This window comes from Ruminococcus sp. AF20-12LB, from assembly GCF_003478985.1.
GTDB lineage: Bacteria > Bacillota > Clostridia > Lachnospirales > Lachnospiraceae > Blautia_A.
On the sequence record NZ_QUGH01000006.1, the window covers coordinates 1 to 209,944 of the forward strand.

The following is a 209,944-nucleotide window of genomic DNA, read 5'->3' on the forward strand; positions in this document are numbered from 1 at the left end:
AGAAATCCCTTTACTTATCAGTACTAGCACATGGTGGAAGTTACTTTTTCATTCAACCAAGATTTTGTGAACCTTGATTTTACGGGCTTCACAGGGATTTTTCACTTGCTTTCGCACTCGATTTTCTTGATTTGACCACATTTTTACGACAAATCTTTTGGAAAATATATTCGTCTGATTTTCTTACCACATTTTACGACAACAATCTATGGTTTATACCACAGCAGGTACGGTTTCCGGCAGGTTCATTTTAGACATTTCATTCTCCACATGAGACTTTTCTGCAATATGATTGTAGACATTCATTGTAATCTGTGCATCTGAATGGCCCATCACATACTGCATAACTTTGGGATTGACATTGTTCTCACCCAGTCTGGTACATCCCGTATGCCGAAGGGTATGCGATGAAATAGGAGGCATCAGCTCCGGCTCTCGCTTCTCTTCTTCTGCCAGTTTGCTTTCTTTCTTATTATAGGCATTAACAATATTTTTCAGAAAGCTGTTCACTCCCGCCGGCATGATCGGACGCCCATGTTTTGTATTGAAGATGAATCCACTACGTCCACCGATCTCAACATTACTCTGCAAACCAAGCATCAGATTCAGTTCTCTCTGCTTACGGAACGCATCATATACCATCTGTGTCATAGGAATATCTCTGATTCCTGCATCCGTTTTGGTTTCTGAATCATGGAAACAATATCCTTCATCACCTTCATAATACACAAGCTGTCCACCTACATGAATCTCCCGGTTCTTCATATCCACATCTGACCAGGTTAAGCCGATAGTCTCACTCACTCTCAGGCAAGCCCCAAACATAACCTGCATCATCGGAAGATGAAGCTTATACACATTACTCTGTTCAACAAACTCCAGAAGTTTTTCCTGCTGTTCCAGTGTCAGTGCTTCTTTCTCTTTTGCCGGAGCCCCATAATCTCCAAGTGTTCCAGTTACCGGATTCTTACGGATAATCCCGTCTTCCACTGCCAGTTCAAAACTGGGATTCAATAAGCCATAAAGACCTTTGATCGTACTGTGTGCAAGTCCTTCATCTGACAATGCTGAAAAGAATGTCCTTACATGAGATGTCTTAAAATCCAAAACACGAATATTTCCCAAAGTATTTCGTATACGGTAGTCCCACATACGGATATAATTCTTTTTCGTTCTTTCCTTGATATTCTTTGTTGCCACGTATCGCTCAAACAACGTATTTACAGTCAGCTTCTTGACTGATGCATCTGTAATAAGCAGATCATCCATATCCTTATTGATTTTCTTTTCCATTTCTCGCAGACTCGCCAGATCAGCTGCATAAACCGAATTACGCTTTCCGGTAATTTCATCCTTGTAGCGATACTCATAACGTCCATCCGGACGCTGGTATTCACCTGTTTTTAAATTTCTGCCTTTATTATCTTTTCTTGCCATATCAATCATTCCTTTCACTTCATTTTTCGTTATTCGGAATGATTTTTGTCCTGTCGGTATCAGTTATTTACTGCCTGATATCTGCTCACAGATTAACATAATATTTTATGATTTCCAAGGGTAAATTCCTGCAAAATGCTAATTTTTATTTGCCTGTTTCTCAGGAATATTTTACCCTTTTCACTTTTCATTCCGAAGGAAAGTTGTTGTATTTTATCCTTTTATCTTTCATTACACTGCCATTGCATCAAGATATTTTTTTATCTTATCCACGTTATAGAGAACACGTCTTCCAACAATCACTCTTGCTTCTGCATGGTCTGCAATTTTCTTTGCAGTTACTTCTCCGCAGGATAACATTGCCATTAATCCTTCAATATCTACCGTCAGACGATTCTCAGACTTATACTCTGTTGTTTTTCTCATGATGCACATACCTCCTTTCCTCCGTATTCTTCTGCATCACCTCCCAGACAGCGGTTATGCCCGTTGTCAGTACATATACTTTTTGTTTGGACTTCTTACGATGATTTTCCATTCTGTTCGGCGTGTTGGCTTCCATTTGTATATGGCGGTGTCAACGTTACAATTGACCTCTATCAGAAATCTTTCTGAATACTGGCAGCTTCTTCTCAAGCATACCAGCCGTTGCCGGAGTATCTTCGGTTTCCACATACTACTCTCTGATACAGCGGTGGAATCCTGTGTTACCTTTAAGCCCCGAAAGGCACCCATACAGCTCATTTAATTTTCAAGGTTCAACAATCAAAAGTTTTTGTAGGTATACATTTTTGTGCCTATTTCGATTTAATGCCATTATATCCCCAGTTACTGCTAATGTCAATAGCACTTCATGCGTTTTAGGTTCTTTTTTGTACTCTTTTTTATTGATTTTCTGCTATCTTGTGTTATAATATGGACAAATAGTTATTCATTTCTTGATTTTACTATCTTCTATGGATGTTTATCAGGACTAATGCAGAGGTGACTTTATGAATTTTAATCTGAAACTAAAAAAAATCCGGACATTCCGGAAAATGACACAAAAAGAACTGTCAGAGAAGATCGGACTGACCGATCAGCATAGAATTGTACAATATGAAAAAGGCGTTCGTGTTCCAAAAAAAGATCTGGTTGATAAAATGGCTAATGCTCTGGATGTCAATCCTTATACCCTCTATGATACCGCTGGACGTGACGCTTCCGAAATGATGGAACTGCTTTTCTGGCTGGATGAATTTAATCCATCTGCCCTGCATCTGTTTCTTCCTCGGAAATTTCCTGGTGAAAAATGCAATGAAGTAGCAGACACTTCCGTTTACTACCATGACAATGATAACTGGCCTGCCCATGCTCCTGTCTGTATGTGGTTTGATTATGGGGTTCTGAATGATTTTCTGAAAGAATGGGTAGTTCGAATGGATGAACTGAAATCCGGCGAGATTACCAGAGATGAGTATTTTGAATGGAAAATCAACTGGCCACAGACCTGTGATGGTTGCGGAAAGTTTGAACCTAAGAAAAAATGGCGAATATAGCAAATACAATGCTCCTCAAAACTGGAAAATATTCCAATAATGGGGAGTTACTATTCTTTTTTAATCTAATGCTCTTCTGCTATATGTATTTTTCATCACTCAACTACTTTATAGCCAGCATTTGTAATTACACAAATCGCTTCGCTTTTTCTTTCAAACAAGTATTAAGTACCTCTTCCCAAACAGCATATTCCCGTCTATCTGGATATTCTTTAACAACTACTTCACTGCCAATCTGAATATATGGTAACCGCTTAATTTTTAGATACGATAGAAAAAATCCCCGACTACTTTTCAGTAGCCGGAGCACCTTGACAATTCACATATGATTAATTTGATTCGTTTGCACGACGTTCGATTTCAGCTTTGACGATTTCGTTCCATGGAGCCAGAAGTTCTAATTCATCATCGCTCATCCTATCATTATCGTGCTGATTTGCACAAAGAAATAACCTTATTATGCCGGTTGACAGGTTGGATTACGCTGATTTTTTGAAAACTTTATATGGTATATTTTAATGAATGAATTGTAGGATTACTTTATTGACATTTCTGACACTATCATATACACTGTACATATCGTATAAGTACGCATATATCAAAAGGTGGTGAGAGGAAGTTAGAATGGAAATTATCATAAGTAATAGTAGTGATAAGCCTATTTATGAACAAATTGCTATGCAGATCAAGAGTTTAATCATGAATGGTACCCTATCTGCCGGAGAAGCCCTGCCTTCCATGCGTGCACTGGCAAAAGACCTGCATATAAGTGTTATTACTGTTCAACGAGCTTACGAAGATTTAACTCGAGATGGGTTTATCGAAACCGTATCGGGAAAAGGTAGTTTTGTTGCATCACCAAATAAAGAATTTATTCAAGAAGAACAACTACGAATAGCAGAAGAACTTTTAGAAAAGGTTGCTATAATCGGTCGTACTCATGGTATCAGCTATGAGCAAATGGCTAATATTCTAAAACTATTTTTTGAAGAATGAGAGGTGGAATTATGGAACAGAACAGTATTGTTGTAAAAAATGTTACTAAAAAATTTGATGATTTTATGTTAGATCATATTTCATTTACAGTTCCTACAGGACGTATTGTGGGTTTCATAGGAGAAAATGGTGCTGGAAAAAGTACAACTATCAATTTAATTTTAGACCAGTTAAAGTTGGATGCGGGTGAAATAAGAATATTGGGTAAACAAAATCACTCTTATTTGCATAAAGAAAACATTGGTGTTGTTTTTGACGAATGTAAATTCCATTCCGTCTTAAATGCAAAAGATATTGCCCAAATCCTTTCGGGATCTTATAAAACATGGGATATGAATTTGTTTGAAGAATATATGAAACGCCTTGATGTTCCATTAAATAAATCAATAGGGCAACTTTCAAAAGGTATGAAGATGAAATTGTCAATTATTTGTGCACTATCGCATAGACCCCAGATTCTGATTTTAGACGAAGCAACAACAGGGTTAGATCCTGTTGTACGAGATGAAATTTTGGATATTTTTTTAGAATTTATTCAAGATGAAGAACACTCTATTTTGTTCTCTACACATATAACCTCTGACATACAAAAGGTTGCTGACTATGTAATTCTGATTCATAATGGAAAAATTATTTTTGAGGAAAAGAAAGATGACCTTATTTATAATTATGGAATTATACGCTGTAAAAAATCAGAATTTAATACTGTTTCGCCAGATGACTATGTATGTTGTCGAGAAACAAATCTTAGCGTGGAATGCTTAATACATGACAAAGTAGCTGCAAAAAAAAGATACAAAAATCTAATTATTGATAATGCTTCTATTGAGGACATTATGCTGTTCTATATCAAAGGAGGTGTCAAATGAAAGGATTGGTTTTTAAGGATTTATTGCTTATGAAGAAAATGAATAAAAAAGTCATTTTTGTAATGTATTTTTTTGTAATAGCAATTTCATTCTTCGGAGAGAATGAAGTTTACTCAATTATGTCATCGGCTTTTTTTTCACTTTTTATCGGTATGCACTTAATGATGACCATGACCTATGATGGATTGACTTCATGGAAACAATATGAATTAACCTTGCCGATGAGTAAGTACCAAATCATTTTCAGTAAGTATTTGACTAGCTTGCTTCTTGTTCCGATTAGTATAATGGGTACAGTTATCATTTATATCATTCGTTATGTGGTTTATCATAATTTTACACTTAGCCAGTTTGGTTTTTCTATCGCCATTGCAATAGCATTACCTGTTTTATGGTGTTCTATATGTTTAGCAATAGCACAGTGGTTTGGCTATATGAGAGTTCAGTATGTGAGAATGATTTGCACACTTCTCGTTATCTTTTTCGTAAGCAAAATATCAAAAGATATGAAATACGTTACTCAAAATTTGGTTAAAAATCCTATGTTGATTGCTATTTTTGCTTTGGGTATAGTAGTTTCATCGTATTTTGTTAGTGTTATAGGATACTCAAGGAAAAAATAAAAGTAGAGGTGCAAATAAAAGTAAGTGTCGAGTGGGTGCGTTGCCTTGTCTGCGGAAATAAAACACGTGACAAAATCCGAGAAGATACTGTCTATTAAAAAACTTTCCCACTCTTTTGTTCGAAGTGTAAAAGCAAATGCCTAATCAACATTGCACAATTCCATATGACTGCTATTAAAACGCCAGACGCACAGCCGCAGAGCCGATAAAACACAGTTCTTTGAACTATGGTTATCGGCTTTTGTATTTTCCTAATCATAGTGATTATCAGCATACAGGCTTTTTTCTTCAAACTTCTTCTGAAAATACATTTTAAGCAGCATGATTCCCACATTGATAAATCCAAATGTCAAAATCAAATTCACTGGCAGATATTCTCTAATTACATCTCCAAGCACTGCTATCCCCGAAAGACTTCCGATTAAAAACATCTGTGAAATTTTATCCCACATTTTTTTGTATATCTTTATTATTTCCATAATTATCGCCATTATAATTACCACTATGAGAAGGACCGCTACGATTGCCAGAATTCTGATAACCCATGCTTCTCCACATGTATATGCTATTTTCTGGTTAAATCCGTTATCATAGGTTGGATGTGCCAACCATTCACAAAATTGAAAATACCACATGAATGGAGTCCTGAAAAAATCTATGAAATCATTCTGAAAAGCACCGTTCTGCATAATTACAAACAGGATTACCGTAATGTATCCCATTCCCCAAAAATATTCCGTATCCCTCATTTTTTCGGTTCTGGCTTTTACTTCTTTTTTCGCTTTACGGATTTCCAGCTCTGCCCGTTTCTTTTCGTTACGGGCCTTTGTTTCTGCCTGTTCCATCTTTTTCTCTGCTTCTTTTTGTTTCTTCTGTGCTTCATCTACTGCTTCAACAGATGATTTATTCACCTGTATCTGCAGTTTAGAGTTCTGGTCCCGAACGTCTTTTATTTCTTCTTCGAGCTGTTCTTGCTCTTTCCTGCTCTTCAAACCATTCCTGTTCCTCAGATCGTCGTTGCTCTGCTGAAGCGATTGATTCAGCTTCTGCGTTTCGGACAGTTCTGTTGTTAAACGCTGAATTTCTACGGTTGATTTCCGAACTTCTTCTCGCAATTTCTGCCTGTCGAATAAGATCATCCGTTTCTCTTCTTCCAGTGTCTGTATCTGCTTTTTCTGTGTTCGCATGAACTCTTTCGCTTTCTCGAAACTCTGTACAAGAATATCCCTCTCCACTTTGAGCTTGATCGGTGATTCCTCTGGTGTCTGTGATGGCTGCGTCAAGCTCTCTGTAATAGTTTCTGAGTTCTTCGGCTGCTCTGCTGTCTCTGTCGGCTGCAACTCTGGATTTTTCCCTATTTCCATTAAATTCATTCTCCAATCCCTCCTTACTGATATCCAGATGAAATGTTTTAGACAGATTGCTGTCACGCACTTTCTTTCCATCCTGGTTCTGAAAAGTGATGTGCTTACGTTTCTCTGTCCAGTTTACGTTCCATCCAAACTGTTTCATTTTTTCTATAAACTTTTCTTTGCTGATACAATTTTCCAGTGCCTTTAATACCGCCATTGCACAGTCCGCTACAAAACTGTCCTTTACCTGTTGACGGAACAGGTTATATTTATCTTTGCTCCACGCAATGACTTCCCCTTTTTCAATCTGGCTTCCATCAAAGTGCTTTCCTTTCTCGGCAACTGTCAGTCCACGTTCCCGGCACATCTGGTTGGTAAGCTGTTTCATACGTTCCAAATCTTTTCTGGTATTATGCAGCTTTCTCCCATCTTCATAACTCACTGAATTGGTAACCAGATGGCAGTGAATATGCTCTTTATCCTTATGCACAGCCACTAACGTCTGGAATCCACTAAACCATTTTTCTGCAAACTCTTTTCCAAATTCAAACGCCTGCTCCAGAATAATCTACTCGTCCTTATGCCAGGAAATAATGTTGTGGGCATACATTCTCCCAGAATCTTTATTCCACATCTTCTTTTCTTCTAAAAAGGTTCTATACACCAGATCATAGTTAATCTCATCATGGCAGTACGGGCCTGTTACATAGGTAAGCAGTTCGCCGGTCTTGTCTTGTCGTAAAACATATTCGATACAATTTCTCATTGCTCCATGTGTATTTGTCCGCTTATTAATCGTCTTATTAACCGCCATATTCTTTCACTCTCCTTCCGGTACTTGAGGACATTTTTATTGAGGAAATATAACATACTGTCGTTTGGGATTTCTCCATCTGTATGCAGTTTTCTTGCAATCTGATTGATATTTGTAGTCGCTCCCCGGAGCTGACAAAGGATGTCTGCAAACATCTGGTTCAGTCTTTTCAGTTCTTCCACTTCCTCTGCAGATACTATTTTCAAATCTGCGATTGCTTTTATCACAACTTCCTGCTGTGTTCTTCCGGATTCTTTGACCTTACTCTGAAGCAGATCGTATTCTGCTTTATTCATTCGTATGGTTACTGTATGATTTCGTTTTCTCATAGGCTTTCGGCTCCTTTCTTTGCTTAATTTTCATTCTTTATTGACTGATACGATATTCTGACTGATAAACCAATAAAGGGATTCCATAAGGATGCTGGACATCCAGTGGATGTCCGTTTAGCACCGACCGAAGTGGAGCGAAGACAATGCTCCTTTGGTGGGTGCAGGGTGCATGACGTCCAGTGGACGTCAGCTTTGCACCGACCGGAGCGGCGGCGGAGACAAGTCCTAGTCAATCAGTAAGTGTTCCACAGGAATGTCCGGTGGACATTTCGCGGGGATACTTACGCTATTGACGTGCCGGGGTTCCAGGGGCGGAGCCCTCTGGCAAGTTTAGGAACAGCCCAAAGGCTGGCTCCGGTGCAGAGTGGCTTGCCACTTTGCGAAACTTGCCTGTCATCTCCCCACCACTGAACCGACACCCACCAAGCCATATTTTCCACCCTACGTTATCAAATCAAAATGGAGATGACGGTGGTTTTGTGGTGCAGGGACAGACTGTTTCATAAAGAGAAAAGCTCCCATTTCGATAGATTTTCTCTTTCTGAAACAGGCTGTTCATGCATCACTCCGATGCGAAGTATCGGACAATCATGTGCCGTATCCGGCACTCTATTCTTTTCTTCGCCTTGCTTGTTCAATCCACCCATCTGCCAACGTTTTTCTGTTATATTTTCCTGTTATTTCTGTCTTTCTTTTTCTGGATCTCTTTCCATTTCTGCTAAAAGACATAAAAATAGCAGTCATAAACATTTTTCCAATTCATAATGTCTGAAATGTCATCACTGCCATTGTCTTTTTCTGCTATTCTGTTTTTGTAAAGCTATTCCTTACTGTCAGTCTGTTTTCCTGTTACTGCTATTTCATAACCGTCTAAAAACTGTCTGCAAAATCCAGTGCTGCATCCATATCAGCTTCTTTCTCCCAGTCCAGATTATCTTCTGCGATCTCTCCATCCGTTTTCTCCATTGTTAGTGTTCTGTCAGGCAGATTAATTTCTCCTACCGATTCTTTTACAAACGGTACAAGCATTTCCATCAGATTCTTCGCTATAGCCATCGGGACGGATTCTTTCACTCCATCCCTGACAGCTGTTTCCACTCTTTCCAAAAACGCATCTTCCTTTTCTCTGGTTTCCAGATACGGATCTGCTTCATTCCTGTACTCTCTGGAAAAATAATCGTTTAAAGCAACTACAACTGCTCTGGTGTACGATTTATATTTTTCCCTGTTCATCGTCTGCAAATATTCCCATGCCTGCCTGTCCTGTTCATCACAAAGATTCAAACGGATATTTGTGTTGATGATTTTCCGTTCTTTTCTCATACAAGCATCCCTCCGTTTCTCTGGATTTTCCTTACGGTCATTGCTTCATAGCCTTTCGCTGTGGCACAGATGTCCCGTACAATCATTACCCGACTCTTGTCATATTCTCCAAAATTCTGGATCATACAACCGCCACCGCCGACCACATACAAACGCATCAGTTCTGGATTATATTCCCGTTCTCTCAGCTTATGGAAGATTTCTTTCGTATAATCTCTGGCAGCTTTACGAATGACTGTCAGATATTTCTCACCAATATCTGCTGTCCCGGTACGGATCACCTGCTCAATCACCAGATCGTCCACCACTGTTCCCAGTTCTTTCAGCAGGGATTCCCTTACAGTAAGCACACACTGATGCGTTCCATATTTCTCTGTAAAGCATTTCTTCTCTAATGGACGGGAATTGTTGATATACATGATGTTCATAGTTCCGTTTCCAATATCCACAAGCATGTTGATTCCTTTGAAATCCTGTAAGCGGTAAAAGGCTGCTGCAAATCCCTGTGGGTAAATATCAGCGCCTGCAAACTCTACATGATACTCTTTATTGCGGAATATAAAATCCACGCTTTCATTCTGGAGAAGATATTTCTGGAAATCTTCTTTCTGTGTAACTACTGCGATGAAAAGCTCCACTGGAGCTTTTCCCTGCACGCTAAAGTGCCAGGTAAGTGGAAGTCCGGCTGCAATGTGTACCTTTGCCCGGTTCATACCTTTCCCATCCAGTTCCCTTGCGATAGCCGCCAGTGTCAGCACATAATAGTCCTCGTCCTGCGTTTTCTCTGCACAGAACTCCTTGTGTTCCTCTCCGATCTGGTAATACATGCCATTGTAAACAAGAAGATTGTTCTGAAAGATTGGCTCCTTGTCATATCTGGCTACACCGGATGGAAAGCATCTGGTGGCAGTTTTCATGTTTCCATAACCATGATCAATCCCGATCACCATAACTGTTTCATTTCTGTTATTTTTCATCATTCTCATAATCATACCTCATTCTTTCTTTTCTTATCCAATCCCATTAATACTTACGTGAATTGATAAGATGGATATTTTATTTACTGGTTCTTTAATAATTCATATTTAATAACATGGATTATTAATAGCAACGGTTTGTCCAGTATGGGATTTACCATATCTGGTTTTCCTATTTTCTGATGTCCGGAGATAGAAATTTCCTATGACCTGATTGTCCAAAATTGGACTATCCACCCTTAGGCACTTCTCTTCTCCACTTAATCATTTTCTTCTCCTAATGGAACTTCCCGGATAATATATTCGGTATCGCCATAAAAGCCATACTCATTACGCAATCTATGACGTTCCACATATCCATGATACTCTAATTCCTTAATTGCAGAACGAACAGAATCAATCCCATCTCTGCTCAATGTTGCCAGTCCTTGCATATTGTAATTCCAGTCATCTGGCAAACTTAACATCAGCGATAATAGACCTTTCGCTTTCAATGTCAGATTCTTATTCTTGAAATGATGATTACTCATTACCGTAAAATTCTTAGTTCTCTCTACACGAAAAATCTGTGCCATTCTATCTCACTTCCTTTCCAGATAGAAAAAGACGCAAGCCACATTTCTATGACTCACGCCTTTCTCTGCACTTCATTATTAAATTGAAAATTTCTATTCTTCTTTCCTTTGTTCTAACAATTCTCTCGCATTTGCAATAGCAAGGGATAGCTTCTGTTCTAAAAGTTCTTTTGGAGGCATTTGGGTCATATACTGTCCCACATGAATATTTCCATGATCCAATTGCATTAATTCTATAGTTTCCTGTGATTTTTCTGCACATAATATAAGTGCAACAGGACTTTCTTCACCTTCCACTCTTTCATTCTTTTCCAGCCATCGCAAATACAGCTCGACTTGTCCTTTATCCTGCGGTTCAAATTCCCCAAGCTTTAGTTCAACAAGAACCAACCTTCTCAAGCCTCTATGATAGAATAATAAATCCATATAGTAGTCCTTGCCATCCAGTACAAAATGTTTCTGTCTTGCTAAAAATGCAAAATCCGATCCCATTTCCAGAATAAATTTTTCTAATTCTGCAAGAATAGCATTTTCTAAATCTTTTTCACTATAAGTATCACGTAAACCGAGAAAATCAAGCATATATGGATCTCTGTAAAAAAGATCCAGACTCATTTTTCCATCATCTCGTAATTCCGCAATTTCATTTTTAATCGTTTCTTCTGGTTTCTTCGATATTGCAGTTCGTTCATAAAGCATGGATTTTTTTCTTTCACGCAGTGTTCGCACTGACCAGTTTTCCTGCATACACATTGCAGCATAAAAATCTCTTTTTAACTCATCTTGTATTGGCAGAATCTCTACAAAATGCGACCAGGTCAATTGTTGCGACAATGTCGCAACTTTTTCGAAGTCAGGAAATTCCTGATAAAACTTAATCATTCTTGAAATTGATGTTTTATCAAATCCCGAACCATACTCCTGTTCCAGCCGTTTACTGACTTCTGCAACAACCTTTTTTCCATACTCAGGCTTGTTATTTCCAGTTAACTCCACACTAAGTCTTTTTCCAATTCCCCAATTAAGAGAAATAATGGCATCATTCACAACTTTTTTTACATTAGTTTTCTTTTCCCTGATTAACGCATTTATTTCATCATAAATATTATCAATATTATCTGCTATTAATATCTCTTTTTTCATTATCGATTCCCTTCTATAACTTGAAATGCCAAATTGGCATTTCAAAACTGTCCCAACTGCTTACTGTTATATTACCCTATTTTTCTCATTCTGCCTACTGCTTTTTCATGGTCACATATAATAATGAGGTCGCATTCCACGACCTCATCACCTTCATTTAAACATAAATCAATTCCTTGAGAATAATCTCTTCCGCAATCGCTCTGTGCTGATTAGCAGTTCTTACCCAGGCAATCTGATCTGCTTCTTTATCTGGCAATGGTTCTTTTTCTTCCAACTGTTTCAGAATCATTTCTTCCCGTTCTCTGGCTGCCTTATCTACTTCCAGAAGATGCTCTCCAATGGTATCCTGTAAAAGCATCACCTGATAGGTTGAATTTCGATAGTTCTTCAGATAATCTCTACGAAGAAAACCATACTTGCCAAGTTGCTCCATCTGCTCACCGGATTTATAGGTGAGATTTGGAATCAGATATCCATTTACATTTGTATACGTTATAACAGTGGACATTCGCAATCCGCTTCGCTACTTGCTCATGAACGCAGTCACTTCGTAGCCTGCGTTCATATTATTAGCACTCTCCATTTCTCATCATTTTTTGACCACAAATTTACGACATTTACGACAAATCTGACACTGCTTTACAATACCAAACAAAATGACCGATGCCCCGGAAAGCCTGTAAAACAGGCACTTCTAGGATACACAAGACAGGACAAAAATCAACTTCCATTATCAAGAGGTGAGTGCTAATTATTTTGTGAACTCTTTGTGATTGTTAATTGAAAAAGTAAATGCAACCCTTAGGTCTTTTTGTTCTTAAACACAGACATAGGGGTTGCATTTACCTCTGCAATCATAGTAACATGAACTTACTCTCAGGCTCCAACATGAAAGGAGTTTCTATTTATGAATACTTTTTTTGAATCCAACAAAGGCAAACACTTTACACTCTCTGACAGAATCTCTATCGAGGCTGGCATCGAAAAAAGATGGAGCTTCAAAAAGATTGCTGACGAACTTGGCAAGAGCCCTTCCTCTGTTTCCAGGGAAGTTCGACGCCATCTGATCTTTTCCCCTCACTATTACGATGACCACAGCCGCAGGAAAACCGAGTGCATTTATTTTTCTTCCTGCTCCAAACAGGGCGTCTGCGGTAATCTTTCCTGCTCCTCTCTTTGCTCTAAGTGTCGAAGCAGGAAATGCGCTTCTTCTATTGCATTAACAATCACATCTTCGTATGGTTTATCGTGAATTTTAAATTTTATGTATCGTTTGGCAAACGATGAATATGGGGTGTCCGGATGAACCAGTTTACAAATTTGCTTAATTGAAGGTGCCATCTTATCCGGACATAATTCATACGCCATTTCAAAAAGTTGCAATGCTATTTTGCTGTCTGAACGAATTTTTTTACGACCAATATTAAAACAATTCCAATTGTATATTCTTTTGCTAATTTCAACTCTACTTACATCGTAGGGATCGTTGCTTAATGCTATGATTTCACCAGCTTCATTACAATCAATAATCTCAACATCGCTTTCCACGCAAGGATCTAACAGAATGGGGATATCATTATTATTTCCTTGCGTAGCAGCAGGCGTACCTGCTTTTAAAGGAAACATATCATTTTTCCCGCCATCACCATAACTACGATTACTTTTCTCACAACTTAAACGATAGTTGAGATAATCGTATGCCAACCACCAATATCCATCTGGCAATATTTCATTTTTTTTCTCGTCTGTTGATTTGTTTTTCGGCCTAAAGTGATCAATCTCTCCAAATGCCCCCTCTAAACTACATTCAGAATACCAGCATTTTTCTCCATAATATTTTATAAGTATCGGTTTGAATTGACTCCAAATTCCATGAGCAGCCATATATTCTTTTCGTTCGTCGTGTGTTGTTTTTTTGCTCAATTCATTTAAATACAATCTTGCTTTATTAAGCCATCCTATTACATCAGGATCTTTTTTATCAATCAAGGCTAAATCAATATATCTCATTTTTCTAATAGTCCTTTTAAAATTTCTTCCGCCTTTGCGTTTCTTTCAGCAATGTCTTCCGCAGATAGATTAACATGAGGACGCTCACTATAGATTTTGTGCATTGCTGCAACATACTCGTCATAATAACTATCCGTTGGTATATTTCTAGTAAAAGACATATTCTCAAGATCATTTGTCAATTCTAATAATTTATACTTTTCATTATCGGTTATTGTTCCATCTTTCTTTTTAATAAGAAGTCTGTGTTTTTCATCCATTTTATCTTTTGTTTCACTATCCAAAACCGAAGACAATCCATAATACTCACTCTGTAATAAGCCATCAATTCCCATCCCCTCTGTATCTTCTGTAGGGACAATTACTTTTGTAAAGTAATACCCATTGTTTGATACGAGGTTTTCATTGTGAGTAAAGATACGAATAAATTCCTTTGGAACGCCATTGATTACAAGCGGATCATGAGTTGCAACAATAGCTTGAGTATTTATAGCATCTCGCAAAGAATTATCCATTGTTTCTTTGATTTCATATTTCCAGCGTGGATTCATATAGGCATCCGGTTCATCCATCAATACCAAACAGTCTTCTGTCTTGCAAATGCCGAGCATACCAAGAATTTTGATAAGTTGCCGTTGACCTTCACTCATTTCGCTGCATTTTACATTTGATTCCCCTTGTGTGACAGTTACTTCAAATCTGGTCTCAAAAAGAGAATATAGTTTTTCAAAAAACTCAAGAATAGCTATTGAATCAATGTTCACACTGTCAATATTCGTGATCTGAAAATATGATTTTCCATTCGAAGAATACATAAAGCCTCTACGCAAAAGATCTGTAAATCGATAATCAATAAAATCAGTCAGGTAATACAAGCCTGTAGGTACATCACCCTCAAACCGTCCTCTGCCAAAAATTTGCTCAACTTTATTGGTGTTGACAACCATATCCACATATTTAACCTTATCAAAATGACAAGCTTTAATAAGATAGCTTTTTTCAAAGGATTTTTGTCCACACAAAATAGAAAGTAGATAAACAGGGGTAAACCCTTCCTCACAATAATTGTATTTTCTCTTTGGGAAATTAGGAATAAAACGCTCGCTATCATCGTTCATTGATTTTAAAAAATTTCTAAGCGTATCCCTGCATAAGCACGTATATCTCGTATTTACCACTTTTATATTCGGAAAAAGTTTGTTATTCGTTCCGGAATAAAACGCAACAACACGCTGTGGAAACAGGGAATTCTTTTGGGCAAACGAACGAACCTTCCTATAACTTCCCTCAATAGCAGAATCGTCCGCTGTAATACGGTAAGCATGGCCACTTTTGATAATAGATATTGATTTCTGTGCATATTCGTACTCAAGGGAATAACTATAATCGATCTGCTTCTCAATTGCCGGTGAATCAAAGGACATTAAAATATTCAAAATACATTCTATCATTGTTGATTTGCCTGCACCATTTTCACCAATCAAAATGGTTGAACTACCACCAGACACAGTGGCAAATCTAATATCAAAATCAACCAAACAAAGATGCTTGTCAATACGTAATCTTTTGATTTGCATAATATCACCTCTTTAGCAAGTATTCCCCTAAACTGTTTTTAATAACAATCTGTTTTTGCTCAAGGCTTCGAAGCGCATCCATCAATTCAAATTTTTTCTTGCTAATAGACATAATCATTTGCACAGAGACAGCTTTTGGAGCGGACTTTATCAATAATCGGATTATCTCTTCTTCATTGGAACTTGATAGTGCAGACTTAATTTCTTCAGGGATGACAGTTCGTTTTGTTTTGGGTTTGTTGTTGATTTCTACACTTTTTTCTACAACTTCTTTCACCAACTCCACTGCACTTTCCTCGTTTTGGTTGTTCGTTCCCAGCTCACCTCGAAAAGCACGAGAAAGTATAGATTTTTTGATAAGGTCAATCTGCTCCACCACTGTTTCGGCAACTTGTTTTACCTGCTGTTCTTTAGCAAACATATCGTCAAGAATACGAACAATTTCTATTTGTTCTTTAATATTGGGCATAGCGAACTTATATGCTCCAATTTTTTTAGCATTAATATTAGACTGATTAACACCATCCGTCTTTACCAAATTATAATACTTTTTAGCCCGAATGGTATTAAGTGAATAATTCAAGAAATCACCTATAATGCGTGAATGATCATAATCCAATTTAATAAGATATCCTGCATAAATAGCAGGATAATCTCCGCGATATATTGATGTTTTTCCAACAAGAGCCGAACTGTTTGTCCTATTAAAAAGAACATCTCCTGAAAATAGTCTGTATTTTTCTATATCCTCTTCATCATTGGAATAAGCTAAATCATCCCATCTAATTTCTCCGTCTTGTAAATTCCCCATTCGTATAACTACTACTTTACCCTGTGATACAGATTTTTTCGATGTGCCATATTTTAATGAATGACAAATCTCAGAAACTGATACATTTTTCCAACTCTCAATTCTCACACCGTGTTCTTTTCTCCACCGGGCGGTGAGCTCGCCGGTAAAGGCTTTGTGTAGGATGGCGGCTTTGCGGGTTTCAAAACTGTTCAGCGCATCCTGTGCCTTTTGCTTTGCCTCGTCCAGCTTGGTAAACAGGCTTTCAATGCGGTCAACAATGCGCTGTTGTTCAGAGAGGGGGGGAACTGGAATTGCGTATTTGTCAAATAGGGGAAAATGCCTACGATAGCCCATATTAGGAATGTCAACAGTTTGAAATGCATAATAAAATGCTTTTTCATTGAAAAATTGCTTTGGTTTTAATACCTTAATACCATCAGCACCTTGTGCAAACGGAAAATCAATGTATTTGATACATCTTGTATGATCACCAAAAATGATGACGGGCACATTTCCAGCAAAAATCATTTCTCTATCATTTGTATAACCGCCTATCAAATTCTGCCCTTGGTCAACAACAGCAATTTTTCCGTCTTGTAAATACTCTTTTTGCGGGATTTTCTTTTTACTATCAGTGCAGTTTTCAAAAGAATCAAGCAAATGAATCCAACACCAATTCTCCGGCACTTTATAAGGTTGTTCCCAATCCGGCACCAGTACCGCCTGCAAGCGTTCTTCGGGTGTTAAGGTTTCTTTTTTCTTAGCCTTTGCCATCAGTCCTGCACCTCCAAAGCCCGTAGCTCTTTCACCACGCTCATCAACAAGTCAACCGCCTCTTCCAGATTGGCTGCGGCTACCTCGGCACTATCCGCTGGATCTGGTAGATCATTATAATCTAAGACAGAATCATCACGAATCAGCCCAAGGTCAAGGGTATCACCCTTTTCGCCAATTTGCTCTCTTGTAAATACGCTCCAGCGCTCGTCATCCACAGCATGGCGGTCTTCAGCGGTGTAGGCTTTTACAAAATCGATGAAATGTTCTTCTTTCAACGGCGCAGTCTTTCCGAAAGATGGCATATTGGTACGCAAATCATAGAACCAAACCTCCTTCGTGTTATCTTTTTCGGTCTTGCCACGGGTGAAGAAAAGCACATTGGTTTTTACCCCCTGTGCATAGAAAATTCCAGTAGGCAGACGTAGAATAGTATGAAGATTACAAAAGTCCATCAACTCCCGACGTACACTCGTTCCGTCACCATCAGCAAACAGCACATTATCTGGCAGAACAACGGCACAACGTGCACTTCCGTCCGCTTTTAAACTGCGGTAGATTACCTGCAAGAAGTTCAGCTGTTTGTTGAAAGTCTGAAAAGAAATATCGTCACGGGATGTACGCTCTCCGCCTTTTTTGGTTCCGAAAGGAGGATTAGTTAAAATCACATCAAAGCCTTTCAGCCTTTTTGCACTTGGAGCCAGGGAGTCCTCACAGGAAATATGCGCTGGAACATTATGCAGATAGGCGTTCATAAGAGCCAAACGGTGTGCATCGTGTACCAGCTCAACGCCATAGAAAGAGTCCTGAAAAGCCGCCATTTCCTGATCAGAAAGGGAGTAGAGATCCACACCGTCAATAGCGTGCTGATAGGCGGAAATCATAAACCCAAACGTACCACAGGCAGGGTCAAAGCATTTTTCACCAAGTTTAGGGGAAATCAAATCAGTCATCACATCAATAAGCACACGAGGAGTAAAATATTGACCTGCGCCAGATTTCTTCTCGTCAGCATTCTTTTGCAGCAAGCCCTCGTAAAGGTCGCCAAGCCCCTCCTGCTTTGCTTCAAACCAATCCAGTTTATTAATCTCGGAAATAATTTTCTGTAAGTTTTTTGGTTCTTCAATGCTGGAAACCGCTTTTGCATAGATATCGCTTATTTTAGGAATACCGGTACTGCCTAGTTCGGAAAGCAGTTTCATATAATAATTTTTCAGTTCAATGCCTTCCAAAGTGGTAAGGTACTCCCAAGAGTAATTGTAAAGTAGTGGCTTTCTGGATTCTTTTTCTTCTTCGGTCAGCTGTTCAACCGCTTTCCCTTTTCTGCGGGCATACTGCTCCAAAGAATTTTGATATGCTTTTAACATATCGGCTTTCAATGTATTTTCTTCGCCGGTTTCATCCAACATTTTGAGAAATAAAATATAGGTTAACTCTGTAACATACTGATGATAAGTAATTCCATCATCGCGAAGAACATTACAAAGATTCCATAGTTTTTGAACAATATCCTGAGTACTCATTATGCAACTCCTTCATAAATATAAGTGTTAATTTCTCGTATAATCTCAACCAGTGTTCCTCCAAACTTCTTATTAAAACGGTCAAATCCTCCATCCATCTTAAACACCGGAGCCTCAAAGGTTTCGGTATTCAAAATACTCTCATGTAACATGTAGGTTTTGATTTTGTTCAAAAGATCCAGTTGGATTTTATTAAAATAATGCGTCGCAGTTAATTTATCAAAAGCTGCTGTGACACGCTCATCATGGTTAAATATCGGCGTTTTCAATACTGCCTGGCGAACGTAAGCAATAATGTCTGCCACAATGTGTACATTAGTTACAGAACTGGTCGCTTCATTCAAATTTGTTTCTGTAAAATTCTTCTTATCCAAGGTAAGCTTCAACTCTTTTAGCTGTGCTCTTGTCATATCACTGGGTTTAGTGCAGGCAATACGGATCGCCTCAATCTTATCTTTATTCTCATTAACAAACTTTGCAAAAGCTTCAAGATAATCTTCTGGCTTTTCCGTATTCCCATATCCACGGGTAGTCTCTCTTAAAATGTCAGGTTTTGCAGAATAGTAATATCCCTTCTTTTCCCTTTTCAGCAAATCTACCCATAACAAAAAATCTTTGTCTTGTACACACGTTTTAACAAAGGTATTTTCTGTATATGATTTCAATTTTTTAATATAAGATTTCAAGTCAACACCATTTAAACGTTCAATAATATCATATTTCTGTGTAGCTGTTAGATTGTTATTTTTACGCTGCAGTCTTGCTAAAATACGGTCCTTAACTTGCTGTTTATTTTCTCCATTATTACGGAAAAGGTCTTCTAGTAGTTCTGGCATGGTTTTACTTACAGAAACAGATTTCATTCCTGAAGTAGAATCCAAATCCTCATATACTCGAACCGCATCAAAAATGTTGAAATGTGTCTTACCAATTTCATGGCAAATCCGAGTAGCACGCCCAAGCATCTGTTCAAACAAGATACGGCTATTAATTTTTCTCATAAATACAAGATTACAAATAGAGGGCACGTCAATTCCAGTTGTCAGCAAATCGACTGTTACCGCAATATTGGGATATTGATTGTTTTTAAACTGCTTAATGACCTGCAAAATCTTCTTTTTATTGCCTCCAGCGGTCTTTCCAGTGATCTTCATAATAGCATCATTTGAAATTCCATAAGGCTCATAAATATGCCGAAGTGTATCCACAATACAATCCGCATGATTATCATTAACAGCAAAAATCAGTGTTTTTTCCCTGCTTTCAGGATTTAAATAATTAGATATTTCTTCCAAAACCTTACGTGTATGATCAGGAAGTATAATTTTTCTATTAAAATCCGAAACATCAAAATCCAGTTCATCCTGCAATACAGCACCATTAACCAATTCATTTGTATTTGGATCATATTGTGCAAGTGTTTCACCTTTTTTGAATTTCACATGATTTTCAATAAAACCAGTGTTTATAATGTACGGCGGGTCATGGTCTACGAGCCATCCGTCAATAACGGCTTCCCGGTAACTATATGTAAAAATTGGTTTACCAAAAATTTCAGTCGTGTGTAAAGCAGGTGTAGCTGTCAAAGCTACTTTTACTGCGTCAAAGTACTCAATGACCTGTTTGTATTTGCTCATATAATCATCTTGATTATCGTAAAGAATTTCTTCTTGTGTCATTTCTCTGTCAAGAATATATCCTCTGTGAGCTTCATCCACAATAATCAAATCAAATGCACCGGGCATTAAATCCGGTGTTTCAGAAAGAATAGTTCTTCTTAACAAGCCCTGCACCGTAGAAACACTAACTTTTGTTTCTAAATTAATTTCATTATCATCAATGGATTTGAGCTCATAGATTTCATTCAAAGTCATCAAATCTTTAAGCTTAACATCTTTAAATGTATCCATTGCTTGTTCTCCAAGTGATACACGATCAACGAGAAATAGAATTCTTCTAAATCGCTTAGATTCAAGCATTTTATAAATAAAACCAAGAACAGTTCGTGTTTTTCCCGTACCAGTCGCCATTGCAAGTAATGCAGTACGATTTCCATTCACAATAGCTTCTGTTGCTTTATTAATCGCCCTAATCTGATAATCACGTAAATTAAGCCCCGTAGGATCTTCCATAAACGAATCATTATAGGTTGCTAAGTTTTCATTTGCTTGATCAATATCTTGTCCTAACTTTTCTTTAAGATCACTAGGGCTAAACCAATTACGTATTGGATATGACTGATTCGCAGATTTTCGTGCATCCAAAAACCATATGCCAGATTTGGTTCGAAGTTGTTCCCAAAAAGCTCTTCCATTTGATGCAAATAGGAAAGGGACTTGATATTCATCCCATAAACCTATAGTATATCTTTTATGTTCCTCTTTAATATGTTTCGCGTAATCCTTCACCTGCACATCAATGGTAGAGGCAACATCTTCGGAAACTTTCTTCGCATCCATTAATGCAACCAGTTTTTCTCCTATAAAAAACGCGTAATCAGCATAACCATTTTTAGAAAACGCAGAGTTGGTCGGCCATTCACTAATAACAATATTTCTACCTTTTACCGGACGTGTACCTTTACTGTAGCGTAAATTAACAGTATCTGCTTCCCATCCTGCTTTACGAAGCTGCTCATCTATTAAACAACGAGTCTGAGCTTCATTCCATTCCATCATTGAAGATACAGCTTGAGATCTTTTCACACGTTCTTGCTGCGTGGTACCAGAAACGGCAGTAGTTACTTCTGCAAGCTTTTTCGATAGCTCAACAATCTTTTTTTCCTGATCTTCTATAACTGATTTCAAATCTGCTTGATGTACTTCTTTAGGCATAGTAAAATCATCTGCAATATATTTCCAATCACCGTAAGTTTCCATAAACCAAACAGCTAAATTATATGTCATAGAAAAGAGCATTTTTGCATCATCCACCGAATCCGTTCCTGTATGTACAGCAGAATTACGAGTTTTGCGGAGTAAATAAAGAGTATTATCTATTTCTTGCGGAAGAAGACCGGCTTTTTTCAATGAACGAATACGATTCGCATGAGTATTTTCCGTTTGCGGTTCATCAATATGCTCAAATACTAATATTTCTCGTACAAGGCGCTCCGCAAACATTCCAAGCTTATAAATACATGCATTAGGATCTGAATATAAATAATTTTCAGCATTAGCTCCTAATTGTGCCAGTACAGGCCAATATTTATTTAGAAATTCAAAGTTGGATTTCATGCTTATCATCCTTCTTTCGTTTGATTGGTTTGATTTATAAGATTTTGCCACTTTCGCCAAGATAATTAATCTATAATTATTCATCCCCTACCATGCCTTTCGGAATGCATGGAGGTTTTCTTGTTTCCCTTGTTATATTGAAAGGTTTTCTCAATTAAAACTGATTTTCAATTAATATATCTGTATTATATCATTATAATATAAACCACACAATGAATAATATTTCACTCGATTTTATTTTACTCCTCTCCATATAATCAAGTGTTTTTTCAATAAATTCAATACTTTTTGATACCTGTCATTGAATAGAACTAAGGTTATGGAGTGATCTTTACCTCATACAGGGCAGATATATAGTAATAATGGGTACACCAAATAAAACGTCATCACTATTCGTTCTAAATGGCCTCGATGTGTACCCATCCCTATATGGCAGCTCACCTCTCATGTCCAACAGGATCATCCTCCTTACGGTGGGTCCTCACTTCCTTCATTCTGCCTGTCCATAACCAGGGTGCCAGCTTAGCTATTCATCAGGGTCATTCCCTCCGGAGAAAATTCCTGCCAGCTACCAGCTCATTCTTTGTACTTTCATCACTGATCCAAACCCTCCGATTACAGCACCTTTCGGTGGACGCTTCCTATAATCATTATGGTTATTCTTTATTGCTCGGTTATGCAGCCTTTAACTGCTCTCCCGGATGTCGAATATCTTTCAACATCTTTAATGCATCATAACTGATTCCCTTGGTAAGGATCACATGGAATACTCTTATCAGCTTACATGCTACTGCTATCAGCGACTGCATCTTTTTTAATGGATTCTTTTCTCTGGTGGTATAATACCTGTGGATTTCTTTGAATTCTTCATTCTTTCCCACCACCGATATCGCTGCCTCGAAAAGAAGATATCTGAAACGCTTGCGCCCTCTTTTGCTTATCTTTGTCTTTCCATTGTGCTTGCCAGAGCTATCTGCCACCAGTTCCAATCCTGCTAGTTTCTGAAGTTCTTTCGTGCTATCGAAGCGCGTGATATTACCGACTTCTGCTATGAAACCAGCTACTGTTGTTATTCCTATACCTTTTATTTCAAGCAGCTTATCCGCATACCTGATCTGCTGGCATAGTTCTTTAATTAGGTCATTGACCCGTTCAAGGCGTTTTGTCTGGAGTTCATAATCCTCTATCAGATCCTGTATCTCCATTCTGGCTTCTGTAAGGCCTGCCTTTAATCCTATGCTTTTCATGGCTGCATTCAGAATCAACATAGCCTTCTTATGCCCATTTCCTCGGAGTTTAGCGTCTTTCCATATCTTTATGATACCTTCTACTCCGAGTCTTACTATCTCCTCAGGAGTTGGTGCCTGTTTTAACACCAGTAGCCCTCCCTTAGCATCTATGTGTGTATAAGTCCCCTTATATTCCGGGAAATACACTGCAATCCACTTCTGCAGACGGTTCTTCGCCCTTGTCTGTTCTTCTACAAGCACAAACCGACGGTTTGACGCATTCCGCAGTTCTGCATATACACCTGTCGGCATATATGAATAAAAATACCGTCCATCCCTTCTCCTTGTTATTTTATATGAAACTTGCTCATTCTGGTGTGTCTATTTCAAAACCAGGATATCTGAAACAGCGTATGAAACTTAATCCAGATGCTTTTTTAGAATTATATAAATATCATAACCGTAACTTTTATGCAGATTCCACCTTTTCAACTTACAAAGATCATTTAATATTAGCCGCTGACGGCTCAGATATTAATATTCCTACCACTGCTGAAACATTGAAACTATATGGTTCTGCAGGCCGGAAAAACACAAAGCCCCAAGCTCAAATAGGATTAGGCTGTATTTATGATGTAATGAATCGTATGATACTGGAAAGTGACTGTAATAAGGTGAAATTTAATGAAATGCGCCTGGCCAAAAAACAGATGGAACGAATACCGGAAACAATAGACAGCATTCCCTATATTATTATCATGGACAGAGGCTATCCTTCTACGCCAGCGTTTATACATATGATGGATAAGGATATTAAATTTATCGTACGTTTAAAAAGCAGTGATTACAAAAAAGAGCAAAACAGTTTAACAGAAAAGGATCAGCTAGTTAAAATAAAACTTGATAAGTCAAGAATCAGACATTACGAGGGAACGCCAGATGGAGAACGTATGAAAGAATTAGGTGAAATTTCATTGCGTATGGTAAAAATCCTATTAGAAAACGGAAGTTTAGAAGTTTTGGCTACAAATCTTTCACAAACTGAATTTCATACAGAAGAAATAAAAGAATTATATCATATGAGGTTTGGAATAAGATATCCATTTACATTCGTATACGTTACATAAACAGGACATTCGCAATCCGCTTTCGCTACTTGCTCATGAACGCAGTTGCTTCGCTGCCTGCGTTCATTTTATTAGCACTCTCCATTTCTCATCATTTTTTGACCACAAATTTACGACATTTACGACAAATCTGACACTGCTTTACAATACCAGACAAAATGACTGATACCCCGGAAAGCCTGTAAAGCAGGCACTTCCGAGATACACAAGACAGGACAAAAATCAACTTGCATTATCAAGAGGTGAGTGCTAATTTCCCGTTCCATTTTTGAACAAACGAGTCATCGTTCTATATATTTTGTGATGACAGATGTTAAAATCTCCATGTCAACCGGCTTCGCCACATGATCATCCATTCCGGCATTCAAAGCAACCTGCACATCCTCTGCAAATGCATTTGCCGTCATTGCAATAATAGGTATTTTCTTTCCATCCGGACGGTCCGGCAGATTTCTGATGGCTTTTGTCGTTTCATATCCATTCATTTCCGGCATCATAATATCCATCAAGATCAGATCAAAAGTCCCCGGATCTGTATTGCAAAACTGTGCCAGGGCTGTTTTCCCATCGGCAGCTCTGGTTACAATCATCCCTTGTTCTTCCAATAGAGATACTGCTATCTCGGCGTTTAAATCATTATCCTCTGCCAGAAGAGCATGCAAACCATGTAGATCCGTATCTTTCTTTAATTTTTCTTTCTCTTCAGTTTCTACATGTTCTGCTATAAGCAGTGGGATTTCTACCGTAAATGTTGAGCCAACACCCTGTCTGCTGCTGACCTCAATTTTTCCACCCATAAGATCTACATATTTCTTAGCGATCGCCATTCCCAGTCCGGTTCCCTTGTAACTGGTTCTTGCTCCATCATTTTCCTGACTGAACTCATCAAATATCCTGTCCAGGAACTCCTCACTCATACCAATTCCGGTATCCGATATACGATAGCGTACAATCACATGGTGTTCATCATTGCCCGGACAGTTTTCTGCAACAAATGAAATGGTACCTCCGTCTTTTGTAAATTTGATTGCATTACTGATGATGTTGAGCAATACTTCCCTGATTCTGAGTTCATCCGCCATCGCATAAGGAGTTTTTAGTTCTTCTCTTGAAACATACAAGTTAAGATCACGGTTTTCTATATATCCCCTTGCAATCGACAAAACAGTATTTATCATATCCCTGAGATCTACCGGTATCGGTTTATATTCCAGTTTACCACTTTCAATGCGGCTGATATCCAGCACATCATTAATAAGCGTCATCAGATATTCTGAACTCTGCCTGATCTTTTTCAGACAGTTCTCCACTTCTTTGTCCGGCTTCCTCTTCATGGCAATATCTGTAAATCCAACAATTGCATTCATCGGTGTCCTGATGTCATGAGACATATGGTTCAGGAACGTTGTTTTTGCAATATTCGCCGCATTTGCATCCTGTGCTTCTTTCAGGGCTTCCATCTGTTTTTTTCTGCTTACTGAAAGGGAATAAACCAGAAGAAGCAGTACAAAAATAATCACAAATGAAACCACGATAGCTAAGCCTGCATACTCCTCAAGGACATCCTGCAAGGTCATTTTCTTTTCTGAAACAGAATTCTGTGCAAGGACCACGCCATTTAAAATATTGGAGGACTGCTCAATTGCTTTATTGATAATGGTAGCTGCTCTTCTGTTTTCTCTCGTCGTGAACATCGCTAATTCCTGCCGTTTTGCCATTTCTGCAAAGGACAGACTTTTGGTCAATGAACTTTCATTAAGAAGATTGATCTTTGAAGATGGAATAACAGTTGCTCCCACTTTTTCATTTGCTACTGCCTCCAGGCATTCTTCCTGTGTGTCATATTGTTTAATTTCTGCATCTGGAAAAAGACGGGACACCATCAATTTAGAATACAGCGAGGTCTCTGTTGCTGCGATTGTAGAGAGACTGTTAGTATATTCATTTCCTTTGTAAATAACAACCGGCGTAATATCAAAGATTTCATCCGTCAAAACTACCTGAAACTGTTCCTGTGTATAAAAATCCTGAATGATAGGACCTGCAATATCTATTTTGCCAGATTGCAATGCCTCATTCATCTCTACTCCCGTGGAACATGGAACTGCCTTGATCGTAATTTTATATTTTTCCTGAACCGTATCCAGAACGGTTCCAAGGATTCCTGTCAGTTTCCCATTTTCTTCACCACAAAAAGGGAGATTACCCTTTAGGTATCCCACACGGATTGTTTTTTCATGTGCATCCAGCCATTGTTTTTCTTCCTTGTTGAGCACATAATTTATAACCGCTTTTCCTTCATAACGAGCATACAGCTTGCTGCTGTAGTCCGTTTCTGTATTGTTGATTTCTTCCATGGCAGAATTTAATTCCTTTAACAGATCCGGTCGGGATTTTGATACACCGAAATAACAGTCACTTACACCGATATTGGCGATTGCAATAAAATCGCTGTTGACAGACAGTGCCGGGACCACAAGTGCATCCAGTTCATCTGCATCCAGTTTTTTTATCATTTCATCATAGCCTTTACAGACAACCACCTCTGCCTGGATCTGATTGCTGTCCAGCCATTTTTCCAGAAGTTCTTTCTGATAACTTCCATCTGCTACACCGATACGACAGCCATTCATCTGCTTTGGATCACCATTCGTAAGATTCGTATGATCTTCCCGGGTATAGATCCAATATCGTTCTGTTCCCTCTGCATAGGTCGAAAAATCGATAGATTCTGCTCTTTCCGGTGTATAACTGACACTTCCAAGTATATCTATTTCTCCATCTGCCAGCATATCCAGACACTCTTTAAATGAGCCATAGACATATTCATACTTCCAGCCGGTTATATAAGAAATCTTCTGAAGATACTCATATCCTGCTCCCTGCTTGTGTTCCCCATAGCCGCCTTCCTGAAAATTGGCATATGGAAAATAGCCAACTCTCACGGTTTTATTTTCTTCTTCCAATGCCTGAGTTGTTTTTCCATCACTTTTTATTTCCGATGCATAAGCAGAAAGCGGTACAAAAAGTAACATGATAAGTACTAAAATGCTCAAACATAATCTTTTTTTCTTGCCTTTTTTTCTTATCCGTTTTTCTATCTTTCTGTTCATTTATTTCCTCTTTATTATCCAGTAAAGCGGACATTCGCAATCCGCTTGCGCTTCTTGCTCATGAACGCAGTCTGTTTGCGCTCATGCTGTTGTTCTTCCCAGTCTGTAAGCTTTCCTGTTTTTTCAATACAGAAAGAATGACCGCTCCCAGTTTTTCAATATCAATGGGTTTTGCAATATGTCCATTCATGCCGGCATCAAACGTCCTTTTCCTGTCTTCTGCAAAGGCATTTGCTGTCATGGCAATGATCGGGATCTCTGCCTTCTTTTTATCATTTAAATGTCGGATACACTGGGCTGCCTGATAGCCATCCATATTTGGCATCTGGATATCCATAAGTATCAGATCATAAGTTCCTGGTGACATCTGCTCTATCCTGTTCACGCACTGAATTCCATCTTCCACACGCTCGATAACAAGCCCGGCTTCTTCCAGAATCGTCACTGCAATTTCCGCATTCAGATCATTATCCTCCGCCAGCAGAACATGCTTTCCACTCAGACTTTCTCTCATACTAGATGTTTTTACTTTTTCTATCCTCTGGCTGTAATATTTCTTGTCCGCTATTTTATGCATCAGTGTAAACGTAAATACGGTTCCTTTTCCCAGTTCACTTTCCACTTCAAGACTGCCGCCCATCAGATCGACCATTTTCTTTACGATTGGCATTCCAAGACCGGTTCCTCTGACTCTTCCAGTGGTTGTATTCCGTTCACGACTGAATGGTTCAAATAATGTTGGAAGATATTCTTTACTCATGCCAATACCGGTATCTTTTATCTCGGATTTTACCTTCATATATCCTTCTCTTTTACATGGCAGTTCTTCTACAGTGATCGTTACATTTCCACCTCTGGGAGTGTATTTTATAGCATTACTGACAAGATTTACATAGATTTCCCTGATTTTTGTACCATCACACAGGATATTTCTATGTGTGACCTTCATGCTGCCGCTTAGATGGATTCCTCTTTCTTCTGCTTCAGATGCAAATGTACTTATGATTTCGTCTACTACCTCACCAACGCTTTCATAATTCTCATCTACTTTTATCTTTCCACTTTCAATCCGGGCCATATCAAGTACATTATTGATGATGGACAATAACAGTTTCCCTGATTGTTCGATTTTCTTCTGATAATCCAGTTGCTTCGGCTCTGTCAGTTGTGATTTCATCAGCTGATTATATCCCAGTATCACATTCATTGGCGTACGGATATCATGGGACATATTATTCAGAAATTCCGTTTTGGCTTTATTGGAATTTTCTGCGGCAGCATATGCTTTTTTCAGCTTTTCTTCCTGCATACGCTCTTTTTTTATCAGACTGTCAATATTTCTTGTTCCGACTACAGCCACCCTTGCTCCGTCTTTTTTCTTTACGTATGCCACTCTTACCTGATGATAAATGATCTCCGTTCCCGACTTAAACTCGTATGTCATGGAATAATCCTCTTTCTGTGAACGCAGAGTTTCCAGACCCAACTGCTTTTCAAATTCTCCGTTGGTGTTATCAGATACCATCGTCTCGGCATAAGAAGGAATTATTTGTGACCATCTGTTATCACATTTTCTGCAGAAATCTGAAATAATCTTTCCATTTTCTTCAGACTCGCGATAAGAAAATACTCGATCTTTATCCAGTTCTACTGCCAGAACAGAAAAATATTCTTTTCCAAGGCCTTCGATAATCTCTCTTTGAAGCTCTATCTCCTGTTCTTTTTTAATGATTTCATCTACAGAACGGAAACCGAGGATGATCTTAAAATGATCTTCCTCATTGGATAAACGTACTGCGTTTGCCAAAAAATGTCTGAAGCCACTCCCATTTGGTATCGTCTTATAATAAATCTCTATACTGTCTGTTTCCTGTAATTCATTCATAAGATACTCCGGCAAAAGTCTTTCCAGATACTCCGGAGCAGATTCTTTGATAAGGACATTTTCGAAAAAATACCGGACTCTCTCCGAATAGCAGTTACTTTCACGAACTAACTTTTGCTTTTCTTCAGGGTCATGGTGCGTAAAGGCATCCCCTTTTACGACTTCAAATGTTTCCTGCCTTAAATCACACAAAAGTACCGTTGTATAATCTCTGGATAAAGCTGATAATATCCGGTTACGTTCGTTCAGAATCTGGTTGCTGTCTTCCAGTTCTTTCTCGTTTTTTTCTTTGCCTTTAACAAAATCCGTAATATCTGTGATATCTCCCTGGAAGAATATCTGATTACCGGATTTCACCAATGTTGTGGCATCTGTGACCCAATGATAGCCATCCTTTCCAAGCAGCCGGTAAATCTGATCCTGTGTAAATCCATGTCCGCATGTATCAAGAATACGGGCGGTATATTTTGCAGAAAGATGCCGGTCATCCGGATGAAGCATATTGTCAAACTTATTATGGAATTCTGTTTTGATCTCTTCTCTGGTCCACCCAAGAATCGCAAGGAACCTGTCACTGATATATATGAATGGATGCCCCTCCTCCAGGGAACATCTGTGATAGCCGCCAGGGATATTATCGATTGTTGCCTGAGACAGTATATTTTGCTCTTCCAGTTTCTTATGCCTTTCCACGAAGGATGTCATATCTTGGCAGGCACTGATAATAGCCAGTTTCCCCTCCTCTGTCCGTATGACTTTTCCTTTATCAACCGTCCAGAACCAGGATCCGTCTTTTCGCGGCATACGATATGTGGTCTCATAGGTTAATCCCTCATAATACTTACCCCCCCCCCGATATCCTTTATGACCTGTTCTCTGTCATCGGGATGAATCGTATTAATAACTTTTCCGTCAATTGCTTCAACCATTTCTTCCACTGCATCGTAACCAAGCATTCGTGCCATTTCTTCATTGGCATAGTAAACCGGAAACTCGTTCTCACAATATCCACCGATCAGTCCCCTGGTTTCCCCCATGATCATAAAATCTGTAAGTAGCTCTTTTTGTACTTTGTCTGATACTATTAACTGTTTCATATTCCTCCCCCAGTATCCTTCAGCCTGATTTTTTGTGCAGATATAGCGATCTAATACCGCCACATAACAAAGGGTATAGCGTAACCATTACTATTACATATTATGTTCGTTATATACGAAAAAAATCTTTCTACAAAAACAGCGAAAGGCGCATATTTATACTATTATACTGCATAAAAGCAACGTAATATGATAAAAATATTATAGCAGACCACTCTACAATTGTCAGCATTTCTTGAGCTTTATGTCTATTATTTACTGAATACTTTTTCTTACTCTTCGATTTCTTTTCCATACTCTTAGGTGCATATTTAATTTCATCCATATACATACCTTAAAATCGTTTTTATAACTTCATCAATCACAATCGGCTTTGACAAATGTGCGTTCATTCCTGCATCCAGTGATGCCTGAACATCTTCTGCAAATGAATTAGCTGTCATTGCTATAATAGGAATATTTTTTCCATCCGGTCTGTCATTCATTGCCCTGATTGCTTTTGCTGCTTCATAACCATTCATTTCAGGCATCATGATATCCATCAGGATTACATCAAATGTGCCTTCCGGATGATTTCTGAAAATCTCAACAGCATTCTTTCCATCCACAGCTCTTTCTACATTCATCCTGAATTCTTCCAACTGCACGGCAGCAATCTCTGCATTCAGTTCATTATCCTCTGCAAGAAGAACATTCACACCTGTAAGATTCACCTTTTCAGAAATACCTGTGTCTGACTTATTACATTCCTTATCTGTAATTTCCAAAGGAATATCCACAGTAAATGTGGTTCCCTCATGCTTTTTACTCTGCACGGAAATGGTCCCACCCATCATATCTACATACTTCTTTACGATAGCCATCCCCAGTCCAACTCCATGGTACTGCGTTCTCACACCGGAATCTTCCTGTGCAAATTCCTCAAAAACTTCTTTTGTAAATTCCTCGCTCATGCCAATACCAGTATCCGAAATGCGGTAACGCATATTTATATATCCATCCCCGCCCTTTTCCTGACACCGAGCTTCAAATGTAATCGTCCCTCCATCCGGAGTGAATTTCACGGCATTGCTCAGAATATTGACCAGCACATCACGCAGGCGTGCAGGATCCGCAAGTACATTTGGAATCTTTGCTTCTTCACGCTGAATCTTAAAGTTGATATCCCTGTTCGTAAGAAAACCTTTTGTAATATTCAATGAAGAATCTGTAATGTTTTTCACATCCGCCGGTACTGGATTATATTTCACTTTTCCACTTTCGATGCGGGTCAGATCTAATACATCATTGATCAGCGACAGTAAATGCTCTGAGCTTTCGTCAATCTTTTCCAGACAATTTTTCACTTCGTCTGACGGATTGTTTTTCATTGCAATACCGGTAAATCCTATGATTGCATTCATCGGTGTCCTCATATCATGGGACATATGTGACAGAAATGCTGTTTTTGCCTTGTTTGCAGCCTGTGCATGCTCTGCCAGTTCCGCCATTTCCTCAGCTTTCTCCTGGGCCTCCTTCTGAGCTTTTTTTCTTGCACTGAGATGCACCATTGTCACAGACATAGCAGTCAGCAGCCATCCAAAAATAAGAAGAACCAAAACAGTAACAACAGGATGCAGACGGATCCAGTCAACAAATATCAGCTCTGTTGCTTTGTATGTGGTATACTGTGCTGCAAGATCTTCAACGAGATTTTGGGGCATGGCATACATTGCTTTCGTCAGAATACCAGCCAGCGCATGGTTCTCAATTGATGAAATTACCATGCGGTAGGTAAATGTAGGTTGTTCCAGAAGAGTATATGTCATGGTGCCCGTAGTGTCACTGTTCACAAACGCCTGTGCCATGTAATAGTAGACGAAGGCAGCATCTGCTTTACCCTCACGGACAGCTTCCATCATTTCCTGTCGGGTACTGCACATCAGTTTTTCTGCACCGGGTGCCATTGCATCTTCAATTGAATTTGATGCTGTCTGGTCAACAGTAGTAACAACATTAATTTTTCCATCAAAGTCACGCCGTGTCACCCTTGCCAGCTGCATCGTAATGAAAGGTGCAGTAATCCCCCATTTTTTCGTCTCAGCATAGTTATCTGTTTCCAGGCGTGCATCGATGCTTATATCTGTGGTTTCCTTATTTTTCTGATAGGCAATATACTCATCTCTGGTGGCAGGTGTAAGAAACTCATAGGAAATCCCGGCATAGTCTGCAATTTTCCGGAAGTAATCCGGGATAATACCCTTCATCTCACCATTTTCATTATAAGAATATGGATAACGGGTCGGATCACACAGAACATGAATCGGGTTGTCCTTGGAATACTGTGAAATAATACTTTTTTCTTTCTCCGTATATTCCAGATTCTTAGTTTCTATGCTTTCATAATTTTTATTATAAAGTGTCGTTTTCCAGTTACCCTCAACTGCATTCATCTGGTCGATTGCATAATTAATCTCATTCAGCAATTCTGTATTACCTTTTTTAACAATGACATAGAAATCGCTACTGTCAAATTTATCCACGATACGCTCATTGTTTGTTTTTCTCAGAGAAGTGGCAGCAATAGCATCAACATTTCCGCTCAGAAGAGCTTCCTCCATCTCTGCTGTCGTATCAAAATAAAATGGATCATATGTAAATCCTTTATTGCCTGCAAAATCCGCAAACTCTTTATCTCGTGAGCTTCCGTTCAAAAGTGCCACACGCATACCGTTGTAAGTACTGTAATTGCCATCCACAATCGTGTTGTTGTCACTGCGGACGGTCAGAATCCCATTATTGGTTCCGATCGGACGTGAAAAATCAAACTTTTCTTCTCTTTCCGGTGTTTTGCGGGCAGATGTTACCATATCAATCTCGCCATCTTCAAGCATCTGCTGCATATCATCCCAGCTCTTATCATATCCGACATATTCGTAATCTACATCCCAATAACGTGCCATCAGCCGAAGAAAATCATAGCCATACCCACTGCGGTTGCCTTCTTCATCCATCACATGATAACCATCCATGGCAAAGAAACCGACTTTGACAGTTTCATGCTGCGAACTGTCCTCGGCTGCATATGCAGTCTGGGGAGAAAATATCATACACACGCATACAAAAACCAGGAACACTGCCACATATTTCTTTGCTCTCAAAATCATATTAAATCTCCTGTCTGTCTGTCTGTCTGTCTGTCTGTCTGTCTGTCTGTCTGTCTGTCTGTCTGTCTGTCTGTCTGTCAAATATATTTCTCTATACATCTCCTTGTCAACTCCCTGGTTTAATAAAATTGCACTGCCGCATCAAATCCATTTGTCACTGTTCAGTGACCTGCGGTTCGGTACCCCCCCACCAGATTTTATGCTTCTGATCGTCTTTTCCAGCACCTTCATCTCAACCGGTTTTGAAATATGTGCAGTCATACCAGCTGCCAGAGAATGCTGAATGTCCTCTGAGAATGCATTGGCAGTCATGGCAATGATCGGAATCTTCTTTGCCAGTTCATGGGAACTTCTGCGAATTGCCTTCGTCGCCTCATAGCCATTCATAACAGGCATCTGCACATCCATCAGTATCATGTCATAATCACCTGGAGCAGACTGTTCAAATGCTTTCAAAATCTCTTCGCCATTTTCACAGATAGTACATTCCGCACCTTCAATCTTTAACAGTTCTGTCAGGATCTCTGCGTTCAGCTCATTATCCTCTGCACACAGGAATCTCATTCCCTGAAGGATATTTCCATCCTGCTCATCTGTTTCTTCTTGTGCTGCCAGAGCGGCCGTTCTATCCTCTGCAATTTTCAGATCCATGAGAATCTCAAAACAGCTTCCCTGTCCCAGTTCACTTTCCACATCAATGGTACCTCCCATTGCCTCAACCAGGTTCTTAGTAATCGCCATTCCAAGTCCGGTTCCCTGTATTTTGTTTGTAAGGGAACTTTCCGCACGGGTAAACGCATCAAAAATTGTATCCTTGAAATCTGACGCCATTCCCATACCATTGTCATAGACTAAAAAGCGGTACTTTGCATAGACAGATGACTTTGTCTCACATTCTTCTACCAGAAGCTGAATTTTTCCACCCTCCTGCGTATATTTTATGGCATTAGACAGCAGATTACTGAAAATCTGCATCAAATGAACCTGATCACCATTCACCCACTCATGGTGAATATTTTCTTTTATGATTGTAAGGGTCTGCTGCTTTTCATATATTTGAGAATGAAATATAGTGTCAAGTTCCTGCATAAATTCCAAAATTGAAAAATCAGAGTACTTAAAAACCGTTTTTCCTGCCTCAATCTTGCTCATATCCAAAACATCATTAATAATTCCTAACAGATGCTGTGATGAAATATCTATTTTATCTGCATACTCTATAACCTTTGCTTTATTACCTGCATCATGTCTGATCAAAGATGTAATACCAATGATTGCATTCATAGGTGTGCGAATATCATGTGACATATTAGACAGGAAATCCGTTTTCGCCTTATTTGCATTTTCAGCTGTCTGTAAAGCCTCTGTTGCAATGTTCTTTGCCTTTTTCAGTTTTTGATTGACTACTTCCATTTCCTTCATTGTTTGTAAATGAAGTTCATTATTTCTTTTTTCATATTCTGCTTTTTGATCTGCAAGACTAAGTCTGGAAATACTGTAGAATAATCCGGCAAAAAGTAAAAGTATAGAACCTGCCATGAGTATTGTTGTAAACAGCACCGTTTTCTGGTAATCCATCAGCACATTGTCAACAACTCCCTTCGCCACAATGCATACCAAAATGGTGTTGTTGCTTTCTATCGGGCAATACCCCAGATAATAGGGGTTCTGTTTTCCCAAAAGTGCAACTCCGGATTCTCTGTTATCAAACTTCTTTTTGAACAAATCAGCTTCCTCTTCTGTAACAGCCTGTTCCCCTTTTAAATGTTTTAACAAAGAATAATTACGCAGGTATTTATCACCACTCTGGTTCGTATACGTAATATTTCCGTCATGATCCAACATGAACAAATATGCATTCCCATCATAACCTTTCAGTTTTAACATGGAATCCAGTTTCGAATGATCATACACAGTTCCAATTGCCGTATAAGTTTCCCCATCGATCGTATATTCCTGACATGGGATCGCAACCAGATAACCGTCTTTTTTCTTCTGATCATAATCAAGACGCACCAGTTTTCCAATATTGTATCCATTCTTTAAGTCCAGCAGAAGTTTACTTGGCATATCAATCCGCATTTTTGTTCCACCTGCTGATATTGCCTGACCATTCTCCTGAATGAATATAAGGGTACTTTCCGATTCTTTTTCCCATGCCTCAAAGAAACTTTTGTTCACATCCGTTTCAAGAGACAGCTCCCTCTCATGAAGTAAAAATTCCTCAACCAACTGCAGCTGGCTGTAGTATCCACTCACCTGAAGATCATAGGTCTGCTGTATCTGTTCAACAACAGCTCCCATACTGCTTTTTCCGTTTTCGCTGATATACTTCTTAGACTTACTTATCAGATACTTGATACAACCTAAGCTTAAAAGAATAATAAGTAGTATAAGCAACAGCCTTGTTATTTTTTTTCTTTTATTTACCGTTTGTTCTATCTCCACTTTTACTGTTCAACCTCTATATAGTCTTCCGGTGCTGACGGCTGCTGTCCTTTTGACATTGCTTCGATCCATGCACTTGATAATGTTGTCTCTTTAAGCTGCTCAATCTCACATTTCGAATTTATTTTTTTCAATACAGACATTGTGGTGTCTGTAAGAAGAATAGAGTATTCCTTTTCTTTGTCTATTTTCTTATCGTTAACTGTTAAGTCCTTTAACGAAAATCCACTTTCCTCTTGATTGACGATCATTTTCATACCGGATGCAATTGGTAATTCGTATTTATTGGTTACGTAAAAATTCTCATCCGCATCGGCGAGATAATTTTCCACGAGTTCACAAACCTGTTTACCATTGATTTTTGCAACATATAATGCTGTATCTGAACTCTTCGCTGTCATCATGCCAACCCGGCTGCTGGTGCATTCTCCTTTGTACATAGAGGAAGTGAAATAATAATATGGTGCCAGCGCCAGCTGTGCATCATTTTCTTCTCTGATCGTAGTTAAAATGGAAGATGCTGCATCACGGCCATTTCTATCGTTCAGTGAAATGGAATATTCATTTTCAAAATTCACCGTTGCTTTTTCTTCTGGATCTTTACGATTTATTGCACTGCGAAAAGTATCATAAGCCTGTGTTTCATCCATTTCTCCTGACAGTAATCCGTGAACAGCCTCAAGACTTGCATCAAATGATTTTTGAGCGGAATACCGGATATAAACAGCATTATTATTAATTTCCTCTTCCAGTCCAGGCACATCCTGCATCATGGTTGGAACATCTGTATTCAATGAAATAACACCGCTTCCATCCGCAATCAGCTTTTGCCCCTCTTCTGAAATCATACAATCCAGCACATCCAGTGCAGTATCCAGTTTCTCCCGGTCTTTTTCCAGGTTTTTGTTAAATGCAATGTTTAAGGACGGAGTCATGTACACATAGGATTCATCCGATGTCTGTGAAAAGTAAGGAATACGGATCAGATCCGCATCCATCTGTTTCTGCAGCTGCTGCATAACCGTCGGATGTCCATGAAACATTGCTGATTTTCCCTCGACAAACATCTGGGTTCCTGTATTGATGTCAATATTGATATCTTCTTTACCAAAGTGCGAGTCCTTAAGAAACTGACTGGTTTCTGAAAAAATACGTTTCCATAATGTATCATCAAACTTTACTTCATCCGCTGCAGTCTCTGCACCGTTTCGCCATTCAATACCATCCAGGCTTGTAAACTCACCGATTGCCGCTGCCTGGATGATTTCATTATTAGACCAGTCTTCACCAATATCCATGGAATACGGTTTTATGCCATTATCATAAAACTGCTGACAGGCCTGTACATATTCCTCATAATTTTCTGGAATCTTTACGCCATACTGATCAAACAGTGTTTTGTTGGCAATGATCGTCTGCGGAATACCACAGATTGGCAGCCACTGGATTTCATCCTCCGCATTCTTATAATATTGCACCGCATAAGAATAGTACTTGGAAACAACATCATAAGAAGCAAAATCCATAAGATAAGGCTGTAAGTCCTGTGCATCTGTTCCAGAGAATCGACGTACTGTTATGATATCCGGTAATTCATCATGTTCTTTAAAATAACTGTATAAATCAGTATCATTGTTACCAATAATAAATTCAATATCCTGATCTGGGAACTGTTCATGGATATAGGGTGCAATATTTTTCATCAAACGATTTTCCCATAGATAAACGGTAAGATGATCATCATTTTTAGATACCTCTTTCTTTGACTGTCCACATCCAGACAAGACAGCAGTTGCTACAAGTACACCTGACACCACTGCTGTCAGACAACTTTTTACCTTTTTCATACTTTTATTTTCCTTATTCTTTCCTGATAAAATCATTATTGTTACGTCTATGAAATAACATCGTTAAAAAAGCACTGTCAGACAGACAGTGCACCTCATTTCATGCAACTGGCTGCCATTTTACAGGCCCTGTAGCTTTGCGTCCCAGACTTTCATCTGGTTTGCCGATTTCCTTATTATAGCTTTAATCTTATGCCCAAAATTGATTTTATTATACTTTAACGTTCAATTATACACAAGAAAAATTTACCGTTTTAGCACCCGAAAAACAAAAAAGAACAGCCGATACATATACTCGAACTGTTCTTCTACTTTTGAAGTCAATGAAGCATTGACATTACTGTTTCCTGCCCATTTGTATTCAGATCATTCCATATCCTTAAAACTTCCTCCCGCTCTTCTGTCAGATCTTCCATATACTTCTGATACTCTTCATTACCTTTTCCTTGCTGATAACTGATCCAACTTTCATCTGTCAATTTCATTTCATTCTGCATTTTTAACAAATGTAGCAAGAATTCTCCCACCTCTTCAGGTGGTGAGATGAATTGCACATCTGGGCATATCTGCTCAAAAAATCCCTATAGTACAAAAGAAACACTTGTTCTCCATCCCCTGATGTAGTATACTAAAAAAGAACAATTAGTTCATAAATACATATCAGTCGATAAAAGAAAATGAATGATAAATATAATGGAATTAGACAATAATTCCCATTCAGTATTTCTACTATACTATCACCTGGTGATGGTTATAAAATACAGAAGGTGAGAAGAATGAACCGCGCCGTAAAAATAAGGATCTATCCAAATAAAGAGCAGAAAGTCCAGATAGAGAAAACAATCGGCTGCAGCCGCTTTATCTATAACCAGATGCTCGCGGACAAGATCAGCTATTACCAGAAAGAAAAAAAGATGCTCCGGAACACACCGGCCGGATATAAGAAGGAATATCCCTGGCTGAAGGAGGTAGACTCCCTTGCCCTGGCGAATGTGCAGCTGCATCTGGAAAGTGCGTTCCGGAAGTTCTTCCGGGAACCATCCTGCGGATTTCCACGTTATAAATCAAAGAAGCATACAAGAAATTCGTATACGACCAATGCAGTAAACGGGAATATCCTTTTGCAGGATAGCCATCTGAAGCTTCCGAAGATGGCTGCCATAAAGATAAAACTCCACCGGCAGATTCCGTCAGACTGGAAGCTGAGATCCGTAACTGTGAGCCGTGAGCCATCCGGGAAATATTTTGCAAGTCTTTTGTTCTGCTGTGAGAACCAAACCGTGGAAAAAAGACCGGCAGAGAGATTTCTTGGGATCGATTTTGCCATGCAGGGAATGTGTGTATTTTCTACAGGAGAAAGAGCTGGGTATCCTATGTTTTACAGAAAAGCAGAGAAAAAACTTGCAAGGGAACAGAGAAAGCTCTCCCACTGTGAAAAAGGAAGCCGGAACTATCAGAAACAGAAGAAACGGGTAGCTTTATGTCATGAAAAGATAAAGAACCAGAGAAAAGATTTCCAGCATAAGCTCAGCAGGGAGCTTGCTGAAAGATATGATGCAGTATGCGTGGAAGATCTGAACCTGAAGGGAATGTCCGGAGGCCTGCATCTTGGGAAAGGCGTGCAGGATAACGGGTACGGGCAGTTTCTGTCCATGCTTGGATACAAGCTGGAAGAGCGCGGAAAACATCTTATAAAAGTAGACCGTTATTTTGCATCCAGCAAGATCTGCAGTGTATGCGGACATAAGAAAAAGGAACTAGCATTGTCGGATAGAATGTATGTCTGTGAATGTGGAAACAGGATGGACCGGGATGTGAATGCAGCAGTCAACATCCGGGAAGAAGGAAAAAGGATCTATAAAGAATGTGCCTGACGGCACAAGAAAAAAATCCGTAACCGGATAAACATAAAAAACAAAACCGCAGGACACGCGGGGATAGCCTGTTTTAGCTTTGCCCTAAAGGGCAATCGAGCAGGAAGCCCCCACTTCAAAATCGTAAGATTTAAGTGGTGGGAGCATGTCACTTTGATATGAAAAATGAGCAGTAATACTGCTGATGCTACCTGTCCAATTACAGTTGCGTAGGCTGCGCCTTTCACTCCCATTTCCGGGCAAGGTCCAATACCGTAGATCATGATCGGATCAAGGATGATATTTACAACCGCTCCAACCACCTGACCAATTGTGGAATAAAGAGAACGGCCTGTTGCCTGGAGTAACTTTTCAAATAGAGAAAAGAAAATAATACCAAAAGAAATTACGCAACATATCCTCAGATAGCTGACCCCCATCTCAAGTACTTCTGTATCTACTGTCTGCGATGAAATATATGCTTTCACCCCAAAGATACCAAACAATAAGCAAACCGCATAAATGATCACTCCCAGAAACAGACTGCTTCCGTCAGCCCCTCCGACTTCATAAAGAAGAGTTCGTTTCCTGCTCAGGTTTCTCGATTCTGAGCATGCGATATCCGATTCCTATGTGTGTCTGGATATATTGTACACCGTTTTTTTCAGGCTCCAGTTTTTTCCGCAGTGTTGCCATAAAGACCCTGAGAGAAGCAACATCGTTTTCCGAGCAGCGTCCCCATATCTGCTGAGTAATATATGTATGTGTCAATACTTTTCCAATATTACGGGATAAAAGGCAGAGCAGCTTATACTCAATGGGCGTCAGATGCAGTTCTCTATCCTTCAGGAATGTGCAGCCAGCCGTGTAATCTATCTTTAATCCACCATTTTCAAAAACAGATGTTTCCGGCTGTTTTCCTGCCTGCGTTATGGCAAGCCGCCTTTGACTGACACGGATACGCGCAAGTAATTCTTCTACTGAAAATGGTTTTGTGATATAATCATCTGCACCCGCATCCAGTGCCTCTATTTTGTCCATATCTTCACTTCTGGCACTGATCACGATAATAGGCATATTCGACCAGGTACGGATTTTCTTTATTACCTCTACTCCTTCCATATCAGGAAGACCAAGATCCAGAAGAACGATATCCGGATTATGTGATGAAGCCTCCAGAATGGCTGAAGCCCCATTTTCTGCAGCCAGATATTTATAGTCATGTGTTTTTAATGTGGTAACGATCAGGTTCCGTATGGGTCTGTCATCCTCAACCACCAGAATTAATGTCTTATTCATTTAATGTCACCTCGCTTAATGGTAAAGTAAAAGTAAAATTACATCCATGCGGAGCATGATCCGAAAGAACCAGGGTTCCATCGTGAGCTTCTATGATAGAGCGGCAAAGTGCCAGGCCAAGCCCCAGACTCCGTTGGCTGTCTGCAACGGTTGTTTTTCCTGTATAAAACATCTCAAAAATATGTGGCTTCATTTCATCCGGAATTCCGGGGCCGTTATCTTCCACGCTTATCTGTGCTTTCCCGGCTTTTTTAACCCCCCGAATGCTGATGACAGAGCCTGACGGCGTATATTTTATCGCATTATCGATCAAATTTACCAGAACCTGTATAATAAGATGCACGTCCATACGTGTAAGAACAAGTTCTTCACAGTCCGCCACGATCTTATACTCATCATGTTTCCGGCTGATATGTCGGAGTGACTCTGCTATTACCTCATCCAAAAGCTGATCCGTAAATTTAAACTTCAATCTTCCATCATTGATCCTGGTGATTGAAAGCAGGTTTTCCACAACTCCGATCAGCCACTCTGCATCATCATGAATGTCCGTGTAAATCTGATACTTTGTAGCTTCATCCAGACGGTCACTGTTACTGAGAAGCATATCTGCATTTCCTGAAATGGAACAAAGCGGCGTACGCAGATCATGGGAGATTGCCCGAAGAAGATCGCCACGCAGCTGCTCATTTTTTGCTAAAACCGCATTTCTCTCTTTTTCTATGGCATTTTGTACATTCTCCATTGCAAGTGCACATTCATTTATTACAGACAGCAGGATGCTGTATTCAAAAGAGTCCAGTGTTTCTTTTTGCAGAGGGATCCCAATTACGCCATAAACATTATTTCCGCTTCGGATTGCCAGATATAAGCATTTTGCCTGTGAAAAATGCTGCGTGGATGCGCCGGCACGCTGTCTGTTTTCATAAGTCCATCTGGCCGCCTGTTGTTCTTCCTGTGTCAGAAAATCCTCTGTGCTTTCTTTTTCCCCGGAAAAAAGCTTTCCTTCTGATAAAGTTCCATTTTCCACAACATATGCCGTGATGCTGCGGTTTAACAGACGTATCAGTTGTGTACAGGTAACTCCGAGGATTTCTGTCTCACTTTTTGCCTTTTGCAGCAAACGATCCGTATCAAACAGAACCTGTGCACGAAAGGCAAGCTGTGAAGACAGCTTTGCATGCATTTTCAGCTTTGCCGCAAGGGTTCCTGTAAGTACGGACAAAATAAGCATTATGAAAAATGTCACCGGATATCCCACCGCATATGTCTCAAAAGACATCCTTGGCTCCGTCAGGAAAAAGCAAAATAAGAATACACTTAAAAAGGATCCGGCTACACTGCAAAGATAACCATCTGTCACGATCGAAGTTATCAATACGCCCAGAATGTATATCGTTACAATATTTGTATCTGTAAGATCCAGTTTCTGAAACAACAGGCCAATCAAAGTGCATACTGCAAATATAAAAACCGTCAGCAAGTAATCTTTTGCGGACGGTTTTTCCACATACCATGCAAATGGCCGTTTCGGATAGGTTCTGTTTTTTACTGTATCCTCCATTTTCAAGCTCATTCTGTCATTCTCCTTCTGCTACTGTTTTCTGGAATTATATCACGCAGCTGTTCTGTGGTCAAAATTTTTTCTTCATGGCAATGAGCTATATGCGGAAGCACTTCTGAAGAGCTCTGTACTCTCCTAATACCAGTAATTTATCATTCTCTGCAAAATACGTTTCCGGAGAAATTGCAATACTGAATTCCTCTTCATTTTTTACTGCCAGGATATTAATATTGTAGCGTTTTCTGATGTCAAGTCCACCCACTGTTTTTCCAACCCATTCTTCCGGCACTTCCACTTCAAAAATTGCATGGGAAGCGTCCACCTCCATATAATCCAGGATATGATCATCTGTATAACGGATGGATGCCCATTTTGCCACCTGCTTTTCCGGATAAACTACCTTATCGGCACCATTGCGTAAAAGAAATTTTTCCTGAACATCACGTTCAGCTCTGGATATCACCAATTTTGCGCCCAGTTCTTTTAGAAGGGATGTTGTTTCAAGAGAATTTTGAAAGCTGTCTCCAATGGTCACAAAACAAATGTCGTAGTTTCCAATTCCAAGGGACTGTAAAAATTCAGCATTGGTACTGTCACCAATCTGAGCATTCGTCACAAACGACAGTACTTTGTCCACTCTTTCTTCCTTCCAGTCAACTGCCATAACTTCATGTCCCAGCTGATTGAGCTGCATGGCAATATGTATTCCAAACCTTCCAAGTCCAATAATCAATACATTTTTCATAATATTATTTTTCTCCTTCTTATCCAACTGTGATTTTTTCCAGAGGAAGCTTTGCATTTCCCTTATTTCTTCCGGAAAATACCGCATAGATCAGGGTCAGACCACCTACACGTCCCAAGTACATCAGTATGATCAACACGACTTGTGAAAAAATATGAAGTTCCGGTGTAATTCCCAGAGTCAGACCTACCGTACCAACAGCTGAAGCAGCTTCGTACAGACAATCTAAAAGTGGAAGGCCTTCGTACACACTGATCGCTATTCCGCCGCCAAAGAACAAGGCAAAATATAACATGGCGATTGTCGCTGCATTTTTTATCACATGATATTCAAGTCTTCGACCAAAAGCCCCTGCATTTTCCTGACTTCGAAATGTCGCAATTGCATTTAAAATAAGTACTGAAAAAGTTGTTGTTTTCATTCCACCTGCTGTAGATCCCGGTGAACCACCAATTAGCATTAACAATATCATAACTGCTTTTGATGCCTCACTCATCTCTGAAATGTTTATAGTATTAAATCCGGCAGTTCTTGTCGTTACCGATTGAAACGCTGCTGCCAACAGGCGTTTTCCCATGGGTAATTTTGTCAGATCACAGATATAGAAAAAAACTGCCGGAAATAAGATCAGACATGCGGTAGTCATGAGAATGATCTTGCTTTGCATGCGGTAGCGTTTAAAGTTCAGTTTATTTGTATAAATATCATCCCATGTGAGAAAACCTATTCCCCCTGTAATGATCAACAGCATAATTACCAGATTTATAAGTATATTTCCGGAATACCCTGTCAGCGATGGAAAGATACTGGAAGCTGTCCCCAGAATATCAAAGCCGGCATTACAAAAAGCAGAGATTGAATGAAAAATTGACATCCAGATTCCCTTTTTCCCAAAATCCACCAGAAAAACCGGCAGAAGCAGCAACGCCCCCGCTGCTTCGATCAAAAATGTTCCCCTCAAAATAAACTTTGTTAGTCTGACGATTCCTCCGACTTTTGGAGCTGAAATTGCATCCTGCATGGTGCTTCTTTGCATGAGGGATATTTTCTTTCCGGAAAGAAGGGAAACAGACGCAGCCACAGTCACTACTCCAAGCCCACCTGTTTGTATGAGTGCAAGAATGATCGTCTGGCCTGCCAGGGACCAGTAGCTTCCAGTGTCCTTTACCACAAGACCTGTAACACATACCGCCGAAGTGGCTGTAAAAAGTGCCTCATGAAATGGTGTGATCACTTTCTCCGTAGAAGAAAATGGAAGCATCAGCAGAACGGTTCCCAAAAGGATCACTCCTGCAAACCCCATGATAATCAGCTGAAAAGATGTCATATGTTTTTTCTTATATGATTTTTCCGGCATAAATGATCAGAACTCCTTATCAATACTTTTAACAGTGCTATCCTCGTAATGCATTTTATTATATATAACTACTTTCAAAGATAGTATAAAAGTCTCTGCTTTCGTATTAAGATTTTATAAAGATATGATATTGAATTGAGAATTATTTTAACCGAATCAAGGAAATTACCTGCTTTGATAAGTCTAAGCAATACCTTAATACTACAGTTTTTAATTGTAAACTCATTCTATATTTATAGTTGACAATAGATATTTCTATGTGATAAAGTGATACCCGTACAAAAAAATCAAAAGGAAGGTATTGACATGAACACTGCAGCATGCGAAAAAGAAGCTCCATCGCTTTCCAGAGATGAAGCCATTGCAATTTTAGATACTCCGGACGAAAAACTTGAGGCACTGATCGACCGTGCCAGCAGTTTACGTTACAAATATAAGGGAAACCGGGTAAGCATCCACATCCTTACCAATGCCCGCAGCGGTAACTGTTCCCAGGATTGTGCCTACTGTGCCCAGTCATGTCGTTCCACTGCCGATATTGATAAATACAAATGGGTAGATGAAGACAAATTATATCAGGACAATGATTTTGTAAATGATTATCATTTATCCAGACATTGTATCGGACTGAGTGGTATGAAATTTACAGATAAAGAAATCGAGGAGCTGGCCCGCAGGATCCGCAAAATGAAAGAACACGGAACTCATCTCTGCTGCTCCATAGGCTTTCTCACAGAGCACCAGGCAAAAATGCTCAAAGAGGCTGGTCTTGACCGGATCAATCATAACCTGAACAGCAGCCGTTCCTTTTATCATAATATCTGCAGTACACATACCTTTGACCAGCGTGTCCGGAATATCCATATGCTTCAGGGACTTGGTTTCGAGATCTGCAGCGGCGGTATCATTGGCATGGGTGAAAGCAAGGCGGACGTTGTTGACATGCTTCTGGAATTACGTGAGATCCAGCCGGAAGCACTGCCGATCAACTTTCTTCTTCCGATCAAGGGAACTCCTCTCGGAAATGCAGATATTTCCCAGCTGACAACAGAATACTGCATGAAAGTCCTCTGCCTGGCAAGACTTCTTGTACCTAAAGCAGATATCCGATGTGCTGCCGGAAGAGAAGTTTATTTTAAAGGCGAAGAAAAAAAACTGCTCAGTGTTGTGGATTCTATTTTTGCTTCCGGTTATCTTACAGAAGGTGGCCAGGGAATCGAAGATACTCTGAAAACCATTACAGATGCAGGATTCACCTATGAGATCGAATCTGCGTAAGCATCCTTATGGCATATGATCTTTCATACACACTTACAGCATTTCATTGCTTACCCAAACCAGTAAATACATTACCTTTTTCAAAGGAGGCTCTTTCAATATGAATCAGACAAATACTGTCTCTGCACCACGTACAAAAACCTACGAGATCACCATGACCGCTCTTATGGCAGCTGTCACCTGTATACTTGCGCCGCTGTCCATTCCAATCGGTCCGGTTCCGATCTCATTTACCAATCTTGCCATCTACCTGTCCCTGTATCTTCTCGGATGGAAAAAAGGAACCATCAGCTATCTGATCTATCTGCTGCTTGGCCTTGTAGGTCTTCCGGTATTTTCCGGATTTACCGGCGGTCCTGCAAAGCTGGCCGGTCCTACAGGCGGTTACATCATCGGCTTTATCGTTATGGCTGTTATTGCCGGACTGGTAATTGACAACTGCCATAAGCCTCTGATCCAGCTCGTTGGTATGATCGCAGGAACAATCGTATGCTATCTTTTCGGAACTGTATGGTTCTGCATTGTTGCAGATTCCACTTTCAAAGCAGCTCTTGGAATCTGTGTAATTCCGTTTATCCCGGCAGATCTCATAAAAATGATCATCGCCATGATCATCGGACCAATGATAAAGAAAAGAATTCGATAGGCTGAAACTCTGTACTAAAAGAGGCAGCAGGAAATTTCCAACATTTCCTGCTGCCTCTTTATCGCATTTCATTTTTCTTATCTGAGTTTTTTCTTCAGTTCCTGGATCAGTTCAAAATAATCTCTGTGTTTCATCTCCGGGAAAGCCTTAATGATTCTTCCCTGACCGAATACGGTATGGTTTGTGATAGAGTTTGACAGCTCATCAAACTGTGCCTGAAGCTCCGCTTTCTTCATCCGAAGCATTTCGGCAGATTTTTCTCTCTGAGCCACAGTCGCATCTCTGAGCTCTGCCTTAGCAAGAGCAACCTGAACCTTTCCCTCTCCCACCTTCTGTGCTGTATCAATGGTAGTTGTTGCCAGAGTATCACTGAGCTTATCGCTCACGATCCGCAGATCTGCACGTACCTTATCCAGTCGGGTAAGCTTCTTATTCAGTCCGCGGATCACCGCTACTGTTACAATAAAATCTGCCAGATACACCGCATACAAAATTGCCATAACAACCCATTCCAGTGTGGAAGGTGTATGAGAAGCCTGACGCTCCACATACTTCTGAAAAACCTTTACAACCATCACAATGGCAAGTCCCCATATCAGGGAAAACTCAAGACAGATATAGCCGTGAAAATTCAGCGGCTTATTGGAATAATCCCACCATCTTGCATGAAAGCATACATCCAGAAGCCATCCGGCAACCAGCTCTACCGCAGTTGCAAGAACGATTCCAAACAGAAAGATCATTCCTTCACTCATCTGATGTCCGCCGCTCTGAAGCGTATTAAGCAGTGCAAACACGGAAAGTACACCAAATCCGTACACCGGGCATACCGGACCGTTGAGAAATCCCCGGTTTATAACCTTTCCTAATGTTACTGCATGGAAGATAACTTCAACGACCCATCCTCCAAAAGAATAAAACAAAAAATACAGACATATCTGAAAATACGTCATCCCGCAAATCATCCTGTCCTCCTCCTTTACAGCTGTCAAGATTCCGGCAGCTATTTCAGGGTCAGTACCATCACCTCTGCCGGGGTGATTTTGATTATATCATATCACCCCCTCATTTACATCCCTTTATCCGGTCATTCTTCAGAAACAATTTCTTTTTTCGCACGGGTGAAGTACAGAAAGAATCCGATGTTCAGAATGATTCCCACTGTGGTAGATACCGGTGCTGCAAGACCGATCTTTGTCAGGCTGGCATCCGGCTGGATACTCATGAAGTACGCCATTGGAAGTCGTACCAGAAGCGTCTGTACCAGGCCCTGGACCATAACCCAGATGGTCTGGTTGTTTCCGTTGAAATAGCCTATCATACTGAACAGAACAGCTGTAACCAGTGTTTCCGGTGCAAAGCCCTTCAGATAATCAAAGCCCTTTTGGATAACACCGGCATCTGTGGAGAAGAATCCTGCCAGTACATCCCCCTTCAGAAGGATCAGGATAAATACCAGGCATCCCACAGACAGACCAACTCCAATTCCCGTAAGCATAGATTTTCTCGCACGTTTTGGCTTTCCGGCTCCTACGTTCTGTGAAACAAAGGAAGCCATGGACTGCATCAGAGAGCTTGGAACCAGCATGGCAAAGTTTACGATCTTACATGCAACTCCGTAACCGGAGGATGCTTCCAGACCCAGGCGATTGACAAATGCGCACAAGGCCAAGAATGAAATCTGGGTCAGGAATTCCTGAAGTGCCAGCGGCAGTCCGATCTTAAGAAAACGTCTGCACTGGGGATTCAGCCGGAAATCTTTCTTTGTGATGGTAAACGGCAGCTCCTTCTTTATCAGCAGAACTACTGCAAATACAACACTTAAGGCCTGAGCAGAAACCGTAGCAATAGCTGCTCCTGCTGCATCCATATGTAACCCGGCTACCAGTACCAGATCTCCGATCACATTTACAATACATGCCACCAGCACAAACAGCAACGGAGATTTACTGTCACCCAGGCCACGGAAGATGGCAGACAGCAGGTTATACGCCACAATAAAGAAAATTCCGCTTCCACAGATCCGTACATAAGATGCAGTCAGCGCTACCGCTTCTTCCGGTGCCTGCATCAGCACGGAGATCGGATGTGCAAAGCCTACCATAACAATAAACAGCACGATCGATATCATGGTAAAGACGATCGCAGCCCCACCGATGACGGAGCTGATCTGCTCCGGTCTTTTTTCTCCAAGATAACGTGCGATCAGAACTGTGATACCCATAGCAAACTGAATCACTACAAAGGTAACCAGATTCAGTACCTGACTTCCGGTGGAAACCGCTGACAATCCGGATGTGGAACCAAATCTCCCCACCACAAGAAGGTCAACTGCACCATAGGCTGCCTGCAGGATCAATGCGCCGAGTACCGGCATCATAAATGCAACCAGCTTCTTCAGGATATTTCCCTGGGTAAAATCTGCCTTATCACTTGTCATAATCTACTCTCCTGTCACACATAATCTGATAAAATTTCCCGATGGTCCGGATCATACTGTCTGCTTCTTCTTCGGAAATCTCTGAAAGATAGGGCGCCAGACTGCTGAAATAATCCTGATCATACTTTCTGGAAAGCCTCTCTCCTTTTTCTGTTATGGAGATGTAAGTAACGCGCCCGTCATCCGGAGATGTAAGCTTCTGCAGATATCCCTTTGCCTCCATTTCTTTCACTGTTCTGGTGACACCGGGACGTGGCAGGTTCATGGCATCACTGATATCAGAGAGCCGGATATCCTTTTTTTCCCTCTGCAGGGAATGGATCACATCCAGATACTGAATGTAGGATGGCATCACCCCCTGGGGCAGTGGCGGAAGCATATCCCGGATCCGCTTTGCCTGATAAAATGCATCAAACATCCGCTTGATCTTTTCATTTGTCATAAAAAAACTCCTCATATAATTATCTTAGTTAATTACTATTGATAATTATATGAGGAATTTATGGTTTGTCAAGCATGTTTTATTTTTCTGTTACAAAGTAGCTTTCTATTACAGAGTAACTTTCTATTAATCTATGCTTCTAATGCCTCTTTCAGAGAAGCTTCAAAGATCTCAAGTCCTTTCTCCATCTGCTCATCGGTCATGGTAAGCGGTGCAAGGTTCAGATATCTGGCCTGTGCCATCACACGCTCTCGGCTTAAATGTTCTGCATCCAGAATAGAGGAAGACAGCTGCTCTGCGGCGTTTCTGTCCTTTTCCTCCAGCACGAGTTTCCGGCTGTCGTTGGTGACACTGGGATTTGTCAGAACTACGAATTCTCCTCCATGGATATAGTTATTCAATCCTGTATTCACTTTTGATGCACTGCAGGCAGTCTGCAAAATAGCCCCATCGTACAGACTACTCCAGACCGTTTTCCCCTGCTTTCAGCTTCAGAACTTCTGTAAGCTCCGGGATCTGCATCATATTTCTACAATTCATAAAACACTACTCCTCCCACTGATACTGCTTCATATCTACACATCCATTTGCCTTAAACTCCACACCCTCGTCTTCCAGAAGCATCTTCTGCTCTCTCCAGCCTGGTGCAGTACGCCCTGCATGGTTCACAACTCTGTGGCAGGGATACTTCCCGTAAAATTCTGCCATACCTAAGACTTTTCCTACAAGACGTGAATTTTTATCCCGCCCGATCAGCCGTGCGATCTGTCCGTAGGAGGCCACTTTTCCCTCAGGTATCTCTTCCACCACGGACAGTATCTCGTAGATTAAATCTTCATCCAGTATTTTTCCCATAATTATTCCTCCGAAATCCTGCTGGCAATTTTCATAGCATGCTTTCATAAATAAAATATCTGTCTTTTCTTGGATGTCTGCACCAGACCGTCCTCTCAGCCGGAGTTTTACAGTGCAGTTCCTTTCTTTGGAACAAATAAACGGCTCATATCTGTACGCTCCAGCTTAAGAAGTAAAATTTTTTTGTCAATTCCTCCGGCGTATCCTGTCAGACTTCCATTTGTTCCTACGACCCGATGGCAGGGAATGATAATGGAAATTTCATTATGACCAACCGCACCGCCTACTGCCTGGGCCGACATATGAGAAGTATTTTTCATCACTGCCATTCTGCGCGCAATTTCTCCATATGTGATCGTCTGTCCGTAAGGGATCTGTAATAAAATCTTCCATACTTCCTGTCTGAATACTGAACCAGTGGGATGAAGTGGCGGAGTAAATTTCGGTTCTTCACCGGAGAAATATACATCCAGCCATTTTTTTGCTTCTGTGAGAATTTTCGTTTCCTGTGGAACATAATCTTCCGGAAGTGTATTTGCAAAATATTTCTGTCCTTCAAACCACAGACCGGTAAGTCCGATTTCATCTGCAGCAAGTAAAATATCTCCGATTAGTGATTTATATTTGCATGTGTATACCATATTTTCCCCCACATTCATTTATCTCTACATTTTTTTCTAATTCACTTTCTGTATCATCTTAAAAAACACTTTTCGCTTATACATATAGAATTTTCTTATCTTGTCTGCCTTTTTCCAATATCAGCTCCTGCAGTTTTTCATCCAATTCCCGTTTTTTATCTTCGGATAACTGTACCCAAACATCAGTAAGTCTGGCCATTTCCCGGATTACATCTTCATAGCCGTTAAGCCCCGCTATTGACATTCCACGGAAGCATAGAATGATTTCAGATCAATAGCTATATAGATATGTTCTTCTTTTTTATCCATGGACACACCTCCGGAAATTTTTTCTTTTCTTATTATATCAGAAAATGTGTTCGATTATAGATTTTTTTCTCTTTTTATGCAAAAAAACTCCTCCGGTTTTACTGCCGGAGGAGTTTTTTCCATTTTATGCGTTTTTCTTTCGATTTCGCTGTATCACACTGCTTTTAAAAGCTTTATACATTGCTGGTGACAACTCTGGTGCATCTTCATCTGGTACAATTGGTGATTTTTTTGCATTCATAACTTCCTGTATTTGCTCTTTTGTCGGCTTCTGCCCTTTATTAATAGTAAATGTTTTGATCATAATAGAGCCTCCTCTCCGATTCCGTTGCCAACCTAGCTGAGATCAACCGAATGTTTTCTTTTCTTTCGGTAAACACCACAAATAAAACTTCACCAACACATCCTATAGCAATATATCTGTCTTCTTCTGTACTGTGCTCAAAATCATACATTTCTATGTAATTCTTATCTTAAAATACATATGCTGCAGTTTCGAATGATATCTTATGTTTTTTCTGATTGATCAGATTCTTTTCCTGATCCCACTCAAATTTCAATTAATCACTCTCCTGCTTTTTTCTAAGTATATCATACATGGAATTTTCAGACTAGTAAAATAAATATAAACAATATTATAATAGTATAAGAAAAAGCGGCAGAACCTCTATTTCTGCAGGTTCTACCGCTTTTTATCTGAATTCCCCTCAAAAACTCTCTATACGTTATATCAGAACAGTCCTGTGATCTTACCGCTCTCGTCTACGTCGATCTTAGTTGCTGCCGGTACTTTCGGGAGACCTGGCATGGTCATGATCTCACCTGTCAGTGCAACAATAAATCCTGCACCTGCGGAAATCTTAAGATTTCTTACTGTTACCTCGAAATCTGTCGGAGCACCAAGCTTTGTCTGGTCGTCTGTTAAGCTGTACTGGGTCTTAGCTACACAGATCGGACAGTTGCCAAATCCAAGTGCCTCCAGCTGTTTCGCCTGCTTCTGAGCATTTGCTGTAAGAACCACTTTCTTTCCGCCATAAACCTTCTGTACGATCTGGTTCAGTTTGTCCTCGATGGAGCCTTCCAGTTCATAAGCATATGTGAAATCATTCGGCTCTTCAACAAGACGGATTACTTCCTCAGCAAGCTTGATTCCGCCTTCGCCACCTTTTGCCCATACCTCAGAAAGTGCTACATTTACGCCAAGCTCCTTGCATTTTGCTTCCACAAAATCAAGTTCTGCCTTGGTATCGGTCGGGAATGCGTTAATAGCTACCACACATGGAAGTTTGTATACATTCTTGATATTACTTACATGCTTCAGAAGGTTCGGGATACCTTTTTCAAGAGCCTCAAGGTTTTCATTGTTCAGGTCAGCTTTTGCAACGCCACCGTTGTATTTCAGGGCACGTACGGTTGCTACAATAACAACTGCACTTGGTGTAAGACCTGCCATACGGCACTTGATATCCAGGAATTTCTCAGCTCCAAGGTCAGCACCGAAGCCAGCCTCTGTGATCGCGTAATCAGCAAGCTTCATAGCCATCTTTGTAGCTGTTACGGAGTTACATCCGTGAGCGATATTTGCGAATGGTCCGCCATGAACGATCGCCGGAACATGCTCCAGTGTCTGAACAAGGTTTGGTTTCAGGGCATCCTTCAGAAGTGCTGTCATAGCACCCTCTGCGTGGAGATCTCCTGCTGTTACCGGTTTCTGCTCAGCAACCTTGCCGTAAGTATATCCGATGATGATTCTGGAAAGTCTCTCCTTCAGATCTTTGATATCACTTGCCAGACAGAGAACTGCCATGATCTCAGATGCTACGGTAATGTCATATCCGTCCTCACGTGGCATACCGTTTGTTCTTCCGCCAAGTCCGTCTACTACATTACGAAGCTGACGGTCGTTCATATCCACGCAGCGTCTCCAGGTGATCTTTCTCGGGTCGATATTCAGCTCATTACCCTGGAAGATATGGTTGTCGATCATTGCTGCAAGAAGGTTGTTTGCCGCACCGATCGCATGGAAATCACCGGTAAAATGAAGGTTGATATCCTCCATCGGAACTACCTGTGCGTAGCCGCCGCCTGCCGCACCACCTTTGACACCGAATACCGGTCCCAGAGATGGCTCACGAAGAGCTACCATAACATTTTTTCCAAGTCTCTGCATTCCATCTGCAAGACCTACGGTTGTCGTAGTTTTTCCTTCCCCGGCCGGTGTCGGGTTGATGGCTGTCACAAGGATCAGCTTTCCGTCTTTTTTGTCTGTTTCTTTCAGAAGATTATAGTCGATCTTTGCTTTATATTTACCATACTGCTCCAGATACTTGTCATCAATACCTGCTTTCTCCGCAATCTTGGTAATTGGCTCCATTGTGCACTCCTGTGCGATTTCGATGTCACTTTTGAATCCCATAATGTTCTCCTTTCTCCGCAGCAACCGTCCGGATCTTTTTATCCCATAAAAAAGAGCAGTATTCGAATTTCTTCAAATACTGCCCAGACGGTCGACTCATCAAATCTCCGGCTCCCTTGTGGTTAGTCCCACAATTCCGTCAGTCACCGAAGACCTTATTAATTTGATGACTGAATACTAACACATTTATCAGTACTTGTCAAGAAATTATCAAATTATTTTTTTCACTTTTAAAGTGAGCTGAATCTAATTTTCTGAATCATTTTCGTTTTATGTACCAGTACAGCAAAAATTAATATTCGCTGTACTAGTTTTCTCTCCACCTTCTGCACCATAAACATACATCTATACAGAGAAGTTTTCTTACCACACTTATGAAATCAAATCTGCAAATCCTGTAGATACCAGAAATAATATCAGCATTACAACCGGCACTACATAACGGATCATAAAGCGATATAACCCTGCCCGTTTGAAATGTTCCCCATTTCGTTCCACTTCTCCTATGATCCAGTCAGGGCCGATCACCCATCCGATCAGAATACTTGTCAAGAGTGAGATAAACGGCATCAGAAAACTGTTGCTGATATAATCCATCACATCCAAAAGCTGTCCAACGGAACCATTTGGCAGCTTAAGTTCAAAATACAGTTTGTTATAACCAAGGCAGATCAGTACTGCTGTAACAAGAGAATAGATTCCGACAGCACCACACATTTTCTTACGTGGTTTATGATAAAGTTCCATGCAGTTTGCAACCAGTGTCTCCATGACAGATACGCAGGAAGTCAGTGCCGCAAATCCCATCATCAGGAAAAATGCAATTGCTACCGGACGGCCAAATACTCCCATGGCACCAAAAACCTTTGGCAGTGAGATAAATATCAGGCTTGGGCCGGAAGCCATTCCATCCTTTCCGAGAAATACAAAAACAGCCGGTATGATCATCATTCCTGCAAGAAACGCAACGCCGGTATCAAAGATCTCAATCTGATTTGTTGCTTTATTTAAATTAACTTCATTTTTCACATAAGAACCATAAGTGATCATGATTCCCATAGATACACTTAAGGAAAAGAATAACTGGCTCATCGCATCCAGAAGGATCTCCAGGAAGCGTTTTACCGTCAATCCATGAAAATCCGGTTTGAGGTAAACAGCCAGCCCCTGCATACCGGTGCGGACAGTTCCATCCGTATCAGTATGGGACAGTGTCAGTGAAAAAATGGCAATGATCACGATCAGAAGAATCAGCCCCGGCATAATGATCCTGGAAAACTTTTCGATTCCCTTTTCCACACCACGAAATACGATCCAGGCAGTCAGGGCCAGAAAAATCAGCATAAATACAACGGGTGCAATATCTGATGTAATAAATGATGTAAAGTATCCATCTGAAGCCGCATCTTTCCCATCAGAAATAATATAAGTAAAAAAATATTTTGCAATCCATCCACCGATAACAGAATAATAGGTCATGATCAATGCCGGAACCAGAAACGTTAAATGTCCTAAAAATTTCCACTTTGGATTAAGTGCTTCAAAAGCTCTCAATGCATTTTTCTTTGTCTTTCTCCCAAGTGCTACATCCGTTGTCAACAGTACAAATCCAAAAGTCAGTACCAGTATCAGATAAACCAGCAGGAAAAGTCCTCCTCCATCTTTGGCACAGAGATATGGAAATCTCCAGATATTTCCAACTCCTACTGCACTTCCGGCTGCCGCCAGGACAAAACCTATTGAGCCGGAAAAGCTGCTTCCTTTTTCTTTCATTTCAATTTCCCCTCTTCAAGTATATATTTGATATAAGCTGAAACCTTCAGCCTAACAGCTATATCTTACCCTAAATAAAGATAAGTGCAAATGGCAGAAGTTTCTTTTTACGAAATTTTATTTTAAAAAAGTTTCTTACTACTTTACAAATCACCTGTTTTTCCGATATAATCGTATGCAATGAAAATTAATAAGAAAAATAGATAGTATGAGGAAACAAAATGAGTGATTTTACCTGTTATGTAGGTGAACAAATAAGAAAATACCGAAAAGCCGGAAAGATGACTCTGCAGGATCTGGCAGATGCCATCCATAAAAGCCGAGCTACCATATGCAAATATGAAAACGGAGATATCTCCGTTGATATCGAAACTTTATATGAGATCAGCCAGATTCTCCAGGTATCTATGTCCCAGCTTACCACCGGTCTTCCTGAAACAGCCAGTGAACCGTCCAATGCACCGGGAAAAGGACAAAAAAGCCCATTTTTTCAGGCCCAGAGGCTATATTTTTACTTTTATGATGGACGATATCAGCGTACAAAGGATGGCGTCATCGATATTTATGAAAAAAAGGGCGAATCCGGAAAATATGAAGCAACCTTAACGATCTGTTCTGTTTCTGCTAACGGAAGAAGCAGTGAGGTTTTTTACACCGGAAAAGTTCTTTACAGTGATATGCTGATCCGTTTTTCCTTTGTAAATCAGTATAACCCACTGGAAGAAGATCTCCTGTACATTTTTAATCCTCTGGAGCTTCGAGATTTTACAACAGGACTTTTGTGTGGGATTTCCAGTGCGGATCTGATGCCCTGCGCATTCAAATGTGTGATCACTTTAAAACCGCAGGAGCTTACCGAAGCTTTCCGCCACCAGCTTCTTTTTACAAAAAAAGATCTGAAGCGCTGGGAACAGCTGAATATGTTACTGATAGATAATATGGAAAAGTAGTTTACTGTCTCAAAAAACGGTACATCTTATATTTTATAAGCTGTACCGTTTTCGTATTTTTCTGTATCAGGATTTTCCTGCAAACCCACACCGGATCGCCTGTGTCGGACATATCTTTTTACATCTTCCACATCGGATACACTCTGTACTGTTGGGATCCTCTGTCGGATCGACCTCCATCTGGCAGATATTTCTGCATTTTCCGCAGTGAACACATTTTTCTTTATCTACTCTGTAACGAAAAACGGAAACTTTATTAAATACCGAATAAAAAGCTCCCAGCGGACAGATATACTTACAGAATGGCCGGTATATCATAATTGATAAGATAATGGTAATCACCAGGATCGTATTTTTCCACATGTACAGCCAGCCTACTGCACTTCGCATGGATTTGTTCAGCAGCACCAGTGGGATACCTCCCTCCAGCGTTCCTGCCGGGCAGATCAGCTTGCAGAAATATGGCGCTCCCTGCCCCATGATATCTACTACAAACATGGGGAGTATGATCACAAATACAAGAAAGATCACATATTTCAGTTTTCGCAGAAGCTTATCCCCACGAAATGTCCGGATCTTCTTTGGAAAAGGAATCTTGTTCAACAGATCCTGGATCAGTCCAAAGGGGCAGAGAAATCCGCACACCAGTCTTCCAAGCAACGCTCCCACAAAGATCAGAAATCCAGCTACATAATATGCCATTTTGAAGTTCCAGCTTCCGATCACAGCCTGAAGAGAACCAATGGGGCAGGCCCCTCTTGCCCCGGGGCAGGAATAGCAGTTCAGCCCCGGAACACATACATTTTTCAGTTTTCCGGTATATATCTTGCCAGTTATAAACCCTGATATGTGACTGTTTGTAAGGGCCGCCCACAATGCCTGGATCCCATGCCGCGGCCATTCATTTATTTTCATCTTCTTATTATCCAATGCCTATACACTCCATACAGATGTTGATCGCTTTTGTAAAAACTACAGATACCTCGCCCCTGCAGATTCCCAGTATCATCAGTAAAATCCCCAAAAACGCCAGAGCTGGTCCGATCCACCTGGATTCTGTTATTTTCCGAATCATTTTTCCACTCTCCGTAATGATCTTCTTTTACTTAGAAACGTTTTTAAGCTCTTTTTCCACGATTTCCTTCCATTCGTCCAGTGTATGGCTTCCTGTATAGGTATCGCCCACAATGTTTCCATCTTTGTCAACAAAAAATGTTTCAGGAAATGCGGAAATCCCCTGCAGACGACCGTTCATCATAGTGGTATCCGGTGTCAGGAACGGATATTCTGCTTTTGTTTTTTCCTGAAGAATGCCTGCTTTCTTTACAGCCTCCTCGTCCTGATTTCCCTTTTCATCTGTAGTATCAAGCACTACGCCTGCTACTCCGACGCCTTTATCTTTCATTTCTTTATAGAGCTCCTGAAGTTCCGGAATCTCTTTTACGCATGGTGAGCACCAGGTTGTAAAAACATTTACCAGCGTCAGGTCATAGTCACTGAACACTTTTTCTGTATATGTTTTTCCATCTATTCCTGTTGTTTCAAATTTTCCTACAGATTTTACATCCTCCGGGTTGCTGCTGGTATCCTGTGGCTGGTCAAACACGGAAATATTCTGATACGGTGTCATTTCCGTAATATCGGTTTTGATCTTTTCCAGCTCCTTTGTCAGCTTTTCATCTGCATCTTTGTTGGTGCTCAGATAATATTTGTATTTCCCGTCACTGCTGCTTCCAAGCTCTTTATGCTCTGTACAGCCGGTGATCTCATCCAGCTTTTTCTGTGAAGCTTCGTCATAAACGCCAATTGTACCGATTCTGTCCAGACCTGCCACCCAGTCGTCATATCCTGTTCCCATCTTCTGTATTTCGGCATTTTTCTGTTCCTCTGTCATTTTGCTCCAGCTTACGTAGGCATATGTCACTGCATTGGTCTGATTCTCAAAATCTTCCGTGGTAAGCATTGCAATGCTCTGGTCCTTGATCTGCTTTAACAGCTCCTTCGAAAGTGAAAGCTTCAGTCCCAGAAACGGATATTCATAAGAATCCTGTGCCTTGCAGGTTACGTCGGAAGGCTTAAATGTACCTGCCACCAGATCTGATGAAACTGCCTCTCCATCCATCATCATTGCCGCTCCGGGATCTGCTGTTTCCGTGCTTTCCGCCGCTGTTACCGGCACGCTTCCAAATGCAGATATTCCTAATACCGCAGCTGCCATAAGTGCTGTTATTTTCTGTGTTCTTAATTTCATTGTTTATATTCTCCCTTCTGATATCACCGGCCCATATCCGGAACCAGCATATATTTTATATATAAATTTTGTTCTCTGTAGCCTTACTATATCATCCCCTGTATAAAATCTCTGTTAAGAAACAAAAAAATTTACAGGAATTTTATGCTATACATGATATTATAGATAACAAAGCAAAATCAACTGTTTTTTTGGAGGATTTATTATGCATATATTGATAATCGAAGATGAACAGCAGCTCTGCCAGTCTATTGCGGAGGGACTTCGTATGGATGGCTATGAAGCGGACACATGTTTTGACGGGGATGAAGGACTGGAATTATGTCTTGTGGAAAATTATGATCTCATCCTTCTTGATCTGAATCTTCCAGGCGTTGATGGTCTGGAAATCCTGCGCCAGTTTCGGGAATCCGATACTTCCACTCCCGTTTTGATCCTCTCTGCCAGAGGACAGATCCAGGACAAGGTTGAAGGGCTTGATCTCGGTGCCAATGACTATCTCACAAAGCCTTTTCATTTTGAAGAGCTGGAGGCACGGATCCGAAGTCTGACACGAAGAAAATTCATCCAGCAGGATGTGTGTCTGCAATGCGGACGTATCAGCTTTGATACCCGTACAAGAAAGGCCAGTATCGATGGACTCCCCCTTTCTCTGACCCGAAAGGAAAGTTCTCTGCTGGAATATTTCCTTCTTCATCAGAACCGTATCATAAGCCCGGAAGAAATGATCGAGCATATCTGGGACGGAAGCGTCAACAGTCTCAGCAATTCCATTCGTGTCCACATTTCTTCTCTTCGAAAAAAACTACGCACTGCTCTCGGCTTTGATCCAATACAGAATAAGATCGGCCAGGGTTACATTTTAACGGAGGATATACAATGAAAAAAATAACCGGAAAGCTTTCTCTTCAATGGCGTCTGACACTGATCACTGCGCTGCTTATGACAGTCACCTGCATTCTGATGTATTTTTTTATTAGCCAGTCCGCAGTTGCCGGAATGGAGGATCTGGGAGATTACATGATACGGATCGATAACACTGATTCTGCTCCCATCACCTTTAATATGAATCCCTCCGTCTTATTTCCGGAGCTTTCCAATCAGCTGCAGCTAACAAAAAAGCTTTTTCTCACCAAAGGACTCATGGTAACAGGAATCATCATCCTTCTCAGCAGTATCTGCACATATTTTATCAGCCGTCAGGCATTACTTCCTCTTCGCAGGCTCAGCCAGGAGGTGAACAAAATAGAGGCCCAGAACCTTTCGAAGACTCTTGAAGTTCCTGCTACCAATGACGAGATTTCCCGCCTGACAATTTCATTTAACAAAATGCTCGCACGCCTGGATGAAGCTTTTACTGCCCAGAAGCAATTTTCTGCCAATGCAGCCCATGAGCTGAGGACTCCTCTTGCCGTTATCCAGACAAATCTGGAGGTTTTTGCCCGCAGGGAAGCACCTGCTTTAAAAGATTATCAGGAGATTTTTGCCATGCTCCAGGAACAGACCGGGCGACTTTCCCATCTGGCTGAAATCCTCCTAGATATGACCGGTGTACAGACTGTTGAACGTTCCGAAAGAATCTCTCTGGCAGCACTGACTGATGAGGTGTTCTGCGACCTGGCTTCCGTAGCGGAACAGAAGGATATTGAACTGATCCAGCAGGAGGGGGACTGCATCATTACCGGAAGCTACCTGCTGCTGTATCGCGCTGTGTACAATCTTGTGGAAAATGCGATCAAATACAATCACTCCGGTGGAAAAGTAACCGTAAATATCCATCTTTCCGAAGAAATAACAGATACATCCACATCTGTCAATTACGTCTTTCTTGAAGTCTCTGATACCGGAATCGGCATTCCTCCCGAATATCAGGAAAAAATCTTCACCCCGTTCTTCCGTGTGGACAAATCAAGAAGCCGTGCTATGGGAGGTGCCGGCCTGGGACTTGCACTTGTCAGTGAAATTGTCAGACAGCATAACGGACAGGTAAAAGTACTGGAAAGCAGCAAAAAAGGCAGCGTAATCGCAATCATGCTGCCAGTCTGAACATGTTTGTATTACACTTGTCTCATATTCCGATACTCTGTAGGTGAAATTCCATAGCAGCTTTTGAATACTTTCGAAAACTGAAAAGGATTCGTATATCCAACATCTGATGAAATATCGGATATGGAATATTCTGTGGTGGTCAGCAGGATCTTTGCCTGATTCATCCTTACTTTACGGAGATATTCCCGGGGTGACTGGTCGTATTCCCGGCGGAACAATGTGCTGAGATAGTTTGGATGTACATGGAGGATTCCTGCCACATCCTGGATCCGGATATCCCGGCTGTACATGCGGTCCATATAGTTTTTGGCATCCTTGGCCAGATTTTTTTCTTCTTTTGTCAGCTTTTTTATATCGCCCTGTGTTTCAAGGAGCCTGGCAAAAAGATGCAGCATTCTGCTGTTTGCCTCCAGGGATGCGGAAAAATTCCGTATGGAGAAAAACTGCTCTCCCGGAAAATCTTCTTCCTGATAAATGGCCACATCCTGAAGTCTTTTATCCATAACTGACAAAATCGACAAGATTTCTTTTTCCAGTTCTTTAGCCGAAAGCGCCAGATCCAGGATCTCGTTTTTTCCAAATAGAAGATCAATAAATTTATTTCCGTTATCTGCATAAAATCCGATCCAGGCATATTTCCAGGGGTTCTGCAGGGAAGCTATGTATTTTCCTTCTATTCCTGCAGGTATAAAAAATGCCTGTCCGGCATGTACATTCAGCATTCTGCCTGAGATTTTCAAGCTTCCTTCTCCCTGCAGTACAAAATGCAGCAGATGATAAGGCCGTGCCTGAAACTGCCACATATGTCCTTTTTCACATTCCTGGATACCGCAGTGGTTCATCTGCATAACCGACAATTCCCGCTTTGCCCGATCCAGAAAAATATCTTTACTTCCAAGCATGAACTCACCTCCCCTGTAAACGATCTTTAATTTCCAGCACTTTCATATCTTCCCAGTCCACGTTTCAGGCACACTGCTGATAACCACAACATCCCTAAACAGACAGGAAACTGTAACAGACATCCTGCTAACATGTCATTTTTCCCAAGCAAAAAACCGGCGGGATAATAGCTGACATATGCGTAGGGTATGATGTATCCAAAGATTCCTTTCAGCAGGCCTGGGTATATAATAAGTGGATATTTCGCCATTTCTCCTACAGAAAGAACCAGATAGTTTAATGAATTCTTTGGTCCCTGCATACAGAAGGACCTGCAGCTTGCCATCCAGATCATGCAAAAACGGATCATAGATGCTGTAAGCAGAGATGCCACAAAATACAGAATTTTTATGATCGTCCAGTTTATTTTACAGTTTTTTATTCCAACTGACAATATTCCCAGTGCTATGATCATTTTATTTAATCCGTCAAAATCAATCCGGGAAGCTGCCATCTGCATTCCTGTTGGAAGCGGTCTTACGAGAAACCGGTCGATTTCTGATTTATTTACCATCTGTGCAATTTTCCAGGAACCCTGAAAGAAAAAGTTCACCCATCCTTCTGAAAATAACAGATATCCGTATAACAATAAAATTTCCCATACAGACCAGCCGCCAACTGTGGGAATATTTGTATAGATAATTCCAACAACTGCCAGATTTGATACCTGGGACAGCAATGTAAAAAATGTCATCATCAGAAAATCTGCCCGATAATACATCAAGGATTTTATATTCATTTCCTGCATCTTCCGGTATATTTTGAAATATTTCCTGTATCTGCCCATCTTTAACCTCCATATAATGCGATAACGGAAGAGGCTTTTTTCCATAAGATGCTTCCAAATGCAAATAATATTACATTCCACACGCTCTGGAACAGAAGTGCTTCCCAACATTTCTGCCAGCAAAATATTCCGTCAAATATGCTGCATGGAATATATACAATCCCTGAAAAGGGCATAATCATAACAATTTTCTGCAAAAATCCAGGAAACAATGCCAGCGGAACCAGAGCTCCAGAACAGAAATTTGTCAAAACTTCTCTCCCTTTTACAACACCATATGCATTATCTGTATAAAAACAGAGCATGGAAAATATATACTGAATGTTAAATTTGATTCCCATTCCCAAAAGTATGGAGAAAAGTAGCAGAAGAACTCGCCACATCTCTATATTCTGCATTCCGTTACACATTACCAGAAAAGTACCGCACCATAAAAATGTGATCAGAAATTCCATTCCTGCTGTTCCAACAGCTTTAAAGAAAGTCAAACTTCGGTAACTCAGCGGTTTCAACAAATCTGTGATTATATTTCCACTGATAATACTGTTGGCTGTCTGCATTTCAAATCCAAAGGAAAACGTACTGTTGCATAAAAAAGAAATAATTACATACTTTTTCATAATTTCCCATGTATATCCATTAATCTCCGTATGATATAAAAAAATACTTTTCCATACATAGTAAAAAACTACAACCTGAATAAAATTTGCAAGCAAACCGGTCAGAAAATTTTCTTTATAAGCAATTCCTTCCAGAAATCCCCCTTTTATCAGTGCCAGATATTTTCTCATATTTGCTCTCCTCAGAAAAACAAAATCAGACGGTTAATTCTTCGTATTTCCATTGAACAGTTCAATGATAATTTCTTCCAGTGTTTCTGCTTCCGGATAATTATCAAAAATTTTTGTTATTTCATCATCAAATAAAATTTCTCCTTTTTCCAGAATGATAAGTCTCCGGCACAGCCATTCCATATCTTTCAGATCATGGCTTGTCAGCAAAATCGTGGTCTTTTTTTCTTTATTTATGTATTGTAAAAACTGATATACTTTCTGTTTGACTGCCACATCCAGCCCTATTGTTGGTTCATCCAGAAATAAAATCGGCGGATCATGTAAAAGAGCTGCTGCTATATCTGCCCTTACTCGCTGTCCCAGGGACAGCTTTCTTGCCGGCTGGTCCATAAATTCTTCCAGTTCCAGAATTTCCTTAAACAGATCCAGATTTCCTTTATAATCTTTGTCCGGAATTTCATAAATACTATGCAACAATTCAAAAGAATCTTTTACCGGAATATCCCACCACAACTGCGTCTTCTGACCAAACACAACGCCTATGTTCCCGGCATTTCTGATCCGTTCCCTAAATGGATCATTTCCCATAACGGAAATCTTTCCTTCTGTCGGTTTCATGATCCCTGTAAGCATTTTGATGGTCGTTGATTTTCCTGCCCCGTTTGCCCCAAGGAAAGCTACACATTCACCCTGATGTATGGAAAAAGAAATTCCTTTTACAGCTTCCTTCTCTTTATATTGGGGATGGAATAAGTATTTCACCATCCCGGTAAAACCTTCCTGTCGCTGTGAGATCTTATATATTTTGTACAGATTTTTAACCGCTATGCTCTCCATATGCATTCTTCTTTCTACTGTATTTTGCTCTGTTGCGTTAAGCTTGGTTACTGTCTATACAATAGCATCGTATATTTTATCCGTACATGTTCGTTGTATAAATCTTTATGTTTATAATATAATTTTCACTGCAAAAAAGCTCCCCGGAAAACAGCTTTTTACTGATTTCGGGAAGCCAATATCTTTTTTATTTACGCAAGTACTCTGATGACAGATTTTATTTATACAGAGGTGTCACATACTTACCTGATACTATCTTTACAATGCCTCTTTATACAGTGCCAGGATATCCTCCCGAACGGTTTTCTGAGGATTCACCGCAATGTTTCCGCTTTTCATGGCATCCTCTGTCATCTGCGCAAAATACTCATCCGTAACCCCTGCGTGGGATAATTTTGCAGGGATTCCAACCTGTGTATTCAGTTCACGGACTGCCTGTTCCAGCATTCCTTTTGAAAACTCAGACTCACATTTCTTTTCCGCGGAAATATAATTATAGATCTTCCGATATTTTCCGAAGGCTGCCTCTTCGTTATATTTCACGATATACGGAAACAAGATTCCGTTTGCAACACCGTGCGGCACATTGAAAAAAGCACTGACCGGATGGCTCATGGCATGGATATTTCCAAGTCTTGCCCATGAAAAAGCAATCCCGGCAAACAGAGAGCCTGCCAGCATATCGGAAGCTGCTTCCAGATTGCTACGGTCTGCCACGTAGGTGCGGATGCTCCGCCCGATCAGCTCCATTGCTTTTTCGCTCATGGCCTCGGAAAATGGGGATGCGTCCAGAGAAACGTAAGATTCCTCTGCATGGATCAGTGCATCGATCCCGCAGGCAGCTGCCACCGAAGCCGGTGCGGAGGTGAGAAGCAGCGGATCCAGAAGTGCATAAGCCGGGATCAGCTTATAGGAAAATACTGTAAGCTTGTAATTTCGTCTGTGATCGGTAATAACAGAAAAAGCCGTAACCTCTGAACCGGTTCCTGCTGTTGTAGGAATGGCGATCAGCGGGACGATCTCCCCAGGAACCTTGTCTGCACCTTCATATTCTGTGATGCTGCCGCCGTATTTTGCCACAACACCGACAGCTTTTGCCACATCCATAGGGGAACCCCCACCAAGAGCGACAATAAAATCCGCTCCGCTTGCCCGGAACGCTTCTGCTGCACGTTCCACAGTCTCCACGGATGGATTTCCTTCTGTATCACAGAAGGTGCTGACTGCAATGCCGGCCTGTGTAAGGATTTCTTCACACTGCCCCACTACGCCAAGTCTGTTCAGTGTGGGGCCGGAAATGATAAAGCCATGTTTTCCTCCAAGCTTCCCGGCTGCCCCGGGAAGCTCCTTTAATACACCTTCACCAAAAAGAATATTCTGCGGTACAGAAAATGTAAATCTTTTCATGCTGTCCATCTCCTCCGCTTATTCTGAAAGTGCTTTTACTGTCTCTTCAATGATGGCAGCCGCCTGATCACAGTTCTCCTCTGTAATGATCAGCGGCGGTACCATACGGATGGTATGTACTCCGATTGCAGTGATCAGAAGATGGCTGTCCAGACAGCCATGCTTTACATCCACACCGTAAATAGCATCATCAAATTCCACGCCTACCAGAAGGCCCTGCCCGCGGACTTCTTTTACATGAGGGATCTTTGCAAGTTTTTCCATAAAATAAGTACCCATTTTTTCCGCATTGCCAGCCAGATCTCTGTCGAGAAGTTCACCAACCTCTGCAAGTGCCGCAGCACAGGAAACCGGATGTCCGCCGAAGGTTGTTCCGTGGGAACCAGGTGTGAATGCTTTTGCCACTTCCTCTGTAGCGCAGATCGCGCCGATCGGCATACCTCCTCCAAGGGCCTTTGCCATGGACACGATATCCGGTTTGATCCCGTAATGCATATAGCTCATCACCTTACCGGTTCTGCACCAGCCTGTCTGAACCTCATCAATAAGAAGGAGCATATCGTTCTCATCACAAAATTCCCGAAGTCCCTTCATAAATTCCATGGTTGCCGGATGGACACCACCCTCGCCCTGTACAGGCTCTATCATAATGGCAATGGTATTTTCCGTGCAGGCATCCTTGAAAGCCTCAAGATCATTGTACGGTGCATAGGAAAATCCGTAGGTCATAGGACCGAAGCCAACCTGGCATCCGTTTCCCGGCTGTCCGGTGGCGGACATGGCACCAAAGGTTCTTCCATGGAATCCCATTTTTGCAGTTACGATATGATAACGGTTCGGACCATATTTTTCGATTCCGTATTTTCTTGCCATTTTGATCATAGCCTCATTTGCCTCTGTACCGGAATTCTGGAAAAAGATCTTGTCCATTCCGATGGTAGTGCAGACTTTTTCCGCAAGAAGTGCCTGTGGAATGGTATAAGGATAATTGAAGGTATGCATCAGTGTCTGTGCCTGGTCTACCACGGCCTTTACCACCTTCTCATTACAGCTTCCGGCGGAGTTTACGGCAATACCTGCATAAAAATCCAGATACTTTTCCCCTTTTTCATTGTAGATATACTGATCTTTTGCGCTTTCTGCCAGAAAATCCATTCTCTCATAGGTCTCGATCATGTATTTGTTTACTTTTTCCTTGATATCCTCAAATGTCAGTCCTATTTCTTCCAGCTTCATTTCTTTTCCTCCCCTTTTGTGATCTGTTCTGATAAGATCTGTTCCCGTGTGATCAGACCCTTCATCACCAGATATTCTTCGATCATCTTTACGCATCCTGCAATTCCGACTTTTTCACTGTTCAACGTCATATCGTAATTGACGGGATTAGTCCAGTAATTTCCTTTTGTATAATATTTATAATAGTCCGCCCTGTACTTATCTGTATTCTCAATGGTGGCTGCTGCCACATCTGCGGATACCTTCATCCTCTGCATGGTCCGCTCCAGACAGAAGGCACGCGGCGCTTCGATATAGATACTTACCACATTTTTTCTGCCCTTTAAGACATAATCCGCGCATTTTCCGACGATCACGCAGGATTCCTGATCTGCCAGGTTTCTGATGATCTGTGACTGATACTCAAACAACCGGTCATCAGAAACAAATTTTTCATTTCTTGCAATGTACTGTCTGGATCTGGGCAGCCCTTTAAGGAATCCTGTAAATCCTCCGTTATTGCGGATACGCTCATTGATATCCAGGAAGAGCTTTTCATCCAGTCCGCTCATCTGGCTTGCCAGTGTCAGGATACGGTTTTCATAACAGTGGATCCCAAGGTCTTTTGCCAGCATGGAGGCGATTTCCTTTCCGCCGGTTCCAAAACCTCTGGCAAAGGTTACAATAAAATTTTCCATTTTATACTCCTTCCTATCCTGCCAGATAACGGCTCAAAAATTCTCTGGTACGGGCATTTTTAGGATTTTTAAACAGCTCCGCCGGAGGTGCATCCTCCACAATGTAACCCTGATCCATAAAAATCGTCCTGGTGGAAACGTCTCTGGCAAATGCCATCTCATGGGTTACAATGATCATGGTAAGTCCTGTTGTTGCCAGTTCTTTCATAACATTTAAGACCTCTCCTACCATCTCCGGATCCAGAGCTGAGGTAGGTTCATCAAAAAGCAGAACCTCCGGATTCATGCAGAGAGACCTTGCAATGGCAACTCTCTGCTTCTGTCCACCGGAAAGCTGTGTGGGATTTGCATTGATAAACGGTGCCATTCCCACCTGTTTCAGATGCGTGATGGCCCGGTCAAAAGCTTCCTCTTTTGACAGATGGAGTACTTTCCTTGTACAGAGCATACAGTTCTGAAGAACGGTCATGTTATTAAAAAGATTAAAGGACTGAAATACCATTCCTACCTTGGAGCGATATTCATTGATCTCTTTCTGGACTGCTCCGATCTCTTTTCCATGATACCGGATCTTTCCGCTGGTCTGGGTCTCCAGCTTATTGATACAGCGAAGCAGAGTGGATTTTCCGGAACCGGAGGAACCAACGATACAGATGATCTCCCCGGGAGCCACATTAAAATCGATCTTTCTCAGTACTTCATGTTTTCCAAAGGATTTGCTTAATTCTTCTACGGATATGATGGCATCACTCATAACTTCTTCCCTCCTTACGGATTATCCATATATTCCACTGCCAGTACATAGTTCTCTGTTTTCTTCATCTTCTTTTCCAGGAAGGTGAATAACCGGTTGAATACAAAGCAGAGTACAAAATAGATCACTGCGATAACAAGATAGGATTCAAAATATTTATAATAATTTCCGCCTACGGTCTTGGCTGCCATAAACAGCTCCTGTACTGCGATGACGTTAAGAACGGAAGTCATTTTCAGATTTGTGAGAAATGTGTTTGCCATTTCCGGAATGATGTTTTTGAATGCCTGCGGAAGGACCACATAGATCATGGTCTTCATGGGCGACATTCCCATAGCCCAGGCGCCTTCTCTCTGTCCCAGATCAATGGAACCGATTCCGGCTCTTACTGTTTCAGCCATGTAAGCTCCGGTATTTAACACCGTTACCATGACACCTGCAAACAGCGGTGTGATATTTACGTTTGCTTGCCGGATACCATAATATAGAACCATTGCCTGCACGATCATTGGTGTGTCACGGAAGATCTCTACATAGACTCTGCAGATTGCTTTCAGTATCCAGAAAATTCCTTTTTTCAGAACACTGTCTCCCTCGTTGATCCGGATATCCTGAATGATCCCGATGATGTAGCCCAGCAGGAAACCCAAAAGGGTTCCTGCTACTGCTATATAGAGCGTCAGCCATGTTCCTTCCAGAAACATACTGGAATATTTTTTCGCCAGGAATATCATCCATTCCAGAGAATTTGTCGGATCTGTAATTGAAAAACCTAACATATCTCCACCCCGCTTTGATTAGTTTGCTGCCGGCTGCTGTGTCAGGACGGTATCCATAAGCTCATCCATTTTTTCCTTGTCATCCCAGCCAATATCATCCATGGCACCCTGCAGCTTATCTCTCAGCTCTGTATCATCTTTTCTTGTTGCGATGCAGACATTGACCATTTCATCATCATTTTTAAAGGTATCCTTCTCATCCAGGTTGATGATCTTCAGATCCTTGTTTGTCAGTGCTGCTGATTCTGCTGTAGGAACATCTACAACGCAGACATCTGCAACTCCGTTAGAGATTGCCATAAAGCACTCTGATGTTGTCTCATAGTTTCCGGACTGCTCTGCACCGTCGATCTGATCCAGAAGCGGTACCCATCCGGTTCCAAGCTGTGTGGTAACCTTGCAGCCTGTTCCTGCAAGATCGGAAAGACCTTTGACATCGTCATATTTGCCTCCTGCCTTTACCACGATACAGTTATCTCTGTAATAATATGGTTCTGTAAATGCATATGATTTTTCTCTTTCTGCCGTTTTTCCCATGCCAGCGATGATACAGTCATAATCGCCGGCATCCATGGAGATTCCAATGGAGGACCACTCAACCTTATGGATCTCCAGCTTCATTCCAAGCTGATCTGCAAGCTTCTGAGCTACTGCCACATCGTAGCCATATGCGTAATAATCACTGCCGTAAATAGGTTCTGCCTTGCTTCCGTCCGGAGTTGTATCTGTATCCTGGGTCCAGTTGAATGGTGCATATGCACATTCCATGCCAACCCTTAACACATCCTTATCTGATTTGTCTGCTGCCCATGTGGAAGCCGCTGTAGATGCTAACATTGCTGCGGAAATAATACCTGTGATCACCATTTTGCCTAAAAGATTTTTTTTCATATTCGTTTCCTCCTCTTCTACATAGCTGGCACAAAACATATTTAGCTGGTCGACCTGAACGTTTTCGCCTGTAAACAACAAGGGCGCTGAAAGAAATTTTTCATTTCCTTCAACGCCCTTGTTGTTTGATAGACTTCATTATACTCAGAAGAAGCTTTTCGTCAACTTTTATTTTGCACAAATTAACTGTTCATTTTGCACAGTGTTGTATTTATATGAACCTGTTCTTCAGGAAAACATCAGCTGCTTGATCAGGATACAGTTTATCATATCCAGATATTCCATATAGTCATCCAGTTCAAAATCTATCAGCTCCTGGATCTTATTCAGCCGGTACTGCAGAGAATTTCTGTGAATAAAAAGTTCCTTCGCCGTTTTTCCGACGCTGAACCCGTTCATGTAATAGGCAAGCAGGGTATCCAGGAGAAACGTTCCGTTGGCATGATCATATTCCTCCAGCTTTCCCAGCCGTTCATTGCAATAATTCAGGATCTCATCATGGTTGTCGTTGTTGAACAGATACTGATAAATTCCCATGGCTGTTGCACTTAAAACTTTCTTGTGCTTGGGATTTGGAAGTATGTCTTTTTTGGGGATCAGACGCTTTGCCTCCTGATAGCTGGTGCCGAAATCTGCCGGATTGGTGTAGATACCGCCCAGGATACAGGTGCTTCGGATTGTTCCGTGAAACTGCGGACTGGCATCGATCTTCTGCAGAACCTTCTCCAGCTCATGTTCAATGCTTTTGTCTTTTTTTGCCTCAAAAAGAAGGACAAATTTGTTGAGAAACCGAAGGAACATGGGCTTTCCTTCCATTGCCATGACTTCCTGGTTCAGATAATTGGCATAATACTCGTAGATATGCTCATCCTGCTCCAGATTGATGCCGTACTTCCGGTCAGCCACAATGATCCCTACTCTGCAGGGTGTTGTAAAGTTGATCCCGAACTGCTGGGAGATTTTTTCGATATAGCGGTCATTAATATCATAGCCAAACAGAAGATTGTAAAGATAATCTCCCATCCGCCTGTTCTGCATTTCATATTCCAGGATGATTTTTCCCACACTCTGGGCAATATCCACAAAAGAAGCTCCCTTCCACCGGATGTAAAACAGCGGGAGCTGAAGCGCATTGGCTTTGTCGATCATCTCCTTCGGAACGGATTCTTTGTCATCGGTGATTGAAACCCCAAAGCCGGAAATTCCAAGCCTATACAGTTCTTCCATGGCTTTCTGTGCTTCTTCCAGGTCAAACCGGACATAGTCTACCACACACAGGGCAAAATTTCCCTGGTTCATATGTTCCTCAAAAGGCCGGGTCTGCACCATATAGGTCCATGTGACAGGTCTTGTGAGACCTTTTTCCCCAGCGATCAGCTCCACTCCGTCCAGATGCAACTCCAATATATCCTGGCAGGTGATCATATGCATCAACTCCTTATTATTGCAGTATTTCACGCACTCTCTTCCATAAACAGGCAAAAACAATACCTGATTTTCTCATCCTTCAGTTATCCTAGCAGAAATATCTGGTCCCTGCAACTCACAATTCTGAGGCTGTCAGCGCTAAAAATGCCATCAGCATTTTTCACTGATGGCATTTTTCTGTTCCTGTATCAATATTATTTATTTTCTGCTTTTTTACGTCTTTCTGCAAGATCATGCATAACTGTCAGATATGTCCGTCTTTTTTCTTTCCTGCACAAGATTCCGTCCAAGCAGAGTCAGGCATACAAATGCGATCACTGCAAAAACAGCTCCGATTCCAAATATCACGTTCATCTCATAGCCTTTGCTGCTCACCAGACCGGAGATCGCCGGTGCGCCAAAGGTTGCAAATACGATGCCGAACATGACGAATCCGTAATTTTCCCCGGTGTGCTTCATTCCGAAAACAGAGCTTGTCAGAGACGGGAAGCTTCCCATGATGCCTCCGTAGCAGCCGTACATCAGAACAATGGCAACCGTTACTGCCAGGGAGCTTGATACAGCAAGAACTCCCATAGCGATCACCGCCACGATCAGCACTCCTTTGATGCAGACGATCCTGCCTGCTTTATCTGCCAGTGTTGGAAGCACCAGTCTTGCTCCCGCATTGACAATGGATCCAAGCATAACGGCGCTGACTGCCACTGCAGACGGGATTCCAAGGTCGATCTGGTAGGTCTGTGATACCGGTGAAACCATAAAATAAGAAATCAGTCCAAAGAACATGGTCGCAAGAAGAAGATAAAAATTTCTTGTATGCATCATCTCTCCGGATGTATACTGCTTCATCTCCGTTGTCCCGGACTTTGACGCAGAGCCACCTGCGTTCACCAGACTCTTAACGGGTGCCTGAAAAAAGATGCCGCACAGGATCCAGGAAACTGCGATGGCTGCCCCAATGATCAAAAAGGTTTTCTGCACACCCTCTGCCTCCAGCAGCTTTCGACTCAGTGGCGCCAGGAAAAATCCACAAAGTCCGTTGGCAGTTACCACAACGCCGGAAGCAAATCCGGTACGGTCCGGGAACCATCTCTGCACGGTTGCCAGGATCACCGTGTAGATCATTCCCTGTCCGAATCCCTGCATCACTCCATAAGAGAGATACATAGGAAGCGGTGTGGGAACGATCAGAAATGCGGATGCCAGGATTCCTGCCGCAAAGATCCCGCCTCCGATCCATACGATCGTCTTTTCCTTAAAACGGTTCTGCATCCTTCCGCCTACGATATTTCCGAATACAAAGGTGCTCAGTGCCAGATAAAAGCACATGGATGCCTGTCCCTGGCTCCAGCCTGCCTGCTCCATCACATAGGGCTGGTAAATAGACCATACATGGGGATATCCGGTAAAAAAGATCGCGAAAGCTCCGAATATCATAGTCAGCAAACACTGTTTTTTCTGTATTCCTGTCATAATTTCCTCCTCTGAAAAAGATTTCCGGCCTGCTCTGTACTCTCTGCTCACAGAATGCAGCCTGTTTCTGTTCTCACGATCTGCACGTTTTCCTGCACATTAGCTCTGCTTATTCCTGATATTCTTTTATTTGCGTGCCATTATTCTTTATTTGCGTGTCAAATGCGTGTTAATTATATTGTGTGTATGTTATCACACGCAATCTTATTATTCAATATAAATTTACAGCTTTTTCTGTTTTCTCATTTATGTCCAAATTTTCCTGTTATTTCTTTGTATATTATTCACAATGATCGTCTTTTAGGCACGCATATGCACGCATATATTTTTTTATTTAAAATACCGTTTTTATCCGTTTTTTCTATTTTATATTTCTTAATTCGCGCAAAAAGCACGCCATGTTACAGGCGTGCTTTCGTGATTTTATATGATTTCTGTTGCTTATTTGATTATCTTCAGCTCATATTCCCTGGTTCCCAGGCCGATCTTTTCTGCCTGATCCAGAGTTGCCTTCCACTCAATATTCGGATTGGAATCCTTAAAGTGGTCATGATGACAGTGCCATCCCGGCTCGGCCAGATGCTCTCCAAGCTGGCTGTTGGCGATCGGTGTTGCCTTCAGGCAGGCATCTGCACAGGCCTGATCCAATGCAACCGGGTCAAAGCTTGCGAACATTCCGATATCAGGAAGGATCGGCGCATCATTTTCACCATGGCAGTCACAGTTAGGGCTGATATCCTGTACCAGTGCAATATGGAAATGAGGACGTCCGTGACAGACAGCCTGTGCATACTCTGCCATCTTGCGGTCAAGAAGCTCGTTTGCACTGCTGTTCGGATTGTATACGGCATCATAGCTGCAGGCACCGATACAGCGGCCACAGCCTTTGCATTTATCGTAATCGATAACTGCTTTCTTATTTACATATGTAATCGCATCACTTCCGCACTCTTTCGCACAGCGGCGGCAGCCACGACAGATATCTTCATGGATGGCCGGCTTTCCGCTGGCATGCTGCTGCATTTTTCCGGCACGGCTTCCGCAGCCCATACCGATATTCTTCAGGGCGCCGCCAAAGCCGGTTGCCTCATGTCCCTTGAAATGGCTGAGACTGATAAAAATATCTGCGTCCATGATAGCATGTCCGATCAGGGCAGTTTTGCAGTATTCTCCGTTTACTACCGGAACTTCTACTTCATCGGTTCCTCGAACTCCGTCACCGATGATGATCTGACATCCGGTTGTGATCGTGTTAAATCCGTTAAGATTTGCACAGTCCAGATGCTCCAGTGCATTCTTTCTGCTTCCCGGATAAAGAGTATTACAATCTGTCAGGAACGGCATTCCGCCCTGCTCCTTACAAAGATCTGCAACTACCTTTGCATAGTTCGGACGAAGGAATGCCATATTTCCAAGCTCTCCGAAATGCATCTTGATGGCTACGAATTTTCCATCCATATCGATATCTTTGATTCCTGCGGCAACGCAGAGTTTTTTCAGTTTGTCCAGCTGGCTGGTTCCCACCGGACAGCGAAAATCAGTGAAATAAACTGTTGATTTCTCCATTCTGGTTTCCCTCCTGTTTGATCATTTCAAAATAAATTTACCCTTTTCCTGACAATATGTCTAGTTTTTATACAAAAAATGTATAAAAAGATGCGCTGCTCTACTCTCGAAAAAGAATCTGCGAAAAATACCGGAACTTTCCATCATTGGTCCAGCACTGCATTCCCACAGCATCTGCCATCTTCTGCGCATCCACACAATAGGCAGACATACAGGAATTATGCTTGTACGGTCCGGCGCTCATGATCAGAATATCTGTTTTTCCGCACTCTTTCATCTTCTCTGAGAGCTGCTCTGTCAACTTATTATGTGCAAGCTTGGCTTTTCTATAATCCATGAATCTGTCCTGCGTCGTCTGGAGCACCAGGGTGTTCTCATAATCCAGGGCACGTTCCTTCATTTCTTCCACAGTCCCGCTTTCCGGTGGACATGCAGGATTTTTATCATAATTACCACAGGCATTTTCTTCACAGAAAACACGGTATTCCGGCACAAACACCAGCTTATCGGTTTTCATGACCGCAGCATCGGAAAAGCCAAGCTTCTTTGCTTCTTCAATAAAATCCATTTTTCTCTCCTGTTTTTTTTTCTTTTATAGTGCCACATTTTATTTGTTTTTACAAGCTCTGACTTTCACTCTGCCGCCAGACGGATAAACTCCTCCATCTCTCTTGTCTTAAACTTATTTTTATGGTAAAAGATCTGCCGGTACATGGATATCTCCACATCTTCCACATGTAAAAGAGCAATTCTTCCTTTCCGGATATCCCGCTCCACAGCCAGATAGGGAAGAAAGGAAAGTCCGTGGTTCTTTTCCAGCATGCGGATGATAAAAGCAGTATCGCTGATCTCCAGCACCGGTGACAGGGCCTGCTTCTTAAGTGCCAGCTGCTGGTCCAGAGCCTGTCGATAATTGGCATTCTTTTCCGTGAGAAAAAAAGGCTCTTCCAGAATATCCTCCATTTTCAGCGTCTTTCCCGCAAACTCCGAATCTGCAGAGGCCACAAATACTACCGGCTCCGCCTTCTCCATGACCTTCATCCAGTTCTGCTCCCACCTTGGGGTATCCAGTATGTAAATCAGATCCAGCCCGTTATGCTCCATCATTCGTATCAGCTGTTCCGGCGTATCAATAGTCACCTGCATATTTACTTTCGGGTGAAACTCACGAAATTTGCTGAGAACAGCCGGAAGCTTTGCTGTGCAGAGAGATTCAATAGTCCCGATATGTAATGGATTTTTCAGTTCCGCATCATCATTCATTGACTTTTTTGCTTTATTTACGTCATATAAGATCCGGCTTGCATGCCCCATAAACTCTTTTCCGGACGGAGTAAGCACCACACGCTTTCCGGTTCTGTCAAAAAGTCTTGTTTCCAGCTCATTTTCCAAAAGACGGATCTGGACAGTGATAGCTGACTGGGTGTATCCCAGAACCTCTGCTGCCCTGGAAAAACTCTGAAGCTGTGCTACATGTACAAACGTCTCCAACTGACGGATTTCCATTATTTTCTCCCTTTTTCTATGAAATTTTTTCATCGTGATGATGAAATCTGTGAATTTGCTTTATTTTTATGTCAATGTTACAATACAATCACGAGGACGTCAATCGTATTTTTGTGCAAAATGAATAAATTCATACTTAGGAGGAAAGAATCCAAATGGAAAAGAAAAAAATCAAGATCGGACTTGTGCCGAAGCTGATCATTGCCATCATCATAGGTATCCTGTTCGGCCAGTTCCTTCCGGAAGGCTTCTGTCGCTTTGTTGTAACCCTTTCCGGATTTTTCAGTACCTTTCTGAAATTCGTCATCCCGCTGATGATCCTTGCCTATGTGACCATGGGTATTGCGGATCTTTCACAGGGTGCAGGGAAGCTTCTCCTGATCACAGTGGCTCTGGCTTATGGCTCCACTCTGATCGCAGGTTCCGCATCCTATCTGGTATCATCCAGCCTGTTTCCGCACTTTATGAGTGAAGGTGCACTGGATCAGATCGCAGCTACCGCAGACGCATCCCTGACACCGTTTTTCTCCATCACACTGGAGCCGGTCATGGATACTCTTTCTGCTGTTGCCCTTGCCTTTGTCATGGGACTGTGCCTCTCTTCCATGCGCGGAAAAGAAATGGGAAACAGCCTTTATAACGGAATGAGCGACTTTTCCAAGATCATTGACAAAGTCCTTCATACCATTATCATCCCGCTGCTTCCACTTTACATCTGCGGAACCTTCACAGATATGACTATTTCCGGAAAAACCTTTGCCATCTTAAGCATCCTCTGGAAGGTATTCCTTGTTGTTATCATCATGCACCTGATCTGCATTACCATCCAGTTTCTGGTCGCAGGTACAGTAAGCAAGAAAAATCCTCTTACTCTGATCAAAAATCAGATTCCAGGATACACAACAGCACTTGGTACCCAGTCTTCTGCTGCTACCATTCCTGTTAATCTTGAATGTGCAAAAAAAGACGGTGTATGCGAGCAGATCCGTAACTTTGTAGTTCCGCTCTGTGCCAATATCCATATGGCAGGTTCCATGATCACCATCACAGCCTGCGCAACTGCAGTCTGCCTTATGAACCAGCTGCCGATCAGTCTCGGTACTGTTGTTCCGTTTATCATGACTCTTGGTGTTGCCATGGTTGCATCTCCCGGCGCTCCTGGCGGTTCCATCATGACTGCTCTTCCATTCCTTTACATGGTATTCGGAGCTGAAGCCGGTGATCCGGACGGTGCAATCTGCGCGATCATGGTTGCCCTTTACATTACCCAGGATTCCTTTGGAACAGCCTGCAATGTATCCGGTGACAATGCTATCGGCGTGATCGTTGACACTATTTATAAGAAATTTATTGCAAAAACACCACAGGAGATTTAAGTAAAATGTCTTTTATCAGTGTATTTGACGTTATGGGGCCCAACATGATCGGCCCTTCCAGTTCTCATACCGCAGGGGCTGCGCGCATTGCTTTCCTCGCCCAAAAGATGATCACGCCACCCCTGAAAAAAGTGGAGTTCATCCTTTACGGTTCCTTCGCCAGAACATACAAGGGACACGGTACAGACCGTGCCCTCCTTGGCGGGATCATGGGCTTTTCTACTGATGATATGCGCATCCGGAATTCTTTTGACATTGCCAGGGAACAGGGGATCGACTTTTCCTTTACTCCAAATGAAGCGGAAACCGATGTCCATCCCAACACTGTAGATATCCATATGGTCAATGAACAGGAACAGGAAATGACAGTCCGGGGGGAATCGCTGGGCGGCGGCAAGGTCCGTATTGTGGAGATCAACCACGTAAAAGTGGATTTCACCGGCGAATACAGTGCCATTATTGTAATCCATCAGGATACTCCTGGTGTTGTGGCCTACATCACCAGATGCTTAAGTGAACGTAACATTAACATTGCCTTCATGCGCCTCTTCCGTGAATCCAAAGGAACCACAGCCTATACTATCGTGGAATCCGACGGTCATCTCCCGGAAGATATCGTAGAAAGCATTCACCAGAACACCAACATCCATGATGTCATGGTTGTTCAGATGTAGGGAAAGGGAGGATGTGTTTTATGGATTTCAAAAATGCCAAGGAACTCCTTGCTCTCTGCCAGGAAAAAAAGCTTCCGATTTCCGAAGTAATGCGCCAACGTGAGATCCTTCTCGGTGAAACCACTGCTGAAATCGTGGACCAGCGCATGGACCGTGTTCTGGAGATCATGAAGGACGCTGCATTTTCCCCCATCAAAGATCCCGTGATATCTATGGGCGGACTGATCGGCGGTGAAGCCCGAAGACTCTGTGAATTTCATGACCTGGGAAAAAGCCTGTGCGGAAATGTTCTCGGAAAAGGTATCACCTACGCTATGGCAACCCTTGAGACCAACGCTTCCATGGGACTTATCGTTGCCTCTCCTACTGCCGGCAGTGCCGGGATCGTTCCCGGAATGATGCTTGCTCTTCAGGAGGTTTACGGATTTTCCGATGAAAAGATCCGCCAGGCACTTTTTAACGCAGGTGCCATTGGTTATCTTGCCATGCGTAATGCAACAGTTGCAGGTGCTGTTGGCGGATGTCAGGCTGAGGTCGGAATTGCTTCCGCAATGGCTGCTTCTGCTGCTGTGGAACTTCTTGGCGGTACACCTCTTCAGTGTACTTATGCTGCTTCCACAGTTCTTATGAACATGCTTGGACTTGTGTGCGACCCTGTAGGCGGCCTGGTGGAATATCCCTGCCAGAACCGTAACGCAGCCGGTGTTTCCAATGCCCTGATCGCAGCGGAAATGTCACTGGCCGGTATCCCCCAGTTCATCCCTCTGGATGAGATGATCGATGCCATGTATACCGTAGGCAAAAAGCTCCCTGCAGAGCTTCGTGAGACTGCTCTTGGCGGATGCGCAGCCACGCCGTCTGCCTGTGAGAAATGTCATCTTTGCAGCTGATGAGCAGAGTATAACACATAATAAACAGGGTCCCGACTGAAATGACTCAAACAACAAAACGGAGAATTCCTGAACTTCTTTTTTAGGGAATTCTCCGTTTTCTTTTTTATAACAGGCATTCTGATCTCACATTCGCTGATTGTTCGGATTTTTTCAATTTTATTTCGTAATTCCAGCATTCTGTAGTCCAGATTCGCAATTTCTTCTGCATATTTTTTTTATTCTGCTTCAATTTCCGCATTGTCTCTTTTTTTATAATACAACTCATATTCTAACACAGACCAGTAATCCATCGCAATGGTCCGAAGCTGTATTTCCATCAGTTCTTTCTGTTCACCTTCCGCAGAATAGATGGGGACTTTCACAATGAGATGCAGGCTTTTGCAGCCGTTTTTCTTTGGATTTCTGAAAGAGTTTTCTCGCTATTTTTCTGTTTTCTTACAGAATTACTATGTTTTATGTGGATATGAAATTTATTTTCGGCAATCTATCCGATTATAAATATTAGAAAGATTTTATTTTATCTCTTACTATATTATAACGCGGACTATACTCAGTACCAGCAGATGTGCCGGATAAAAAACATAGAAAAACCATTTGGAAAACTTCGGTGCTTTTTCGGATTTTTTGCCATTATAGAAGCATAGGATGATGATTCCTGACGCCACGATCCCTAATGCCGAAAGCAGAGCATGGATCATTGCCGGTCCGGCTGCCATTTTTTCCACGTAGGAGCTGTAGTTAAACAGCGCAAAAAGGATAGCACCGACTCCGTACGCTGTTATCATCCTCTTCCTGTTCCCCCAGCCTTCATGGAACCAGATGGTAAAAACCGGTGCCAGAATCGCCCAGTCCGAACAAATGGATAGTAGAAGGAGCAGGATCAAAAGTGGAATTCTCCATTTACTTGCCATCATCCTTTCCTGAACAACCAGGATCATAAAACAGATAAACAGAGTAAAGATCATATTCAGCTGTGAATTCCCAAAAGCCATCATATAGGGAACCTGGGAGATCCCGGCAAAGATCAGAAGTCTTTCACCGTATTTTCTCCGGGAATGTGTATAGTAAAAACCTTCCACAAGAAAATAGCACATGGTAATGGCTGTGAAGTAGCCAATGTCTATAAACGCTTCCCACAGGATCGTGTTTTCCGGCAAAAGCACGTTGGCGATATGATTCAGAAGCATGGTAAAAATTGCCAGATATTTAATGGCATCTCGGGTCAGTCCCGGCTTTTCTGTTGTTGACATGATCTCCTCCTTCTATGCAGAAAAATTTTCAGACCTTTCACATCTCCTGCACAATATAATACATTTATCTTACACTGATTTTCTGACTCATACAACTTTTTTTGTTATTTCTGGTCATCAAAAGGACAGTTGCTGTTCACTGGTAATATTCCGCGAGGTGTTTTTTGTGAGCGAAGGTCACAGAAAAGGACAGTTGCCTTTTTCTCAAGGTAAGCTTATACTGTAGAAAACGTGCTGTATTTATATGGCAAAACTTCTCAGCAAACGCTGCAAAACAATAAATTCAGAAAGGAATTATCGATCATGATCCAGGATATCGCACCACATACCTATCACAATGAGTACAAACCTGTGGCTCCGGATAAAGAAAGCCACATCCTCGCCTATGGAGAAGGAAATATCCTTATGAAAAAAGATGGCGAAACTATAACTCTTCCAAGCTTTGGAGAGCTGGAAGGAAAAGTTGAAAATCTCTATGAGAATTATATCTATCTCTTCTCTGTTGATGAAGAACATTTTTATCTGATCCCGGATCTGGATACCAGCCTTCTTCCCGGATATCAGTTTGAGATCATCCGTGTGCTTCGCACAGCAGAGCCTCAGTATCTGGCTTTTGCCGGAATCACCGGATACCAGCTTTTTCAGTGGTACAGCAAGCGTCGTTTCTGTGGCTGCTGCGGCCAGCCAATGGTACACGATAAGACAGAGCGCAAAATGATTTGTCCTTCCTGCGGAAACGGAGAATATCCGGTACTTTCCCCGGCTGTGATCGTTGGCGTTACCAATGGCGATAAGCTGATCCTTTCCAAATATGAGGGACGAAGCCACACACGTTATGCCATGATCGCCGGTTTTGCCGAGATTGGCGAGACTATTGAAGAAACTGTACACCGCGAAGTTATGGAGGAGATCGGCGTAAAGGTCAAAAATCTCCGCTACTACAAGAGCCAGCCATGGTCTTTCTCCGGCACTCTCCTGTTCGGCTTCTACTGTGACCTGGACGGCGACGACACTCTCACTGTAGACCACAACGAACTCTCCATGGCCTCCTGGTTCAACCGCGAGGAAATCCCGGATGAGGGTGATAATATCAGTCTTACCAAGGAAATGATGATGGCATTTAAGCATGGAAAGGCCTGAAGTATCGCTTGCCTGATTCCGTAAACAATTTTTCGTAACCAATTTCACAAAAAAACACCGACCATTCATCTGTACCATGTTCTGTCCAGGCTGCCAGATCATCTCTGACAGCTCAGACCCGGTACATATTTCCGATGAATGCCGGTGTTTTTATTTTCTATTTTTCTATTTTCTTCCGTACCGGAGTAAGCTGGCTAAAACCAGTTTATTTCTCCGCCGTCAGATGCCAGATATCTCTGTTGTATTCCTCGATAGTTCTGTCTGAAGAAAAGTATCCTGCTTTTCCGATGTTTACAAGCATTTTTTCTGCCCATGCGGTTCTGTCCTCATAATCGGACAGTGCCTGATCTTTCACCTTCGCATAATCCTCGAAGTCAAGAAGAGTCATGAACCAGTCTTTGCTTACGATCTCATGATGCAGTCTTCTTAAATGCTCTTCACTTCCAATAGAAAGAAGCTCGTTTCCTACGATAAAGTCTACTGCACGACGGATGCGCTCATCTTTCTCATAGAAATCTCTGGAGCAGTAATCTGCCTTTTCATAGTGTTCGATAACCTGCTCACTGGACTCACCGAAGATATAGATATTATCCTTACCTACCAGCTGGCTGATCTCCACATTTGCACCATCCATAGTACCAAGTGTCACAGCACCGTTAAGCATAAATTTCATGTTTCCTGTTCCGCTGGCCTCTTTGGAAGCAAGAGAAATCTGCTCGGAGATATCGCAGGCAGGGATCAGCTTCTCTGCTGCACTTACGTTGTAGTTTTCCACCATAACAACCTTCATGTATGGAGAAACCTCCGGATCATTATTGATAAGCTCCTGTAAGCAGAGAATCAGGTGGATGATATCCTTTGCGATAACGTACGCAGGAGCTGCCTTTGCACCGAAGATAAAGGTTACCGGGCGCTGCGGCTTCTCGCCTGCCTTGATCTTCAGGTAACGGTCGATGATATACAGGGCGTTCAGCTGCTGACGTTTGTACTCATGAAGACGTTTGATCTGGATATCATAAACACTGTGTGTGTTGATCTCCTCACCTGTGTTGGCTTTGATAAACTCCGCACATCTCTTCTTTGCATCCTGTTTGATCTTAAGGATATTGGCAAGAACGTCCTGATTTCCCTTAAATCCAAGCATCTTGTCAAGCTCAAAGGAATCCTTGCGGAAGCCATCACCGATCATGGATGTGATGTACTCAGTCAACGGATGGTTGCAGTGAAGGAGCCATCTGCGGAAGGTAATTCCGTTTGTCTTGTTATTGAATTTCTCCGGATAGATCTCATAGAACTGATGAAGCTCTGTCTCCTTCAGGATATCGGTATGAAGGGATGCAACACCATTGATGGAAAATCCGTAGTGGATGTCCATATGTGCCATGTGGACCAGGTCGTTCTTGTCGATGATGGCAAGATTTTCCTGCGGATATTTTGCTTTGATACGCTCGTCCAGCTTGCGGATGATCGGCATCAGGTGCGGAACAACCTCCTCAAGATAAGAGATCGGCCATTTCTCAAGTGCCTCTGCAAGAATCGTATGGTTGGTATAAGCGCATACATGAGATACGATCTCGCATGCCTCCTCAAACTCGATCCCACGCTCTGTGAGAAGACGGATAAGTTCCGGAATTACCATACTCGGATGTGTATCGTTGATCTGGATCACTGCATAATCGGCAAGGTCATGAAGATTGCAGCCTTTTGCTGTTGCCTCATCCAGAATCAGCTGTGCCGCATTGCTTACCATGAAATACTGCTGATAGATACGAAGCTTTCTTCCTGCGTCATCGCTATCATCCGGATACAGGAACAGTGTCAGGTTGTGAAGCAGATCCTTCTTATCAAAGGAGATTCCCTCGCCTACAATGCTCTCATCTGCAATATCAATATCAAAAAGGCGAAGCTTGATCGCTTTGTTCTCATAGCCTGCCACGTCAATATCATACAGTGTGGATTTCAGCATAAAGCCCTTAAACGGCACGTAATAGGAAACGCCTGCATCTGTAAGCCAGCTCTCCGGCTGGATCCACGGATTCGGTGTCTCAAACTGAAGATGATCCTTAAACTCCTGTTTGAAAAGTCCGAGGTGATAATTAAGTCCGATTCCTTCTCCCGGAAGTCCCAGAGTTGCGATGGAATCCAGGAAGCAAGCTGCCAGACGGCCAAGTCCGCCATTTCCGAGAGATGGCTCCGGCTCGATCTCCTCGATCATGGAAAGCTCTTTTCCGTTTTCTTTAAGATATTTCGCAACTTCATCGTAAACGCCCAGATTGATCAGGTTGTTGGAAAGAAGCTTACCGATAAGGAACTCTGCGGAAATATAATAAATTTTCTTTTTTCCTTCCTGGTAGCCGCGGCCCTTCAGCTGCTCCTTTGTCCAGGAGAGAAGTCCGTGATAGATTTCCTCGTTTGTACAATCTTTTACATTTTTGTTATATTTGTCTTCAAATACTTTGCTTAATGTTTCCATTTTTGATCTCCTTTCATGGATCTTGATGGGATGAAATATGTTTTTACAAGGTTGTTTGCTTTGTTTTTGATGTTATTAGGATATCACGTATTTCTTTTCAAAAATATAACAATCCTGTCATGATATGCAAGATATTTGTCAGACTGTTTTTCACTTTTTACTGTAGCTCTGCCTAAAACGCAAACGTGACATATGCGGTCGCTTCGAGATCTTTCTCAGACCTGTCTCATACTCTTCCTGTACTTATGCGGTGAAATCTTATTGGACTGCTGAAATTTCTTTATAAAATAACTTGTACTGTTAAATCCCACCTGCATAGCAATCTCCGTCACAGGTGCATCGGAATGTGTAAGAAGATACTTTGCCTTCTCCATACGGAAGTCATTGATATATTCCACCAAGGTTTTTCCCGTATACTGACGAAAAAGCTTCATAAAATAATACTCACTGTAATTGGAAAGTCCGGAAAGCTCTGAAACGGTAAGATTCTCCTGATAGTGAAGGCTGATATGATCCAGCACTTCCTTTACTGCTGCAAGGCTCTTGTTCTGCTCTGTACTTACCGGGATAATATAATGCTTCGTCAGCATCTCATAAAAGAAATCAAAGAACAGCATTTTCAGCTTCACATAAAAATATGGCTTCTTCTCCGTATGACAGTTATGGATCTCCTGAAAAATTTCCCGAAGCTTCTCATATCCGGAATCTCCTTCTTCTATATGATGGCAGAATTCTGCCTTGTTTTCTATTAATGGTGATACCACACATTCCTGGCAGATATCTCCCGGCTGACCTGCAAGGAAGCCCAGGCTGAAAACCACACTCTTATAATAAAGAGGCTTCTTAAGATCAGTCCGCATACTATGGAGAACTCCACAGTTCACGATCAGGATATCCCCCTTTTTCAGGCGGATGCTCTCCCGGTTCAGTCTGGCAAAGCCACTGCCTTTTTCAATATACATGATCTCCATCTCACTGTGCCAGTGGTCATACAGTGCATGAAAGATCTCACAGTTCGCCATATAGGTTTCCACCGGCAGCTCAAAGGAACCGTGAGGGCTTAATTCTTTTAAATTATCATCCACTTCGGATACGTGAAGAGGATTTTTTTCGGATGTGTCTGTTTCTGGCATGATTTCCTCCGTGATCTTCAGGTGAATACCGCAAGCAGTTATTCCACTCAAGCGGATATTCGCAATCCGCATTCGCTACTTGCTCATAACAGAATAACTGCCAAACAGTTATTCTGTTAAAATATAATATCAATTCCGTCTGGCTGCATAAGCATATCTGCCAGTTCTTCGGCATCTGATGAAATCTCTTTTACACGAATATCTCTTTTTCTTATTCCCAGTACTACAAGATTTCCCGATATTCCTGCGCTCATAATTTCTCTTATGTGATCTTTTTCTGTCAAAATTCCTTTTCTGAACAAAACCTGAACCAATTTCGGTGTACTGTATATGCCGATTTCTTTCCCACGATACTGCATTCTTGTCCGTTTAAATAAATTATCTATTTTACCAGCTGCGCCTTTATCATCCGTAATAACATAAAACTTTTCATCTGCTTCTCCGGGAATATTTGCCAAAATATGAAGACAAACAGCCAGTATTTCCTCACCAAGGTTATCGCCCGATTCTTTATTTTTTCGTACTGTTTCAAAAAAATGTCGATATATTTCTTTACTGTTGAGATTTTTCCCCTGCATAACTTCTTTATTAATCTCGGCATTATTTTCAATGGTATATGTTATGGTACTGACCGGTCCTTTTAATAGTCTTACCGCCCAGCATAAATAATTATTGATCGCAGCATTCGTGTTAAAAACCATCTCCATGATGAAAAAAATATCCTCTTCATACAGAACCACTACCGGTATTCCATATTCCCGTATGTATTTTATATATTCCATATATTCCTGATTTAGTATTCCACTATGAGAAGCCAGTTCCATCAAAATGCATCTCGTAATTACAAGAACGGTATCCTGAGTCTTCATATGCTTCAGTAAATACCCGGCTTCTTCTTTTTTCAGCTTGGAATGTCTCCGGAATGAACAAGCATCATAAAAACAACATTTCTTTCTGGAAAAAATTTCTGATATGATCTGATCTTTCCCGGTAATTATCCAAGGCATGATTTCTTGTATATTATAGGGGTTATCCACATAGCCTTCTGCCATTTGCTATTCCCCCCTTACTTCTCTGTAGAGCCTTTTCATATTCTGAAGAACTTTTTTTAATGTTCTTTCATTTAAATAAGCTCCTTCCATACATTCTTCACCATATCGCTTCACCATGTACTCCAACTTGTCGTAATCATCCCTATACGATGGATTTAAAATACTTTCATCCAGCCATAGTCTGGAAAAACCATTCTTTATATCATCTGCAGATATTTCCAGTAACATCTTTGATATATCTGATTCTTCCAGAAGTTCCAGTTCAAAGCATCGGACCAGTACAGCCATATAAGGAACCTGATAATAATTCATCAGGCGAAATACTGTATCTCTTTCATTATTTTCAGATTCCGCATGAAATTTCTGAAACATAAAACGAAATCCGCTTGTGGGCATCAAAAGCATTCCGGCAAACAAATTAGCTGCAACTTCCTCTTCATGTGTATAATAATCATCATTGGCAAACTCCACCTTTGTACGAAAATCTGTTTTCTGATAAAGCACATGATACAGTTCATGGCACAAAGCAAAATTCACATTTACCTTTGGCAATGATGTATTAAGTACAATATATCCCAACGCATCTCCTTTATAACAAAGAGCTCCTATTTCCTGATCACAGAAAGGCAGTTCTATAATAAGATATCCTTTTTTCTGAAAAGATGGTCTTACGATCTGCATAATATTAAGAAGTTCTTTATCGTTACTGATTCCCGCAAAAGAACAGAAGCTTCTTATCTTCTCTTCCATCTCTTCTTTATGACAATCCCCATATTGGATTATCTTTCTAAGACGTTTAATATCCATGGACTACTCCTTTGATATATTCATAAATCGATGTTTCGCACTCATTACTTCATCAATATTTTCCATCAGATTTTCAAGCTTTCCCGCAATTTCATTCTGACGTTCTGTAGGATTTCCTGCATAAAAAGCAATTTTTTCCTGTGTGTAATCACTGATCTGAGGGATAAAAAAAGAATCTTTCATAAAGAAATCCATTTTTTTCCCCAACGCAGATGCTATTTTTTCCATATCGGTGCTGTTTATATCCTGTACACCAGTCAGAATACGCGACAATTTTTTCCCATCAATTCCCGTTTTCAAACTGATATATGTCTGCTTAATCTTCATCTGTGAGAGATAAACATTTACATTTTCTATATATTTTGTCATGTCACATCTCCTCTTCCTTATCTTTCTGTTTATATATTATCTTGCTATGTACTATAATTATACGCTCTTTCATTAATATATCAACAAGGAAATCTCATTTAACAGGATTTTTATTTATATTTTTATTTTTCAAAATTTTTTTTTTAATTTCGAACCATATTTTCTCATTTTTTAATACTCTGATTTATTTTTCATCGCTTGACTTTTCCCATTTCAACTGCTATATATAATATTTGGAATAAAATAATTTGACTTTAAAAGGAACAAAAACTACCATGAATCCATTAAAAAAAGCTTACTGCCGGATTTTCCAGAATGTCTTTAAATTCGCCCTTCCACTGCTTCCTTACCGCAATCCGAAGATCATAGGAAGTGTCAAAGGGATCCCTGAAGTTCTGGAAAAAAGAAACTATAACAATGTACTCATCATCACAGATGCAGGTATCCGAAGCCTTGGCCTTACAGAAAGACTGGAGCAGACACTGAAGCGAAGCTGCATCTCTTACCATATCTACGACAAAACCGTTGCCAATCCAACAACCGTCAATGTGGACGAAGCCCTTCACATGTATCTGGATCATGACTGCCAGGCGATCATCGGCTTCGGCGGTGGTTCCAGTATGGACTGTGCAAAAGCCACAGCAGCCCGCATTGCCAAGCCACACCAGTCTCTTGCTCAGATGAAGGGAATCCTGAAGATCCACAAAAAACTTCCTCTTCTCATCGCCATCCCCACGACTGCTGGAACAGGAAGTGAAACAACACTTGCTGCTGTCATTACCGATGCAGAAACACGGCACAAATATGCCATCAACGATTTTCCGCTGATCCCACGCTACGCAGTTCTTGACCCCAAAGTGACTTTAAGCCTTCCGCCGTTTATCACAGCTACCACCGGCATGGATGCCCTGACTCACGCAGTGGAAGCCTACATTGGAAATTCCACTACACCTGGCACGAGAAAAAATGCCCTGGATGCTGTCAGACTGATCTTTGAAAATCTGGATACCGCCTACACACACGGCAATGATATTGAAGCAAGACGAAATATGCTCCGCGCCTCCTATTTCGCAGGCTGTGCCTTCACCAAATCCTACGTTGGATATGTCCACGCAATTGCACATTCCCTCGGCGGAAAATATAATGTTCCACACGGGCTTGCCAATGCAGTGATCCTTCCTATGGTGCTGGAAACCTATGGAGACAGCATTACCCATAAGCTTCGCAGCCTGGCTCTGGCTGTCGGTCTCTGCGATAAACATGAGGACGATAAAACTGCTGCCCGGATGTTTATTGATGCAATAAAAGATATGAAAAAACGCTTTGGCATCGGAGACTATATTCCGGAAATCCAGGAAACGGACATCCCGGAGCTTGCCCATTATGCAGATAAAGAAGCCAATCCTCTGTACCCGGTTCCTGTGCTGATGGATGCCAGCGAGCTTGAGACACTGTATTACAGGCTGATGCCTCCGGCAGGCAATTGTTAAAACAGACATTGGCATAAACAGATTTCAATATTTCGAATACAGGATTTTTTCAGAAAGGACTATAATTCCATGGAAAAAGAACAGATCAACCAGCTTTTAGATAAACAGCGCCAGTACTTCTACTCCGGCGCAACTCTTGACCTTGATTTTCGCATCAGCGCCCTGAAACGTCTCCGCGCTTCCATCCGGAAATACGAGGATCAGATCCACGCTGCGCTGAAAAAGGATCTGGGAAAAAGTAATTTCGAAAGCTATATGTGTGAGACCGGACTGGTGCTCTCCGAGATCACGCATATGCTGAAAAATATCCGCTCTTATGCAAAGGAACAGACTGTTCCGACTCCGCTGGCACAGTTCCATTCCCGCAGTTTCCGTAAACCATCTCCCTACGGTGTGGTTCTCATTATGAGTCCGTGGAACTATCCGTTTCTCCTCACCATGGAACCACTGGTAGACGCTATTGCAGCCGGAAACACAGTCATCCTGAAACCAAGTGCCTACTCACCGGCAACAAGTGAAGTGATCCGTCTTCTCATCCATGAATGCTTCGATGAAAAATACGTTGCAACTGTCACAGGCGGACGTGCGGAAAACACACATCTTCTCAGTCTGCACTTTGATTACATCTTCTTCACGGGAAGCCAGTCTGTGGGAAAAGAGGTCATGAGAAAGGCTTCCGAGTACCTCACACCAGTCACTCTGGAGCTGGGTGGAAAAAGCCCCTGCATCGTGGACAAAACAGCCAATCTCCGCCTTGCGGCAAAACGTATCGTCTTCGGCAAGTTTCTGAACTGCGGCCAGACCTGCGTGGCTCCGGATTACATCTACTGTGATCCGGAGATCAAAGAAGCCCTGATCGCAGAGCTTCGCAGGCAGATTACACGCCAGTATGGAAAAGAACCTCTGAAAAACCGGAATTACGGAAAGATCATCAACGAAAAGCATTTCGACCGTATCAACAGTCTGATCGATCCTGCCAAAACTGTCTGCGGCGGTGGTTCCAGCCGTGAAACACTTCAGATCGAGCCGACGGTTCTTGACAACGTAACCTTCGATGATCCGGTCATGCAGCAGGAAATTTTCGGCCCGGTACTTCCGGTCCTCACCTATGACTCTCTCGGAGGTGCCGTAACAAAGATCAATTCCATGGCACATCCGCTGGCTCTTTATATCTTCACCGAAGATGAAAAAAATGCCCGGGAAGTTACTTCCCGATGTGGTTTCGGCGGTGGCTGTATCAACGATGTCCTCATACATCTGGCAACCAGCAATATGGGGTTCGGCGGCTTTGGTGAGAGCGGTATGGGATCCTATCATGGCATCGACGGCTTCCGAACATTCTCTCATTATAAGAGTATTGTAGATAAAAAAACCTGGATCGATCTTCCTATGAGATATCAGAAATATCGGAAGATTTATGAGAAAATGGTACGGTTGTTTATGCGGTAGATATGAAGGGAGGGCGATGCCTGATGCATCGCCCTCCTGTTACTTTAGATTTTTTTATTATTTTTCCCAGATGATCTTTACCGGCATGATTCCGGTCAGTTCTTTGCTTTTTTCATCCGGCTGGCTGCAGCCTGCATAAATTTCAAATTTCTTTCCTTCTTCCATCCGTTTCCCCATTTCATCTACTACGGTGAATGCTTTTTCCCATATTGGGATTTCTATTTTTCGGCATTCTCCCGCCTTCAGGAATATCCGCTGAAAACCGGCCAGCATCGGATTGGGAATGGCGTTTTTGCTGTCGATATTTTTTACATAGATCTGAACAACATCCTCTGTATCATATGCGCCGTTATTCCGCACTTCTACCTCCACGTTTACCTTCTGTCCACATGTTTTGACCTCTGCTTTATCTACTGTCACATTACTGTACGTCAGACCAAATCCAAAAGGAAACTGTGCTTTTCGTTCCATATAGCGATATGTTCTGCCTTTCATGGAATAATCGGTAAAATCCGGAAGTTCTTCCAGGCTTTCATAAAATGTCACCGGAAGTTTTCCTGATGGCGAGATTTCTCCAAACATTACCTTTGCCGCTGCCTTCCCACCCTGGCATCCAGGATACCACAGCATCATGACTGCATCAAATTTTTCTGCCGCATATTTCAGATCAAGGTCACTTCCTGCCAGCAGACAGAATACTACCGGTTTTCCGGTGTCTGCGATTGCTTCCATCAGTTCCCGCTGTACTCCGGGAAGTTCAATATCTTCTTTATCTCCCGATACATAGCTGTTTCCGGTATCTCCCTCTTCTCCTTCCAGTGTCTCATCCAGTCCCATGCATAAGATCACTACATCACTGTTTTCCGCAACCACCTTTGCTTCCGCAATACGATCTCTGGTAAACGCAAGGTGCTCCGTCCGGTCTCGGAACAGATCACAGCCTCTGGAAGTGAGGATCCTTACATCGTCTCCCACATAATCCTGGATACCTTCCTGTATGGTAATATACCTGGAAGCTGTCCCGTGATAATTACCGATCAGCGCCTGTCTGCTGTCTGCATTTGGTCCAATAATTCCTATTGTTTTCAGTTTTTCTTTATCAAGCGGAAGAATCCCGTTATTTTTCAGCAAAACAAAACTTTTTTCCGCTGCTTTCTCCGCTGCAGCCAGATTCCTGGGAGATTCCACCTCCATGTAGGAGATATTGTCATATTCGCTTCCATCAAACAAGCCCAGCAGATACCTTGTAGTAAAAAGCCGCACTGCTGCCTGGGTTATGGTTTCCTCTGTGACAAGCCCTTTTTCGTATGCTTTCATAATGTGAAGATAGGTATTTCCACAATTCAGGTCACAACCATTATTAATAGCCAGTGCTGCAGATTCAACGGCTGTATCCGTTACCATATGGTGTTCGTGAAAATCACGGATCGCCCAGCAGTCTGATACAAAATGCCCCTGAAATTTCCATTCGCCTCTGAGTTTTTTCTGTAATGCGGGACTTCCGCAGCAGGGTTCCCCGTTTGTCCGGTTATAAGCTCCCATAACCGCTTCTACTTTCGCTTCTTTTACCAGACCTTCAAATGCCGGCAGATACGTTTCTTCCATATCTTTTGCGGATGCTTCCGCATCAAATTCATGACGGAGTGCCTCCGGCCCGGAATGTACTGCAAAATGTTTGGCACAGGCTGCTGCCTTCATTGTATCCCCATTTCCCTGAAGTGCTTTTACAAAGGAAACTCCAAGTTCTTTTGTAAGATACGGATCTTCCCCATAAGTTTCATGGCCTCTACCCCATCGTGGATCACGAAAAATATTGACATTAGGAGACCAGAACGTCAATCCCTTATAAATATCTCTGTCACCGTTTACGGAATATGCATTATACTTTGCTCTGCCCTCTGTTGCCACGATACCGGCCATCTCTGCCACACTTTTCCTATCAAAAGTTGCCGCCATTCCGATCGCCTGTGGAAAAACCGTTGCCTGCCCTGCTCTGGCAACACCGTGAAGTCCCTCATTCCACCAGTTATATGCCGGAATTCCCAGTCTTTTTATTACAGGTGCATCATACCTTAACTGACTGGCTTTTTCCTCCAGCGTCATTCTGGCAACCAGCACTTCTGCTTTTTCCTTTGCTTCCTCCCGATTCATCCCCAATTTCCTCCTCACCTTTTTTTATATCATCTATCACCTGGTCTCTAACTGTCAAGTAGATATTTTCTGTAATTTCTCCGAAATCTGCTCAGCACGAAAAAAATCTGCTTTACCCTTTTTTTGGATAAAGCAGATTTTTATTACACTTTGTGATCTGTGTTACGATTTCAGCCGGAAATTTATCTGATCGCATCCTTCATCTCTTTCACATAAGCCTTCACCTTCGGCACGCAGTCTTTGCCGTAGGCACCACAAAGCTTCACAATGGCAGATCCTACAATGGCACCGTCCGACTGGTCCGCCATCTTTTTCGCCTGCTCCGGTGTGGAGATTCCGAATCCTACTGCACATGGAATATCTTTCTGGGCTTTTACCAGCTTCACCATAGCTCCGATATCTGTGGTAATGCTGGTACGCATTCCTGTTACCCCAAGGGAAGATACGCAGTAAACAAAACCTTCCGCCTCTTTTGCGATCATGGCGATCCGCTCATGGGAGGTCGGTGCAATCAGGGAGATCAAATCAAGGCCGTACTGTTTGCACACAACATCAAACTCTTCTTTTTCCTCTAACGGAACATCCGGAAGGATCAGTCCATCCATTCCAACTTCTGCTGCTTTCCTGATAAAACGCTCTGTTCCGTAAGAAAATACTACGTTTGCGTAGGTCATAAATACCATTGGAATTTTTGTGTTTTTACGGATTTTTTCTACCATTGCAAAAACTTTATCTGTAGTCACGCCGCCTGCAAGTGCTCGAACATTGGCTTCCTGGATCACAGGTCCCTCTGCAGTAGGATCTGAGAACGGGATTCCAAGCTCGATCAGATCTGCTCCTGCTTCTTCCATTGCATAAACCAGTTGCTCTGTTACCTCCAGAGACGGATCTCCGCAGGTCAAAAAAGGAATAAATGCTTTTCCGTTTGCAAATGCTTCTGTAATTCTACTCATGAATATCCTCCCCTCTGTAGCGGGCGATTGCCGCACAGTCCTTATCTCCACGTCCTGAAACAGTAACTACCATGATCTTGTCCTTTCCAAGTGTCGGTGCGATCTTTTTCGCATAAGCCACTGCATGAGCACTTTCGATTGCAGGAATAATTCCTTCTGTTCTGGAAAGATATTCAAAAGCATCTACTGCTTCGTCATCTGTAACAGGCACGTACTCTGCTCTTCCGATATCATAAAGGTGTGCATGCTCCGGACCTACACCCGGATAATCAAGACCTGCGGAGATGGAGTATACAGGTGCGATCTGTCCGTACTCATCCTGGCAGAAGTAGGATTTCATACCATGGAAGATTCCGAGACGACCGGTTGCGATGGTTGCCGCAGTTTCCGCAGTATTTACGCCACGTCCTGCTGCCTCACAGCCGATGAGACGAACGTCTTTGTCCTCAATGAAATTGTAGAAGGTTCCGATAGCATTGGAGCCGCCGCCCACACAGGCCAGGACAACATCCGGAAGCCTGCCCTCTTTTTCCAGCATCTGTTCTTTGATCTCCCTGGAGATCACTGCCTGAAAATCACGTACGATAGTTGGGAACGGGTGCGGTCCCATAACAGATCCCAGTACATAATGGGTATCTGCAATACGGTTTGTCCACTCACGCATGGTCTCCGAAACAGCATCCTTTAAGGTTGCGGTCCCGCTTGTGACTGCATGGACTTTTGCTCCGAGGAGACGCATCTTGTAAACATTCAGGGCCTGACGTTCCGTGTCTTCTTTTCCCATGAAAACTTCACATTCCATCCCCATCAAAGCTGCTGCGGTTGCAGTTGCAACACCATGCTGTCCGGCTCCTGTCTCAGCGATCACACGTGTCTTGCCCATTTTTTTCGCCAGGAGCACCTGACCGAGTACGTTGTTGATCTTGTGAGCTCCTGTGTGGTTCAGATCCTCCCGTTTCAGATAGATCTTAGCTCCGCCAAGGTCCTCGGTCATATGTGCCGCATAGTAAAGACGGGATGGTCTTCCTGCATATTCATTCAGAAGCTCTGTGAGCTCACGGTTGAATTCCGGGTCGTTTTTGTAATGGTTGTATGCTTCCTCAAGCTCCAGAACGGCGTTCATCAGTGTTTCCGGGATGTACTGTCCGCCATGGATGCCGAATCTTCCTTTTGACATGTTATATTTCCTCCTTTATGCTCCTTACTGCGTATACTGCTTCTAATATTTTATCCGAGTCTTTGTGACCGCCGGTTTCTACACTGCTGCTTAAATCTACTGCCCAGGGGTGAAGCAGATGTATGGCTGATTCCAGATTTTCACAGCCCAGACCTCCTGCCAGAAACCAGGGACGTTTGATCGCCGGCACCAGGCTCCAGTCGAAAATTTCTCCTGTTCCTCCTGCGCCCTGATCCAGAAGAATATAGTCTGCTTCCGAACGGATCGCTTTCTTTATATCTGCTTCTGTTTTTATGGAAAAAGCCTTTATCAGAAGCTGGTCTGTCATGATCCTAAGCTGTCTGATATAATTCTCGTCTTCCTGTCCGTGAAGCTGTGCCAGGGCAATGGTTCCTTCGTTTAAAAGCTGTGCGGGAAGCTCCACCGGTGCATTGACAAATACGCCTACCGGCAAAATGCTCTCATCCAGTTTTTCCCGGAGAGCCCTCAATTGCTCCACGGTGACGTTTCTCCTGCTTTTTGAGAATTCTACAATGAATCCTGCAAAGTCCGGTTTTGCTTCGTTAACTGCCTGGATATCTTCCAGGCGGGTCAGGCCGCAGATCTTGATTCTGGTTCTGCTCCCACGTTTCAACTGTTGTTCTCTCATATTCAGCCAATCCTGCCCTTTCTGTCTGACCCTGCACCTTCCTGTTTCGTTACTATTTGCTACTGGTCAGCTCTGTTACTTATTTGCTCTATTCTTTAGTTTGGCCTTTATACAAGCGCTCCACCATTCAGATTTTCCAATACAGCTTTCTTATCCGGGCTTCGCATCAGGGTTTCACCGATCAGGACTGCACCTACCCGGTTTCTTTCCAGGATAGCGATATCACCTGCGTTTTTGATTCCGCTCTCAGACACAAATACCACATTGTCCGGTGCCAGGTTTCGAAGACGGATACTGTTATTCATATCAACCTTAAAGGTTTTCAGATCACGGTTATTTACACCGACGATCTTTGCACCTGTCTTTAATGCTCTTGCCACTTCATTCTCGTCATGAGCTTCCACCAGTGCATCCATTCCCAGAGCTTCTGCCAACTCCCTGTATTCCAGGAGTTCCCGGTCATTTAAGGCAGCACAGATCAGAAGTACAGCCGATGCGCCGAATGCTTTTGCCTGATAGATCATGTACTTATCCACCGTGAAGTCCTTCCGGAGGACCGGAATATCCACTGTTTCTGTGATCTCACGGAGATAAGTGTCACTTCCCATGAAATAAAATGGCTCTGTGAGGCAGGAGATCGCGGATGCACCTGCTGCCTCGTATTCTTTCGCAATTTCCAGATACGGAAATTCCGATGCGATCAGCCCCTTGGAGGGGGAAGCCTTTTTTACTTCACAGATGTAGGACATACCCGGCTTTTTCAATGCTTCCAGAAAGGACGGCTGCTGTGGCGCTTTTTCTGCCAGGATTTTCAGCTGATCCAGGGGAAACTGAAGCTTTTCCTTCCGGATACGTTCTCTTGTTTTTTCTGCGATTTCTTCCAGAATGTTTTTTTCGCTCATTCTTTGTTTGTCTCCTTGATATTTCATTTCAACTCTCATTCAGCAATTTTAAGAAATCTGGCAACTTCATATGTCAGTTAATGAGCTGTGCCTGTTCTTCTCCTGCCACCATTATCCTTAAATCTCATTGCTTAATTTAACAAATTCCTCAAGCTTGGCAGCAGCTGCACCACTGTCGATCAGATCTTCTGCCTTTCTTACGCCGGCTTCCAGGCTCTCTGCCTTTCCTGCGATATAAAGTGCTGCACCTGCGTTCATGCAGACCGCCTGACGCTTCGGGCCTTTTTCGGTTCCGTTTACAATGGCTTTTGTGATCTCTGCGTTCTCTGCCGGTGTGCCGCCTGCCAGATCTTCTTTGCTACAGCGTGTATAGCCGAACTGCTCCGGTGTGATCTCATAGGATTGGAACCATCCGTCCTTGATCTCGCACACAGAAGTCGGTGCGCTCATGGAAATCTCATCCAGCTTATCCTGTCCGAAAACTACCATTCCGCGGTTCACGCCAAGCTTCATCATAACCTGTGCCAGCGGCTCTACCAGAGACTGGTCAAAGACTCCCATCAGCTCCATGTTTGCGCCTGCAGGGTTGCTTAATGGTCCGAGGATATTAAATACCGTGCGGATTCCCAGCTCTTTACGGATCGGTGCCACATATTTCATGGCAATATGATAATTCTGTGCGAACAGGAAACAGATGTTGATCTTTTTCAGAATCTCTGCACTTTTTTCCGGCGGGATGGTGATCTTTACGCCAAGTGCTTCCAGAACATCTGCTGCACCACTCTTGGAAGATGCTGCACGGTTTCCATGTTTTGCTACCGGAACGCCCCCTGCTGCGATCACAAGAGAAGATGTCGTGGAAATGTTAAAGGAGTTTGCTCCGTCACCACCGGTTCCTACGATTTCCAGAACATTCATATCGTGGAGAAGCTTGATGCAATGTGCACGCATTCCGGCTGCAGATGCAGTGATCTCATCAATAGTCTCTCCTTTCAGGGAAAGTGCAGTAAGGTAGGATGCCATCTGTACCGGTGTTGCCGCTCCGTCCATGATCTCATTCATTACGGCTTCTGCTTCGTTGTATGTAAGGTCTTCTTTTTTTGAAAGCTTGATGATTGCTTCTTTGATCATTGTTGTTTCCTCCTGTTCTGTAACGATTCTATCTTTTATGGGTTGCTGTTCTCCGTCTTATCTGTTTCTGACAACCTTCATAAAGTTCTCGATCATTGTTTTTCCATCTGGCGTCATAACGGATTCCGGATGGAACTGTAATCCGAATACCGGATATTCTTTATGCTCCAGTGCCATCACCTCTCCGTCCTCAGACTCAGCGGTAACAACCAGTTCCTCCGGTAAGGTATCCCGGATAGCTGCCAGTGAGTGATATCTGGCTGCCGGAAAAGTTTCCGGAAGTCCTTCAAACATCCGGCTCTTTCCAACTTTACGTATCTCTTTCTGCTTTCCATGCATCATCTCTTTTGCGTAGGATACTGTCCCTCCGAAGGCTTCACAGATGGACTGATGTCCAAGACAGATTCCCAGGATCGGCAGCTTATCCTTGAAATATTTTATGGATTCAATACAGATTCCCGCATCCTCCGGTCTTCCCGGACCAGGAGAAAGGATCAATGCCTCCGGCTTCATGGCCTCCAGTTCTTTTATTGTCACTTCATCATTTCTTACCACTTTGATATCCGGCTCCACAGAACCGATCAGCTGGTAAACATTGTAGGAAAAGCTATCATAATTATCGATCAGTACTATCATTCCAGTCCCTCCTGTGCAGTTTCGATTGCCTGTACAACGGCTCTTGCCTTATTGCAGCACTCCTGAAATTCACTTTCCGGAATACTGTCTGCTACGATCCCTGCTCCTGACCGGATGCAGATCTCACCGTTTTTCTTATAAACCAGGCGGATGGCAATACAGGTATCCAGGTTTCCGGCAAAATCCAGATATCCGATAGCACCGCCGTAAATGCCTCGCTTGCTCTGTTCCAGTTCCTGAATGATCTGGCAGGCACGGAATTTCGGTGCTCCGGAAAGTGTTCCTGCCGGAAGAATGGCATCTACTCCATCTACAGCGTCTTTATCGTCCCGGATCTGGCCGGTAACTGTGGAACCGATATGCATCACATGGGAAAAACGCTCGATGCACATATATTTTTCTACGTTCACGGTACCGATCTTACTGATCTTTCCGATATCATTTCGACCAAGATCCACAAGCATGTTATGCTCGGAACGTTCTTTTTCATCTGCCAGAAGTCCTTTTTCCAGCACTTCGTCTTCTTCTCTTGTCTTGCCTCTTGGCCTGGTTCCTGCCAACGGAAAGGTACTCAATTCTGTGCCGGTAAGCTTTGCCAGTGTTTCCGGTGATGCTCCGGCGATCTCAATATCATCACTGGAAAAATAAAACATATATGGTGAAGGATTGGTAGCCCTAAGAACACGATAAGTATCAAACAGGCTTCCCTCGGCTTTTGCTCTCATAGGATTGGAAAGGACTACCTGGAAAATATCTCCTTCATGAATGTAATGTTTCGCTTTCTCAACCATCTCACAGTATTTTTCTTTCGGGAACTGCGGCTCAATGGAAGATTTCAGTTTCAAAGACGGAAATTCCTTCTGTTTTCCGTTTCGGATCAGATCTGCCATCTCTTTTAATTTTACTTCCGCCTTCTGGTAGGAATTTTCCGGATCATCCGTCATCACGCCGGTGATCAGAAGCACCTTCTGTCTGTAATGGTCAAAGGCGATCACCTGGTCAAAAAGCATCAGATCCATATCCCGGAAATCCTGTACTGTCTCGTCGGTAAGCTCCAGCTTCGGCTCGCTATACTTAATGTAATCGTAGGAAAAATATCCTACCAGGCCTCCGGTAAAGGTCGGCATATTTTCCAGCACCGGGCTTTTGTATTCTTTCAGGATCTCCCGAATGGCATCTCCCGGATGCTTCACCTGCTGTACGGTTTTTTCTTCAGTTCCGTCCTCATGGATCATACGGATCTGAAGCTTTCCGTCTGTACAGGTGATCTCCATGGATGGCTCATATCCCAGGAAGGAATAGCGTCCCCATACCTCTGTCTGACTGGCACTTTCCAGAAGATAACAATGTCTGCTGGCTGTGCGTAAGGTCCTCATGAATTCTACGGGTGTATAGCGGTCGGAATACAGCTCTCTGCATACAGGGATTCGCCGGTATTCGCCTGACTGTGCGATTTCTTTGATTTTTTCTAATGTTGGATACATATACAGGCCCTCCTGAGTTTTTCATTCCTTACCGGAGGACGGGACATTTGCAATCCGTATTCGCTGCTTGCTCATAAAATTAAAAAAAAGCCCGTCTCCGACAGAATCTGGTTCTGTCAGGGACGAGCTTTAAATTCAAAATCACCCGCGGTGCCACCCTGATTCACGGTCTGACCCGTGCACTTGGCGGAATACCTTCATATTCCCGGCAACTGACGTATGCCCTCACGTCACAGAATACTTGATACCCGAAAGTATCTTTCCCTGTGCCCTCTGCGGTCCATTTGATAAACTGCCTCTCGACCCGGCTCTCACCCTCCCGGACTCTCTGTGCGCGCATGGATATCTTTATCTCCGCTTCAACGGTTTAGTGGTTTACTCAATTAAATTTTTTCTATAAAATAGCACAGTGTTTCTGATATGTCAATACAAAAGTTGAAAAAAATATCATTTTGTTCTATAATTGTACAAAAGTAATTGTTATAAATATCACATGGAAAGGACCAGAAAAACACTATGGCAGAAAGAAATACAAACACCTGGCTGGATACCTCCGATCCGCAGGTTTTTATCAAAAATTCCGCAAAATTTAATGATTTAATGATGATGTATCGATGTACGGTCCGTGAGGTACGCACCAAGCTGGAAGTCCTCAACGATGAATTTTCATTGGAATATAAACGTAACCCGATCTCCTTCATCAAGACAAGGATCAAAAAGCCGGAAAGCATTTACAAAAAGCTCAAAAGGCTCGGCTATGAGTTTACTGCGGAGAATATTCAGAATCAACTGAATGACGTGGCAGGCATCCGTGTTGTCTGTGCTTTTATCGATGATATCTACACCATTGCAGACCTGATCACCAGGCAGGATGACATTACCGTCATTCAGGTAAAGGACTATATCAAAAATCCAAAACCAAACGGCTACCGTAGTTATCACATGATTGTGGAAATCCCTGTATTCTTCTCCAAGGGAAAAACTCCCATGCGTGCAGAGATCCAGATCCGTACCAACGGTATGGATTTCTGGGCTACTCTGGAGCATCAGCTGCGTTACAAGCAGAATATCGAAGAAATGGACGGTTATGAGGAAGTCAGCAATGAGCTGCTGAACTGCGCTCGCGCTGTGATCGATATGGATAACGAAATGCAGCGGATCAAAAACAAGATCGGACAATTCCATGATATTTAAAAAACAGGTGAGGCTGTTACAGCCTCACCTGTTCTTTCTCACTGTTTTTCACCCGGAACGCCCGCGGTGTCATGTGATAATGTTCCTTGAATACCCGATGAAAATAACTGTTATTTTCATAGCCTACAGCTGCAATGATGTCACTGACAGGCAGATCTGTTTCACACATCAGCTCTACAGCCTTGTTCAGACGTTTTCTCTGAAGAAGTTCCTTGAAATTAAACCCTGTGCTTTTCTTGATCATCTTACTGAGGACATGCATGGGAAGATGCAGACGACCACAAAGCTCCGTCAGCGTGGCAGTCCGGTATTTCTGTTCAATATAATCCAGTGTTGTCATGGAAATCATATTTTCGTACTGATTGGGCAGCCGCATCTCCACATACTGCACCGATTCTACCAGATACATAAAGATCAGGCCCATTGTGGTCTGATTGATCCGCTCTCTGTTCTCCTCACCGTTTACAAGAGAATAAATGATATTTTCCAGAAGATTCTGGATCTGCAGCACTTCCGCAACCTTAAAATGAAGATATTCCCCACGCTCTTCATCCTGACGCAGGACATTCACCAGAAAATCTGCCAGCATATTGTCATTTCCCGCCATGGAATAGGCCACATCAAAAAACTCCGGCAGCACCATAAAATTGATCGCAATATCATTCTGCCCCGCTTTCAGAATCTCATGCTTCGTAAACTGATTAAGAAAAAGCAGCTCACCTTTGTTAACTATGACTTTTTTTCCATCAATGATATTAGTCAGAGATCCCTCACACACATACAGCACTTCCACAAAATTATGCCTGTGAGACGGAAAATACACAAAACGGGTGTGTGTACGCACAGCGATCAGCCTGCCTTCTTTCAGCATCTTACGGCTGTCCACGGTAAAGTCCCGACCGGATGTGTAGAGATCTCTATCCACCTCTGCTTCTCCATCCAGGATTTTTCTCTCTTCCTCTGTGATCTTTCTCAGCTGATCCAGTAATGCCTGCTGCATGTATTTTGCTCCTTTATCTGTTCATGGTTTTCTGTTCTGCTGTCCTCATTTTAACACTGCAGCCATAAGAGTACAACCAGAATCAGAAGGCGGAGATTTTTTCAGAAACCTTCTATACACGAAATCCAAACATACAAAACAGGCGGAGTCCGAAAACTCCGCCTGTCCTGAAAGGATTTATCATATGATTATACAGTCAATCTGAGGATTGATTAGTACAGCTTAGCCATCTCCTCGATGTTGCTTGTATCGAATTTCAGAGGTGCACCAAGAACAACCTCTGTACCGCCGTCATCAGCGTCTGTTACTGTGTAGTCACCAAGGTCACCAGCTGTGAACTTGTCATCTTTAGCACCTGTGATGTCGCCGTTGATCAGAGAGATTGTTGTGTAAGCACTGAGTTTTCCAAGGCCCTGCATATCCCACAGATAGAAGTATGGGCAGGAATGAGAATCATCATCACCTGTGTACTCCTGCATCTCAGATGGAAGTCCAAGTCCTGTCAGCTTGCAGGAAGATCCGTTATCCTGAAGATATTTAGCTGCTGCTGCGATACCAACTGTTGTAGGTGCGCAGATAACTTTCAGATCCTTGTAGTTCTGAAGAAGAGCTGCTGTCTGGTCTGTGGATTTCTGTGGCTCATCATCACCATATACAACGTCTACAAGCTCAAGCTTGCTGTATTTTTCATCGCCTTCCATGATAGTCTTCATTGCATCGATCCATGCATTCTGGTTAGCGGACTGAGATGTAGCGGAAAGGATAGCGAACTGTCCCTCACCACCGGAAATATCAAGAACTGCATCCATAAGTGCCTGAGCAACTTCTTTTGTACCAGCCTGGTTTACGAAAATCTCACGGCTGTCTTTGTTCGGTGCGGAGTCGAAGGAAGATACTTTGATTCCCTCATCCATAGCTTCCTCAAGCTTAGCCTGAAGAGCGTTAACATCGTTAGCGGAAATACAGATTGCATCAAAGTCCTGGGAAATCAGGTTGTCAAGAACCTTGATCTGTGCATCAGCTGTGGCTGTCTCAGGATAAACGACCTGAACCTCGCCGCCTTCAGCCTCTACTGTCTCCTGGAAAGCTTTCGCTGCGATCTCGAAGAATGCATTACCAGCTGCTTTACCAACCAGAGCGATTTTTTTGCCTTCTGCGGAATTTCCAGCTGCTTCTGTCTTAGTATCTTCGGATTTGTCGTCTGCTGCAAGAACCGGGCAAACTGTACCAAGAACCATTGCTCCACAAAGGATTGCGCTAATTACCTTTTTTTTCATTGTTGTTCCTCCCTATAAGAATATAATTTTTTTATATGCTGCTGCCTCCGCTACACCAATGGAGGCAGCTAACAATCATATGGTTTTCAAAAGTGATATTTAGTTTTTCTTCATTGCGACTGCTTTTTTCACATCACCGATGATATTCGGAAGAGCTACTGCTGCTACCAGAAGTACACCGATGATAAGAAGGATTACCTGTGCATTTACGTTCTTCTGTCCAAGACCAACTCGTAAGCATACGATGATGAATGCGGAAATGATACCACCGGCCAGGTTTCCTTTACCACCTGTGGAGGAGATACCTCCGAATACTGCCATTGCGATGGCATCCATCTCAAATCCGTTACCGGTCGTTGTGTTTGCACCGTAGGAAGAGGATACCAGGAACACTGCACAAAGTCCAGACATAAGCCCCATAATTGTATAGATGATGAAACGGATCTTCTCTACGTGGACACCTGCGTAATAAGCTGCCACACGGTTTGTTCCGATCGCATATGTACGGCGTCCGAATGTGCTCTTTCCAAGGAAGATTGCAAAGATCACACCAAAGATCAGTACCAAGAAAAGAATATATGGAACATTTCCAACCTTTCCACCGATGGCACGGAAGCCGTCTGTGTTTGTGATCGCAATACTTCCGCCGGCTCCAAGTGTTACCTCAGCGATACCACGGAAGATGATCTGTGTTGCCAGTGTTACGATCATTGGAGGCAGTTCCTTGAAACGGGTAAGGATAAATCCGTTAACCGCACCACAGAGGGCACCAACAACCAGTGCTGTAAGTACTACTACAATGAACGGAGCGTTTGTGTTGCAGACCATACAGCTTAAGGTAGCGGAGAGACACACGATCGCACCTACGGAAATATCGATCTCGCCTAATACCAGGATGTACGCCATCGGGAACATCATGAATACCTCTGCAAGGTAAACCGGCATCTGACGAAGAACACTCTTCATATTATAAAACTCAGAAAATGATGCGCAGAAAATATTTACCAGGATAAAGAGAATGACCAGGATGCCTTCCCAACTGAATATGATGTGTTTCATCGGATTTTCCGGCACATTGTTAATACTTCTTCCAGATTTTCCAGCCATGATTTACATCTCCCTTCCCTTTAATGCGTTTTTATCTGCGATTCTCTGCAGAACAACGTTGATCACAACTACTACCAGGATGATAACACCCTTGATCATGTTCTGCCACAGTGAACTGATACCTACAAGCGGAAGAGCTTTTGCGATCGTTGCAAGGATAATGGAACCGAGGAATGCACCTACTACGGTTCCACGTCCACCGCTCATGCTTACACCACCGATAACGCAGGCTGCGATAACATCCATCTCACCGCCGTACTGCATATCAGGCATTGCAGAAGCATAAACAGATACCTGAAGTGCTCCGCCAAGACCTGCGAGGAATCCCATGATCACATATACAAGAAGGTTGATATTCTTTGCATTGATACCGGAAACCTGTGCTGCGCTTGCATTACTTCCTACTGCGTAGATCCTTCGTCCTGTTCTTGTCCATTTCATAAAGAAGAAGAATACCACGTAGCATACGATGATCACCCAGATAACCTTGTTGATCCCAAGGAAGCTGGTTGTTGCAAAATTCTTAAACTCACCAAGAGCTGCGGCACTTGCCCACTCACCACCGTGAGAAACAAGATAACCCATTGCTCTGTAGATGTACATAAAGCCCATGGTTGCAATGATAGGCGGAACGTTTGCTCTTGAAATTACAAGACCTACAACCAGTCCGCAGGCAATACCGATCGCCATTGCAATGATGAAAGCAAGTAATGTACTTGTGATATGTCCATATTTCAGGAGCATACCGATGGACATACCGGAAAGTGCCAGAGTTGACATGATGGAAATATCGATTCCGCCTACCAGCATGACACACAGCATACCAAGTGACATTACCATTGTTACTGCATTATTTTTCAGCATCTCCATGAGTGACTTCGGCGTAAGGAATGACGGGCTGATCACTGTGACAACGGCAAACAGCACGACCACGATAATTGCCAGCAGAGCCTCTCGGGAGCCTGTAATCTTCTTGATGACAGATTTCTTTTCCATTATTTAGTCCCCTTTCCAGTGCTCTTTTCCATGGACAGCTCAAGGATTCCCTCCTGTGTTGCCTCTCCTCTGTTCAGTTCTCCTGTCTTGCGGCCATTACACATAACGATGATACGGTCTGCCATACCCAGGATCTCCGGCATCTCGGAAGAAATCAGGATGATTGCATATCCTTTCTTTGCAAGGTCTCCCATGATCGCATAGATCTCAGCTTTGGCACCAACATCGACACCCTTTGTCGGCTCATCCATGATAACGACCTTCATTTCCTGAGCAAGTGCCTTGGCAACAACAACCTTCTGCTGGTTACCACCGGACAGTGAACTTGCAGGCTGGAAAATATCAACAGCCTTGGTATCTACTTCTTCAAGAAGCTTCTTGGAAAGCTCTCTTTCTGCTTTCTCGTCATTGAATCCGGATTTTGCATATTTACTGATGATCGGAAGTGTTACGTTTCTTCCAAGTCCCCAGCTCATGACAAGGCCCTGCTTCTGTCTGTCCTCAGGAAGAAGGATAATACCTTTTTCCATTGCTTCGGAAGGAGTCTTGATATAAACCTCTTTTCCCTCAAGGAAAACCTTTCCTTCGTCCGGACGGGTGATTCCACAGACAGCTTCCATAACCTCTGTACGTCCTGCACCAACCAGACCTGTAAGACCTACGATCTCGCCTGCATGTACATTGAAAGAAACATCCTTGAAAAATCCTGTTCTGGAAAGATGTTCGATACGGAGCATCTCATCTCCCAACTCAACTTCCGGTTTCGGGAACAGATCATTGATCTCACGGCCAACCATTGCCTTGATCAGATCTGCGTTTGTGATTCCATCTACATCATAGGTTCCGATGTACTGGGAATCACGGAATACGGTAACTCTGGAAGCCAGACGGTACATATCTTCGAAACGATGAGAGATAAAGATAATGGAAACACCATTCTCTTTCAGCTTGTCAACCAGTGTGTAAAGCTTCTCGGACTCGTTTCTGGTAAGTGCTGCTGTAGGCTCATCCAGAATGATGATCTTTGCATTTGTGGAAAGTGCTTTAGCGATCTCAACCATCTGCTGCTGTGCAACAGAAAGAGTTCCCATCTCAGCGGTTGCATCAAAATCTGCATCCAGCTCACCTAAGTACTTGTTCGCCTCCTGATTCATCTCTTTCCACTGGATCATATGATGTTTGATGATCTCATGACCCATAAAAATATTTTCTGCAACTGTAAGGTGCGGATATGATGTCGGATGCTGATATACGGCTGCAATACCTGCCTCCTGAGCATCCTTCGGACCCTTGAAGTCAACCTTCTGTCCGTTCAGGAACATCTCACCTTCTTCTGCTTTATGTACTCCGGTAATAACCTTGATAAACGTAGATTTACCAGCACCATTCTCACCCATCAGTGCGTGAACCTCACCAGGCTTGAGCTGGAACTGTACATTATTCAGAGCTTTGACACCGGGGAATATCTTCGTAATACCTTTTAATTCAAGAACATATTCTGACACGGCTCTTTCTCCTCCCTTTCCTTTGATCTGATTATATTCTATCATCCGGTCCACAGGCTGATAATGGGAATATTTTTGGATAAGGGTAAAATATTCTTCTTTTCCCTGTAAAATATTACTCATAAACCATTGTCCCATTCTCGTATTTCTATATACTTTATGCTATAATGATAACGCTGACGTTACAGTTTTCTGGGAATATAAACAGAACTGTAAACGTCCGATTTACAAAGCTATGAAGCTATGCTCGATTGGAGAACTGTATATGAAATTACTGATCGTTGATGACGAAGAACTTACGCGTACCGGGCTGATCTCATCTATCGACTGGGATTCTCTGGGGATCACCGAGATCCTTCAGGCAGACGATGGTGTGAACGGACTGGAAATGGCCAAACTGTATAAACCGGAGATCATTCTCTGCGATGTACGGATGCCACGGATGACCGGCATTGCCATGCTGGAACGTCTGGAAAAATTCCTGCCGGACAGTATCCCTATCTTTATGAGCGGATATTCTGACAAAGAGTATCTGAAAGCTGCCATCAAACTAAAAGCCATCAATTACATCGAAAAGCCTCTGCATCCCGAGGAAGTACAGGCTGCAGTTCTGGAAGCGCAGACTCTTTACAAACAAAAGCTCCGCTCCCATCGTGGCGAAGCGATCCATTCCCAGGAAATCGCCACCCGGCTGGCACAACAGCTGACTCTTCCACCTTCCGATAACAACAAAATTGCAGATCTCTGTCTGGAGCTGGGACAGTCGGAACTTCTTGAGAACGGCATGAATTTTACCTCTGTGATCGTGAAGCTCAATGGATCTGTGGAGGCCTCCGGCATTTTCCTGGAAGATCTCCAGAACGACATTTCCCATTTTCTGGAGCATTACCATCTGAAATGTCTTTTTGCGGAAAAAAGGGTTCAGTATCTGGTTCACCACATATATGGAAGAAATGCACTTTCCCCGACTACCCTTTCCGCAGTGGGAAGCTATATTTCCAGGCAATATGACACCTGCGGAAAGCATCTGATCGCAGCCGGAAATACCGTAACGGATATTTTCAGGGTTTATCAGTCCTACGCTTCTGCCGTGATCCTTCTGCAGAACTGTTTTTTCTTTCCGGAAAAAACATTTCTGACGGAAAATGCCATCCGCCGGCTTTCCCCGAAGGGACCGGTTCCGGATTTCCTGCAGTCACCGGAAAATACTTTTTCCAAATATCTCCTGGCCGAAGAAGAAGAACACTGTTCTCAGTTTCTTGATGAGCTTTTCCGGTATTACAGCTGCAATCACACATTTATGCCCAACCAGATCCGTGATCTTTATTACCAGCTGTTTAATACACTTTCAGCTTCCCGTAAAAAAAATCAGCTTGAAACCGAACTTCATGAAAAGCAGGATCTGATCGTAGATACGTTAAACAACGCCTTCACCTACGAAGAGCTTCACAAAGCTCTGAAAGAAAAAACCGCCCAGTATTTTGAAGATGCGAAAAATTCCCAGCCGGAAAATTCCACGATCTTTATGATCAAGGATTATATCAGCCGGAACTATATGAACGATACACTTTCCGTAAAAGATATCAGCGGCCATGTATACCTTTCCGCATCTTATGTATGCACTTTTTTCAAAAGTGAGACCGGACAGACTCTCAATCAATATCTGACAGAATACCGAATGGAAAAGGCCAAGCAGCTGCTTTCCGATCCCAGATACAAGATTTCCGAGATTTCTTCCAAGGTAGGCTATACGGATGGCAATTACTTCGGAAAAAGCTTCAAAAAATACTCCGGCTTTTCCCCGTCTGAATACCGGGAGAAAATGTCATGAGGGCCCTCTGGCGCCGTTTCAAAAACGGCTACCTGAATTTAAACCTGCAGACAAAATTCACCATTGCACTGATCAGCATTGTGGTAGTTCCTGCATGTCTTATCGCCTTTCTTTTTTATGGGCGACTTTATAGCATGGTGGTTTCCAATACCATCCGGCAGGAACAGGATGCCTCCGCAAAAACTGCACCTCTGATCGAACGGACTATGGATACGATTCTCGCTACTACCCGTAATATTACAGGACAGAATTTTTTTCAGGAACTTTTTTATATGCCGGTCAGCGATTCAGCAGAACAGCTTGCAGCATCTAACCATGCCACTGATTTTAAAAATGCCGTTCAGCGTCTGACCACAGATTCCATTGTTACCGATGTACGGATCTATGTGGATTTTCCTGATGATCTGAAGGCACTGGATACTTATCCCAACACTGAGAATATCCTTGCTCCCTTAAGTCAGGCGAAAGGTACCTACTGGTACGGTATCTTTCAGGGAAACCGTAACACCCAGGAAATGTTCTGTCCTTCCTTCTATCTTGGTCCCAGGGAAAAAAAGAATTATGGTGATATGGCATATATTTGTCCTTTGAGCCTTTATTATCACTCCACTGCTTATAAGGCTTATCTGGCAGTGTATTATTCTGATGACAAGCTTACTTCCATTCTTTCCGACAATCTATCTCTGGAGGGAAGTGTTTCATATATTGTAAACGAACGTGATGCCATTGTTGCTACCTCAGATCCGTCATTATCCGGAATCTACCAACTGGATTACGACACCATCAAGGCTTCCTTTATGTCTTCCAACAACTTCATTGAACGGAACATTCTGGACACAAAGGTTTATGCCGGTTTTTACAGCATTTCCAATACAGACTGGTTTATGGTGACGGTCCTGCCTTCCCCGCCGCTGATACATGAGAGCAACCGGCTGATGATCCAGATCGTACTGATCTATGCAGTTTTTCTGGTTCTGGCACTTATTTTTGCCAATGTACTGGCTCATTCCATTACCGGAAGACTTTCTTCTGTGATCCGGCAGATGCAGACCGTCCGCCACGGCCCGCCTACTCCTATGGAAAGTCCACAGGCACATGATGAGATTGGTAATCTTATCGATACCTACAACTATATGACTCGAAAAATGGAAGAACTGATGGAGAAGCAGGCTAAGGCTGCCGAAGATCTCCGGATCGCAGAATTCAATTCCCTCCAGGCACAGATCAATCCACATTTTCTTTATAACACCATGGATATGATCAACTGGATGGCACTGCAGGGACAGACCGATGAGATCAGTCACGCAGTACAAAGCCTTTCCCGTTTTTATAAGCTGACCCTGAGCCGCAAAAAGGGAATCTCTACCATTGCAAGGGAGCTGGAGCATGTAACCATCTACGTGCAACTCCAGAATATGCGCTACCATGACAGCATTGAGCTGATCACGGATATCCCGGATGAGCTTTCAGAATACCAGATCCCGAAACTGACTCTTCAGCCTGTTGTGGAAAATTCCATTCTCCACGGGATCCTGGAAAAAGAATCAAAATCCGGAACTATTGTTATTACCGGATGGATGGAAAATGAGGATGTTGTTCTTCTGATTTCTGATGACGGTGTTGGGATTTCGCCGGAAATCCTGTCAACTATCCTTTCCGGAAAGGGAAAAAGCCAGTCCGGAGGCACAAATATCGCAGTTTATAATACCCACCGGAGACTCCAAATTCTCTATGGAAATGATTACGGACTTACTTATTCCAGCAATCCTGGAGAGGGTACGGAGGTTGAAATCCGGTTCCCTGCACATCGTGAAAAGTAACTTACGTTCCACAAAAATCTTTACACAGAAAAGAGGTATAACACTATATGAATACACAGCCAGCTGCACTTTTATATAATTTTAATGATCCTGAACGTCTTCGCCAGATCCGCCGCTATCTGAACCGACAGAAGGTTAAGACACGGATCATCACAGCTCCCGAATTTCTTCATCCGCTTGGATATCTTTTTGAGATTCCGGGATTTCATCCCTCCTCCCAGTTTAATCTGGGAATCAATTTCAACGATGAAATGATCGTACTGAAGGATTTTTCCAGTGCACAGATGGATGGTTTTCTTGCTTTTTTCCGTGAAAACCAGCTCACGCCTGTTGCACTGAAGGCCATGCTCACACCGGTAACTCAGCACTGGTCTTCCGTCCAGCTGCACGATGAGCTTCTCAAAGAGCACTCATTTATGCATAAAAAATAAATAAAAATCCAAAGCTTTGATCTGCCGGATCTGCCAGCTGCATTTCCGGCAGATTTTTTTATCTTATTTTTCCCACTGAAAAAGGAGACCGCTCCGCGCAGTCTCCTTTTTTGAATATGTTTTAGGTTAAATATATAAGAAAGAATTTATCTTGTCACGATATCTACCGGTACGTTAAAGATTTTTGCGACCTTCAGGATCGTATCGATGTGTCTTCCTGTAGCAGCTGCCATATGATGTGTTGGGCCAGCCTCGCTCCAGCGGTTAACAAACTCTCTTGCTCCGCATGTGAAGCGTGTTCTCATGTTTGTATCACCAAAGGAAAGAATCGGTCCCTCCTCGTTTACGCCCTCAGCTACAACGAATTTAAAGTTTCCGTCTTTATCCTGGGTGATCGCAAGGTATGTCACCGGACCTGTGTACGGATAGAACTGTGTCAGATATCCGCCGCCTGTTTTGCCATGGAATACTTTTACGATCTTCATGGTTGGCTTCTTGTCAGAGATGTCCGCGTCACCGCTTCCGGAATGTCCGATAATACAGATATCATCGTTGAAGTCGATGGAGTACATCTCAGAAAGCTGACCTGTACCGGAAATTGTCTTTAAGATACTCATTGCCATGGCAACCTTCATGTCACCCTCTACTGCACATGCAGTACCCTGTTTGATCAGCATGGAGAATGCCGGGATCAGCATACTGTCAAGGACACCCGCTTTACCCTGTGCAAATCCGTCGTAATGGGAAGCGATCATTCCAAGATGCTCGTCTTTTACCCATTTCTCAAAAGCAACAACGTATTTAGCCATATCCCATACCTTCTCAATGGTGCCGCCGCCCTCAATATCGAATGTATCAAGGATATCCTGTGCCTTTGCACGGATTGCTTCCTCGTCTGTGATATCATCAGCGATCGCCCACATCTTCTCCCAGTCAAACTGTTTTGTGTAGAGGAACATTCTGTTATAGAGGTTTGTCTCATCAATATACAGATCCATCATACCCGGATATGGTCTTCCGATCTGTGCAATGTTAGTTTCACGAAATCTTCTTCTTACCTGAGCAGCCTTGCACCAGTCTTCGATCTCAGCCTGAACTGCAGGATCTCCGCCTTCTACAACGCCTGTGATAACCGCATGTCTCTTGCCTGCTCTCTCAAGGTCAGCAACTGCCTCGCCTACAGCACCGCATGCATAGCCTTCACCCAGCCAGGAGGCAATGTCAGTGTGCTCATAATCCAGCGCTTTCAATTTCTGAACGTTCACAAGAACGACCGGAACATCAAGATCACGGATTGCAGGAAGCATGTTGTAGGATGTTGCATAGGTCAGCATCTGAAGAAATACAAGATCAACATCTGCTGCACGGAATTTGTCCCCAGCTTCCATAGCCTGCTCTTTTGTGGTAACCATTCCACCGTCGATGATCTCTACTGTACCCGGAAGTGTTTTCTTGAACGCATCATACTGTGCTTCAAATTCCGGTACAAGAGACGGGAACTGCGGAAGGTATGCACCTAAAGCAATTGAAAATACACCAACTTTTGCCTTTGTGTTAACTAACATAATAAGACCTCCAATTATTTATGCTTTGTATACTTTGATACCGAAGGACTCATGGATGGTTGTACGAGCCTCCTCGATAGTTTTGAACTCCTCGGCCTTCAGCATCTGTGCTGTGATATTACCGATTGCAGTAGCCTCTCCAGGACCTGCATGGATTTCCTTCTTTGTAGCTTTTGCAGTCAGCTCATTTAAGTATCCTGCATTGGAACCACCGCCTACGATATGGATACGGCTGTAGGTTCTTCCTGTCATCTCCTCGATCTCCTTTGCGATCTTAGCGTAGCAATCTGCAAGACTTGTGTAGATAACTGTTGCGATCTCTCCAAGAGTTTCCGGAACCTGCTGTCCTGTTCTGCGGCAATAATCCTGAACCTCTTTTGTCATGTTCTCAGGAGAAAGGAAGCACTCGTCGTTTGCGTTTACTCTTGATGGGAAATCCTTAGCCTCCTCAGCCATCTCACAGATCTGTGCGAAGCTGTATGCGTCATCAAACTCGTGACGTACAGACTGGATCATCCAAAGACCCATGATGTTCTTCAGATAACGGAAACGTCCCGCATATCCACCCTCATTTGTGAAGTTCATCTCACAACTCTTCTCAGAGCAGTCTGCTTCTTTTCTCTCAATTCCCATCAGAGACCATGTGCCGGAGCTGATATAAATGAAATCGTCATCATTTGCAGGCACAGCCAGAACTGCAGACCCTGTATCATGTGTGGCCGGTGCTACAACCTCAAGATCAAAGCCAACTGCTTCCTTCACTGCGTCTGTTAAATGTCCGATGCTTGTGCTAGGCATGATCAGCTTCTGGAATATCTTTCTTGGATATCCCAGCATATCGATCAGCTCATAATCCCAGTCCTTGGTTGTCGGGCATACAAGCTGTCCTGTGGTTGCCTCTGTGTACTCACAAGTTTTTTCGCCTGTAAGAAGAAAATGGAAGTAGTCCGGTACATGAAGAAGTGTCTCAGCCTGCTCCAGATACTCAGGATGTTTCTTCTTCACTGCCATCAGCTGATATACTGTATTGTAGATCGCTTTCTGGATACCGGTTCTTGCATACAGATCCTTCAGGGAAATTGTCTTATAAACTTCCTCGTCCATTCCCTCTGTACGATGATCACGGTAGCCTACCGTGTTGCCAAGAACCTTGTCATCCTTGTCAAGAAGTACGAAGTCAACACCCCAGGTATCAACACCCATGCTTACCGGGATCTTGCCGATCTCTTTACATTTCTTAAGACCATTTACGATCTCGGTGAAAAGGCGGTCAAACTCCCAGCAGAGCTCTCCATCCTTCTTAACCATGCCGTTCTCAAAACGATAGATTTCTTCCAGGATCATTTTTCCGTTTTCCATATGTCCCAGAATGTGACGTCCACTGGATGCTCCGATATCTACTGCTAAATAATATGTTGCCATTTTTAAATCCTCCTCAATATGTAAGCTTCTGATCACTTTCATATCTGATGTTGTATTTATCATACATCAGGATCCTTCCGGTGATAAGAACCTCTTTTGTCAAAAAAAGTGTCTTTATTTGCCAATAATACAGCGATTATTTATGAACTACTACATTATTTGTTTAAAAAATCCGCTGACTGAATCAGCCAGCGGATCTCTTATTTCATACGTCCGAACGCAATCCGCGTTCATTATAACTTCACGATCTTATCAATTATATGATTTGATTAGTCATAAAGGTTAGGAGCGATATCCTCGTCTTCCATATTTGTTGCATCATACCAGTAACCGTCTGTAGGAACATCCTGAAGCTCCTGGCCGTTTGCTGCTGCTGTCAGAGCGTAGATTGCATAGTATCCCATCATAAGAGGAGACTGTGTAACAGCACCGATGAATGTGCCATCTTTAACAGCTGCTTTGATGATAGAACCAGCATCGAAACCAACACCAACTACATCACCGTTTGCCGGGTCAGAACCAAGAACGTTAAGGTTAGCATTTGCTGCAAGAACACCCTCTGCGGAAACCTGGTTAGAACCGAATACTGCGATACAGTTCTCCTGGGAAAGGATTGCCTGTGCCTCTGTGGAGCAGAGCTCTACAGTTGTCTGTGCAGGTACAGCTACCTGGATAACAACGTCTGCGTCTTTAGCGTCTGCGTCAGCACCCTCTGCTGCGTTTACATAGAACTCGTTGCCGCTTACTGCTACAGTCTTGCCATCAGCCTGAAGAAGCTCGATCATCTTGTTGATGAATCCTGTACCACGCTGCTGGATGTTCTGAGCTGTTGCATCCTGGTTAACCTCACCGATTACAACCTGTCCCTCAGCATCTTTAACAACGTCTTTAATGCTGTTGTACATATTCTCAGCTGCTACTGCACCAGCCTGTGCGTTGTCTGTACAAACCTCGCATACTACAGATCCTTCCGGAGCATCAGCGATACCTGTATCGAATGTTACAACCGGGATTCCTTTTTCTGCACATGTCTTAAGTGCATCTGTAACAGAAGATGTATCACAAGCTGCAAGTCCTAATCCAACAGGATTGGAAGCGATAGCTGTGTTGATCATGTTAACCTGGTCAGCGATATCGGACTCACTGTTCGGTCCCTGTGGTTTATAATCAACGCCCAGCTCCTTAGATGCTTTTTTCATACCTTCCTGAGCTGCATCCCAGTATGTGGACTGGAAAGATTTAACCATCATCGGGAACACATAAGCTTCGTTTGCTTTCAGTCCGTCAAACTGTGCGGTAGGATCCTCAGATGCTGTGGAATCTGCGGACTCCTCTGTTGCTGCATCTTCTTTCTCCTCAGCTGCAAAAGCTGCTGTTGCACTCATGCTTGTTACCATTGCTGCACAGAGCATTAATGCCATAACCTTTTTTGCTTTCATATAATATTTCCTCCTTAAAATATATTATATAGTTTTTTTATGTTCATACGCCATTGCTACCCCTTGGCGTTTCACATCTTTGATTATCGGATACTGTTCACATTTCTCTGTGAACAGCACCCTTACTTATTATACCACACTTCTTAATATCAGTGTGCTGCTTTTTTCTCTTTCAGGATATCGATCAGAACGGCTACGATCAGAACGATACCGGTGATGATCTGCTGCCAGTTTGCCTGCAGGCCGATATATGGAAGACCTGTTTTCAGAAGCATGATGACGAAGATACCAACGAATGTACCGATCACGGAACCATATCCACCGGTAGCTGCTACACCACCAACGAATACACCACCGATAGCATCCATCTCAAGTCCGGCACCAGTACCAGGCTGTACAGTAGGTGTTACTGCTGCGTATGCGATTGCTGCAAGACCTGTAAACAGACCGCAGACAACGTATACCATTACGTGATAGAACTTTGTATTGATTCCGGAAAGGGCTGCTGCCTCTTTGTTGGAACCGATTGCAATTGTGTAACGACCAAATTTGGTGTGGTTCAGGATGTACTCCATAAGAAGAACCAGAATGATCATCCACAAAAATCCAAGCGGATAACGGGAAGCACTTCTTCCTGTACCAACAGTTACTTTAAAGATTGTGTGGAACCATCCACCATCCTGTGTAAGTCCCGGCCAAGGTGTCGCACTGCAGAGAGATCCGGCACCACGGGTGATCATACAGGTACAAAGTGTTGCCAGGAACGGCGGCAGGTTCATAACACCGATCAGTACACCGTTCAGTGCACCGACTGCGATACCAAGAACAATACAGATCAGCATTGCCAGAGCTACCGGGCAATTATTGTTTCTGATCAGTGTTCCGGCGATCAGTGCGTATGCTACCATACCAGTTCCGATTGACAGGTCAACACCACCAGTGATAAGCGGGAATGTAACTCCGATCGCCATAAGAAGATCGTAATATGAGAAATCCAGCATACTCAGGATCGTGGTGTACTGTCTGAATTCTTTACTCAAGCCTGAGAATATTGCACACAGGACAATGATAACGAGCAAAACAATAAATCTCTGATCACTTAAAATACTTTTTTTCTTCTTAGTCATGACTTTCCTCCTTAATCGATATTCCGTGTGGCCTTGTCCATGATGTTTTCCTGGGTTGCCTCGGAGATATCAATACATCCGGTAACTTTACCCTCACACATGATGATGATACGGTCACTCATTCGGAGAACTTCCGTCATCTCAGAAGAAATCATGATAATGGATTTGCCTTCTGCTGCCAGTCTGTTCATTAATTTGTAGATTTCGTTCTTGGCACCAACATCGATACCTCTTGTCGGCTCATCGAAAATAAGGATATCGCTGTCTCGTGTCAGCCATTTAGCAATAACAACCTTCTGCTGGTTACCACCGGAAAGGTTTACTACCAGCTGGTCGGTGGTCGGTGTCTTTGTTGCAAGCTCATTTACATATTTCTCTGCAACCTGTTTCTCTTTTGCCTTGTTGATAAAAATACCATTGGTAAACTCTTCCATGGTTGCCAGTGTAGTATTTTCTGTTACAGATTTCTGTACAACACAGCCATATCTTCTTCTGTCCTCTGACAGATAACCGATACCGTATTTAACAGCATCCTGCGGGCTGTTGATGGTTACCTCGTGAAGCTGTCCGTCTTTACCCATAACAGAGATCTTACCACTCTGTTTCGGGTCTGCTCCGAACAGTGCTCTGGCTGTCTCAGTACGTCCGGCGCCCATCAGTCCTGAGAAACCAAGGATTTCACCTTTTCTCAGCTCAAAGCTTACATCCTGAACCATCTTGCCTGCATTCAGGTGCTCAACCTTAAGAACTACCGGTGCATCTGCCGGAACTGCACTCTCCTGCTTCGGATCCTCATAAATAACACGACCAACCATCATGTTGATGATATCTTCTTTTGTGCTGTCTTTTGTGATGAGGGTTCCTACATAACCACCATCTCGCATGACTGTTACACGGTCTGTGATCGTTTTGATCTCATCCATACGATGTGAGATATACACGATACCGAGATTTTTCTTACGAAGGTCACGGATGATCTCAAACAGATCTGCGATTTCCTTCTCGGTAAGCGCTGCGGAAGGCTCATCGAAGATGATAACCTCAGCTTTATGAGAGATAGCTTTTGCGATCTCACACATCTGCTGTTTTCCGACTGTCAGGTTTTTCATCTTTTCCTTCGGATTGATCTCAATGTTCAGATCCTGGAAAAGCTTTTTGGAATCCTCGATCATTTTCTTATCATCGATGGTAAAACCTTTTTTCGGCTCACGTCCGATGAAGATGTTCTGAGCAACGGTAAGATCACCTACCATGTTCAGCTCCTGATGTACGATTACAACGCCGGCATCCTGTGCCTCACGTGTATTGTGGAATTCTGTTTCCTGTCCTTTGTAAACAATGGAACCTGAATCCTTCTGATAAATACCGGTAAGAACCTTCATCAGTGTTGATTTACCGGCACCATTTTCTCCCATAAGTGCATGTACTTCGCCGCGTTTTACTTCGAAATTAACGTGATCCAGAGCATGAACTCCAGGAAAGGACTTATCAATGTCCTTCATAGTTAAAATAACTTCACCCATTGTCGCATCCTCCCTCTAAGATCAGTTCTTTCTGCGTCTTGCAGAAACGTCGATATAAACTGCAACGATAACGATGATACCTGTGATGATCATCTGCTGTCCTTTACCAAGGCCAAATGCCATAATGCCCTGCTGAAGAAGAGAGATGATAAATACGCCGATTACAGTACCGCCGATGGAAGCAAGTCCACCAACCATGGATGTACCACCCATAACGCAGCCTGCAATAGCCTCATTGTTGTACTGATCGCCATAACCTGGCTGAACAGTTGTGTATGTAGCTACAAAGAAGAGTGCTGCAATACCTACCAGGAATCCGCAGATCATATAAGCAAGCATTTCCCATTTTTTTGTGTTGACACCGGAAAGACGGACAGCCTCTTTGTTAGATCCAAGGCAGAGGATGTAACGTCCTGGTTTTGTGTTGTAAAGAACGATACCGCAGATAACTGCCATTCCCAGGAAAATAACAATTCCTACAGGGAAGCCGTTTGCGGAAACGATATTACGGAACCAGCCGTTTGCCTCACTGGCTGCCGGCCAGCTTACGGACTGTGTTTTTGTGAATACCGAAGCAATACCTTTTGCAATATTCATGGATGCCATGGAAATAATGAATGGCGGTACTGACATGTAAGAAACCATCCAGCCATTGAAAATACCAAAGCAGAGACCGATCAGAATGCAAAGGATCATGGCAACTGCACATGGAACCTTGTAGGATGTCATGCAGTAACCGGATACCAGTGCACAGCAGAACATTACAGGTCCGATGGAGAAATCAATTCCTCCTGTAGCGATTACGAATGTAACGCCAAGTGACAAAAAGCCCAGGAAGTACACATAGTTCAAAGTAGACTTGATACTGTCAACAGCCGGAAACTTGTTTCCAAGAACTACTTTAAAAACCAGGAACATAAGAATCAGAACACAGACAAGAAGTATTCTGTTCAATCCGAGCTTCTTAACGATTGGATTTTGTTTTAACTTTTCCAATTTTTACCCTCCTCACGTTTTGCACGTATCTTGTGTTTTCTTGGTTATTATCATACCGTCAAAAATCAATAATTGTAATAGAATATCTTTCAAAAAAAGGTTAAATATTTACTGTACTGTAAATATTTAACCCTTTTCTTTGTGCATTTATGACTATTTACGGTGTAAGATTACCATATGTTTTTAACGTATTAAACGGGAAAAGCAGTTTTTCGATCTCACTGGTATACATATTGTCAGGAGTTACCAGCTGGCACCCGGAATTAATATTCTTTTTATAGTTTTCTCCACGCAGCATCTTAACTGTTTCCCGAACACCCACATACCCCATTTTAAATGCCTTCTGTACAACGATTCCCTGGAAGATTCCGTGTTCCATCAGCTGAACGGCCTCCTGTGAGCTGTCTACTCCCACCACCCTGATCCGGTTCTCTGCTTTTGCTGCCTTTACTGCTCTTGCAGCACCTACAGAGGAATATTCATTCATCCCCGCGATCATCTTGAGATCCGGATATTTTTTCATCAGCTCTTTTGTAAGCTCATAGGACTTGTCATACTGAGAATCACAGTATACCACATCCACGATATTATCCTTCAGACTGCCAAGTCCTGTCCGGAAACCTTTTTCTCTTTCAACTGCCGTAGATACACCCTTTACATGTGAAACGATCGCGATCTGATCATCCGCTCCCACAAGATCCTTCGCAAACCTGCCAAGGATCTGCCCTGCTTCCAGATTATCGGTCGCAACGGTAAGATCCTGGACCGCTTCCTGTGTATAGGAATCAATAAATGCAATATGTATTCCCTGTTCCTTTGCCTTCTTCAAAAGCTGGTCAGATTCAGTGAAGCTGGACGGCGAGATCAGGATCGCATCCGGTTTTTCTTCTATTGCCCTTTCGATCAGCTTGTTCTGACCATCCACATCATTTTCTTCCTCAGGTGCCCATACGCGGATATCTGCATTATATTCCTTTGCAGCCATCTCCGCCCCCTGGATCAGTGATGTCCAGAAATCGTTGGTACCGTCCACAACCTTCGGAATATAGATCAGCGATAGTTTTCTCTCTTCTTCTACCTGTTTATAATAGAATATTCCGGCTACAAGCCCCGCCACAAGGCAGATGACCACTCCAAAAGTCAGGAGTTTTCTATGTTTTTTCATATTGATTCCTCCTGTATTCCCGGAATGGTGATCGTGGCAGTGGTTCCGACACCTTTTTCACTTTCATAGGTGATCCCGTAATTTTCTCCATAATAAAGCTTCAGACGTTTCTGTACATTGTAAACACCCACACCATTGGAATGATAATTCACCTTATGTTTATCATAAATATGTGACAATGTTTCCTCATCCATACCTACACCGTTGTCGATCACCTGAAGAACTGCATTTCCATCCTTCATAAAGCCTTTTACCTGCAAAAGTCCCTTACTCTCTTTATATTTCAGTCCATGATAGATGGCATTTTCAATGATCGGCTGGAGAACCAGCTTGATCAGAGGGATATTTAGTATAGAAGGTTCTACATCGATCTCGAATTCCAACTTGTCCTTGTAACGCATCTTCTGGATCGTAAGATAACCCTTGGCATACTCCACTTCCCTTGCGAGAGGAACCACTTCATCTTCATTACTGATGCTCTGACGAAGAAGACGTGCCAGGGATGCTGTCATCAGAACAACCTCTTCGTACTTTCTGCCCTCTGCCATCCAGATGATCGAATCCAGGGTATTGTAGAGAAAATGAGGATTGATCTGGGACTGAAGGGCCTTAAGCTCACTTTTTCTCTTTGCTTCCTGTTCCTTCACGTTCTGCTCCATAAGATCCTGTATCCTATGTGTCATCACATTGAAAGATTTCGTCAGGCTTCCGATCTCATTCTCTGAATCGATTTCCACATCTGCTCCGTCAAAATGCCCTTCCTGTACTCTGGACATGGAATCTCTGAGACGCTGAAGAGGATATGTAAGACTCTTTGCAAGAAATCTGGAAAAAAGCAGTGCCACGATCATCAGAAGTGCGGAAATAAGCACATAAATACTCTGTGCCTGATTGCTTTTGCGCAGAAGTTCGCTGACGCTCATACAGCCCACAACGGTCCATCCGGTTTTATTTGATCTGGAAATAGAATACAGCTTTCCTCTGTTTCCCCTTTCGGTACGCACCGTATCTTCTTTTGATTTCACGATCAGGTCGATATTCTCAGTCTGCAATTCATTGTAAAGCTGCTGCTGTTGGGGATGGTATACTATATTTCCGCTTTCATCCAGAATGAATGCGTATCCCTTTTTCCCGATCGTATTCTGATCACAAAGTTCACTGATGGCACTATAATTCAGATCAATAAAAAAGACTCCCTCTTTCTCACCACTGTTGGAAAAATTACGGATTCCCCTGCTTAAAGTGATCACCCACGGACGCTCTCCGCTGATGATGTGCTGTACATGAGAAGATGTAAGAAGCGGGCCTTCCGGCTTCTGTAAAGCTTCCAGATACCACTCCTGGGTGGAAAGCTTCAGATCCGGATTCACAGATTGCTTGCCGTCGTTGATCAGCTTCCGTCCATTACTTCCAATGATCCCAAGATTTCGGATATCACTTCGTCCGTCCAGAATAGTCTTGAACTGATTGAGCAGGCGCTCTCTTGTTCCATCGTCCACATTGTCGCCAAAAAGATATTGCTGTACATCCTCGTTACTGGAGATCATATAAGCTATATTTTCCATGTAATCAATATAGGAATCAATATTCTGATTCATCTGCTGCACGATATTCTGGGTGTAGACAGCAGAATTTTCAAAAATAGAATTGCGGGTATATCTCATGGAAACACCTGTTATGACCAGCACCGCGCTTAAAAGCAGCACCGTCACCACCGCAAAGATCGCACTCTGGATACTCTTAAATTTTCCTATGATCTTTGCCGCAAACCGGATATCTCTCATTTACGTTTCTCCCTTGCATATTCTGTCGGTGTGCAGCCTGTCATTTTTTTGAAGGAGATCCCAAAATAATGAGGATCTGCAAATCCGACTTTCTCGGCAATTTCATAATTCTTCATAGTTGTATTCTCCAGAAGTTCCTTCGCCTTCTCCATGCGGGTACGGATCAGAACCTCTGTAAAAGTCTCTCCCGTAAGCTCCTTAAAGATCGTACTGAAATAGCTTGTGCTGATATTCAGATAAGAACAGATACTGTTCAGGCTTAAATCCGGATCCATATAATTCTTCTGGATATAATCCAGGGCAAGTCTAGCCTGACGCTGTCCGCTGGAGCTGTTTGCATCGGAAAGTGTCTGGAAAATTTCTCCGATATGATTCCTGACCAGTTCAACAGCACTGTCAAAAGAATTCTGCTCCGTAACCTGCTGCAGAAGTGCTTCTCTTTTGGAAAAAAGCCTGTTGTCCGGAACCATATCCTCACAGGTCTCATCTGCTGCACGGATGATCTGCTGAAGATACACGCAGGCACGACTCTTATCCACACGCGCTTCCTTGATCTCAGAAGAGATCTGTTCCAGAATATGCTCTGCGTTTTCCTTTTTACCCGCTTTCAGAGCAGCTACCAGCTTCTCTACATAATCTTTAATGGAAAGATTTTTTTCCGCCGGCTGTTCTTCCATATCAATGAGAAGGCTTCCGCCAAGAAGATAACGATATTCAATAGCTTTCTCAGCAAGTTCATGGGATACACGAAGCTCCTGCTGAGTTCTGGCCCAGCTTCCCACACCGATAGAAATATCCAGCGACATCAGTTCCTTCAGCTTATCCTGAATCGTCCTGCAGATCTCCATGATCTTCTGTTCAAACTCTCTGGTACGGTTTCCCATGAAAAGAGCACCAACCTTGTTGTCTCCGTCCTGATATGCCACTCCTGCTTTTTCCTTGCTGATGATCTCATCACTGATATTAAAAAGAACAAAAGACATCAGTGCACTCTCCTGGCGTTTCTCTGCAGTAAGCTGACTACCGTCCGAATACAGATCCAGCTCAAAAACAGCCACACGATAGCAGGCTGCCTCAAGATCGATTCCCAGTGCTGCAAGCTCTTCCAGACTTTCCTGCCGTGTCTTGATATTATCCACAAAGCCCTGCAGCGCTCTGGAACGGATCACAATAGCGTTTTTCTGATAATTCTCGGAAGTCTGTGTCAGACGTTCCAGCTTCTCTTTTTCTTTTCTTTGCTGGTCCACCTTCTCTTTCATTTTTCCGATAACATTTCTGAGCTCCATGGCTGTCACCGGCTTCAGCATATATTCACTGACACCATACTGGATTGCCTTCTTGGCATACTCGAATTCTCCGAATCCGCTGAAGATTACGATCACGATGTCCGGATAATTATCATGGAGAAAACGGCTCAGTTCCATACCATCCATATATGGCATAAGGATATCTGTCAGCACGATATCCACCGGATGGTTCTGCACAAATTCCGCTGCTGCTTTCCCGTTATCACAGTCTCCTACCAGTTCACAGTCCATTGCTTTCCAGTCAATATTCTCCCGGATCGCATCTCGAACAAGTATCTCATCATCTACCAGTAAAATACGATACATAATTTCTGTTGTCCCCCTCTGATCAGTTTCTGTTATTTTTATTGCACATCCCCCTGACAGATTTCTTCTCCGGTCTCTGTCACTTTCATTGGTAAATATTACTGTTCTTTCTGTGAACAATAACTGTTAATTCTTTCTATATGGTAACATGTTTGGTTAAAATTTACAACGGAGTTTCTTAGTATAAATTATAGCAATCCTCTTAAATGCATTATTTTAGAGGATTGCTGTAGATACAAACAAATCCCGCGTCCGCCATATCGGACACGGGATTTTACTGCAGCACTTTTATTATTTTACGATAACGCCATCCTCATCCCAGAGGTCATGCCAGTCCTTGGCACCATGCCACAGAAATACCTGCCCTTTTACAAGACGGTTGCCTTTTTCCAGAGTTGCGATGGTTGCCATTTCCTCCTCTGTAAGTGGATCCTCTGTGACACATTTCAGGTTGCTTGCATAGTTGTGCACAGAGAACGGAATGGAGATTTCTCCTCTCTGATGTGCCCACTTCAGAGCGATCAGAGCCGGATGAACACCATGTGCCTTTGCGATTGCCTGCATCTCCGGAACCTCCAGATCCGCAACATCCTCCGGGCAGATATCTCTCTCCGGTCTGCGTGGAGAACCGATCGGCATATAGCCTACCGGCTGGATGTTATGCTCTACCAGATAATCATAAAGCTCCTGCTGCTGGAAGCATACATGAAGCTCAAGCTCACAGGTTGCAGGTTTGATCTTCATGAGCGGAAGAACTGCCTCAAGCTTCGGAATGGTCATATTGGAAATACCGATATAACGGATCTTTCCTTTTTCTACCAACGCCTCACACTGGCGGTATGTATCCATAAACTCCTCCACACTGAAGGGTTTGGAATCCGGATTTCTGGAATCCACATCACATCCCGGTGCATGATAGTTCGGGAATGGCCAGTGGATGAAATACATATCCACATAATCGCACTGAAGATCCTTAATGCTCTTATCACAGGCTTCCTCTACTCTTCTGTGCATGTCGTTCCATACCTTTGTCATGATAAATAGTTCTTTACGCTTTACAACACCTTCGTCAAAAGCGTCCTTAAATACCTGGCCGATCTCATGCTCGTTTCCGTAGCATGCGGCACAGTCAAACATACGGTAGCCACTGCGGATCGCGCCTGCAACAGCTGCAGATACATCCTCTGCGGATACACGGTCGGAACCGAAGGTTCCCATTCCGACACACGGAACCTGCTCGCCGGAAGGAAGTGTCACTTTCGGCACAATTGCCGGATTGATAACTTCTGCCATCTTTACATCTCCTTTTTTATAAAAATTTTCTTATTATAAGCTTATCTTATAAACGCCTGATCTCGATCTTCGGAAGAAGAGCCTCCATATCCTCCATCACAAAGAAGCCCGTTTCCTCGCGCATGGCTGCCGCTGCTGAGATCGCACTGGCTCTTCGCAGAGTCTCTTCCAGAGAAAGTCCCTCACTTAATCCAAGGGCAAAGCCTGCGATCATGGAATCTCCGCAGCCTACGGTATTTACCGCATCGATCTTCGGAACCACCGCACGGAAAATCCCTTCCTTTCCGACTGCCAGGGAACCATCTGCTCCAAGCGAGACCGCCACAATCTCCACACCACCGGCGTGGATGGCTTTCGCTGCTTCAATGATATCGTTGATATCGTCACAATGCTTGCCTGTCAGCATACGGATCTCATCAATGTTAGGCTTGATCAGTGTCGGTGCTGCCTTGATTCCCTCTTCCAGAAGCTTGCCGCTGGTATCCAGGATCACCGGTTTTCCGGCGTCTTTCACAATCTTCACGAGGCGCTGGTAGGCACTTCCGTCAAGTCCCTTCGGCACGCTGCCGGACATCGCCACAACAGAAGCATCTTTTACAAGCTGGCGGAATTTTTTCTCAAAGCCCTCAAAATCTGCCTCTGTCAATGTGAATCCCGGCTCCAGGAATTCGGTCTGTACATGATTCACCTCATCCCAGATGTTGATACAGGAGCGGCTCTCCGCATCTACATGGTAAAAAGCACTCTTAATACCAAAGGGTTTCAGGGCAGCTTCTATATAATTGCCTGCGTGGCCGCCTACAAAGCCGGTGGCAACCACTTCGGCACCGTAAATGGACGCCGGCTTGGAAACATTCAGTCCCTTTCCGCCGGGAACATAAGTACATTCACGCACCCGGTTCACTTCGCCCACCTTAAAATCATCCACTACATAACGCTTGTCAATGGCAGCGTTTAAGGTTACTGTCAGGATCATATCAGTCTTCCTCATTGGAAAGAAGGATCTTTCCTTTTACAAGGCCCGGTGTCTTGAACAGCTGGAAGGCCTCCTGTGCCTGGCTCATCGGGATTTTCTTATAAATGAAGCCCGGGTCAAACTTCAGCTGACCGGTTGCAAAATAATGAGCAGTCAGATCCCACTCACGTCCCGGATATGGTGCACTGTAGGACATCCAGGAACCGGTAAGCTTGAACTCCTTACGGTTCATGTTCTCCCACTCCTTCGGTGTGAAGGTAAGGTTTTCATGCGGCGTACCGATGAAGCATACATGTGCCTTGTTTGCTGCAAGCTCAAATGCCATATGCATGGTGGGAACCTGTCCGGCTGTCTCAAATACGAAGCCGTAGCCCTTTCCACCTGTAATGGCCATGGCTTTTTCCATATATCCATCTTCCTTTGTGTTGATGATCTCATCTGCGCCGAGACGCTTTGCAAGCGCAAGTCTCTCATCGCTGATATCAAAGACCACTACCTTCTTGGAGCCGAAGATCTTTGTCCACTGCATGGTGAACATACCAACCGTACCGCCACCAAGGATCGCCACATACTCACCGCCGTGGTAATCATTCTGGAATACACCGTGGATAGCTACGGTTGCAGGCTCAAACATGGCTCCCTGCTCATATGGTACATTGTCTGCGAATGGTACTGCATTCTGCTCAGGAACCACTACATAATCTGCGTTTGCTCCCTGTTCTCTGGAACCGATGAAGCTGTAATGCTTGCAGAGAGAAAAATTACCCTTCTGGCAGTCGTCACATTTCATACAGGGAAGAAGTGGCGCACCGGATACACGGTCACCGACCTTCACCTTGGTAACGCCTTCTCCCACTTCCACTACATCACCGGAAAATTCATGTCCCAGCACGATGGGATAAAAATGTACGCCGTGATTTAATACACGCGGGATATCAGATCCGCAGATTCCGGAATATCTTACCTTGATCTTCACATGGCCCGGTGTTACCTGGGGTTCTTCCACTTCCTGATACTGAACATCCTCATTTGCTACTACTACTGCTGCTTTCATGATCACTTTTCCTCCTCATTTCTCATCATAGGTTCAAGAGATTTATAGAGATTTAAATAGGTTTTATAGGTTTTCTCATAAACATCCCGGTTTTCCGGGTTCGGTTCATGTCTTCTTGTTTCCTTTACCGTAAGACGGATAGCCTCATCATAGTCCTGATACATTCCAACGCCAACACCTGCCAGAATGGCTGCACCAAGTGTTGTTGCCGTATCAGAGGACGGCACTACGATAGGTTTTCCTGTGATATCGGATTTGATCTGTGTCCAGAGAAGAGAATTTGCAGAGCCTCCCATTGCACGGAGAACTTCCACATCTGCTCCTGCTTCCTTTGCCACCTCAAGGTTGTGTTTCAGAGAAAGTGCTACGCCTTCCATACAGGCACGTACCATATGGCCCTTGGTCTTGGAAAAGTCCAGTCCGTAGAATACGCCCTTTGCATTGGGATTCCAGATTGGAGAACGCTCACCGGACATATATGGAAGAAATACCACTCCGTCACTGCCTGGCGCGATTCTTTCCGCTATCTCATTGAGCTGGTTCAGAGAAGAGCCTTTTTCCCCTGCTACAGAACGCTCATACTCTGCAAACTCACGTTCAAACCAGCGCATGACACCACCACCTCCGGTGGTTCCTCCCTGAAGGAGCCACTGTCCCGGAACCACGTGATAGCCAAGGATCAGTCTGGGATCTGCCTTGTACTCATCCATGCAGATGCTCATTCCGCCGGCCTGTCCGCCTTGCTCCTGTGTCTCACCCGGATGGATCACTCCGGCCCCCAGTGTTCCGCATGCCGCATCCAGACCACCGGCAACAACCGGTATTCCCACAGCAAGGCCGGATTCCTCCGCCGCCTTCTCTGTAACAGTTCCCACAACATGATCACAGGCACAGATCTCAGGAAGAAATTCCATGGGAATCCCAAGCTTTCTGCACATATCCTCATCCCAGGCTGCCTTTCTCATGTCAAAGCAATGCAGGCCATAGCCCTGGGAAACATCCTGGCTCATCACACCTGTCAGCTTATATGCAATGTAGCTGTTGGACTGCAGGATCTTGTGGATCTTTTGGTACACCTCCGGGAGATTTTCTTTATACCAGAGGATCTTTGCAGTTGTGTAGGACGGCTGAAGGGAATTACCAGATACTTCAAAAATCTGCTCTGCCCCGATCTCTTCATTCAGTCTGTCACAGATAGACTGTGCTCTGGTATCCATCCAGATCGGAGTGTTTGTCAGTACATTTCCGTCCTTATCCATGGCAATGGCTGACCAGCTCTGTCCATCAATACCGATACCTGCGATCTCCTCAGGTGCTATCCCCGCTTTTTGGATGGCCTTCTTTACCGCCTGACAGACAGCACTCCACCATTCTTCCGGATCCTGTTCTGCCCAGCCCTCCTTCGGATAGTAAACCGGATAATCGCCGTTGGCCGCAGCCACAACCGTTCCCGATTTTTCAAAAACCGCAACCTTACAGGCACTGGTGCCGATATCAATACCTAATAAATATGGTTTCATTATAGATTCTCCTTCTCGTCCGGCACACGGACGGATTTTCCCATGATGATCTCTGCGCCAAGCTTCTCCGTGATCGGTTCTGTTTCTTCACTTACAACCCCTTCCAGTCGTTTCAGCATGATTCCCGCCACTTCTCCGGCAATCCCCTGTGTAGGCTGTGCCACAATGGTAAGCTTGGGATTACATGCTCTGGCAAACTGCAGATTGTCAAAGCCGATCACAGACAGCTGTTCCGGGATCTTAAGACCCAGCTCATTCATCCCGATCACCGCCCCCATAGTCATCTCATAGTTGGTAACAAACACAGCCGTCATATCCGGATTGTCCGCAACAAGCTTCTCGATTCCCTGCACACCACCCTGAATGGTATAATCACCGTGATAGATCAGAGATTCCCGTACCGGTATATTTTCTTTTTCGTATGCATTACGGTACCCCTGGAGACGTTCCTGGGCTGTGGAAATTTCCTCCGGTCCGCCAATGATCCCGATCTTACGGTGTCCTGCCTGAAAAAAAACTCTCATTGCGTCCTCAGCCGCCTTCTCGTTGTCTACAAGAACACTGTCACAGGAAAGCTCCCTGATCCTGCGGTCAATGAGTACGATGGGCTTTCCGGTTTTCTGGAATTTTTTCAGATGATTGCCTTCAGCATCCACCGGCATGCTGATGATCCCGTCCACACGCTTACGGCTTAAAAACTCCACTGCATCCCGCTCCAGCCTCTTATCGGTACGGCAGTCACAGACAATGGTCGCATATCCGTGACTTCTTAAGACATCCTCCATCCCTGTGATGATCTCCGCACAAAAGGTATTGTTAAGCTCCGGAATCACCACACCGATGGTTTTGGTAGCATTGGTCTTAAGCCCTCTGGCCACCTCATTGACCTCATAATGCAGCTCCCGAATGGCCTCCTCGATCTTTATTCTGTTTTTTTCTCTTACGTTTCCGCCATTGAAATAAGAAGAAATCGTTGCGAGCCCAAGTCCCGTCCGCCTGGCAATATCTTTCATGGTTGCTGCCATACTGATCACTCCGTTTCTGTTTTTTTACAGAAGATCATTCTGCCTTTCCATCACAGCCGCAAACCTTCATACGCGCCTCAACCAGCTCCTTCACTGCCTGGATCGCTTTCTTTCCGTATGCCTTCGGATCGATGGTATTCTCATTCTCTGCAAAGGTCTCCTTCACCGCCCTGGAATATGCGGCACGAAGCTCTGTTGCAAAGTTAACCTTGCAGATACCACGTTTTACACAGTCTCTGACATCCTCATCACTGAGTCCGGATGCCCCGTGAAGAACAAGGGGGATATCTACGACTTTGCGGATCTCGCTTAAGCGTTCCTTGTCAAGAACCGGTGTTCCCACGTAAAAACCATGTGCGGTTCCGATGGCAACTGCCAGGGAAGTAACACCTGTACGCTCCACGAATTCCTTCGCCTCCTGCGGGTCGGTGTTAGTGTCTGCCTCAGCCTCAAGATCATCCTCTTTACCACCGACCTTACCGAGCTCAGCCTCACATGGGATATCCAGGGCTGCTGCCACATCCGCAACTCTCCTGGTCTCTCTGATATTATCCTCAAAATCCAGCTTGGAACCATCGATCATCACAGAGGTATAACCTGCATGCATTGCCTGCATCGCAAGCGCAAAACTGCTGCCGTGGTCAAGATGAAGGCATACCGGAACGGAAGCCTTGGCTGCCTCTGCTGCTACGATCGCAGCGTAAGTCTCAACCGTACCATATTTAACAGTAGAAGGTGTTGTCTGGATCATAACCGGTGCTTTCAGTTCCTCAGCTGCCTGGATGATCGCCTTCACCATCTCCATATTCTCTGCGTTGAATGCTCCTACTGCATATCCGCCCTTCTGTGCCTTTAACAGCATTTCCTTCGATGTAACCAGTGGCATAATCTTCTCCTCCTTGGAATCATTGTGTTTGTTTTGTATTATTTCCTCATTTGGTCCAGAAACCGAAACGTTTCCGTTTGAGTTCATCATAGCGCTCCATACGTTTTCTGTCAACCATAAAATTTTCATCATTTACAGGAAAATATTCCCTTGAAAAGAAGACCAAATACCGTTAGATTAATTAGTATGAGTTCTAAAGCCTGTGGCCGGGCAGGTCTGTCTGATACTACCGGCGTCATAACAGTTTCGGAAATCCATGTATCCTGTTCTGATCACCTGAGCCTGATGCTGTAATTTCCGAAATGCTGTAAGTACACAATGATCTTAGGAGGATATGAACTATGTTAAAAGGAATTCCAGAAATCTTATCACCAGAATTACTGAAGGTTTTATGTGAGATGGGACACAGTGACCGTCTTGTTATCGCTGACGGAAACTTCCCTGTAGAATCCATGGGAAAAAATGCCATCACCATCCGCTGTGACGGACATGGTGTTCCGGAGATCCTGGATGCCATCCTGAAGCTCTTCCCGCTGGATACCTATGTAGAGCATCCGGTAAACCTGATGGAAGTAATGCCTGGTGATACTGTAGAGACACCGATCTGGGATACATATAAAGAAATCGTTTCCAAGCATGACGAGCGTGGCGAAAAAGCTGTCGGAAACATCGAGCGTTTCGCATTCTATGACGAAGCAAAAACTGCATACTGCATCATCTCCACAAGTGAGAAAGCACTTTATGCCAACATCATGCTTCAGAAAGGCGTTGTGATCAACAACGACTGATCTTTCTTTTGAACTGCCTGATATAATCATATATAATACACTTATTCAACCAAAACATAAAACGCCCGGATCTGGCTTGAAACATTCCAGATCCGGGCGTTTTATATTTTGACACTTTTATCTCTTTGCTGCTTTTGCGGCATATCCTCCGCAGAGTACTTTTCCACCGGAGGTTTTTATCCCTGCACGCACCGCATAGTAATACGTTGTTCCCTTTTTTGCGGTCTTATCCTCAAAGGAAGAACTGCTGCCTCCGGAAACTGTACTGATCTTTTTCCATGACCCCTTTCCAGTCTTACGGTAGATCTGATAGCAATCTGCTTTTTTCTGCGCTTTCCAGCAGATTTTCAGCCCCCTGGAGGTCTTCCTGACACAGGATATCTTCTGGAGTTCCGGATAGGACAGGATATAGCTGCTTGCCTGATATCCTCCTAAAACTTTTTTCCCGTCTACCTTCTTATATGGCCTCACAGCATAAGCGTAGGAGGTGATTCCCGCAATCTCCGTATCCTTCCAGGACAATACTTTGTTGTTAACGGTTCCGATCCGAACCCAGCTTTTCCCCTGGAGCTTCCGGTAGATATGATAGCCACTGGCTCCGGAAACCTTCTTCCAGGATACCCTGTTACATGGTCCGCTGACAGCCTCAGCCACTGCACGGGCCTTCCCCAGCTCCGCTTTTGCTGCTAACGGTGAAGATGCAGCTCCATAAACAGTATTCTTTCCGGAACGTACATAAGAAGCCCTGATCCTGTACGTATAAGTGCTTCCTGTTTTCACTGCAGTATCCTGCCAGGTCACTACATCTGCTGCCACGGTTGCCATTTTTTTTGAATTTCCGCTTTCATCCCTGCGATAGATATCATAACGATTGCAGCCGGGAACTACTTTCCAGGAAATCCGAATCCTGTTAAATGCGCCGGAAACCAGCTTTACACCTGTGGTCTGACGAAGCTTCACCGTAACCTTACAGGCAGCCCGGATTCCCCTGGCATTTTTTCCGTAGCAGGTTATGGTTGCTGTTCCCGGATTTTTTGCAGTAACAACGCCGCTTCCATTTACAGCAGCCACACTGGTATCTGAGCTTTCCCAGACAATGCCGGAAGCATCCATCTCGGATCTGGTAGCTGAAGCATTCAGTGTTTTCTGATCTCTGGAATACAGACTTATCTCAGAGGAAGAAAGCTGCATCCTGGCCGCACTGCTCAGAGTCCTGGTATGCGCCTTGATCCTCGGCGTTACCGATGGATTAAATTCAACCGCATCCATCCAGGTATCCTCCGCGTTATATCGCAGAAAGCTCTGACCGGATACGATAGACGGAGAAAAGCTGCACCAGCCATAACTGACCTCTGCCTCCACACAGTATTTTATATATGTGCTTCCTGCATTTGTCACCACAATAGAATACAGACTGTTCTGGCTGAGCAGAACCTCCGGGATCTGAAAAGTCATAACCCCAGCCATCGGCTGACTGCAGGAAATCGGTGTGGAATATGCCGGTGTTCCACTGGTAGGCTCACTGGCATCCTTCAGATTTGTGTATACCTGCACAGTATAGGAATTATTGGCAGACATGGAGCTAAGAGTCACCTCACCAAGCGATTCCGCTTTTCCGTTTCCTGCACTGGCACGAAAAACCGTGGACAGCTGTTCTCCCGCATACATGCGGATGGAGCCAAGCCCTGACGTTCCGTCATAAAAATAATTGTTGCTATATTTCGGTGTATTGACAGCCGTAGCCGCAACCAGCTCACTGACAGACTTATCCTCATAGGACATATAAAAATATCCGGATTTTCCCCAGCCTGTACCCCAGCTGTTCTTAACGATCCAGGCTCCGTCTCCCTTTACCTTGGAAGATGCCCGGAAATTCTTCGCAGAATAATTGTCATCCCAACCCACCACTGTAACTACATGATTCACGTTCTTGGTGCTGGTAGGATAGGAATAGGCCGCTGTACTTGCATTGTAATAGGCATTCTGTGCATTATACATCACAGTAACTGAATTATTTGCAACCAGAAGCTTCTTCATGGCATTTACGGAATAATCGGAAAAATAGGCATTTTTCAGATAAGCAGCTGCATTGTACGCCTTGGATGCCGCCGGAGTCACACCGGTTTTCTGTGTATGTGTGGAATCTGTAGCCAGAGGCACATCCGTTTCTGTTGTCATTCCGGACCAGGTGCTCAGAAACATGGAAGCCAGAAGATCATTTCCGCCCTCATGATAATCTACGTTTCCTTTATCATCTGTCCCCATATGCTTATTGACATCCCCGTAGGTATTTCCAAGCGGGTCATTCTTTCTGTTTGCAAAAAAATACGTCAGATGCTCTTCCGACAGATCATAAGTTCCAAGGCCCTGGGTCAGAAACGAAGTTTCCAGAAGAGAGGCCATTCCAAATGCCCAGCACATACCGTAGGGCTCCTGATTCTTTACGGAAGTAACATATCCCTGATCCGCTGCATTATAATAGGACGGATAGGCCGCAGCTCTTCCCATAGGTACCTCATCCACATCATTTCCGATCTCCACGGCGGTGGAATAAGAGGTCAGATTATCAAAGGGTGCCAGCTGTTCCTGCTCCTCTTCCTCCGTAAGCGGGCGGCCCTTGATATATTCGATGCCGGACTCATCACTGTCTGAGTCATCCCCAAAGCTCTCCTCGCCGTCACCAAAGATATCCTCCTGGGAATCAGAAGACGATCCTTCTGATATTTCGGGATCCCCTGTATCCTCCACGGAGCTCTGCAAGGCTATATCCTCGGTATCCCCATCGGCTGCCTCTGCAATATCCTCTGTCTGTTCATCCGGGATACCGGTATTCTCTGTGGTATTTTCTTCTGCGATCTCCGTCGTATCCTCTGCTTCCGCTGACTGCGTCTGTGTATCTTCTGCCCATTCTTCATCGAAGCCTTCCGCAGAATTACTGAAGCCTCCCACATCGGCTGCCATGACCGGAACCTGGCTGCCCGCAACTGCCATGCACAGAAGAAGCGGCAATAATTTCTTCCTGACAAGCTGTAATCTCTTCACAAAACTCTCCATTTTTCTTATATTGATCTGGTCTATCTGTTAACGTTTCTTCAAATGATAACCCAGAATTCCGATTACTGCAAGTACTGTTGCGATCCCGATCCAGATAAACGGACTTTTATACCAGGAATTTTCTTCTTTAAAGGATGTAGCAGCCGTGCCATTGACCGGCTTGGTGACAGCTTCTTCCGCATAATCTCCATCTTCTGTTGTTCCCTCCGCTGCAGGCGGTCCCTGGACCTCACCGCTCTGAGCCTGTGAGCTGCCTGTTCTGTCCGACGCCGCAGGTGGTCCCTGGACCTCGCCTCTCTGAGCCTGCGAGCTGTCTGTGCTGTCCGTCCCTGCAGACGTTCCCTGTCCTTCGCCATTCTGAGACTGCAAACTCCCCGTGCTGTCCGTCCCTGCAGACGCTCCCTGTCCTTCGCCATTCTGAGCCTGTGAGCTGCCTGTGCTGTCCGTCCCTGCAGACGTTCCCGGTCTTTCGCCATTCTGAGCCTGAGCGCTGCCTGTGCTGTCCGTCCCTGCTGCTTCCCCCTGAGTCTCGCCGGCTGAAAAGTTCTGTGTATCGGATGTTCCTCCCTGCTTCACTCCGGAAGTCTCTTTCTCCGTGCTCCCTGCGATTCCGGCCTTCACCAGCTCCGCATCCCTTGAGGGCCGCAGCTCCTCCAGCGGCACATAACCGTATCTGCCATTATACTCTGTATATCCCCAGGTTTCACCATTCTTCTCTGTCTCCCCTTCGATATGCAGGACAGTACCATCCTTTACCGTCTTATCATTGAGCTTTTCACCTTTTTCATCGGTGGAAGGATAGATATCCACACCAACTCCGCCGGAATCCACAGTCATATAATAATCTGTGGTATCTGCCGGAGCCTCCACCTTCACTACAACCGACTTGTCCGCATACACCGGAACACTCATACTCAGCACCAGCATTCCTGCCAGAAGCACACCTTTGCACCTTCTCATTGCTCTTTCCTCCTTCAAAAAATCTTACTGCCATTCTATATGCATAAAATCCCCCTATATTTCTCTTTTGCCTTGGCTCCGAAATATAAGAGGATCTTATCATTTGTTATATCCAGTATCTTTTTTATGCAAGCTCCCGCTCACACATATCCAGCGCAGAAGCGATCACCGCATCCATGTCATAATATTTATATTCGCCAAGACGGCCGCCGAAGATCACCTTCGGTTCCTTCTCTGCAAGCGCCTTATACTGTGCGTAAAGCGCTCCGTTCTTCTCATCATTGACCGGATAATAGGGCTCATCCCCCGGTTTCCACTCGGAACTGTATTCCCGGCTGATCACCGTTTTCGGAAGATCATTGCCCGCCTCATCTTTTCCGAACTCAAACCATTTATGCTCAATGATACGTGTCCAAGGAGTCTCCACATCCGTATAATTCACTGCTGCATTTCCCTGGAAATTAGGTTTATTCAGTGTCTCGTTCTCAAAACGCACGGAACGATACTCCAGAGTTCCCAGCTTATAGTCAAAATACGCATCAATGGCACCTGTGTAGATCACTTTCTCCGCCATTGCATCGTACTTCTCTTTTTTCTTCAGATAATCCTCATTCAGCCGTACCTCGATACCGTCCAGCAGATTGGCAACCATCTTCGTATAACCACCCACTGGTATTCCCTGATACAGCGCATTGAAATAGTTGTTGTCAAAGGTCAGACGCACCGGAAGCCTCTTGATGATAAAAGCAGGAAGCTCCGTACATGGACGTCCCCACTGCTTCTCCGTGTAGCCCTTGATCAGCTTCTCATAAATATCCGTACCTACAAGGCTGATAGCCTGTTCCTCCAAATTTGAGGGTTCCGTGATACCTGCTGCCTGACGCTGCTCCTCAATCTTTGCCGCAGCCTCCTCCGGAGTCACCACGCCCCACATCCTGTTAAAGGTATACATATTAAACGGAAGACTGTACAGCTCCCCGTGATAATTGGCAACCGGACTGTTGGTAAAACGATTGAAGGTGGCAAACCGGGTGATATAATCCCAGACCTTCTTATTATTAGTATGGAAAATATGTGCACCGTATTTATGCACGTTGATCCCTTCCACCTTCTCTGTATATACATTTCCCGCAATATGCGGACGCTTGTCGATCACAAGCACTGACTTCCCGGCACGCTTCGCCTCCTGTGCAAAAACCGCACCGTAAAGACCTGCACCTACGATAAGATAATCGTACATTGATTTCATTCTCCCTGTTCTTTCATTGATGCTGTTATTTTAACACCGAAAAAGGGCAGCTGGCAAGAAGCCACTGTAAAATCCCGGTAAATCTTATGTAAGAATGTTGCCAAACAGATTACCCCAAGCTGCAGAAATGATAAAAGGCGCCAAGCATACCCGCATCATTCCGATGTCGTGCAAATGCGATCCTTGTATGCTCCGCCATACTGGGAACAAGATATTTTTTCAGGGCATTTTCTATTTTTTCCTTCAGAAAATCCTCCTGTGCCATGATCCCGCCGCCAAGCACAACGACCTCAGGATCGATCACATAGCAAATATTTGCGATCCCCTTGCCCAGAACATCCGTCATCTCATCAATTGCCTGAATACAGAGCCAATCTCCTCTTCCGGCCTCCTCAAAAACATGGCGGCCATCCCATTTTTCCTGCGGCTCACCCTTCCACTGTGCGACCTTTTTGGTCAGCGTACTGGCCGCTCCCCGGGTCTGGAAATCACTGTCTCCCATATGCATATAGCCAACCTCACATGCACTGTTCCCAAACCCGCGAAAAACCTTTCCGTCGATCACAATACAGCCGCCGATTCCTGTTCCCACCGTAAGGATCAGGGCAATGCGGCTTCCCTTTGCCGCACCGGAGCTGTATTCCGCAAGACCCGCACAGTTTACATCATTTTCTACCTCACACGGAATGTGAAACCTTTCTTCCAGAATTTTTTTGTACTGGATCCCTGCATAGTTTGGTATCAACGGAGACGCATAAAAAATAGATCCCTCTTTTGTATCCACCATACCGGCTGTTGAAATACAGATGCCGGAAACTGTATCCTGTGTCCGTGTGAGCAGATCTTCCACTATTCCAATAACCTTTTTAAGAATTTCCGGGCCACCCTTTTCTGCTTCCGTTTTTGTCGATCCCTTAAAAATAATCTCAGCGCTGTCACTGATCAGGCCATACTTGATGGCTGTACCGCCAATATCAAGACTGACATACATTTTCATCCTGTGATCCTCATTTACACTCTCATCCGTCATTTTCGTTCCATTACTTCAACAAATGATTTCGTGATCAGCTGTGGCCTTGTGATGATCGAGCCCACCACAACGCTGTAAGCTCCCAGCTCGATCACATGCTTCGCTTTTTCCGGTGTATTGATATTCCCCTCTGCGATCACCTTATGTTTTGCTTTCGCCACGATTTCTCTTAAAATTGCGAAATCATCCTCTTCGATCTTAGCGCCCTTGCTCTGCTCCGTATAACCAACCATCGTCGTTCCTATAAAATCAAATCCCAGCTCATCTGCATGAAGTGCCTCTTCTACTGTAGAACAGTCCGCCATCCATAGCTGATCCGGGTATCTTTCTTTTACCTCATGGAAAAACTCCTCCAGGGTTTTATTTCCGGGTCTTTTTGAGATCGTTGCATCCATTGCTATGATCTCCGGCCTTACCTCCATCAGTTCCTCGATCTCTTTCATAGTTGGCGTAATGTAAACCTCACTGTCCGCATAATCCCTCTTCACGATCCCGATGACCGGAAGATCCACCTGCGACTGTATCTCCCTGATATCCTCTTTGGTATTTGCCCGTATCCCGCATGCTCCGCCGATTTTTGCTGCCAAAGCCATTCTTCCCATAATAAATGAAGAATGCAGCGGCTCCTCCGGCAGCGCCTGACAGGATACGATCAGCTTCCCCTCCAGATTTGCTATCTTCTGATCCATTTTTGTCATTTCCCCACTTTTCTGTTGATGAAACAATGATACCATGAAACCGTTTTTCCGTAAAGTTTACAACCACATAAATCCACAGTCCCGGACCAGCAATTATTACTATTCACTGGTAATGTCCCGCGAGGTGTTTTTTGTGAGCGAAGGTCACAGAAAACCCGAGACATACCGCGCGAATTTATGCGATCAGCATATCTGTCATTTATGATCTTTTTATAAAATATCAGAGATCCGCTTCTCAAACGCCCTGATGTATGATACCCTATAACTGGATCAGATGATAAAACTATTCTGATCACATAAACAGATCGAAGGTGGTGAAACCTATGGGTACAAAGGATACCATCACCAAAGATTACATGGCTGACAACCGCGTTTTTGCGGACGTGTTCAACCATATGCTGTACAAAGGAAAAAACGTCATAGACCCTGACACTCTTCATCCACTGGATACCACAGCTCTCGCTGTCCCCTACGGATCTGGCACTTCAGAAGTGCCCGTCCAGAAATTCCGGGACGAATTCAAATCTCTTAATGTTATGCATGATGATTCCAGGATCTACCTTCTCCTGGGGATTGAGAACCAGTCGGAAGCACACTATGTAACGCAAGTGCAAAGCAATTGCGTTCATGAGCATGTAGCAAAGCGGAATGCGAACGTCCGCTTTTTTGCCGGTCAAGAACATGGTCTATGATGCATTAGAATACGCAGGGCAGGTAGAAAATTCCGCCAGATCCCACAGAGAAGCAAAGCAATGGCCTTCCACATCCGGAGAATATCTCACCGGCTTCTACAAGGATGACCGGCTGATCCCGGTCATAACCACAGTCGTGTACTTCGGTTCCGACACCTGGAACGCTCCCAGAAGCCTCCACGAAATGCTCTCTGTCCAGGACCCTGAGATCCTTTCTCTGGTCCCGGATTACCGGATCAATCTCTTCTCACCTGCCGAGATAAAGGATGAAGAACTTGATAAACTCCAGAGCAATCTCAAAGAAGTCATGCTCTTCATCAAATATTCCAAAGATAAACGGAAGCTCCAGGAGCTCACCACACAGAGCCCCGGTTTCCGCTCACTCGAGCTCAAAGCAGCCCGGGTCATCGACTCCATAACAGGTATCAACTTACGTTTCACAGAAACAGAAGGGAGTGTTAATATGTGTCAGGCTGTTCAGGAAATGTGCGATGATGCACGTGCCGAAGGCCGTCAGGCCGGATTGGCAGAAGGGCGTACTGCTGGGCTCGCAGAGGGCCTTCAGGAACAAGCTATACTGACAGCACAGCGTATGCTTCAGGATCCAAGATTCTCCCCTGAAGACATATCCAGATTTTCTGGCCTTTCTCTTGAGGAAGTGCTGAAATTACAGAAAAAATAGTTCGTATTGGAAATGCTCAGATCCTTTGTGGGGAATCTGAGCATTTTGCTATTTTATAATACCAATATTACTTTATATCACAGAACACTTCTTCTTGAATCCAAGTCACAATTTGATAGTTTCCTTTTATTCATTCTGGACAACCAACTCTCCGCGACTTACTTCTATTCCCCTGCCTGCCGTTATCTTATGCGAGTAACCGAGGTGCACATTTACCGGAATAATATCGCAAGCGCACAGCGTCCACGTCGTAAAGGAATCATCGAGTACGAACACCAATTATTATGCAGCCAACGGTTGGATTGGAGTAAATTTGAGTATGCCCAAAAGACATACATAGAGTGGAGCAAGTCCAAGGACTGGATGAGGATGAAGAGAAGATAAACTGAGAGCCACAGTCTCCCCGTGGCCCCAGAGTCAGGGCTAAACAAAACGGAGTGAACAATAACCAGCAAATTATTGTTTACTCCGTTTTGTTTAGCCCTGACTAGCTGTCCAGTTAATAGAGATCACACACAGCGAGGTTTTTTTAACTCCAGAAGTTCATTTTATTTTAGTCACAAACTATATATCACACACTATAAATTTCCATCATAAGCCGTATCCCGACTTTCAGGCCTTCCTCAAAAGCGGTCTTCTCCCATGCACAGCACACCGTCCCCTGCCGGTCCATGATCTTTTCCCAAAGTGGAATCTTATCTCCGACATAATCATCTACCAACCTATCCATACCATCTAGCCCACGCAGCCACTCTTCCAGTTCCTTTTCCTTGGCCTTTGCTGCCTTCCCTGCAACTGTGTTTTTCTCTACTGGGGTGTTCTCTGTGTAATGCTCGCAGATCAGACCCAGCAGGTTCTCCACCGGTGGATAATACTCCGGCTCTGTTTTCTTCAAATACTCCTCCAGCATTTCCTTCAATTTTTCTATAATGCTACCGTCCTTCCAAACTGAGATTCATTTCCTCAGTTACGGTACATATTACCGTAGACTTTTGCACATAGCAACCTATTTTTTGCGGTCTTTTGGATGCCCCATCTTTTCCTTCACTTCATCCGGCACATCGATCAACCCAAACCGGTAGAACATTCCATATATGTAAGCCACTCCCCGGATATCCCCCAAAGCTTTGGGTCTCTCTACTACTTCATCTTTTATATTTCCCAGTGCCAAAACTATAGAACTCCATGCCAGACTTTTGCTCTTCTCCCGGCGGTCGATCCACAGCTCCTTCGTGTACTCGCCATTCCTGCCTTTTTTAATTTCGTAAGAGAATGGCAACCCAGAGTAGGTTTTGAATTTCACACCAGCATAAGCCACAACCACACCCCATAAGTTTTCCTCTGTCGGATCAGCCTTCCACCGTTTCATTACTCTGTATCTCCGCTGCCGCTCTGCCCCAACACTGATTTTTTCTTTTTCTGCTGTGCTTGGGAAGTACACACCTTTTTTATATGGCAGGTACGAGGTGACGGAGGCTTTGGAGAGTTGAAGAGTATTTGCGGTTGAAAGTATGGATGTTTTGTAGTCTTGTATTTCACGGTATTCTTCAAAAGTTTTTTTTACTTTTTCCGCCACTTCCGATTCATACACACCAGCTGTGATGAGCAACTTTCTTACTTTGATAGGGTTTAGGTTCAGAGCATCGCCGATGGATTGGAGGGAGCAGTCCTCCCCATAAAGTGTCGCAGCAGCATCCATCTGCTCTTTCAGATTCTTCCCGGCATCGTACTCCGGCTTCAACTTCTTCCGGCCTCCACCGGGTTTTCTCGTTTTCTTCATTTTACTCATGCAGTTCCAGCGGCAGTCCGTCCGGGTCCTGGAAGAAAGTCATTTTCTTGCCGGTATAATCATCCACACGGATCGGCTCACACTCAATGCCTACCTCTGCCAGCTCATTCACTGTCTGTTCCACGCTATCAACGCAGAACGCTAGATGTCGTAGGCCACAGGCCTCCGGTCGGTTCACACGCTTCGGTGGGTTTTCCTCAGCGAAAATCTCCAGCTCTGTGTTTTCATTGACACGCAGATCCAGCTTCCAGTCTTTACGCTCTGGGCGGTAGTTTTCTCTGATGACAGAGAATCCCAGCTTGTTTGCATAGAAATCCTTTGCGGCTTCGTAGTCAGATACTATGATTGCAATGTGGTGTATTTTTGATAAGTTCATTTTGTTTCACACTCCATTTCTTCTATCTCATTTTTATTTTCGTTCCAAGCTATATAACAACCTTCAAATAATACCGTGTGAACTCCTGGAGTTCAGTTTGTCCACACGGCATTTATTTTTTCTTGGGTTCTTGTTTATTTCAGTTTTTCGAGGATCTCATCCGCGCTCATGCCGCTTGCCAGCAGCTTCTTCAGTACATTCTCGGCTTCCGATTTTTTTGCTTCTTCAGCGGCTTTAGCCTCCGCCTTTGCCTTCTTCGCTTCCAGCGTTGCCACTTCTTTTTCGGCCTTCTTCAAAGCAGTCTTCTTCTCTTTCAGATCAGCCTTCAAAGTGTCAATGTTGGCGGTGATGGATGCGATCTCAGCAGTTAGGGAAGTGATAGATTCCTGCTTCTCTGCGATCTGAGATGCGTAGTCTTTAGTAATATTGATTTTGGGACGGTTTTTGCTGCCTTTCGTTCTGGGCATAGGTGATAACCTCTTTTCTTTTATAGTTGTTTAAGTATATCACTGTGTTTGGGGTAGTGGGGAATATTAGTTTTCATCATCGATTATTTGGCATACTTCACCATCTATGCAAGCAAACATTTCTCCCATTGGAGTAAAGTGATACGTCCAGTTGTCAAGCTCAAACAATTCCGATTTTTTGTTCGGCACATCTGGCTCATTAGAGGTTGCAATCTTGCTTAAGTATTTCATCTCAAGCAAATATAAAGCGCCTAATGCATAAAGAACATTCTTTTGATTGGCCATCTGTATATTCGCATAGCGACTATGTTTAATCTTACAAAATCCATCCCAAAATGTCAGTGACTGCGCCGGATTTGCTGTATTCCACCCCTGATATGGCTGAAATTCCATATCTCGCTCTGGAATTAGAACTTTTTGATTTACAATATCAGAATAATCATTTAACACAAAGGTGCAATAATCATTCATGTTTTTTCGATCTTCAGCGGCAAACCCACAATACACCTTAAAGAAATTATCCAATTCTGCTCCAATTGATTGCAGCAAAAGAGCATATTCATTAGAAAAGGTTCCTGCATTCTGCCAATCCAACTCAATGTAATTCAATGTGTTTTTAAATTTTTCTTCTAACACAAGATAATAACGCCAATAATGTTGTAAGAATTCTTTTCGTGCCATACATCACACCTCCTTACATTTTCAATTGTTTCTCTCACATCTTCGCCGATCATAAGATCGTTGCCTGCTGCTCACCACGGAGAGGTGTGTGGTTATTTATAGAGCAGCGTAGGGAGCTACCGCTCCCAGTATATCACATTTCACTTGCTTTCGCTACCTTGAATGGACAGACTTTCAAACACTGGTAGCATCGAACACACTTACTTTCATCAATCTGTGGATATTCAAAGCCTTCTTCATGCAGCATATCATATTTGTATTCAAAAACTACGGATGGTGACATGAGTCTGGCGTTTTCCGGAAAGTCTCTGCCTGACAGCCGGCAATGCATCCAGGTCCATGTGTCTCCTGTCCAAACACGCAGTGTGATCTCTTTAGCGGAAAAATCCTGATACATTCCTTTGTAATAGGTAACTGCTGCATTTAGTTTCTCTGCTCTGCCGATCTTCTCATCCTGGGTAAAACGGCTGAGATAGCTTTTGGCTGAAGCAATTCCCTCATTGGCTGCTGCTCTTCGAAAATACAGCGGAACCTTTTGCCAGGGGAGGGGATCTGATGGTATGCGTCCGCCTCGTCCCGGAATACTCATGATCTCCAGCTCGCGTAAAGTCTGCTGGCTTCCCAGTTCCCAGAGTTCCGTATGATCCAGAAGCAGGTTGTAATAAAATTCAGCGATCCGGTTATAAAATTCCTGCGTGGTCCGCAGCCATTCCGGATGTCTGCACCAGAGATGCAGTCGCCAGGTTGTGATGCTGTAGCCGCTTTTTCCGGTGTTTTCTTTTTTGCCGGTTTCCGGTTCTTTCATTTTGGTTCTCCGTTTTTTGTAAAGAAAAATCATTATAATATAACTTATCTAAATTATTATTTCCTGTCGCTTATCATTTCCATAAGCGACAGGTGATTTTCTCTCAAATTGCATAGTTTTTGAATCTTAATCAATGATAGCATTGCACCCTGTCACTGTCAAGATGCGAAAAATGCACCACTTTCGACCAAAAATGCAGTTTTTTTCGGTTAAATATTTTTATATACGACAAATTTTTCTTTTTTTCGCTTATTAGTGGTCACAAAAATGGTCAGACTTTTGCTATAATAGTGCGAAAAGGAGACTACGATTATGCCTAGAAAAGGGGAAAATATCAGAAAAAGGAAAGACGGAAGATGGGAGGCGCGCTATGAAAAATGCCGTGACCAGAATGGACGGATCCAGTACGGATATCTGTATGGTCGTACATATGAAGCTGTAAAACAGAAAAAACTGGACATCCTGTGTCAGAACGATCCTCGGAAATTTTGCGGAAAACGCTACGTATTTCGAAATCTCAGTGAAGAATGGATGCTTTCCATGCGTTATGCAGTGAAACTTAGCACCTATGCATGCTATGAGACACTGCTCGATACACATATCCTTCCGGAATTTGGAGATACACCTCTGAAATATATCTCTTCTGCTTCTGTATACGCTTTCTCCGAAAAGCTGAAACGTCAAGGGCTTTCACCACGTACGATCAAAAATCTTCTGATCCTGTTCCACAGTATTTTACGCTATGGTGAGAAGCAGGGTTATCTGAATCTTTCACAACTGGATTTTCGGTATCCAAAAATAAATACCAGTCCTTTCGAGCTTATTTCTTCTGAAAATCTTACAAAACTGATCACGACTCTCTCCGCTGAGGATTCTGAGTTTTCCATCGGCATCCTGTTATGCATTTACACAGGGATCCGTGTTGGAGAGCTCAGCGGCATTCGCTGGGAAGATATTGATTTTGATGAAAAACTGCTACATATAAGACGAACGATCTCACGAATAAAAAATCTTGATTATTCTGGTGCATCTGATGACGAACCCAAAACCGTTTTAATGATAGGTCCTCCTAAATCAGTCTCATCCATCAGGGATATTCCAATCCCTGATTTTTTATTGAAAAAAATGGAACGGATTGCTGCTGAACCTGATTCATACCTGCTGACGAGTACGAATCGTAAATGCATGGAACCCAGAAATATCCAGCGAAAATTCCAGCGGGTTCTTCAGCAATGCGAAATCCCCAGCATCAACATCCATTCTCTCAGGCATGCATTTGCCACCAGATGTACAGAGATGGGATTTGACAGCAAGACACTTTCTGAAATTCTCGGGCATTCGTCCGTCAAGATTACCATGGATATTTATGTGCACAGCAGTATAAAACAAAAGCAGAAGTGCATGGAGAAGCTGAGCTATTAGCAGTCAGAATTATGGTCAAAGCAGGCCGGAAGTCCGCTTTTATACGGGTTTCCGGCCTGTTTGTCGCTTATGGAAATGATAAGCGACTTTTTTTCCCTCAAAAAAAACAACACGGCAGACGTCCCTCCGGGGCTGTCTGCCGTATTTTATATCAATTTTATGTAATTAGGCTTTCTGTTCCTTAAGCCTCATATCCATTAGGGTTCTGGCTCTGCCATCTCCAGGAGTCTGCACACATCTCGCGGATTCCGTTCTCTGCCTTCCAGCCAAGCTCTTTCTCTGCTTTGGTTGCATCGGAGTAGCAGGTTGCGATGTCGCCTGGGCGGCGTGGTTTGATCACATATGGGATCTTGACGCCGGTAGCTGCCTCAAAGTTCTTAACGATATCAAGAACACTATAGCCTTTTCCGGTTCCAAGGTTGTAGATGCTTAATCCGGAATTGTCTTCCAGCTTCTTAAGGGCTTTTACATGGCCCTTGGCAAGATCTACTACGTGAATGTAGTCACGGACACCTGTTCCATCCGGTGTATCGTAATCGTTTCCGAATACGCCAAGCTCTTTCAGCTTGCCTACTGCTACCTGTGTGATATATGGCATCAGGTTGTTCGGGATACCATTTGGATTCTCACCGATGGTTCCACTCTTATGAGCACCGATCGGGTTGAAGTAACGAAGAAGAACTACATTCCACTCCGGGTCTGCCTTCTGGATGTCTGTAAGGATCTGCTCCAGCATGGATTTGGTCCAGCCATATGGGTTGGTACACTGTCCCTTCGGGCACTCCTCGGTGATCGGGATCATTGCCGGATCTCCGTATACGGTTGCTGAGGAAGAGAAAATAATATTTTTAACATTATGCTTTCTCATCACGTCTACAAGGGTAAGGGTTCCTGCGATATTGTTCTCATAATACTCCCACGGCTTGGCAACAGATTCACCAACTGCCTTCAGTCCTGCAAAATGAATACAGGAATCGATCTCTTCCTTGTCAAAAACCTCATTTAATGCATCGCGGTCCAGGATATCTGCTTTATAGAATTTCACCGGTTTGCCTGTGATCTTGGATACTCTGTCCAGAGCCTTCTCACTGGAATTGCATAAATTGTCAACTACTACAACATCATATCCTGCGCTCTGCAGCTCTACAACGGTATGACTTCCAATGTATCCTGCTCCGCCTGTTACTAAAATTGCCATAGTTTTTCTCCTCCTCTATTGGATCTAACTGTTCCTGTTTATTTTAGCACTGTTCCTTTGTTTCCACAATAGCCGAAAACCAGGTTTACTACTTAATCCCAGAGTCCTTGCGGATAAAGTCCCTGATCCTTCAGATTCTGGATCGCGGCTACCACTACCGGTTTGTCCTCTTTATAGGTCACTCCGTACCATTTATCCTGTGTGGTAAGGACTTTGACTGCTGCCTTTTTTTCCTGAAGGAGCTCGTCAACTACAAACGGAAGAAAATATTCGCATTTCAGAGGATTTTCCGGGATGCTCTTTTCAAGGAATACCGGGAAGCGTTTTACCAGCTCTTTCATAAATCCACCGGTGAATCCCCACATGTTCATGGATACCGGAGTCTCTCCCGGGAGACTTGTCCAGGTTTTTCCATCGTCCTCTGTGTAGGCTGCTCCGCCGTCACGTTTCTCAATGTGTGTTCGCTCATTGATATCTGCAAGATATCCATTTTCATCTGTCTCACAGACACCTCTGGAAACGTAGCCGTTGTCTGTCAGGGTGTTCTCAAGACGGTAGCCTACCATCATATACTGGGCAGGTACGGTGTCCTCCTGGGCCTGGATCAGGAAATCATACGCCATCTTAAAGGCATGGGTTCCATAATAATCATCTGCATTGATCACCACAAACGGTCCGTCGATCTCTCCGGCACAGCTTAATACCGCATGTCCGGTTCCCCATGGCTTCACACGGCCTTCCGGAACCTGGAAGCCTTCCGGGATGTTGTTGAGATCCTGATGCACATAAACGATCTCCACCTTGTCACTTAAGCGGTCGCCGATGGCATCGCGGAAATCCTGTTCATTCTCTTTTTTTATGATGAATATCACTTTCTTAAAGCCTGCACGTACGGCATCATAAATGGAAAAATCCATAATGATATGACCTTCCTGATCTACAGGATCGATCTGTTTCAGTCCGCCGTAGCGGCTTCCCATTCCTGCTGCCATTACTACCAGAACCGGCTCTTTCATAATCTTGTTCCTCCTGATTTTTAGAAATACAGGGATTTTTTCCCATACATAGTTTAAGCCGGTCAGATTCTCATCCGACCGGCCTTTGAACCTTTTTTTATTATACTACACTTCACCGTGAAATCCTACTGATTATTTTCAGTTTATTTTCGGTCAGAAGTATTCTCCGGGAAAACGATCTCCATCCTGGTTCCAACTCCCTGTTCACTTTCCACGTTGATCTGTGCATGATGAAGCGTTGCTCCATGCTTCACAATGGAAAGACCCAGACCTGTTCCGCCGGTCTGTCTGGAATGGCTTTTGTCTACCCGGTAAAAGCGCTCAAAGATCCTTCCCTGTTCACTTTTCGGGATTCCGATCCCGTCATCTGCCACACAGTAGAACGGATGCCCTTTCCGGTTGCCTACCATGATCCGCACATGACCATTCTGTTCTGTATAGCGAACTGCATTGTCTGCAATATTAAAAAGCATCTCATAGAGTACATGGCGGACGCCCTGGATCTTCTCTGTACTTCCGGCAAGCTCAAGGGAAATATTTTTCTTTCCGGCAGGATGTCTGAGATTATTTCTTACGTCTTCTGCAAGCTCATAAAGATCCACCTCTTCAAAAGGAACCTCACTGTTGCTTTCATCCAGTCTGGAAAGCTGGATGATATCCGCTACCAGATTGGAAAGTCTTATTGATTCATGGTAGATCCTTCCGGAAAATTCCTGTATATGATCTGCCGGAACCATGCCGTTCATCATAAGCTCCGCATAACCGGAAATGGACATCAGCGGGGTCTTCAGCTCATGGGAAACATTTGCAGAAAATTCCTTCCGGATTTCCTCTGCCTCCTTCAGTTCTTTTACCTGCTGCCGGATCTGCCGATTCTGTTCATCCACCCGCACAAGAAGGGGACGCAGCTCCTCATAGCACACGTTGTTCAGTGGATGCTCCAGATCCAGATCGTTGACCGGACGGATCAGCTCTCTGGTCTGTCTCTGTGCAAAAACAAACTCCAGGATCAGTACCAGGAGCATCAGAAGTCCCAGCACTGCAAGACTTGAGGTCCATGTGGAATATATGGAATCTACGGTTTTTCCCACCCGGAGCACGTTTCCGTCATCCAGCTTCACCGCATAATAAAAGGTCTTTTTTGCAAAGGTTTCCGAATAACGGATACTTTCGCTTTTTCCGTTTTTTTCTGCCTGTATAAATTCCGGACGATCACTGTGATTTGCCAGTTTTTTCGGAGATGTCTCAGAATCGTAGAGAACGGTTCCGTCTTTACGGATGAGAGTCACACGACTTGATGATACTGTCTGGAGCTTTTTTGTGAGAAAGGAATCTCCATACTCATCCATGGCAAGGCAGATATACTGAGCTTCCTCACGGACTCCCCGCTGCATGTATGTGTTTAATTTATTGTAGGTGACCACACTTGCTGCCAGAAACGTGACAAGAACAGCAAAAATGATCATAATGCTTGTATGATGCAGAATTTTCTTTTTCATACATGATCTCCGATCCGGTATCCCACACCACGCACTGTCTCAATCAGATTTCCGGCTTCCCCAAGCTTCTGTCGGAGAGTCCGTACATGAACATCTACAGTCCTCGTTTCTCCGTCAAAATCATAGCCCCACACATGGCACAGGATCTGGTTTCTGGACATGACCAGTCCTTTGTTCTCCATAAGATATTCCAGAAGTTCAAATTCCTTTCTGGTCAGCTCTTTCACCTCACCCTGATAGCAGACTTCGTGACGGGACACATTGACACGAAGGCCCTTGCAGTGCAGCTCCCTCTCTTCACTCTGCCTTGCGCAGCGCCGAAGGACCGCTTTGACCCTGGCTACAAATTCCATCATCCCGAAGGGCTTGGTGATATAATCATCTGCGCCGCTCTCCAGACCTTTTACCTTGTCAAACTCCGCTTCTTTGGCTGTGACCATGATCACCGGGATATCCCGGGTCCTGGTATCACTTTTCAGTCGTTTCAAAATATTATACCCGTCTTCACCCGGGAGCATGATGTCCAGCAGGATCAGCTCCGGTAGATTTTTTTTCATGGCTGTGTCAAGTTCTGCCCCGGTTTCAAAACCTTCTGCCTCAAAGCCTGTTGTCTCCAGGGTATAGACAAGAAGCTCTCTGATATTTCTCTCATCTTCCACACAGTAGATCATTCTATATCCTCTCTGTTCGTTTTTTTGCCGTTGGCACTTCATAATCGTCTGGTCTTTTTTGTTCCATGCCTTCAGTATAACTGCTTTCTTTTTACTGCACAAGCCCTGGCCGTCTGCTGATACAGATAACCAGGGCATAGCATTATTTCGATATCTTTTTATTGGCTGCCTGCCGCTGCCATCTGGGCTGCAGCCGGCTCATCCTTTATTTCCGGAAGCTGATACTGACTCCGGATCACCTCCAGCTCACGGTAGAAGGTTTCGTCCGGCCCATGTTTGATCTGCTTCAGGTGCTGATGTGTATCAAAAGCATCTTCATGAACCTGTGTCACACAGACACCGATATTGGAACAGTGATCTGCCACACGCTCCAGGCTGGTAGTCACATCGGACAGGATGAATCCCATTTCAATGGTACATTCCCCGGCGCGAAGTCTCTGGATATGCCGGTACTTCAGTTCCTTGCTGAGTTCATCGATCACTTCCTCCAGTGGCTCGATCTCTCTCGCAAGCTGCACGTCCTGATTTTCGTAAACCTTGTAAGCAATATCTACAATATCTTCCACCGCATGCTCCATGACACGTAACTCTTCCAGCGCCTTATCCGAAAACTTCAGGCCTTTTTCATAAAGCTCCTGTGCGGATTCCATGATGTTCACACCGTGATCGGAAATCCTCTCGAAATCACCGATACAGTGGAGCATGATGGAAACACTGTGACTGTCATGAACGGAAAGATCCTTCTGGTTCAGCTTTACAAGATAGGTTCCAAGCTCATCCTCATAACGATCTACCTTTTTCTCTGCTTCTTCCACCAGAACCTTTCCTTCTGCGCTGAAATTCTTCAGAAGATCCAGGGCGGTAAACAGAGTTCTGTGAGAATCCTCTGCCATTTTTTTCGCTGCATTCCTGCTCTGCTCAACTGCAAATGCAGGTTTCTCCAGAAAACGGCTTTCCAGGATCATGAAATCCGGATCTGCTGCCACCTTCTCCTGCTCTTCCTTCCTGTCGCGGATAGTAAGACAGGCAAGCTTCTCCAGAGCCTTTCCGAACGGAAGAAGGACAAGAGTTGCCGTAATATTGAAGGTACTGTGCAGAATCGCGATCCCGGCCGGAGTCGCTGCCTGCGTCATAAATGAAAAATGTACTGCTGCATTTATCGCATAAAATACTGCCATGAACAGCATGGTTCCGATCAGATTGAAATACAGATGGACCATAGCCGCACGTTTTGCGTTTTTGCTGGCTCCGATGGCTGAAAGGATCGCAGTGATACAGGTACCGATATTCTGTCCCATGATAATAGGAAGTGCTGCACTGAACGGTACCATTCCGGTAAGACACAATGCCTGGAGGATACCAACCGATGCGGAGGACGACTGGATGATCGCTGTCAGCACTGCTCCAGCCACAACTCCCAGGATCGGGTTGGAAAATTTCACCAGCATTCCGGTAAACTCCGGTACCTCTGCAAGAGGTTCCACAGCTCCGCTCATGGCATTCATTCCATACATCAGGATCGCAAAGCCTACTAAGATCGCTCCCACGTCCTTTTTCTTCTGGCTTTTTGTAAACATGATCAGAACCACGCCGATCAGTGCCAGAATCGGTGAAAATGACGTCGGCTTAAAAAGCTGGATAATAAAGTTATCACTCTGGATACCTGTAAGACTTAAGATCCATGAGGTTACGGTAGTACCGATATTGGCACCCATGATGATTCCCACAACCTGGGACAGCTTCATGATTCCCGAGTTTACAAAACCAACGACCATAACGGTAGTTGCCGAGGATGACTGGATCACTGCAGTCACACCCAGTCCAAGAAGAACGGCTCTGATGGGATTGGAGGTAAGTGTCTCCAGGATCCGCTCAAGCTTTCCGCCTGCAACCTTCGCAAGCCCGTCTCCCATTAAGTTCATTCCATAAAGGAAAATAGCAAGGCCGCCAAGCAATGCCAGTACGCTGAAAAAGTCCATAATACTCTCCTTCACTTTCTCTTTTTGATATGTTTGATTTCCTTTTTCTCATTTCAACGATTTTCATAATAGCGGCCTATTGTAAAATTTTCCCCACCGGAATGTAAAATCTGTGTAAAAAAATAAAACAGAGGATCCTGATACGGGAAACAGATTTCCCATCAGAATCACTCTGTCCTATATATCGTTCAGAATCCGCGGATCTCCTCATCCTCAGATCCGGTCTTGTCGATGGATTTTATTACAAGGTAATAGCTGTAATCATCATTGACCTTTACTTCCACCCGGTCTCCTACACGATGACCGCGCAGTGCCTTGCCGATAGGCGATTCGATACTGATACGGTTTTCCATGGAATTTCCACGGATGGAAGTAACCAGCTTGTACTTCTCCACCTCATTATCTTCTTCAAAAAGAACTTCCACGATATCGTCCATTCCCACTTCGTCTGATCTGGAAGCATCGGATACAATGGAAGCGGTCTTCAGCATCCTCTCCAGATAACGGATGCGGCTCTCATTCTGATTCTTATGCTTCTTGGCTGCATAATACTCAAAGTTCTCACTTAAGTCTCCCTGGGCACGTGCCTCCTTGACCGCCTCAATGGCTTCCTTACGTACTACCAGTTTACGGTGTTCGATCTCCTGCTCTATTTTTTCAACATCCTTGCGGGTAAGCTGTTCTCTCATTTCTCTGGCATCTCCTTTTCTTTATAACATTCAGACTGATTCTGAATCTGTTCTCCACTTCCCATGAAGCTTCTGTCACAGATACAGAATTCTGGAAGGTTACCGGAAATACCATAGCAGATACGCTCTGCTTTGTCAAACAGCACATACCTGTTCTTCGGCTTCCTTCTTCTGGTTTACTCGCTGTTCAATATAATCTGCCATACGTTCTTTGGGGATATCCAGTAACATGGACAATTCAGAATAGAGATGATCCTCTGCAAGCTTCAGATACCGTTCGTCTGTAGCGGTTGTTTTTTTGCCATGAGATAATCTGGCCTGTTTTCTGACGTAGATCGTCTTGATGATTCGAAGAAGATCTCTGCATTCACAGGTACGGATGCATTTCTTGTAGCTATCCTCCCGGAATTTCTCATTCTCAATACTCAGTGTCTCAATAGATGGGATCTCATCGATAAGCCTCTCCGCTTCTTCCCTCGTAATGATTCCGCGAAGCACCTGCTTTCCACCTTTCACCGGTGTAAATATCTTCCCATCTGTCTCTCCTCCGGGTCTCAGTACATAATAAAGCTTCTCGCCGGAGGAACCATCCACCCTCATTGTGGTAACTCCTGTTACCTGGCAGATGCCGGTACGACCATACACAACATATTCGCCTGTTTCAAACATTTTGCCACTTCCTTTCATTTTTTACTTTTCTTTTGTTATCCTGGCGCTTATTGTGCTCTAATGAAAGCTCCCTGCCAGGTTATATATCCAGACAAGGAGCTTCTCACTGAGGATTCTATCCTTATTTTACTACTTTTCCCATTTATTTGCAAAAGAATTCAAAAAGCTTTTTTATTTTTGTGAAATATGCCCACAATGAGGGCATATATTTTTTGTTATAATTCTTCTTTTTTCTTTCTTCCCAGACGGATGTCTTCCATATGAGATTTCAGTTCCGGTGTCATACTGTCAAAGAGATAGGTTTTGCTGTTGTCCCTGCGCTCCTGCCATTCTTCTCTCATCTGCTGTTTTGCGGAAGCGATCTCATCTTTGAATCCGCGCGCTGAGATCCTGGCGGCTCCCTGTCCCATAATGATGATCTGCTCCAGTCCGTCTGATGTGGCAACTGTCACATTATGCTTCCGTCCGATTTTATGGACAGTACGTTCAATGTACTGGTCTGCTGTTTCCGCTTCTTTTGTGTAGACAACATGAATGTTATGATACTGGAAGGTTTCCTCCGGATGGCCCTCCACACGGTAGGCATCAAATACCAGGATCAGGATGCATCCCTTGATCCCCTGATAATCGCTCAATATGTCCATTAACCTGGACTGTGCTGCATGAAAGTCTGCCTGTGCCAGATCTCTTAAATCCTCCCAGGCAAATATGATATTGCAGCCGTCCACCAGCAGATAGTCCTCTCTGTGGATGGCCGGACTGCTATTTCTCCAGGCGCCGTGACCGGTTTTTGCCGTATGGCCGGAATCTGCTGCACCTTTGTCTCCCTTTCCGGAAAAGCTGCTTCCGCTTTCCGGATTTCCGAAGCTTCGGCTGTTACTGCTGTATTTCTTTGAGCTCACCGGACCAAAGGTTTTCTCAAAGATTGCCTTCAGTTCTTTTTCCTCTTCGTAGCTTCCATACATGGAGGTATATTTTCCACGGCCGGCATTGGCTGTTCTGTGATCAGGACTGTTTTTGGCTGTTCCCTGACCTGCACGCACTCCTGCAGAACTGTTGTCGGAATCCTCATAGGCATCATTACTGTCCGGAAGCTGAGTTCCTTCCAGATGCATATATTTTTCTACCTCATACCAGGGAACCACGAAGCCTGCTCCATGGGCACAGAATACAGAACCTGTAGGATTCTCAAGATCTCTCTCGGAATCATATCCGATCTCCTCTGCGATCTGCTCCTGATCCTGGCAGGGTTCATAGCCCTTCAGAGTACAGGTCAGATGACCTCTGCCTCTTGTGTAGGAAACTACCTGACTCTGATAATCCCTCATTTTTGCCACCGGCGCACTTCCTGTGATCACCGATAGCTCTCCCTGGGTTTCCGGTCCCTGAAAGGTTCCCTGCATCCTCTGGATATCCGTCATGGCACGTCCTACATTTTCTGCCGGAATCTCAAGCCTGAAGCTGTAATAGGGTTCCAGAAGAACTGTCTCTGCTTTCTTGAGGCCCTGGCGCACAGCACGGTAGGTCGCCTGCCGGAAATCTCCGCCTTCCGTATGCTTCTGATGTGCCCGCCCGGTGAGAAGTGTGATCTGCATATCGGTGATGGGTGATCCGGTAAGGACTCCCAGATGCTCTTTTTCCTCCAGATGTGTCAGGATCAGCCGCTGCCAGTTCCGATCCAGCTGATCTTCATTTGCCGCAGTAAAAAACTGCAGCCCGCTTCCTCTCTCTCCCGGTTCCAGAAGAAGATGCACCTCCGCATAATGACGAAGCGGTTCAAAATGTCCCACGCCTTCCACCGGTGCGGCAATGGTTTCTTTGTATACGATATTGCCGGTTCCAAATTCTACTGCCACATGAAAACGCTCCCAGATCAGATGCTTCAGGATCTCGATCTGTACCTCGCCCATCAGCATGGCGTGGATCTCTCCCAGCTGCTCATCCCACATGATATGAAGCTGCGGTTCTTCCTCCTCCAGCTCCTTCAGGCTTTTCAGCATCCTGTGGGCGTCACAGCCCTCCGGAAGGATGATCTGATAATTCAGTACCGGTTCCAGCACCGGCATGGCAGAATCCGCCTCAATGCCAAGTCCCTCTCCCGGATATGTTTCGGTAAGACCTGTGACTGCACAGACGGTTCCTGCCTCTGCCTCTTTGAGCATTTCAAATTTTGCACCGGAATAGATACGGATCTGATCTGCCTTTTCCTCCCAGATCTCCTCTGCCGAAATACCATTTTTTCCTGCATTGGTCAGCGTCTCCTTGACCTTCAGTCTGCCGCCGGTGATCTTCATATAAGTGAGACGGTTTCCCTGATCATCTCTGGCGATCTTAAATATCCTGGCTCCGAATTCTGTGGGATAGGACGGTGCTGCCATGTAGGTCTCCATTCCATGGATAAAAGCATCTACTCCTTCCATCTTCAGGGCAGATCCAAAGAAGCAGGGAAAAAGCTTTCGCTCCAGGATCAGCTCTGCCACGTCCTTTTTTGCGATCGTTCCTGTTTCCAGGAAACTTTCCAGAAGGTTCTCCTCGCACATGGCAATATTTTCCAGAAAATCATCCGTACCATTTATTTTATCAGAAGCACCCTGCATTCCGGATATATTCTCTTTTTCTGCTTCACTGGCGTTGTCTTTCAGCTGCATTCCTTCAGCTGACGGAGATTTCCCGGAGTTATCCACAGGATTCTCCTTTTTCCCTGCTGCTTCTGCACCGGAGCATTCCAGTTCTCCACTAAAATCCACACAGCATCCGCTTAATTTCTTCTTCAGCTCCTCAAGAAGTCTTTCTCTGTCCGTTCCTTCCTGGTCCATTTTATTTACAAAAAGAAATGTTGGAATCTTGTACTGCGTCAGCAGTCTCCACAATGTCTGTGTATGCCCTTGCACCCCATCTGCTCCGTTGATCACCAGGATCGCATAATCCAGCACCTGCAGGGTACGCTCCATCTCAGCAGAAAAATCCACATGCCCCGGCGTATCCAGAAGTGTCACTTCCATATCCCCCATGTAAAAAACTGCCTGCTTTGAAAAAATGGTGATTCCTCTCTCCCTCTCAAGCTCATAGGTATCCAGATACGCATCCTTGTGATCGACTCTTCCGATTTTCCGGATCCTTCCGCATTTAAAAAGCAGGCCTTCCGATAATGTCGTCTTTCCTGCATCCACGTGGGCAAGCACGCCCAGGCTTATATGTCTGTGTTTTATATTCTGAGGTTTTTCTCCCATTGAAAATACCCCTTTCTGTTGTAATGATATCCAATATCATAACATAGAAAGGGGTATAAGTCGAATTTTGTTTCGGTCTGTGATTCAGGAATCCAGGTAGGCTTTCAGCTTCTCCAAATCCTTTTTCATATCTGCTCTTCCTGTCTGGTAGATCCGCTCCAGATTGCTCTCATCACGCTCGATCATCGCCGCCTGGATGGGACTGCTCGGACGGATGATATGGATACGCCCCTCTTTTTCCAGAGAAGCCAGTTCTTCCAGTGTTTCATTATAATGGATATGCCGTTCCTCCAGATCCTTCAGAAAAGCCGGATATTTATGTAATACTGCTTTCAGAAAAAGCTGCATCTTCGGGTTTGCTTTTTTTCGGTACTTCACATCTCTGGTAAGCACCACTACGTTTTTTTCGTATCCCCGGGAAAGCATCCATTTGACCGGGATCGGATCAGACACACCACCGTCCAGAAGTCTCTTTCCCCCAAGCATCACCGGCCGGGAGGCTACCGGGATCGATGCAGATGCACGCATCCATTCAATATCCTCCACATCTCCGTTGGGACATTCATGATACACCGGTTTTCCTGTATCCAGGTCCGTACACACCACTGTAAATTTCATGGGATTTTCCGCGTAGGTCTGACGGTCAAAAATATCCAGTTTCCAGGGCAGTTCATAATATCCGAATTCCCGGCTGTATACATCTCCTGTGGTGATCCAGTTCCGGATGCTTGCAAGTCTTTTATCCTTGCAGTACTTTTTATTATAGCGAAGAACTCTTCCGATCTGCCTGGACTTATAATTGCATCCAAAAACAGCTCCAGCCGATACGCCCACTGCACTGTCCGCGTAAATCTCATTTTCCATCAGAACATCGATCACACCGGCTGTATACAAGCCTCGCATACCGCCGCCCTCCATAACGATACTGAATTTTTTCAATTGTGTTTCTTCCATTTATTTGTCCTCTGTATTCTGTCTGGCAGACTCTGCTGCCCTTATGCTGTCATCTTTTATGTCCCATTTATTGTACTTCTTGAATTATATCTGTCTTTTCTGACATATATCTATATCCATTATCAGAATATCTTGGTTGTCCACCTGCTCATATCCCAGACTTCATTTACCACATCCTGGTAAAATTCCGGCTCATGGCAGATGAGAAGGATACTTCCGCGGTATTCCCTGAGAGCTTTTTTCAGCTCATCTTTTGCATCTACATCCAGATGATTGGTAGGCTCGTCCAGAAGAAGAATGTTGGTGTCACGGTTCACCAGCTTGCAAAGACGCACTTTTGCCTGCTCACCACCGCTTAAAACCCGTACCTGGCTCTCAATATGCTTGGTCGTCAGTCCGCATTTTGCCAGCGCGGAACGCACTTCATACTGGGAAAATGCCGGAAATTCCTGCCAGAGTTCTTCGATACAGGTAGTTCGATTCTCACCTTTAACTTCCTGCTCAAAATATCCGATCTCAAGGTTCTCGCCCTGCTCCACACTTCCGGAAAGAGGCTTGATCAGTCCGAGAAGACTCCGAAGAAGTGTTGTTTTTCCTATTCCATTGGTTCCCACCAGTGCGATCTTCTGTCCTCGCTCCATAGTAAAATTCAGCGGCTTGGAAAGCGGCTCATCATAACCGATCACAAGATCATGGGTCTCAAAAAGCATCTTTCCCGGTGTTCGGCCATAACGGAATTTGAACTCCGGCTTCGGCTTCTCTGCTGCCAGCTCGATCACATCCATCTTGTCCAGCTTTTTCTGACGGGACATAGCCATATTTCTTGTGGAAACACGTGCCTTATTCCTTGCCACGAAATCCTTCAGCTCACTGATCTCCTGCTGCTGTTTGCGGTAAGCAGCCTCCAGCTGTGCCTTCTTGACTGCATAGACCTCCTGGAAATGATCGTAATCTCCCACGTAACGGTTCAGTTCCTGATTTTCCATGTGATAGATAATGTTAACTACAGAATTCAGGAACGGAATATCATGTGAAATAAGGATAAAGGCATTCTCATAATCCAGAAGATATCTTTTCAGCCATGCAATATGCTCCTCATCCAGATAGTTGGTAGGCTCATCCAGAAGCAGGATATCTGGCTTCTCAAGAAGAAGCTTCGCAAGAAGTACCTTGGTTCGCTGTCCGCCGCTTAGATCCGTAACATCACGGTCAAGCCCCAGATCCAGAAGGCCCAGAGCTCTGGCAACCTCCTCCACCTTGGCATCGATCGCATAAAAATCGTGAAGTGTCAGTTCGTCCTGGATCGTTCCAAGCTCTTCCATCAGCCCATCCATCTCGTCAGGATCTGCGGTTCCCAGCCTGTCGCAGATCTCGTTCATCCGTTCCTCTTTTTTAAGAAGAGGATCAAAAGCGGATTTCAGCACCTGGCCGATGGTCATCCCCTTTTCCAGAACCGCATGCTGATCCAGATAGCCTGCGTGGACATTTTTTGCCCACTCTACCTTTCCCTCATCCGGCATCAGTTTTCCGGTCACGATGCTCATAAATGTGGACTTTCCTTCGCCATTGGCGCCTACAAGTCCGATATGTTCTCCCTTAAGAAGCCGGAAAGATACATCTTCGAAAATTGCTCTGTCTCCAAACCCGTGGGTCAGGTGTTCTACATTTAAAATACTCATTTGTTATATTCCTTTATCATTGTGGTTTTTGTGTTTTCCCGGAAGGGATTTTTAATAATGCTATAGTATTATACTTGATATTTTTCTCTGCTGTAAAGTCAAATCTCTGTATACACTGCGATCGGCTGACTGGCAGTTGCTGGTACACCGTTTTTATTTCATAATGATCTTCTTCAGTTTTTCCAGGTCGTCCGTATCAGGATGAGACAAAGCACAGTCAAAATTTTTGATCAACAGATCAAGATTCGCAGGGTGTTCCGGATTTTCTTTCATTTTTATATATCGTTCACGCACAGACTGGGGCATCTTTCCCTGACACATATACTCTCCGATAACAACATTACCCGGAGCAACAGACTGTCTGACCTGACCGAGAACCTTTTCAAAATATGCCGCACTTGCACCAAAACCGGCTGTTCCAAACAGAAAAATCTTCTTCCCTTTTAATTTGGATAACAATTCCAGGGTCTTCTTATCTGCATTCCCTTTGTCCGTCCAAAATCCGATATACAGCAGATCGGATCCAGGTACCTGTGATCCGGTCTCCCCAAAGTGATCACACTTATCTTTTGGCAGCACTTCATAGATCGCCTCAGCCAACTTTTTTGTATTACCGGTTAAGCTGCTGAATACTATTGAATAATTTTCCATCTTCCTACCTCATTATCTTCTGTAAAAATCCTGATCTCATTTATTATGCCATCTGATCTCACCATTTAATATGATCGGATAACGGATCAGCTTGTCTGAATCAAGGTTTTCCGCATACATATCTACTGCTGTTATCTGATGATTATCATATGTGGTGTAATAATAGATTCCCTTTGTCGTGTTGCAGCATGAAGTATAGATCGTGATCTCATATGCGCCATCTGATACCTCACAGCATCCCCGCTGCTGATCAACAGAGCCTAAAATATGGAAAAACTGGCTGACACTTTCGTTTTCCCCATCTCCGGATATTGCATTTAGTTTTGTAAATGCAACCTTTACAAATCTTGACTGGCTTGAAAGATCTCCCGGAATTCCCATTCCGCCCATTCCTCTGCTGTATGGATCCAGCTCCAGCACTCCTGCAAATGTACTTTCCGGCTGCTTTCTGGATACACCTGCAAAATTGTTAAGTGCAAACATCTGACCGGGGAATGGAGGATTATTTGTAAGTACGCCAACAGGATCATCATAGATGTGCATTCCGTCTTTCATGGATTCTACAACGATGCATTCCTCCTTGTCTGCGATCATCCAGTGAAGCTGTGCAGTTGGAAGCTGTTCACTGAAGGGTGTTCCCATAAGCTTCATATTGGAAAGCATCCTCCTTGCTTCAGCCACCGAAGCACATTGGGTAAGGATCCATGGAATAAATTCATATTGCGCCACCTGGATAAGATCCTTATCTGCCTCTGTCACTTCATCTGCATATGCCGCATTCCCCACAAAGTTAAGTCCTGCCATACCCAGTCCCTTTTCATTAGCCGCATCATAATAAAGCGGATAATCTCCTGCTACAAATGCCATTCCTATGAGAGCATAATGTGTTTTTGATTTTCCTGCATATCGAAAATCGAACTCATAATTTCTTGGAGTTATGGTCACCTCTTCCCCATAGGAAAACTCATAGTCAAGAGTTCTTCCCATATAAAAATCCTTTGTCTGATAAGTTGCTGCTGTACACATAGATCTACACCTCTTTCTTACAATAATCCTGCAAATAATCTCATGAAAAGCTGTCCAAGACGAAGATATGCACTACGTCCTGTCCGGTATTGTTCTGTTACTTCCCGACATTCCTGCATTGTTTCTTCCAGATCATTTCTTATGGATAACACAGCCGGACTGTCTGCCATAAAGCATCCGTTTTCAAAATGATGATAAAGACTTCTGTAATCCAGATTTATGGTTCCGCAGGTTGCCATACAGTCATCTGCCACACTCATCTTGGCGTGGCAGAAGCCAGGTGTCCACTCATAGATCCGCACTCCATTTTTAACCAGTCCATGATAAAAAGAACGTGTGACACTGTAAATCATTTTTTTATCCGGGATTCCCGGTGTAATGATCCTTACATCAACTCCCCTCTTTGCAGCAAGGCACAGAGCATGTGTCATTTCATCCGTAATGATCAGATATGGCGTCATAAACCAGCAGTATTTTTCTGCTTTGTTGACCATGCTGATATAAACTTCCTCTCCTACCTGTTCATCATCCATTGGACTATCTGCATAAGGCTGTACAAATCCGGTCTGAGCTGCCTTATATTCTGATCTTATAAAATATTTGCTGAAATCCTCATTATTATTCCTGTCATTGGCTGCATTCCACATTTCAAGGAATGTTGCTGTCAGCGACTGAACTGCATCGCCTTCAAGACGGATCCCGGTATCCTTCCATTGTCCGTAAGGATTGGTGTAATTAAAATATTCATTTGCCAGATTATAGCCGCCTGTGAAAGCTACTTTTCCATCGATCACTGTTATTTTTCGATGATCACGGTTGTTCAGAAATACATTCAGCCCCGGCATAAATGGATTAAATACCCGGCAGTGGATTCCGATCTGCTCCATCTTTTTTACGAAATCCGTATTAATAAATCCAATAGATCCCATATCATCATAAAATACTCGCACTTCCACGCCTGCCTGCACACGCTCCTCCAGTACTTTCTGGATCTTTTTCCAGGCCTCTGCATCTTCTATCGCATGATATTCCATAAAAATAAACTTTTCAGCCTTTGACAATGCCAATAATTGTGCTTCTAATCCCTTTACCGCCTCATCATAATAAACAATATCCGTGTTCTGGTATACGGGATAACCTGCGTTTTTCCAAATATACTCACTGATATTTCCTGCTTTGGGGATTTTGTTTTTGATATTTTCCAGTTTTTCCCGATTGTCCGGCAGAAACGGCAGAAGCTTTCTGTCGATGTCCGCATATCGTTCTCGCATTTTATGGGTTCCGCCATTTAATCCGATGAGCAGATATAATGCTACACCCATGATCGGAAACACAAGTATCAGAATGATCCATGGCATTTTCATGGAAGAGGTCTGATCGGATGCATATAGTGCCAGAACCAGAATTCCTGCAAAGACTCTGGTCAGCAGATTAACGATCTCCGCATACTCATTCAGCCTTGTGATCATGATAATGATAAAAGCTGCTTCCAATAAAATACAAAGCACCGAAAAGCATAATCGAATGACACCGTTTTTCGTTTTTGCTCTGCCCTCCAATGTATCCTGCTTCATAAAACCGCCCCTTTCTGCATTGAATGGGAATTTCCTGTTGTGCGTAAGCCTAACTGAATATTCCTGTTGCGTAATAAAATCAGCAATTATCTTCTATACTGCAAACAGCGCAGCTCTGACCTGCTGATTCTTTGTCCACTGTAATAAAAAATGAAATATGAAGAAAGCCCTGGAAGCTGCAACTTCGAGGGCTTTTGCTTTTTTTGTTATAAACACTTTAATTCTTTTTTGCCTGCGAGCATTATATCATATGCGATTTTTCTTCGCAATATACTCTGTATACTTTTTAAGGTGTTTCTGCTTTTACTGAACTCTTTGCTTCTATCATTGCAATAACTTTCTCCGCTGGATATAACAAAAAAGACCTTCTGCAACCTCAACGGAGAGATTTCCATGATAGAACAGCTCATTGCCGAAGCAACAGAATGTGATTTCAAAGTTGCTCTCGAAACGAATAAGCCAAAAACTGGTTAAAAAACACCCCTTTGATTTTCCAACGAGGCTTGTGACTATTGCAAGTCAACAAAATGCTTGTTTCTACACCCCTTGACCTTTCTTTCTTGTTTATAATGAGAAAGAAAGAAAAAGAAAGGAAAGGCAACCTTTTCAAATCTGGATCGAACTGACAGAAGAGATTATCCAGAGGATGCAATCAGAGAATCTTTACTGAACAGCATTGTTCACCGTGATTACTCTTTCAGCGGAAGCAATCTGGTCAATGTCTATGAGGATAGAATCGAATTTGTCTCTCTTGGAGGTCTTGTATCCGGTCTGGAACTGGAATCCATTTTCTTGGGTGTTTCATAATCGAGAAATCCGAACCTTGCGGCTGTCTTCTCCAGGATGAGATTGATTGAAAGTTATGGCACAGAAATCGAAAAAATTGAATGTGCATATAAGAATTGACCATCCCCGCCAGAGTTTGAAACGGCAAAAGGTGTTTTCCGCGTAACACTTCCCAACAGGAATGAGCAGCCGGAAACGAATGTCCGGATATCTGATAAAGCGGACAAAGATATTTCACTGAATGAACAGAAATTACTCATTCTTCAATATACACTGGAAAACGGCAGTGTTACAAGAAAAGAAGTTGAAGATTTGATTGGTGCAGAAACAACAAAGGCTTTCCGGTTGCTTAAGGAACTTTGCAAAGCTGGCAAACTTGAGCAAAAAGGAAGCGGCAGGTTGAGCACCTACATTTCCAAATAAAATCATTGTACAAAGGAATATCTCGACAATGAAATCAACTTTATGAGCTAGGTAAAAAATAAACGGTCTGAATCCCATGCTATGCACAGAACTCAGGCCGTTTAGCTTTTGTTCATCTTCCCATCTCATTTCCAACTCGTCCAAAAGCGAATGCCTTTTAGATTTTCTTCGCAATCGTAGACAGCTCCGAAAAAGAGCCTCATGACGGTGAAGAAAAAATCCAGAGCTGTGTTTCTTTCCACTTAGCCTTCGTTAGTTTCTTTCTGTCCCGAACACACCTTTTACCTGAATTCTGAAATCCAGCTTGTTGTTGGTCAATCCCTGCATGAGCTACACATTCTTATATCTGGGCAGGAAGATTTGACTGATAGACTGAATATCTTGCTCATTAATACAATGAGCCGTCATGAACTTTTTCGTCATATGGGGCTTTATATCTGACAGTACCTGTGACATAGAATCCTTTTTTTCTTCTATCACTCATCTATATTTTCCTATCATTGGTCAGTCAGTGACTTGCTCCCACTGGGCCCAAAAGCATTTTGCTGGAGCTGTCATATTCTTTTCCAGTGAGTTCAGACCGAACAATATCATCATTCAACATTTTAATAAATGCCGCTGCCTCTTTTTGTGAAGAAATCACAATATGATCTTCTTCAAACTTGAACATAGTTTTGTAGCGAGAATGCTTTTTCAGATTCTCTAACAAATCGTTCTTTTTCATCTGCAAAACAGGCGAATTTTTTGCCTTTAATAACTTCTTTGCATTTGTCAACTTACTTTTATTTTCAAACGCAACAAACTTTTCAAGGCTATCTACAATATCCAGATCGCGAATAATCTCAATCGTCTTCTGTGCCCCCGCTCGTATGTATTGCTCAAATCCAAAAAATCTCTGCATAAGATCCATTTTTGCCGTAACAACACTTGAAGAAAAGATAATTACATCTGCTCGTGAATCTATCTGCACAATATCGCTATCAATTTCATCGTATGTATCACCAACAAATAGGGCTATAATATTTTTACTTCGATCAATTCTTGATACAGAGTATATATGTTGATAAACCCAAAAGTACTTGTCATTCAAATTGATTCTAAAAAGAAATCCAGACAGTTTATTTCTATCGCTTTCCGAGTAGTACTCCGTACGCTTTTCAGCATCATCAAGAAAAGTAAAGGGTCTATAGTTCTCTATCAGACTAATCTCATAAAATTCTTTCTTATTGTCTGCAATATTTTCTGATGTATCAAATTCGGCATCATCTGCAAGATAGGTACAATTGATAAAACCTGCCACCTTATCTTTTGTGCTAGAAAGCAACTTATCTGTTGCTCTGATTTTTTTGGTTTGATATCCACTTTCATCGCGTAGGCAGGCATATATTTCAATACCGCAAACTGAACCAGAAAACATTATCGACTTAATCGATGCCTGAATTTCTTCCTTGGTCATTTGTTCATCTCCTTCATGTAGAGGACTGTATCATTAATCACTTTATATTCTACTGTACTAGGATTTTTTAAAAACCTGCCTTTAACTACAGCCAAACAAATTTCATTATTAAAGTCAGGATTGCTCTTAAAAGTAATCTCATAGACTCGGTATCCTAAAATTGCCAATACAGGATTCGCATAGTACAAATGTGTTTTGCTTAGCAGCGCACACATCATAACCACAATGATAAGGAATGTTACCGCTCCTTGAATCGTTCCTACATCATCAATCAAAAGCGGGATAATCATTGTCATAAAGAAATTCAAACTTGCGTCCTCTTTTTCTACGAAGGAAGAAAGCTGATACCCTTGTTTCTTATCAGTCCATCTAAAGGCTGTAAAAGAAATAAAAGATATGATTGCTGCTAAAATCCATGTAGCACATAACAAAAACACAACAATCAGCACATTATTAAGGCGAACAAATTCTCCCCAATATGACTGATTTTCAGCAAGTTCGCTGACGGGGGTAAATTTGAAATTGCGTACAATAGTCAAAAAAGCCAATGGACTCAATGATTGCAGCATTAACTTATGTTTCAAGCTTAAATTCATTGGCACACCTCCATAAAGCTTACAGTTCAACAAATATCCTTTTGAATACCAGTGAAGTAAATATATCCTCTACTTGTTTAGCCAATTCTTTCGAATGAATCCGTGCCCCCAGCTCGATATTTCCTTCCTGTCCATGATATGAAAGGTTTGCAGATGTAATCAGCGTATCCGTTTGATCAACAGAAATTACCTTTGCATGAAGAGCAGACATTTTATCTTCCTGTTTTGGATAGTTATAAATTCGCAGAAATTTTCCCTTATAGCAGCATAAACGGTCAAAAGCCTTCTGACTCTCAATGTCATTCACAAAAAATTTCACGAGAACGCCTTCTTGGCTCTTTTGAATTACACAATCGACTAACTCGGCAAAATAATCCGAGAGGGAGTACCCAGTAATTAGAATGCTCTTCCTAGCTCCCATAAGCATTTCTCTTACGGTAACCTTTGTCGGTTTTGTTTTCAACGCAAAAGAAGGTGGCGCTGTAACAACTAATTCAGCGCTATCATCGTTACTTTGGGCAGTCGCTGAAACCATAGCAAGAATTTCATGAGCTTCTTTTTCAGAAAGAGATGGATATCTCTTTTGAATAGCTCTAATAGACTCATTTCCACCAGATATAGCATCTGTGAGAATTTTGTTTAACAAAATATCTAAGCTTATACTTCCAGTTGACATAGTTCTTCCACCAAAGTTTTAAAATAAGACTGATTTTCTCTTCCGTCAATAGGCACAATTAGTCCGCGATCCAACATGCGATTTCCATTCTCGCAAGCTGTTTCTGAGATCATACAGCAGGAATGGCACGCCGCGCCATTTGAATTATTACCAGCAGGCACATTGTTAAGGCATTCCGGATCATTTGTGCAAACCAGTGCTTCCTGGAAAGCGTCTTTCATCAAAACAATAAGCTGATCAATATTTCCTAATTCTACAAGTCCACCAAGTGAGCCTTCTTTATCGGCACTTCCGGTATAGAGCAACACGCCAGACATATCATCCCCAAAATAAATACGCTCACGAATAGCGGATGAAGAGTACCCCGAGGACATTGACATCTGCTTAATCAACAAATGTGCGAATGTATGCATCAGGACATACCTTGCATCTCGTAATGTGGTAACAGTCCATTCTTTAGATTCACAGAATTCCTTATAACACTGCGCATATTTCTGAGAAAGTGCTCCCAGTTCTGGATCTCTCAACCACGCATCAATACTATCCCTATTAAACTCAATAAAGACACCTTCACCGTGCACTTCTGCAGCAGGAAGCCATTTTTCAGTCTTACCCTTATTTAGATAAACGATATTTGTCTGCTCATCGGCATCTGGATCCGGAGCATCTACACGGGTGAAGCCAAGCAGCACTCTCACTTCTCTTAATCGTGTAATGCGAATGACTCTCTTAAAATACGGGAGCAGATAATCCGGAAGCGGATCCTCCTCAGCCTTAAAATGTTTTTTGTTGGAGGCGTACACAGGATCTGCGTGATGCGTAATGGCGTTATATTCCATCTGCTTAATCTCTGTGAACTCTTTGATGTTCTGTCTTCTGCGCAATAAAGCTGCATCAAATTCTTCTCTTGTAAATGCAGAGAAATATTTTTGATACACTTTGTCTAATCCCATCTCTCCAAAATCTTCTTCATAGCTGTCAATTAAGCGCAAATGCTCATCAATCAAGTTATAAAGCGGATTGATCCAAGGTGGAATGGATATGGCACTTCTCATTACTGGAAAATACACATTCGACGCGCCACGCTGAGAAGGAATCATTTCCTTATCGCATTTTTCATTTTTATGATTTAGCCGGAACGGATGATGTCCGGAACATTTCATACCTTCAAAATTCTCATGCTGCGTTGCGCCGCTCATACTCCGTCGTGCCCCACAGGAACATTCAACCCACATATCTGCAAGCGTTGATGTATTGCCAGTTGAATACATCCTCATCGTACCTTTGCAGGTTGTATTGCCACCGTGAACCCACCAGCTCCAAGGGAAATCATCCATATGGCCGTTCTCACAAATAGTAATAAAACGAGAAGGATAAGCCTGTCTATGACATTCCGGACAAGTTACACCAAACTTCAGATATCGATCTAGGTCAAAATTCTCTCTTAAATCAAATATTCTCCCACATTTCACATTGGAACAAACATGCATATAAGGGAATGAGACCACAGGAATATCTCCGCTATAAGAAGTCCGTGGCATATAAAAGCAGTCAACGCCCAGATATGAGGCCAATCTGCCATCTATAATTTTCTTTCCTTTTTCCTTCCAATAGTTCAAGTCCAGAACCGTGACGGAATCTTTCACGGCATCCACAATAGAACCTGGACCAAATGTAGTTATCAACTGATTAGGACGAATCTCACCTAATTTATTATTATCAAACATAGGCTTTTAGTCCTCCGTGTAATAGAACATATTTGCTGCACTCTCAACATCACGCATAGAACGAAGAGTCGGCTTTTCAAGATCAGTACAAACTTCGCCATAAGTGTTCATTAGGCGATTATACGTTTTAGTTGTATAGACATAGTATCTAAGTTCCTTGGATTGAGTTGCCAGCAGTTTCCAATTGCTTACAAAATCATCAATCTCATGTTCGGCATCTGCCTTAGCAGAAGGCTTGATGATGTTCAATCGATTCATGATAAGAGCCTTCACTTCATTAAGCTGCTCATCGGTTAGCTTATCAATAGCTGCTGCTCCATCATTGCTTGCAAATTCCGGATAATGCAAACGAATTGCAGAAATAACCAGCGCATGCAGCACGCGATCTCTTGCACGTGCAGAAAACGGTGTCGCTGTTGTGCCTTCAACAAAACGATATAGCTGAGCATGATAACCGGTAAAATTCTCATAATGCGACAAGTCGCGGGGGCGATAAGGGTTATATAAAGTGACTACTAAGCCTGGATAAGAACGTCCAATACGGCTAGTTGCCTGAATATATTCGGAGTTCTGCTTCGGTTGACCAGTTACCACCATGAGACCAAGCCGATCCACATCCATACCAACAGCAATCATATTAGTTGCAATTGCCGTATCTAGGCAATTTCTATCTGTATATGGAGTTTCCAACTGACTTAGTTTCTTCGGAATGTCATAAGAAGACATGCGAGAAGTAATTTCAACCTTATGATTAAGGAAACGCTGCCTACTCATTCCATATTTTTTCTTAATACGTTGAATTCTGTCAGGAATATCATCCTGTAATAATCGAACGGCACCGCCGAGTTCTCGAATACTGTTATAATACCCAACAAGGGTATAGTAAGGGTCAATAACATCCTTGTACTCATCATCCAGCGAAAGATTATACGCACTTTGAAGGATAATCGAATATACACGCAGCAAAGCTGTCTTTACAGACTGGCCTGGTGCGCAGACACCAACGTATCTTCTAAACGGATCTTGTTCAACCGGTACCTCACGAATATAGAAACTGTCACCGATTTCAAACCCATTTGGTGGAAATTGCGCAGTTACTTTTCTGCCATATAAGCATTTTGTCTGCTCAGCAGCATTTTTGATAGTTGCCGTAGAAACAACATACTTTGGCTTGATTTTCTTACCTCCAATCGTGTAGGAACACAGATCTTCAATAACTGTTTCATATGCACCGTATACGGTTCCCAGAGGTCCTGTGATAAGATGCAGCTCATCTTGGATAATCAGCTCCGGCGGAAGGAATGGTTTAATCGATCTAAGCGTAGCTGTGGGTAACTCTTCTGTACGAGTATGCCGAGCATGGTCCGCTCCAATAGCAACATAGCCATCGCGACTGCAAATTCTATCAACGCGACCAAACAGAGCATTTGTATTCACATCCCACGGAAGGCGGGCAAACTTATCAACTGTTGACAGAATAATGGTCGGGCACTTAGCATAAATTTCTTCATCTACCAGATAAACCGGGATTTTCATCTTATTGCTGGGTTTATACCTATAGAACATGCATTTATCATCCGAACAATAGATGCTAACCGATTTTGTAGGAATATCTATATAAAAATTTTCCTCTGTAAGTGGCTTCCCACAGAATGGACATGTAAGCAGCTGTTTGTAGATAGAGTTTTTCTTGCTTCTTGCTGTTCTTGTTTTAGCTGGATCCTCCGGATCTTCTTCCAATTCTTTAAAGGTGTTCGGAGTCACAGTACCACCAACCCAGAAACCAATACTGATGGGTTCTTTTCCGTATTTCGGATATTCTTTTTGCCGGATCAGTTCCGCGGCCAAAATCATCTTGGTGATACGGTCTCTCTGCTGTGTAGTGAGCAGGCGCAAAGTATATCGCAAAATTGCAGTTACACCGCCGTCACGATTGTATTCATCACTCTCGTTAGTGCGCAGTCTTCTATTAGCAATAACAAATGCCATAAGGCCCAGATATGCCTCGGTCTTGCCTCCACCAGTGGGAAAGTAGAGAAGATCCACGACTTCACGGTTATCATGCTCCGGATCTACAATACCTTTCAGATTCATGAGAATAAAAGCAATCTGGAAAGGTCTCCAGCCAAAATTATTGGAAGGATTGCGAGGATCTACAAAATCCCTAAAGGCACACTCGATACCGGCTCCATGCTTCTTAGAGAAATTCATAATATTTCTCTGAAGAATCATGGAACGATTCATAAAGCAAAAGGCATCAAACGAAATATCATCCTCTACTAGTAGCTGAATGCCCGCGCGGATTCTTCCAAGAGCTTCTATACATTTATTTATTACTGTGTCGCCAATTTCTTTCTTGAACTTAGCATCATCCATTTTTGAATCATGAACCAATTTTTTCTGAATCCAATTCTCATAGGAGTCCGCCAAGACATTCAGCCGGTTAATGATGTCATCTTTTTTCTTTGCAACAGAAAGAGTTCTCATAGAGAAGAAGAACGGGTCAAATCCTTCCAAAGCAGCACTAACACCTGGAAATTCGTACTCTGGAATAAATGTCGATACAATTTCAGAAGCACGTCCATTTTTATTGGCTTTCCAAGTTGCTGCGCAACCACGTCCCCTTCCTAAAATAGGTCGCTGGGCAAAGTAAAATTCATCGACGGCAAGGATTTTTCTGCATATGTGTTCTGCCACGAAGATATCCATTTTGTCATGGGAATAGGCACGCAAGTTGACTTGGAACATCATTCCAGCAATATCACTCTCAGGATTTTTGCGCTTGTTGATAACATAAGCTGTTACCAAGGTATACCCCTGCTTGAGGCCGATTTTAGAAATATATAAAATAACATTTGAATCACAGACCAAAGGGTATTCTTTGTTCTTACTAAACTCTTGCAGATCAATAACAACTGTCTCTTTCTGCGGATGACGTGTATACGTGCTTACATCAACTTTTTTTCCCTCTTTGTTAGTGGTTTTATCAGAAGCTTTGGTGTAATCGCCCCAAGTCACATCCACATTGAAAGATTTTGTACTACTTTCTAGGTAAAAGCTGATGCCAATGGAAAACGGTGTTTTAAATCGATTTGTAAAGACCGGCTCATTATCATCGTCTTCGCCCGCAGTATAATCTGCATCCCCTTCGAAAGAAACATCTCCATCGACTTCCTGCTCATTCGAATCATTTTCACTGGTTTGTGGCGCAAGCATACCCACGATATATTCAAAGCGCGGGTTTTGATTCAGTATTTCATTTTCACTACTCGGTCCCAACAAGTCTTTCTTTAACATTTCTATGACTTCTTGGCGAACCTCAGCAAACTTAAATCTATCTGCCATGTGGTGCCTCCTGTTAAAATTTAAGGACAATGTTAATCAGAAGCAATGGATTGATTTCCTGAGACTGATTAAATCGATCAATTTCAGCCTGCGCCTCGTCTTGAATCTCTTTTCTGCGCTTAGGCAGGTCGTGTTGCAGCTTATCCATTTTTTTCTTCGCTTCAGCCGCTTTTTTTCGGATATCCTTTTTTTCCAGCGTGTCAGTAGCCGCCATTTCAGCAAGTATGTACTCCTCAACTTCTTTTTGAGCATCAGTAAGCTGAACATGAAGCTGTTCTTGTTGGACATTGACCCAGTTTTCAATCTTCTTCTTGTTATATGCGATAGTAGGGGCTACAGTTTTATCATGCTGATCCTGAACTTCTGAAATCAAGCGAGCATAAATCCGGTGAAAATAAGATTGTTCTTCTTCTGTCGGTTTAAAATAGCGAACATCCGAATCATTAGCCTCCTCCAATGCGGAAACAATCTCATCTTCAGTAAAATTGATATACTCACCATTTTCATCACAAAGTAGTAAAACTGGGAAGAGGAGTTTTGTATTGTCCATGAATGCTCCAAGAAACAAAACGCCATGTGAACCAAATATCTTTTCACCCCAGTTGTCGATTTTCCAGTAATGTAGCTTGTGATCCACTTCTGGTTCTTCAAACTGGTTCCAATATTCAACATCACGTAGATATTTATCGATATCAGCCTTGGTCTTTTCCAACGCTTGCCCCTTCGCCTCTCTACTTTCTGTAAGCAGAATTGAGCGAAGTTCTGCTGCATGAGCATTCTTCCTTGCATCTAGCTGCCTGTTCAAAACTGCAAATGCTTTCCTTACCGCAGTGATATTCTTACAATTCTGGTAAATATCCAGAATACGCTTTTCAAAACTCACACCAGATTCAAGTGCGCCCAGCGCAACATCCGATGCACCAAACACGCCCTCGAACAGTTCAAACTTCTTAGAAAGGATATCATATACTCTGCGATCTGCTTCATTGTCCGTATTCAACAGATTGATTGCTACCACATCGTGAGTTTGTCCATAGCGATGACAACGTCCAATTCTCTGCTCAATTTTCTGCGGATTCCAAGGCAAGTCATAGTTGATAATTGTGTTACAAAACTGTAGATTTAGACCTTCTGAACCAGCATCTGTAACAATCAAAATCTTGGCATGACTCTTGAAATAATCGACAATTGCGTGCTTATATTCCACACTTCTGCCATAGTTTGTTTTACCAAAATTCTTGACCTGCCATGTTCGAAAGATTTCCTTCGTCATAGCATCATCAAAGTCACCATTAAAGAGAAGGATATCTTCCTCGCTATAGCCAGATCTTCTTAGTTCTGCGGCTATATATTTCTGTGTTCGCTTAGACTCTGTAAAGACAACAGCCTTCTGATTCAATCCCTCAGAAATCTGGTGGTCAAATGCAGATTTCAGTGCTTCCCTCAACGCGGCGATCTTTGCATTCGTCTTTATAGCCCTTGCCATTTCAAGAATATGTCTTACAATCTTGAGCTCAGCCTGAATAGCCTGTTTCTTCTCTGCTGTTTCTTCATCATCGTATTCGTTGAAACCATCCTCATCGATTTCATCTTCTACAAACCCCCAGAACAAATCGAAGCCCTCCTGGGCATAAGCAGATTTAGTACCTTCATAGAGTTTTTCAAGACGTTTTTCTAATACTTCAAAGGTCTCTATCAAAGCAAAGCTAGAAGATGCAAGCAACTTTCGAATAACAAGAATAATCAGCCCACGATTCGCATTCGGAATAGAATACAGCGGATCACGACGCAGAAAATCATTGGTCACATCATAGAGTTCTTTTTCTTCTGCACTCAAATGGAAATCGACCGTAATACAGGTTCTCTTGCTGAAGGCCATGTATTTTCCGACATCGCGTCGAAGGGTGCGATATAACACTGGAAGAAGTTCCTGTTTCAATTCCTCATAATCACAGCCATCCACAAATCGACGGTTGAAAACCTTTTCTGACCCGAAAATACGTGGATCGATAAAGGAAACCAGTCCATGAAGATCTGTAAGGGAATTCTGTAATGGCGTAGCAGTCAAAAGAATTTTAGGAATCCCATGTGTCAAATCATATAGATTTTTTGCCCGCTTTGTGCCATGAAAAACATTCCGCAGATTATGAGCCTCATCAATAATCAGGAAGTCCCATTTGACATGGGGAAAACGCTTAATTAGTTTCGATGAATAATCATAAGAAGCAATGACAATACTAACCTCATCTGCGTTTCCAAGGTGAGTTTGCACATTGGCAAGATCATGCTCAACCGTGTACCGATCCAGAATAACAGCTTGGCGTCCAAACTTCTCCAAAAGCTCTACTTCCCATTGTTTTCTCAAAGTAGCAGGAAGCGAAATCAGCACTTTTTTTGCTCCGTTGTCCAGAATATAATTAAGCACCAACCCAGCCTCGATTGTTTTTCCCAGACCAACCTCATCTGCCAGAATGATGCCACCTGTCTTTAATGCTTGAATGGCCGCACAAAAGGCATTGACCTGATGGGGATTTGGCTCAATATCCGCATTCAGTAGACATTCAAATGGAGCCTTGGCCAATTGTTGCTTCTTATACCAGCTATATTGTTCAAGTAGGAGATTGCTTTCCATCGATACCCTCCTTACTTAATTCATTGGCGATTCCTTCTGCGATGCCTTTAGCCATTAACGTAGGAACGGCATTGCCTATCTGTACAAATTGAGCCGTTCTCGGGCCTTCAAAGAAATAATCATCCGGAAACGATTGGATGCGAGCGGCCTCCCGGACAGTAATCGAACGGTGTTGCTCAATATCCGGATGAATAAAGTAATGTCCATCTTTTGAGATATGAGCCAACATGGTGTGGCAGTACGCCTCGTCTCCCTCTACAACTTTAAATCGATCCAGAAACGATTTTCGGTTTTTGTGTGTCTTCAGTTCATCCGGCAAATCATTATAGTTCAGACGTTTGTGCCCATCATTCCAGAGTTCAATTGTACGCCGATAAATCTCAATGTCCCTGTCTTTATTGGGTCTTGCGCAATGATGCGTCAGAATGTCAGAATCCTTGCGGATTCCAGTGCTTCTTAAATAATCGCTGAAATCATCTGATCTGTATTCACCCGATTTCCCTCCTGGCTGCAACGCTGGCAGATCACTGAGAATATCGTTAACCGTAGCATCCGCTATTGTCTGCTCAAACTGCGGATAAGAAAGCCCGCTATTCTTCAGCCACCCGACAATGATCATTCTTCTTCGGTTTTGCAGCACACCAAAATTCTTTGAATTTTGCTCATGGCATTCAATCTCATAGCCAACGGAACGCAGCGCTTCCTGGACTTTCAGCCAGGTTGCACCACTGTTTGCTGACTTGATTCCCATAACATTCTCAAAAACGAACATCTTTGGATGATATTTCTGAAGGAATCTCGCATACAACTTATAGAGATCATTTCTAGGATCCGCTGACATCGGTGTTTCCATATGCTTGCTTTGCGCCCTTCCCACCAAAGAATATGCCTGGCAAGGCGGTCCACCAATAATGACATCTACTTGCTTGATGCCTCTTTGCGTAAGGATCCTATCTATATTTTCAAATAACCTTGGAAGAGTTTCATTTGACATCGTTTCACAAAATACGGATTGTAGCTGCTCCTCGGGAATATGTTGCAGAAATTCGTCGCGGGTGATTTTTCCGCTAATATAATCCTTGTAGATATCAAGTTTTCCTTGTGCTTTGAGATAATAGTATCCCGTTCGTGTTTCCAATGTTTGAGCAGCATATGGGTTCATCTCCACATGCGCTACAGGTGAAAAGCCCGCTTGGATGAAGCCTTCGGACAATCCACCAGCTCCTGCAAATAAATCTATAAAATTGTAAGAGCCTGTTGTGGCGTTGATACGTTCCATGATGAACCCCTATCTGTGTAATTAATTTAGTCTTCAAACACACCGTCTGTGTCAAAAATATGGTCTAACTCATCCGTACTGATTGCGGCAAGCACCTTATTGCGGATACTGCCTTTTGCAAGATCTAACCGCTTAAAGCGATTTTCTCCTGCTGCGTCTTTTCCAATACGTATCAGCTGCACTCTGCCAATTCTTGGTTCATTTGCAGCATAGTTTGCAAGTCCCTTAGCTTTGCCCAAGTTATCCTTGAAATCCGGATTGTGAGGTTCCAAAATATCAACGATGTACTTGAGAATTGGATCTTGGCGAACAATGATGAAATCCGGATAAAGCTCCTTACATTTCCCGTCCATTTCATAAGGCATCCGCAGTGACCAAGACTGTCGGGACGGATTACGCAGCCAGCAAACATAATCCTCTCGTTTTTGCTCTTCTGCCAAAACAGCCTGTTCCCAGCCATTCAACTTAATTTTTGCTATTCCATCTGCATTGGCAAAAAGATGATCCGTGTACTTTATTCCATCTGCTTCAACCTTGGCACTGATTGTCTCCGGAAGAGTAAAGTTGTGCTTACTGATTTCATCGCCGTTAGCAACAATATCGCTATACTGCTTTTGACACTTCTCCGGTTTAGCTACAATATATTTACGATACTGGTCGTTCAATTCATGGAACTTCTTCTCAGCGTATTTATTTAATTCCGCAATACACTCGCTGTCGAATGCGAACAGAATACAATCCACCTTAAAGGCGTTCGGATTGTCGAAGTCGATATATTTACGCCCATATGCCAAGTGGAAACCACATCCACCCATTTTTGCGTCTGCTACTCTTAGCTGACGATCAAGGTCAGACTCGGATGCAGTAAACATATCTATCTGGTTATCGCTTTGTATTTTCTCACCGAAAACATCGAATATCTGAACAGACAGTTTCATCTCCATGACTTGCTTTGTAAGCTCGTCATATTTTCCAGCATCATGCAAACCGTTCACATAGTTGCGGATAAGTTCAGCAACATCGTTTTTCACATCCTCAGCCGCCGTAATACAGATATTGAACTGCGATAACAGCCCTGCCAAGCTCATCAAAGACTTCAAATAACTATTGATTTTTACCGCACGGACGATATAAGTCAGATATCCCTGTTCATTGATGAACTTTGTAATTCCTTCACGATCTATTGTTGGAAGCATCGACATCTGCGATACAGCCGGTGTTAGCACTGGCTGCTCTTTTTTCTCAGATTGGTCACCTTCACTGGTTCTCTCAATTTCTTGACCTGCATGCACATCGTTTCTAGGCACTGTTTCCAGTGGAATCGTCTGGTGTTGTCCTTCTGCGGGAAGTTCTGAATCTACTCTACCTTGGTTCACTGCCACAACTCCAGAATTTGGCATATCGCCAACTGCTGTGGAAGATGCCACAGCAGGCTCTTCTTGGAAGCCATTCGGATAATCAAATATGCTCAACTGCCCCACCGTCAGTTTTTGCGTTTTCTTTCGCTGGTTGTGAACCGACCATGTATCATAGTTCTGCTCCTCAAGAGATTCACCATCGACAACTGTCGGAATCTCTCCACCTTCGGTTGCCTGCAATTCATCAATAACCTTTTGGACGGTATCCTGGTTGAAATACGGAAGGAATAGCCGCACATCATTTAAGGAGTCATCCACGAGAACATGACACTGAAGCGGTGTACGAACCATACGTCCGAGCAGCTGCGCAATATAGGTTGCGTCTTCCGCTCGCCGGAAGGACATCATAGTTTCTGCACGAGGGCAGTCCCAGCCAGTGGACAGATTTTCCTTAAATAAGACAACACGAATGCGGCGATCTTCTGCGATCTCGGATGGCTCGATATGCGGCACGGTCAATCCGTGAATCGACAATGTGCCTGTTGAACCGAAAGTATGCACAACTTCATTTTCCTTGAAGCTATCGCCCATACGTTCTTCGATTTTCGCAATTACATCGTCCAGATCGGTGTCAGATACTTTCGTACCGGAACCAGCGCAGACTTGGATAACAAACACCGGATTTACATTGGTGTAGTGCTGCTCATAGGTATACTGATACCAGTGCTTGCACTTATCCTGCCATTCGTCTGTTGCAGCCTGGAGAACGGCCATGTCACCGTGTTTAATTGGATCTTCCGGATAAGTGATTACAATACGATCTTTGAGCAATCCAGATTGGCGAACTTGAGCCGGGGAAATAATAACCTTATGCAATGTAGAATTTGTTGCCTGTCCTACAAGGGAATTAAAACGTTCGGCGGTCGCGCTCATTCCGATGACGACCGGAATGGGCGACAGATTCTGTTCGCTACTTCCCTTGATAAATCGCTGCATGATGGTAGTTGCCGTTCCCGCCTGGCGTCCCTGCATACCGCGGTGTGCCTCATCAATAATGAAATACAGACGATCAGCTTTTTCTCTTGCAGTATTTTCAATGGTCTCCCAAATCGTATACTGTCGCGTATCCGAATGACGGCTCAGATTACCGGCCTTGCCAAGCTTCTGCGTATTCAGAAAATAGATATGACCGTCCTCCAGAATCTCTCGGTCGAAAGATTCATCCGAAATCACTACACACTGATCCATACGGATCTTATCCGCCTTCAGCTCGATCTTCTGTTTAGACTGCTCATTCAGCTGTGGAGAATCCGAAAGCCATACAAAAATAGCCTCCGGCTGTTCAGTAAACTGCTCTGAACCGTAAAAGATATCTTCAATCAGAGCAGACATGATAATCGTTTTGCCAGAACCCGTTGGTGCCTGGAGCGAAACCACCTGAGGGATCTTCAGCATGCGATAGTTATTCAGCGCCATCGCCACGCGGAGGCGCATTTCATTGACCGCCTGTTTTTGAAATGGAAATAATTCACAAATCATTCTTAGTTTCTCCCTCTGTTCATGCGGAAGTGATCCAAGTAATCCCGGTAAAGCTGATACGCCTCTGTGACATTCAGATTTTTTACCATCGATTGATAATTCACTTCATAATCGGTTGCCAAGAATACGGTTTGGATTTCAGGATGTTCTGCAAGCTTTTCTGCAAAATCGGCAAATGAATTCTCGTTAATCAAGACCGCAAATTGATTCTCCGGCAAGATCAGCATGTCCGGAACTTGCTCTCCGGTTAATTCCGGGCATTTTCCTTTTGCACCAGTTTTCAACCACAACGTAGGCAGCATTTCCGAAAAACGCATACCGAGAGAAACCGCCGTCGGATCTAGGAAGCCAAGTTTGAAGAATGCTGCATTTGCCTTGAAACCGTCTGCCATATGCATCGGAGGCTCGCTACCAAGATAATCGCCCTTGAGGGGATTGCCATTTACATCTTGTCCCTTAATGGAGCAGACCGTGCGCGGCCAAGTAACATAGTGGGCGATGCCGAGTTTTTCCCATTCCGCATCGCCGGGCTGATAGCCTTTGTCTTTCAACATCTTCGCTTCATCTGCGGAGACCTCATTGTTGGTCACCATAATGCAGCGTCTGTGCCCGCCATCCTCGGCGTTGAGCAGATTTACGGCGTGCATAGTCGTGCCGCTACCTGCGAAAAAGTCAACGATTAGGGCATTGAGCTTATCCTTTGTCACAAAACGTATGGAATCGTGAACCGCATATACCGATTTTGGATATGCAAATTTTCGAGCTGCGAGTATATTTTTGATGAAAGTGCTTCCATGTTCACTTGCCGAATGAGATACCGTATTCCATATAGTTACTGGTTTTCTTGTTCCGATGGAATCAGCATATTCCAGTTCTAGTGTGCCTTCGTCCGTTTTGCCTGTGATTGCAATCTGTCCATTTTCGATCTTTTTGATCATTCCGTCTTGCAAATAAGAAACTGATCTTTTTCCATCTACGTTTCTTTTTCCAAATTTGATATAACCTTTTTCGAGATACTTTCTGAAAGAAGGTGGATACAATCTCCATTGCAATTCCTGCCCTGACCCACTAACAGGAAACATTGCAATAGTATTTTCTGGGCAAATGACTTCGGTTCTATTGGCGTCTGGTGCGAGTGGCTCTCCTACGGAATGATATTTTCCAGTATCCTTATCTATAAAAATCGGATAAAAAAGACTAGGAATTCTGGTTCTAGTTGATCCCTCGCCGTTCCTCATAAGCCCAGCCCATCTGACACTTCGGTTATTAGATTCGACTTCTCGTAGCATATCTGATGCGCAAGGATATACTTCAGCCGTTCCAATAAATACAAAGAATAGATATTCATCAACTCTTGAAAATCGACCTGTTCTAGCAGACCCTTTAGGATTGATTACAGATGATATCATTTGAATTTCTGCCTCTGGGAACATTTCCTCTAGCAGGCAACCAAGGTGCAGATATTCTTTTTCATCAATAGTGACAATCAAAACAGAATCTGCCGGATTCAACAGCTTCTTAGCGAGTTTCAGGCGGCGCTCCATGAAAGAAAGCCATTTGCTGTGGCGATAAGCGTCATTGCCGTCCACATAGTCGTTGTTGTATTTCCAGTCTTTTGCTCCGGTATTGTAGGGCGGATCGATGTAGATGCAGTCCACCTTGCCTGCGTACAGGTATTCCAACAGTTGCAGGGCATGATAGTTGTCCGCTTCAATCAGCGTGTGCCAAAGATTGCTATCCGGTGCATTGCAAACTGAATCCAACGGTTTCAGATAGGGATAGATGGATTCTCCAAATTCCGCAACACGAACGATATCCTTCAGCTCAAAGGTGACCGCTTCATCTTTCTGTTCCGGTTTAACGCAAACAGCAGTATCGCCTTCAACCTTCAGCACAACATAGATAGCTTTGTCATCCTTGCTGTCCCGGAGCATAACATTACAGCCTCTTTTGATAGGCATATCATAGAGAGGCGTGCTTTCCGGCATATGTTCTTCAAAGACCAAGCCGAATTTCTTCTGCTTGGCCATTTTACTCACTTCTTCCTGAATTCTATTTCGAAGAGTCTCATCTTGGATCTGACTAATTAAATCATTGATTGCAGCCATTGGTACGACCCCTTTCTTCGTTTTCTTTTTTCTTCACGTAGCGACCACTCTTGATTCTTGCGTCAGCTGGCTTTTCCGCATCCGCTGGAATCGCCCAGTATGAACCGATTTTTGTTGCTCCGGGAATTCGTCCGGCTTTACAAAGATCACTGATCCATCTTGCCGAAAGGTTCCATTTTTCCGCTGTCTGTCTGATTGATAAATAGCCCATGCAATTCTCCGATCTAATTCGAGCAATTTCCACAAGTAATCACAATAATTTTACTCCAAACCTCGCGGAAAATCAAGTCAAAGACCCTTCCTCGTGCTCAATATTTTGTGCACCTCGCTCTTCTGCAAGCAGGGCTTTCGTGACACGAAAGCGATTTTCTGCTTGTTGGGGAAGTCTCCACTCCGTTCCGGTCCGCGCAAAACCGAGGTCCACCGGACCTCGTGCGCCCCCAATCCCCATAGAACGCTGCCTGTGGCATCGAGCTGCACGTCTCCGTTCCACTCCGGTCCGCGCAAAGCAGACGTCCACCGGACGTCTTGCGCCCGTTCCGGATGCTTTAACGGCAGTTCCTGCCAAAGAAAACGCCGGAGTGAATCATCACCCCGGCTTCAAAAAACATTTACTTGTGCTTGCGGCCTCCACGCTTTTTGTAGTCCTCGTCTATACGCTTTTTCCAGTCTGCGCTCAGCGGGGCACTGCACCGGACAGAGCTGATTGCTTCGCTGACCACCTCATAATTCAACGCGGTTCCTTCACTATCGCACTGATAGTTGACTGCACGATCTGCACCGATTCCGAACTGGCTTGCAGTCTCTACTGCGTCAATATTGGCACCAAGGAACAAAAACTCCCAACCGTATTTCGCTTTCTGCCGCTCGATCATCTGCTTCACTTTTTCGCTGTTGTACCGGCGGCTGGCATTTTCCATTCCGTCCGTAGTGATTACGAACATGGTGTGCTCTGGGACATCTTCCGGTCGTGCGTACTTATGAACATTTCCAATGTGATGAATCGCACCGCCGATGGCATCTAAGAGTGCTGTGCATCCGCGAACTATGTAGTCACGGTCAGTCATCGGTCGGATATCCTTTACATTTACACGGTCGTGCAGGACTTCGCTCACATTGTCAAACAGCACCGTTGAGATCAGTGCTTCGCCCTCTGCTTTTTTCTGCTGCTCAATCATGGAATTGAATCCGCCGATGGTATCCCGTTCCAATCCGCTCATGGAACCGCTGCGGTCTAAGATAAAAACGATCTCTGTTAAATTTTTTCTCATATGCTTGTCCTCCCAAAAGATTATGGCTACTCGGTTTCGTACCTTACAGCCATAATATAGCGATTTTCTTTTGTGAAGTGGTCGCATAGAAAACGACATTTCTTTGTCCTTATGCCCCGATCAGGCTCTGGTCAAAAGCAAACAATGCCTCGTTAATTTCATACACATTGTAGTTTCCCCGTTCGACAAAATATTCTACAATGATATCGAATTTGCTCGAATGGGAAAGGGTAAATCCTGCCTTGCCGAGCATCTCCTGCATCTGGGCAAGCGGCAGCTCCAAAGCGAGAGCAAATGCCAGCACTGTTGGTTTGGATGGCTTATAGAATTTATCAGAGCGAATTTTGGAAAAGAGCTTCCGGTCAATGTTTGCCTTCTTGTAGCACTGAACATCCGTCATGCCGCTTTCGTCAATCTTCCGCAGCAGCATTTCCGAAAAGCTCTCATCAATCTGCCCCAGTGCCTCCTCCAGAGATTGACTGCTGCAAGATTTACAGATTGCTTCGGACGGCAGCGGGGCAGATGCAGCTTCAAAGCAGGATTCCTCTGACAACGCTTCAAGCCGCCGTCTCTGTTCTACTCGACTGTCGGTATGTTCATCCACATACCAGTCATCTATGTACGCCGCGATATCAGCAAACAGTTTTCCGCTAATCTGATATGCCTTCTTATCAAAGATAACGATGTAGACCATCATCTCATTTTCCAGTAAGAATGCACTGATGGTATCGACTGCAACCTTCAGAGCCTGGTCTTTTGGATAGCCGTAGATGCCGGAGGAAATCAGCGGAAAAGCCACCGCCTGACAGCCATTTTCTTTTGCCAGGTTCAAAGATGTCCGATAACAGGATTCCAGAAGCTGTTGTTCCTGATGCTTGCCATCTCGCCAGCGCGGGCCGACTGCATGAATCACATATTTGCAGGGCAGGCGATATCCCTTTGTGATTTTTGCGCTGCCAGTCTCGCAGCCATGCAGCGTACTGCATTCTGCAAGCAGTTCCGGTCCAGCGGCACGATGAATGCAGCCGTCCACACCACCGCCGCCCAAAAGAGAAGTGTTGGCAGCATTGACGATTGCGTCAACGCGCATTTTTGTAATATCGTTTCTGATAATCTGTAACGGCATGAAGCATACCTCCCATTCGTCCGATCAGAGTCCTTGTCTGATCAAATATCTATTAAAGTGTCTCATACATTGCTTTCAATTTTTTCGGCGCTACACCGTTCCTGCAAATACACTGCCATAAAGGGCAAATATATTTGCTTCCCGTCCGTATTGTTCTATGCTATAATACTATTGTTGTCCAACCGAAACCCGGCAACGGGAGGAGGTGAACCTCATGGAATTTATTATTTCTTTCTTTGTCTCCTGCATGGCTGGTGTAGCCTGCCACTACATCATCAAATGGTTAGACGGCGACAAGTAAGGACAGCACTGACCTAGTGGTTTCTTGTCCACTATAAAAAATAAGAAGAAGCCCTCAGTATTCGCGGTACTGGGGGCTTCATTCTTTTTGTCCTCATGGACTTATTATTTCTTTTGCCTACTGGCATTATATCATACACAATTTTTCTTTGCAATATACTCAATATATTTTTTAAAGTGTTTTGTGCGCTACGTGTGTTCTACACTTCAAAATCGACCCCTTTTTAGAAAATTTTAGAAATTTCAGATATAAAAACCCCGGAAAATCAAGGCTTTCCGAGGTTTTAATAAATTTCCGTATTCGATTGGAATTATCGCTTGCTGAACTGCGGAGCGCGACGAGCTGCTTTGAGACCGTATTTCTTACGCTCTTTCATACGTGGATCACGTGTAAGGAATCCAGCAGCTTTAAGAGCCGGTCTGTAGTCTTTGTCTGCCTCAAGGAGTGCTCTGGAAAGACCATGACGGATTGCTCCAGCCTGTCCTGTGTATCCACCACCGTGAACGTTAACGATCACGTCGAATTTACCCTCTGTCTCTGTTAAAGCCAGTGGCTGACGAACGATAACTTTCAGAGTCTCAAGTCCGAAGTACTCATCGATGTCTCTTTTATTGATAGTGATTTTACCTGTTCCAGGTACCAGGTAAACTCTTGCGATTGATTTCTTTCTTCTTCCTGTTCCGTAGAATTTTGCGCTAGCCAATGTTTTCTACCTCCTATTAAAATGTTAAAACTTCAGGCTTCTGAGCCTCATGTTTGTGCTCTGGTCCTGCGTATACGAAAAGTTTCTTGTTCATAGCTCTTCCAAGAGGTCCTTTCGGAAGCATTCCCTTAACTGCGAGCTCGATAACCTTCTCAGGTTTCTTTGCTAACATTTCTTTTAATGTGGTTTCTTTCATTCCACCAACATAGTCGGAGTGGTTATAATAAATCTTCTGCTCAAGCTTCTTGCCTGTAACTTTGATCTTATCAGCGTTTACAACGATTACATAATCTCCTGTGTCAACGTGCGGTGTAAACTGAGGTTTGTTCTTTCCTCTTAAAACACTTGCAACACCGGATGCCAGACGTCCCAGAGTGCAACCCTCTGCGTCAACTACATACCATTTTCTTTCGATTTTATCCGGATTAGCCATATAAGTCTGCATGGTCCTACCTCCTGTTATTTATCAACGATAATGTTTCTCAAACCGCGGTACTTCCGCGAAAAAAAGTAAATGGAAACGCGGGTGCAAAATAAATCGCGGAAATGTCCGAAACCGCTGATAAAATGCCGTCGCCGGGGCTATTGGCTCAAGCATCTTCGCACTACGTCACATTGAGTTATTATATTATAAGGCATCTTGCCTGTCAACTGTTTTTTCTTGTAATTTTCAACAAAATTCCTGTTTTCAGAAAAACTCGATTCCCATCAATGTCAGCCCCTGCGCCGGTGCTGTGGGACCTGCTGCCCCGCGGTCACAGGCTTTTAAAATCTTATCCATACGTTCCGGCGGATACTGTCCGTTCCCGATCTCGATCAGAGTTCCTGAAATAATACGCACCATATTGTAAAGGAAACCTGTTCCTGAAATGCGGATGGTCACCATATCACCATCTCTCCACACATCCATGGAGGTCACGGTACGGATGGTGGTCTTCACCTGTGCGCCGGAGCCGCAGAAGCTGGCAAAATCATGGCGTCCGATCAGATATGAGGTAGCCTCCTTCATCTTATCCACATCCAGCTTGTAATGGTAAAAATAAGAGTACAAACGCTCCGTTGGCACCGGAAACTTCCGGTTCAGGATACGATATTCATATGTTTTTTCACTGTCACAGTAACGGGGATGAAAATCCGGCTCCACCTCCTCAGACAGCTGAATACGGATATCCTCCGGAAGTCTCTGGTTCAATGCATAAGAAAATTTTTCTCCGGGTATTCTGGATTCGGTGTCAAAAACCGCCACATTTCCAAGTGCATGAACCCCTGCGTCTGTGCGGCTTGCGCCGATCGTCTCGATCTTTTCTCCCAGAAGCTCACTTAAGGTATCGTTTAAAACGCCCTGAATGGTGATTCCATTTGGCTGTGTCTGCCAGCCTGAGTACTTGGTTCCATCATAAGCTACAACAAGTCCTACTCGTTTCATATAATATATTCCCTCCTGATACAGACATCCCTGCAGTACTTCCCATCCCAAAACAGACATACCGTCCTGCAAAATGCCTGCCTGATTCGGTTACAGTTCCGCTATGCAAAATGCAACGCTTCGGACCGTTCCATGTCTAAGTACCTGCAGGATTCGGTTACAGTCCTGCCACGCGGAATGCAACCCCCACAGCAAGATATACCACAAGGATCCCATAGGCCGCATAATCTCTTTTTTCGTAATGCAGAGGCTTCATCTGGGTTCTGTTGTCACCACCATGATAACATCTGGCTTCCATTGCCATGGCCAGATCATTGGCACGGCGAAAAGCAGAAATAAATAACGGAACAAGAAGAGGAACCATGTTTTTCGCCTTCTGGATCAGGTTTCCGTTTTCGAAATCTGCACCTCTGGCGATCTGGGCTTTCATGATCTTATCCGTCTCCTCCAGAAGGATTGGAATAAAGCGAAGAGCAATAGACATCATCATGGCGATCTCATGTACCGGCACCCGGATCTTGTTCAGCGGACGGAGCAGTCTCTCCAGACCATCTGTCAGCTGATTCGGCGTGGTAGTCAATGTCATGATGGAAGAACCGATCACAAGGTAAACAAGACGGATCGCCATTCTTCCTGCAAGAACAAGGCCTTCCCTTGTGACCTTGATGATCCCGAAACGCCACAGCACTTCGCCAGGCGTCAGGATGATATTGAACACAACCGTGATCAGAAGGATCATAACGATAGCCTTCAGACCCTTGAACATGAATTTCACCGGAACCTTGGATATTGCGATCATAGCAACCAGAAATACTGTTGCCACCGCATATCCGAGAAATGTATGGAACAGGAACACAGAGATCAAAAATCCCAGAGTTCCCAGAAATTTGGTCCGTGGGTCCAGTCTGTGAAGAACGGATTTGGCCGGATAATACTGACCGATAGTAATATCTCTGATCATTTTTCCGCCCCTCCTTTGTTCAGTAATGGAGAGTTTGCCTGCGCAAGTGCGGCAAGGATGCTGTCTCTGGCTTCCTCCACCGTTGTGGCATTTGCATCCACATGCAGCCCATGTTCCTTCAGCGCATGCATGATATAAGTGATCTGCGGTGCGGCAAGTCCCATGGTTTCCAGTTCCTTATAATGTGAAAAAACCTTCTTCGGTTCATCATCAAATACAGCTTCTCCGTGGTTCATAACAATGAGACGCTCCACATATTTCGCAATATCCTCCATGCTGTGAGAAACCAGAACAATGGTTATCCCTCGCACCTTATGAAGCTCTGCGATCTGATCCAGGATATCATCCCTGCCCTTCGGATCAAGCCCTGCTGTGGGCTCGTCCAGAATCAGGATCTTCGGATTCATTGCAAGAACCCCTGCAATAGCTACCCTTTTTTTCTGGCCTCCGGAAAGCTCAAAGGGTGATTTCTTGAAATTGGATTCTTTTACCCCAACCTGAATCAGAGCCTGCTTCGCTTCTTTCTCTGCTTCTTCCCTGGAAAGTCCCTGATTCATGGGGCCAAAGCATACATCAGAGATCACATCATTTTCAAACAGCTGATGCTCCGGGTACTGGAACACCAGACCAACCTCGCTTCGGAGCTGTTTCCGGTCATATTTCTCAGCCCACACATCTTCTCCGTTATACAGAACCTGGCCGGATGTTGGCTGTACCAGCGCATTCAGATGCTGGATCAGCGTGGATTTTCCGCTTCCTGTGTGTCCGATGATCCCGATAAACTGGCCGTCCGGAATCACAAGGCTGACATCCTTCAGCGCATGGCTCTCATAGGCTGTCCCGGGGCTGTAGGTATAAGTTACATTTTTTAATTCGATTGACATAATGCGCTCACCAGCTCCTCTGTAGTCAGTATTCCATCCGGAACATCCACGCCGGATTTCTTCAGTTCATATGCAAGAAGTGTTACCTGTGGTACATCCAGTCCATACGCCTTAAGGGTATCCACCTGGGAAAAAATCTCTTTAGGATTTCCCTGCATCACAACATTTCCGCTGTCCATGACGTAGACACGGTCAGCATGGATCACTTCCTCCATGTAATGGGTGATCAGAATGACTGTTACCTTTTCCCTACGGTTCAGCTCCCGCACTGCCTCCAGGACTTCCTTTCTTCCGTTAGGATCCAGCATGGCGGTAGGCTCATCCAGGATGATGCACCGCGGGCGCATGGCCATCACGCCTGCAATAGCCACTCTCTGCTTCTGTCCTCCAGAAAGCTTGTTTGGGGACTGATAACGGTAGGCTGTCATACCGACTTTTTCCAGGCTGTCATTCACACGTTTCCAGATATCATCTGTAGGAACTCCCATGTTTTCCGGGCCAAAGCCTACGTCCTCTTCCACAACGGTTCCTATGATCTGGTTATCCGGATTCTGAAATACCATTCCTGCCTTCTGGCGTACCTTCCAGAGTTTGGTCTCTCTGGCGGTATCGATCCCGTCCACCAGCATCGTTCCCTCTGTTGGGATCAGAAGCGCATTCATATGCTTCGCCAGTGTGGATTTTCCGGATCCGTTATGTCCCAGAACTGCCACAAATTCTCCTGCTTCAATGTCCAGGTTCACATCATTGACTGCACGCTGCATGTCTACCACATTGCCGTCATCATCGTATCTCTGATAGTCAAATCCCAGCTTGAGCGCCTTGATAATTCCCATCTTTTCTGCTCTCCTTAATCCTCTGTAGCTGCCGGTTCACCAAGGCCGGTCAACTCATCGATCAGTGCCCATATCTCGTCTCTTCCCTGCTTTGTCTCCGCAGAAAACGGAAGGATCTTTCCCTCTTTCGGGAGGCCCAGTCCGATGCGGATTTCCTTCAGGCTTTTTGCCACCTGGCTGCGTTTCAGCTTGTCAAGCTTGGTCGCGATGATCACCGGCTCATATCCGTTGTGGCAGATCCAGTCATACATCTGCTTGTCATTGGCTGAAGGCTTGTGACGGATATCCACCAGGAGAAAAACCGCACGGAGTTCTTTGGAATTATGGAGATAGCCCTCGATCATTTTTCCCCATTTTTCCTTCTCTGCTGCAGAGACCTTGGCGTAGCCGTAGCCCGGCAGGTCTACGAGATACATTACTTCATTAATATTATAAAAATTGATCGTCTGTGTTTTTCCCGGCTGTGCACTGGTTCTTGCCAGGGCCTTGCGGTTCATCAGACCATTGATCAGGGAGGATTTCCCTACATTTGATTTTCCCGCAAAAGCTACCTCCGGCCTTCCTGTGTCCGGGATCTTGCTTGTGATGCCGCAGACGATATCCAGCGATACGTTTTTGATTACCATTCGTTATTCCTCCCTTTTCTTTTAAAAGCCCTGTCCTGAAGGTCAGGGCAGGGTTTTTCTGTTTTTTTATGCAAGAGCTTCACCGAGAACTTCTTTCATGTTATCCACAAACCGGATATTCAGTCCCTGGATGATCTCTCTGTCCATCTCCTCGATATCCGGACGATTTTTCTCCGGAACAAGGACTTCTTTGATTCTGGCATATTTAGCTGCAAGCAGCTTCTCTTTCAGTCCGCCGATCGGAAGTACACGGCCTCTTAAGGTGATCTCACCGGTCATGGCAAGATCCGCACGTACCGGTTTTTCGATAATTGCAGACAGCATGGCAGTTGCCATTGTAATACCTGCAGACGGGCCATCCTTCGGAACGGCACCCTCCGGGATATGTACATGCATATCATGCTTCTGGAAAAATTCCGGGTCGATCTCATATTGGTCAGAAACCGAACGGATATAGCTGATACCTGCCTGTGCAGATTCCTTCATCACATCTCCAAGCTGTCCGGTAAGAAGCAGCTCGCCTTTTCCGGGCATGATATTGACCTCGATCTGCAGGGTATCACCGCCTACCTGTGTCCATGCAAGACCGCGGGCGATCCCGATCTCATCCTTCTCATTGGCCATCAGATAGTTATATCGTTCTTTGCCAAGGAATCTGGAAATATTTCTGGATGTGACAACTACCTTATCCTTACCCTCTTCCATGATAGCACGTGCAGTTTTTCTGCAGATACGTCCGATGCTTCTCTCCAGAGAACGGACTCCCGCTTCCTTGGTATAGTTGTTGATCAACTTGCCAAGAGCTGCCGGCTGGATCACCAGCTTGCCTTCCGGAATACCGTTGATCTCCATCTGCTTCGGGATCAGATGTTCCCTTGCGATATGTTCCTTCTCATTTTCCGTATATCCCGGGATTTCCATCAGCTCCATACGGTCAAGAAGAGGTCTCGGGATTCCCTGAACATCATTTGCAGTAGCAATAAACAGTACCTCGGAAAGATCCTGGGGAATCTCCACATAGTGATCATTGAACTTACTGTTCTGCTCCGGATCCAGAACCTCCAGAAGTGCTGCGGAGGTATCTCCCTTATAATCGCTGCTGGTCTTGTCGATCTCATCAAGAAGCATCAGCGGGTTGCTGACTCCGGCTTCCTTCAGTGCGACTGTGATCCTTCCTGGCATGGCACCGACGTAAGTCTTTCTGTGGCCACGGATCTCTGCCTCATCACGGACACCTCCAAGACAGATGCGGACATATTTCTTGTTCATGGCCTCTGCCACAGAACGTGCAATGGAAGTTTTTCCGGTTCCCGGAGGTCCCACCAGACAGAGGATCGGACTCTTTCCCTTGTGGGTCAGCTTACGTACAGCAAGGAATTCCATGATACGCTCTTTGACCTCTTTCAGTCCGTAATGCCCCTCTTCCAAAACCTTCCATGCGTTCTCAAGATCCTCGGAATCCTCGGATTTCTTATTCCACGGAAGTGCAAGAACGGTTTCCAGATAGCCTCTCTGCACCGTTGCCTCTGCGGCACTGGCTGCCATTCCTTTAAAACGGCTGATCTCCTTGGAAATCTTCTCTTTTACTTCATCAGATGCATCCAGCTCCTTCAGCTGTTTTTTTAATTCATCGATATCATCTGCAGTATTCTCCTCACCCAGCTCCTCACGGATGGTTTTCAGCTGTTCACGGAGGATATACTCTCTCTGATTCTTGTCGATATGGGATTTCACTTTGCGCTGAAGATCTTTGGTGATATGGATCACCTCGATCTCGCTGCCAAGAAGCGCTCCAAGGATCTCATAACGGTCATTCAAAGACACTGCTTCCAGAAGCTTCTGCTTGTTCTGATACGCCATCGGAAGATTTACTGCGATCTGGTCGATGGTTTCCTGCACATCTTCGATGTTCATAATCTGGGTTACCAGATCCTTGCTTACTTTTCCACTTTCTCTGCAGTATCTCTGAAAAAGCTCCCGGATGCTGCGAAGCATGGCGTCCTTTACCGGTTCCGGGTAATCCTCTTCCTGCGCCGTAACGATCTCGCATTCCGCCTTCAGATATGGTTCCTCCTGCTCCAGGCCCAGAACCTCTGCCCTGTCCAGTCCCTCTACCAGAACCCGGTAAAGATCCTGCGGAAGCTTCACCACCTGCTTGATATAAGCGACGGTTCCTACCTGATACAGATCAGTAAGTTCCGGTATTTCCACCTCAGGATCCTTCTGTGTCAGCAGAAAGATCTTCTGGTCATGGAGCATGGCTGCTTCCACGGCACGGATAGATTTCTCTCTGCTCACATCAAAGTGTACGATCATATCCGGAAGGACTGTGGTCCCACGGAGAGCGATCATTGGCAATATATTGACCTGATTTGTCATTTATGTCATTCCCTTCATCAAGCTGTTTCCGGCTTGCCTTTCTTTCTCGAACGGGATGTTTTGCGTCCTGCTTTTTTTGCAGGAGCCTTGGCCTCCCCGTGGATGATCTCCGGCTCTCCGGTTCCCTCCACTGCCTCTTTTGTAACGATACACTTACGGATGGTGTCGTCAGATGGTGTCTTGTACATCAGATCCATCAAGGTATGCTCCATGATAGCACGAAGTCCTCTGGCACCTGTTTTTCTCTCAAGAGATTTCCGGGCAACTGTCTCAAGTGCTTCATCCTGGAACTCAAGCTTCACGCCATCCAGCTCAAAAAGCTTGTCATACTGCTTTGTGAGGGAATTCTTAGGCTCCTTCAGAATACGGATCAGCGCTTCTTCATCCAGAGAATCCAAGGTTACCACGACCGGAACTCGTCCGATAAACTCCGGGATCAGACCGAATTTAATAAAGTCCTCCGGCATAACCTCCTTCAGAACCTCGCCCACATTGCGGTCTTCCTTCTCGGAAACCTCCGCTCCGAAACCAATGGATTTGGTATCCTGTCTTGCCTCGATAATCTTCTCCAGTCCGTCAAAGGCACCACCGCAAATAAACAGGATGTTTGTAGTATCGATCTGGATAAATTCCTGATGAGGATGCTTTCTTCCTCCCTGAGGAGGTACGCTTGCAACGGTTCCTTCCAGAATTTTCAGAAGTGCCTGCTGTACGCCCTCACCGGACACATCTCTGGTGATTGATGTATTCTCGGATTTTCTTGTGATCTTATCGATCTCATCGATATAAATGATTCCGTACTGAGCACGCTCAATATCGTAATCGGCTGCCTGAATGATCTTCAGAAGAATGTTCTCAACATCCTCGCCAACATAGCCCGCCTCTGTGAGAGTAGTGGCATCTGCGATGGCAAAGGGAACATTCAGCAGTCTTGCCAGTGTCTGTGCAAGAAGTGTCTTACCGGAACCGGTCGGACCAAGCATCAGGATATTACTCTTCTGCAGCTCCACATCCAGGTTTCTTGAAGCAAGAATTCTCTTGTAATGATTGTAAACAGCTACGGAAAGTGCCTTCTTGGCATCATCCTGTCCGATCACATACTCATCCAGGATACTGTGGATCTCTTCCGGTTTCAGAAGGTTGATCCCTGTTTCATAATCTGCCTCATGATCATACATACTGAATTCTTCTTCCATGATCTCGGAGCAGATCCCGATACATTCATCACAAATATATGCTCCATCCGGACCTGCGATCAGCTTGCGTACCTGATCTTCAGTCTTATGGCAAAAGGAGCATCTTACCTTTCCTTCTTTTACTTTATCTGCCATATCTTTTTGTTTCCTTTCTAAACGTAAATGTCCGTCTCTCGCAGACATTTAAAATTCCTTTTTAAAGCAAGATAAGACTCCTGTGTCTTTACAGGAGTCTTTTCTTACGCATTATTTGTGGATCACAACACCGTCGATCAGGCCGTATGCCTTAGCTTCTTCCGCTGTCATATAGTTGTCACGGTCAGTATCTTTTTCCACAATCTCAAGAGGCTGTCCGGTATTCGCAGAAAGAATCTCGTTCAGCTTCTTTTTGGTTTTTGCGATCTGGTCAGCTACGATCTGGATTTCTGTAGCCTGCCCCTGTGCACCGCCTGATGGCTGATGGATCATGATCGTCGAATTTGGCAGTGCATATCTCTTGCCTTTGGCACCGGAGGACAGGAGGAAAGCTCCCATACTGGCTGCCATTCCAAGGCAGATCGTAGATACATCGCACTTAATATACTGCATTGTATCATAAATTGCCATTCCGGCAGTTACAGAACCACCCGGGCTGTTGATATAAAGCTGGATATCCTTGGAAGGATCTTCTGCTTCCAGGAAGAGAAGCTGCGCAACGATCAGGTTCGCACTGACATCGTTTACCTCTTCTCCAAGGAAAATGATTCGGTCCTTAAGAAGTCTTGAATAGATATCGTAACTTCTTTCTCCTCTGCTGGTCTGCTCAATGACGTAAGGTACTAAACTCATTTTGCCCTCCATTTCCGAGGTTTATTACGCCTCTACAGCTGCATCGGCAACTAATGTAACAGCTTTCTGAACAGCCATATCTTTCTTCATCTGCTCCATCTCGTTCTCACCGATGAGATCTTTTAATTTGTCTGCTTCCATCTTGTACATCTCTGCCATCTTGGAGATCTCTTCGTTAACCTCATCCTCTGTTGGCTGGATGTTCTCTACCTCAGCGATCTTCTCAAGAACAAGTCTTGTCTGGATTCTCTTAAGAGCCTGTGGCTTCATGTCTTCCATCATCTTGTCAACACTCTGACCTGTGAACTGGAAGTACTGCTCCATGGAAAGACCCTGAGACTGCATTCTTCTTGCGAAATCGTCAAGCATCTGACGTGTCTGTGTCTCGATCATTGCCTCCGGAATATCCATCTGTGCATTCTCGATCGCTTTATCTACTGCTGCGTCTTCTTTTGCACGACGTGCGTCTTCTGCTTTCTTCTCTGTCAGGTTCTTCTTAACGTCTTCCTTGTACTCAGCAAGTGTATCAAACTCAGATACATCCTTAGCAAAGTCGTCGTCAAGCTCCGGAAGCTCTTTTGCTTCGATCTTCTTAACATCACACTGGAATACAGCTTCTTTGCCAGCCAGCTCTTTTGCCTGATACTCCTCTGGGAATGTAACCTTAACTTCTACGTGATCACCTGTGTTAGCACCAACAAGCTGCTCCTCGAATCCCGGGATGAAGGTGTTGGAACCAAGTGTCAGCGGATAGTCTGTTCCTTTACCGCCCTCGAATGCCTCACCGTCTACGAAGCCCTCGAAATCGATAGTTGCTGTATCGCCGTTCTGTGCTGCACGATCCTCAACTGTGATCGTTCTGGAGTTTTTCTCCTGCTCTTTCTTAAGCTCAGCCTCGACTTCCTCGTCTGTTACCTCTGTCTCAGACTTCGGAACCTCAAGTCCTTTATAGTCACCGAGAGTCACCTCTGGTTTAGTAGCTACTTCTGCTGTAAAGATAAATGGTTTGCCAGGCTCAACCTGTGTTACATCGATCTTAGGCTGGGAAACGATCTCAAGATCACACTCAGCAAGTGCTTTGCTGTAATGCTCAGGGATCAGAGCGTTTGCAGCGTCCTCAAGGAATACTCCCTTTCCGTACATCTGCTCGATCATTTTTCTTGGAGCTTTTCCTTTACGGAATCCCGGAATAGAAATTCTGCCTTTTGCTTTCTGATATGCATTCTGCATTGCTTTGTCAAGATCCTCGGCGGAAACCTCGATTGTAAGTTTCGCCATGTTTTTCTCCATTTTCTCCACCTGTAAACTCATGTTTCTTGTTCCTCCTTAATCATATCGAGTAAATACCTTATATAAAATAGTTAACACTCGCATTATATATATTTACAGTCATTTCTGTAGTATAGCATAACCACTGTAAAAACGCCAGTATTTTTTTCAGTTTTCCATATGCCCACACAGGGCATTTGTCACTGCTCACTTCGTTCTCAGCAACGCACTTCGCAATGCACAGAACTTATGCTAATCGCCAAAATCCGTGCGGTGTATTTCCTCAATATCAAAGTAATTTTCTGTTTTTCTTATGTAAGCAAGACAAAATGCAAAAATTCTTTTATAAGTTCCGGGCGTATAATGAACACCATCGTCTGTACCGTCTCCCGTATTGGATACAGTACCATATCCTGTCCGCATCAGATAACTGTAAACATCGATATAATGGTACTGACTTCCAAGCTTACTGGCAAGACCGCTGTTAAAAGCCCGGATATCCTCACATTTACGATTCCGGGTACTTCCCCTTTTCCCTCCATTAATCGGATTCACAGACATATAATACAGACTGCAGTTTTTCATGGAAAGCTTTGTTCCCAGCTTTTTCATGTAAGACCCGTACTGTGAGAGTTTATCATTCAGATCCTGTTTTCCTTTAATACCTCTGAGATCGTTGACGCCATGATTAAACACCACCGCGATCTTTGCGTATTTTTCATTTTTACGATATTTTTCTATTTCTTTCAAAAGAGCCTGTGCGCCCGTCAACTTCAGCCAGTCCAGTTCCGTATTAGAACAGCATACAAAGCTGACATGGCTGTCCACATACTCCTCCCCAAACTGTTCGTACAATACCTTCTGAAGACCATATGTCCTGGAATCTCCCACGAAGATGATCCTTTCGTAGTTCTCAGGATAATGAAAGCTGTTCCTGACCAGATTCGGTTCCTGATAACGCCAGAATCTAACTGCATAGAGATGCATGGTCCCACTGACTGTGATCACCTGTCCGGCTTCATACCTTGGCGAGGTCTTCTGACCTGCTCGGGTGGACCATCCAAGGAATGTAGAATTCTCTTCATTGGCCATCACCGGCAGTTTCAGTTTTCCGCTTGGAACCCGTATGATCTTGTAGATACCTCCGTCATTCCTGTGCAGGATCAGTTTGAGATTGTTCTTCTTTTTTATCACTGCATAAAACGTTACATTTCTTCTTACAAAATATTTTTTTCCCGGCTTATATCTTGCCTCCGTTCCTCCTTTTTTCAGAGACCATCCCTCTGCCTGATATCCTGCTGGGACCTGCGGCACTTTGGGAATCGTGATCATGGAACCAAATTTCTGTTTCTTTCCCAATTTTTCATATACAGCAGAGGAGACTCCTCTGCCTGACCTGAAAGATACGGAATACATCTTTTTGCAGGCGTTCCTGGATGTACCATCCGACCAGTCAAAGCCGGCAGCTGACACCAAATGTCCTGTGGCGGTCATCAGTATAACAAGAAGCGCCACTACCCACAGGATCTGTTTCATCTCTTTTTTCATGATCTTACATACACCACCGATTCAGCAATCTCTTCTGCCTTTGCGCTTCCCTCCAGCTGTCCGATCAGGGAAAGGCTGAAGTCGATGGCTGTTCCAAGGCCTCTGCTGGTAGTTACATTTCCATCTACCACTACAGGCTTCAGAGATGTTCTGGCACTTTTAAGCTGTTCCATAACAGATGGATAAGATGTAGCATTTCTGCCTTTCAGGAATCCAAGTCTTTCGAATACACCTGGTGCCGCACAGATAGCTGCTACCTTGCCGCCCTTCTGATAGAAATCTGTCAGAAGTTCAGTCAGCGGTTTATATTCCTCCAGATATTTTGTTCCCGGCATTCCTCCCGGAATTACAAGCATATCCGCATCGGAAAAATCACATTCTCCAAAGGTACGGTCTGTAAGAAGATCGATTCCATGAGAGGTTCTGATCTCTTTTGTCTCTTTGATAGATACTGTCTGAATATCGATCCCGGCTCTTCTCATCAGATCTACCACTGTCAGTCCTTCAATATCCTCAAAACCATCTGCGAAAAAAATATACACTTTACTCATGATCCTGTTCATCCTTTCTTTTATAAAATCCATAAATATTTTCTGTATTCCCCATTCCCTTCCATAATGCTTTTTCCATCTGAAAATGTCAAGAAATTTCAACAGATATCCCATTGCAAATCCTGTTTTTTTCCTGTAGACTGAACATAATATCTTTTCATTTCACAAACCCGGAGGTTTTTTATTATGGAGATTGAACGTAAATTTCTGATCCGGAAGGATGACCTTCCGCAGGATCTGGCTTCCTATCCCTGCCACCGGATCGAGCAGGGGTATCTTTGCACTTCCCCTGTTGTCCGCATCCGCCGGCAGGATGATGACTATTTTCTTACTTACAAATCCAAAGGTCTCATGAGCCGTGAAGAATATAATCTTCCGCTCACCGCTGAGGCCTATGAGCATCTGAAGCCTAAAGCAGACGGTATCCTCATTACAAAGGACCGCTATGTGATCCCGGAAAAAGACGGACTTTTTATTGAGCTGGATGTGTTCCACGGAGAATACGAGGGAGTTCTTCTGGCTGAGGTTGAATTTCCTACAGAGGAGGCCGCCAATGCCTACACTGCGCCGGACTGGTTCGGAGAAGATGTGACTTATTCTACCAGATATCATAACAGTACCATGAGCCAGGGCTGGCAGACTGATTACTGTTCACTCCGTTCTCAGTAACGTAGATTGATCGCTAAACGAATCGGAAATCGCACTTGTATTTCTTATTTCAGGTGTTATAATTAGTAATGCAGGCAGATATAGTTCATCGGTAGAACATCAGCTTCCCAAGCTGAGGAGGCGGGTTCGATTCCCGTTATCTGCTTTCATTGCCAAAGAGGGCACGCAGTCAGGCGTGTCTTTTTTTATAAAATTTTAAGGAGGGTTTTTGTTTATGAAGATTGGATTTATCGGATGTGGAAATATGGCCTCTGCCATGATCGGCGGTATTCTCCGTCATGGAATCTTTTCAAAGGATGAGATCATTGTTTCTAACCTTACAGAAGAAGGCAGAGCGCGCAGTAAAAAAACTCTTGGTGTTGTCACCACTCTGGATAACAATGAAATAGTCAGATCTGCAAAAACTGTCGTTCTTGCAGTAAAACCGCAGTTTTATGAGGAAGTTCTCACGGAGATCCACGACAGCCTCACGACAGAGCACACCATCATCGGAATCGCTCCCGGCAAGACGCTTGCATGGCTGGAAGAAAAAGCCGGTCTTCCTCTGAAGGTTGTTCGTTTTATGCCTAATACTCCTGCACAGGTTGGAGCCGGAATGACTGCTGTATGTGCCAATGACCGGGTTTCGGAAGACGAACTGGCAGAAATCCTTAAGATCACAGACAGCTTTGGCTGTACCGAAGTGATACCGGAGCGTCTGATGGACGCCGCAGGCGCTGTAGGCGGCTGTGCACCGGCTTATGTGTTTATGTTTATCGAAGCCATGGCAGATGCCGCTGTCAGCCAGGGAATGCCTCGTAAGCAGGCTTATAAATTTGCTTCCCAGACTGTTCTCGGCAGTGCAAAAATGGTTCTGGAAACCGGCAGACACCCTGGAGACCTGAAAGACATGGTCTGCTCACCGGCAGGAACTACCATTGAAGGTGTCCGCACCCTGGAAAAGAGCGGCTTCCGCAGTGCCGTATTTGAAGCGCTTACCGCAGCTGCTGAGAAGGGTAAAAAGTTATAATTTCCGAAAACAAAAACTCCGTGAGGTCTGCATTCACCCGGACCTTACGGAGTTTTTCCATCTCATCTCTTTTATCATCTGCCGACAGCCCTACAGCAGCTCGATCAGCGCATCAATATCTTCCATTTTTGTTCCCCAGCTTGTGGCAAAACGGATCACTGTATGATCTTCATCATATTTTTCCCAGAAATCAAACTGCACTTCTTTGCCCAGTTCTTCTTTCTTTTTATTTTCCAGAACTACAAACTGCTGGTTCGTGGGAGAATCCAGGAAAAACTGATATCCTTTTTCCTGAAGAGCTTTTTTCAGCTTCATAGCTGTTTCAATAGCATTTTTGCTGATCCTTGTATACAGATCATCGGTAAACAGTGTGTCAAACTGGATTCCCAGAAGACGGCCTTTTGCCAGAAGGGCTCCCTGCTGTTTCACCATAGTCATAATGTGCTTCGGAGCTTTTTTCGTAAAGACCACTGCCTCACCGCAAAGTGCTCCTACCTTGGTTCCGCCGATGTAGAACATATCTGTACATCTGGCGATATCCTCAAGTGTCACATCTGCTTCCGGACTTACCAGACCGTAACCAAGTCTTGCTCCGTCCAGAAATAGCGGAAGCTCGTATTTATGGCATACCTCGGAAATTTCCTCCAGCTCTTTCTTCGTATAAAGTGTTCCGTACTCTGTCGGATGGGAAATATAAACCATTCCCGGAAATACCATATGGTCGTGACTTTCATCCCCGTAAAAAGTTTCCACATAATCTGTGATACTTTCTGCTTTGATCTTTCCGTTTTCTGCCGGAAGTGTCAGTACCTTATGTCCTGTATACTCGATCGCTCCGGCCTCATGACAGCTTACGTGTCCGGTCTGCGCCGCAAGAACACCTTCATAACGGTTCAAGACAGAACCTATGACCGTGGCATTGGTCTGGGTTCCTCCCACCAGGAAAAGCACCTCAGCATCCGGGCAGCCACAGGCCTTACGGATCTTCTCTTTTGCAGAATCACAGTATTTGTCTGTGCCATAGCCGGAAAGCTTCTCCATATTGGTTTCCAGAAGCTTTTGGAGGATCGCCGGATGAGCTCCCTCGCAGTAATCGTTTACAAAAAATAACATTTTATTTTCTCCTCATCTGTATTTTCATTTTATTTGACCGTCTGCCCTGGAATGATCTTACAGGTAGAAAACGACTTGAATTTACAGGAAATCGCCCCCTTCATCTCCTGTTCCAGGAAAAGCATGGCTACATGCGCACGTTCCAGATGCTCCATCCGAAGTGTGGTAAGAAGGATATCTCCGGTAAGATAATCCGGGATCTCATCCACACCCAGAAGAGAAATGTCTTCCGGAACCGAAATTTTCTTCTGCCGTAACGCACGCATCACTCCAATGGATATCTGATAATTTTCCATGATAAAGGCATCCGGCAATTCATGAGTATCCAGATATTTCAGTGTTGCCTCGCATACCTCACTGGTAGTTTCTCCCAGCGAGTAAATAGACTCTTTCTCCAGCGGCAGGCCATTCTTCCGAAGTCCTGCACGGAATCCTGCACGCCTTTGCTGGAAATTAAAGATATCCTGGGTATTGGCCATATATTTGATATTCCGGCATCCTCTGGAAACCAGATAATCTACACAATCTCTGATTCCCTCCACTCCACCGAAGGTAACGCAATGATATTCATTTCCAAGATCATTATCATAAATCACCATTGGCTTTCGGATCGCCCGAAACGGTGGAAACTGATCCGGCTGCATCTCTGTTGCATACAGGATCACACCTGCCACATTTTCCTCATTGGCCTCACGCACTACGCGCTCCACGTCTTCTTTTTTTGTGGAAGAAGCATAAGTCACACTGACGATACAGCCCATTCTTCTGGCTTCCTGTTCAAATATCGTCAGACTATCCGGGCATACATCCAATTCAAAATTTTTGAGGAACCTGAGATGATTGTCAATATAAAGCACCTTGATGATATTTTTATTTTCCAATTCCTGATTCTGTTTATCTTTTTCTTCTTTTTGTTTTTCCGGTTCTCCGGTAACTTCTTCTATATAATCGAAAACCTTCCGTCTGGTCTTTTCACTGACCCCTGGCTTGTTGTTCAAAACCAGAGATACAGTTGCCTTGGAAAGATTAAGATTTCTTGCTATATCCGCTGCTTTAATCTTCATGCCGCTCCCTCTTACTAAACATTCTCTCCTTGATTTTAAACATTTTCTTCTGCACTGTCAACACAAAGCGGGAAGCTGCTCACAGGCAGCTCCCCGCAAAAATGATCATTTGACCTCACGTACACGTACAGCCATATATTCTCTTCCAGGCAGGTCGATCCGGAACTTGCCTTTAAAGATTCCTTTCTTCTCGATCGTCATATTCCAGGTATCAATTACTTCTACCTCAAATTCTGTCTCATCATCGATATGATACTCACGGAATGACGGACGCATGAAGCTGTAATAGAAAATATAATATTTAATATCCTGAAGACTATTATCTACTGCTGCACCAACCTCATCCCACTGATTTTCCAGCGGACGAAGTCCCGGTGCCGGTGTCTCCTCCATAATCTTCTGGAGGAATTTAAATCTCTCGGGGCTTTCTCCGTGAAGCTTGCCGCCATGAGACCACCAGAGAATTCCCTCATCATTCATATAGGTTTCTCCGTGTCCCGGATATGCTCCCCGACAGAATGCTTCCCAGAAACGTCTTGTCATTTCTTTTCCACTGATATTTCCCCATCCATGCTGGATATTTCCTTCATATGCAATCTCATCCAGAACTACCGGTTTTTTGTAACGGATCCGCCACTCATTTACCATCTCGGAGGACTTGTAAAGATCCTGTCTCTGAATGCTGCAGTGAGTGATCCACGGTCTTGTATAATCATAGAAACTCTTGCAATTGTGAATGGAACGAAGATGATTGTATACATCTTTTTCCTGGATAATAGCTGCGTAACGCTCCCAGTCCTCTGTTGTCTTTTTCGGGAAAAGATCGTACTCATTGGCAAGTGACCACCATACGTTTCTGTATGCACTTACTCTGGCAATGAGATATTTCCAGTAGAGATCATCACACTCTGCGCTCATCTCGCTGAATCCCCATCTGTCATATGGATGCATCACAATGATATCTGCCTGGATCCCAAGGTCCATCAGCTTCTTTATACAGTCATCAATGTGCTGGAAATGTTTTACATTAAATCTCTTGTGATCAAAATCATTGCCTGCTGCACAGCCAACATATTCCAGAAAATTCTCAGATGTCAGTACAGAGCTGTCCATCGGAGTTCCTTCATATGGATAGCTGATCGGCTCATTCAGGTTGTAGTCATAATGTTTCGGGAATACACAGAAACGGATCTTATTAAATGCACTGTCTGCCAGTGTCTCCAGTGTCTGTTTCTGAAGCTCCTCGCTCTGAAGTTCCCACACATAGCAGGTTGTTCCGATGGAATAATAAGGTTTTCCATCTTCATATGCCATATGATAGGTGTAGGATACACGGACCGGTCCGTGATTGCCCTCTGCTGCCGGTGTTACATGAAATGCACCTGTATACACTTCATCAGAAAAGCTTCCTTTGATCTCAAATGTATAATCACCTTCAAAAGATGGCATAAAACGTACACGGTAAATTCCGTCTCCATCATAGAAACCATCTACGGTTTTTGTCTCTTCTTTACCTTTAAAGGTTCCCTGAATTGCATAATCGGTAAACGGATTCCCTTCATGCTTACCTGGCATTTCAGCTTCAAAGGTTCCCCATTTTTCTACGGATTCTGTATATTTGCAAGTACTCATAAATCCTCCTCTTTCTTTCTGTAGTCATCCAGGCGGCTGTTCACGACCCGTTACGCTGCCTGCATCTGATATCAAGATTTAACTGCTCCGGCCATACCTTCCACGAAATATCTCTGGAAGATCAGATATACCACCATAACCGGAATAACGGAAACAAGTACACCTGCACACAGATAACCATAGTCTGTTCCGTGCTCACCTACGAATGTCATAATACCAACCGGTACTGTCTTCATGGCATTGTCGTTGATGATAACGCTGGCCAGAAGATACTCATTCCATGTGGAAAGGAAATCTGTGATAAACAGTGTTGCGATCGCCGGTTTTGCGATCGGCAGGATGATCTTGTAAAAAAGCTGCCACTTATTACATCCGTCGATACATGCAGCCTCATCAATATCTTTCGGAATTCCCAGCATAAATCCTCGCATGATCAGGATACAGTAGGAAATACCAAATCCGATATAAACATAAAATAATCCGAAATATGTATTCAGAAGATTCAATTTGCTGTAGATGATGTTGATCGGTACCAGTGCTGTCTGCATCGGAAGCATCATACCAATAAGGAAGAATACGAAGATACCTATACGGTGCTTGATATTCAGTCTTGTCAGTGCAAAGGAAGCCATAGCACCTACAAAAATACCAAGCGGTACCTTCAGGCAGGAAATGATCAGATCATTCTTCATATAAGTAAAAAGATTTCCCTTTGTAATGGCATTGGTAAAGTTATCCCAGGCAATTTCAGCAGGAAGCTGGAACAGACTCAGTCCGCTCATAAAATCCTTTTTGTGTTTCAATGCTGTTGCAACCAATGTAAAGATCGGAACGATCCAGATCAGTGCCAAAATTATCAGAAGTACGTACAGCAATATTTTTTTTGTGATTTTTTTTGTTTTTCCGTCCATTGTCTGCACCTCCTACTTTTCTTTTGCCGTGAAGGAAACATACGGAATGATCACCACAAGCATCATGACTACCATGACACAGGCAACTGCAGTTCCCATACCTACATTGTTATACTGGAATGTCTGAGAATACATATAGGTTGCCAGAACCTGTGTAGAGTTGTTTGGACCGCCTCCTGTAAGACCCTGTACAATATCGAAAACCTTCATAGCTGCTACGATCAGTGTTGCAAGAACCATGACAAATGTTTCTTTCATAAGCGGTACGGTAACACTGAAGAATTTACGGACCGGACCTGCACCATCAATGGTTGCTGCCTCAAGGACATCCGGGGATACTGCCTGAAGACCTGCCAGGAAAAGGATCATCGGCTGGCCGATCCCCTGCCACAGTGCTGCCGCAAAGATTGCATACAGGCTCACCTTCGGATCAGAGATCCAGGTCTGTTTGAAATTAATCCCAAGTACCTTGAAAAACTGATTGATAAATCCGATGTTCGGATTGTAGATCCATCTCCAGATGATCGCTACCGCGATTGGTGCGATAACGCAGGGAAAATAGAAAAATGCACGGAACACGGTACGTCCGCGGAACTGTTTGTTAAGAATGACCGCAAAGCCAAGAGAAACCGTCATCAGAAGTACAATCGTAAGTACGATCCAGACCAGGTTATTCTTCAACGCGATCATAAATGTTGCATCATTTGTAAAAAGATTAACATAGTTTGACAGACCTACAAACTCCTTCTCAGCAACACCGTTCCATTTAAACATACTGATAAACAGTGAGTAAAATACCGGTACCACAATTACGGAAAGGTAGATCACTGCTGCCGGTATAAGAAACGCATATGCCCCAAAATCAACTTTTCTTTTTTTCTTCATTCCGGATCACCTCCATTTTTACTGAAAAAAGCGGCCAAAGCCTGCGCTCTGGCCGCCCCGTTATGCTTTTATGATTATTTAGCCTGATATTCTTCAATTGCCTTCTGGATATTAGCTGCTGCATCTTCCGGTGTCATCTCGCCGTTTGCAACTGCATCCTGTGCATTAAAGAGAACATCTGCAACCTCTGTCGGGAATGCCTGGTCAGTGATCGTGAATGTACCGTTCTCATTAGATGTTTCAAGCATACCGTTTACGTTGACCTGCTCAGCCGGAGCTTCAGCGCCCTGTACAGGAAGCGGTACGTTATAGTACTCACCATACTCTGCAACATTCTCATCACTCTGATAGTAATCCATGAACTTCACGCATGCATCAAGTTCTTCATCAGAAAGATTAGCATTGAACTGTGTCATCTCTGCGAAAGCAGACATACGGTTGTCATCACCTGACGGGAATGCAAATACACCATAATTGTTAGGATCAAGATCATTCTGGATGAACTGTCCGTCATACCACTGTCCCTGGAGATCCATTGCACACTCTCCTGTACCCATTGCCATGATGGTATCGTTCGGATCAAGTGTAAGGAAACCATCCGGGAAGTATCCTGCGTCAACCCACTCTTTATATTTCTCAAAAGCCTGTACTACTGCATCGCAGTTCCAGCTCTCCTCAAATGTGTTCAGCTTGTCATGAAGCTCAGCACCTGCATAGTGCTCAACAAGAAGCTCAAACCATCTCATTACATGCCATCCGTTAAGTCCGGCTGTATCCATTGGTGTAACTCCGTTATCTTTCAGAGTCTTAAGAGCTGCTTCGAAATCCTCGAATGTAGTAGGAACTTCGATTCCGTTATCTTCAAAGATCTGTTTATTATAGTAAACACCAAGTGCATTGTAGCTTGTCGGATATCCGGAAAGCTTGTTTTCAAATGTACAGAGATTTAAAGAAGATTCTGTAAATTTGTCGTTCCATCCGTTATCTTTCGCATACTGTGTAAGATCATATGTCTTTCCATTCTCCTCATAGAAGCTTCCAAGACTGCCGCCCCAGTTAAACCACATACTTGGAAGTGTATCGGAAGAAGCTGCTACTTTGCATGCATCCTTGATTCCATCTGTGTCATAGAAAGAAGCTGTTACTTTAATATCCGGGTTTGCTTCGTTGAATGCCTCTACGATCGGCTCAACCGCGTTCTGTCTTGTGTTCAGTGTCCAGAAAGAAACCTCTGTTGCTGCACTTACGGAAGAAGCCATTCCGAATACCATTGTTCCTGCAAGTACTGCTGCCATTACCTTTTTAAAATTCATACCATGTCCTCCTTTAAACTTTTTCATGAATTTTGTTTAGTTTTTCGTTTAGTATGTCTCGTTTTTTGTTAAGTAAAAGATAGCATATTGTTTAGTAATTTTCAACTACATTTTATCTTTTCTATATTTTTTATAATTTTTCTTGATATTTTTTGTGTATTTTTACCATGTTTTATTATATTTCATTTGACCTCATTTAAACTTTTTTGAATTATTTTAAATTTATTCACACCATTTTTGTTTAACGAATCATTTTCATCCATTTATTAAATACTATTTTGGAGCTTTTTATCTAATATTTTCAGTCACTCAATAGCATATTCTGACATTCTCTTTTTCTTATTCCTTCTTTATTACGTACAAAAACCTGCGGTTTTTATAAAAGCCGCAGGTTTTTCCCATGTATTTTAAACTTTTTAACTTTCACATGCTTTCCGTGCATACTCCGTCTGCACCAGATCTTCATATGCCGCACGATCCGTCAACTCCCCTGCATCTTCCAGGATATCCTGCAGAAGCTCAAAGCTGTCTTTTTCAAAGATGAGATTCTCTTTCCATGTGTCCTGGTCATAATAACGTTTTACAATGGCAGTAATGGTTTCAAGATCTGTTTCTTTGAACTGCGGTGCGATCACTTCCGCGATTTCCTCTGGCGTATGACTCTGCACATAGTCCATTCCCTTCTGAAGTGCATCGGTAAATTTCTGGATGATCTCAGGATTTTCTTTCATGTAGCTTGCTTTTGCACTATAGGATGTATATGGTACATATCCGGATGCCTCTCCGAGAGATGCCACTACATAGCCCGCTCCTTCTTTTTCCAGAATAGTTGCAGATGGTTCGAATTCTACTGTATATGCCGCTGAATCATCACCTGTAAAAGCTGCTGCCGTGGAACCGAAATCAATACTCTGGTCAATGGTCAGATCCTTTTGCGGATCAATGCTGTTTTTCTTCAGTATATATTCAAATACCATTTCCGGCATTCCACCTGTCGCCTGTATTACAATGTAAATATTCGTCCGATAGTTGTTTTGCGGTTGTTTCTGCAGAGATATCTGATGTATCCGGCAGATAGTCTTTGACAAGCGCCGTAATTTCTTCTTTTGATTTTACGATTCTGTACGGCTTCAGCGAGTTTTCTGTGGATTCCAGAATCCCAAGACTTTTCGCCAGTTCAATATAGGGCAGAATACTCTGCTTTGTCTTTTTGAATCCAAGATCTGTGATGTGCTCAGACAGATACTTGGCAGATGTGTAGCCACGCTCATCCTCAGCGATCAGCTTCATTACGATAGCAATTATCGTATTTTCTCTGCGGTTCATTTCATCGGCAGGACTATATTGAATCAGATTGGATAGTCCATACTTTAAAGTAATTTCCGGCATTCCGTCCTCATCCACCACAATTTTTTCTATGAGCAGTTCAATATCTCTGCGGTCAAGCGTTCCCCCGGCAATGATCTTATCTACTACATCAAGAGCACTCCGTAATTCATCTTTTACATCCGGCGTTTCGATTGCTGCTTCATCCAGTTCCTTTAACTGCATTTCCAGACCATGAATCTGAGCAAACAAATCATTCTGCATGGAATCGTAAGTCTCATTGATCAAATTTTCATTTCCGTTAGCAACTGCCAGATCTTTTACTTTCTGTGTAAGTAAAACTTTCAGCTGATTCTTTCGGTCACCGATTTCTCTATGTAGTTCCTGTCGTTTTTCTTCGACTGTTTTTTTTTCTGCTTCAAAATCTTTCAAATCATAGGTAGCAATGACTTCACTGAGAGCATTTCTGCATAGTTTGATATAAGTCAGAACATCTTCCATTAAATCATCTTCTTCGATCAGATGAGCCTTGGAGCAATAACGCCTGCCTTTGGTGTTATATGTCGTACAGATATAATATTTTCGTTCCCTGCTGGATGTCTGACGCTTGATCGGTGTGAGACGGCTGCCACAGTCCTTACAATACAGACAGCTTCCAAAGGGATTGGGAATCTCTGAACCAAGCCACCGTCCACGGCTTCCACGATAATTCGTTCGGTTACGTTTTTCCTTTAATTCCTGCACCAGTGAAAAGGTAGCTCTGTCAATAATTGCCGGGTGATGACTCTCGAAAATACACTGTTCTTCCTTTGGAACACGTTTGTCCTTTCCATGAACAGTATTCCTTGCACGTTTTTTCAGCCGAAACGTTCCAATATAAAAATCATTGTCCAGAATTTCTTTTATCATGGCATCCGACCATTTGGAAGCAACCTGCCTTTTAGATAATCTTCCTTCTTCGATTTCACGTTCCCGCTGTATCATAGAAGGAGTCGGTGCGTTGTGCTCTGCCAGATACGTAGCGATTTTTCGATAACCGGAACCGGAAAGGTATAAATCATAAATCTTCCGGATATATTCCGCTTCTTTTGGCACAATCTCCAAAATCGTTTTATCTTCTGTATTGCGACGGTACCCAAACGGGGGTCTGGTGATCAAAGTTCCTTCTTTTTGCCGGGCTCCGATGGCACGTTTGATCTTTTTACTGGTATCTTTCACATACCTTTCATTAAACCATGTTTTTATACCAATGGTGTCATCACTGGAATCCATGGAATCATAGTTGTCATCAATGACAATCAAGTGTTTGCCACGCTCCTGGAACTCATCCAGAAGCAGAAGAACCTTTGCATTATGTCTGCCAAGACGGGAGAAGTCTTTGACGTATACGGTATCAATCTCTTGATCCAGATCTGCCATCATCTGCTGAAATCCAGGTCTGTCAAAAATATAGCCGGAAATTCCATCGTCTTCATACCAGCGGTCAATTTTTACGCCATGATCATTGGCATATTGACTGATGATCAGCTTCTGATTTTCTATGGAAACGTAATTTTTCTTATCATCATCTCGGGAGAGACGGACATATCCTGCATTCATAGCTGCCCCTTTCATTAATGTAAATTTAAATACTATACATTATGTAATATCGTTATATATTATGGGTAAGAAAAAGTATATAGTCAAATTGAAGGCATTTAAAATCATGAAATATTTGATATTGATGATAGATTGCGAAAACATGTGAGATTTGATATGATTTTAAGGAAATATTTAACCGAATCAAGTAAGTCCCCTGCTTCAATTGCGAAAAGAAATAAGCAGTGGGTAGGGACTTGCTTGTATCAGGATGAGTGCAAGCTCCTTCTGATAAACTGCGGAGCAGTTATTTGGTTATGAGCAAGTAGCAAAGCGGATTGCGAATATCCGCTTGACTAGATTTTGGAAATTTGACGGAGGTAGTTATGGCTTTTGATTTTAAGAAAGAATATAAAGAATTTTATATGCCGAAGAAAAAACCAGAGATTGTAAATGTCCCGAAGGTTAATTACATTGCAGTTAGAGGTAAAGGCAATCCAAACGAAGAAGGCGGTGCATATCAACAAGCGATTAGTGTTTTATATGCTGTTGCATACACATTAAAAATGAGTTACAAGACTGATTATAAAATTGAAGGCTTTTTTGAATATGTTGTTCCTCCATTGGAAGGCTTTTGGTGGCAGGATGATGTCGAAGGTGTAGATTATACAAATAAATCTGCTTTTAACTGGATTTCTGTCATTCGTCTGCCTGATTTCATTTCTAAAGCCGATTTTGACTGGGCGGTAGAAACAGCAACGAAAAAGAAGAAACTCGATTGTTCATCCGCAGAGTATCTTACGATTGATGAGGGATTATGCGTCCAAATTATGCACATAGGTTCTTTTGATGATGAGCCAGCAACCGTTGCTCTTATGGATACTTATGTAGAACAAAATGGGTATGTGAATGATATTAACAAAGATAGATTGCACCACGAGATTTATATGTCTGATGCAAGAAAGGTTGCTCCGGAAAAATGGAAAACTGTAATTAGACATCCGATCAAGAAAGCGTAAAATCGGTAGTTGAGGAGGTGGTTTTGTGATAAGTAAGTTAAGATACGGCAATACCAACACTTTCTTTATTCAAGGAATAAGTGGCGGTTTGCTTATTGATACCGATTTTGTGGGAACATTGCCGGCATTTTATAAAGCAATTAAAGAACACAGCATTAAAATTAGTGATATTTCTTATGTTTTGGCAACACACTACCATCCTGACCATATTGGTTTAATAAGCGAGCTGATGAAACAAGGAGTAAAACTTCTTCTAATCAATATACAGAAGTCATATATTCATTTTGCAGACGAGATTTTCAGAAGAGATAAGCGATTAGAGTATGAGCCAATCAACATTGATAATTCTGTAATTATCGACTGCAAAGATAGTCGGGAATTTCTTAAAAACATAGGTATTGAGGGAGAAATCATATCTACTCCAAGCCATAGTAAAGATAGCATATCCTTGATTTTAGATAATGGGATTTGTTTGGTGGGAGATTTAGAACCTATCGAATATCTTGATGCTTATGAAGGTAATAGTAAATTAAAAAGCGATTGGAACCTTGTTATGAACTATAATCCCAAAAGGATTTATTATGCTCATGCTAATGAAAAAATATTGTGATTGACAGCAATAACTTCAAGTTTATAAAATTAAGACAATCGGGATTTGGAGGTGATTTAAATGGAAAACAAAATTGTAGGTGCTATTTTCTGCTTCATGTCAGCAATTTTAATTTCTGCACGATATATTTCTGCTGCAATATTTATGAGTGGAGTAGTTTCTTGGGATGCCACTTTATTTGCAGCAGGTCTTGAATATGTAGGGCCTTTTTTACCAGTAGCGGCTGGTGTTGCATTTATTATTGGAATCCTGTTTCTGGGATATGGGCTGTATCAGGATATTAAAAAGATGAAGAAATAGAACAATTCAAGCTTGGTGAAATAAAGAAATTATTGGAGGGGAAAATATGGTTGGAAGAATTTATCACGTTGGATTAATTGTTTCTGATTTGGATCGCTCGATTGCTTTCTACAGAGATATTCTTGAACTTGAATTTCAGGGCGAAATCTTTATGGAAGGCGAAGAGACAGATAAAATGTTCCGTAAGGAAAATTGTAAAGCAAGGGTTGCATATTTGAATGGTTCGAAGGTTCTTGAAGCACCACCGGTTGAATTGATTCAGTTTGTAGACAGCAAAATCCATAAAGAACAATCAGACTTGTTTACGACATCTATCTCAGAAGTATGCTTTTACACGGATGACATTGATTCTGTATACAAAACCCTTATCGAAAATCATGTGGAGTGCTTGTCTGAACCGCAGTATTTTGATTTCAGGGCAGATGGATTTGGGGAAAGCAGAGCGTTTTATTTCAGAGATCCGGATGGAATCATTCTTGAGATGATGCAACCGTTATAAAAGGATACAAAATCGAAGTTTAACGCTTAACTAGGAGGAATAAACATGGCAAAAAAAGAAGAAAGATTTGAAACTATATTTAGAGATGGAAGTTCGCTTAAGGATGAAGGGGTTCGCCAAATTCTTGTAGATAAGGAGACTGGAGTTAATTATCTTTGTTGGAAATCTGGATACGGGGCTGGTATTACACCTCTTCTAGATTCTGAAGGAAAAGTCATAGTTACAAAGTAAGATTCCAGTTTGTTGAAATCATGATATATCATTCCAGTGATTTCTAACCATTGCTTTGATACCATTGTGAATATCGGCATCCGAGTTTCCATCCAGAAATGTGACAACCCGGAAACCACTATCCGTATATTTCTTACGTTCAGCTTCAAATTCTTCCTGTGAGGAGAAGTCACTGCGCCAGAGATAATACGTTGGTTTACGCAAGGCTATCACATCCTGTTAAATTTTCTATCATTATCATATAAAAAGTGGACAGTTTTCGTGTCTGTCCACTTTAAAATAATTTTATCATTCACGGTCTGAATGGCTTAACTGACCTCTTTTTGCCAATTCCAGTATTTTCGGTGGAATACGATCTACCAGACGTTGCAGATTTTCATAATCCGCCCTGAGAAATGAACGGAAATTATAAAAGATAAACAGTTTTTAAATTGGCAGAAATTAGGAGCCAACGAAGCAGATATCGAAAAAATCAAGAATCAATTCGTATCCATATTGCGTGATATAAAATCCAGTATGCAGAACAAAGAACTTACAAGTACTGTTGCTACAGCCGAATCCATAAAGACAATCCGAGATGCATTGCCTGATAAGCCAGCTTCTGATATTACAAGTGATGATGTGGCAAGTGCCGTTGCTTTTTATATGGGGCAGGCAACAGATCTAAATGATAAGGGACTTACAATGGTGCACGAATTGGCAAAATATATTTTTGATAACAGTGCGTCAGAGGAAAGATCCGATGATCGTTGATAAAAATATACCTTTCTTCAAATGTGGCATCGTTTAAATAATAGCATCGCCATGCTATTATTCAAACTCAGTTCTGCTCTTTCAGGAATCTCCTTTGCAGGCTTCCATCGCAGAATGCCGGGAGTTACAGGTAAATGTAGAGCAGAAGGATATTTCCGTTTAGTGCATTGGTCGTATATGAATTTCTTGCATGCTTCTTTGATT

183 protein-coding genes, 1 tRNA gene, 4 pseudogenes and 2 riboswitches are annotated in these 209,944 nt (G+C 43.4%); of the genes and pseudogenes, 37 read left to right on the top strand and 151 right to left on the bottom strand.

The features are described 5' to 3' along the window. Positions 1–213 precede the first annotated feature (213 nt). Together DWX61_RS09105 and DWX61_RS09110 are read right to left on the bottom strand one after the other, a co-directional pair. Complete coding sequence (locus tag DWX61_RS09105) at positions 214–1,437, bottom strand: tyrosine-type recombinase/integrase (RefSeq protein WP_118041639.1); 1,224 nt, start codon at positions 1,435–1,437, stop codon at positions 214–216. Between the two features lie 231 nt (positions 1,438–1,668). Continuing rightward, complete coding sequence (locus DWX61_RS09110) at positions 1,669–1,863, bottom strand: hypothetical protein (protein ID WP_118041633.1); 195 nt, start codon at positions 1,861–1,863, stop codon at positions 1,669–1,671. Between the two features lie 566 nt (positions 1,864–2,429). Between DWX61_RS09110 and DWX61_RS09115 the strand changes: the two genes are divergently transcribed. The 5 genes and pseudogenes from DWX61_RS09115 to DWX61_RS19260 all read left to right on the top strand — a co-directional run bounded on the left by DWX61_RS09115 (position 2,430) and on the right by DWX61_RS19260 (position 5,672). Next, positions 2,430–2,975 (top strand): helix-turn-helix domain-containing protein, encoded by a 546-nt coding sequence (locus DWX61_RS09115; protein ID WP_118041631.1) that lies wholly within the window; start codon positions 2,430–2,432, stop codon positions 2,973–2,975. Positions 2,976–3,599: 624 nt separating this feature from the next. Next, positions 3,600–3,971 (top strand): GntR family transcriptional regulator, encoded by a 372-nt coding sequence (locus DWX61_RS09120; RefSeq protein WP_008706402.1) that lies wholly within the window; start codon positions 3,600–3,602, stop codon positions 3,969–3,971. An 11-nt stretch (positions 3,972–3,982) separates the two neighbouring features. Further along, complete coding sequence (locus DWX61_RS09125; protein WP_022381160.1) at positions 3,983–4,840, top strand: ABC transporter ATP-binding protein; 858 nt, start codon at positions 3,983–3,985, stop codon at positions 4,838–4,840. After that, on the top strand, positions 4,837–5,463 hold the full coding sequence (locus DWX61_RS09130; RefSeq protein WP_118041629.1) for an ABC-2 transporter permease: 627 nt from the start codon (positions 4,837–4,839) through the stop codon (positions 5,461–5,463). Before DWX61_RS09125 ends, DWX61_RS09130 begins: the two co-directional genes overlap by 4 nt. A gap of 35 nt (positions 5,464–5,498) precedes the next feature. Then, positions 5,499–5,672 (top strand): annotated as a pseudogene (locus DWX61_RS19260) (cysteine-rich KTR domain-containing protein). A 42-nt stretch (positions 5,673–5,714) separates the two neighbouring features. Here the strand turns inward: DWX61_RS19260 and DWX61_RS09145 are convergent. From DWX61_RS09145 to DWX61_RS09185, 9 genes are all read right to left on the bottom strand, one after another. Beyond that, positions 5,715–6,455, bottom strand: a complete 741-nt coding sequence (locus DWX61_RS09145) for a DUF6040 family protein (RefSeq protein WP_227752363.1) — start codon at positions 6,453–6,455, stop codon at positions 5,715–5,717. Next, positions 6,388–7,383 carry a relaxase/mobilization nuclease domain-containing protein gene (locus DWX61_RS09150; protein WP_330637486.1) on the bottom strand — a complete coding sequence of 332 codons (996 nt, stop codon included), beginning with the start codon at positions 7,381–7,383 and terminating at the stop codon, positions 6,388–6,390. The genes DWX61_RS09145 and DWX61_RS09150 overlap by 68 nt, the downstream gene beginning before the upstream one ends. Continuing rightward, the gene (locus DWX61_RS19265) at positions 7,384–7,581 is read right to left on the bottom strand and encodes a hypothetical protein (protein ID WP_244790444.1); all 198 of its coding nucleotides are present in this window, start codon (positions 7,579–7,581) and stop codon (positions 7,384–7,386) included. Next, a complete protein-coding gene (locus DWX61_RS09155; RefSeq protein ID WP_173703208.1) occupies positions 7,578–7,958 on the bottom strand; it encodes a plasmid mobilization protein in 381 nt (126 codons plus the stop codon). Before DWX61_RS09155 ends, DWX61_RS19265 begins: the two co-directional genes overlap by 4 nt. Positions 7,959–8,831: 873 nt before the next feature. Next, entirely contained in the window at positions 8,832–9,284 is a 453-nt protein-coding gene (locus tag DWX61_RS09165; protein WP_118041625.1) for a hypothetical protein, read from the bottom strand. Continuing rightward, positions 9,281–10,270 carry a ParM/StbA family protein gene (locus tag DWX61_RS09170; protein WP_173754485.1) on the bottom strand — a complete coding sequence of 330 codons (990 nt, stop codon included), beginning with the start codon at positions 10,268–10,270 and terminating at the stop codon, positions 9,281–9,283. The genes DWX61_RS09165 and DWX61_RS09170 overlap by 4 nt, the downstream gene beginning before the upstream one ends. Before the next feature lie 251 nt (positions 10,271–10,521). Further along, complete coding sequence (locus DWX61_RS09175) at positions 10,522–10,836, bottom strand: helix-turn-helix domain-containing protein (RefSeq protein WP_118624927.1); 315 nt, start codon at positions 10,834–10,836, stop codon at positions 10,522–10,524. Positions 10,837–10,929: 93 nt separating this feature from the next. Beyond that, positions 10,930–11,979: a PDDEXK nuclease domain-containing protein gene (locus tag DWX61_RS09180; protein ID WP_118041621.1), complete on the bottom strand. Its 1,050-nt coding sequence runs from the start codon at positions 11,977–11,979 to the stop codon at positions 10,930–10,932. A 157-nt stretch (positions 11,980–12,136) separates the two neighbouring features. Continuing rightward, positions 12,137–12,490, bottom strand: a complete 354-nt coding sequence (locus DWX61_RS09185; RefSeq protein ID WP_118624929.1) for a TnpV protein — start codon at positions 12,488–12,490, stop codon at positions 12,137–12,139. A gap of 399 nt (positions 12,491–12,889) precedes the next feature. On the opposite strand from DWX61_RS09185, the pseudogene DWX61_RS19270 reads away from it, so the two are divergent. After that, positions 12,890–13,033 (top strand): annotated as a pseudogene (locus DWX61_RS19270) (helix-turn-helix domain-containing protein); the annotation flags it as partial. Between the two features lie 68 nt (positions 13,034–13,101). Here DWX61_RS19270 and DWX61_RS18785 read toward each other — a convergent pair. The 6 genes from DWX61_RS18785 to DWX61_RS09215 all read right to left on the bottom strand — a co-directional run bounded on the left by DWX61_RS18785 (position 13,102) and on the right by DWX61_RS09215 (position 23,436). Further along, positions 13,102–13,992 (bottom strand): HNH endonuclease family protein, encoded by an 891-nt coding sequence (locus DWX61_RS18785; protein ID WP_147419618.1) that lies wholly within the window; start codon positions 13,990–13,992, stop codon positions 13,102–13,104. After that, positions 13,989–15,569, bottom strand: coding sequence for an AAA family ATPase (locus tag DWX61_RS09195; RefSeq protein WP_118378188.1), 1,581 nt, complete (start codon positions 15,567–15,569; stop codon positions 13,989–13,991). Before DWX61_RS09195 ends, DWX61_RS18785 begins: the two co-directional genes overlap by 4 nt. Before the next feature lie 4 nt (positions 15,570–15,573). After that, complete coding sequence (locus DWX61_RS09200; protein ID WP_118624931.1) at positions 15,574–17,136, bottom strand: restriction endonuclease subunit S; 1,563 nt, start codon at positions 17,134–17,136, stop codon at positions 15,574–15,576. Next, complete coding sequence (locus DWX61_RS09205; RefSeq protein WP_118378186.1) at positions 17,136–18,659, bottom strand: class I SAM-dependent DNA methyltransferase; 1,524 nt, start codon at positions 18,657–18,659, stop codon at positions 17,136–17,138. Before DWX61_RS09205 ends, DWX61_RS09200 begins: the two co-directional genes overlap by 1 nt. Further along, the gene (gene hsdR / locus DWX61_RS09210) at positions 18,659–21,979 is read right to left on the bottom strand and encodes a type I restriction-modification system endonuclease (protein ID WP_286188067.1); all 3,321 of its coding nucleotides are present in this window, start codon (positions 21,977–21,979) and stop codon (positions 18,659–18,661) included. Before hsdR ends, DWX61_RS09205 begins: the two co-directional genes overlap by 1 nt. 590 nt (positions 21,980–22,569) lie before the next feature. Beyond that, entirely contained in the window at positions 22,570–23,436 is an 867-nt protein-coding gene (locus tag DWX61_RS09215; protein ID WP_286188068.1) for an IS110 family RNA-guided transposase, read from the bottom strand. Between the two features lie 2 nt (positions 23,437–23,438). Between DWX61_RS09215 and DWX61_RS09220 the strand changes: the two genes are divergently transcribed. Then, entirely contained in the window at positions 23,439–24,251 is an 813-nt protein-coding gene (locus tag DWX61_RS09220) for a transposase (RefSeq protein ID WP_227752364.1), read from the top strand. A gap of 281 nt (positions 24,252–24,532) precedes the next feature. On the opposite strand, the gene DWX61_RS09225 is transcribed toward DWX61_RS09220, so the two are convergent. The 7 genes from DWX61_RS09225 to DWX61_RS18945 all read right to left on the bottom strand — a co-directional run bounded on the left by DWX61_RS09225 (position 24,533) and on the right by DWX61_RS18945 (position 38,272). Beyond that, positions 24,533–27,364, bottom strand: a complete 2,832-nt coding sequence (locus tag DWX61_RS09225; RefSeq protein WP_118624935.1) for an ATP-binding protein — start codon at positions 27,362–27,364, stop codon at positions 24,533–24,535. Between the two features lie 58 nt (positions 27,365–27,422). Continuing rightward, positions 27,423–30,053, bottom strand: a complete 2,631-nt coding sequence (locus DWX61_RS09230) for a PAS domain-containing hybrid sensor histidine kinase/response regulator (RefSeq protein WP_118624937.1) — start codon at positions 30,051–30,053, stop codon at positions 27,423–27,425. Positions 30,054–30,073: 20 nt separating this feature from the next. Further along, positions 30,074–30,346: a PAS domain-containing protein gene (locus DWX61_RS09235; RefSeq protein ID WP_118624939.1), complete on the bottom strand. Its 273-nt coding sequence runs from the start codon at positions 30,344–30,346 to the stop codon at positions 30,074–30,076. 317 nt (positions 30,347–30,663) lie between these two features. Next, on the bottom strand, positions 30,664–33,591 hold the full coding sequence (locus tag DWX61_RS09245; RefSeq protein WP_270427191.1) for a transporter substrate-binding domain-containing protein: 2,928 nt from the start codon (positions 33,589–33,591) through the stop codon (positions 30,664–30,666). Between the two features lie 42 nt (positions 33,592–33,633). Continuing rightward, positions 33,634–35,796, bottom strand: a complete 2,163-nt coding sequence (locus tag DWX61_RS09255) for an ATP-binding protein (protein ID WP_286188069.1) — start codon at positions 35,794–35,796, stop codon at positions 33,634–33,636. A gap of 146 nt (positions 35,797–35,942) precedes the next feature. After that, the gene (locus tag DWX61_RS09260; RefSeq protein WP_118624943.1) at positions 35,943–37,787 is read right to left on the bottom strand and encodes an ABC transporter substrate-binding protein; all 1,845 of its coding nucleotides are present in this window, start codon (positions 37,785–37,787) and stop codon (positions 35,943–35,945) included. A gap of 100 nt (positions 37,788–37,887) precedes the next feature. Further along, positions 37,888–37,963, bottom strand: a riboswitch (cyclic di-GMP riboswitch). Between the two features lie 144 nt (positions 37,964–38,107). Next, a complete protein-coding gene (locus DWX61_RS18945; RefSeq protein WP_182433975.1) occupies positions 38,108–38,272 on the bottom strand; it encodes a hypothetical protein in 165 nt (54 codons plus the stop codon). Positions 38,273–38,480: 208 nt separating this feature from the next. Between DWX61_RS18945 and DWX61_RS09265 the strand changes: the two are divergent. Then, positions 38,481–38,555 (top strand): annotated as a pseudogene (locus DWX61_RS09265) (IS200/IS605 family transposase); the annotation flags it as partial. Positions 38,556–38,563: 8 nt separating this feature from the next. Then, entirely contained in the window at positions 38,564–39,661 is a 1,098-nt protein-coding gene (locus DWX61_RS09270) for an RNA-guided endonuclease TnpB family protein (protein ID WP_110102915.1), read from the top strand. Here the strand turns inward: DWX61_RS09270 and DWX61_RS09275 are convergent. The 5 genes from DWX61_RS09275 to DWX61_RS09295 form a co-directional block, all read right to left on the bottom strand. Then, positions 39,643–40,260, bottom strand: a complete 618-nt coding sequence (locus tag DWX61_RS09275; protein WP_502696288.1) for an MATE family efflux transporter — start codon at positions 40,258–40,260, stop codon at positions 39,643–39,645. The two genes, DWX61_RS09270 and DWX61_RS09275, sit on opposite strands and share 19 nt — an antisense overlap. Further along, the gene (locus DWX61_RS09280) at positions 40,208–40,939 is read right to left on the bottom strand and encodes a response regulator (RefSeq protein ID WP_118063965.1); all 732 of its coding nucleotides are present in this window, start codon (positions 40,937–40,939) and stop codon (positions 40,208–40,210) included. The genes DWX61_RS09275 and DWX61_RS09280 overlap by 53 nt, the downstream gene beginning before the upstream one ends. Further along, the gene (locus tag DWX61_RS09285) at positions 40,932–42,515 is read right to left on the bottom strand and encodes an ATP-binding protein (RefSeq protein ID WP_118512790.1); all 1,584 of its coding nucleotides are present in this window, start codon (positions 42,513–42,515) and stop codon (positions 40,932–40,934) included. Before DWX61_RS09285 ends, DWX61_RS09280 begins: the two co-directional genes overlap by 8 nt. A gap of 85 nt (positions 42,516–42,600) precedes the next feature. After that, positions 42,601–43,248: a potassium channel family protein gene (locus tag DWX61_RS09290; RefSeq protein WP_118063961.1), complete on the bottom strand. Its 648-nt coding sequence runs from the start codon at positions 43,246–43,248 to the stop codon at positions 42,601–42,603. Between the two features lie 19 nt (positions 43,249–43,267). Further along, positions 43,268–44,605, bottom strand: a complete 1,338-nt coding sequence (locus DWX61_RS09295) for a TrkH family potassium uptake protein (RefSeq protein WP_118624945.1) — start codon at positions 44,603–44,605, stop codon at positions 43,268–43,270. Between the two features lie 306 nt (positions 44,606–44,911). Between DWX61_RS09295 and bioB the strand changes: the two genes are divergently transcribed. After that, entirely contained in the window at positions 44,912–45,883 is a 972-nt protein-coding gene (bioB, locus tag DWX61_RS09300) for a biotin synthase BioB (RefSeq protein ID WP_118624947.1), read from the top strand. A 100-nt stretch (positions 45,884–45,983) separates the two neighbouring features. Next, positions 45,984–46,529 (top strand): biotin transporter BioY, encoded by a 546-nt coding sequence (locus DWX61_RS09305; protein WP_015527251.1) that lies wholly within the window; start codon positions 45,984–45,986, stop codon positions 46,527–46,529. A 77-nt stretch (positions 46,530–46,606) separates the two neighbouring features. Here DWX61_RS09305 and DWX61_RS09310 read toward each other — a convergent pair whose 3' ends face one another. The 10 genes from DWX61_RS09310 to DWX61_RS09360 form a co-directional block, all read right to left on the bottom strand. Next, positions 46,607–47,494 carry a putative ABC transporter permease gene (locus DWX61_RS09310; RefSeq protein WP_118512794.1) on the bottom strand — a complete coding sequence of 296 codons (888 nt, stop codon included), beginning with the start codon at positions 47,492–47,494 and terminating at the stop codon, positions 46,607–46,609. Positions 47,495–47,616: 122 nt separating this feature from the next. After that, positions 47,617–48,969 (bottom strand): MATE family efflux transporter, encoded by a 1,353-nt coding sequence (locus DWX61_RS09315; protein WP_118624949.1) that lies wholly within the window; start codon positions 48,967–48,969, stop codon positions 47,617–47,619. Beyond that, entirely contained in the window at positions 48,959–49,411 is a 453-nt protein-coding gene (locus DWX61_RS09320; protein ID WP_118624951.1) for a MarR family winged helix-turn-helix transcriptional regulator, read from the bottom strand. The genes DWX61_RS09315 and DWX61_RS09320 overlap by 11 nt, the downstream gene beginning before the upstream one ends. Before the next feature lie 131 nt (positions 49,412–49,542). Further along, positions 49,543–49,812, bottom strand: coding sequence for a hypothetical protein (locus DWX61_RS09325; protein ID WP_138276462.1), 270 nt, complete (start codon positions 49,810–49,812; stop codon positions 49,543–49,545). Between the two features lie 145 nt (positions 49,813–49,957). Then, positions 49,958–50,266, bottom strand: coding sequence for an MGMT family protein (locus DWX61_RS09330; protein WP_015527257.1), 309 nt, complete (start codon positions 50,264–50,266; stop codon positions 49,958–49,960). A gap of 107 nt (positions 50,267–50,373) precedes the next feature. Beyond that, the gene (locus DWX61_RS09335) at positions 50,374–50,907 is read right to left on the bottom strand and encodes a methylated-DNA--[protein]-cysteine S-methyltransferase (protein WP_118625091.1); all 534 of its coding nucleotides are present in this window, start codon (positions 50,905–50,907) and stop codon (positions 50,374–50,376) included. A 433-nt stretch (positions 50,908–51,340) separates the two neighbouring features. Next, positions 51,341–51,520, bottom strand: a complete 180-nt coding sequence (locus DWX61_RS09345; RefSeq protein ID WP_118512798.1) for a hypothetical protein — start codon at positions 51,518–51,520, stop codon at positions 51,341–51,343. Beyond that, complete coding sequence (locus DWX61_RS19560; RefSeq protein ID WP_330575610.1) at positions 51,498–51,677, bottom strand: BrnT family toxin; 180 nt, start codon at positions 51,675–51,677, stop codon at positions 51,498–51,500. Before DWX61_RS19560 ends, DWX61_RS09345 begins: the two co-directional genes overlap by 23 nt. 269 nt (positions 51,678–51,946) lie before the next feature. Next, positions 51,947–53,632 carry a formate--tetrahydrofolate ligase gene (locus DWX61_RS09355; protein ID WP_092068491.1) on the bottom strand — a complete coding sequence of 562 codons (1,686 nt, stop codon included), beginning with the start codon at positions 53,630–53,632 and terminating at the stop codon, positions 51,947–51,949. A 74-nt stretch (positions 53,633–53,706) separates the two neighbouring features. Next, positions 53,707–53,789: riboswitch (ZMP/ZTP riboswitch) on the bottom strand. Between the two features lie 215 nt (positions 53,790–54,004). Beyond that, positions 54,005–55,405 carry a sodium-dependent transporter gene (locus DWX61_RS09360; protein ID WP_118624953.1) on the bottom strand — a complete coding sequence of 467 codons (1,401 nt, stop codon included), beginning with the start codon at positions 55,403–55,405 and terminating at the stop codon, positions 54,005–54,007. A 221-nt stretch (positions 55,406–55,626) separates the two neighbouring features. Here DWX61_RS09360 and DWX61_RS09365 point away from each other — a divergent pair, with 221 nt between their 5' ends. Then, positions 55,627–56,355 carry a helix-turn-helix domain-containing protein gene (locus DWX61_RS09365; protein WP_118624955.1) on the top strand — a complete coding sequence of 243 codons (729 nt, stop codon included), beginning with the start codon at positions 55,627–55,629 and terminating at the stop codon, positions 56,353–56,355. Positions 56,356–56,421: 66 nt separating this feature from the next. On the opposite strand, the gene DWX61_RS09370 is transcribed toward DWX61_RS09365, so the two are convergent. The 3 genes from DWX61_RS09370 to DWX61_RS09380 are packed head-to-tail and all read right to left on the bottom strand — an operon-like array spanning position 56,422 to position 58,606. Beyond that, the gene (locus tag DWX61_RS09370) at positions 56,422–57,270 is read right to left on the bottom strand and encodes a 4Fe-4S binding protein (RefSeq protein ID WP_118512969.1); all 849 of its coding nucleotides are present in this window, start codon (positions 57,268–57,270) and stop codon (positions 56,422–56,424) included. 7 nt (positions 57,271–57,277) lie between these two features. After that, positions 57,278–57,430: a CD1871A family CXXC motif-containing protein gene (locus tag DWX61_RS09375; protein ID WP_118512802.1), complete on the bottom strand. Its 153-nt coding sequence runs from the start codon at positions 57,428–57,430 to the stop codon at positions 57,278–57,280. Positions 57,431–57,457: 27 nt separating this feature from the next. Then, complete coding sequence (locus DWX61_RS09380) at positions 57,458–58,606, bottom strand: TlpA family protein disulfide reductase (RefSeq protein WP_118512803.1); 1,149 nt, start codon at positions 58,604–58,606, stop codon at positions 57,458–57,460. Between the two features lie 205 nt (positions 58,607–58,811). Between DWX61_RS09380 and DWX61_RS09385 the strand changes: the two genes are divergently transcribed. Both DWX61_RS09385 and DWX61_RS09390 read left to right on the top strand, forming a co-directional pair. Then, positions 58,812–59,489: a response regulator transcription factor gene (locus tag DWX61_RS09385; protein ID WP_118512804.1), complete on the top strand. Its 678-nt coding sequence runs from the start codon at positions 58,812–58,814 to the stop codon at positions 59,487–59,489. After that, a complete protein-coding gene (locus DWX61_RS09390; RefSeq protein WP_118512805.1) occupies positions 59,486–60,652 on the top strand; it encodes a sensor histidine kinase in 1,167 nt (388 codons plus the stop codon). The genes DWX61_RS09385 and DWX61_RS09390 overlap by 4 nt, the downstream gene beginning before the upstream one ends. Positions 60,653–60,663: 11 nt before the next feature. Here DWX61_RS09390 and DWX61_RS09395 read toward each other — a convergent pair whose 3' ends face one another. The 15 genes from DWX61_RS09395 to DWX61_RS09465 form a co-directional block, all read right to left on the bottom strand. Continuing rightward, positions 60,664–61,557: an AraC family transcriptional regulator gene (locus DWX61_RS09395; protein WP_118624957.1), complete on the bottom strand. Its 894-nt coding sequence runs from the start codon at positions 61,555–61,557 to the stop codon at positions 60,664–60,666. A 26-nt stretch (positions 61,558–61,583) separates the two neighbouring features. After that, positions 61,584–62,336, bottom strand: a complete 753-nt coding sequence (locus tag DWX61_RS09400; protein WP_207664988.1) for an ABC transporter permease — start codon at positions 62,334–62,336, stop codon at positions 61,584–61,586. Between the two features lie 50 nt (positions 62,337–62,386). Beyond that, positions 62,387–63,175 (bottom strand): ABC transporter permease, encoded by a 789-nt coding sequence (locus DWX61_RS09405; RefSeq protein ID WP_118624961.1) that lies wholly within the window; start codon positions 63,173–63,175, stop codon positions 62,387–62,389. Positions 63,176–63,208: 33 nt separating this feature from the next. Continuing rightward, the gene (locus tag DWX61_RS09410; RefSeq protein ID WP_286188070.1) at positions 63,209–63,943 is read right to left on the bottom strand and encodes an ABC transporter ATP-binding protein; all 735 of its coding nucleotides are present in this window, start codon (positions 63,941–63,943) and stop codon (positions 63,209–63,211) included. A 330-nt stretch (positions 63,944–64,273) separates the two neighbouring features. After that, positions 64,274–65,422: an iron-containing alcohol dehydrogenase gene (locus DWX61_RS09415; RefSeq protein WP_118624965.1), complete on the bottom strand. Its 1,149-nt coding sequence runs from the start codon at positions 65,420–65,422 to the stop codon at positions 64,274–64,276. 18 nt (positions 65,423–65,440) lie between these two features. Then, positions 65,441–66,658 carry an aspartate aminotransferase family protein gene (locus tag DWX61_RS09420; RefSeq protein WP_118624967.1) on the bottom strand — a complete coding sequence of 406 codons (1,218 nt, stop codon included), beginning with the start codon at positions 66,656–66,658 and terminating at the stop codon, positions 65,441–65,443. After that, positions 66,655–67,335 (bottom strand): cytidylate kinase-like family protein, encoded by a 681-nt coding sequence (locus tag DWX61_RS09425; RefSeq protein WP_118512817.1) that lies wholly within the window; start codon positions 67,333–67,335, stop codon positions 66,655–66,657. Before DWX61_RS09425 ends, DWX61_RS09420 begins: the two co-directional genes overlap by 4 nt. 13 nt (positions 67,336–67,348) lie before the next feature. Then, on the bottom strand, positions 67,349–68,089 hold the full coding sequence (locus DWX61_RS09430) for an amino acid ABC transporter ATP-binding protein (protein ID WP_118624969.1): 741 nt from the start codon (positions 68,087–68,089) through the stop codon (positions 67,349–67,351). Positions 68,090–68,103: 14 nt separating this feature from the next. Next, the gene (locus DWX61_RS09435; RefSeq protein WP_244790493.1) at positions 68,104–68,868 is read right to left on the bottom strand and encodes an amino acid ABC transporter permease; all 765 of its coding nucleotides are present in this window, start codon (positions 68,866–68,868) and stop codon (positions 68,104–68,106) included. 18 nt (positions 68,869–68,886) lie between these two features. Continuing rightward, on the bottom strand, positions 68,887–69,759 hold the full coding sequence (locus DWX61_RS09440; protein WP_118624971.1) for a transporter substrate-binding domain-containing protein: 873 nt from the start codon (positions 69,757–69,759) through the stop codon (positions 68,887–68,889). Between the two features lie 228 nt (positions 69,760–69,987). After that, the gene (locus DWX61_RS09445; protein WP_118624973.1) at positions 69,988–71,184 is read right to left on the bottom strand and encodes a PucR family transcriptional regulator; all 1,197 of its coding nucleotides are present in this window, start codon (positions 71,182–71,184) and stop codon (positions 69,988–69,990) included. A gap of 234 nt (positions 71,185–71,418) precedes the next feature. Continuing rightward, complete coding sequence (locus tag DWX61_RS09450; protein WP_118624975.1) at positions 71,419–72,660, bottom strand: MFS transporter; 1,242 nt, start codon at positions 72,658–72,660, stop codon at positions 71,419–71,421. A 441-nt stretch (positions 72,661–73,101) separates the two neighbouring features. Next, positions 73,102–74,226: a DUF362 domain-containing protein gene (locus DWX61_RS09455; protein WP_118624977.1), complete on the bottom strand. Its 1,125-nt coding sequence runs from the start codon at positions 74,224–74,226 to the stop codon at positions 73,102–73,104. 100 nt (positions 74,227–74,326) lie between these two features. After that, a complete protein-coding gene (locus DWX61_RS09460) occupies positions 74,327–74,794 on the bottom strand; it encodes a DUF2284 domain-containing protein (RefSeq protein WP_118169079.1) in 468 nt (155 codons plus the stop codon). 65 nt (positions 74,795–74,859) lie between these two features. Beyond that, positions 74,860–75,732 (bottom strand): LysR family transcriptional regulator, encoded by an 873-nt coding sequence (locus tag DWX61_RS09465; RefSeq protein WP_118624979.1) that lies wholly within the window; start codon positions 75,730–75,732, stop codon positions 74,860–74,862. Positions 75,733–75,887: 155 nt separating this feature from the next. Between DWX61_RS09465 and DWX61_RS09470 the strand changes: the two genes are divergently transcribed. Genes DWX61_RS09470 through sdaAA form a run of 3 tightly spaced genes read left to right on the top strand, consistent with a single transcriptional unit; the run spans position 75,888 to position 78,672 of the window. Beyond that, complete coding sequence (locus DWX61_RS09470) at positions 75,888–77,108, top strand: dicarboxylate/amino acid:cation symporter (RefSeq protein WP_118624981.1); 1,221 nt, start codon at positions 75,888–75,890, stop codon at positions 77,106–77,108. Between the two features lie 5 nt (positions 77,109–77,113). Continuing rightward, on the top strand, positions 77,114–77,782 hold the full coding sequence (gene sdaAB, locus DWX61_RS09475) for an L-serine ammonia-lyase, iron-sulfur-dependent subunit beta (RefSeq protein WP_118624983.1): 669 nt from the start codon (positions 77,114–77,116) through the stop codon (positions 77,780–77,782). 20 nt (positions 77,783–77,802) lie between these two features. Next, entirely contained in the window at positions 77,803–78,672 is an 870-nt protein-coding gene (sdaAA, locus tag DWX61_RS09480; protein ID WP_118624985.1) for an L-serine ammonia-lyase, iron-sulfur-dependent, subunit alpha, read from the top strand. 218 nt (positions 78,673–78,890) lie between these two features. Here sdaAA and DWX61_RS09485 read toward each other — a convergent pair. Together DWX61_RS09485 and DWX61_RS09490 are read right to left on the bottom strand one after the other, a co-directional pair. Further along, positions 78,891–79,070, bottom strand: a pseudogene (locus DWX61_RS09485) (RelA/SpoT-related domain-containing protein); the annotation flags it as partial. 132 nt (positions 79,071–79,202) lie between these two features. Beyond that, positions 79,203–79,925, bottom strand: a complete 723-nt coding sequence (locus DWX61_RS09490) for a TraX family protein (RefSeq protein WP_243119187.1) — start codon at positions 79,923–79,925, stop codon at positions 79,203–79,205. 303 nt (positions 79,926–80,228) lie between these two features. On the opposite strand from DWX61_RS09490, the gene nudC reads away from it, so the two are divergent. Further along, the gene (gene nudC / locus DWX61_RS09495; protein ID WP_118624987.1) at positions 80,229–81,065 is read left to right on the top strand and encodes an NAD(+) diphosphatase; all 837 of its coding nucleotides are present in this window, start codon (positions 80,229–80,231) and stop codon (positions 81,063–81,065) included. 205 nt (positions 81,066–81,270) lie between these two features. On the opposite strand, the gene glgP is transcribed toward nudC, so the two are convergent. The 5 genes from glgP to DWX61_RS09520 all read right to left on the bottom strand — a co-directional run bounded on the left by glgP (position 81,271) and on the right by DWX61_RS09520 (position 86,899). Next, entirely contained in the window at positions 81,271–83,538 is a 2,268-nt protein-coding gene (gene glgP, locus DWX61_RS09500; RefSeq protein WP_118624989.1) for a glycogen/starch/alpha-glucan family phosphorylase, read from the bottom strand. Positions 83,539–83,753: 215 nt separating this feature from the next. Further along, positions 83,754–84,671 (bottom strand): AraC family transcriptional regulator, encoded by a 918-nt coding sequence (locus DWX61_RS09505; protein ID WP_118625097.1) that lies wholly within the window; start codon positions 84,669–84,671, stop codon positions 83,754–83,756. Between the two features lie 116 nt (positions 84,672–84,787). Next, the gene (locus DWX61_RS09510; RefSeq protein WP_147419214.1) at positions 84,788–85,378 is read right to left on the bottom strand and encodes a hypothetical protein; all 591 of its coding nucleotides are present in this window, start codon (positions 85,376–85,378) and stop codon (positions 84,788–84,790) included. Between the two features lie 348 nt (positions 85,379–85,726). Then, complete coding sequence (locus DWX61_RS09515; RefSeq protein ID WP_118512831.1) at positions 85,727–86,530, bottom strand: ImmA/IrrE family metallo-endopeptidase; 804 nt, start codon at positions 86,528–86,530, stop codon at positions 85,727–85,729. 3 nt (positions 86,531–86,533) lie between these two features. Continuing rightward, positions 86,534–86,899, bottom strand: coding sequence for a helix-turn-helix domain-containing protein (locus tag DWX61_RS09520; RefSeq protein WP_118512832.1), 366 nt, complete (start codon positions 86,897–86,899; stop codon positions 86,534–86,536). A 275-nt stretch (positions 86,900–87,174) separates the two neighbouring features. Between DWX61_RS09520 and DWX61_RS09525 the strand changes: the two genes are divergently transcribed. Both DWX61_RS09525 and DWX61_RS09530 read left to right on the top strand, forming a co-directional pair. Then, on the top strand, positions 87,175–88,389 hold the full coding sequence (locus DWX61_RS09525; RefSeq protein ID WP_118624991.1) for an iron-containing alcohol dehydrogenase: 1,215 nt from the start codon (positions 87,175–87,177) through the stop codon (positions 88,387–88,389). A gap of 69 nt (positions 88,390–88,458) precedes the next feature. Then, positions 88,459–89,838, top strand: coding sequence for an aldehyde dehydrogenase (locus DWX61_RS09530; protein ID WP_118512834.1), 1,380 nt, complete (start codon positions 88,459–88,461; stop codon positions 89,836–89,838). A 57-nt stretch (positions 89,839–89,895) separates the two neighbouring features. Here the strand turns inward: DWX61_RS09530 and DWX61_RS09535 are convergent, their stop codons facing one another. The 8 genes from DWX61_RS09535 to trpE form a co-directional block, all read right to left on the bottom strand. Then, positions 89,896–91,989 (bottom strand): glycoside hydrolase family 3 C-terminal domain-containing protein, encoded by a 2,094-nt coding sequence (locus DWX61_RS09535; RefSeq protein ID WP_118624993.1) that lies wholly within the window; start codon positions 91,987–91,989, stop codon positions 89,896–89,898. A 182-nt stretch (positions 91,990–92,171) separates the two neighbouring features. Further along, positions 92,172–92,942, bottom strand: coding sequence for a tryptophan synthase subunit alpha (trpA, locus tag DWX61_RS09540; RefSeq protein ID WP_118624995.1), 771 nt, complete (start codon positions 92,940–92,942; stop codon positions 92,172–92,174). Then, positions 92,935–94,119: a tryptophan synthase subunit beta gene (trpB, locus tag DWX61_RS09545; protein ID WP_118624997.1), complete on the bottom strand. Its 1,185-nt coding sequence runs from the start codon at positions 94,117–94,119 to the stop codon at positions 92,935–92,937. Before trpB ends, trpA begins: the two co-directional genes overlap by 8 nt. A 1-nt stretch (position 94,120) precedes the next feature. Further along, entirely contained in the window at positions 94,121–94,768 is a 648-nt protein-coding gene (locus tag DWX61_RS09550) for a phosphoribosylanthranilate isomerase (RefSeq protein ID WP_118624999.1), read from the bottom strand. Positions 94,769–94,875: 107 nt separating this feature from the next. Next, entirely contained in the window at positions 94,876–95,670 is a 795-nt protein-coding gene (gene trpC / locus DWX61_RS09555; RefSeq protein ID WP_118512839.1) for an indole-3-glycerol phosphate synthase TrpC, read from the bottom strand. Positions 95,671–95,787: 117 nt separating this feature from the next. Beyond that, positions 95,788–96,801: an anthranilate phosphoribosyltransferase gene (trpD, locus tag DWX61_RS09560; RefSeq protein ID WP_118512840.1), complete on the bottom strand. Its 1,014-nt coding sequence runs from the start codon at positions 96,799–96,801 to the stop codon at positions 95,788–95,790. 57 nt (positions 96,802–96,858) lie between these two features. After that, positions 96,859–97,437, bottom strand: a complete 579-nt coding sequence (locus DWX61_RS09565; RefSeq protein WP_118512841.1) for an anthranilate synthase component II — start codon at positions 97,435–97,437, stop codon at positions 96,859–96,861. Next, positions 97,434–98,921 (bottom strand): anthranilate synthase component I, encoded by a 1,488-nt coding sequence (gene trpE, locus DWX61_RS09570; RefSeq protein ID WP_118512842.1) that lies wholly within the window; start codon positions 98,919–98,921, stop codon positions 97,434–97,436. The genes DWX61_RS09565 and trpE overlap by 4 nt, the downstream gene beginning before the upstream one ends. 516 nt (positions 98,922–99,437) lie before the next feature. Here trpE and DWX61_RS09580 point away from each other — a divergent pair. Further along, on the top strand, positions 99,438–100,115 hold the full coding sequence (locus DWX61_RS09580; protein ID WP_118512843.1) for a GTP pyrophosphokinase: 678 nt from the start codon (positions 99,438–99,440) through the stop codon (positions 100,113–100,115). Between the two features lie 16 nt (positions 100,116–100,131). Here the strand turns inward: DWX61_RS09580 and DWX61_RS09585 are convergent, their stop codons facing one another. From DWX61_RS09585 to DWX61_RS09605, 5 genes are all read right to left on the bottom strand, one after another. Next, positions 100,132–101,115 carry an AraC family transcriptional regulator gene (locus tag DWX61_RS09585; protein WP_118512844.1) on the bottom strand — a complete coding sequence of 328 codons (984 nt, stop codon included), beginning with the start codon at positions 101,113–101,115 and terminating at the stop codon, positions 100,132–100,134. Positions 101,116–101,327: 212 nt separating this feature from the next. Next, a complete protein-coding gene (locus tag DWX61_RS09590; protein WP_118512845.1) occupies positions 101,328–102,392 on the bottom strand; it encodes a substrate-binding domain-containing protein in 1,065 nt (354 codons plus the stop codon). A gap of 99 nt (positions 102,393–102,491) precedes the next feature. After that, entirely contained in the window at positions 102,492–103,499 is a 1,008-nt protein-coding gene (locus DWX61_RS09595; RefSeq protein WP_118512846.1) for an ABC transporter permease, read from the bottom strand. Between the two features lie 3 nt (positions 103,500–103,502). Further along, on the bottom strand, positions 103,503–104,495 hold the full coding sequence (locus tag DWX61_RS09600) for an ABC transporter permease (protein ID WP_059086065.1): 993 nt from the start codon (positions 104,493–104,495) through the stop codon (positions 103,503–103,505). Continuing rightward, on the bottom strand, positions 104,495–106,123 hold the full coding sequence (locus DWX61_RS09605; RefSeq protein WP_330637478.1) for a sugar ABC transporter ATP-binding protein: 1,629 nt from the start codon (positions 106,121–106,123) through the stop codon (positions 104,495–104,497). Before DWX61_RS09605 ends, DWX61_RS09600 begins: the two co-directional genes overlap by 1 nt. 142 nt (positions 106,124–106,265) lie before the next feature. Here DWX61_RS09605 and DWX61_RS09610 point away from each other — a divergent pair, with 142 nt between their 5' ends. Genes DWX61_RS09610 through DWX61_RS09620 form a run of 3 tightly spaced genes read left to right on the top strand, consistent with a single transcriptional unit; the run spans position 106,266 to position 110,082 of the window. After that, on the top strand, positions 106,266–107,831 hold the full coding sequence (locus DWX61_RS09610; RefSeq protein WP_118512847.1) for a response regulator transcription factor: 1,566 nt from the start codon (positions 106,266–106,268) through the stop codon (positions 107,829–107,831). After that, the gene (locus DWX61_RS09615; protein WP_118512848.1) at positions 107,828–109,651 is read left to right on the top strand and encodes a sensor histidine kinase; all 1,824 of its coding nucleotides are present in this window, start codon (positions 107,828–107,830) and stop codon (positions 109,649–109,651) included. The genes DWX61_RS09610 and DWX61_RS09615 overlap by 4 nt, the downstream gene beginning before the upstream one ends. Before the next feature lie 47 nt (positions 109,652–109,698). Further along, positions 109,699–110,082, top strand: a complete 384-nt coding sequence (locus tag DWX61_RS09620; RefSeq protein WP_118512849.1) for a DUF3783 domain-containing protein — start codon at positions 109,699–109,701, stop codon at positions 110,080–110,082. Between the two features lie 146 nt (positions 110,083–110,228). On the opposite strand, the gene DWX61_RS09625 is transcribed toward DWX61_RS09620, so the two are convergent. From DWX61_RS09625 to DWX61_RS09695, 15 genes are all read right to left on the bottom strand, one after another. Beyond that, on the bottom strand, positions 110,229–111,647 hold the full coding sequence (locus DWX61_RS09625) for an arabinose isomerase (protein ID WP_118512850.1): 1,419 nt from the start codon (positions 111,645–111,647) through the stop codon (positions 110,229–110,231). Positions 111,648–111,665: 18 nt separating this feature from the next. Then, positions 111,666–113,069 (bottom strand): rhamnulokinase, encoded by a 1,404-nt coding sequence (rhaB, locus tag DWX61_RS09630; protein WP_044961882.1) that lies wholly within the window; start codon positions 113,067–113,069, stop codon positions 111,666–111,668. Between the two features lie 269 nt (positions 113,070–113,338). Further along, positions 113,339–114,508 (bottom strand): substrate-binding domain-containing protein, encoded by a 1,170-nt coding sequence (locus tag DWX61_RS09635; protein ID WP_118625001.1) that lies wholly within the window; start codon positions 114,506–114,508, stop codon positions 113,339–113,341. Between the two features lie 149 nt (positions 114,509–114,657). After that, positions 114,658–115,635 (bottom strand): ABC transporter permease, encoded by a 978-nt coding sequence (locus DWX61_RS09640; RefSeq protein WP_021977851.1) that lies wholly within the window; start codon positions 115,633–115,635, stop codon positions 114,658–114,660. A gap of 11 nt (positions 115,636–115,646) precedes the next feature. After that, entirely contained in the window at positions 115,647–117,158 is a 1,512-nt protein-coding gene (locus tag DWX61_RS09645; protein WP_118512852.1) for a sugar ABC transporter ATP-binding protein, read from the bottom strand. Positions 117,159–117,179: 21 nt separating this feature from the next. Then, positions 117,180–118,154, bottom strand: a complete 975-nt coding sequence (locus DWX61_RS09650) for an ABC transporter permease (protein ID WP_118625003.1) — start codon at positions 118,152–118,154, stop codon at positions 117,180–117,182. Positions 118,155–118,311: 157 nt separating this feature from the next. Further along, positions 118,312–119,319, bottom strand: a complete 1,008-nt coding sequence (locus tag DWX61_RS09655) for a substrate-binding domain-containing protein (protein ID WP_118625005.1) — start codon at positions 119,317–119,319, stop codon at positions 118,312–118,314. After that, positions 119,316–121,103, bottom strand: a complete 1,788-nt coding sequence (locus tag DWX61_RS09660; RefSeq protein ID WP_110102886.1) for a cache domain-containing sensor histidine kinase — start codon at positions 121,101–121,103, stop codon at positions 119,316–119,318. The genes DWX61_RS09655 and DWX61_RS09660 overlap by 4 nt, the downstream gene beginning before the upstream one ends. Next, positions 121,100–122,716 (bottom strand): response regulator, encoded by a 1,617-nt coding sequence (locus tag DWX61_RS09665; protein WP_118625007.1) that lies wholly within the window; start codon positions 122,714–122,716, stop codon positions 121,100–121,102. The genes DWX61_RS09660 and DWX61_RS09665 overlap by 4 nt, the downstream gene beginning before the upstream one ends. A 291-nt stretch (positions 122,717–123,007) precedes the next feature. Next, positions 123,008–124,009, bottom strand: coding sequence for an aldo/keto reductase (locus DWX61_RS09670; protein WP_118625009.1), 1,002 nt, complete (start codon positions 124,007–124,009; stop codon positions 123,008–123,010). A 46-nt stretch (positions 124,010–124,055) separates the two neighbouring features. After that, positions 124,056–124,985, bottom strand: a complete 930-nt coding sequence (gene pfkB / locus DWX61_RS09675) for a 1-phosphofructokinase (protein WP_110102883.1) — start codon at positions 124,983–124,985, stop codon at positions 124,056–124,058. 1 nt (position 124,986) lies between these two features. Beyond that, positions 124,987–126,039 carry a galactitol-1-phosphate 5-dehydrogenase gene (locus DWX61_RS09680; RefSeq protein ID WP_118625011.1) on the bottom strand — a complete coding sequence of 351 codons (1,053 nt, stop codon included), beginning with the start codon at positions 126,037–126,039 and terminating at the stop codon, positions 124,987–124,989. Between the two features lie 2 nt (positions 126,040–126,041). Further along, positions 126,042–127,559 (bottom strand): xylulokinase, encoded by a 1,518-nt coding sequence (xylB, locus tag DWX61_RS09685; RefSeq protein WP_118625013.1) that lies wholly within the window; start codon positions 127,557–127,559, stop codon positions 126,042–126,044. Continuing rightward, positions 127,559–128,584, bottom strand: coding sequence for a LacI family DNA-binding transcriptional regulator (locus DWX61_RS09690; protein WP_118625015.1), 1,026 nt, complete (start codon positions 128,582–128,584; stop codon positions 127,559–127,561). The genes xylB and DWX61_RS09690 overlap by 1 nt, the downstream gene beginning before the upstream one ends. A 34-nt stretch (positions 128,585–128,618) precedes the next feature. Then, positions 128,619–129,470 (bottom strand): class II fructose-bisphosphate aldolase, encoded by an 852-nt coding sequence (locus DWX61_RS09695; RefSeq protein ID WP_118625017.1) that lies wholly within the window; start codon positions 129,468–129,470, stop codon positions 128,619–128,621. Positions 129,471–129,811: 341 nt separating this feature from the next. On the opposite strand from DWX61_RS09695, the gene DWX61_RS09700 reads away from it, so the two are divergent. Continuing rightward, on the top strand, positions 129,812–130,258 hold the full coding sequence (locus DWX61_RS09700) for an RbsD/FucU family protein (protein ID WP_118512862.1): 447 nt from the start codon (positions 129,812–129,814) through the stop codon (positions 130,256–130,258). 117 nt (positions 130,259–130,375) lie between these two features. On the opposite strand, the gene DWX61_RS09705 is transcribed toward DWX61_RS09700, so the two are convergent. From DWX61_RS09705 to DWX61_RS09725, 5 genes are all read right to left on the bottom strand, one after another. Further along, positions 130,376–133,300, bottom strand: coding sequence for a C1 family peptidase (locus tag DWX61_RS09705; protein WP_182433977.1), 2,925 nt, complete (start codon positions 133,298–133,300; stop codon positions 130,376–130,378). Positions 133,301–133,339: 39 nt separating this feature from the next. Next, positions 133,340–134,272, bottom strand: coding sequence for a hypothetical protein (locus DWX61_RS09710; protein ID WP_118512864.1), 933 nt, complete (start codon positions 134,270–134,272; stop codon positions 133,340–133,342). Between the two features lie 124 nt (positions 134,273–134,396). Then, the gene (gene glf / locus DWX61_RS09715) at positions 134,397–135,512 is read right to left on the bottom strand and encodes a UDP-galactopyranose mutase (protein ID WP_118512865.1); all 1,116 of its coding nucleotides are present in this window, start codon (positions 135,510–135,512) and stop codon (positions 134,397–134,399) included. A gap of 118 nt (positions 135,513–135,630) precedes the next feature. Continuing rightward, positions 135,631–136,518: an ROK family protein gene (locus tag DWX61_RS09720; protein ID WP_118512975.1), complete on the bottom strand. Its 888-nt coding sequence runs from the start codon at positions 136,516–136,518 to the stop codon at positions 135,631–135,633. Between the two features lie 29 nt (positions 136,519–136,547). Continuing rightward, a complete protein-coding gene (locus DWX61_RS09725; RefSeq protein WP_118512866.1) occupies positions 136,548–137,240 on the bottom strand; it encodes an N-acetylmannosamine-6-phosphate 2-epimerase in 693 nt (230 codons plus the stop codon). 332 nt (positions 137,241–137,572) lie between these two features. Here DWX61_RS09725 and DWX61_RS19275 point away from each other — a divergent pair, with 332 nt between their 5' ends. Continuing rightward, positions 137,573–137,941 (top strand): hypothetical protein, encoded by a 369-nt coding sequence (locus tag DWX61_RS19275; RefSeq protein WP_244790501.1) that lies wholly within the window; start codon positions 137,573–137,575, stop codon positions 137,939–137,941. Next, complete coding sequence (locus DWX61_RS09730) at positions 137,931–138,623, top strand: Rpn family recombination-promoting nuclease/putative transposase (RefSeq protein ID WP_286188071.1); 693 nt, start codon at positions 137,931–137,933, stop codon at positions 138,621–138,623. Before DWX61_RS19275 ends, DWX61_RS09730 begins: the two co-directional genes overlap by 11 nt. Positions 138,624–139,194: 571 nt before the next feature. Here the strand turns inward: DWX61_RS09730 and DWX61_RS09735 are convergent. The 6 genes from DWX61_RS09735 to DWX61_RS19285 form a co-directional block, all read right to left on the bottom strand. Further along, complete coding sequence (locus tag DWX61_RS09735) at positions 139,195–139,518, bottom strand: hypothetical protein (RefSeq protein WP_147419620.1); 324 nt, start codon at positions 139,516–139,518, stop codon at positions 139,195–139,197. A 111-nt stretch (positions 139,519–139,629) separates the two neighbouring features. Then, positions 139,630–140,403, bottom strand: a complete 774-nt coding sequence (locus DWX61_RS19280; protein WP_286188072.1) for a hypothetical protein — start codon at positions 140,401–140,403, stop codon at positions 139,630–139,632. Position 140,404: 1 nt separating this feature from the next. Next, entirely contained in the window at positions 140,405–140,788 is a 384-nt protein-coding gene (gloA2, locus tag DWX61_RS09745; RefSeq protein ID WP_118625023.1) for an SMU1112c/YaeR family gloxylase I-like metalloprotein, read from the bottom strand. Between the two features lie 134 nt (positions 140,789–140,922). Beyond that, positions 140,923–141,255, bottom strand: coding sequence for a hypothetical protein (locus DWX61_RS09750; RefSeq protein WP_118625025.1), 333 nt, complete (start codon positions 141,253–141,255; stop codon positions 140,923–140,925). A 66-nt stretch (positions 141,256–141,321) separates the two neighbouring features. Next, complete coding sequence (locus DWX61_RS09755; protein WP_118625027.1) at positions 141,322–141,936, bottom strand: hypothetical protein; 615 nt, start codon at positions 141,934–141,936, stop codon at positions 141,322–141,324. Positions 141,937–142,069: 133 nt separating this feature from the next. Next, complete coding sequence (locus DWX61_RS19285; RefSeq protein WP_244790507.1) at positions 142,070–142,741, bottom strand: 4Fe-4S dicluster domain-containing protein; 672 nt, start codon at positions 142,739–142,741, stop codon at positions 142,070–142,072. A 312-nt stretch (positions 142,742–143,053) separates the two neighbouring features. Between DWX61_RS19285 and DWX61_RS09765 the strand changes: the two genes are divergently transcribed. Next, complete coding sequence (locus DWX61_RS09765; RefSeq protein WP_118625029.1) at positions 143,054–144,163, top strand: tyrosine-type recombinase/integrase; 1,110 nt, start codon at positions 143,054–143,056, stop codon at positions 144,161–144,163. A gap of 181 nt (positions 144,164–144,344) precedes the next feature. Here the strand turns inward: DWX61_RS09765 and galE are convergent, their stop codons facing one another. The 38 genes from galE to DWX61_RS09965 all read right to left on the bottom strand — a co-directional run bounded on the left by galE (position 144,345) and on the right by DWX61_RS09965 (position 194,828). Further along, complete coding sequence (gene galE, locus DWX61_RS09770) at positions 144,345–145,361, bottom strand: UDP-glucose 4-epimerase GalE (protein WP_118512885.1); 1,017 nt, start codon at positions 145,359–145,361, stop codon at positions 144,345–144,347. A gap of 92 nt (positions 145,362–145,453) precedes the next feature. Further along, positions 145,454–146,377: a sugar phosphate nucleotidyltransferase gene (locus DWX61_RS09775; RefSeq protein ID WP_118625031.1), complete on the bottom strand. Its 924-nt coding sequence runs from the start codon at positions 146,375–146,377 to the stop codon at positions 145,454–145,456. A gap of 143 nt (positions 146,378–146,520) precedes the next feature. Continuing rightward, a complete protein-coding gene (locus tag DWX61_RS09780) occupies positions 146,521–147,876 on the bottom strand; it encodes a sensor histidine kinase (protein ID WP_118512887.1) in 1,356 nt (451 codons plus the stop codon). Next, positions 147,873–148,547, bottom strand: coding sequence for a winged helix-turn-helix domain-containing protein (locus DWX61_RS09785; protein WP_118512888.1), 675 nt, complete (start codon positions 148,545–148,547; stop codon positions 147,873–147,875). The genes DWX61_RS09780 and DWX61_RS09785 overlap by 4 nt, the downstream gene beginning before the upstream one ends. 158 nt (positions 148,548–148,705) lie before the next feature. Continuing rightward, the gene (locus DWX61_RS09790; protein ID WP_118625033.1) at positions 148,706–150,526 is read right to left on the bottom strand and encodes a Na/Pi cotransporter family protein; all 1,821 of its coding nucleotides are present in this window, start codon (positions 150,524–150,526) and stop codon (positions 148,706–148,708) included. A 188-nt stretch (positions 150,527–150,714) separates the two neighbouring features. Then, positions 150,715–151,215: a transcription elongation factor GreA gene (greA, locus tag DWX61_RS09795; protein ID WP_015527340.1), complete on the bottom strand. Its 501-nt coding sequence runs from the start codon at positions 151,213–151,215 to the stop codon at positions 150,715–150,717. Positions 151,216–151,350: 135 nt separating this feature from the next. Beyond that, a complete protein-coding gene (locus DWX61_RS09800; protein ID WP_243101053.1) occupies positions 151,351–151,884 on the bottom strand; it encodes a CarD family transcriptional regulator in 534 nt (177 codons plus the stop codon). A 215-nt stretch (positions 151,885–152,099) separates the two neighbouring features. After that, a complete protein-coding gene (locus tag DWX61_RS09805) occupies positions 152,100–155,114 on the bottom strand; it encodes a translation factor GTPase family protein (protein WP_118625035.1) in 3,015 nt (1,004 codons plus the stop codon). Positions 155,115–155,198: 84 nt separating this feature from the next. Then, complete coding sequence (locus DWX61_RS09810; protein ID WP_118512892.1) at positions 155,199–156,068, bottom strand: patatin-like phospholipase family protein; 870 nt, start codon at positions 156,066–156,068, stop codon at positions 155,199–155,201. 122 nt (positions 156,069–156,190) lie between these two features. Beyond that, entirely contained in the window at positions 156,191–157,747 is a 1,557-nt protein-coding gene (locus DWX61_RS09815) for an ABC-F family ATP-binding cassette domain-containing protein (RefSeq protein ID WP_118625037.1), read from the bottom strand. Positions 157,748–157,900: 153 nt separating this feature from the next. Then, the gene (gene bilS, locus DWX61_RS09820; RefSeq protein WP_022427068.1) at positions 157,901–158,398 is read right to left on the bottom strand and encodes a flavodoxin family protein BilS; all 498 of its coding nucleotides are present in this window, start codon (positions 158,396–158,398) and stop codon (positions 157,901–157,903) included. A 36-nt stretch (positions 158,399–158,434) separates the two neighbouring features. Continuing rightward, positions 158,435–159,424, bottom strand: coding sequence for a choloylglycine hydrolase (bsh, locus tag DWX61_RS09825; RefSeq protein WP_118625039.1), 990 nt, complete (start codon positions 159,422–159,424; stop codon positions 158,435–158,437). A gap of 17 nt (positions 159,425–159,441) precedes the next feature. Beyond that, positions 159,442–160,998, bottom strand: coding sequence for a cardiolipin synthase (gene cls / locus DWX61_RS09830; protein ID WP_118625041.1), 1,557 nt, complete (start codon positions 160,996–160,998; stop codon positions 159,442–159,444). Between the two features lie 1,717 nt (positions 160,999–162,715). Next, positions 162,716–163,663, bottom strand: coding sequence for a DUF4868 domain-containing protein (locus tag DWX61_RS09845; protein WP_118625045.1), 948 nt, complete (start codon positions 163,661–163,663; stop codon positions 162,716–162,718). Continuing rightward, a complete protein-coding gene (locus DWX61_RS09850) occupies positions 163,660–164,259 on the bottom strand; it encodes a KwaA family protein (protein WP_110104169.1) in 600 nt (199 codons plus the stop codon). Before DWX61_RS09850 ends, DWX61_RS09845 begins: the two co-directional genes overlap by 4 nt. A gap of 19 nt (positions 164,260–164,278) precedes the next feature. Continuing rightward, positions 164,279–164,935: a phospholipase D-like domain-containing protein gene (locus DWX61_RS09855; RefSeq protein WP_181968255.1), complete on the bottom strand. Its 657-nt coding sequence runs from the start codon at positions 164,933–164,935 to the stop codon at positions 164,279–164,281. Continuing rightward, on the bottom strand, positions 164,917–166,662 hold the full coding sequence (gene drmB, locus DWX61_RS09860; RefSeq protein WP_118625047.1) for a DrmB family protein: 1,746 nt from the start codon (positions 166,660–166,662) through the stop codon (positions 164,917–164,919). The genes DWX61_RS09855 and drmB overlap by 19 nt, the downstream gene beginning before the upstream one ends. 6 nt (positions 166,663–166,668) lie before the next feature. Beyond that, positions 166,669–170,007, bottom strand: a complete 3,339-nt coding sequence (drmA, locus tag DWX61_RS09865) for a DISARM system helicase DrmA (protein ID WP_118625049.1) — start codon at positions 170,005–170,007, stop codon at positions 166,669–166,671. A gap of 13 nt (positions 170,008–170,020) precedes the next feature. Beyond that, complete coding sequence (drmD, locus tag DWX61_RS09870) at positions 170,021–172,639, bottom strand: DISARM system SNF2-like helicase DrmD (protein WP_118625051.1); 2,619 nt, start codon at positions 172,637–172,639, stop codon at positions 170,021–170,023. Next, complete coding sequence (locus tag DWX61_RS09875; protein WP_118625053.1) at positions 172,617–173,918, bottom strand: DNA cytosine methyltransferase; 1,302 nt, start codon at positions 173,916–173,918, stop codon at positions 172,617–172,619. The genes drmD and DWX61_RS09875 overlap by 23 nt, the downstream gene beginning before the upstream one ends. A 26-nt stretch (positions 173,919–173,944) precedes the next feature. After that, positions 173,945–176,815, bottom strand: a complete 2,871-nt coding sequence (locus tag DWX61_RS09880; RefSeq protein WP_118625055.1) for a DEAD/DEAH box helicase — start codon at positions 176,813–176,815, stop codon at positions 173,945–173,947. A 2-nt stretch (positions 176,816–176,817) separates the two neighbouring features. Further along, positions 176,818–178,923, bottom strand: coding sequence for a site-specific DNA-methyltransferase (locus DWX61_RS09885; RefSeq protein ID WP_118625057.1), 2,106 nt, complete (start codon positions 178,921–178,923; stop codon positions 176,818–176,820). After that, positions 178,907–179,134: a helix-turn-helix domain-containing protein gene (locus tag DWX61_RS09890; RefSeq protein WP_118625059.1), complete on the bottom strand. Its 228-nt coding sequence runs from the start codon at positions 179,132–179,134 to the stop codon at positions 178,907–178,909. Before DWX61_RS09890 ends, DWX61_RS09885 begins: the two co-directional genes overlap by 17 nt. Before the next feature lie 400 nt (positions 179,135–179,534). Next, entirely contained in the window at positions 179,535–180,194 is a 660-nt protein-coding gene (locus DWX61_RS09895; protein ID WP_118625061.1) for a vWA domain-containing protein, read from the bottom strand. Positions 180,195–180,303: 109 nt separating this feature from the next. Further along, complete coding sequence (locus DWX61_RS09900) at positions 180,304–181,320, bottom strand: O-acetyl-ADP-ribose deacetylase (RefSeq protein WP_110104171.1); 1,017 nt, start codon at positions 181,318–181,320, stop codon at positions 180,304–180,306. A 611-nt stretch (positions 181,321–181,931) separates the two neighbouring features. Next, positions 181,932–182,324: a 30S ribosomal protein S9 gene (gene rpsI / locus DWX61_RS09905; protein WP_059086106.1), complete on the bottom strand. Its 393-nt coding sequence runs from the start codon at positions 182,322–182,324 to the stop codon at positions 181,932–181,934. A gap of 16 nt (positions 182,325–182,340) precedes the next feature. After that, on the bottom strand, positions 182,341–182,769 hold the full coding sequence (gene rplM, locus DWX61_RS09910; RefSeq protein ID WP_021650595.1) for a 50S ribosomal protein L13: 429 nt from the start codon (positions 182,767–182,769) through the stop codon (positions 182,341–182,343). A gap of 243 nt (positions 182,770–183,012) precedes the next feature. Beyond that, positions 183,013–183,750 (bottom strand): tRNA pseudouridine(38-40) synthase TruA, encoded by a 738-nt coding sequence (truA, locus tag DWX61_RS09915; protein ID WP_015527358.1) that lies wholly within the window; start codon positions 183,748–183,750, stop codon positions 183,013–183,015. Between the two features lie 157 nt (positions 183,751–183,907). Then, the gene (locus DWX61_RS09920) at positions 183,908–184,711 is read right to left on the bottom strand and encodes an energy-coupling factor transporter transmembrane component T family protein (RefSeq protein ID WP_118625063.1); all 804 of its coding nucleotides are present in this window, start codon (positions 184,709–184,711) and stop codon (positions 183,908–183,910) included. Continuing rightward, on the bottom strand, positions 184,708–185,595 hold the full coding sequence (locus tag DWX61_RS09925; RefSeq protein ID WP_118512915.1) for an energy-coupling factor transporter ATPase: 888 nt from the start codon (positions 185,593–185,595) through the stop codon (positions 184,708–184,710). The genes DWX61_RS09920 and DWX61_RS09925 overlap by 4 nt, the downstream gene beginning before the upstream one ends. Beyond that, positions 185,580–186,431, bottom strand: coding sequence for an energy-coupling factor transporter ATPase (locus DWX61_RS09930; RefSeq protein ID WP_118625065.1), 852 nt, complete (start codon positions 186,429–186,431; stop codon positions 185,580–185,582). Before DWX61_RS09930 ends, DWX61_RS09925 begins: the two co-directional genes overlap by 16 nt. Before the next feature lie 14 nt (positions 186,432–186,445). Further along, positions 186,446–187,057, bottom strand: coding sequence for a ribosome biogenesis GTP-binding protein YihA/YsxC (yihA, locus tag DWX61_RS09935; RefSeq protein ID WP_118512917.1), 612 nt, complete (start codon positions 187,055–187,057; stop codon positions 186,446–186,448). Between the two features lie 66 nt (positions 187,058–187,123). After that, entirely contained in the window at positions 187,124–189,436 is a 2,313-nt protein-coding gene (gene lon / locus DWX61_RS09940) for an endopeptidase La (protein ID WP_118512918.1), read from the bottom strand. A 17-nt stretch (positions 189,437–189,453) separates the two neighbouring features. Then, positions 189,454–190,767 carry an ATP-dependent Clp protease ATP-binding subunit ClpX gene (gene clpX / locus DWX61_RS09945; protein WP_118512919.1) on the bottom strand — a complete coding sequence of 438 codons (1,314 nt, stop codon included), beginning with the start codon at positions 190,765–190,767 and terminating at the stop codon, positions 189,454–189,456. 111 nt (positions 190,768–190,878) lie between these two features. Further along, complete coding sequence (gene clpP, locus DWX61_RS09950; RefSeq protein WP_015527365.1) at positions 190,879–191,460, bottom strand: ATP-dependent Clp endopeptidase proteolytic subunit ClpP; 582 nt, start codon at positions 191,458–191,460, stop codon at positions 190,879–190,881. A 24-nt stretch (positions 191,461–191,484) separates the two neighbouring features. Continuing rightward, positions 191,485–192,771, bottom strand: a complete 1,287-nt coding sequence (tig, locus tag DWX61_RS09955) for a trigger factor (protein WP_118512920.1) — start codon at positions 192,769–192,771, stop codon at positions 191,485–191,487. Between the two features lie 210 nt (positions 192,772–192,981). Beyond that, positions 192,982–194,277, bottom strand: coding sequence for an InlB B-repeat-containing protein (locus tag DWX61_RS09960; RefSeq protein ID WP_118625067.1), 1,296 nt, complete (start codon positions 194,275–194,277; stop codon positions 192,982–192,984). Then, on the bottom strand, positions 194,274–194,828 hold the full coding sequence (locus DWX61_RS09965) for a DJ-1 family glyoxalase III (protein ID WP_280520149.1): 555 nt from the start codon (positions 194,826–194,828) through the stop codon (positions 194,274–194,276). Before DWX61_RS09965 ends, DWX61_RS09960 begins: the two co-directional genes overlap by 4 nt. Before the next feature lie 186 nt (positions 194,829–195,014). Between DWX61_RS09965 and DWX61_RS09970 the strand changes: the two genes are divergently transcribed. The 3 genes from DWX61_RS09970 (at position 195,015) to proC (ending at position 196,506) form a co-directional block, all read left to right on the top strand. Further along, the gene (locus DWX61_RS09970; protein WP_118625069.1) at positions 195,015–195,497 is read left to right on the top strand and encodes a CYTH domain-containing protein; all 483 of its coding nucleotides are present in this window, start codon (positions 195,015–195,017) and stop codon (positions 195,495–195,497) included. 74 nt (positions 195,498–195,571) lie between these two features. Then, positions 195,572–195,642 (top strand) — tRNA-Gly (locus tag DWX61_RS09975). A 69-nt stretch (positions 195,643–195,711) separates the two neighbouring features. After that, positions 195,712–196,506 (top strand): pyrroline-5-carboxylate reductase, encoded by a 795-nt coding sequence (gene proC, locus DWX61_RS09980; protein ID WP_118625071.1) that lies wholly within the window; start codon positions 195,712–195,714, stop codon positions 196,504–196,506. Between the two features lie 90 nt (positions 196,507–196,596). Here the strand turns inward: proC and DWX61_RS09985 are convergent, their stop codons facing one another. The 8 genes from DWX61_RS09985 to DWX61_RS10015 form a co-directional block, all read right to left on the bottom strand. After that, positions 196,597–197,619: a threonine aldolase family protein gene (locus DWX61_RS09985; RefSeq protein ID WP_118625073.1), complete on the bottom strand. Its 1,023-nt coding sequence runs from the start codon at positions 197,617–197,619 to the stop codon at positions 196,597–196,599. Between the two features lie 29 nt (positions 197,620–197,648). Then, positions 197,649–198,683: a LacI family DNA-binding transcriptional regulator gene (locus DWX61_RS09990; protein WP_118625075.1), complete on the bottom strand. Its 1,035-nt coding sequence runs from the start codon at positions 198,681–198,683 to the stop codon at positions 197,649–197,651. 105 nt (positions 198,684–198,788) lie between these two features. After that, entirely contained in the window at positions 198,789–200,315 is a 1,527-nt protein-coding gene (locus tag DWX61_RS09995) for a DUF5605 domain-containing protein (RefSeq protein ID WP_118625077.1), read from the bottom strand. A gap of 71 nt (positions 200,316–200,386) precedes the next feature. Beyond that, positions 200,387–201,226 (bottom strand): carbohydrate ABC transporter permease, encoded by an 840-nt coding sequence (locus DWX61_RS10000; protein ID WP_118512927.1) that lies wholly within the window; start codon positions 201,224–201,226, stop codon positions 200,387–200,389. Between the two features lie 12 nt (positions 201,227–201,238). Continuing rightward, positions 201,239–202,111: a carbohydrate ABC transporter permease gene (locus tag DWX61_RS10005; RefSeq protein WP_118512928.1), complete on the bottom strand. Its 873-nt coding sequence runs from the start codon at positions 202,109–202,111 to the stop codon at positions 201,239–201,241. Positions 202,112–202,185: 74 nt separating this feature from the next. Continuing rightward, the gene (locus tag DWX61_RS10010; protein ID WP_118625079.1) at positions 202,186–203,424 is read right to left on the bottom strand and encodes an ABC transporter substrate-binding protein; all 1,239 of its coding nucleotides are present in this window, start codon (positions 203,422–203,424) and stop codon (positions 202,186–202,188) included. Between the two features lie 416 nt (positions 203,425–203,840). Next, positions 203,841–204,401, bottom strand: a complete 561-nt coding sequence (locus DWX61_RS19290) for an ABC transporter substrate-binding protein (RefSeq protein ID WP_330612651.1) — start codon at positions 204,399–204,401, stop codon at positions 203,841–203,843. Next, positions 204,391–206,349 (bottom strand): recombinase family protein, encoded by a 1,959-nt coding sequence (locus tag DWX61_RS10015; protein WP_286188073.1) that lies wholly within the window; start codon positions 206,347–206,349, stop codon positions 204,391–204,393. Before DWX61_RS10015 ends, DWX61_RS19290 begins: the two co-directional genes overlap by 11 nt. Before the next feature lie 365 nt (positions 206,350–206,714). Between DWX61_RS10015 and DWX61_RS10020 the strand changes: the two genes are divergently transcribed. The 5 genes from DWX61_RS10020 to DWX61_RS10040 are packed head-to-tail and all read left to right on the top strand — an operon-like array spanning position 206,715 to position 208,987. Continuing rightward, positions 206,715–207,347 carry a GyrI-like domain-containing protein gene (locus tag DWX61_RS10020; RefSeq protein WP_118625081.1) on the top strand — a complete coding sequence of 211 codons (633 nt, stop codon included), beginning with the start codon at positions 206,715–206,717 and terminating at the stop codon, positions 207,345–207,347. Positions 207,348–207,372: 25 nt separating this feature from the next. Beyond that, the gene (locus DWX61_RS10025) at positions 207,373–207,957 is read left to right on the top strand and encodes an MBL fold metallo-hydrolase (RefSeq protein ID WP_118625083.1); all 585 of its coding nucleotides are present in this window, start codon (positions 207,373–207,375) and stop codon (positions 207,955–207,957) included. A 60-nt stretch (positions 207,958–208,017) separates the two neighbouring features. After that, positions 208,018–208,257, top strand: a complete 240-nt coding sequence (locus DWX61_RS10030; protein ID WP_118512932.1) for a hypothetical protein — start codon at positions 208,018–208,020, stop codon at positions 208,255–208,257. Between the two features lie 46 nt (positions 208,258–208,303). Beyond that, a complete protein-coding gene (locus tag DWX61_RS10035; protein ID WP_118512933.1) occupies positions 208,304–208,756 on the top strand; it encodes a VOC family protein in 453 nt (150 codons plus the stop codon). Positions 208,757–208,801: 45 nt separating this feature from the next. After that, positions 208,802–208,987: a DUF6440 family protein gene (locus tag DWX61_RS10040; protein ID WP_118512934.1), complete on the top strand. Its 186-nt coding sequence runs from the start codon at positions 208,802–208,804 to the stop codon at positions 208,985–208,987. Positions 208,988–209,005: 18 nt separating this feature from the next. Here DWX61_RS10040 and DWX61_RS10045 read toward each other — a convergent pair whose 3' ends face one another. Beyond that, the gene (locus tag DWX61_RS10045; RefSeq protein WP_180214270.1) at positions 209,006–209,191 is read right to left on the bottom strand and encodes a hypothetical protein; all 186 of its coding nucleotides are present in this window, start codon (positions 209,189–209,191) and stop codon (positions 209,006–209,008) included. Between the two features lie 312 nt (positions 209,192–209,503). On the opposite strand from DWX61_RS10045, the gene DWX61_RS10055 reads away from it, so the two are divergent. Continuing rightward, positions 209,504–209,740, top strand: a complete 237-nt coding sequence (locus DWX61_RS10055; protein WP_147419215.1) for a hypothetical protein — start codon at positions 209,504–209,506, stop codon at positions 209,738–209,740. A 17-nt stretch (positions 209,741–209,757) separates the two neighbouring features. On the opposite strand, the gene DWX61_RS19080 is transcribed toward DWX61_RS10055, so the two are convergent. Further along, positions 209,758–209,944: hypothetical protein (locus DWX61_RS19080; protein WP_207664990.1), on the bottom strand; the 187-nt coding region annotated here is incomplete at its 5' end.

Coding starts and splice junctions, on each gene's coding strand:
- DWX61_RS09850 (WP_110104169.1), bottom strand. CDS start 164,259: ATGAATTTAAGCTTGAAACATAAGTTAATGCTGCAATCATTGAGTCCA.
- truA (WP_015527358.1), bottom strand. CDS start 183,750: ATGAAACGAGTAGGACTTGTTGTAGCTTATGATGGAACCAAGTACTCA.
- DWX61_RS09720 (WP_118512975.1), bottom strand. CDS start 136,518: ATGAAAATGTATGTCAGTCTTGATATTGGCGGTACAGCCATCAAGTAT.
- DWX61_RS09990 (WP_118625075.1), bottom strand. CDS start 198,683: ATGAAGATTAAAGCAGCGGATATAGCAAGAAATCTTAATCTTTCCAAG.
- DWX61_RS10055 (WP_147419215.1), top strand. CDS start 209,504: ATGCAGAACAAAGAACTTACAAGTACTGTTGCTACAGCCGAATCCATA.
- DWX61_RS09285 (WP_118512790.1), bottom strand. CDS start 42,515: ATGAGCTTGAAAATGGAGGATACAGTAAAAAACAGAACCTATCCGAAA.
- bsh (WP_118625039.1), bottom strand. CDS start 159,424: ATGTGTACAGCAGCAACTTATCAGACAAAGGATTTTTATATGGGAAGA.
- DWX61_RS09165 (WP_118041625.1), bottom strand. CDS start 9,284: ATGAGAAAAGAACGGAAAATCATCAACACAAATATCCGTTTGAATCTT.
- DWX61_RS09315 (WP_118624949.1), bottom strand. CDS start 48,969: ATGACAAGTGATAAGGCAGATTTTACCCAGGGAAATATCCTGAAGAAG.
- hsdR (WP_286188067.1), bottom strand. CDS start 21,979: ATGAATAATTATAGATTAATTATCTTGGCGAAAGTGGCAAAATCTTAT.
- DWX61_RS09225 (WP_118624935.1), bottom strand. CDS start 27,364: ATGAACAGAAAGATAGAAAAACGGATAAGAAAAAAAGGCAAGAAAAAA.
- DWX61_RS09280 (WP_118063965.1), bottom strand. CDS start 40,939: ATGAATAAGACATTAATTCTGGTGGTTGAGGATGACAGACCCATACGG.
- DWX61_RS09750 (WP_118625025.1), bottom strand. CDS start 141,255: ATGCCCAGAACGAAAGGCAGCAAAAACCGTCCCAAAATCAATATTACT.
- glf (WP_118512865.1), bottom strand. CDS start 135,512: ATGTACGATTATCTTATCGTAGGTGCAGGTCTTTACGGTGCGGTTTTT.
- DWX61_RS18945 (WP_182433975.1), bottom strand. CDS start 38,272: ATGAAATTGACAGATGAAAGTTGGATCAGTTATCAGCAAGGAAAAGGT.
- DWX61_RS09310 (WP_118512794.1), bottom strand. CDS start 47,494: ATGATTTGCGGGATGACGTATTTTCAGATATGTCTGTATTTTTTGTTT.
- DWX61_RS09695 (WP_118625017.1), bottom strand. CDS start 129,470: ATGCCACTGGTTACATCGAAGGAAATGCTGTTAAAGGCACAGAAGGGC.
- trpD (WP_118512840.1), bottom strand. CDS start 96,801: ATGATCAAAGAAGCAATCATCAAGCTTTCAAAAAAAGAAGACCTTACA.
- clpP (WP_015527365.1), bottom strand. CDS start 191,460: ATGAGTTTAGTACCTTACGTCATTGAGCAGACCAGCAGAGGAGAAAGA.
- bilS (WP_022427068.1), bottom strand. CDS start 158,398: ATGGAAAATTATTCAATAGTATTCAGCAGCTTAACCGGTAATACAAAA.
- DWX61_RS09395 (WP_118624957.1), bottom strand. CDS start 61,557: ATGCTTGGAAGTAAAGATATTTTTCTGGATCGGGCAAAGCGGGAATTG.
- greA (WP_015527340.1), bottom strand. CDS start 151,215: ATGAGAGAACAGCTTACCCGCAAGGATGTTGAAAAAATAGAGCAGGAG.
- DWX61_RS09635 (WP_118625001.1), bottom strand. CDS start 114,508: ATGAAAGCAAAAAAGGTTATGGCATTAATGCTCTGTGCAGCAATGGTA.
- DWX61_RS09845 (WP_118625045.1), bottom strand. CDS start 163,663: ATGACCAAGGAAGAAATTCAGGCATCGATTAAGTCGATAATGTTTTCT.
- tig (WP_118512920.1), bottom strand. CDS start 192,771: ATGAGTTTACAGGTGGAGAAAATGGAGAAAAACATGGCGAAACTTACA.
- DWX61_RS10000 (WP_118512927.1), bottom strand. CDS start 201,226: ATGGACGGAAAAACAAAAAAAATCACAAAAAAAATATTGCTGTACGTA.
- DWX61_RS09585 (WP_118512844.1), bottom strand. CDS start 101,115: ATGCAGCAGGCATTACTGGATCAGCTGAGAAAGATCACAGAGGAAGAG.
- DWX61_RS09970 (WP_118625069.1), top strand. CDS start 195,015: ATGGAGATTGAACGTAAATTTCTGATCCGGAAGGATGACCTTCCGCAG.
- yihA (WP_118512917.1), bottom strand. CDS start 187,057: ATGGTAATCAAAAACGTATCGCTGGATATCGTCTGCGGCATCACAAGC.
- DWX61_RS09660 (WP_110102886.1), bottom strand. CDS start 121,103: ATGAGAGATATCCGGTTTGCGGCAAAGATCATAGGAAAATTTAAGAGT.
- DWX61_RS09655 (WP_118625005.1), bottom strand. CDS start 119,319: ATGAAAAAACATAGAAAACTCCTGACTTTTGGAGTGGTCATCTGCCTT.
- DWX61_RS09195 (WP_118378188.1), bottom strand. CDS start 15,569: ATGCAAATCAAAAGATTACGTATTGACAAGCATCTTTGTTTGGTTGAT.
- drmA (WP_118625049.1), bottom strand. CDS start 170,007: ATGGCAGATAGATTTAAGTTTGCTGAGGTTCGCCAAGAAGTCATAGAA.
- galE (WP_118512885.1), bottom strand. CDS start 145,361: ATGGCAATTTTAGTAACAGGCGGAGCAGGATACATTGGAAGTCATACC.
- DWX61_RS09260 (WP_118624943.1), bottom strand. CDS start 37,787: ATGAAAAAGGTAAAAAGTTGTCTGACAGCAGTGGTGTCAGGTGTACTT.
- DWX61_RS09810 (WP_118512892.1), bottom strand. CDS start 156,068: ATGGAAGAAACACAATTGAAAAAATTCAGTATCGTTATGGAGGGCGGC.
- sdaAA (WP_118624985.1), top strand. CDS start 77,803: ATGGATTTCAAAAATGCCAAGGAACTCCTTGCTCTCTGCCAGGAAAAA.
- DWX61_RS09885 (WP_118625057.1), bottom strand. CDS start 178,923: ATGGCTGCAATCAATGATTTAATTAGTCAGATCCAAGATGAGACTCTT.
- sdaAB (WP_118624983.1), top strand. CDS start 77,114: ATGTCTTTTATCAGTGTATTTGACGTTATGGGGCCCAACATGATCGGC.
- gloA2 (WP_118625023.1), bottom strand. CDS start 140,788: ATGAACTTATCAAAAATACACCACATTGCAATCATAGTATCTGACTAC.
- trpA (WP_118624995.1), bottom strand. CDS start 92,942: ATGAGTAGAATTACAGAAGCATTTGCAAACGGAAAAGCATTTATTCCT.
- trpC (WP_118512839.1), bottom strand. CDS start 95,670: ATGAGCGAAAAAAACATTCTGGAAGAAATCGCAGAAAAAACAAGAGAA.
- bioB (WP_118624947.1), top strand. CDS start 44,912: ATGAACACTGCAGCATGCGAAAAAGAAGCTCCATCGCTTTCCAGAGAT.
- DWX61_RS09425 (WP_118512817.1), bottom strand. CDS start 67,335: ATGGAAAATTTTATTGTAACCTTTGCCAGAGGTTTTGGAACCGGCGGA.
- DWX61_RS19275 (WP_244790501.1), top strand. CDS start 137,573: ATGGGTACAAAGGATACCATCACCAAAGATTACATGGCTGACAACCGC.
- DWX61_RS09320 (WP_118624951.1), bottom strand. CDS start 49,411: ATGACAAATGAAAAGATCAAGCGGATGTTTGATGCATTTTATCAGGCA.
- DWX61_RS09550 (WP_118624999.1), bottom strand. CDS start 94,768: ATGAGAGAACAACAGTTGAAACGTGGGAGCAGAACCAGAATCAAGATC.
- DWX61_RS09900 (WP_110104171.1), bottom strand. CDS start 181,320: ATGCCGTTACAGATTATCAGAAACGATATTACAAAAATGCGCGTTGAC.
- DWX61_RS09405 (WP_118624961.1), bottom strand. CDS start 63,175: ATGAGAAAATATCTGGCACTGATAAAAGGGGGATTTCTGGAAGGAATT.
- DWX61_RS09430 (WP_118624969.1), bottom strand. CDS start 68,089: ATGAGTGATGCCATCATATCCGTAGAAGAATTAAGCAAATCCTTTGGA.
- DWX61_RS09725 (WP_118512866.1), bottom strand. CDS start 137,240: ATGGATCAGAAGATAGCAAATCTGGAGGGGAAGCTGATCGTATCCTGT.
- DWX61_RS09230 (WP_118624937.1), bottom strand. CDS start 30,053: ATGCCGCGAAAAGACGGATCCTGGTTCTGGACGGTTGATAAAGGAAAA.
- cls (WP_118625041.1), bottom strand. CDS start 160,998: ATGAAGCAGGATACATTGGAGGGCAGAGCAAAAACGAAAAACGGTGTC.
- DWX61_RS09360 (WP_118624953.1), bottom strand. CDS start 55,405: ATGAAAGAAAAAGGAAGCAGCTTTTCCGGCTCAATAGGTTTTGTCCTG.
- DWX61_RS09460 (WP_118169079.1), bottom strand. CDS start 74,794: ATGGATTTTATTGAAGAAGCAAAGAAGCTTGGCTTTTCCGATGCTGCG.
- clpX (WP_118512919.1), bottom strand. CDS start 190,767: ATGGCAGATAAAGTAAAAGAAGGAAAGGTAAGATGCTCCTTTTGCCAT.
- DWX61_RS09220 (WP_227752364.1), top strand. CDS start 23,439: ATGAATAAAAATACCGTCCATCCCTTCTCCTTGTTATTTTATATGAAA.
- DWX61_RS09880 (WP_118625055.1), bottom strand. CDS start 176,815: ATGATTTGTGAATTATTTCCATTTCAAAAACAGGCGGTCAATGAAATG.
- DWX61_RS09455 (WP_118624977.1), bottom strand. CDS start 74,226: ATGGAGAAATCAACAGTTTATTTCACTGATTTTCGCTGTCCGGTGGGA.
- drmB (WP_118625047.1), bottom strand. CDS start 166,662: ATGTTTGATAATAATAAATTAGGTGAGATTCGTCCTAATCAGTTGATA.
- DWX61_RS09995 (WP_118625077.1), bottom strand. CDS start 200,315: ATGAGTACTTGCAAATATACAGAATCCGTAGAAAAATGGGGAACCTTT.
- DWX61_RS09450 (WP_118624975.1), bottom strand. CDS start 72,660: ATGACAGGAATACAGAAAAAACAGTGTTTGCTGACTATGATATTCGGA.
- DWX61_RS09345 (WP_118512798.1), bottom strand. CDS start 51,520: ATGATCAAAACATTTACTATTAATAAAGGGCAGAAGCCGACAAAAGAG.
- DWX61_RS19290 (WP_330612651.1), bottom strand. CDS start 204,401: ATGGTATTTGAATATATACTGAAGAAAAACAGCATTGATCCGCAAAAG.
- DWX61_RS09920 (WP_118625063.1), bottom strand. CDS start 184,711: ATGATCAGAGATATTACTATCGGTCAGTATTATCCGGCCAAATCCGTT.
- DWX61_RS09640 (WP_021977851.1), bottom strand. CDS start 115,635: ATGACTAAGAAGAAAAAAAGTATTTTAAGTGATCAGAGATTTATTGTT.
- DWX61_RS09535 (WP_118624993.1), bottom strand. CDS start 91,989: ATGAATCGGGAGGAAGCAAAGGAAAAAGCAGAAGTGCTGGTTGCCAGA.
- DWX61_RS09335 (WP_118625091.1), bottom strand. CDS start 50,907: ATGGTATACACATGCAAATATAAATCACTAATCGGAGATATTTTACTT.
- rplM (WP_021650595.1), bottom strand. CDS start 182,769: ATGCAGACTTATATGGCTAATCCGGATAAAATCGAAAGAAAATGGTAT.
- pfkB (WP_110102883.1), bottom strand. CDS start 124,985: ATGATCCTGACAGTAACCTTAAACGCTGCCATTGACAAGCGTTATGTA.
- DWX61_RS09215 (WP_286188068.1), bottom strand. CDS start 23,436: ATGCCGACAGGTGTATATGCAGAACTGCGGAATGCGTCAAACCGTCGG.
- DWX61_RS09780 (WP_118512887.1), bottom strand. CDS start 147,876: ATGAAAAAGAAAATTCTGCATCATACAAGCATTATGATCATTTTTGCT.
- DWX61_RS09890 (WP_118625059.1), bottom strand. CDS start 179,134: ATGGGCTATTTATCAATCAGACAGACAGCGGAAAAATGGAACCTTTCG.
- DWX61_RS09925 (WP_118512915.1), bottom strand. CDS start 185,595: ATGTCAATCGAATTAAAAAATGTAACTTATACCTACAGCCCCGGGACA.
- DWX61_RS09110 (WP_118041633.1), bottom strand. CDS start 1,863: ATGAGAAAAACAACAGAGTATAAGTCTGAGAATCGTCTGACGGTAGAT.
- DWX61_RS09505 (WP_118625097.1), bottom strand. CDS start 84,671: ATGCCAGAAACAGACACATCCGAAAAAAATCCTCTTCACGTATCCGAA.
- DWX61_RS09530 (WP_118512834.1), top strand. CDS start 88,459: ATGGAAAAAGAACAGATCAACCAGCTTTTAGATAAACAGCGCCAGTAC.
- DWX61_RS10035 (WP_118512933.1), top strand. CDS start 208,304: ATGGTTGGAAGAATTTATCACGTTGGATTAATTGTTTCTGATTTGGAT.
- DWX61_RS09605 (WP_330637478.1), bottom strand. CDS start 106,123: ATGAGTAATATTTTACAGGGAAAAGAAGAATATTTTACCCTTATCCAA.
- DWX61_RS10005 (WP_118512928.1), bottom strand. CDS start 202,111: ATGAAGAAAAAAAGAAAAGTTGATTTTGGGGCATATGCGTTTCTTATA.
- DWX61_RS09590 (WP_118512845.1), bottom strand. CDS start 102,392: ATGAAAAAAAAGGTAATTAGCGCAATCCTTTGTGGAGCAATGGTTCTT.
- DWX61_RS09380 (WP_118512803.1), bottom strand. CDS start 58,606: ATGAAATTAAGAACACAGAAAATAACAGCACTTATGGCAGCTGCGGTA.
- DWX61_RS19265 (WP_244790444.1), bottom strand. CDS start 7,581: ATGAGAAATTGTATCGAATATGTTTTACGACAAGACAAGACCGGCGAA.
- DWX61_RS09355 (WP_092068491.1), bottom strand. CDS start 53,632: ATGGGATTCAAAAGTGACATCGAAATCGCACAGGAGTGCACAATGGAG.
- DWX61_RS09415 (WP_118624965.1), bottom strand. CDS start 65,422: ATGAAAAGATTTACATTTTCTGTACCGCAGAATATTCTTTTTGGTGAA.
- proC (WP_118625071.1), top strand. CDS start 195,712: ATGAAGATTGGATTTATCGGATGTGGAAATATGGCCTCTGCCATGATC.
- DWX61_RS09930 (WP_118625065.1), bottom strand. CDS start 186,431: ATGGGAATTATCAAGGCGCTCAAGCTGGGATTTGACTATCAGAGATAC.
- DWX61_RS09330 (WP_015527257.1), bottom strand. CDS start 50,266: ATGGGAAAAATACTGGATGAAGATTTAATCTACGAGATACTGTCCGTG.
- DWX61_RS09775 (WP_118625031.1), bottom strand. CDS start 146,377: ATGAAAGAGCCGGTTCTGGTAGTAATGGCAGCAGGAATGGGAAGCCGC.
- DWX61_RS09965 (WP_280520149.1), bottom strand. CDS start 194,828: ATGAGTAAAGTGTATATTTTTTTCGCAGATGGTTTTGAGGATATTGAA.
- DWX61_RS09410 (WP_286188070.1), bottom strand. CDS start 63,943: ATGGTGAAATACTTATTCCATCCCCAATATAAAGAGAAGGAAGCTGTA.
- trpE (WP_118512842.1), bottom strand. CDS start 98,921: ATGTATCCAACATTAGAAAAAATCAAAGAAATCGCACAGTCAGGCGAA.
- DWX61_RS19285 (WP_244790507.1), bottom strand. CDS start 142,741: ATGAAAGAACCGGAAACCGGCAAAAAAGAAAACACCGGAAAAAGCGGC.
- nudC (WP_118624987.1), top strand. CDS start 80,229: ATGATCCAGGATATCGCACCACATACCTATCACAATGAGTACAAACCT.
- DWX61_RS09610 (WP_118512847.1), top strand. CDS start 106,266: ATGAAATTACTGATCGTTGATGACGAAGAACTTACGCGTACCGGGCTG.
- DWX61_RS09645 (WP_118512852.1), bottom strand. CDS start 117,158: ATGGGTGAAGTTATTTTAACTATGAAGGACATTGATAAGTCCTTTCCT.
- DWX61_RS09205 (WP_118378186.1), bottom strand. CDS start 18,659: ATGAGTACTCAGGATATTGTTCAAAAACTATGGAATCTTTGTAATGTT.
- rhaB (WP_044961882.1), bottom strand. CDS start 113,069: ATGGCAACATATTATTTAGCAGTAGATATCGGAGCATCCAGTGGACGT.
- DWX61_RS09180 (WP_118041621.1), bottom strand. CDS start 11,979: ATGAAAAAAGAGATATTAATAGCAGATAATATTGATAATATTTATGAT.
- DWX61_RS09895 (WP_118625061.1), bottom strand. CDS start 180,194: ATGAGAAAAAATTTAACAGAGATCGTTTTTATCTTAGACCGCAGCGGT.
- DWX61_RS09155 (WP_173703208.1), bottom strand. CDS start 7,958: ATGAGAAAACGAAATCATACAGTAACCATACGAATGAATAAAGCAGAA.
- DWX61_RS09785 (WP_118512888.1), bottom strand. CDS start 148,547: ATGATCTACTGTGTGGAAGATGAGAGAAATATCAGAGAGCTTCTTGTC.
- DWX61_RS09400 (WP_207664988.1), bottom strand. CDS start 62,336: ATGAATATAAAATCCTTGATGTATTATCGGGCAGATTTTCTGATGATG.
- DWX61_RS09595 (WP_118512846.1), bottom strand. CDS start 103,499: ATGGCTGGAAAATCTGGAAGAAGTATTAACAATGTGCCGGAAAATCCG.
- DWX61_RS09490 (WP_243119187.1), bottom strand. CDS start 79,925: ATGTCAACAACAGAAAAGCCGGGACTGACCCGAGATGCCATTAAATAT.
- drmD (WP_118625051.1), bottom strand. CDS start 172,639: ATGGAAAGCAATCTCCTACTTGAACAATATAGCTGGTATAAGAAGCAA.
- DWX61_RS09125 (WP_022381160.1), top strand. CDS start 3,983: ATGGAACAGAACAGTATTGTTGTAAAAAATGTTACTAAAAAATTTGAT.
- DWX61_RS09960 (WP_118625067.1), bottom strand. CDS start 194,277: ATGAAAAAAGAGATGAAACAGATCCTGTGGGTAGTGGCGCTTCTTGTT.
- trpB (WP_118624997.1), bottom strand. CDS start 94,119: ATGTCAAAAGGAAGATTCGGCATCCATGGCGGACAGTACATCCCGGAA.
- DWX61_RS09290 (WP_118063961.1), bottom strand. CDS start 43,248: ATGAAAAATGTATTGATTATTGGACTTGGAAGGTTTGGAATACATATT.
- DWX61_RS09255 (WP_286188069.1), bottom strand. CDS start 35,796: ATGGGAGCTGTTGTTGAACAGATACAGCAGACCTATGATCTTCAGGTG.
- DWX61_RS10020 (WP_118625081.1), top strand. CDS start 206,715: ATGGCTTTTGATTTTAAGAAAGAATATAAAGAATTTTATATGCCGAAG.
- xylB (WP_118625013.1), bottom strand. CDS start 127,559: ATGAAACCATATTTATTAGGTATTGATATCGGCACCAGTGCCTGTAAG.
- DWX61_RS09765 (WP_118625029.1), top strand. CDS start 143,054: ATGCCTAGAAAAGGGGAAAATATCAGAAAAAGGAAAGACGGAAGATGG.
- DWX61_RS09200 (WP_118624931.1), bottom strand. CDS start 17,136: ATGGCAAAGGCTAAGAAAAAAGAAACCTTAACACCCGAAGAACGCTTG.
- DWX61_RS09440 (WP_118624971.1), bottom strand. CDS start 69,759: ATGAAAAAAAATCTTTTAGGCAAAATGGTGATCACAGGTATTATTTCC.
- DWX61_RS10015 (WP_286188073.1), bottom strand. CDS start 206,349: ATGAATGCAGGATATGTCCGTCTCTCCCGAGATGATGATAAGAAAAAT.
- DWX61_RS09600 (WP_059086065.1), bottom strand. CDS start 104,495: ATGGAAAAGAAATCTGTCATCAAGAAGATTACAGGCTCCCGAGAGGCT.
- DWX61_RS09800 (WP_243101053.1), bottom strand. CDS start 151,884: ATGTTTGAAACAGGCGAATATGTTGTGTATGGTCGTACCGGCATCTGC.
- DWX61_RS09365 (WP_118624955.1), top strand. CDS start 55,627: ATGAGTGATTTTACCTGTTATGTAGGTGAACAAATAAGAAAATACCGA.
- DWX61_RS09115 (WP_118041631.1), top strand. CDS start 2,430: ATGAATTTTAATCTGAAACTAAAAAAAATCCGGACATTCCGGAAAATG.
- glgP (WP_118624989.1), bottom strand. CDS start 83,538: ATGGAAACATTAAGCAAAGTATTTGAAGACAAATATAACAAAAATGTA.
- DWX61_RS09680 (WP_118625011.1), bottom strand. CDS start 126,039: ATGAAAGCAGCAGTAGTAGTAGCAAATGAGGATGTTCAGTATCAGGAA.
- DWX61_RS09710 (WP_118512864.1), bottom strand. CDS start 134,272: ATGAGAAGGTGCAAAGGTGTGCTTCTGGCAGGAATGCTGGTGCTGAGT.
- DWX61_RS10030 (WP_118512932.1), top strand. CDS start 208,018: ATGGAAAACAAAATTGTAGGTGCTATTTTCTGCTTCATGTCAGCAATT.
- DWX61_RS09445 (WP_118624973.1), bottom strand. CDS start 71,184: ATGATCACCTGCCAGGATATATTGGAGTTGCATCTGGACGGAGTGGAG.
- DWX61_RS09625 (WP_118512850.1), bottom strand. CDS start 111,647: ATGTTAGTTAACACAAAGGCAAAAGTTGGTGTATTTTCAATTGCTTTA.
- DWX61_RS09385 (WP_118512804.1), top strand. CDS start 58,812: ATGCATATATTGATAATCGAAGATGAACAGCAGCTCTGCCAGTCTATT.
- DWX61_RS09120 (WP_008706402.1), top strand. CDS start 3,600: ATGGAAATTATCATAAGTAATAGTAGTGATAAGCCTATTTATGAACAA.
- DWX61_RS09565 (WP_118512841.1), bottom strand. CDS start 97,437: ATGATAGTACTGATCGATAATTATGATAGCTTTTCCTACAATGTTTAC.
- DWX61_RS09755 (WP_118625027.1), bottom strand. CDS start 141,936: ATGGCACGAAAAGAATTCTTACAACATTATTGGCGTTATTATCTTGTG.
- DWX61_RS09305 (WP_015527251.1), top strand. CDS start 45,984: ATGAATCAGACAAATACTGTCTCTGCACCACGTACAAAAACCTACGAG.
- DWX61_RS09690 (WP_118625015.1), bottom strand. CDS start 128,584: ATGGCAGCAACCATGAAAGATATTGCCAGGCGGACGGGACTTGGGCTC.
- DWX61_RS10010 (WP_118625079.1), bottom strand. CDS start 203,424: ATGAATTTTAAAAAGGTAATGGCAGCAGTACTTGCAGGAACAATGGTA.
- DWX61_RS09730 (WP_286188071.1), top strand. CDS start 137,931: ATGGTCTATGATGCATTAGAATACGCAGGGCAGGTAGAAAATTCCGCC.
- DWX61_RS09235 (WP_118624939.1), bottom strand. CDS start 30,346: ATGAAACAGTTAATAGTATCAGACAAAGTACAAAAAGAGCTACTTACA.
- DWX61_RS09465 (WP_118624979.1), bottom strand. CDS start 75,732: ATGGAAATCCGTCAGTTGGAGACGTTTGTACATGTAGCACAGCTTCAG.
- DWX61_RS09670 (WP_118625009.1), bottom strand. CDS start 124,009: ATGGCAGAAGTTATCAATCCGGCAATTGTGCCGAAAGTGACACTTCCT.
- DWX61_RS09370 (WP_118512969.1), bottom strand. CDS start 57,270: ATGAAAATAAATGAATGGCCGCGGCATGGGATCCAGGCATTGTGGGCG.
- DWX61_RS09620 (WP_118512849.1), top strand. CDS start 109,699: ATGAATACACAGCCAGCTGCACTTTTATATAATTTTAATGATCCTGAA.
- lon (WP_118512918.1), bottom strand. CDS start 189,436: ATGACAAATCAGGTCAATATATTGCCAATGATCGCTCTCCGTGGGACC.
- DWX61_RS09510 (WP_147419214.1), bottom strand. CDS start 85,378: ATGGAGATGGTTTTTAACACGAATGCTGCGATCAATAATTATTTATGC.
- DWX61_RS09245 (WP_270427191.1), bottom strand. CDS start 33,591: ATGTATAGAGAAATATATTTGACAGACAGACAGACAGACAGACAGACA.
- DWX61_RS09700 (WP_118512862.1), top strand. CDS start 129,812: ATGTTAAAAGGAATTCCAGAAATCTTATCACCAGAATTACTGAAGGTT.
- DWX61_RS09170 (WP_173754485.1), bottom strand. CDS start 10,270: ATGAGAATGATGAAAAATAACAGAAATGAAACAGTTATGGTGATCGGG.
- DWX61_RS09790 (WP_118625033.1), bottom strand. CDS start 150,526: ATGGACTTTTTCAGCGTACTGGCATTGCTTGGCGGCCTTGCTATTTTC.
- DWX61_RS09520 (WP_118512832.1), bottom strand. CDS start 86,899: ATGACAAAATATATAGAAAATGTAAATGTTTATCTCTCACAGATGAAG.
- DWX61_RS09665 (WP_118625007.1), bottom strand. CDS start 122,716: ATGTATCGTATTTTACTGGTAGATGATGAGATACTTGTTCGAGATGCG.
- DWX61_RS09525 (WP_118624991.1), top strand. CDS start 87,175: ATGAATCCATTAAAAAAAGCTTACTGCCGGATTTTCCAGAATGTCTTT.
- DWX61_RS09295 (WP_118624945.1), bottom strand. CDS start 44,605: ATGCCGGAAAAATCATATAAGAAAAAACATATGACATCTTTTCAGCTG.
- DWX61_RS10040 (WP_118512934.1), top strand. CDS start 208,802: ATGGCAAAAAAAGAAGAAAGATTTGAAACTATATTTAGAGATGGAAGT.
- DWX61_RS09175 (WP_118624927.1), bottom strand. CDS start 10,836: ATGGCACAGATTTTTCGTGTAGAGAGAACTAAGAATTTTACGGTAATG.
- DWX61_RS09515 (WP_118512831.1), bottom strand. CDS start 86,530: ATGGATATTAAACGTCTTAGAAAGATAATCCAATATGGGGATTGTCAT.
- DWX61_RS09855 (WP_181968255.1), bottom strand. CDS start 164,935: ATGTCAACTGGAAGTATAAGCTTAGATATTTTGTTAAACAAAATTCTC.
- DWX61_RS19280 (WP_286188072.1), bottom strand. CDS start 140,403: ATGAAGAAAACGAGAAAACCCGGTGGAGGCCGGAAGAAGTTGAAGCCG.
- DWX61_RS09130 (WP_118041629.1), top strand. CDS start 4,837: ATGAAAGGATTGGTTTTTAAGGATTTATTGCTTATGAAGAAAATGAAT.
- DWX61_RS09580 (WP_118512843.1), top strand. CDS start 99,438: ATGGCAGAAAGAAATACAAACACCTGGCTGGATACCTCCGATCCGCAG.
- DWX61_RS09435 (WP_244790493.1), bottom strand. CDS start 68,868: ATGTTAGGTTTTTCAATTACAGATCCGACAAATTCTCTGGAATGGATG.
- DWX61_RS09105 (WP_118041639.1), bottom strand. CDS start 1,437: ATGGCAAGAAAAGATAATAAAGGCAGAAATTTAAAAACAGGTGAATAC.
- DWX61_RS09420 (WP_118624967.1), bottom strand. CDS start 66,658: ATGAAGCTGGAAGAAATAGGACTGACATTTGAGGATATCAAGGAAAAA.
- DWX61_RS09185 (WP_118624929.1), bottom strand. CDS start 12,490: ATGTCCACTGTTATAACGTATACAAATGTAAATGGATATCTGATTCCA.
- DWX61_RS09270 (WP_110102915.1), top strand. CDS start 38,564: ATGAACCGCGCCGTAAAAATAAGGATCTATCCAAATAAAGAGCAGAAA.
- DWX61_RS09875 (WP_118625053.1), bottom strand. CDS start 173,918: ATGGAACGTATCAACGCCACAACAGGCTCTTACAATTTTATAGATTTA.
- DWX61_RS09375 (WP_118512802.1), bottom strand. CDS start 57,430: ATGATTCGGAAAATAACAGAATCCAGGTGGATCGGACCAGCTCTGGCG.
- DWX61_RS09985 (WP_118625073.1), bottom strand. CDS start 197,619: ATGTTATTTTTTGTAAACGATTACTGCGAGGGAGCTCATCCGGCGATC.
- DWX61_RS09805 (WP_118625035.1), bottom strand. CDS start 155,114: ATGGGAGAAAAACCTCAGAATATAAAACACAGACATATAAGCCTGGGC.
- DWX61_RS09615 (WP_118512848.1), top strand. CDS start 107,828: ATGAGGGCCCTCTGGCGCCGTTTCAAAAACGGCTACCTGAATTTAAAC.
- DWX61_RS09815 (WP_118625037.1), bottom strand. CDS start 157,747: ATGAGTATTTTAAATGTAGAACACCTGACCCACGGGTTTGGAGACAGA.
- DWX61_RS09390 (WP_118512805.1), top strand. CDS start 59,486: ATGAAAAAAATAACCGGAAAGCTTTCTCTTCAATGGCGTCTGACACTG.
- DWX61_RS18785 (WP_147419618.1), bottom strand. CDS start 13,992: ATGAGATATATTGATTTAGCCTTGATTGATAAAAAAGATCCTGATGTA.
- DWX61_RS09470 (WP_118624981.1), top strand. CDS start 75,888: ATGGAAAAGAAAAAAATCAAGATCGGACTTGTGCCGAAGCTGATCATT.